Source organism: Paenibacillus sp. 276b (assembly GCF_900107875.1).
In the GTDB taxonomy this organism is placed as follows: domain Bacteria; phylum Bacillota; class Bacilli; order Paenibacillales; family Paenibacillaceae; genus Paenibacillus; species Paenibacillus marchantiae.
Window position 1 is genome coordinate 1,918,824 of sequence record NZ_FNRR01000001.1, and the last position, 230,686, is coordinate 2,149,509.

The 230,686-nt window shown below is 44.3% G+C and carries 199 protein-coding genes, 1 pseudogene and 1 riboswitch (2 of these 201 only partly in view); of the genes and pseudogenes, 54 read left to right on the forward strand and 146 right to left on the reverse strand.

The annotated features are described in order from the left end of the window. The 9 genes from BLV50_RS08070 to pdxS all read right to left on the reverse strand — a co-directional run. Positions 1-538 carry the 5' portion of a LytR/AlgR family response regulator transcription factor gene (locus BLV50_RS08070; protein WP_090806895.1) on the reverse strand. The gene continues 203 nt to the left of window position 1, outside the view, so the window shows 538 of its 741 coding nt (coding positions 1-538); the start codon lies at positions 536-538; its stop codon lies beyond the left edge, outside the window. Between the two features lie 1,180 nt (positions 539-1,718). Then, positions 1,719-2,891 (reverse strand): MFS transporter, encoded by a 1,173-nt coding sequence (locus tag BLV50_RS08075; RefSeq protein WP_090806897.1) that lies wholly within the window; start codon positions 2,889-2,891, stop codon positions 1,719-1,721. A gap of 93 nt (positions 2,892-2,984) precedes the next feature. Continuing rightward, positions 2,985-4,031: an Atu2307/SP_0267 family LLM class monooxygenase gene (locus tag BLV50_RS08080; protein WP_177031138.1), complete on the reverse strand. Its 1,047-nt coding sequence runs from the start codon at positions 4,029-4,031 to the stop codon at positions 2,985-2,987. Between the two features lie 62 nt (positions 4,032-4,093). Beyond that, the gene (locus BLV50_RS08085; RefSeq protein ID WP_082935040.1) at positions 4,094-4,375 is read right to left on the reverse strand and encodes an ArsR/SmtB family transcription factor; all 282 of its coding nucleotides are present in this window, start codon (positions 4,373-4,375) and stop codon (positions 4,094-4,096) included. A 668-nt stretch (positions 4,376-5,043) separates the two neighbouring features. Next, on the reverse strand, positions 5,044-6,348 hold the full coding sequence (locus BLV50_RS08090) for an alpha/beta hydrolase family protein (RefSeq protein WP_064637452.1): 1,305 nt from the start codon (positions 6,346-6,348) through the stop codon (positions 5,044-5,046). A gap of 150 nt (positions 6,349-6,498) precedes the next feature. Then, positions 6,499-6,927 carry a DUF3021 family protein gene (locus BLV50_RS08095; protein ID WP_090806899.1) on the reverse strand — a complete coding sequence of 143 codons (429 nt, stop codon included), beginning with the start codon at positions 6,925-6,927 and terminating at the stop codon, positions 6,499-6,501. 12 nt (positions 6,928-6,939) lie between these two features. Continuing rightward, on the reverse strand, positions 6,940-7,386 hold the full coding sequence (locus tag BLV50_RS08100) for a LytTR family DNA-binding domain-containing protein (protein WP_197521386.1): 447 nt from the start codon (positions 7,384-7,386) through the stop codon (positions 6,940-6,942). A 374-nt stretch (positions 7,387-7,760) separates the two neighbouring features. After that, positions 7,761-8,318 carry a DEAD/DEAH box helicase family protein gene (locus tag BLV50_RS08105; RefSeq protein WP_064637449.1) on the reverse strand — a complete coding sequence of 186 codons (558 nt, stop codon included), beginning with the start codon at positions 8,316-8,318 and terminating at the stop codon, positions 7,761-7,763. Positions 8,319-8,671: 353 nt separating this feature from the next. Continuing rightward, positions 8,672-9,556 (reverse strand): pyridoxal 5'-phosphate synthase lyase subunit PdxS, encoded by an 885-nt coding sequence (pdxS, locus tag BLV50_RS08110; protein ID WP_211754044.1) that lies wholly within the window; start codon positions 9,554-9,556, stop codon positions 8,672-8,674. A gap of 162 nt (positions 9,557-9,718) precedes the next feature. Here pdxS and BLV50_RS08115 point away from each other — a divergent pair, with 162 nt between their 5' ends. Then, the gene (locus tag BLV50_RS08115; RefSeq protein WP_256337893.1) at positions 9,719-11,179 is read left to right on the forward strand and encodes a MocR-like pyridoxine biosynthesis transcription factor PdxR; all 1,461 of its coding nucleotides are present in this window, start codon (positions 9,719-9,721) and stop codon (positions 11,177-11,179) included. A gap of 167 nt (positions 11,180-11,346) precedes the next feature. Here BLV50_RS08115 and BLV50_RS08120 read toward each other — a convergent pair whose 3' ends face one another. The 3 genes from BLV50_RS08120 to BLV50_RS08130 form a co-directional block, all read right to left on the reverse strand. Then, the gene (locus BLV50_RS08120) at positions 11,347-12,615 is read right to left on the reverse strand and encodes a cytosine deaminase (protein ID WP_079693812.1); all 1,269 of its coding nucleotides are present in this window, start codon (positions 12,613-12,615) and stop codon (positions 11,347-11,349) included. Next, positions 12,584-13,864, reverse strand: coding sequence for a cytosine permease (gene codB / locus BLV50_RS08125; RefSeq protein WP_090806903.1), 1,281 nt, complete (start codon positions 13,862-13,864; stop codon positions 12,584-12,586). Before codB ends, BLV50_RS08120 begins: the two co-directional genes overlap by 32 nt. 406 nt (positions 13,865-14,270) lie before the next feature. Further along, positions 14,271-15,677: a family 4 glycosyl hydrolase gene (locus tag BLV50_RS08130; protein WP_090806905.1), complete on the reverse strand. Its 1,407-nt coding sequence runs from the start codon at positions 15,675-15,677 to the stop codon at positions 14,271-14,273. A 198-nt stretch (positions 15,678-15,875) separates the two neighbouring features. Here BLV50_RS08130 and BLV50_RS08135 point away from each other — a divergent pair, with 198 nt between their 5' ends. Beyond that, positions 15,876-16,706 carry an AraC family transcriptional regulator gene (locus BLV50_RS08135; protein WP_177031164.1) on the forward strand — a complete coding sequence of 277 codons (831 nt, stop codon included), beginning with the start codon at positions 15,876-15,878 and terminating at the stop codon, positions 16,704-16,706. A 100-nt stretch (positions 16,707-16,806) separates the two neighbouring features. Here the strand turns inward: BLV50_RS08135 and BLV50_RS08140 are convergent, their stop codons facing one another. Then, positions 16,807-17,913 (reverse strand): phosphotransferase enzyme family protein, encoded by a 1,107-nt coding sequence (locus BLV50_RS08140; protein ID WP_256337894.1) that lies wholly within the window; start codon positions 17,911-17,913, stop codon positions 16,807-16,809. A 391-nt stretch (positions 17,914-18,304) separates the two neighbouring features. On the opposite strand from BLV50_RS08140, the gene BLV50_RS08145 reads away from it, so the two are divergent. The 3 genes from BLV50_RS08145 to BLV50_RS08155 are packed head-to-tail and all read left to right on the forward strand — an operon-like array spanning position 18,305 to position 21,737. Beyond that, positions 18,305-19,909, forward strand: coding sequence for a type 2 periplasmic-binding domain-containing protein (locus BLV50_RS08145; protein WP_063562659.1), 1,605 nt, complete (start codon positions 18,305-18,307; stop codon positions 19,907-19,909). A 31-nt stretch (positions 19,910-19,940) separates the two neighbouring features. Continuing rightward, the gene (locus BLV50_RS08150; RefSeq protein ID WP_063562660.1) at positions 19,941-20,831 is read left to right on the forward strand and encodes an ABC transporter permease; all 891 of its coding nucleotides are present in this window, start codon (positions 19,941-19,943) and stop codon (positions 20,829-20,831) included. Between the two features lie 15 nt (positions 20,832-20,846). After that, complete coding sequence (locus tag BLV50_RS08155; RefSeq protein ID WP_063562661.1) at positions 20,847-21,737, forward strand: carbohydrate ABC transporter permease; 891 nt, start codon at positions 20,847-20,849, stop codon at positions 21,735-21,737. A 108-nt stretch (positions 21,738-21,845) separates the two neighbouring features. Here the strand turns inward: BLV50_RS08155 and BLV50_RS08160 are convergent, their stop codons facing one another. Beyond that, positions 21,846-23,588: a cache domain-containing sensor histidine kinase gene (locus BLV50_RS08160; RefSeq protein WP_072733175.1), complete on the reverse strand. Its 1,743-nt coding sequence runs from the start codon at positions 23,586-23,588 to the stop codon at positions 21,846-21,848. Between the two features lie 22 nt (positions 23,589-23,610). Then, a complete protein-coding gene (locus BLV50_RS08165) occupies positions 23,611-25,233 on the reverse strand; it encodes a helix-turn-helix domain-containing protein (RefSeq protein ID WP_177031139.1) in 1,623 nt (540 codons plus the stop codon). 198 nt (positions 25,234-25,431) lie between these two features. Between BLV50_RS08165 and BLV50_RS08170 the strand changes: the two genes are divergently transcribed. From BLV50_RS08170 to BLV50_RS08180, 3 genes are all read left to right on the forward strand, one after another. Then, complete coding sequence (locus BLV50_RS08170) at positions 25,432-25,998, forward strand: GNAT family N-acetyltransferase (RefSeq protein ID WP_090806909.1); 567 nt, start codon at positions 25,432-25,434, stop codon at positions 25,996-25,998. A gap of 318 nt (positions 25,999-26,316) precedes the next feature. After that, positions 26,317-28,272 (forward strand): ATP-dependent DNA helicase, encoded by a 1,956-nt coding sequence (locus BLV50_RS08175; protein WP_256337895.1) that lies wholly within the window; start codon positions 26,317-26,319, stop codon positions 28,270-28,272. Positions 28,273-28,418: 146 nt separating this feature from the next. After that, complete coding sequence (locus tag BLV50_RS08180; protein ID WP_063562666.1) at positions 28,419-28,946, forward strand: DinB family protein; 528 nt, start codon at positions 28,419-28,421, stop codon at positions 28,944-28,946. 6 nt (positions 28,947-28,952) lie between these two features. Here the strand turns inward: BLV50_RS08180 and BLV50_RS08185 are convergent, their stop codons facing one another. Next, positions 28,953-30,026 (reverse strand): NAD(P)H-dependent flavin oxidoreductase, encoded by a 1,074-nt coding sequence (locus BLV50_RS08185; RefSeq protein WP_090806911.1) that lies wholly within the window; start codon positions 30,024-30,026, stop codon positions 28,953-28,955. A 132-nt stretch (positions 30,027-30,158) separates the two neighbouring features. Between BLV50_RS08185 and BLV50_RS08190 the strand changes: the two genes are divergently transcribed. Further along, a complete protein-coding gene (locus tag BLV50_RS08190; protein ID WP_090806912.1) occupies positions 30,159-31,034 on the forward strand; it encodes a LysR family transcriptional regulator in 876 nt (291 codons plus the stop codon). 87 nt (positions 31,035-31,121) lie between these two features. Here the strand turns inward: BLV50_RS08190 and BLV50_RS08195 are convergent, their stop codons facing one another. Together BLV50_RS08195 and BLV50_RS08200 are read right to left on the reverse strand one after the other, a co-directional pair. Next, positions 31,122-31,586: a hypothetical protein gene (locus BLV50_RS08195; protein ID WP_064637420.1), complete on the reverse strand. Its 465-nt coding sequence runs from the start codon at positions 31,584-31,586 to the stop codon at positions 31,122-31,124. Positions 31,587-31,604: 18 nt separating this feature from the next. Beyond that, positions 31,605-32,084 (reverse strand): GyrI-like domain-containing protein, encoded by a 480-nt coding sequence (locus tag BLV50_RS08200; RefSeq protein WP_063562670.1) that lies wholly within the window; start codon positions 32,082-32,084, stop codon positions 31,605-31,607. A 106-nt stretch (positions 32,085-32,190) separates the two neighbouring features. On the opposite strand from BLV50_RS08200, the gene BLV50_RS08205 reads away from it, so the two are divergent. After that, positions 32,191-33,153: a helix-turn-helix transcriptional regulator gene (locus tag BLV50_RS08205; protein ID WP_090806915.1), complete on the forward strand. Its 963-nt coding sequence runs from the start codon at positions 32,191-32,193 to the stop codon at positions 33,151-33,153. Positions 33,154-33,341: 188 nt separating this feature from the next. On the opposite strand, the gene BLV50_RS08210 is transcribed toward BLV50_RS08205, so the two are convergent. Both BLV50_RS08210 and BLV50_RS08215 read right to left on the reverse strand, forming a co-directional pair. Further along, entirely contained in the window at positions 33,342-34,373 is a 1,032-nt protein-coding gene (locus BLV50_RS08210) for a ketopantoate reductase family protein (protein ID WP_090806917.1), read from the reverse strand. Positions 34,374-34,417: 44 nt separating this feature from the next. After that, a complete protein-coding gene (locus BLV50_RS08215) occupies positions 34,418-35,161 on the reverse strand; it encodes an acetoacetate decarboxylase (RefSeq protein WP_090806919.1) in 744 nt (247 codons plus the stop codon). 161 nt (positions 35,162-35,322) lie between these two features. Here BLV50_RS08215 and BLV50_RS08220 point away from each other — a divergent pair, with 161 nt between their 5' ends. Continuing rightward, on the forward strand, positions 35,323-36,207 hold the full coding sequence (locus BLV50_RS08220; RefSeq protein ID WP_090806922.1) for a LysR family transcriptional regulator: 885 nt from the start codon (positions 35,323-35,325) through the stop codon (positions 36,205-36,207). Positions 36,208-36,266: 59 nt separating this feature from the next. Here BLV50_RS08220 and BLV50_RS08225 read toward each other — a convergent pair whose 3' ends face one another. Continuing rightward, on the reverse strand, positions 36,267-36,782 hold the full coding sequence (locus BLV50_RS08225; protein ID WP_063562675.1) for an AAA family ATPase: 516 nt from the start codon (positions 36,780-36,782) through the stop codon (positions 36,267-36,269). An 81-nt stretch (positions 36,783-36,863) separates the two neighbouring features. Next, complete coding sequence (locus tag BLV50_RS08230) at positions 36,864-37,775, reverse strand: helix-turn-helix transcriptional regulator (protein WP_072733185.1); 912 nt, start codon at positions 37,773-37,775, stop codon at positions 36,864-36,866. Positions 37,776-37,884: 109 nt separating this feature from the next. Here BLV50_RS08230 and BLV50_RS08235 point away from each other — a divergent pair, with 109 nt between their 5' ends. Together BLV50_RS08235 and BLV50_RS08240 are read left to right on the forward strand one after the other, a co-directional pair. After that, positions 37,885-38,349 carry a VOC family protein gene (locus BLV50_RS08235; protein ID WP_063562677.1) on the forward strand — a complete coding sequence of 155 codons (465 nt, stop codon included), beginning with the start codon at positions 37,885-37,887 and terminating at the stop codon, positions 38,347-38,349. Continuing rightward, on the forward strand, positions 38,339-38,920 hold the full coding sequence (locus BLV50_RS08240; RefSeq protein ID WP_090806924.1) for a YdeI/OmpD-associated family protein: 582 nt from the start codon (positions 38,339-38,341) through the stop codon (positions 38,918-38,920). The genes BLV50_RS08235 and BLV50_RS08240 overlap by 11 nt, the downstream gene beginning before the upstream one ends. 26 nt (positions 38,921-38,946) lie before the next feature. Here the strand turns inward: BLV50_RS08240 and BLV50_RS08245 are convergent, their stop codons facing one another. Beyond that, positions 38,947-39,930: an aldo/keto reductase gene (locus BLV50_RS08245; protein ID WP_090806926.1), complete on the reverse strand. Its 984-nt coding sequence runs from the start codon at positions 39,928-39,930 to the stop codon at positions 38,947-38,949. A 186-nt stretch (positions 39,931-40,116) separates the two neighbouring features. Here BLV50_RS08245 and BLV50_RS08250 point away from each other — a divergent pair, with 186 nt between their 5' ends. Continuing rightward, positions 40,117-40,998, forward strand: a complete 882-nt coding sequence (locus BLV50_RS08250) for a LysR family transcriptional regulator (RefSeq protein ID WP_090806928.1) — start codon at positions 40,117-40,119, stop codon at positions 40,996-40,998. A 174-nt stretch (positions 40,999-41,172) separates the two neighbouring features. Here the strand turns inward: BLV50_RS08250 and BLV50_RS08255 are convergent, their stop codons facing one another. The 5 genes from BLV50_RS08255 to BLV50_RS08275 form a co-directional block, all read right to left on the reverse strand. Then, on the reverse strand, positions 41,173-42,141 hold the full coding sequence (locus BLV50_RS08255) for a hypothetical protein (RefSeq protein ID WP_090806930.1): 969 nt from the start codon (positions 42,139-42,141) through the stop codon (positions 41,173-41,175). Further along, on the reverse strand, positions 42,138-42,632 hold the full coding sequence (locus BLV50_RS08260; RefSeq protein WP_076289255.1) for an RNA polymerase sigma factor: 495 nt from the start codon (positions 42,630-42,632) through the stop codon (positions 42,138-42,140). The genes BLV50_RS08255 and BLV50_RS08260 overlap by 4 nt, the downstream gene beginning before the upstream one ends. A gap of 328 nt (positions 42,633-42,960) precedes the next feature. Continuing rightward, entirely contained in the window at positions 42,961-44,025 is a 1,065-nt protein-coding gene (locus BLV50_RS08265) for a Gfo/Idh/MocA family protein (protein ID WP_064637404.1), read from the reverse strand. A 157-nt stretch (positions 44,026-44,182) separates the two neighbouring features. Continuing rightward, positions 44,183-45,073 (reverse strand): AraC family transcriptional regulator, encoded by an 891-nt coding sequence (locus BLV50_RS08270; RefSeq protein ID WP_063562684.1) that lies wholly within the window; start codon positions 45,071-45,073, stop codon positions 44,183-44,185. Positions 45,074-45,349: 276 nt separating this feature from the next. Further along, complete coding sequence (locus BLV50_RS08275; protein WP_090806932.1) at positions 45,350-46,030, reverse strand: TetR/AcrR family transcriptional regulator; 681 nt, start codon at positions 46,028-46,030, stop codon at positions 45,350-45,352. Between the two features lie 169 nt (positions 46,031-46,199). On the opposite strand from BLV50_RS08275, the gene BLV50_RS08280 reads away from it, so the two are divergent. Next, positions 46,200-47,552 (forward strand): MATE family efflux transporter, encoded by a 1,353-nt coding sequence (locus BLV50_RS08280; RefSeq protein WP_090806934.1) that lies wholly within the window; start codon positions 46,200-46,202, stop codon positions 47,550-47,552. Positions 47,553-47,649: 97 nt separating this feature from the next. On the opposite strand, the gene BLV50_RS08285 is transcribed toward BLV50_RS08280, so the two are convergent. The 7 genes from BLV50_RS08285 to BLV50_RS08315 all read right to left on the reverse strand — a co-directional run bounded on the left by BLV50_RS08285 (position 47,650) and on the right by BLV50_RS08315 (position 55,971). Beyond that, positions 47,650-48,288, reverse strand: a complete 639-nt coding sequence (locus tag BLV50_RS08285) for a sugar O-acetyltransferase (protein WP_079693835.1) — start codon at positions 48,286-48,288, stop codon at positions 47,650-47,652. A 196-nt stretch (positions 48,289-48,484) separates the two neighbouring features. Continuing rightward, positions 48,485-48,706 carry a DUF896 domain-containing protein gene (locus BLV50_RS08290; protein WP_076289250.1) on the reverse strand — a complete coding sequence of 74 codons (222 nt, stop codon included), beginning with the start codon at positions 48,704-48,706 and terminating at the stop codon, positions 48,485-48,487. Positions 48,707-48,772: 66 nt separating this feature from the next. Further along, positions 48,773-49,723, reverse strand: coding sequence for an LLM class oxidoreductase (locus tag BLV50_RS08295; RefSeq protein WP_090806936.1), 951 nt, complete (start codon positions 49,721-49,723; stop codon positions 48,773-48,775). A 170-nt stretch (positions 49,724-49,893) separates the two neighbouring features. After that, the gene (locus tag BLV50_RS08300; RefSeq protein ID WP_090806938.1) at positions 49,894-51,528 is read right to left on the reverse strand and encodes a type 2 periplasmic-binding domain-containing protein; all 1,635 of its coding nucleotides are present in this window, start codon (positions 51,526-51,528) and stop codon (positions 49,894-49,896) included. A 76-nt stretch (positions 51,529-51,604) separates the two neighbouring features. Further along, the gene (locus BLV50_RS08305) at positions 51,605-52,501 is read right to left on the reverse strand and encodes a carbohydrate ABC transporter permease (protein WP_090806940.1); all 897 of its coding nucleotides are present in this window, start codon (positions 52,499-52,501) and stop codon (positions 51,605-51,607) included. A 1-nt stretch (position 52,502) separates the two neighbouring features. Next, complete coding sequence (locus BLV50_RS08310; protein WP_063562694.1) at positions 52,503-53,396, reverse strand: ABC transporter permease; 894 nt, start codon at positions 53,394-53,396, stop codon at positions 52,503-52,505. A 109-nt stretch (positions 53,397-53,505) separates the two neighbouring features. Then, positions 53,506-55,971, reverse strand: a complete 2,466-nt coding sequence (locus tag BLV50_RS08315; RefSeq protein WP_090806941.1) for a beta-mannosidase — start codon at positions 55,969-55,971, stop codon at positions 53,506-53,508. A 127-nt stretch (positions 55,972-56,098) separates the two neighbouring features. Here BLV50_RS08315 and BLV50_RS08320 point away from each other — a divergent pair, with 127 nt between their 5' ends. Further along, positions 56,099-56,959: an AraC family transcriptional regulator gene (locus BLV50_RS08320; RefSeq protein WP_177031140.1), complete on the forward strand. Its 861-nt coding sequence runs from the start codon at positions 56,099-56,101 to the stop codon at positions 56,957-56,959. Between the two features lie 222 nt (positions 56,960-57,181). On the opposite strand, the gene BLV50_RS08325 is transcribed toward BLV50_RS08320, so the two are convergent. After that, entirely contained in the window at positions 57,182-58,645 is a 1,464-nt protein-coding gene (locus BLV50_RS08325; RefSeq protein ID WP_072733198.1) for a sensor histidine kinase, read from the reverse strand. Position 58,646: 1 nt separating this feature from the next. After that, complete coding sequence (locus BLV50_RS08330; RefSeq protein ID WP_072733199.1) at positions 58,647-59,363, reverse strand: response regulator transcription factor; 717 nt, start codon at positions 59,361-59,363, stop codon at positions 58,647-58,649. A gap of 161 nt (positions 59,364-59,524) precedes the next feature. Between BLV50_RS08330 and BLV50_RS08335 the strand changes: the two genes are divergently transcribed. Then, a complete protein-coding gene (locus BLV50_RS08335) occupies positions 59,525-60,289 on the forward strand; it encodes a hypothetical protein (RefSeq protein WP_090806944.1) in 765 nt (254 codons plus the stop codon). Between the two features lie 202 nt (positions 60,290-60,491). On the opposite strand, the gene BLV50_RS08340 is transcribed toward BLV50_RS08335, so the two are convergent. The 10 genes from BLV50_RS08340 to BLV50_RS08385 form a co-directional block, all read right to left on the reverse strand. After that, entirely contained in the window at positions 60,492-63,008 is a 2,517-nt protein-coding gene (locus BLV50_RS08340; RefSeq protein WP_090806946.1) for a glycoside hydrolase family 38 N-terminal domain-containing protein, read from the reverse strand. A 24-nt stretch (positions 63,009-63,032) separates the two neighbouring features. Then, on the reverse strand, positions 63,033-63,809 hold the full coding sequence (locus BLV50_RS08345) for an ROK family protein (protein WP_218135376.1): 777 nt from the start codon (positions 63,807-63,809) through the stop codon (positions 63,033-63,035). 188 nt (positions 63,810-63,997) lie between these two features. Beyond that, a complete protein-coding gene (locus BLV50_RS08350) occupies positions 63,998-65,902 on the reverse strand; it encodes a class I mannose-6-phosphate isomerase (RefSeq protein WP_090806950.1) in 1,905 nt (634 codons plus the stop codon). A 95-nt stretch (positions 65,903-65,997) separates the two neighbouring features. Further along, positions 65,998-66,924 carry an AraC family transcriptional regulator gene (locus BLV50_RS08355; RefSeq protein ID WP_090806952.1) on the reverse strand — a complete coding sequence of 309 codons (927 nt, stop codon included), beginning with the start codon at positions 66,922-66,924 and terminating at the stop codon, positions 65,998-66,000. A 98-nt stretch (positions 66,925-67,022) separates the two neighbouring features. Then, positions 67,023-74,288 (reverse strand): endo-alpha-N-acetylgalactosaminidase family protein, encoded by a 7,266-nt coding sequence (locus BLV50_RS08360; protein ID WP_177031141.1) that lies wholly within the window; start codon positions 74,286-74,288, stop codon positions 67,023-67,025. Positions 74,289-74,322: 34 nt separating this feature from the next. Continuing rightward, positions 74,323-76,497, reverse strand: coding sequence for a 1,3-beta-galactosyl-N-acetylhexosamine phosphorylase (gene gnpA, locus BLV50_RS08365; RefSeq protein WP_090806956.1), 2,175 nt, complete (start codon positions 76,495-76,497; stop codon positions 74,323-74,325). A 14-nt stretch (positions 76,498-76,511) separates the two neighbouring features. After that, complete coding sequence (locus BLV50_RS08370; protein WP_064640798.1) at positions 76,512-76,691, reverse strand: DUF6903 family protein; 180 nt, start codon at positions 76,689-76,691, stop codon at positions 76,512-76,514. Between the two features lie 9 nt (positions 76,692-76,700). Beyond that, the gene (locus BLV50_RS08375) at positions 76,701-77,594 is read right to left on the reverse strand and encodes a carbohydrate ABC transporter permease (protein ID WP_090806958.1); all 894 of its coding nucleotides are present in this window, start codon (positions 77,592-77,594) and stop codon (positions 76,701-76,703) included. An 11-nt stretch (positions 77,595-77,605) separates the two neighbouring features. Then, on the reverse strand, positions 77,606-78,499 hold the full coding sequence (locus tag BLV50_RS08380) for a carbohydrate ABC transporter permease (protein WP_090806960.1): 894 nt from the start codon (positions 78,497-78,499) through the stop codon (positions 77,606-77,608). Between the two features lie 93 nt (positions 78,500-78,592). After that, positions 78,593-79,951, reverse strand: a complete 1,359-nt coding sequence (locus BLV50_RS08385) for a carbohydrate ABC transporter substrate-binding protein (RefSeq protein WP_090806962.1) — start codon at positions 79,949-79,951, stop codon at positions 78,593-78,595. 228 nt (positions 79,952-80,179) lie between these two features. Here BLV50_RS08385 and BLV50_RS08390 point away from each other — a divergent pair, with 228 nt between their 5' ends. Further along, positions 80,180-81,013, forward strand: coding sequence for an AraC family transcriptional regulator (locus tag BLV50_RS08390; RefSeq protein WP_090806964.1), 834 nt, complete (start codon positions 80,180-80,182; stop codon positions 81,011-81,013). Between the two features lie 117 nt (positions 81,014-81,130). On the opposite strand, the gene BLV50_RS08395 is transcribed toward BLV50_RS08390, so the two are convergent. The 4 genes from BLV50_RS08395 to BLV50_RS08410 all read right to left on the reverse strand — a co-directional run bounded on the left by BLV50_RS08395 (position 81,131) and on the right by BLV50_RS08410 (position 85,221). Further along, positions 81,131-82,078: an ABC transporter substrate-binding protein gene (locus BLV50_RS08395; protein WP_090806966.1), complete on the reverse strand. Its 948-nt coding sequence runs from the start codon at positions 82,076-82,078 to the stop codon at positions 81,131-81,133. A gap of 32 nt (positions 82,079-82,110) precedes the next feature. Continuing rightward, positions 82,111-83,418: an NtaA/DmoA family FMN-dependent monooxygenase gene (locus BLV50_RS08400; protein ID WP_090806968.1), complete on the reverse strand. Its 1,308-nt coding sequence runs from the start codon at positions 83,416-83,418 to the stop codon at positions 82,111-82,113. Between the two features lie 328 nt (positions 83,419-83,746). Then, positions 83,747-84,718: an alpha/beta hydrolase gene (locus tag BLV50_RS08405; RefSeq protein WP_063562712.1), complete on the reverse strand. Its 972-nt coding sequence runs from the start codon at positions 84,716-84,718 to the stop codon at positions 83,747-83,749. A 233-nt stretch (positions 84,719-84,951) separates the two neighbouring features. Next, a complete protein-coding gene (locus tag BLV50_RS08410) occupies positions 84,952-85,221 on the reverse strand; it encodes a CD3324 family protein (RefSeq protein ID WP_064637360.1) in 270 nt (89 codons plus the stop codon). Positions 85,222-85,750: 529 nt separating this feature from the next. Here BLV50_RS08410 and BLV50_RS08415 point away from each other — a divergent pair. After that, positions 85,751-86,863, forward strand: coding sequence for a helix-turn-helix domain-containing protein (locus BLV50_RS08415; RefSeq protein WP_090806969.1), 1,113 nt, complete (start codon positions 85,751-85,753; stop codon positions 86,861-86,863). Positions 86,864-86,878: 15 nt separating this feature from the next. Next, a complete protein-coding gene (locus BLV50_RS08420; protein WP_090806971.1) occupies positions 86,879-87,802 on the forward strand; it encodes an alpha/beta hydrolase family protein in 924 nt (307 codons plus the stop codon). A 17-nt stretch (positions 87,803-87,819) separates the two neighbouring features. On the opposite strand, the gene BLV50_RS08425 is transcribed toward BLV50_RS08420, so the two are convergent. After that, the gene (locus BLV50_RS08425) at positions 87,820-88,701 is read right to left on the reverse strand and encodes a phosphotransferase family protein (protein ID WP_090806973.1); all 882 of its coding nucleotides are present in this window, start codon (positions 88,699-88,701) and stop codon (positions 87,820-87,822) included. Between the two features lie 158 nt (positions 88,702-88,859). Continuing rightward, positions 88,860-89,732: a LysR family transcriptional regulator gene (locus BLV50_RS08435; protein WP_072733217.1), complete on the reverse strand. Its 873-nt coding sequence runs from the start codon at positions 89,730-89,732 to the stop codon at positions 88,860-88,862. 111 nt (positions 89,733-89,843) lie between these two features. On the opposite strand from BLV50_RS08435, the gene dapA reads away from it, so the two are divergent. Then, positions 89,844-90,740, forward strand: coding sequence for a 4-hydroxy-tetrahydrodipicolinate synthase (dapA, locus tag BLV50_RS08440; protein ID WP_072733218.1), 897 nt, complete (start codon positions 89,844-89,846; stop codon positions 90,738-90,740). 197 nt (positions 90,741-90,937) lie between these two features. Here dapA and eis read toward each other — a convergent pair whose 3' ends face one another. The 6 genes from eis to BLV50_RS08470 all read right to left on the reverse strand — a co-directional run bounded on the left by eis (position 90,938) and on the right by BLV50_RS08470 (position 98,302). Then, the gene (gene eis / locus BLV50_RS08445) at positions 90,938-92,152 is read right to left on the reverse strand and encodes a GNAT family N-acetyltransferase (protein WP_063562719.1); all 1,215 of its coding nucleotides are present in this window, start codon (positions 92,150-92,152) and stop codon (positions 90,938-90,940) included. A gap of 86 nt (positions 92,153-92,238) precedes the next feature. Continuing rightward, positions 92,239-93,414, reverse strand: a complete 1,176-nt coding sequence (locus BLV50_RS08450; RefSeq protein ID WP_063562720.1) for an FAD-dependent oxidoreductase — start codon at positions 93,412-93,414, stop codon at positions 92,239-92,241. Positions 93,415-93,916: 502 nt separating this feature from the next. Then, positions 93,917-94,192 carry a barstar family protein gene (locus BLV50_RS08455; RefSeq protein WP_063562721.1) on the reverse strand — a complete coding sequence of 92 codons (276 nt, stop codon included), beginning with the start codon at positions 94,190-94,192 and terminating at the stop codon, positions 93,917-93,919. 15 nt (positions 94,193-94,207) lie between these two features. Beyond that, positions 94,208-94,645, reverse strand: a complete 438-nt coding sequence (locus tag BLV50_RS08460) for a ribonuclease (RefSeq protein ID WP_063562722.1) — start codon at positions 94,643-94,645, stop codon at positions 94,208-94,210. A gap of 160 nt (positions 94,646-94,805) precedes the next feature. Beyond that, the gene (locus tag BLV50_RS08465; protein ID WP_090806975.1) at positions 94,806-97,385 is read right to left on the reverse strand and encodes a glycosyl hydrolase; all 2,580 of its coding nucleotides are present in this window, start codon (positions 97,383-97,385) and stop codon (positions 94,806-94,808) included. A 179-nt stretch (positions 97,386-97,564) separates the two neighbouring features. Next, on the reverse strand, positions 97,565-98,302 hold the full coding sequence (locus BLV50_RS08470; RefSeq protein WP_063562730.1) for an SDR family NAD(P)-dependent oxidoreductase: 738 nt from the start codon (positions 98,300-98,302) through the stop codon (positions 97,565-97,567). A 177-nt stretch (positions 98,303-98,479) separates the two neighbouring features. On the opposite strand from BLV50_RS08470, the gene BLV50_RS08475 reads away from it, so the two are divergent. The 3 genes from BLV50_RS08475 (at position 98,480) to BLV50_RS08485 (ending at position 102,332) form a co-directional block, all read left to right on the forward strand. Further along, positions 98,480-99,085: a TetR/AcrR family transcriptional regulator gene (locus BLV50_RS08475; RefSeq protein WP_090806977.1), complete on the forward strand. Its 606-nt coding sequence runs from the start codon at positions 98,480-98,482 to the stop codon at positions 99,083-99,085. 278 nt (positions 99,086-99,363) lie between these two features. Continuing rightward, positions 99,364-99,984, forward strand: a complete 621-nt coding sequence (locus tag BLV50_RS08480; RefSeq protein WP_063562732.1) for a TetR/AcrR family transcriptional regulator — start codon at positions 99,364-99,366, stop codon at positions 99,982-99,984. 47 nt (positions 99,985-100,031) lie between these two features. Continuing rightward, on the forward strand, positions 100,032-102,332 hold the full coding sequence (locus tag BLV50_RS08485; protein WP_090806979.1) for an MMPL family transporter: 2,301 nt from the start codon (positions 100,032-100,034) through the stop codon (positions 102,330-102,332). Positions 102,333-102,427: 95 nt separating this feature from the next. Here BLV50_RS08485 and BLV50_RS08490 read toward each other — a convergent pair whose 3' ends face one another. From BLV50_RS08490 to BLV50_RS08535, 10 genes are all read right to left on the reverse strand, one after another. Next, positions 102,428-103,699, reverse strand: a complete 1,272-nt coding sequence (locus BLV50_RS08490; protein WP_090806981.1) for an alpha-L-fucosidase — start codon at positions 103,697-103,699, stop codon at positions 102,428-102,430. A 40-nt stretch (positions 103,700-103,739) separates the two neighbouring features. Next, a complete protein-coding gene (locus tag BLV50_RS08495; protein ID WP_256337897.1) occupies positions 103,740-105,452 on the reverse strand; it encodes a DUF4091 domain-containing protein in 1,713 nt (570 codons plus the stop codon). A gap of 112 nt (positions 105,453-105,564) precedes the next feature. Continuing rightward, complete coding sequence (locus tag BLV50_RS08500) at positions 105,565-107,256, reverse strand: ABC transporter substrate-binding protein (RefSeq protein ID WP_177031142.1); 1,692 nt, start codon at positions 107,254-107,256, stop codon at positions 105,565-105,567. Between the two features lie 108 nt (positions 107,257-107,364). Beyond that, entirely contained in the window at positions 107,365-108,264 is a 900-nt protein-coding gene (locus tag BLV50_RS08505) for a carbohydrate ABC transporter permease (protein WP_063562736.1), read from the reverse strand. Between the two features lie 29 nt (positions 108,265-108,293). Beyond that, positions 108,294-109,280 (reverse strand): ABC transporter permease, encoded by a 987-nt coding sequence (locus BLV50_RS08510; protein ID WP_371129236.1) that lies wholly within the window; start codon positions 109,278-109,280, stop codon positions 108,294-108,296. 235 nt (positions 109,281-109,515) lie between these two features. Next, positions 109,516-111,738, reverse strand: a complete 2,223-nt coding sequence (locus BLV50_RS08515) for a helix-turn-helix domain-containing protein (protein WP_090806985.1) — start codon at positions 111,736-111,738, stop codon at positions 109,516-109,518. Positions 111,739-112,005: 267 nt separating this feature from the next. After that, positions 112,006-113,916, reverse strand: coding sequence for a DUF4832 domain-containing protein (locus BLV50_RS08520; protein WP_177031143.1), 1,911 nt, complete (start codon positions 113,914-113,916; stop codon positions 112,006-112,008). Positions 113,917-114,118: 202 nt separating this feature from the next. Continuing rightward, positions 114,119-114,955 (reverse strand): carbohydrate ABC transporter permease, encoded by an 837-nt coding sequence (locus tag BLV50_RS08525; protein WP_072733229.1) that lies wholly within the window; start codon positions 114,953-114,955, stop codon positions 114,119-114,121. 12 nt (positions 114,956-114,967) lie between these two features. Then, the gene (locus tag BLV50_RS08530) at positions 114,968-115,837 is read right to left on the reverse strand and encodes a carbohydrate ABC transporter permease (RefSeq protein WP_090806989.1); all 870 of its coding nucleotides are present in this window, start codon (positions 115,835-115,837) and stop codon (positions 114,968-114,970) included. Positions 115,838-115,912: 75 nt separating this feature from the next. Continuing rightward, positions 115,913-117,202 carry an ABC transporter substrate-binding protein gene (locus BLV50_RS08535; protein ID WP_090806991.1) on the reverse strand — a complete coding sequence of 430 codons (1,290 nt, stop codon included), beginning with the start codon at positions 117,200-117,202 and terminating at the stop codon, positions 115,913-115,915. Between the two features lie 312 nt (positions 117,203-117,514). Between BLV50_RS08535 and BLV50_RS08540 the strand changes: the two genes are divergently transcribed. The 4 genes from BLV50_RS08540 to BLV50_RS08555 all read left to right on the forward strand — a co-directional run bounded on the left by BLV50_RS08540 (position 117,515) and on the right by BLV50_RS08555 (position 124,488). Continuing rightward, on the forward strand, positions 117,515-119,053 hold the full coding sequence (locus BLV50_RS08540; RefSeq protein WP_090806993.1) for a glycoside hydrolase family 31 protein: 1,539 nt from the start codon (positions 117,515-117,517) through the stop codon (positions 119,051-119,053). 336 nt (positions 119,054-119,389) lie between these two features. Continuing rightward, a complete protein-coding gene (locus tag BLV50_RS08545; protein WP_090806995.1) occupies positions 119,390-121,027 on the forward strand; it encodes a response regulator in 1,638 nt (545 codons plus the stop codon). Positions 121,028-121,045: 18 nt separating this feature from the next. After that, positions 121,046-122,779 carry a sensor histidine kinase gene (locus tag BLV50_RS08550; protein ID WP_063562744.1) on the forward strand — a complete coding sequence of 578 codons (1,734 nt, stop codon included), beginning with the start codon at positions 121,046-121,048 and terminating at the stop codon, positions 122,777-122,779. Then, positions 122,773-124,488 carry an extracellular solute-binding protein gene (locus BLV50_RS08555; RefSeq protein WP_090806997.1) on the forward strand — a complete coding sequence of 572 codons (1,716 nt, stop codon included), beginning with the start codon at positions 122,773-122,775 and terminating at the stop codon, positions 124,486-124,488. The genes BLV50_RS08550 and BLV50_RS08555 overlap by 7 nt, the downstream gene beginning before the upstream one ends. A 95-nt stretch (positions 124,489-124,583) precedes the next feature. Here BLV50_RS08555 and BLV50_RS08560 read toward each other — a convergent pair whose 3' ends face one another. The 9 genes from BLV50_RS08560 to BLV50_RS08600 form a co-directional block, all read right to left on the reverse strand. After that, the gene (locus BLV50_RS08560) at positions 124,584-125,339 is read right to left on the reverse strand and encodes an SDR family NAD(P)-dependent oxidoreductase (RefSeq protein ID WP_072733233.1); all 756 of its coding nucleotides are present in this window, start codon (positions 125,337-125,339) and stop codon (positions 124,584-124,586) included. A gap of 311 nt (positions 125,340-125,650) precedes the next feature. After that, positions 125,651-126,223 carry a TetR/AcrR family transcriptional regulator gene (locus BLV50_RS08565; RefSeq protein WP_079693871.1) on the reverse strand — a complete coding sequence of 191 codons (573 nt, stop codon included), beginning with the start codon at positions 126,221-126,223 and terminating at the stop codon, positions 125,651-125,653. 101 nt (positions 126,224-126,324) lie between these two features. Further along, positions 126,325-126,690 carry a hypothetical protein gene (locus BLV50_RS08570; RefSeq protein ID WP_090806999.1) on the reverse strand — a complete coding sequence of 122 codons (366 nt, stop codon included), beginning with the start codon at positions 126,688-126,690 and terminating at the stop codon, positions 126,325-126,327. A 186-nt stretch (positions 126,691-126,876) separates the two neighbouring features. Beyond that, on the reverse strand, positions 126,877-127,806 hold the full coding sequence (gene rbsB, locus BLV50_RS08575) for a ribose ABC transporter substrate-binding protein RbsB (protein ID WP_063562748.1): 930 nt from the start codon (positions 127,804-127,806) through the stop codon (positions 126,877-126,879). 14 nt (positions 127,807-127,820) lie between these two features. Next, positions 127,821-128,792 carry an ABC transporter permease subunit gene (gene rbsC, locus BLV50_RS08580; RefSeq protein ID WP_063562749.1) on the reverse strand — a complete coding sequence of 324 codons (972 nt, stop codon included), beginning with the start codon at positions 128,790-128,792 and terminating at the stop codon, positions 127,821-127,823. Between the two features lies 1 nt (position 128,793). Then, entirely contained in the window at positions 128,794-130,275 is a 1,482-nt protein-coding gene (locus BLV50_RS08585) for a sugar ABC transporter ATP-binding protein (protein WP_090807001.1), read from the reverse strand. A gap of 15 nt (positions 130,276-130,290) precedes the next feature. Continuing rightward, positions 130,291-130,692 carry a D-ribose pyranase gene (gene rbsD, locus BLV50_RS08590; RefSeq protein ID WP_072733236.1) on the reverse strand — a complete coding sequence of 134 codons (402 nt, stop codon included), beginning with the start codon at positions 130,690-130,692 and terminating at the stop codon, positions 130,291-130,293. Continuing rightward, positions 130,689-131,570 carry a ribokinase gene (gene rbsK, locus BLV50_RS08595; RefSeq protein ID WP_072733237.1) on the reverse strand — a complete coding sequence of 294 codons (882 nt, stop codon included), beginning with the start codon at positions 131,568-131,570 and terminating at the stop codon, positions 130,689-130,691. Before rbsK ends, rbsD begins: the two co-directional genes overlap by 4 nt. Then, positions 131,563-132,552, reverse strand: coding sequence for a LacI family DNA-binding transcriptional regulator (locus BLV50_RS08600; protein WP_090807003.1), 990 nt, complete (start codon positions 132,550-132,552; stop codon positions 131,563-131,565). Before BLV50_RS08600 ends, rbsK begins: the two co-directional genes overlap by 8 nt. A gap of 209 nt (positions 132,553-132,761) precedes the next feature. Between BLV50_RS08600 and BLV50_RS08605 the strand changes: the two genes are divergently transcribed. Further along, positions 132,762-133,187 carry a MaoC family dehydratase gene (locus tag BLV50_RS08605; protein WP_063562754.1) on the forward strand — a complete coding sequence of 142 codons (426 nt, stop codon included), beginning with the start codon at positions 132,762-132,764 and terminating at the stop codon, positions 133,185-133,187. Between the two features lie 101 nt (positions 133,188-133,288). On the opposite strand, the gene ppsA is transcribed toward BLV50_RS08605, so the two are convergent. From ppsA to BLV50_RS08620, 3 genes are all read right to left on the reverse strand, one after another. Further along, positions 133,289-135,904 (reverse strand): phosphoenolpyruvate synthase, encoded by a 2,616-nt coding sequence (gene ppsA, locus BLV50_RS08610; RefSeq protein ID WP_090807005.1) that lies wholly within the window; start codon positions 135,902-135,904, stop codon positions 133,289-133,291. A 356-nt stretch (positions 135,905-136,260) separates the two neighbouring features. Further along, positions 136,261-138,000, reverse strand: a complete 1,740-nt coding sequence (locus tag BLV50_RS08615; RefSeq protein ID WP_090807007.1) for a HAMP domain-containing sensor histidine kinase — start codon at positions 137,998-138,000, stop codon at positions 136,261-136,263. Further along, the gene (locus tag BLV50_RS08620; protein WP_256336300.1) at positions 137,997-138,749 is read right to left on the reverse strand and encodes a response regulator transcription factor; all 753 of its coding nucleotides are present in this window, start codon (positions 138,747-138,749) and stop codon (positions 137,997-137,999) included. The genes BLV50_RS08615 and BLV50_RS08620 overlap by 4 nt, the downstream gene beginning before the upstream one ends. Positions 138,750-138,903: 154 nt before the next feature. On the opposite strand from BLV50_RS08620, the gene BLV50_RS08625 reads away from it, so the two are divergent. Together BLV50_RS08625 and BLV50_RS08630 are read left to right on the forward strand one after the other, a co-directional pair. Next, positions 138,904-139,215 (forward strand): YbjQ family protein, encoded by a 312-nt coding sequence (locus BLV50_RS08625; RefSeq protein ID WP_090807009.1) that lies wholly within the window; start codon positions 138,904-138,906, stop codon positions 139,213-139,215. Between the two features lie 391 nt (positions 139,216-139,606). After that, positions 139,607-140,572, forward strand: coding sequence for a DMT family transporter (locus BLV50_RS08630; RefSeq protein WP_218133138.1), 966 nt, complete (start codon positions 139,607-139,609; stop codon positions 140,570-140,572). Between the two features lie 131 nt (positions 140,573-140,703). Here the strand turns inward: BLV50_RS08630 and BLV50_RS08635 are convergent, their stop codons facing one another. Together BLV50_RS08635 and BLV50_RS08640 are read right to left on the reverse strand one after the other, a co-directional pair. Further along, the gene (locus BLV50_RS08635; protein ID WP_090807012.1) at positions 140,704-141,837 is read right to left on the reverse strand and encodes a serine hydrolase domain-containing protein; all 1,134 of its coding nucleotides are present in this window, start codon (positions 141,835-141,837) and stop codon (positions 140,704-140,706) included. A 166-nt stretch (positions 141,838-142,003) separates the two neighbouring features. Beyond that, positions 142,004-142,519 (reverse strand): spermidine/spermine N(1)-acetyltransferase, encoded by a 516-nt coding sequence (locus BLV50_RS08640; RefSeq protein WP_090807019.1) that lies wholly within the window; start codon positions 142,517-142,519, stop codon positions 142,004-142,006. Positions 142,520-142,896: 377 nt separating this feature from the next. Here BLV50_RS08640 and BLV50_RS08645 point away from each other — a divergent pair, with 377 nt between their 5' ends. The 4 genes from BLV50_RS08645 to BLV50_RS08660 are packed head-to-tail and all read left to right on the forward strand — an operon-like array spanning position 142,897 to position 145,205. Next, positions 142,897-143,649 carry a dihydrofolate reductase family protein gene (locus tag BLV50_RS08645; protein ID WP_218135378.1) on the forward strand — a complete coding sequence of 251 codons (753 nt, stop codon included), beginning with the start codon at positions 142,897-142,899 and terminating at the stop codon, positions 143,647-143,649. A gap of 36 nt (positions 143,650-143,685) precedes the next feature. Continuing rightward, on the forward strand, positions 143,686-144,003 hold the full coding sequence (locus tag BLV50_RS08650) for a carboxymuconolactone decarboxylase family protein (protein WP_063562761.1): 318 nt from the start codon (positions 143,686-143,688) through the stop codon (positions 144,001-144,003). A 21-nt stretch (positions 144,004-144,024) separates the two neighbouring features. Further along, on the forward strand, positions 144,025-144,420 hold the full coding sequence (locus tag BLV50_RS08655) for a cupin domain-containing protein (RefSeq protein ID WP_079693878.1): 396 nt from the start codon (positions 144,025-144,027) through the stop codon (positions 144,418-144,420). 38 nt (positions 144,421-144,458) lie between these two features. Further along, a complete protein-coding gene (locus BLV50_RS08660; protein WP_063562763.1) occupies positions 144,459-145,205 on the forward strand; it encodes an SDR family oxidoreductase in 747 nt (248 codons plus the stop codon). 79 nt (positions 145,206-145,284) lie between these two features. On the opposite strand, the gene BLV50_RS08665 is transcribed toward BLV50_RS08660, so the two are convergent. Then, positions 145,285-146,058: a class I SAM-dependent DNA methyltransferase gene (locus BLV50_RS08665; protein WP_090807022.1), complete on the reverse strand. Its 774-nt coding sequence runs from the start codon at positions 146,056-146,058 to the stop codon at positions 145,285-145,287. A gap of 167 nt (positions 146,059-146,225) precedes the next feature. Here BLV50_RS08665 and BLV50_RS08670 point away from each other — a divergent pair, with 167 nt between their 5' ends. Beyond that, positions 146,226-146,648 (forward strand): hypothetical protein, encoded by a 423-nt coding sequence (locus BLV50_RS08670; RefSeq protein ID WP_063562764.1) that lies wholly within the window; start codon positions 146,226-146,228, stop codon positions 146,646-146,648. A 148-nt stretch (positions 146,649-146,796) separates the two neighbouring features. Here BLV50_RS08670 and BLV50_RS08675 read toward each other — a convergent pair whose 3' ends face one another. Then, a complete protein-coding gene (locus tag BLV50_RS08675) occupies positions 146,797-147,837 on the reverse strand; it encodes an NAD(P)-dependent alcohol dehydrogenase (RefSeq protein ID WP_063562765.1) in 1,041 nt (346 codons plus the stop codon). 182 nt (positions 147,838-148,019) lie between these two features. On the opposite strand from BLV50_RS08675, the gene BLV50_RS08680 reads away from it, so the two are divergent. Then, positions 148,020-148,433, forward strand: a complete 414-nt coding sequence (locus tag BLV50_RS08680; RefSeq protein ID WP_063562766.1) for a MerR family transcriptional regulator — start codon at positions 148,020-148,022, stop codon at positions 148,431-148,433. A gap of 95 nt (positions 148,434-148,528) precedes the next feature. Here BLV50_RS08680 and BLV50_RS08685 read toward each other — a convergent pair whose 3' ends face one another. From BLV50_RS08685 to BLV50_RS08705, 4 genes are all read right to left on the reverse strand, one after another. Further along, positions 148,529-149,008: a DUF6530 family protein gene (locus tag BLV50_RS08685; RefSeq protein ID WP_063562767.1), complete on the reverse strand. Its 480-nt coding sequence runs from the start codon at positions 149,006-149,008 to the stop codon at positions 148,529-148,531. 104 nt (positions 149,009-149,112) lie between these two features. Beyond that, complete coding sequence (locus BLV50_RS08690; RefSeq protein WP_072733248.1) at positions 149,113-149,472, reverse strand: GIY-YIG nuclease family protein; 360 nt, start codon at positions 149,470-149,472, stop codon at positions 149,113-149,115. 35 nt (positions 149,473-149,507) lie between these two features. After that, positions 149,508-150,716: an MFS transporter gene (locus BLV50_RS08695; RefSeq protein ID WP_090807024.1), complete on the reverse strand. Its 1,209-nt coding sequence runs from the start codon at positions 150,714-150,716 to the stop codon at positions 149,508-149,510. A gap of 426 nt (positions 150,717-151,142) precedes the next feature. Then, entirely contained in the window at positions 151,143-152,363 is a 1,221-nt protein-coding gene (locus tag BLV50_RS08705; RefSeq protein ID WP_090807028.1) for an MFS transporter, read from the reverse strand. Positions 152,364-152,596: 233 nt separating this feature from the next. On the opposite strand from BLV50_RS08705, the gene BLV50_RS08710 reads away from it, so the two are divergent. Continuing rightward, positions 152,597-153,460 (forward strand): helix-turn-helix domain-containing protein, encoded by an 864-nt coding sequence (locus tag BLV50_RS08710; protein WP_063562771.1) that lies wholly within the window; start codon positions 152,597-152,599, stop codon positions 153,458-153,460. Positions 153,461-153,556: 96 nt separating this feature from the next. Here the strand turns inward: BLV50_RS08710 and BLV50_RS08715 are convergent, their stop codons facing one another. Next, positions 153,557-154,453: a cation diffusion facilitator family transporter gene (locus BLV50_RS08715; protein WP_064637259.1), complete on the reverse strand. Its 897-nt coding sequence runs from the start codon at positions 154,451-154,453 to the stop codon at positions 153,557-153,559. Positions 154,454-154,772: 319 nt separating this feature from the next. On the opposite strand from BLV50_RS08715, the gene BLV50_RS08720 reads away from it, so the two are divergent. Both BLV50_RS08720 and BLV50_RS08725 read left to right on the forward strand, forming a co-directional pair. Further along, positions 154,773-155,309, forward strand: coding sequence for a GNAT family N-acetyltransferase (locus BLV50_RS08720; protein ID WP_177031166.1), 537 nt, complete (start codon positions 154,773-154,775; stop codon positions 155,307-155,309). A 22-nt stretch (positions 155,310-155,331) separates the two neighbouring features. Next, positions 155,332-156,150: a MerR family transcriptional regulator gene (locus BLV50_RS08725; protein WP_090807032.1), complete on the forward strand. Its 819-nt coding sequence runs from the start codon at positions 155,332-155,334 to the stop codon at positions 156,148-156,150. Positions 156,151-156,249: 99 nt separating this feature from the next. Here BLV50_RS08725 and BLV50_RS08730 read toward each other — a convergent pair whose 3' ends face one another. Together BLV50_RS08730 and BLV50_RS08735 are read right to left on the reverse strand one after the other, a co-directional pair. Continuing rightward, positions 156,250-157,122 carry a YitT family protein gene (locus tag BLV50_RS08730; RefSeq protein ID WP_063562775.1) on the reverse strand — a complete coding sequence of 291 codons (873 nt, stop codon included), beginning with the start codon at positions 157,120-157,122 and terminating at the stop codon, positions 156,250-156,252. A 123-nt stretch (positions 157,123-157,245) separates the two neighbouring features. After that, the gene (locus BLV50_RS08735; RefSeq protein ID WP_063562776.1) at positions 157,246-157,602 is read right to left on the reverse strand and encodes a MerR family transcriptional regulator; all 357 of its coding nucleotides are present in this window, start codon (positions 157,600-157,602) and stop codon (positions 157,246-157,248) included. 111 nt (positions 157,603-157,713) lie between these two features. On the opposite strand from BLV50_RS08735, the gene BLV50_RS08740 reads away from it, so the two are divergent. Continuing rightward, entirely contained in the window at positions 157,714-158,487 is a 774-nt protein-coding gene (locus BLV50_RS08740) for an SDR family NAD(P)-dependent oxidoreductase (protein ID WP_072733255.1), read from the forward strand. Positions 158,488-158,580: 93 nt separating this feature from the next. On the opposite strand, the gene nspC is transcribed toward BLV50_RS08740, so the two are convergent. Further along, positions 158,581-159,708, reverse strand: coding sequence for a carboxynorspermidine decarboxylase (gene nspC / locus BLV50_RS08745; protein WP_079693887.1), 1,128 nt, complete (start codon positions 159,706-159,708; stop codon positions 158,581-158,583). Between the two features lies 1 nt (position 159,709). After that, positions 159,710-160,948, reverse strand: coding sequence for a saccharopine dehydrogenase family protein (locus tag BLV50_RS08750; protein ID WP_063562779.1), 1,239 nt, complete (start codon positions 160,946-160,948; stop codon positions 159,710-159,712). Between the two features lie 898 nt (positions 160,949-161,846). On the opposite strand from BLV50_RS08750, the gene BLV50_RS08755 reads away from it, so the two are divergent. Beyond that, positions 161,847-162,326 carry an immunoglobulin domain-containing protein gene (locus BLV50_RS08755; protein WP_090807033.1) on the forward strand — a complete coding sequence of 160 codons (480 nt, stop codon included), beginning with the start codon at positions 161,847-161,849 and terminating at the stop codon, positions 162,324-162,326. A 190-nt stretch (positions 162,327-162,516) separates the two neighbouring features. On the opposite strand, the gene cydC is transcribed toward BLV50_RS08755, so the two are convergent. From cydC to BLV50_RS08830, 16 genes and pseudogenes are all read right to left on the reverse strand, one after another. Next, positions 162,517-164,250: a thiol reductant ABC exporter subunit CydC gene (gene cydC, locus BLV50_RS08760; RefSeq protein WP_072733257.1), complete on the reverse strand. Its 1,734-nt coding sequence runs from the start codon at positions 164,248-164,250 to the stop codon at positions 162,517-162,519. After that, positions 164,247-166,085 (reverse strand): thiol reductant ABC exporter subunit CydD, encoded by a 1,839-nt coding sequence (cydD, locus tag BLV50_RS08765; RefSeq protein WP_090807035.1) that lies wholly within the window; start codon positions 166,083-166,085, stop codon positions 164,247-164,249. The genes cydC and cydD overlap by 4 nt, the downstream gene beginning before the upstream one ends. A 64-nt stretch (positions 166,086-166,149) precedes the next feature. Next, the gene (locus tag BLV50_RS08770) at positions 166,150-167,163 is read right to left on the reverse strand and encodes a cytochrome d ubiquinol oxidase subunit II (RefSeq protein ID WP_063562783.1); all 1,014 of its coding nucleotides are present in this window, start codon (positions 167,161-167,163) and stop codon (positions 166,150-166,152) included. Next, a complete protein-coding gene (locus BLV50_RS08775) occupies positions 167,160-168,524 on the reverse strand; it encodes a cytochrome ubiquinol oxidase subunit I (RefSeq protein ID WP_090807037.1) in 1,365 nt (454 codons plus the stop codon). The genes BLV50_RS08770 and BLV50_RS08775 overlap by 4 nt, the downstream gene beginning before the upstream one ends. Positions 168,525-169,107: 583 nt before the next feature. Then, complete coding sequence (locus BLV50_RS08780) at positions 169,108-169,653, reverse strand: TlpA family protein disulfide reductase (protein ID WP_256337898.1); 546 nt, start codon at positions 169,651-169,653, stop codon at positions 169,108-169,110. A 32-nt stretch (positions 169,654-169,685) separates the two neighbouring features. Further along, positions 169,686-170,399, reverse strand: coding sequence for a heme ABC exporter ATP-binding protein CcmA (gene ccmA, locus BLV50_RS08785; protein WP_090807041.1), 714 nt, complete (start codon positions 170,397-170,399; stop codon positions 169,686-169,688). Further along, a complete protein-coding gene (locus tag BLV50_RS08790) occupies positions 170,392-171,213 on the reverse strand; it encodes an ABC transporter permease (RefSeq protein WP_090807043.1) in 822 nt (273 codons plus the stop codon). Before BLV50_RS08790 ends, ccmA begins: the two co-directional genes overlap by 8 nt. Before the next feature lie 25 nt (positions 171,214-171,238). After that, positions 171,239-171,808, reverse strand: coding sequence for a nitrous oxide reductase accessory protein NosL (locus BLV50_RS08795; RefSeq protein ID WP_371129237.1), 570 nt, complete (start codon positions 171,806-171,808; stop codon positions 171,239-171,241). A gap of 2 nt (positions 171,809-171,810) precedes the next feature. After that, positions 171,811-173,166 carry a NosD domain-containing protein gene (locus tag BLV50_RS08800; RefSeq protein ID WP_256337900.1) on the reverse strand — a complete coding sequence of 452 codons (1,356 nt, stop codon included), beginning with the start codon at positions 173,164-173,166 and terminating at the stop codon, positions 171,811-171,813. A 189-nt stretch (positions 173,167-173,355) separates the two neighbouring features. Then, positions 173,356-174,009: a response regulator gene (locus BLV50_RS08805; protein ID WP_063562787.1), complete on the reverse strand. Its 654-nt coding sequence runs from the start codon at positions 174,007-174,009 to the stop codon at positions 173,356-173,358. Then, complete coding sequence (locus BLV50_RS08810; protein WP_090807048.1) at positions 174,006-174,851, reverse strand: sensor histidine kinase; 846 nt, start codon at positions 174,849-174,851, stop codon at positions 174,006-174,008. Before BLV50_RS08810 ends, BLV50_RS08805 begins: the two co-directional genes overlap by 4 nt. Positions 174,852-174,879: 28 nt before the next feature. After that, positions 174,880-175,608 carry a response regulator transcription factor gene (locus BLV50_RS08815; RefSeq protein WP_063562789.1) on the reverse strand — a complete coding sequence of 243 codons (729 nt, stop codon included), beginning with the start codon at positions 175,606-175,608 and terminating at the stop codon, positions 174,880-174,882. A 190-nt stretch (positions 175,609-175,798) separates the two neighbouring features. Next, positions 175,799-176,794, reverse strand: a complete 996-nt coding sequence (locus BLV50_RS08820; RefSeq protein WP_256337901.1) for an ABC transporter substrate-binding protein — start codon at positions 176,792-176,794, stop codon at positions 175,799-175,801. A gap of 188 nt (positions 176,795-176,982) precedes the next feature. Beyond that, positions 176,983-177,738, reverse strand: coding sequence for an ABC transporter substrate-binding protein (locus BLV50_RS33740; RefSeq protein ID WP_371129238.1), 756 nt, complete (start codon positions 177,736-177,738; stop codon positions 176,983-176,985). 96 nt (positions 177,739-177,834) lie between these two features. Then, a pseudogene (locus tag BLV50_RS33745) lies at positions 177,835-178,059 on the reverse strand (helix-turn-helix transcriptional regulator); the annotation flags it as partial. 311 nt (positions 178,060-178,370) lie between these two features. Further along, complete coding sequence (locus BLV50_RS08830; RefSeq protein ID WP_218135380.1) at positions 178,371-178,592, reverse strand: hypothetical protein; 222 nt, start codon at positions 178,590-178,592, stop codon at positions 178,371-178,373. A gap of 284 nt (positions 178,593-178,876) precedes the next feature. Here BLV50_RS08830 and nrdI point away from each other — a divergent pair, with 284 nt between their 5' ends. From nrdI to nrdF, 3 genes are read left to right on the forward strand one after another with little or no spacing between them, the layout of a single operon-like run. After that, on the forward strand, positions 178,877-179,236 hold the full coding sequence (nrdI, locus tag BLV50_RS08835; RefSeq protein ID WP_063562791.1) for a class Ib ribonucleoside-diphosphate reductase assembly flavoprotein NrdI: 360 nt from the start codon (positions 178,877-178,879) through the stop codon (positions 179,234-179,236). Beyond that, on the forward strand, positions 179,223-181,307 hold the full coding sequence (gene nrdE / locus BLV50_RS08840) for a class 1b ribonucleoside-diphosphate reductase subunit alpha (RefSeq protein WP_072733260.1): 2,085 nt from the start codon (positions 179,223-179,225) through the stop codon (positions 181,305-181,307). Before nrdI ends, nrdE begins: the two co-directional genes overlap by 14 nt. A gap of 42 nt (positions 181,308-181,349) precedes the next feature. Then, positions 181,350-182,312 (forward strand): class 1b ribonucleoside-diphosphate reductase subunit beta, encoded by a 963-nt coding sequence (gene nrdF / locus BLV50_RS08845; protein WP_090807055.1) that lies wholly within the window; start codon positions 181,350-181,352, stop codon positions 182,310-182,312. A gap of 90 nt (positions 182,313-182,402) precedes the next feature. On the opposite strand, the gene BLV50_RS08850 is transcribed toward nrdF, so the two are convergent. Genes BLV50_RS08850 through BLV50_RS08885 form a run of 9 tightly spaced genes read right to left on the reverse strand, consistent with a single transcriptional unit; the run spans position 182,403 to position 190,053 of the window. After that, positions 182,403-183,446, reverse strand: coding sequence for a hypothetical protein (locus BLV50_RS08850; RefSeq protein WP_090807057.1), 1,044 nt, complete (start codon positions 183,444-183,446; stop codon positions 182,403-182,405). A gap of 12 nt (positions 183,447-183,458) precedes the next feature. Beyond that, positions 183,459-184,262, reverse strand: a complete 804-nt coding sequence (locus tag BLV50_RS08855; RefSeq protein WP_090807059.1) for an ABC transporter permease — start codon at positions 184,260-184,262, stop codon at positions 183,459-183,461. Positions 184,263-184,274: 12 nt separating this feature from the next. After that, a complete protein-coding gene (locus tag BLV50_RS08860; protein WP_072733264.1) occupies positions 184,275-185,084 on the reverse strand; it encodes an ABC transporter permease in 810 nt (269 codons plus the stop codon). Next, entirely contained in the window at positions 185,081-186,064 is a 984-nt protein-coding gene (locus tag BLV50_RS08865) for an ABC transporter ATP-binding protein (protein ID WP_072733265.1), read from the reverse strand. Before BLV50_RS08865 ends, BLV50_RS08860 begins: the two co-directional genes overlap by 4 nt. A gap of 58 nt (positions 186,065-186,122) precedes the next feature. Then, positions 186,123-187,298, reverse strand: a complete 1,176-nt coding sequence (locus BLV50_RS08870; RefSeq protein WP_063562798.1) for a radical SAM protein — start codon at positions 187,296-187,298, stop codon at positions 186,123-186,125. Beyond that, complete coding sequence (locus BLV50_RS08875; protein WP_090807061.1) at positions 187,270-188,376, reverse strand: glycosyltransferase family protein; 1,107 nt, start codon at positions 188,374-188,376, stop codon at positions 187,270-187,272. The genes BLV50_RS08870 and BLV50_RS08875 overlap by 29 nt, the downstream gene beginning before the upstream one ends. A 23-nt stretch (positions 188,377-188,399) precedes the next feature. After that, entirely contained in the window at positions 188,400-188,927 is a 528-nt protein-coding gene (locus BLV50_RS33400) for a hypothetical protein (RefSeq protein ID WP_256337902.1), read from the reverse strand. A 12-nt stretch (positions 188,928-188,939) separates the two neighbouring features. Next, the gene (locus tag BLV50_RS33405) at positions 188,940-189,791 is read right to left on the reverse strand and encodes a hypothetical protein (protein ID WP_256337903.1); all 852 of its coding nucleotides are present in this window, start codon (positions 189,789-189,791) and stop codon (positions 188,940-188,942) included. Then, the gene (locus BLV50_RS08885) at positions 189,778-190,053 is read right to left on the reverse strand and encodes an acyl carrier protein (RefSeq protein WP_064637210.1); all 276 of its coding nucleotides are present in this window, start codon (positions 190,051-190,053) and stop codon (positions 189,778-189,780) included. The genes BLV50_RS33405 and BLV50_RS08885 overlap by 14 nt, the downstream gene beginning before the upstream one ends. 349 nt (positions 190,054-190,402) lie before the next feature. Between BLV50_RS08885 and BLV50_RS08890 the strand changes: the two genes are divergently transcribed. After that, the gene (locus BLV50_RS08890; RefSeq protein WP_079693904.1) at positions 190,403-191,281 is read left to right on the forward strand and encodes an aminoglycoside phosphotransferase family protein; all 879 of its coding nucleotides are present in this window, start codon (positions 190,403-190,405) and stop codon (positions 191,279-191,281) included. A 509-nt stretch (positions 191,282-191,790) separates the two neighbouring features. Here BLV50_RS08890 and BLV50_RS08895 read toward each other — a convergent pair. Both BLV50_RS08895 and BLV50_RS08900 read right to left on the reverse strand, forming a co-directional pair. Then, on the reverse strand, positions 191,791-192,684 hold the full coding sequence (locus BLV50_RS08895; protein WP_090807063.1) for an aldo/keto reductase: 894 nt from the start codon (positions 192,682-192,684) through the stop codon (positions 191,791-191,793). Positions 192,685-192,834: 150 nt separating this feature from the next. After that, positions 192,835-193,323, reverse strand: coding sequence for a GNAT family N-acetyltransferase (locus BLV50_RS08900; protein ID WP_090807066.1), 489 nt, complete (start codon positions 193,321-193,323; stop codon positions 192,835-192,837). A 159-nt stretch (positions 193,324-193,482) separates the two neighbouring features. On the opposite strand from BLV50_RS08900, the gene xerS reads away from it, so the two are divergent. Continuing rightward, positions 193,483-194,589, forward strand: a complete 1,107-nt coding sequence (gene xerS / locus BLV50_RS08905; protein ID WP_090807068.1) for a tyrosine recombinase XerS — start codon at positions 193,483-193,485, stop codon at positions 194,587-194,589. A 203-nt stretch (positions 194,590-194,792) separates the two neighbouring features. Here xerS and mobB read toward each other — a convergent pair whose 3' ends face one another. Together mobB and glp are read right to left on the reverse strand one after the other, a co-directional pair. Further along, on the reverse strand, positions 194,793-195,338 hold the full coding sequence (gene mobB, locus BLV50_RS08910; protein WP_177031145.1) for a molybdopterin-guanine dinucleotide biosynthesis protein B: 546 nt from the start codon (positions 195,336-195,338) through the stop codon (positions 194,793-194,795). A 7-nt stretch (positions 195,339-195,345) separates the two neighbouring features. Next, on the reverse strand, positions 195,346-196,614 hold the full coding sequence (gene glp / locus BLV50_RS08915; protein WP_090807551.1) for a molybdopterin molybdotransferase MoeA: 1,269 nt from the start codon (positions 196,612-196,614) through the stop codon (positions 195,346-195,348). Between the two features lie 173 nt (positions 196,615-196,787). On the opposite strand from glp, the gene BLV50_RS08920 reads away from it, so the two are divergent. Continuing rightward, on the forward strand, positions 196,788-197,078 hold the full coding sequence (locus BLV50_RS08920; protein ID WP_072733272.1) for a restriction endonuclease: 291 nt from the start codon (positions 196,788-196,790) through the stop codon (positions 197,076-197,078). Positions 197,079-197,191: 113 nt separating this feature from the next. Here the strand turns inward: BLV50_RS08920 and BLV50_RS08925 are convergent, their stop codons facing one another. The 5 genes from BLV50_RS08925 to BLV50_RS08945 form a co-directional block, all read right to left on the reverse strand. Then, entirely contained in the window at positions 197,192-197,938 is a 747-nt protein-coding gene (locus BLV50_RS08925) for a DUF4247 domain-containing protein (protein ID WP_063562807.1), read from the reverse strand. An 11-nt stretch (positions 197,939-197,949) separates the two neighbouring features. Beyond that, positions 197,950-198,456: a DUF4178 domain-containing protein gene (locus BLV50_RS08930; RefSeq protein ID WP_063562808.1), complete on the reverse strand. Its 507-nt coding sequence runs from the start codon at positions 198,454-198,456 to the stop codon at positions 197,950-197,952. Between the two features lie 23 nt (positions 198,457-198,479). After that, complete coding sequence (locus tag BLV50_RS08935) at positions 198,480-198,881, reverse strand: DUF350 domain-containing protein (RefSeq protein WP_063562809.1); 402 nt, start codon at positions 198,879-198,881, stop codon at positions 198,480-198,482. A gap of 95 nt (positions 198,882-198,976) precedes the next feature. Beyond that, positions 198,977-199,648: a PspA/IM30 family protein gene (locus tag BLV50_RS08940; protein ID WP_024634017.1), complete on the reverse strand. Its 672-nt coding sequence runs from the start codon at positions 199,646-199,648 to the stop codon at positions 198,977-198,979. Positions 199,649-199,777: 129 nt separating this feature from the next. After that, the gene (locus tag BLV50_RS08945) at positions 199,778-200,122 is read right to left on the reverse strand and encodes a prenylated flavin chaperone LpdD (protein WP_090807071.1); all 345 of its coding nucleotides are present in this window, start codon (positions 200,120-200,122) and stop codon (positions 199,778-199,780) included. A gap of 149 nt (positions 200,123-200,271) precedes the next feature. On the opposite strand from BLV50_RS08945, the gene BLV50_RS08950 reads away from it, so the two are divergent. Continuing rightward, a complete protein-coding gene (locus BLV50_RS08950) occupies positions 200,272-201,060 on the forward strand; it encodes a polysaccharide deacetylase family protein (protein ID WP_063562811.1) in 789 nt (262 codons plus the stop codon). 132 nt (positions 201,061-201,192) lie between these two features. Here BLV50_RS08950 and BLV50_RS08955 read toward each other — a convergent pair whose 3' ends face one another. The 3 genes from BLV50_RS08955 to BLV50_RS08965 form a co-directional block, all read right to left on the reverse strand. Continuing rightward, a complete protein-coding gene (locus BLV50_RS08955) occupies positions 201,193-201,861 on the reverse strand; it encodes a 3D domain-containing protein (protein ID WP_063562812.1) in 669 nt (222 codons plus the stop codon). A 2-nt stretch (positions 201,862-201,863) separates the two neighbouring features. Beyond that, positions 201,864-202,060, reverse strand: a riboswitch (cyclic di-AMP (ydaO/yuaA leader). 285 nt (positions 202,061-202,345) lie between these two features. Further along, entirely contained in the window at positions 202,346-203,068 is a 723-nt protein-coding gene (locus BLV50_RS08960; RefSeq protein ID WP_063562813.1) for an amino acid ABC transporter ATP-binding protein, read from the reverse strand. Next, positions 203,055-204,518, reverse strand: a complete 1,464-nt coding sequence (locus BLV50_RS08965) for an ABC transporter substrate-binding protein/permease (protein ID WP_083584624.1) — start codon at positions 204,516-204,518, stop codon at positions 203,055-203,057. The genes BLV50_RS08960 and BLV50_RS08965 overlap by 14 nt, the downstream gene beginning before the upstream one ends. A gap of 181 nt (positions 204,519-204,699) precedes the next feature. Between BLV50_RS08965 and BLV50_RS08970 the strand changes: the two genes are divergently transcribed. Next, entirely contained in the window at positions 204,700-205,875 is a 1,176-nt protein-coding gene (locus BLV50_RS08970; protein WP_090807073.1) for a M20 family metallopeptidase, read from the forward strand. Positions 205,876-206,119: 244 nt separating this feature from the next. Beyond that, complete coding sequence (locus BLV50_RS08975; RefSeq protein ID WP_063562815.1) at positions 206,120-207,871, forward strand: alpha-glycosidase; 1,752 nt, start codon at positions 206,120-206,122, stop codon at positions 207,869-207,871. A 90-nt stretch (positions 207,872-207,961) separates the two neighbouring features. Here BLV50_RS08975 and BLV50_RS08980 read toward each other — a convergent pair whose 3' ends face one another. From BLV50_RS08980 to glgB, 3 genes are all read right to left on the reverse strand, one after another. Next, on the reverse strand, positions 207,962-209,668 hold the full coding sequence (locus BLV50_RS08980; RefSeq protein ID WP_090807075.1) for a right-handed parallel beta-helix repeat-containing protein: 1,707 nt from the start codon (positions 209,666-209,668) through the stop codon (positions 207,962-207,964). A gap of 74 nt (positions 209,669-209,742) precedes the next feature. Continuing rightward, positions 209,743-211,185, reverse strand: a complete 1,443-nt coding sequence (gene glgA, locus BLV50_RS08985; protein ID WP_090807078.1) for a glycogen synthase GlgA — start codon at positions 211,183-211,185, stop codon at positions 209,743-209,745. After that, positions 211,182-213,239 (reverse strand): 1,4-alpha-glucan branching protein GlgB, encoded by a 2,058-nt coding sequence (gene glgB, locus BLV50_RS08990; RefSeq protein WP_256337904.1) that lies wholly within the window; start codon positions 213,237-213,239, stop codon positions 211,182-211,184. The genes glgA and glgB overlap by 4 nt, the downstream gene beginning before the upstream one ends. 159 nt (positions 213,240-213,398) lie before the next feature. Between glgB and BLV50_RS08995 the strand changes: the two genes are divergently transcribed. Then, positions 213,399-214,625 (forward strand): glucose-1-phosphate adenylyltransferase, encoded by a 1,227-nt coding sequence (locus tag BLV50_RS08995; protein ID WP_090807080.1) that lies wholly within the window; start codon positions 213,399-213,401, stop codon positions 214,623-214,625. A gap of 66 nt (positions 214,626-214,691) precedes the next feature. Here the strand turns inward: BLV50_RS08995 and BLV50_RS09000 are convergent, their stop codons facing one another. The 5 genes from BLV50_RS09000 to BLV50_RS09020 all read right to left on the reverse strand — a co-directional run bounded on the left by BLV50_RS09000 (position 214,692) and on the right by BLV50_RS09020 (position 220,229). After that, positions 214,692-216,191 carry a sensor histidine kinase gene (locus tag BLV50_RS09000; RefSeq protein WP_090807082.1) on the reverse strand — a complete coding sequence of 500 codons (1,500 nt, stop codon included), beginning with the start codon at positions 216,189-216,191 and terminating at the stop codon, positions 214,692-214,694. Beyond that, positions 216,188-216,886, reverse strand: coding sequence for a response regulator transcription factor (locus BLV50_RS09005; RefSeq protein ID WP_063562821.1), 699 nt, complete (start codon positions 216,884-216,886; stop codon positions 216,188-216,190). The genes BLV50_RS09000 and BLV50_RS09005 overlap by 4 nt, the downstream gene beginning before the upstream one ends. Then, entirely contained in the window at positions 216,879-218,078 is a 1,200-nt protein-coding gene (locus tag BLV50_RS09010; protein WP_079693916.1) for a hypothetical protein, read from the reverse strand. The genes BLV50_RS09005 and BLV50_RS09010 overlap by 8 nt, the downstream gene beginning before the upstream one ends. 142 nt (positions 218,079-218,220) lie before the next feature. Beyond that, entirely contained in the window at positions 218,221-218,946 is a 726-nt protein-coding gene (locus BLV50_RS09015) for a phosphonate ABC transporter ATP-binding protein (protein WP_090807085.1), read from the reverse strand. An 83-nt stretch (positions 218,947-219,029) separates the two neighbouring features. Beyond that, positions 219,030-220,229, reverse strand: a complete 1,200-nt coding sequence (locus tag BLV50_RS09020) for an MFS transporter (protein WP_063562823.1) — start codon at positions 220,227-220,229, stop codon at positions 219,030-219,032. Positions 220,230-220,430: 201 nt separating this feature from the next. Between BLV50_RS09020 and BLV50_RS09025 the strand changes: the two genes are divergently transcribed. Both BLV50_RS09025 and BLV50_RS09030 read left to right on the forward strand, forming a co-directional pair. Then, complete coding sequence (locus BLV50_RS09025; RefSeq protein WP_063562824.1) at positions 220,431-221,351, forward strand: ArsR/SmtB family transcription factor; 921 nt, start codon at positions 220,431-220,433, stop codon at positions 221,349-221,351. Positions 221,352-221,393: 42 nt separating this feature from the next. Further along, positions 221,394-222,158: an HAD family hydrolase gene (locus BLV50_RS09030; RefSeq protein ID WP_072733280.1), complete on the forward strand. Its 765-nt coding sequence runs from the start codon at positions 221,394-221,396 to the stop codon at positions 222,156-222,158. A gap of 87 nt (positions 222,159-222,245) precedes the next feature. On the opposite strand, the gene BLV50_RS09035 is transcribed toward BLV50_RS09030, so the two are convergent. The 7 genes from BLV50_RS09035 to BLV50_RS09065 all read right to left on the reverse strand — a co-directional run. Beyond that, positions 222,246-224,594 carry a type IA DNA topoisomerase gene (locus BLV50_RS09035; RefSeq protein WP_090807086.1) on the reverse strand — a complete coding sequence of 783 codons (2,349 nt, stop codon included), beginning with the start codon at positions 224,592-224,594 and terminating at the stop codon, positions 222,246-222,248. 125 nt (positions 224,595-224,719) lie between these two features. After that, on the reverse strand, positions 224,720-225,187 hold the full coding sequence (locus BLV50_RS09040; RefSeq protein WP_024633997.1) for a ferric iron uptake transcriptional regulator: 468 nt from the start codon (positions 225,185-225,187) through the stop codon (positions 224,720-224,722). 303 nt (positions 225,188-225,490) lie between these two features. Next, positions 225,491-226,978 (reverse strand): glutamate synthase subunit beta, encoded by a 1,488-nt coding sequence (locus tag BLV50_RS09045; protein ID WP_090807088.1) that lies wholly within the window; start codon positions 226,976-226,978, stop codon positions 225,491-225,493. Between the two features lie 625 nt (positions 226,979-227,603). Further along, positions 227,604-228,092 carry a dihydrofolate reductase gene (locus BLV50_RS09050; RefSeq protein ID WP_072733281.1) on the reverse strand — a complete coding sequence of 163 codons (489 nt, stop codon included), beginning with the start codon at positions 228,090-228,092 and terminating at the stop codon, positions 227,604-227,606. A 29-nt stretch (positions 228,093-228,121) separates the two neighbouring features. Beyond that, entirely contained in the window at positions 228,122-228,916 is a 795-nt protein-coding gene (thyA, locus tag BLV50_RS09055) for a thymidylate synthase (protein WP_063562828.1), read from the reverse strand. Positions 228,917-229,252: 336 nt separating this feature from the next. Continuing rightward, positions 229,253-230,668, reverse strand: coding sequence for a dihydrolipoyl dehydrogenase (lpdA, locus tag BLV50_RS09060; protein WP_024630356.1), 1,416 nt, complete (start codon positions 230,666-230,668; stop codon positions 229,253-229,255). Positions 230,669-230,671: 3 nt separating this feature from the next. After that, positions 230,672-230,686, reverse strand: partial view of a dihydrolipoamide acetyltransferase family protein gene (locus BLV50_RS09065; protein ID WP_072733282.1) — the end only. It continues 1,299 nt past the right edge of the window; the window shows 15 of its 1,314 coding nt (coding positions 1,300-1,314); the start codon falls outside the window, past its right edge; the stop codon is at positions 230,672-230,674.

The window sequence follows — 230,686 nt, forward strand, 5'->3', positions numbered from 1 at the left end:
TGCCTTTGCTCTCATGCGAATTTTCCTGAGTCACAAATTTTAATTTGTTCTTGATCGTCAAACTCTTCATGACCTCAATCCAGAGAATATCATCGTATTTCAATAGAAGCTCTTCATAATCTGATTTAATCAGTACATACTTTTTGTCCAGCGCTTTAAAATATTGGCACAGCTTAATCATTTTCTCCTCGAAGATATCCGGCAGGATTGGTTTGATCAGATATTGAAAAGTAACCACATCAAAACTCTCCACCATATACTCGGGGTAGCTTGTCAGAAACATGATTTGCACATCCAGATACTTCATATTTCTGATTTCTTTGGCTGTCTGGATTCCGTTCATTCCGCTCATCTCCACATCCATGATGAGGATATGAAACGTGTCTCCAACGTTTTTATAATGTGAGACGAGCTGCTCACCGGATGCAAATAATGTAATTTGAAAATCAATATTCGTTTTTAGAGATAAGGAGATAAGCATCGTTTTTACAAGTTCTCTTTGGTTCTCCTCGTCATCACAGATTGCAACATTGAACATGTTTGAACATCCGCCTTTCATCGACATCGATGCTGAATTTCACTCTCAAATATATTATTTTATCACAGGTTTAAGAGTGAGATTCGGATGAAACGCATGATTCAGACCCTAAAGCGCAACAAAGCCGATCAAATTTATCCATTGATCGGCTTTTCTTGATATCTATTCCTACTTCATTCAAGCTCAATGCTTAAATAACTTATGCTTCCAATTCACCCATCTGCAAACGCACATTCCCGTCAAATATACAATTCGAGTTAGAGGAAGTTTAAATTATCATTTAAATGAAATCTTTAAAGTCAAAGAAGCCAACCACTAGCCGGAAGCCGACGCACTCATAACTCCCACTAATGCTTTTCCTGATAACTCTGCTTTAATGGACCGATGTTCTTCAGCAGATTTGCTTTCAATTTCCAAAATCTCGTAGTATTCCCCGCCATTGATAAGTCCATACACAAAATGACTTCCATACTGATTTAAATAATCACGGTTATTTGTAACGTATAAGAAAACTCGCAAAAGGGTATTTTAGTCAACTATATACACCTCATGGCATGTTCTTGCGAGCAGATGAACAAAGTATCTTTAAGGAATCTGAGATAGCAAGAAAGTTAGATCAAATCGGACCTAATACGAATTTTTTTAAAAGTAGATGAAGCAGAATTTCTTAAAAATCATCCCAATTCGTTGCACTTAAATAAAACCTTAAATGATGAAAACTCGACTGATACTGATGTTCCATCAAGTTAATCAAAATAATGTGACTCCAGTGAAGTGAATGTTTCGACTTCCGGCCCCTGTTGTTCCCATATATTCACGGTAGAAATCCGGTGACAAAAGCGGACGCTATCGCTCCTACAGTACCAAACTTCTCCTCCGTCTCTCTTCCCTTATAAAATATTTTCAAATTCAATCTGTATAGCTATATTTAAAGCTCCATTTCAGTCACGTTCATATTTATTTTCTTACGTTAACCTGCCCGTTAGCTGAACAAAAGCAGCCGATCACATTGATCAGCTGCTTTCTTGGTATTATTGAGCTATCGTTTCCCGTTAGTTGAATATTGAAGATGGCTGTCGATTTCAATAAAAAGTAGCATCTTGGCCCTAGCATAGATATACTCTAACTATGAAATTATCGCTTGGTTCAAATCGCCAGTACCTCAGACTTTTGGTTTAAATTATTCTTTAACCCTAATATCAGATTTTTTTCGCATAGATAAAGATAATACTGCTGGAATGACTCCAAGCGCAACACCGATGGCCCCAATAAAACCAACGGCTTGAAGCGATATGTTTTCCACTACCATACCCCCAATTACGGCACCAGCAGCCATCCCCAATTGTAAGATTGAAGTGTTCAAGCTCAAGACGATTCCCGAGGCTTTTGGTGCCATGGCAATCAAATATACCTGTTGGACAGGACCTGTTGACCAGGCAAAAAAGGACCACAACATAAGTAAAGGAAACACGAGGTACACGGAAGTATGGGCGAATCCTGTGATTAAAAGCAAGATTCCGGAATGGAAAAGCAAGCCGCCAATCATTGTACGAGGGATACCCCATTTGTCTGCACCATAGCCGCCAACTTGGGAACCAAGAAGACTGGCAATACCGAATGCAAAGAGCCCAACACTAATCATTCGGTCACTCATTCCAGTAATGTTCAGAAGGAATGGGGAGATATACGTGTAAACGATTGTATAACCCATTATCCAGAAAAATCCAATAGATAAGGCGATAGCGATTCGAGGCGTTTTAAGCAGGGATAGCTGTTCACGTAGGGGTACAGGAGTGTCTCCCTTAGACTTGGGAATTGTCAATAGAAGAACAAACATTGCGATTAAGCTGAGCACGCCGATCCCCGTGAAAATGAGCTTCCAATCATATGAACCAGCAATCACTCTTCCCAGTGGAACACCAAGAATAAGCGCAAGGTTAAAGCCTAAAAGAACTGTAGCAATTGCACTTCCTTGCTTGCCCTGTTGAGCGGTGTTGGCAGCTACGGTCAGGGCCACCACCATAAATACACCCGTGCCAACAGCCAGTATAATTCTAGCTCCTAGCAGCATAGAGAAGCCAGTTGTTAAAATCGTGACTAGATTTCCTATGAAAAATAGCGTCAAAGCAGCCAGCATGAGCTTTCTTCGATCCATTTTTGCAGTCATTGCGATCAAAATTGGAGTGCCTATTGCGTAAGCAAGTGAATAGACAGTGATGAGTTGACCAGCTGCTGCCAGTGTCACCCCGGTATCGGCTGCTACCCTATCCAATATACCTGAGATTACAAATTCAGATGTTCCTACCAAAAAACTGACCATGGCCAGAACATAAATTTTCCAAGAATCTCTCATGATAAAATCCCTCACATTCATTTCCTCAGTTTTAGAACTGTCGAACTAAAGTTTAATATTGAGCTGTACATTATTGGCTTACATACAGTCCTCTTATTTGCTTGCTAGCTCCTTATGAACAATGGGTGCAACTTTTGTCCCGAGAAACTCGATCGTCCGCAGCAATTCCAAATGAGATAGTGAACTGAAATCAACGTACATAAGGAAACGGGTCAAACTTAATTTCTTTTGTGCAAGCAGAATCTTCTCCGCCACATATTCTGGATCTCCAACATATAGAGCACCACGCAGGTTGCAAGCTTCTTTGAACGTGTCGCGAGTGTAAGGTGCCCACCCTCGTTCTCGTCCAATCTTATTCATCTGTTCAGCCATAACGGGAAAGTAATTTTTAGCGGCTATTTCAAACGACTCCGCAATAAAACCATGGGAATGGGATGCAATCTGTAACTTGCTGGGATCATGTCCAGCTTTCTTGGCAGCTGCCTTATATAGCTCCACCAATGGTGCAAAACGTTCTGGCATTCCACCGATAATCGAGAAGATAACAGGAAGTCCTAACTTACCAGCTCGAACCGCCGACTCAGGACTGCCGCCAGTGGCTATCCATACTGGCAATGGGTCCTGCTCAGCACGGGGATATACGCCCATATTATTTATAGCTGGACGATGTCCACCACTCCATTGCACCTTTTCATTAGCTCGTATTTTTAATAATAGTTCAAGTTTCTCTTCGTACAACTCTTCATAGTCGTTTAATTTATATCCAAATAGTGGAAACGATTCAACAAAAGAGCCACGTCCAGCCATGATCTCGGCTCGCCCTTTAGATAGAACGTCCAGTGTTGCGAAATCCTGATATACACGGACAGGATCATCCGAAGAGAGCACTGTTACAGCGCTAGATAGCCGAATCCGCTTAGTTGTAGATGCTGCAGTCGCAAGAATGACCGCCGGTGATGAGCTTGTATAGTCGATTCGATGATGTTCTCCAATAGCATATACATCGAGCCCAACCTGATCAGCCAATTGAATTTCCTCGATCGCTTGTCGTAGCCTCTCGGCCGGGGATACACCACCATGTTCTGGATTTGTATGGAGAAAGGTGGTGATTCCCAGTTCCATGATTGACTTTTCTTTCATTCTCATTCGCTCCTTTTTCAGTTCTTCACTTCTAGAAATGTCGAAATGATATTTAAAAAAATTTACGCCAGCAAATAAGGCGCAAATTTCTCTGCCACTTCCTGATTAACACTATAGTGGACAAATGATCCACTTTTAGATGAATTGATTAAGCCAGAGTCGGTTAATTGCTTCAGGTGGTGTGACAATGTTGAACCAGCAACGGTTTTTAGTCGTTCACCAATAGCTGTAAAACATTGATTACTCTCTTTGGCTAACATCACTGCGATTTTTAAACGTGTGGGTTCGCCTAAAGCTTTGTATACTTTGACCGCCTGAACCATTTCCAATTCGTTTTCAGCCACTGGAAAATAATCTCCTTTCTAAGCGTTATTCCACATTTCTATAAGTGTAGAAGTGATTATAGCACCCTATTGTTGAAATGTAAAGAGACTACATTATCGCTTAACCTGCCTGAAGAACAGATAGTGGGCCGTCGCCATGCTAACGCTCGTTAGCTTAACGAGAAGAAAGCTGACTTGATTATATGGCTGTATCTGTATCATAAGCGTACTAATGGGGATTCACGGCACTTCATGCTTACAATTTCGGCTTATGACAAACTTATGCTTACAATTACATTTAAAATATCACGAAAACACCAAAATTCTAAGCATTTTCTGACATACTTATGGATAAAATCTGATCCCTTTATGGGTTAAGTCTCATGTAGTACGACTTAACCCATAAGTTTGCCATTTGGTAAACTCATGCTTCCAATACGTGATGAGCACTTCAGTATGAACTTGGTATCTTCACAAACAAATGGATAACTCAACGAAAAATGAACAGTCTACAAACCTACAGACTTCTCATTGATTATTAAACTAACGTTACTCGTTAGTTTAATAATCTAGTATATAAAGATTACACTGCTTCCTATCGTTCCATCTTTGTCCTTCGCATAATTCATCTCGTGTTCACAATTGTTTTACTTGCCCACATTACTTAAATTCATTAACTCAACAGATACTTAATACGTCGCTTTTGGAGCAAACTGACCTTGATTCTTTAGCACAGAGTCAAAAAAACGAAGGATAAGTTCATTTTGAGTTTCAATCGCATAATACTTATCGATATCTGCTTTTCCACCTTGCAACAGGTCCGCCAATATAGGAGAGAATAAAGGTAGATCAGTCAAACTTAAATGTTTTGCGCCTTTAAAATGAACGGTGTATGCTCCTTTAAAATTTTCATTTGAAATTTTATTCGCGATATAAGAAGAGCTGCTGTCCAGCTGTACCCATACATCATCCGAATAAATGTTAAGAAGCGGAATTGTGTAAGCTTCGGATTTTACAGATAGTTCGTTCGCAGCTTCATCATACGAAAGTTCGCTAAAGAACGGAGCATCTATATTTACCACTGCGTCAATGTCATCGCGTTCTCTGCCCAGTGCTACGCTTGCCGCTCCACCCATAGAATGACCGAACACGCCTATTTTCTGTATATCGATTCTCTCATATACAGGATCTTTATTTTGCACTGCTTGTTCTAGAATAGTATCCATGACAAAATCCATATCATCAGTTCGCAATGTTATCCATTTTTGAGTAAGCTCAAAATACTCACCAAGCGAATAAAAACCTGCTTTATTTGCATTATTGACTTCTTGCATATACTCGGGGTTAACTGTCGCAATCTTTCTATCCTTGGAAATGGTATAAAAAGAATGATAAGGATGATCAATGGAAACGACGACATAACCGTGGCTCGCAAGTTCTGTAAAGGTAGAAGTGTTGCTTGCTTTAATACCGAATGCTCCATGGGAGAACACAAGCAAAGGATAGGTTCCGTCTGCCTTTTCAGGGTACCAAAATTCTACGTTAACAAACCGATTGTTTTCTCGATCCGTAAATTCTTCAATACGATTCATGTCCACATAGCTGTAAATGGCGGTGGCCACTGCATATGGACCTGTCACTTGCGGCAATTTATACTGTGGAAAAAGTAAAACCGGAACAAGAGTGACAACGATAGTCAGTGCTAGCAAAAGGAATTTTAAAATCGTAGAATAAACTTTGTAACCCGGAGTATGTGTTTGTTTGCGCAGGAGTGCAACCATTTCTTTGAAAGCTAATATAGAGAGCAAGCCTGCAAACAGCCCCCAAGTGTACTCCCATACGACGATTTTCCCTAAGATCAGCATTATGAATACTATAAATGTTGTGATTCTCATCCAACTCTTTATCTTGCTTTGGCTTTGCTTGGTTGCAATGGAATAAACGGCAATTGCAAGCTCAAAAACCAACATAACAATAAGTATTAAAATCTCCATAAGTCTTCTCTCCTCCTCCAACTTTTTATGAGTTCATCATAAGAAATGGTAGAGGATGTGTATACGCATAAACGATAAGCTGTAGCTGAGGGCCACTAAGTTGTAAAAAACAACGCAATGAAGTGTACTACTCTGCGTTCTGTATACCTTCTAATTCTCGTTTTTAAATGTTTTTAATCTTTCATTAATCATTTGAGCTTCCTTTTTGTCGCTCCTATAGGCCAGCAGGCGAACGATCGCATATACTACGGCAATTTGCAAAGCCAATAATAATATACCGGAAGTGGTGTATACGAGATTCAATATGACAGCGAGAGAAATTAAAACAGATTCCAGAAAGAGAAAATGAAAAACTACCCACAAGCGCATTTTATTCTCGCTAATCGAATGCGGCATATATAATATGCTTCCAGTTAAAGCACCCAGAAAAGAGAACGCCATAATTGTGAAAATCGTGTTTAACTCAAAATTAGAATCAGGAGTATAGATTTGCCGTAATATAGTGATGATTATCATGATGGAGGCGAATATAATTAAGAAATCTCTGATCATTTCTTTGATGAGGCCAAAATACTTCATGTAGGTCCCCCTTTATAATCCAAGCATGTGTTTAAGCATGGGCACATACTGCCGTGATATGACTACCTTTTCCCCGTTATCCAATAATGCCTGAAAACGGCCGCTAATCGACGGATGAATACTGGTAATCTTAGCTATATTTAGGACGGTGGATTTGGAGGCGCGAAAACAATGCTTCTCTCTGCATAGTTCCTCAAGTTCATAAAGCTTTTGTTTGACTTCATGAACGTTGTTCTTACCATACGCAAACACTCTGCCGTCAACAGCTTCAAAATAATAAATATCACTAAGTTTGATGCGGCTGATCTTATCCTCATGGTAACCAAGTATAATGAGCGTTTCGGTTTTTATTTTATTAACGAGCTCATATATTTCTTCGTCTACTTGGTGACACCTGATGCGGATCTCCTCTTCTTCTGTATGGTCTATAACTTCGATGAAAATTTCGATGAAAATCACCTCAAAAACTCTTAACGTTTATAACATGAATCATATATCCAAATAATCGGATAATCTTGATTTTCCACGCCATTCTAAATTAGAAGTAGGTCCTGGTGCTTGCGAACTTATCGGCGTCCAATAATGTCCCTATTACCTTAATTTTAAAGTGATCCCTCCAGAAACAAATTGACATAACCCTATTATAATTTTTCGTGTTCCATTGATTCCTCCTCTTCGTTCAGGTTAATTACCCTTCATCTTACTGGAATGTAATAGCATAATCTATTTTATGCTAACCTGCCCGTTAGCTGAACAAAAGCAGCCGATCACATTGATCAGCTGCTTTCTTGGTATTATTGAGCTATCGTTTCCCGTTAGTTTAACAAGAATCGTTATAAAACGAATCTATTTTTTATGATTTCAGCAACTTCACGAGCTTTGATTTTCGTATTGTTTATTCTCAAATAGTTTTCTTTTTTAATTTCTCCCTCTAATGAGTTCAATCGATGTTGCTCCATTGTCTGTTTTAGATCCTGTTCAGAGAATAGGATATCTCTCTTTGTCGGTTTATGTTCAAGTCTATGTGGAGTCTTGTTACGCTCTATTCTCTCCTCAAGATCGGCTTCAAGCTCAATAAAATAGACATCCGCATCTTGATCCTCAAATATTTTACAAATTTTGTCGACGTAATCCCAGTCGCTCTGCAAATCGAATCCCCATACATATGTGAATATCATTCCATACATATTACTGGCGGCGGTCGCTTCAAATATATCCTGACGAAATTTATCCGATAATCCCCACATTTCATTACTGAAGCCAAAATAAGGAGCCAGCAATTCTATCGTCATATGGTTGTGAAACAATTTTAAATCAGATATCATTTCCAGTTCATGCCCCACTGTCATTTTACCTACTGCCTGAGGACCAAATATCAAAACAAATTTCATAATATCATCACTTTTCGAATTAATTTTAATAATAGTACCACAATTGGTCAAGTTTTATTGCACTAAACTGCTCGTTAGTTTAATGAAAAAGACAGCCGATTACTTACCGGCTGTCTATATTTAATTATCATAAGTCGTCCTAATGGGGACTCACGGCAACTTTATGCTTACAATTTCGACTTATGGCAAACTTATGCTTCCAAATACATTTAAAATATCACGAAAACACCAAATTTTAAGTATTTTCTGACATACATATGGGTAAATATCTGATCCCTTTATAAGTTAAGTCTCAATATACAGCGCTGTTTAGAATCATAACAATATTTTAAAACTACTGTTCTATTTACGCCTTACCAACCGCGGTTGGACATGCGCTCTTCTGGAGCCAATTTAGAAATTTCAATGCCTTTCATAGGGGCACCCAGGTTTTTGGATACTTCAGCAATCAGTTTGTAATCCGTGTAATGTGTTGTAGCTTCAACGATTGCACGAGCGAATTTCTCAGGGTTATCTGATTTGAAGATACCTGATCCTACAAACACACCGTCTGCTCCCAGATGCATCATTAGTGCTGCGTCTGCCGGAGTGGCTACACCGCCTGCTGCAAAGTTAACGACTGGAAGTTTTCCATTTTCATGAACATCGCGCAGTAATTCATAAGCTACGCCCAGATTCTTGGCTTCAGCGTACAACTCATCCTTAGACATGTTTTTCACTTTGCGGATCTGGCTGTTAATCAGACGCATATGACGAACTGCCTCAACAATGTTGCCCGTTCCAGGCTCACCTTTTGTACGAATCATCGAAGCACCTTCGCCAATACGACGCAGAGCTTCTCCCAAATCTTTGGCTCCACATACAAAAGGTACAGTGAATTCATGTTTATCGATATGGAATACTTCGTCTGCAGGCGTAAGAACTTCACTTTCATCGAGATAGTCCACACCTAGGGATTCAAGTACTTTGGCTTCTATGTAATGACCAATACGAGCCTTGGCCATAACCGGAATAGACACAACCTTCATAACCTCTTCCACGATGGTTGGGTCTGCCATGCGAGCTACACCACCGGCTGCGCGAATATCGGAGGGTACCCGTTCAAGAGCCATAACAGCTGTTGCCCCTGCTGCTTCAGCAATTTTAGCTTGTTCTGCATTCATAACGTCCATGATGACGCCGCCCTTTTGCATCTCAGCCATTCCTCTTTTTACACGATCTGTACCTGTTTGCATGATTGTATTCCTCCTAATTAAATTTATTGTTTCACTTCAACCTATGATTTAGTATAGAATGAGAATGGACAACTAAAAAGATCCAATAATTTCGGTTTTTATTGTACCACTTCTAAATTAAACTCTGGAGGGCATATGCAATTTCATGTAGCTTACAGTTCATATTTGAACCGAAAATATACCAAGATGAAGGCTCTCTATCATGCGATTCGTGATGCTATTCATGAAGGTAATCTGGTGCATGGCGAGAAGTTACCATCTACGAGAGAGTTAGCTGCGACGTATCACATTTCCCGAGGCACAGTGAATCAAGTTTATGATACATTGACTGCTCAAGGTTACATTCATTCAGAGCATGGAAGAGGAACCTTTGTTGCTTATCAGTTGGATTTAAGCAATGATGCGTGCACCGTGAAAGCTTGCGCTCATCACTTATCAGCCTGGGGGAATCGTATTCAGCAGTTTGAACAGCACACAACTCAAAGGAATTCACAAACCAATGCACAAACAAGTAATTCCAGAATAGAAAGCGACGAAGTTATTGATTTTAGCAAATACCAGCCTGATTTCTCCAAATTCCCTTACGATGAATGGAACAATCGATTGTATGCTGAGATACGAAATCGAGAGCATCACATAGAAACAACCTCTGCTCTTGTTAGTTCAACAGGAGAGCCAAAATTGCGAGAAGCCATTGCTGCCTACCTTCGGCGGATGCGGGGGATTCAAGTCGATGCGGATCATATTGCAGTGACTGCAGGCTCTATGCAAGCTATAGCTCTACTCACTCAATTACTTGCAGATCCCGGAGATCATGTAGTGACGGAGAGTCCTTGTTATATCGGGATTTCTCAAGCCATTTTTGCTGCAGGTGCAACGTTGATTGAAGCCAATCTCGATGGTCAAGGCGTTGTTCCCCAAAACTGGGAAGCACGTATGTTGTTTGTCACGCCGTCCCGACAATTCCCTACTGGCGAAATGCTCAGCCTTGAACGCAGACAAACATTGCTGGACTGGGCACATCGTCATGATGCCATGATTGTCGAAGATGATTATGATAGTGAATTCCGATATCGCGGAATGCATGTTGAACCGCTGAAAACATTGGATAAAGCGGGGCGCGTAATCTACCTGGGTAGCTTCACGAAAACCTTGCCTTTGGAAGTACGGCTTGGTTATGTGGTTCTCCCCCCTACTTTGGCAGACACCTTTAGAAAAGCACAGGCATTATACGAGCCAAGACCCGTCAATCTGATCGAGCAGCGGGCATTAGCCGCATTTATGACAAGCGGCCAATATGAGCGCCATCTGCGTAGGATGAATCGTTTATACAGTCGCAAATTTCATCTGTTACTCAAACTTTTGAACCAGCAACTCTCTACATGGTTTGATTGGGTGGAAAATGAAGCAGGTCTGCACGTGTTTGGTTGGTGGCGAGGTGATGCGTCCACTTATGAAGTCTTTCGTTCGTCGGCTAGATCAGAAGGGGTTGTATACGCAGAAGTCAGCAGTTCAACGTCTGACGGTACGAAGTATGGTATCTATTTATCATTTGCACATTTGTCAGATGTTCAATTACAGGAAGGCGTATCCAAATTAAAAAATGCCGTCACAGCTCCATTGTGAGGTACTCTCTCTCGTCTCTATCTCGAATTTCAAAACGGAACAACAAAAATCCCCTCTTTTGTACAGGAAGATTCCACAATCATGGAATCTCTATGGACCTGTCCACCCTGAGGGGATTTATTGGCTAATGCGAGGGCTCTGGTTGAAGCATCGCATTTATCATTGGATTATTTATTGAACGTAACTTTCTCCGAACCACCTTCAAGAATGATTGACGTGTCTCTCGGTTTTGTTTCCGCGATTTTGCGGCCACTTCTATACGAGTACAGTACACCAGCCTGTTTGCGAACAGCCTCATATTCGTTCTCTGCTTCAAGAACGATGAAGTTGGCAGGTTTTCCTACTTCAATGCCGTATACATCCTCGATATGCAACGTTCTTGCGCTGTTTTTCGTAATGAGATCGACCGAATTTACGATTTGATCATAACCCAGCAACTGCGAAGCATGAATACCCATATGCAGTACTTGGAGCATGTTGCCCGTTCCTAGCGGATACCATGGATCGAAAATGTCATCATGACCGAAGCACACGTTAAGACCAGCTTCCTGCAGTTCTTTGACGCGAGTCAGACCTCTTCTTTTTGGATACGTGTCGAAGCGCCCTTGCAGGTGAATGTTGACCAACGGATTGGAGACGAAATTGAGGTCAGCCATCTTCAGCAATCTGAACAATTTGTACGTATATGCGTCATTATAAGACCCCATCGCCGTCGTGTGGCTTGCTGTTGTACGAGAGCCCAGTCCGCGTTCGTAGGCTTCCTTGGCAACGACTTCCACGAAGCGGGATTGCTCGTCATCGATCTCGTCGCAATGGATGTCGATCAAACGGTCGTATTTTTCAGCAAGGTCAAAAGCAACCTTCATCGAATCGACGCCGTATTCTCTCGTGAATTCGAAGTGCGGAATGCCGCCGACCACGTCAACGCCCATTTTCAGTGACTCTTCCAGCAGTTCTGCACCGTTTGGATAGGAATGAATACCTTCCTGTGGGAAAGCCACAAGCTGAATGTCGATGTATGGTGCCATCTCTTCTTTTACTTCAAGCATCGCTTTGACTGCAGTCAAGGTTGGGTCTGTAACGTCCACATGTGTCCGCACATGTTGGATTCCTTGCGCCATTTGCCATTTCAGTGCTGTTTTGGAGCGAGTTTTAACATCTTCATGTGTCAAGAATGCTTTACGTTCCGACCAACGCTGGATGCCTTCAAACAGCGTCCCACTCAAATTCCACTCCGGCTCGCCAGCCGTTAACGTTGTATCCAGATGGATGTGAGGCTCAATGAACGGTGGCAATACAAGTGAACCGTTGACGTCAAGTACTTCCTCATTTGCAGTGGCTTGTAGCTCCTGCGTAATTTGTTCGAACTTCCCGTCTTTTACAACGATATTCCATAGACCTTCTTTACCCCGCAATTTTGCGTTCTGTATAATCATTTATTTTCCCCTTTTCTTTAATGGATTCTTTGTTAGGAACGATCAGCATCAATACGATGTAGGCCACTGCCGTACCGATCAGTGCATTCAGTGGTGTTACTCCTGGAGCCAACTGAGCAAACGCAACGCCGATGGCCCAAGCCACCATTGCTACCCAGTTTACAGTTTTGAAACTCATCTCAGCAAACGGTTTATAGTTTCTGCGCTTCACGAAGAAGTAGTCTGCGATGATGATGGCCCCAATGGACGGTACTGCCGCGCCCAGCACATTCAGAAAGCTGACGAAATTGTTGTACATCCACATGGCAAATACTGTACCCACAATGCCGTTTACGATGACGAAGAACTTTTTCGAAATTTTAGTGATGTTGGCAAAACCCAATCCGGAGGCGTACAAGGCGTTATCGTTGGTTGTCCAGATATTGAGTCCAAGAACGATAATCGCAGGAATAAGCAATCCTTGCAGGAACATGACCTCCGAGATATCAGCCAGGTTATATGCCATTGCACCAACTGCCCCGAACAGGAACATAAGCGAGTTCCCAAGGAAGAAGGCAATAACCGTTGCGGTAACCGCCTGCTTGGACGTCCGGGAAAACCGAGCAAAATCGGGCGTCAACGTTCCGCCACTAATGAATGAACCGATACAAATGGTCAATGCTGCTGCCGCGGTGAGTGTCTCTGTCGGCGTGTAATCGAGCAATCCTTGCAGACCTCCCAGCGAGCCTGCACCTTCGAACATGGAGTAACCGCCGAGAATGGCAATTGCCGGTACCGCGATATAACCCAAGATGACGAGCGATTTCATACCGAAGATGGCTGATGCCGTCATAGCAAGACCAAACAGGATAATCAGCAAGTACACGTTCCAATCCATTGCTTTGGCAACCGGAATTGCGAACATGGCCACGCCTACCCCGAACCAGCCGACCTGTGTGAAGCCGAGCAGGAACGATGGCAGGTACGATCCTTTCGCACCGAATGCATATTTAGCAAGTAAATGTGTGGAAAGACCTGTCTTGGCAGCGATATGCGCCAGTGCTCCTGTATAGATACCGAGCACCAGATTGCCCGCCAGCACGATGCCAATGAATTCCATGAACGTCAAACTGACTCCAAGCGTACCCCCTGCCAACATACTCGCCGAGAAGAAGGTGAAACCCAACATTACGGATAACGTCTTCCAAAAATGATTTCTCTGCGTTTTTGGCACCTCTTGCCATGAAAACTCTTGATCTTGTTTGCTCATCAGAATACCTCCAGCTTAAAGTGTATCTGATACCAAAAAAAAGCAGAAAAAAGAGGCTACTCGTCAAGTTACACACTGACAAGTAGCCTCTTTTTACATCATAATCCGCGCGAAGACGCAGAGCATCCCTGAGGAGATATGCCCTGATTCACGCGTGATTATAAAATCCGCTGCCCTTGCCAGCCTCTCTGGACTGAATTAAAGGTACCAGTATTCAATTACATTTATTATTTTAGAAAACGCCGCAGATGTCAATGTCATTATTATCCAAAGGTTATAAATCCCTTCTACAGTAAGCTTTTTTATACTTCTTTATCTTTTAAATGAACTAGGATTTATTAATAAAATCAAAGACCACGTAGTTTCCTTCAGAAGGGTTAACGTGGTCTTTTATCATTATCTATACTTAGCTATACTGCAGTCTGTCCTTGTACCAGACGTCGGGAATCATATCACGTTCCAGTTCCAACAATTCATGAATGATCTTGTCCGCGTCACTGATGGAACTCACGAGTGGATCGGTGAGCATCGCCCTTCTCAGCTTCTCGTAGCTCTGCTCCAGAACAGCTTCGACCGTCAGCTCATGTGTATCCAGTACAAGTTCTTGCATTCCTCTTACTCCACGCGGCATCTCGCCTACATGAACTGGCTTCACTCCGTCCATTCCCACATCGCACAGCACTTCCAGGAACGAATCGGCATTCATATTGGTTACCGCGCCTTGATTAAGCGTATTGATGAAAAACTTCTTCCCCAAATTCCCTACCATGTTCTCAATGATATCAGTCGCATGGTCTGGCCCAAAGGTGCTCATGTAATCGGCAATCGGGATGTTCCCCGCAAGAAAGTCATCCACCTGACGCCACATTTCGTCGTGACGCTGATACCTGTCCTCTGTCTCCCAGATGGATAATGGCGGAATTGCATCTGTAGTCTTACCCAGACCTTGCCAATACCGAACGTATTCCTTCGTATGAGCCGTGCAAGTGGGGATGATTCCGAAAATATCATACAGTTCGTAGGTAATCGCATCGTTAAAAATAGCTTTTGCTCCGCGATCACCGCCGTTGTTCTCATCACCTGCCATTTTGCGCATGGCTTCCGCGATTAAGGGCATCACATTTTCCCCTTCGAATTCCGCTTTAAGCAGCCAAGTGAAATGATTGACGCCAGCGATGCGGAAATCGAATTTCTGATCAATCTCATTGGTGAACTCGTCTGTCTTTTCGATGATTCCAGCTCTTACAGCGTAATAGGCTTTCTTATGCGGCATATGATGACTATCGCACAGGGCAAACGATTTCAGCTTCGGCGCATAGCGATGTAATGCGATGCCATGAACGGTAGACGGATTAATATAATTAATTACCCAGGCATCAGGACATAGCTCTTCAATGTCTCTGGCGCATTCCATAATAACCGGAAGCTCTCTCATTGCCCTAAAGATTCCACCCGGGCCAATCGTATCGCCAGAACACATGCGAATGCCGTATTTTAGAGAGACTTGGCAGTCAATTCCCCGGTATTTGACTGATTGCTCTGCAAAGCTAAGCACAACGAAGTCCGCTCCCGGCAGCACTTGTCTTCGGTCTACCGAGCCCTCAATCTTTAAGGATACATTGTTTTCCCGGGCGACCCTCTCTGCAAGTGTTACCATTTTCGAGAGCCGCTCCTCGTCCGTATCCACTAAAGCCAAAGTTCCCTGGTTCAAGTATGGTGAGTGAACCATCTGCCAGATGGACTGACGACCGAAAAACAGGCTGCCCGCCCCAATAACAACTACCTTTGGATGCTGTGTGTTTGTACCATTCATTACGAACCCCTCCTCTTAACGATATAAGTTCATTATAGGCGAGTCATCTGAGATCGGAATGTGTGATAGTTTTCAAAACATGTCATATGGTACGATAGATAACAAGAGTTAAATCCTTTGCTACATTATTAAAAAATGAAGGATGTCATAAAGTGGAGGGGTGATGAGTTGGATCAGACGCATGCAGGGATAGTAAATATGAGTATAATGGACGAACTTTCGGAGTATATCACACTTCGCATGAGCTCTTATTTGGAACAAACTCACGACAGCAATTGGATGGAGCACAAGTCTCATTCCGATTATGATCTGTGGTTTATTACAGCAGGCTCCGTCCAGATTACTATTGATGGAATCGCGCATACAGCGGACCAGGGTGACGTGGTGTTTTTTTATCCGGATATGCCCTATCTTGCTTCCGCGACCGGAGAACTGTGCCGATTCATATACATGCACTTTGATTTCAGCATTGCCGAGCAAAAGCGAATTCTAGGCGAGTTTCAACTGCCGGGCATCGTACCTGGCAACCTTGTTCGGGAGGAATCAACACTGTTCACCTCGTCCTATCGAAGGTTCAAGCAGGACAGTGGGGCTTCCGGAAGTCCACTTTATTTGAAGGCTTCTCTGCTTCTCGTCATTGCAAAAATTTTGGAGCTTCACGGGCAAGGTCTGTATTACGGTGAATTTCTAAAAGACCAAAAACCGAGGAAAACGGAAGGAAGTCTGGAGGTTCTGCAGAACGTATTTCCATACGTGGATGCGAATCTGCACCGTGTCATCCGAGTTAACGAACTTGCAGCCATCGCCGGTGTCTCTGAGAAATATTTCATTTCTTTGTTCAAGAAAATTCTGGGCATTACACCAGGACAGTACATCAATCAAATCAAGATGAACCGGGCACGGGACTATCTGTATGAGAAAAAATATACGGTCCAGCAAATTGCCGGATTTCTGGGCTATCCCGATCCCTTCACCTTTTCCAAAGCATTTAAAAAATTTTACAACGTGCCTCCTTCCAAATTTGAATAGAGTGTCGTAGCTATACAAAGAGGCAACCGGTCTATGCCGGCTGCCTCTTCGTTTAGTCACTGGTTATTCATGCTTCAGGTGTATGTCACTTCAGCGGTCCTCATAACGTAAAGGGTGCTTCACTCGAATACATGTCATGGAAAAATCCCCTGTACGGTATATCCTCTTCCAGACATTTAATGAGATACAACACTTCTTCGTTATCCTCCGGTTCTTCGCCCGTATGCTGCATTTCCTCCAATTGACCTAGGATATTCTCCAAAAGGGTAACTTGAATAAATAAAGGCAGCTTCTCCAACATCGAATCTTCGATCTTGGTTTCGGAAGTATAACCAGCGAGGGCGGTTTCAAAATAATCATGCATGAACGCTTTGCGTTTACCAGCGTCAGGTTCGAATTGTATCCAGCCCACACCGTGTGTCCATAGATCTGCTAGATCATACATATACCAACCGAAGCATGAATTATCGAAATCATACACCGTGATCTGACCCGTATTAAAATCGATCGAGTAATTCCCATCGTTATAATCGAAATGGATCATTCCGAATGTTTCCTGGTTTGTATCCAAACCTTTTAAAGTATTCAGCAGCTCGACCATCTTCTCCTTAAGCAGCGAGAATGATTCAGGTATCAAGTTGTTGATATATTCACCTTTGTAATTATCAAAAAAATGATGCCGGCGATGGACGGGTACATAGCTTTTGGATAGCTGATGCATTTTGCCCAGAACTTTACCGCTATTATAATAGTATTCGGTAAGTGGAACACCTTCTCGGTACTGATAATTATTTTCTACCAGCAACTTTCCCTTGGCCTTGTTAAACAGGCTGACAAAAAACGTATGATGATCATAAGTGATCTCTTCTAACAGACTGCCCTTCTTGGAACTCACTACATTCGAAACGCTGGCTCCATGATCAAACAGATACTGGACATATTCCAGCTCGGCAATGTAATCTTCCCGCTTTCTGTCAGGCAAAAAAGACACTCGGAGAATTAGCGATTCATCCCCCTCTTGCTCACAGGTGTAAACGACATTCCGCCCACCCTCATGAGGTGGAATAAGCTGAATGTTATAACCCTCCAGATGAAACAGCTCGGATACCAATGCCAGTACATGCGTATTGCTGATGTTAACAGCTTCGTTAAAGTTAATAATAATCTCCTCCAGTAAACATTGTCGGGACGATCTCCCGCACTGCAATGTCCACAAAAGGAATTCCCATGCCGCAAATATCCTTCTGTGAACCTAAAGCACAATCACCTTGTTAGTCATTGAAATTCGCTCCTTTTTGTTCAGATGTATATATCTTAACCTAAAATTCCAGATTCTTCTATTGTTTTTGTTAATACTGCCGCCACGTAATAATATCGAATCAAAATATCTGGGTCGTTGTCATTGGGCCATGAGTAAAAAAAGATTTGGTGAAAAGTAAAAAAAGTGCACAACCCACTTTTGTCATTTCTCCGCTTTAACCCAAAAGTAAAAAAACATGTGGATTCTCGTCAATAACCTTTATATCCCGTTCTCCCTTTCTCGTTTAGACTATTTTCAAGAAAACGTATTCAAATATGACGCTTAAGGGGGAAAGGAAATGAACAAGAAAACCAAAACTTTGATGTTGTCTTTATGCCTGTCGACCTTATTGGTCGCCGCCTGTACAAATGGAAGCAGCACCGAGAAAAGTACATCCAATACCGATTCGGATGCCAACGAGGGCGGAATAACAACCATCCACACCGTAACGTCAGAATATACTTCTGCCAAATATCCAAAGGGAGATGATATCACAAACAATGTGTGGATTAAGCGATACAAAGAGCAGTTTAATATCGATGTCAAAACAGACTGGGTCAGCGATGAGTATGATACCAAATTGAATTTGGCTATAGCATCGAATGATCTCCCCGACGTGTTTAGGGTTAATCCATCACAATTAAGGCAGCTAGTCGAAGCAGATATGGTAATGGACCTTACCGATGTCTTTGAACAACACGCTTCAGAACGTCTCAAAGGCTATATGGAAACGGATGCGGATAGCTATGAGTCTGGTAAAAAGGACGGCAAACTGTACGGGATACCGCAGATGCACTGGGGATTAATTGAACAACCCGATTTCATCTGGATTCGGAACGATTGGAAAGAAGAACTGGGTCTCCAAGATCCGAAATCGGTGGAAGACATCAAGAACATTGCACTGAAATTTATGGAAAAGCACGGCGGATATGGCATAGCAGTAGATCAATCACTCGATTACCTCAACCTGCTCGCCATTGCATGGAATGCGCATCCAGATATGTGGATGGAGGATAACAGTGGGAAATTAGTGTATGGCTCAGTCCAGCCTGAGATGAAGAATGCACTGGCTGAGTGGTCGGAATGGTACAAGCAAGGTATCATTGATCCGGAATTTGCAATCAAAGACTTTAATGCGATGAACGCGGATATCGTAGCCGGCAAAGTGGGCGTACAGCCTTATTACCAGTGGTGGGGTTATAATCCTGGCGTTGATACAGTAGCCAATCTGGGTAAAGACGCGATCTTTTATCCGTATATCATCCCTACCATTGATGGTAAGGAAGCGAAACAATCCATCTTCTTCGCCAACAACAATTATATTGTCATGAAAAAGGGATTTAAGAGCCCTCAAGAAGTGATTAAGATTTTGAATGACTATGCTTATATCGTTGATGAAGGCAATGGTAAGGAATCCAAAGAAACACTATCCGCTTTGCTCGACAATGATATTGCCCATGTGGTCGGGGCGTTCCGTGTACTTAATCCGAATTCAGATTACGAGCAGTTCGAGGCTGTATCAGCAGCCCTTCAATCCGAGGATACCAGTGGGCTCACAACTTCGGGAATGTGGCAGAAATATAACAACAGCGTTGAGTTTATGAAGAATGCAACACCGGGAGCAGTTGGTGATTATCTGCAACAGGGTGCTCCAAAGAATGCGTATGGTCTGGCTAAGAAAGTACTCGATAGCGAGAACTACACAAAGACGGCGCTATGGGGTGTTTCACCGGAGGTGCTATCAAGTTACGGTACAACGCTGGATGATATTCTGACAGAAGGCTTCACCAAGATCATCATGGGTAGTGAACGTATCGATTATTTCGATGTTGTCGTCCAGAATTGGCGAGCGGCCGGAGGCGATGAAGCAACCCAGGCAGTTAATGATGCCTACGGAAAATAATAATGCGGTTGCCAAGAACGGAGGAATATGAATGCTGAGAAAATGGAAGCAGCAGAGTCCCTACCATCTCATGTTGATCCCAAGCCTAGTCTTGGTCTTCATCTTTAGCTACATCCCTTTTTATGGGCTTATTATTGCATTTCAAAAATACAATCCGGGTCTCGGCTTTAACTCTCCATGGGTTGGATGGGACAATTTTTCCCATGTATTTAGTCAGCCAAACTTCGTAAGAACCATCTGGAATACACTGTATATGTCCGTCTTTAAGATTATCGGGGGCATTATCGTGCCTGTTATTTTCGCATTACTGCTTAACGAAGTGCTGAACAGTGGTGTTAAACGTACATTTCAAACCCTGGTTTATATTCCGAACTTTCTGTCTTGGGTCATTATGGCTGGCATCATGCTGGATATACTTAGCTCCGATGGCATCATCAACACATTTCTAGGCGTATTCGGGATTGCACCTATCTCTTTTCTGGGCACACCGTCCATATTCCCATGGACGATGATCGTGAGTGATATCTGGAAAGGCTTCGGATTCGGCACGGTTGTATATCTAGCAGCCCTGACCAGTATTGACCCTGGTCTATATGAGGCTGCGGTAATTGATGGAGCCAAACGATGGAAGCAGACCATCTACATCACTTTGCCCCTCCTCATGCCAACGATTGTCTTAATGACTGTGTTGTCACTTGGTAACGTCCTCAATGCCGGATTCGATCAAATCTATAACCTGTATTCCCCTGTCGTGTATCAGACGGGAGATATTATTGATACCTATGTATACCGTCTGGGAATTCAGCAGGCACAGTATTCGATTGGTACGGCTGTCGGATTATTTAAATCCATCATTTCCAGTGTTCTCGTTGCCGTATCGTATTTCCTGGCTTACAGGGTAGCCGGCTATCGTATCTTCTAAGGAGGAACGTTCATTATGATCTATGATAAAAGTATGAGCAGGCGTTTGTTCCATATCCTAAACTACATGATATTGCTTCTAATCTCCCTACTCTGCATTCTCCCATTTATCAACCTGTTGGCTGTATCATTCAGTAGCAGTTCCGCTGTATCCGCGGGCAGTGTTACGTTCTGGCCAGTTGAATTCACAACTAAGGCTTATGAATTTGCATTATCTGGAGGGTCATTTTTCTCCTCTCTCTGGGTGGCGATCCAACGAACCGTTCTCGGTACGTTTGTAAATCTGGTTCTGATCGTGCTCACCGCCTATCCACTATCCAAATCCAAACAAAAATTGATGGGCCGTAATATCTATATGGGATTTTTCATTGTGACCATGTTATTTAGCGGAGGATTAATTCCTACCTATCTGGTGGTCGTCAAAATGGGCTTGATTGATTCGATTTGGTCTCTGATCCTGCCCGGAGCTCTGCCCGTATTTAGTATGATTATTCTTATGAATTTCATTAGAGGTTTGCCGGAGGAGATAGAAGAATCAGCGATCATCGACGGTGCAGGGCCTGTGCAGGTATTGCTTCGTATTCTACTGCCGCTCCTCAAGCCCGCTCTCGCTACGGTCGGTTTGTTCAGTATCGTCGGCCATTGGAATTCATGGTTCGATGGCATTATCTATATGAACAATCCAGCCAATTATCCATTACAAAGCTACCTACAGACCCTGCTGCAGAGCTTTGAGCAAATCATGCTGAAATCCGGCTCCGATTACACTCAACTGTTATCGATGATGAACGCCAGAACTGGACGCGCTGCTCAAATGTTCTTGGGTGCCATTCCGATTTTGCTCGTTTATCCGTTCTTGCAGAAATACTTTACCAAGGGTTTGGTACTCGGTAGTGTCAAAGGATAACCAAAAGAGCTTGCAGTTAATCCTGCAAGCTCTTTGCGTGTGTTTAACCTACGAAATATACTTGGAATCGTTCTAACATTGTAAACGTTTGCATGATAATTTCTATGACTACAGTGTTTCTTTGATGGCAGGTAGCAGAATGGTAAAAGTCGTACCTTCTCCAATCTGACTAGCCACCTGTATTCCATAAGGCTTGCCAAAATGAAGTTGAATACGCCGCTGCACATTATGCAGGCCGATGCCTGTTCCTTTGTCTGCTTCGAGCTTATCTTCCATAAAGTTCTGGATCGTATGTTGATCCATACCAATGCCATTATCGCAGACTTCAATCACAATATCTCTGCCCCGTGATTGAATCCGAATGGTAATGACTCCGTCTTCTTCAAGTTCGGCCAGACCGTGAAAGATTGCATTCTCCACAATGGGCTGCAGAATCATTTTGGGCATACGATAATCGAGCAGTCTATCCTCAATCTCATATTTCATTTGAATACAGTCGTAGTACCTGACATTCTGGATCGTCACGTAATTCGCTATATTATCTATTTCTTCACGAATCGTTACGAGGGTTCCATCGGATCTAGTTGCATAACGAAGCATCGAGATTAATGCATCGGTCATTTCCACGATTTTGTCAGCCTGCTGCATGGAGGCGATCCATTTCACTGAACCCAGAGTATTATACAGAAAATGAGGCTTGATCTGGTCGTGAAGCGCACGCATCTCGGCCTTTGCCTTCTCTATTTCTTCCTGTTGCATCCGCTCAACCATACGCTTCAATTCATGTGACATCTTGTTAAATCGAACTGATAAGTGCCCAATCTCATCGCGAGAACGAATATGTTCAACTTGTTCAAACTGCCCCTTCTCGACCAACGAGATATTGCGCAGCAGCTTCTTGATGGGGGTGGTGATGACATGAGATAGAAAAATCGAAATAATGGCAGCAAAAAGAACCAGGACAATGGACAGTGTAACCAGATTATGCCCTAATATTTTGCCGTCGGCAGTCAGCTCATCCAAAGGCATGTATAAGTAAGTAGTCCATTTCTGCTGACTAAGTGGACTGGTCACCACAACATTTAATGATTCGGGAGGACGAACGTTGTCCCGGAACAATGTACCGATTAAGCGGTCATCTACGTTATATACAATTTTGTCATTCTCATCGACAATCATGAACCTGGAACGTAGCCCTTCCTGCAAGTTACGATTAACGATTTCGATGAACTTTATATCAATGCTGACGACAATCACGCCAAGCAGTTCCCCGCTAGCCACATCATGAATTTTACGAGCGTGTGACACTGCCAGAATTTTATTCTCCAATTGCTCATCGATTCGGGTTGTCAACGTGATGGTTCGATCATTATCATGCATGAACTTTTTAAACCACAATTCGTTCGCCACTTTGAAGTCCGGGTCAATAGGCTGGTTAGGACTGACGAAGAGATCTTGTCCCCCGTTCAAATTATAGAGGTAGATGGAAAATACGCGATCCTTCATCATGATATAATTCATCAAAATATTGTATGCGGCAATCTCATTTTGTTCATCACCCTCTCGCAGGAAATCCTGGATCGGAAAGCTTCCTTCATGGGTTGCGGATAAATTATCGCTAAGTCCATTACTGGCAAGCAGTGTGATCTTCTCAATCTCCTTTAGGAACTCGTCAATGCGAATATTCGTCTGCTTGGCCAGATCGTTGAGCAGATTTGTATAATTCTGTGCCAGTAATCGCTCAGAAGAGTAATACGAACTAATCGTCATCACAAGTACTGGAAGAATGATGACAGTTATACATATCACCATGATTTTGTACTTGATTGGTAAGAGCCGGGCATGCTTCATATGCTGCACCTCTATTCACGGATTACATGAGTCCCTGCTGTCGATCTCGATATTCCTCAGGAGTGAATCCTACCGATTTTTTGAAAATCTTACTGAAGTACGTGTAATTATGGTAGCCCACCTTGTCAGCGATTTCATATACTCTCAGTTCCCTGCTCAATAGGTAAGCCTTGGCATGTTCAATCCGAACTCGTGTCAGGTATGCGATGAAGTTCTCTCCTTTTTCCTGCTTAAACAATCGGCTAAGATACGAAGGATTGACACTGATCTGGCTAGCAATACTATGCAACGAAATATCCTCAGCATAATACTTGTCCATTAACTCAATGGCGAGGTCTGTGTAGGAACGTTCCTGCATGATTTGGGAATCGGTTTTAAAGTAATACGCGATATGAGCCAGCATATCTTGGTGAATATCCTCCCAATACTCTCCTCTCAAAACGATTTCGTAAGGCGATCTCTCGGTAAATGAAAGCTTGCCTCTTTCAGTAACTCGTGAGAGATGGGAGTGTATGGTTTCCATCACCATGATATATTGCTTGCGAATACTGCTCTCATCTGCTCGTTGCACCTCCAGATCAGAGCGAATTTCTTCAAGGAATTCCTCCGCCTTTTTGTTATCTTTACTCACCCATAATTTGAGGAAATCTCGTTCTTGCTCCGGACTGAGCATTCCATTCACTTCTCTCCGAGCTGGAGCTTGAATCACGTCCGCGTAGTACAGTATCTGGTTGCTGCCTTTAAAGAAACTTTGCCTTAGGGCGAATTCCGCTTCTCGACATGCCTGTCTTATGCCATGGAAATCGGAAACGATTGTACTTACACCCGCTGAGAGTGACAGATTCATAAAATCTTTGATTGAAGACAGAAGCTTATTACATAGTTTGTTTAGATCAGCTTGTACAGACTCACTCCCAGGAAGAACATTGACAATAACCCAATATTCAGAGGAGCTTTCCACGAAAATCTCTTTCTCCCATTTGGATGGAATGATCTCTTCCATAATATTCAGAATAGAGAATCGAAGTAGTTTTTCCCCCTTCTCGACATATTTCCTCTTCGCTTCCTCGTAATAGTCCACAATAAACTGGATGACGACCAACTTGTCTGATCGTATACGGAAATGCATTTCTTCAGCTTTGGGAACCATATCCTTTTCATTTATGAATCCGCTTACAACATCTTGGAAAAAGCTATCCTTTAGATGTCTCAGGCTCTTGAAATAGTCGTGTGTCATAAATGGTACGTTGGTCTTAGTGTCACGTTCACTTTTTAATTTCTCTTCAATGGTGATAAGAAGATCAACTAGAGAGGTTTCTGTAATCTCACTTTTAATCAAGTAGTCTACAGCCCCAAGCTTCAGTGCCTCTTTTACATAATGGAATTCGTCAAAATTGCTCAGGATGACATATTTACAGGTTTTCAATAAACAAGATGCCTCTTGTATGAGCTCTAACCCATCCATGATCGGCATCTTGATATCGGTAATAATTAGATCAGGGGTCACTTCTAGCGCGAGTTCCAACGCTTCCTTCCCGTTCCCCGCTTCTCCCGCAACATAGAAATTGTAGTCTTCCCAGTTTAGCATGGAACGAATTCCAACCCGCATGAGCAGTTCATCCTCTACGATCATCAGTTTATACATGAGCATCCTCCAACATGAACCATTTTCACTATTTTACCATTAAACCGTTTATTGCAAAGATGTCTAGCCGCCCTATTAATTGTGATTTCTAATCAAATGGATGTCCCTTTCGTTCTTGTTCTCAACAGATGTATCCTATGATAAACTTGGATTGCTTAATGATGTAAATGAAAAAAGATAATTCAGAGGAGATGTCACTTGGGATTGAATGCAGAACAATTTGATTATATTTCAGAGACAGAACGGTTAGTAATAAGACCTTTAAAGAAAGACGACTATGAAAATTGGTTAAATGCATTTGAAAACCGTTTTCCCTCCCAACACCGAAACGATAAAGGGAAAATGGATATGACTGAATGTACACCGGATTGGTTTCATCATCTTGTAGATCGACATCAAGAGTTAGCGCGTACAGATGCCGTTTATGTATTTGGTGTATTTAGAAAGGAAGATGGTACACATCTGGGTATGATTGATATTGCGACTTTAGCAAGAGCGGATTTTCAATGGGCAAGCTTCGGATATACCATCCATAATCAGTATTGGAGAAAAGGCTACGGCAAAGAAGCCGTGAATGAAGCTCTTCTTATTGCATTTGAACAACTAAAATTCCACCGTATAGAAGCCCATATTAATATGGATAATATATCTTCTATGAAACTTGCGGAAAGTGTAGGCATGGAATTTGAATGTGTTCGCAAAGGTTTCATACACGAAAACGATGAGTGGACAGATCATTTGGTTTATTATAAGAATTTCAATTAATCAATTCCAACCGTTGATTAAGAAGAGCGAACAAAGCACTGGTGTGCCCTGTTCGCTCTTCTCCTTGTCTTCATATTACTGTCTTCGTCTTATTCGGCCCAATGTTTTTTCGTATCTGACCAATTGGCTGGTTGCTTACCTTCCACCGCTTCCTTATGAACACTTGACTGTTATCTCAGTATCTAAGATAATTACAGTTTGACTAAAAAATTCCTACAAGAGGATCTTTCATTTGGAAGGGGGGCGCTCGTTATTAACTGGTTAAATGATCTCTATAAGATAAATAAACGGGAATCAAAAAAGGAAATCGAACGATCTTTGGTTAACGCCATCTTCCGAATCTATGATCGGTTCCCTCGAATTGGTCTTAGAGAGCGAATCGGGCAGCAAGAAATGTCTCTCGATATAGCCGATGCTTATATCTACGGGCATAACGCCATGATTGAAGCTGGTGTTGGAATCGGTAAGTCTTTTGGCTACCTGATACCGAGCCTGCTCATGAATCAAATGTCCCAGAAACCGGTCATTATAGCTACATCCTCCATTCAGCTTTCGGAACAGATACATAAAGATTTAAGAGTCATTGGTAGCAGGTTGGGCTTCACAACAGTTCGCTCTGTCGTTGGGAAAGGTATGGGGCAGTATGCGTGCCGAAGTAGGGCCGCGGAATGGAGCAGGCCTGATAATCCGAACTCCTCACTGTCTACCCTTGCCCAGCGCATTTTAGATTTTGAAATTGATGAAAGAGCGGATATTAAAGCTGGAATTAGTGATGCCGAATGGTCCAACTTTTCCGTAAATGATTGCAAATTTGAACGTTGCCATCATAAAAATGCGTGCTTGTTTTACGATATGAGAGCTAAATTAAATGCAAAGGCTCATGAGATTGATTTTATTATTGTGAACCAGGACCTGCTCATACGGGATTTGATGAAGAAAAAAGAAGGAACCAAGAGTATCATCTCAGAACAGCCGGCTCTGATCGTCATTGATGAAGCGCATAATCTGGAAGCAAAAGTTCGAGATGCCAGAACGCTTGAGTTCACTTATCGGGGAATCAGCCGCATTCTGGATAATACTGTACAGCTTCTAACGAAGCAGTCCGGGGATAAAAGTCTCTTCTCACAATCCAAGCTTATAAAAAAATGTATTGAACGCATCTTCCAACAGATAAATGCGGATCTGCTCCACCATGCCAAGCAGGATAGCGACCGTATAAAAGTGTCGGAGATCAAAGGAATACCGTTATATCAAGTCTCAAACGATTTGAAAGATCTCAGTCTTCGCCTTTCCATTTTGACCTCCCGCCACGAGCGGGAGATTGATGACGCTTTCGAAGCCATAAACGGGCTTATTACCCTCATCCATGTTTTGGCTGAAATAGAGGATAACTATCTCATATGGGCAAGCAGTCCCTTGGGAGTAGCCACGATCAGCATCTGTCCCAAAGATATAAGCCAATTTCTGAAGTATGCTTTATTTAATGGCAAAGCGCCTGTTATCCTAACGTCGGCAACGCTGTGCCAAGGCGGGGATACGCTGGAGGAACAATACTCTTATTTGACGCAGTCCCTCGGTTATAAGGGTGATTTTATGGATCGAAAATCCTCCCCTTTTGATTACACCAACCATACCATGATGTACATCTCGAACGTAGTCCCATATTACCACCATGACCAGCGCGAAGACTATCTTGAAGCAGCCTACAACGAATTGGTTCAACTCTGTGATTTAACACAAGGAAGAACGATCGTCCTTTTTTCAGCAAAGGAAGACATGAAATACATTCATAAGAAGCTGATTTCAAGGCCTGATGAATATACATGGGCAGTTCATATTCAGAAAGAAGGATCTTCCCAGGACAGTGTTATCACCGAATTCAGGAAAAGCAAAGGTGTGCTCCTGGGTACAGGTGTATTCTGGGAAGGCGTGAATATCGAGGGTTCTGACCTGTCACAGGTCATTATTTTCCGGCTGCCCTTCCCTGTTCCTTCGGACCCTATTTATGAATATAAGGCATCTGTAACGAAGAATTCGTTCATGGAGGTGTTTGTACCGGATATGCTTCTCCGGTTAAGGCAAGGAACGGGACGCTTGATTCGCAGTGAAACGGATCTTGGCATACTCAGCATACTAGACTCCCGTCTCAGCGCAGCGGCAAAAAAGAATTATCGGGAACAGGTGCTGGACACACTACCATTCAAAGAAGTGACTGAGGATTTTTCGATTTTGGAGAAATTTGTTCAACAAAAAGGGATACGACGTACGGATTGAATGTGGAACAGCCCAACCATAAAACTGTGCAAATCACATGAAATCGGCCCTTCCGCCCATAAAGCGGAGGGCCCAATTTCAATGCTGGAAGTAAGATATATGCTACAATATATTCCAGAGCTATGAATCCCAAAGGAGGCATTTACATGGTTGAAAGACCTACTACAGCGGAATATGCAGCTTTTTATGAAGGTTACATCCGGCTTATTCCTGAAGGAAATATCATCGAAAGGTTAGAGCAGCAGGCCAACATCGTACAAACTTTGCTTTCTTCATTAACAGAGGAGCAAGCAAATTATCGTTACGCCGAAGGCAAATGGAGCGTGAAGGAGGTCATCGGCCACCTTTTGGATAACGAACGCATCATGAGCAGTCGATTGCTTCGCATCGCCAGAGGTGACAAAGCGAATCATCCTGGCTACGATCAGGACGTGCTTATGCAGAGCCAACCCTTCAATGCGTATACCGCAGCCGATCTGAACGAAGAATATGCCGTCACACGCCGCTCAACCATTCTTATGCTCCGTCGCCTCACACCAGAAGCTTGGCTCTGTAGAGGGATCGTCAGTGATAATCCTGCTTCAGCTCGATCGATCGCATTTGTTATGGCTGGACATGAGCTCCACCATTTGTCAGTACTTCGCGATCGCTATTCGCTGGATGTGAAATTATAATCACTACTAAATGATTGCTCTGGCTTCTTCTACCATTTGATTAATGATATCGCTTGCAGATTGGTTATCTGTTAACATTCTCGTTCCCTGACCTGCCCAAAGGGCCATATACTCGGGATTATTTTGCTTAGCAGAAGCATTCCTGATCTCGCGAGTTAATGTATTTTGGGTAGGAAAGGTTAGCGGCTTAATACTGGATGCTTCCCAATGATGTATAAAGTCGTTCTTGATGCCACGCGCTGGCCGTCCAGAAAAGGCATTTGTAATTACAGTGCTTTCCTCTGTGCTATCAAGCAACACACGTTTATATACCTCATGTGCACCAGACTCAACTGATGTCAAGAAACGAGTCCCCATTTGCACCCCTTGTGCTCCCAAAGCAAGTGAAGCCACCAGCCCTCTACCATCCATAATTCCGCCTGCCGCAAGGACTGGAATATGAACATGATCTACAATTTGTGGGACAAGTGCCATGGTTCCGATATTTGCTCCACTGAGCTGAGATGATATATCAAAAGTTCCTCGATGCCCTCCTGCTTCACTACCTTGAGCAACAATGACATCACATCCGCGCATCTCCGCTTGAATAGCTTCCTCTACCGTGGTGACCTTACTCATAATTTTGATGCCTAACGATTTTGCCTTCTGCATATGATGCTCGGAAAGTAATCCAAACGTTGTACTAATAATCGGAACTTTTTCGTCCAACAAGATGTCAAACTGTTCTTCAAAATGATTGGGTGTACGTATTTCATCTTGAGCACGCTGCTTCACACCCAAGAATTCTCGAATCGGGGTCAACTCTTCGTTTACCGCATCAAAATTCGTATAATGATCCGGTCCAACATGAGCAAAAATATTTACGGCAAACGGTGCTTGCGTCCGTTTTTTAATCTCGTGTATGGCGCCTCTTAGTTCCTCAGGACTCATATACGCAGCGCCTAACGTCCCTAACCCACCTGCATTAGAAACCGCAGCGACTAGGGGTGCCATGTTTGCAATACCGGCCATCCCCGCAAGAACGATTGGATAACGAATATTGAAGCTTTCACAGAGCTTATTGTTTAATTGAATAGACATCGAGGTTTCCTCCCCATCAATTCAGATTCCATTCTTTATAGTTTACATCGAGTTTATCCATCTTGTATAATCCGTAAATCAGATGTTACATATCATGATTTCAGATAGATTGTTTTCTAAAGGAGGGTCAACTTGGAAATTCACTTACTGGAAATTTTCATTCAAACCGTTCATGAAGGAAGTATTTCCAAAACAGCGAAAAAACTAAATTATGCTCAGTCCAATGTTACAAACAAAATTCAACAGTTAGAGGCGGATCTTCAGACCGCATTATTTTACCGTCACAAAAAGGGAGTTACACTTACTCCTTCAGGACAAATTTTAGTCGGTTACGCCGAAAAGATTCTACATACCATTAACGAAGCCAAAGCCGCAGTAGGAAGCAGCTCCATTCCTTCAGGTCCTCTGGTTATCGGTTCTATGGAAACAACTGCAGCGGTCCGGCTGCCTTCCGTGTTCGCGCAATATCATTTGAAATATCCAAATGTAGATTTCTCATTAGTTACAGGGCCAACAGAAAAGCTGCTTCATGGAGTCCTGCATTATGAACTGCATGGAGCTTTTGTTTCCGGTCCGATAGAACACCCAGATCTCACGCAGGACAAAGTCATTGAAGAGAGGCTTGTTCTTGTTACTTCACCCAACCATCCCCGGATACAATCGATCCATGATTTACAAAATCATACGATGCTGGTTTTTCCCAAAGGATGTTCATACCGAGCCAAACTTAACACTCTCCTGCAAGAAGAAGGATTATTGCCTGTGAAATTAATGGAATTTGGAACCCTCGAAACGATAATTGCTTGTGTTAGTGCTGGTATGGGTATTACTTTACTGCCTTATTCCATCATTGCGGATTATGAAGTCCGTGACAAGGTAACCTGCCACTCCTTATCGGAGAAGTATTCTTCAGTAACGACCATGTTTATTAAACGAAAAGACACCCTCATTACACCGGCGCTATCTGCTTTTTTAGATGAAACCAAGAAAGAGATTCTCCAAAGCTAGTTGCACAGATAAAACAAAAAAAGCCGCTAATACAGCGACTTTCAATGGGGCTATGCTCAGCTTCTTCCACATGCACTTTTGCCCACTTCAATACTCTCTCTTGATTACAAAAAATGAGCCCCGAATGGTTCCAGCTAACTTAGATTTCTGTCTGGCAAACTTAAACTTGCCTTCTAACTCCGCTGGAACTTCCATCCCCTCAGAAAGCTTAAAACCTACGGCCCGCTTCTTAGGGTCATCCACCGTATACATGACATTGAGTCCAAGACCATCTTCATAAAAGACGTAGGAGAATCGAATGTTTTCCACTTGAAAAGCTGATGTTTCCAAGGGCTTGGCTGCAAACTCAATATCACGTTCTTCCTTCAAAATTCGTGTTACATAGTCAAGGGTGTCCTGACTTTCGCTAGCAGGAACAACCGTAAATTCATGCTTATATTTGTTCATAAAATAACGGGCTTCATTTGCACGCAAACCTGCAAGCGCTGCTGCTACTGGTGAGGACTCTAGACCGACTGTAGACACATTTTTAAAATCAACGATATATGACATTCCGATCTCTCCTTTACCTTATTTCCTAACAACAGGAATCCATATTTCACCAAATAACAAGCCGTTTTGTTGTCCCATCTCAACCGTAGTATTTGGCCCACCAACATATGCATAATTCGTTTCCGCTGGTAGAACTTGTCCGAATGCAACGCCAGTAAGGTTATTACTCAACTCATCAGATGTTGTCCCTTCCCCTTTAACGACCAGGTATTCTCCCTTGGGGAATTGGATTACTCTGGTTGCTTCTGGCAGTGTTTCTTCTGTCATGACGCCCGCATAATGCATCATCTTGTTATTCACCGCTTCGTTCACGGCAAAAATATAGTCATTTGTCGCTATAGCTTTTAAAGCATCCAGGCTTCCATCTTCTTTCACAGCCGACCAAAAATCCACCTTTTCTTTGTTAATACCAGCAAAGTCGGTGTAGTGGCTCTTAAGCTCAGTTCCAATACCTAAAACGATAAAGCTGTCTTTTTCCTCAATATTGTAATTACTCATTCCTAACACCGTCCTCTTTAAATTTATCAATGGATTTGTCTTTTCACTTGATGGGTTTATAATAACCTTAAATCATGTCAAATTATGATACTGTTTAGGGGGACCCATGAAAAAAGTTGAACGGATCAATATCATCATGAGGTATATCAATAACCGCGCCCACTTTACCATTTCCGAAATCATGCGGGAATTTAACATCTCTCGTTCGACCGCTATTCGAGATATCCGAGAAATTGAAGCTATGGGTATGCCGCTTGTCGCTGAAGTTGGGAGGGATGGGGGTTATTTTGTCATGAACAACTCTGTCCTGCCTACGGTCCGCTTTACGGATAATGAAATCAAGGCTCTTTTTCTCGCCTTTATGGCAACCCGAAATCAACAACTTCCTTATCTGAAGAGTCGTCAAACTTTAACAGAAAAGTTACTGGGCCTCATCTCCGAAAATCAGCAAGATGACCTTGTTCTTTTAAATCAAATATTGCTTTTTGAAGGAACCAACCCCCATAATCCCGACTTGCTTGATCTGTCAGACCTGCCCCACCCTATGTTGGAAAAACTCATACAGCTTCTTCTTATAGAGAACTATCTGTTGGTTACCGTTCAAGAAGAGATGGAAATAAAGTCTTATCCCATTTATCTTTTGCACCTTTATCGTGAAAAAAGCCTATGGCTCATTGAAGGCTTTGACTTAGAGGAAGAAAAGAGACGGATTTTATCTGTCGATAATCTCACCCATATAGAATTATTCCCTGTGAAAAAAAAGTTAAGTAAGAAAAAGATTTTAGAACAACTAAGTAAGCAGGAGGAAATGATTAACCTTGTCCTTGAACTGGGTCCAAAAGCGATTGGCCAATTCAAAAAATACCATCCTTTAAAGCTTTCACTTTCTTATACGAACCCTTACCAAACCACAGCCGTTATAAAGACCTTCATCAATGTTCATCATGCAGAAGAATTAACCGAAATAACCAATTGGTTGCTTTTCTTAGGTGGAGATATCAAGATCAAGGAGATGCCAGAAGAAATCTTAGCAGGTGTACAAAAGAGATTAAGCTTATATTGCCCCTAAGTAGTGGATAGTTAAAACCAAATAACTTTGAGCATGGCCGTGTTTTTATTATCTGCTGTTTCTACTGAGATCTACTATGGGACATTATCCCAATTGCCCTTAACTTTAAGGAAACGTTTAGAGATAAAAAAACGCATTGAGGAATTATCTCCTCAACACGTTTTCTTGCGATCTACAACTCACTCACATCATCTGTTATTGTTAAGCTCTTCAAAGAACTTAATATTCGTATCGAAATTAGGCACAGTTTGAGATTCTTCAGCTTGTTTGACTAATCTTACAACCATATCATTATAAGGTGTTGAGATTTGTTTGCCTGAAGCTGAGCGCGGAACTACTCCATTGATATAATCAATTTCGGTCTTCCGTTGCTTTTCGAGATCCTGTAGCATGCTTGCTTTTAACAGTCTGGACGACTCCATGAGAACCCGAAGTGTTTTAATTCGTTCCGGGATATCCTCTTCACTTTGTATTTCCAAAGATTCAATATCAAAGCCACTCATCGTGGCAAATTTCACACCATTTGCGTGTCCAACTTTGATCGTTTCATCGGCAATACGGACGGCACTCACAATACTAATATCATGGTCAAGCACGACACCATATTCCACATTTAGTGATGCAGATAGGCCGCTAAAAGCATTGTTAATAAGCAATTTAGACCACTTCGTGCCCACCAGATTATCGGAAATATGTGTTCCACCCACAAGGTCTAGTATAGATTTGATCTGTTGAATTCTTTCGGTTGTTTCACCATTTAATTCACCAATTTGAAAAGCATACTGCTTAAAGCGGCTAAACTCTGTTGTAAGTCTTGATACTCCTGGTTCAATAAACGTAGCACCAAATTCAACAGATCCGGCAATTACCCGTTCTCGGCCAACAATGGAAGCCACCTTCTCTTCAGGGATACCGTTCTGCAAGGAAAGCACAACACTTTGGTCGTTTAAAAACGGCAACAGATCTTGAAGGACAGACTCGTTATATAGCTGTTTAGTTAAAAGCAAGATTAAATCATATGTTCCTGACATATCCTCAGGAGTAATGGCAGTCACCTTTGCCTGGAAATCCGTAGTGCCAGTAATTTGGGCCCCTGTCTGGTTTAATGCATCAACATGTGCTTGATAGACATCGATCAACTCTACATTTTGTCCGCCGGCAGCAATATATGCACCAGCGATGGTTCCTAAGGAACCTGCTCCTAAAATTGCAATTCTCATATGGAATTCCCCTACCTTTTATGTTTGATTGCTTTTAATGACGTTTATTTTTCATCAGCTAAATAATCATATATAACTGTTGGAGAAGGCAGCGAAAGCTCTGTTATGATATGGGAAGCTGAAACAACCTCAAGTACAGGCAAATCTGCCATTGGCGCAAGAGCATGAGCGAATAGCTCCAGTCTTGCAGGACCTGACCAGGCGCCCTGAATTTTAATATCCGTAATTTGGCTCCGTACCAATTCACAGATTCTTGGATATCCGTCATAATCAGGCATCTTTTTCAGCATATAATTTGGTTTAACAATCTCTTGTAGCGCCTCCGAATGATCAAGCGGAAAATGCTTATATCCCATAGTCGCGGTAGCCACTCTCAAAGAGCCATAATCCATAAGTCCAACCAATGTGTCGGAATCTACATACAAACTGGGTTTACCCATTTTTTTAGGATAGGCACCTATCTCCCTGCCTGATGCGATTGCAGGAAAACTGTCTACGTACATGGCGTGGAGATAATCTCCTTCCTCCCCTTCAAAGCTCACAGGTATCACCTGACCACACTCTGTATAGGAACCAAGGCCTGTTACATCCGGCATTTTCATAATCTCAAACCTTACAAGCGGAGAGGTAACTTCCAATGGCTCCGGAACGATTTTTCTTAAGCGTTCCAGATCGGTTCTATATAAAATGTTCAAGTATTCGCGATTATAGAAACGATATGGTCCCAAAGGAAATGCCCCTGCATCCAGCGGAGTTGTAAATTGCTTAACCACTTCTTCCTTTCTCATCTGAACGACACCTTCCGATCTCTAATTTCTTCATTCTGTTGTCTGATTTCTCTACCGAAATGATGATTACATAATCAATCTTACATCTCAATTTACATTTAATCTAATACATGATAATATATAAACTCATTTATTATAATAAATATAAGAGGTGCACTATAGTGGAGCTGCTTCAGTTGAAATACTTTCAGACCGTCGCTTATACAGAACATATATCTAAGGCTGCCGAACAATTAAATATTGCTCAGCCTTCTTTAAGCCTGACGATAAAGAGACTTGAGGATGAATTGGGTACAACCTTATTTGACCGGAAAGGAAGAAATATTCAATTGAATGTATCCGGAAAAATCCTCTTGAAACATGTCAACAGGATTTTCACCGAAATTGAAAATGCAAGAATGGAAATACAAACGCAGGATAAGGAAGTGGCCCATACCATCAAAATATCGATTTCAAATCCCAGATTCCTATCAGGACTGATCACCAGGTATATTACCCAGTGTCCGGATACCAATATACAACAGGGACTTGGAGCTAGAAATGACATCCTTGCAAGCTTAAAAAAAGGGGATATTGATTTGGGGATCGCAGGTCCACCTATAGCGGACGATGAGATTGAGAGTTGTGTCCTTATTAATGAAGATATCGTGCTGGTTTTACCTTCCACACACAAGTTTGCGACAAAATCTGAAATTTCGTTAAGCAAATTGGCCGAAGAATCTTTTATTTCCCTTGCTAATAATGAGGAATATAGCTTTTTTACAACCGAGCTTTGCAAAAAAGCAGGATTCACTCCCAAGAATATATTCGAGGTGGACTCTCATTTACTCGCGGAGATTATTAAGGTCAATCAGGGTATCTCGTTAATCCCTATCTCGGTCTGTAGAAAGTTGGATTTGAATTACGTCAGAATCGCAGATATTAATCCCACCTATCCAGTGGGGCTATCTTGGGTGAAGGATAGACATTTATCCTCCTCCACCAGAAATTTCCGGGACTTTATTATTGCATATTTTAATGATCATTATGCATTGTACAAAGTTTAAAAAACTACATATTCGGAGCATTCTGTGACTTTTTGCGACTTGAAATTAGTCATTGGTTTTCATCTAAAATGCAGTAAAATATCGTTCACTGATTGTTCAGCGGACTGCTCCGAACTATCCAGCCAAAATCCGATTTGAGGCGTTTCCTTCAAAAAGTCTGAATACAAATTCTCTACCGTGAAGCCAGTGTACCCCACTTTTCCTCTTGATTTTTCACGCTCTTTTACCACTTCTACCTTCGGACACAGCACAACTAACTGAACCGGGTAATCCTTTAACTGCTCCATCATATAGACTAATTCCGCGCCGTAGTAATTATCCTGCAAAACAACAGAAAAACCATTCTCATAATAGGTTTTTGCGGCATTTGCGGCTAACTGATAACGCAAATATAATTGACGGAATGCTTCTTCCGACGGTTCAGCGGACATGTCTTCGCGGCCGGATACAATCATGCGACGGAATATATCACCACGCAGATGCACGGCTTTTCCCAGCTTGGAAGCCAGCAGCTCCGACACTGTTGACTTACCAGAAGCCATTACGCCTGTAATTAAGTAGATCGCTTTTTCCATAACTAAATACCTCCTTCTTATCATAAAAAGAGACCGGCCTATACAAAGAAGAAACATTCAACAGAATTAAGATATGGGTTCTTAGACATATTTATTTATCATGGCATTTAGAAACTCTCGAAATTCTTCAACATATGCTTTAGGTTCTATAATTTCCAAATCCGTTCCAAAGCTAGCTAAAAACCGGAATCCAAAGTGGTTTTGCGGCATATCTATTTCGGCTATAAGCAGTTCGGAATTGTGAGCCTCAATCCTTTTTTGACCGTATCTTTCAATAAATTGATCTTTTATTCGATGTGAGATCAATACTTTAATTGTAATTAGATTCGGTTGATAATATTGCTCTGTTTTCTGTTCAGTCATATAATCTCTAGCAATAAATGTTTTAATATCGATATTCAGATTATCCGTTCTGGACAGTTTAAACGTTCGATACTCCATTCGATCTAAACAAAACCCCTTCAAATACCAACTCATTTCACTAAAATGAAGTTGGTATGGCTCGACCCGTCTCTGTGACTTGACCCCACTTTGATCTATATAATCGAATGTAAGTAACCTTCCTTGCTCTATTGCTTCCTGACAGGTCTTTAAGATTTGGACAATTTCAGGACGACCATCCCAATTATAAAAAGACAGTTGAATTGTACCTCCCGAAATCGTTGAACCTATCATCGATTCAATCTTTTTAAGCGTTGATTCTACTTCGTCACTAAAGAGAATTTTCCCTAATCCGCCCAGTGCAGTTAGTATATTTTCTAAATCATTGCTACTTAGAAGTCGTTTGTCTATTTTGTATTCATCCATAATCCCATATCCACCGTTCACTCCATTTATAGAATAAATGGGAATGTTAGATAATCCAAGTGTTTCCATATCACGTAGAATCGTTCTTTTGGACACATTGAATAATTTTGCAAATTCGGTAGCTGATACGACATTCTTTTGCAGCAAGATCATTATGATCGATATTAATCTTTCAATTTTGTTCATGATAGTCCTCTTTAGGTAAATAAATTTCGAACATAGCTATAATAGGTGACAATCTAGCTGTCACCTATTATAGCTTACACTTCATGTATTACAAGAAGGAGGTTTTATCATGTCAGTTATTGCATATTTAAATTTTGATGGGAACACAGAACAGGTCATCGCGTTTTACTCAGAAGCTTTAAACGCAAGTAAGGTGAAAAAAGTGAAATTCAAGGATTTTTCACAAGATCCAAACTATCCATTGCCAGAAAATGAGTTGAATATGATTATGGAGTCATCGTTAGAATTCGCTGGTGGGAAAATAATGATGTCGGATGTTCTTCCTTCGATGAAGAATGTAACGGGTGAGCTGGTTAAAGGTAACAATGTAATCATTAGTATCATTATTGATGATAAACAGGCAATGAAAAACTACTTTACTAATTTGTCTGAAGGCGGCTATGTGATCATGCCATTATCAGAGATGCCTTGGTCTTCCTGCTTCGGAATGTTGGTTGATAAATTTGGTATCGTTTGGAAGTTTAATAGCGATGCTTACACATTCCTGGATAGCGTAATTTCTAATGCTACTTAATGAACTGCTTCCAGCAAAGTCAAAAAGCGAATTGAGATTTTGGTTTCAAGAACATTGCCTGACTGAAAATTCTTGCTGGGTCGTGGTGAGTATGAAATCAACACCAGGTACGTTGCTATATCTGGATGCTGTTGAAGAAGCCTTGTGTTTTGGATGGATTGATGGACAAAAAAAGAAAATTTCCGAGACTCAATTAGCTCAAAGACTATCTCCGAGAAGCAAAAAAAGTTCGTGGACTGAATTGAATAAAGAACGAGCCCGTCGCCTTGAATCGTTGGGATTAATGACAGATGAAGGTCGAAAGGCTCTCCCTGATCTCAGTTACGAATCATTTAAAATTGACCCTATTATTGAGCAGAGGTTGAAAGAGGACACGGATGTATATCAGAATTTTGCGGCATTCCCAGATCTTTATAAAAGAATTCGAATCGACACCATCCAAAGCTATAAAACTCAACCTGCGTTATTTAACAAAAGATTAGATAAGTTTATAGCAAACACCAAACAAAATAAAATGTATGGCAATTGGAATGACAATGAGCGCCTATACAACCAAAACACCTCACCTTGAATATTCAAGGTGAGGTGTTTAACCTTTTAATTGCCTGTCTTTTTCTTCTCAGATTCGGGATAGCGGTCACCCACAATTTGGATCTTGCTAATCTCATCATTAATTGTCATCAATTCCTGCTCGGTGAAGACAATATCAGATGCTGCAACATTTTCTGAGATTCTACTGACATTTGTTGTGCCTGGGATAGGTACAATAGAGGGTTTCTGAGCAAGAATCCATGCTAGTGCAATTTGCGCTGTGGTTACATTTTTCTTCTCAGCAAGCTTGTTCAGATATTGAACAACCACCTGATTTGCTTCCATCGCTTCCTTTGTAAACCGCGGAAGCTCGCCCCTGTTGTCGTTCTCCGTGAATGAAGCATTCTTGTCTAATTTCCCGGTAAGAAATCCACGACCCAAGGGACTATAAGCTACCAATCCGATCCCCAACTCATCTAGTACGGGAAAAATGTCTCTTTCCAGCTCTCGCCACCACATCGAATATTCACTTTCCACTGCCGTCAGTGGTTCAACGCTATGCGCACGACGAATCGTTGTAGCGCTCGCCTCTGACAAACCCCAGTGAAGAATCTTACCTTCTTTTTTCAGTTTTTGCATCGTCAACGCCACATCTTCAATTGGAACCTTTGGATCAACACGGTGGATGTAGTATAAATCGATATAATCTGTTTTTAATCTTTTTAATGATCCTTCAACTGAACGAATAATGGATTCTGGTCGGCTGTCCAGTTCATTTGTTGTGCTAGCAATCTTATGGCCTCCTTTCGTTGCAATCTGTACCTTATGCCGATGCCCTGTGAGCGCCTCACCAACAAGCTCCTCATTGGTGTATGGCCCATAAACCTCCGCTGTATCATACATCGTGATGCCAGCATCAATAGCTGAGTGTACAACGGATATCATTTCACCACGGTCTTTTGCCGGTCCCCGATGGTAGTTCAGCCCCATACATCCAAATCCAACTTCAGAGGTTTCCAAACCGTTGACTCCCAACATTCTTTTCTTCATCATCGTTTCCTTTCTTAACCGTATTTTTTATCAGGCTTATAAATTTGTTTAAGAGTATCTACTCCTATGGTAATTTCCAAAGTGAAAGATTTCTAATACCTATGATGAATGTTTTATCATGCCTAATATGTATCGTATAATAATCTGTAAGTTATCCATTAGTGGACTTATGGAAGGATGATTAGAATGGATATTCGTGTTTTGAAGTATTTTTTAACTGTGGCTAACGTAGGCAATATAACAAAAGCAGCAGAAATCCTTCACATTACACAACCAACACTAAGCCGACAGCTTATGGATCTTGAAGAAGAGCTGGGTTCTCGTTTGTTTATACGGGGCAAGAGGCAAATTACGCTGACCGATAGCGGGCTACTTTTTCAACAACGGGTAAAAGAAATTATTTCCCTTCTAGATAAGACAGAAAGAGATCTGGCAGAACAAAAAGATTTGATTGGTGGCGTTGTTTCTATCGGATGTGTAGAGTCCGCCGTTTCTAGAGCGTTGCCAGAATTATTAGAGGAATTCTCCAATCGGCACCCTAGGGTACAATATGAATTGTACAGCGCAGATGGTGATGACATTAGAGAGAAACTTGATCGAGGAAATATCGATATCGGTATATTTTTGGAACCAATTGAAGCTGCAAAGTATGAATATATTCGATTACCTTATGAGGAAAAGTGGGGGATTCTGATGAGACGTGATGATCCTCTTGCTCAGAAAAAATCTATTGGTATTGAAGATATTCTTGATTTACCCTTAATTCCGCCCCGACGCACAATTGTACAAAATGAGATTGCAAGCTGGCTTGGAGTTGAGAATCATAGCCTGTCTATTTTTGCATCACATAATTTACTGACGAATGCTATGCTGTTGGTAGAACGGAAACTTGGATATGCCATTTGTGTGAGTGGATCTTATACGATCCGGGAAAGTAGTCGTACTTGTTTTGTTCCATTTGAACCTGAACGAACCACTAGTCATGTACTCGCTTGGAAAAAGAATAAAATATTCAGTTCAGCTACTGCACACTTTATTCAGTTTATAAAAGATACCTATCAAACTTAATCTCCATGATTATTTAAATAACCCAAAGCCCACGTTCTGCTCCAACTTGAGCAATACGTGGGCTTTTACGATCTTAATTTTATCTGAACAGTTAGGTGACCTTCTCCGGTATTTTTGGATTCAGCATCAAGTCATCTCCCTAATCCTAAATGTTCATCAATCGCTAGCTTCGCCTTACTTGCCCAGGCTGTTCCAGAACGCTTGGAAGGCACCTTTCTCGATTTCGAAGAATACCGGTACATTGCCGTAACGCACCAGACCTTCCCCAAACAGAACTAATTGGACCTGCGTCTTATCTTCGAGCGTCAGGTAGATGATCTTGCGATTTTCCTGCCCGTAAAGGCGCTCCTCCAGTTCAGGGCTTGTTGCTATCGGTTTAGCCGCGTAAAGCGCTGAGATAAAGCTGTTAAGCGATTTGTCCGCTGCGAGCGGCTGCAGCTGCTGCAAGCCGTTGTTCCAGCTGGCGAAGGTCTCCCACTGCGCAGAAGTGACGTTGCCTTCGAGGTGAAGCTTGCCGATCAGGTCTTCGCCGCTGCTGATAGTGATGCCGTTGCTCTGGTCAAACAGTTGGGCATATACCTGACCATCGATCTCGGTGTAAGACATGATACGGAAATTCGTGTCGTAGCCGTTGACCGCATAGATGTCCGCTTCTCCAATGTTGGAGGCCAGCTCCGTGTACTCACCCTTGTCGCTCAGCTCATGAATGCCCCCTGTTGTAGTACCGAGCTTCTCGCCTCGCAGGGCAAGCGCATCCGTACCGTCAAGCGATGTAGCAGACTGTGTATATACGTTGCCCTGATAAACCACCAGTTGAAGCATATCGGCCTTCACGCCGTTCTTTGAATCCGGCAGCTCTGTCTTCGGAATCACCACAGGGTCGAATGATGCGCCCGGAGTGACCTGTGCCACCTGCGTCGCTGGCGCGGCCGGTCCGCTCACTTGCTGCCATATGCTTGGCGCCGCGAGTCCAACACTGGCAGCAATGACGACGCTCGCTGCAATATATAGAGGTTTTCGCTGGCGCTTTTGTTCATGGCGTTGTGTGTTCAAGGTTTGCTCTATCCGTTTTTTCATTTGGTCATTTGTTTTCATATGGTCCACCGCTTTCTTATAATTTCGTTTGAATTGTCCCTCGTTCATTGGGGTTCTTCTCCTTCCAGCTCCAGTTTTAACAGCTGTCTTCCCCGCTTCAATCGCATCTTCACTGCAGACTCGCTGATCTGCAGAATCTCGCCGATTTCCCGGATCGGATAATCTTCGTAATAGTACAAATGAACCACCGATCTATACTTGACGGGCAGTGACAACACGAGTTCGATCAGTGCCTGATCTTCGGGGTCGTCTGTCGTAAGGGGATCTGCTCCCTCCAACTTGACCTCCCGTTTGCGCCAGCCTCTGCCTAATAAGGATTTACAATGATTGGTGATGACCCGGATCAACCATGCTTTCTGATGCTCTGCATCGTTGAATGTAGGGGCTTTTTCCATTAACTTGATGAAGGTATCCTGAGTGGCTTCCTCCGCGTCCTCTCTCCTGCCGAGGTGCACCATGGCAATCCGGAACAGCGTATCCGCGTAAGTCTCATAGACTTTCATCATATGATCTCCCCGTTGGGGCATTGATCGCTGCATGGTTGTTCTGCCCTCCTTTATATCTCTAACACTCTCAAGGACGGCATTTGGTCACATTTTGTTGTAAATTTAATATTTAGATATTTTTCAAACGAGTGACCAGACCAACCTCTTGCTCTCAAGGATGGATATGGATTTGTAAAATAAAATAATAAAAAGCCGCTAAAATAGCGACTTTGACGATTAAAATCCAATTGGGATTCATCATATAGCGAGCCTTTTGGCCACAATTAAACTTACGGAAATTTAGACAGACAAAAAGCCGTCATTATGACGGCTTACACGATTTAACGCATCTATGGTAGTTACAGCAATAACAGAAAGTGTGTTAAATACTTCTATGGATCACACTTTTGGTCTCTGCTGCCTCAAAAATAGTCTCAATCAGTACAAGTACTCTGTGAACTTCATCATTCTTAATTGCAATTTCAGATTTCCCTTCGAGTACAGAGACGAAATTTTCATAGAAGCTTTGCTCCTCCAAATCCGGCTTTTCAATCGCAAACTTTAGTGTGGACTGTTCGGACGGCGGTGCCATCGTTTTGGTCAATCCCTGCCCCGCTTTGATAGGTTTCGGTTCTATATGAGCAACATCCGGATTTCGAGTGATAATCTCTCCACTTAAATCCCAGTCCCTAATCACTGCTGTACCTTCCGTTCCTTTGAGATACCATCTCGGTAACTTCACATAATTGGTCGTTCCCACTTCAATAAGTGCCGTAAGGCCATCTTTAAATGTTATATAACTCGTAAAGCCATCATCCACTTCGGTTCCCAAAATATAACTTAAATTAGCCGCCACACTTTCAATTTGGCTATCTGTAATCCGTAGCAGTTGGTCCAGCAAATGCACGCCCCAATCCAGCAGCATACCTCCACCGTAATCCTTCAGCTGGCGCCAGTCGCCAGGAATGCCATTGGCTCCTTGAACCCGAGATTCCAAATGGAACAGCTCGCCCAATGTCTTTTTATCGATGATGTCCTTGGCAGTCCGGAAATCTTCATCCCAGCGACGATTTTGATGAACCGTGAATACACGTTTCTCCTCGTTCGCTACCTTGACAATATCATTAAAATCCTTGCTGGTTATTGTAACCGGTTTTTCGCAAATTACATGTTTACCAGCCTGCAGAGCTTGAATTGCTATATCTTTGTGAACATCATTAGGTGTAGCAATCAAAACGATATCCACCAGCTCATCTGTCAGAACAGCATCCAGACTTGCGTATGTTTTATAGCCGGCTTCCTTTCCCAATTCCATCCGATATTCAACAGTATCGTATACCCCGATTACGGAAATCTGTGATACAGGCTCAATTAACTGGCAATGATAGCTGCCCATCCCCCCAAAGCCAACAATTGCTATATTATAAATTCGGTTATTCATCTTCATCGTCCTTTCCCTTTTTGAATATGCCTACATGTTAGATTTCTCACAGCAAACTTTATGTAAAAAAGATGAGTGGCTGCGACCTTGATTTATGCAAGATGTATAGCACCTCAACTTGTTTAATACCCTTATCATACAAGTCTCATAAAAGACTATCTTCCTATTTTCTTGCTGTTTTATTCCCGGATATTGTCATGCGATACTTTAAAGGCGATGTCCCCGTCGCTTCCTTGAAGAAGTGATGAAATGTCTTAACGCTATTGAATCCGGCTTGCTCTGCTATTTCGGTAATCGAATAGTTTTCATTCAGCAAAATCCATTTCGCTTTATTAAGTCGATATTCATTTAGAAAAGTTACAAAGGTCATTCCTGTATTTTTCTTAAAAAACTTAGTGAAATAATAAGGGCTGAACCCTATATAGTCGGCAACGTCTTTTAGTATGATTGATTCCTGGTAATGGCTTTCTACATATTCAAAAATCCGTTCCAGCTTTAATAGCATTTCTTTGGTCGGAGTCAGGATATTTTCCGAGATTTGGGGTCGATGTTTCTCACTCCCCCTTGGTACTTCTCTTAGAATAAAAGTCAACATTTCATAAAGTTTGGCCTTGATCATATATGCATAGCCCTCTTTGCGCTCGTAATCTTCTGTGCTTATGTTTTGCAGAAGAGGAAGAAGCTTGGTTGCCGTTTCATGAGGCCAGTTTCTGCTGGATTGCTCTATTTGAGTAAAAATGTCACGAAGCGACCGATCATCGTAAATTAGTGTGGATACGTCTTGGAACAGGCTCAGATCAAATTGAATAACAATTCGCTCACTATCAGGGGATGACAAAAAAAAGTGGACGTCACCGCCATTAATGAATTGGACTTCCCCCTGCTTCAGACGGATTACCTTGTCATTCAACCCCAAATCCAGGCTTCCCTGGGTAACATAAATAATTTCAATTTCCTTATGCCAGTGAGGATAACAGAGCACATCCCCTTTGTGAATAAAGCTTCGAAATGGGAGTCTTTTGTCGAGTTCCGGGATCTCTAGATATAAACTCATGTACGCTAGCAGTCCTCCTTATATGTGTTGCATTCAATAATATATCTTGTAATCGTTTTCATAAAAACTTCCTGTGCAAATTCCTTCTGTTCATTCTCTGTAGATCCTAATAATAATTCAAAAGGATATGTTTATAAATGTTTTTCTCATAAGAATTGTTGCTGAGTAGCCCTGCGTCATCAAGTCGATTTTGAAGGAAACGGTGCAATATAAGATTAACAATAAGCCTTATCAAAAACCGCACATCCGATATCCTGATGTACGGTTTTTTGCATTCTAATTTTCTTGTTCCTTTATCACCTGCTCAATTCCCGACAAAATCAGCTTCAAGCCGAACTCAAACGCTCCGTCGCTCCCCATCATCTCAAACAACCCGCCCTTGTGCATTCGCCGGAACAGTCCTGCTTCCGTCTCGCTCATGGAGTCCAGTAGCTGGATCATCTCCCCGCCCGGAAGCTCTCCCTGGTTCTTAATCATTACGGAGACCGTGCGCTGGTGCTCATAATTATCCAGAACAAAGAAGAAAACATAGTTCACAAGCGTAAGAACGGCTTGCAATTTCTGCTCTTGCTCAAGTGGCGTAGATTCCATACAGAGCAGCATACGGTTGGTGAAGCGAATCATGTCCGGCTCATGGGGCAGCGTCTGCATCATAAGCTGCGTGGAGCAGGGATACCGGCGGAGTACACTCCGTATCGATATCGCAAGGCCCTCCATTTGCACCTTCCAGTCCCCGTCGGATTGGAATTCATTCAGGATCATTTTCGATATCTGGTTGGCCAAATGCTGGTAGAGATGCTGCTTGCTCTTAAAGTACCAGTACAGAGAAGGAGCCTGAATACCCAGCCGATCGGCCAATCGCCTCATACTGAATTTCTCAATGCCTTCATCCCCAAGAAGCTCCCAAGAAGCTTCCAAAATCTTATCCTCCGAAATCTGAGGCTGTTGTTTTTTCATCCATATCCGCCCTTTTATCTAACAGTGTAAGATTATGCTTTACAGGTTCATAAGTTCATGATAACATCTAACACTGTAAGGCACAAACTAACACTGTTAGATTGAATTGGAATATCGTTCGAATTTCAAATCATTTCAAAAAATAAATGAAGAAAGTAGTGACTCACACATGGATGCAGAAAACCTCCATTATTTTGAAAAAGCACCGATTGCAAAAGCCGTAGCTCACTTCGCTGTACCGATGATGTTAGGCACGTCGATGAGTGTCATCTACTCTATCCTGAACGCCTATTTCCTTGGTACATTAGGCAATACTGCCATGTTAACCGCACTCGCCCTAACCTTACCGTTATTCGCGGTGATTATGGCGCTCGGCAACTTGATTGGTATGGGTAGCGGTACATTTATCTCCCGTTTGTTAGGAGAAAAAAGATATGATGACCTAAAACATGTTTCCTCATTCGCCTTTTACAGCAGTTTAGTTCTTGGTCTTATCGTAATAGCCATCGGCCTCCCGCTGATCGATCCAATCGTTCATAGCTTGGGAGCAACGGCTGAATCCTTCGGATTCACAAAAGACTATGTCACGATTATGCTTATCGGTTCACCATTCGTCATATTATTCTTCACGCTGGAGAACATCGTGCGCTCGGAGGGTGCGGCAATCACTTCCATGATCGGTATGATTCTTAGCGTGGTTGTAAATATTATTCTTGATGCGATTGTCATCTTCATCTTCCATTGGGGTGTAATCGGCGTTGCTTCTGCAACGGTCATTTCTAACTTGGTTGCCAGTGTTTTTTACGCATACCATATGGGATATAAAAGCCAATTTTTGACTGTCTCCGTAAAATGGTTTAAGGCTTCCAAGGAAATTATGAGTAATGTGTTCAAAATCGGAGTTCCCGTCTTTATCATGAGTATCTTCTTGGGTGCAATGTCGCTCATTTTGAACCATTTTCTTGTCGAATATGGAGATCAGGCCATAGCGGGGTACGGAATTTCATCACGTTTGTTGCAATTTCCTGAGTTTATTCTGATGGGCTTATGCGAGGGAGTTGTGCCGTTGATTGCCTTCTCTTTTACAGCAAATAAATTACGCATGAAGCATACCATTGGATTTACGATCAAAACGATTGTTGCGTTAGCTGTTGTGTTCGGCGTTGTCGTCTATTTGATTTCCGATCACTTAATTGGTTTATTTACGAATGACCCGCAATTAATTGAAATGGGTAGCTACATTCTACATGTGACGTTCCTATCCTTGTTCATTACAGGAATGACCTCGTTGTTTGTGGGGATCTTCCAAGCAACAGCGCAAGGAACCGCCGCGTTTGTTATGTCAGTCATTCAAGGAATTACTTTGATTCCTGTACTCTATATCGCCAACCGATTTAATGGCTTCCATGGGGTGGTATGGTCACTCGTCATTGCGGATCTCGTCGCGTTCCTTGTCGGAGCCATCATGCTGTATATTCTGCGCAACAAATTGCAGCCAGATTTAGAGAATCTAGTACATTAGAAAACAGTTAATAAGCTTTCCACCTAATCAACGAAATACTAATCAAAATAAGAAAACCGTTCCTCTTGTCTAGGAACGGTTTTCTTTTTTATGTGTTTTATTCAATTACGCTGCAATCAGCCAGAACTTCCGGTTTATAACGCATGCTGTCCGATTCTGTGATGGGACGAATCACTCTGCAAGGTACACCCGCAGCAAAAGAGCCTTCAGGGATATCTTGGGTCACTACGCTTCCAGCACCAATGACGCATCCGTCGCCAATGGTAACACCGCCGCATACGGTGACGTTAGCCGAAATCCAAACATCATTTCCGATGGTGACAGGTTTAGCATAACAGAGCGACTTAGGTTCCCCGTTTTGGTCCAGCATTTGTCGACGTTCTGAAGCAATGAATGGGTGAACCGGTGTAACAATGGTCACATTAGGTCCAAAGCTGACGTGATCACCAATGGTAACCTTAGCATCATCCTGGACGGTCAGATTGTAGTTCGCAAAAAAGTGGTTACCGATTTCTGTGTGAACGCCATAATGAAAGAAAATGGGGCCTTGTATAAAACAACGCTCTCCTTTTCGACCCAGAATCTGCATTAGTAATGATTCGCGTTCCTCCGTTTGATCCTCAAAAGTACGACTGTATTGACTACTAAGATTGTGAGAGCGAAGCTTAATAGCCTTAAGGTCAGCATGGCCGGGACTAAATAAGATCCCATTAAAAATTCGTTCTTCTTCAGTCATGTTATCAACTCCTGTTATAAATACTTTTGATACATGAATCAACCTAACACTTTATACAATACCTTTATAATGAATATTTATAAAGTGTATAAAAAGCATCCTACGAAATCAACTACAAAACAAGTGTATTTATCCACACCATTTCTGTCAATGAATACTCGGAGGCTTTTCGTTCTTCCCAAAAAGTTTATTTTCCCTACAAACTGATTCCCTTTTCATTTCGTACTTTGTCCGGTGTTACATCATTTCCATCTGGATCAAGTATGGTAAGCACTGAAAAAGTGTTTAGAACTTGCCCACGAATTTCCCGTAAATAGTCTTCTCTTAATACTTGTTGTTCAACTCGTTCCGCATTGGTCAAACCTTCTTCACGCTCTTTTTTCGCCAATTCATTAATGCGACCTAAATGTTTAATCATCCTTTTCCTCTCCTTCTTTACAATTAATCTTACTGGTAGTCTAGCACCGAAATGCATACATTGCACCTATTTATTAGATAACGCCGGGAAATATGGAACCACTTCCTCCCCTAATTCTTGAATCACCTCGTCAACCGGACGTGTTCCATATTTCAAGTTGAATGCAAGATGATTCACACCGATTCCTTTTAAAGCATTGAGGTATTCAATTAAAAATTTATATCCGCTCCTAAACCCTAAGTGAATAGGAGTTGGATCTTCATCTGGATTTTCTGATAAATCGATATATAAAGACTGATTAAAAGGCTTAAATTCATCCGTTAATGTACGCCATTGTTGAATAAGTGATGCTTGATCAATGATATTTCGTGGGTAATACAGCCAGCCATCACTGTGTTTTGCTATCCATTCCGGTGTCTGTGAAGAATGGCCTGTTACTAAAATAGGAATATCCTTTAATTCCGGTTTGGGTAACAAATCGCCACCCTGAAGGTTAAGGCTTGGTGAATGAATTACCGGGAAATCTTCATTCCAGACTTTTCTCATGACATGCAAAGATTCTTGAAATAATTCACCACGTTTTTCTCGGTCCACTGAAAACGCTGAAAACTCACTAGGTCGATCCCCTGTAGCAACGCCCAGCACAAGACGTTTTCCGGAAATTCGATCAACAGAAGCTGCTGCTTTTGCTACATGCAACGGATGGCGTAGTGTGGTGATCATACTTCCGGTACCCAATGAAATCTTTTTCGTATGAGCTGCTAAGAATCCAAGAAAAACCCATGGATCATATATTTGTCCCACATCCCCAAAGCTTGGAACATTTAAAGGAACATCTCTAACGAATAAGGAAGCAAAGCGCGCTTGTTCTGCCTTTTTCGCCAATTGCATTTGTTGCTCTAACTGCATCTCCGGGATACTACCCTTATAAGACTCTATTGGAAAATATATCCCGAGCGTAAGTTGGTCTTCTTTAAACATGTTTGTATAGCCAAGATGTGATTCAAATTTATTCATTTCCTGACCTCCGCATAAATATCCAATATTCAGTCACAAAGGCAATGATAAACCATATAACCTTCAGAAAATAGTACGCACAATTTTGTTCTATAGGATAAAATTTGTGATATTGTATACTTTTTTATACCAAACGGGAACTGTCACGTTCGACAGTCCCCGTCTCCTAATTACTGCTTGCCTTGAAGCTCCTCATGCCACTCCTGTTTGAGCTCACTCCAATGTGCTCGTTTTTCCAGTGCAGCCTGAAAATCACTCCAAGCCTGTTCAAATTGTGAGTCATCCTTAGCCATAATCAGCTTGGCTTTATACTCTTTTCGCACATTATCAAGTTCAGGCAAATATTTCTCCCATAAGCCACCCGGTTTGGCCTTCACCATATCGTAGTTTTCAGCAACCCGGGTCCCACCCATTTTGCCAATCTTTTCGGTGAATTCGATCGTTTTGAATCTCCCTTTCGGATCAGTAACCCCATAATTCCACCATGGGTACCAGTCATTACTATAGGAAGATGCCGCATAAAGCTCTGGCGTCGTGCTTGCCTTCTTCGCTTGATCTCCAGAGTCATGCAACGCTTTATATTTCTCGTCCGTGTACACCCATTTTCCTAATGGTTTATCCACCCAATCCCAGAACACTCCTGGCGGACCTTCGTTCACAACCTGCTGCTGTTCGGGCTTGGACTGTAGTGTGTAATCGAAGAAAGCAAGAATGGAATCGAGATTTTTAGTATTTTTATTGATAAATACGTCATTGGCAGGATAAGGATTGATAATCTGATTAGCGCCAATCTCACTCACGCCATCCACTTTCGGATAGGGAATGACATCATAGTACCATGCCGGATCGGTTGGTCCATCGAGAACCTCCCATAACTGGGCGTCCATATTAAAGAACCCACCTGCATTCATGGCTACACGTCCAGATTTGTTTTTCTCTTTGTAACGCTCCTTCTTGTCTGTAATCGCTTCGTGATCCAGAAGCCCTTCCCTGAACATGTGGTTCATCCATTGGTAAGCCGCTTTATAATGTGGATTGTCATAGATAAACTGAAAGTCATTACCTTGCTTCTCTACTGGAATGACGCCACCCGCTGTGCTGACCGTAACGCCAAATGTACTTAGGATGACATTTTCATCGCTTGCGTCAGAGAGAAAACTAAGGGGAATCAACGGTTTCCCGTTTTCATCTTTCTGTTTAGCCGACAATCTCAAATACTTCTCTATACCGTCCAACGATTTCAGATCATCCATCGTCATGCCGGTTTTCTCCAGTACATCTGTACGGACAAACCAGCCGTAGGAAGCCCAACCGGGCCAAGGATCATCGGGATTTTGATCAAACCATGTCGGAATGGAATAGATATGTCCGTCCGAAGCTTTCATCTGATCCAGATAGATTTTCGGAATGGAGGCCAATCCAGGATATTTATCCGGCATATCGAAGTATTGCTCCAGCGGAAGAACGCTGCCCGAACGCGTCATCGCAGTGGTCACGACATCACTACGTGAGAACAGAGCTGCATCATCAAAACCACCAGTATTCAATTTCAGGTTCAGCTCTGTCATTACATCGCCCTGCGTAGCCTCCAGCCGAACGTCTATGCCCGGCTCCTTTTCTTTCCAATACATTTGGACCATACTTTGGTTATTAATTGTTGCATTCCATCCCAGCCATAGCTTAAAGGAATTTGCAGAACTGCTGCCACTCTCCGTACTACTGCTTGAGCATGCCGTTATCCCAAACATCAGTAGAGCCAAGGATAATAGCGCCAGCTTTCTTCCCTTTTGTTGACGTAAACTCATCACATGCGTCCCCCTTGGTTATTTTGAAATTGTATAGGATTAGAAAACCCATTCTGTTGCTTCATTTTTCATTGGGTTATCCTTTTACTGAGCCGATAAGCACACCTTTTACAAAATACTTTTGCAGGAATGGGTACACACACAAGATCGGAAGCGCGCTTACCATGACTGTCGCCATTTTGATGGACATGAGTGTAACGTTAGAGAGCATGGTGCCCCGGGCAAGCGCTTCCTGATTATTGTTGGATCCGAGGACAGTCGAGATATCCTGGGCAGACAGCAGTTGTTGCAAAAACGTTTGAACCGGAATCAGATTCTGATCTGAAACATAAAATGCGCCAGAAAACCAGTCGTTCCAGTGCCCCACTGCAGTAAAAAGGCCAATCGCTGCAAGCATGGGTTTCGAAAGCGGCATAATAATAATGAAGAGAATGCGGACAGGATTGGCGCCATCAATCTCAGCCGATTCGATCAGTGCTTCCGGAATCCCCTGGATGAATTTCATCATCACAAACATATTCCACGCCGAGAATGCGGACGGAATGATATACACCCAGAATGAGTTTAATAATGACAAGTGATTAAGCTGGATATACAAAGGGATTAATCCGCCACTAAACAGCATCGTAATCAGCACGTATCCCAGGAGGGATTTCCTGAAAGGAAGCTGCCGATAGGACAAGCCATAAGCCGCCAGTAGTGTGATGAGTAAGCCGACAAAAGTGCCTACGATCGTTCGGGATATCGTAATTAAGTAAGCATGTTGAATAACCGAATTCCCAAGCACAACCTCATAATTGTACAAAGTAAACTCCCTAGGCCACAGATAGACACCGCCTTTTGCCGCATCGCTGCCAACGTTTAAGGAAACGGCAAGCATATACGTGAATGGATAGATTACCGAGATACAGAGAAGTGCCAATAGAAACACAATAATTGTCTGACCCACCCGTTCCCTCATAGAAGTTCTCATATTACCAAAGCCCCTCTCCGTTGAACTTTCGCGCCATCTGATTGGTGCATAGTACCAACACCAGACTGATGACCGAAGAAAGGAGACCCACTGCAGTGGCCATTCCAAAATAACCTTGCTGCAAGCCATTGCGTAAAATATATGTGTCTAGCACGTCCGCGACTGGCTGATTGGCCGGATTCATCAGAGGATAGATTTGATCCATGCCTACTGCAATCAGTCCAGGCATACTGAGAATCAACACGATGGAGATGGTCGGCATTATACCCGGCAGGGTAATGTTGCGAATTTGTGCGAGCCGTCCTGCTCCTTCCACCCTAGCTGCTTCATAGAGCTGCGGGTCAATCGTTGTAATTGCCGCCAGATACAAGATCGTATTCCAGCCTACCTCCTTCCATAGACCACTCACTACGATCATGGGCCGGAACCACTCCGTGGATCCCAAGAAAAAGACTGAATCTCCCCCGAGCTTCTCTATCAACTGATTGACCAATCCGCCGTCCAACGTCAGCAGGGATTGCAGAATGTAAGCCACCACGATCCACGAAAAGAAATGCGGAAGATAACTTACGGATTGGACAAACCGCTTGTATTTGTTGTTTTTCACCTCATTGATGAGCAATGCCAAAATAATAGGAGCTGGAAATCCGAACACAAACTTGAGAATCGCGATGTAAATTGTATTCTTCACCACAATCCAGAACTGTTCATCTTGCAAGAATGAGAAGTTTTCCAAACCAACCCATGCACTACTCCACATCGTGCTGCCGATGTGAAAATCCTTGAATGCCACCTGGATGCCCACCATCGGAATGTAGCTGAAGAGAAGCAGTAGGATTGCACCAGGTAGAATCATTACATATTGCCAACGGTATTTTGCCAGTCGTTCAATCATTTAACCACCTCTGCCATCAGTATAGAGATCAATTGAAAGCGGTAACATATAATAACGATCGGATATCTATCGATTGGATTGGCAATATCAGAAAAGGCGAAGTAACAACTTACAAATCAAATACACTGCGTACGATTAGCTGTGATTGCAGTTCTTCAAGGGATGCCGGTTTGTTGAGATCATCTTTCTTCAGAGAAATGGTCTTTCTTTCACCAGCTGACAAGTCAAAATAATTGTTACTGAAAATACCGTCTATTTCACTGAAATCCAGCTCCACAAACCGTGCAAAAGCTTTCGAATCAACCGTTATAACAAAATGATCCTCTTCTTCTGTCATCGTGGTCTCAATCGCAGGATCAATAAAACCAAAATGTTTTGGCTTCACAAATAACACTGTACCTTCGCTGACAACTTCACCATCCACCACAAAGGAAAACTGTAAATACGTATTCCGTTTCTTAGCAGTTGTATCGAGCATCTCAGTGAAATCAAGCTGTTCGAATAATGAGGTTGATAACGCTTTCAAATCAATTACTTTTGAAGAAGCTACGATTTCATTGGATTGCGAATCCATGAGACTCCATTTCAATTCTCCTTTTACAGCACTCCTACTCTCATTCGACACGTGAATTTCTACCTTCGAACCATCTTCCCGAGCCGATACAAGAACAGGTGCGAAAAAGCGTTTGGCTGCATAATGCAGTGCTTTCCAGCGACCAAAGTAATCGATACTGGACCAGGAAGCAACAGGCCAGCAATCATTCAATTGCCAGTACAGTGCACCCATACAGCGTCCACGATGTCTGCGCCAATGCTCTACCCCACATGAGATACCTTCAGCCTGAATGAGCTGTGAAGCGTATAACAGGGAATTGAAATCTTTTGGCAAGCGATACGTCTCCCCGATGTAATACAGAATTTTCTCATTGCCCGTACCATTCTTCTGATGAGATTCCATGACCGGTGAGAAGATATTGCGGTCTTCCGGCAACGTAAACGTCTCTATGGTCTTGTGATTCGGGAAGGATTGCAATCCGAATTCGGACATGTAGCGCGGGAACAATGTGCGGAATTCGGTAAAAGGTTTCTTGCCATGCCAAACATCCCAGTAATGCATGTCTCCGTAATTTTCATCGTTTGGATTGTCGAAGCTGCCTTTGGATGAAGGTGAAGCTAACCAATAGAACGTGTTCGGATCATATTCCTTCGCAATAGCCGGAAGTAATACCTCGTATTGCTTAATATAGTCTGCTTGTAACTGTAAGGATGTTTTCTTCGCCCAGTCCCATTCGACCCAAGCCATCTCCTGCTCATTGTTTCCACACCAGATTCCTAATGAAGCATGATGACGCAAGCGTTTCATGTTATCGATGGTCTCTTTTGTAATCGATTGCTTGAATTCCTCAGTCAGTTCATATACACCGCAGGCATACATCAAGTCCTGCCATACAATCAAGCCGTATTCGTCGCACAAATCATAGAAGTAATTCTCTGGATAATGTCCGCCACCCCATACACGAATTGTATTGAAATGGGCTTGCGCACAGCTCTTGATCAATCGTTCTGTCCGATCTGGGTTACAGCGCGGCAAGATGTTATCTTCCGGAATATAGTCAGCACCCATCGAGAAAAAAGATACACCGTTCACTTCGAATTCGAAGGACTCACCCCATTGATCCTGCTCTTGCTTCACAGTTAATGTTCTCAGTCCAATGCGCTTATCATCACGATCCAACTCCACGCCTTGTTCCATAAGCGCAACGCTCAGCTGATACAATGGCTGTTTGCCCAGACCATTCGGCCACCATAACTCGGGATGGTCCACTTCAATCCAGATATGATGATCCCCATCATTCACGACAGACGTGCATCCTTTCAATGTCTCCCCGGAAGGTGTATCTAATGTGACCATGATCTCCCGCTCTTCTTGGACCCAACTAGATGCCCTTACGCGAACATCTAAGGTTACCTTACCTTCGCTATGCATCTGTGTAATGTAGACATCTTCCAAACGGGCATGATCATAGCCTTGAATGGAGATATTCCGCCAGATTCCCAAATCAGGTAATTGTGGACCCCAGTCCCAACCGAACATGGAGTGTGCTTTACGCAAATGGGAGATTCCTTCTACTGCATCACTGCAGTTAATCAACGGGCGCTCGGCTTGTTTACGCAGTACATACTCCACAGGGGAACGAAGAATAATGTGTATGGTATTTTCACCTTGTTTGATAAAGGAGGTAATATCGATTTCATAAGTACTATGCATATTACTTACATTCGCGATATTCATTCCATTCAGAAACAATTCGCCAATCGTATCCAACCCTTCACATAACAGGATGATCCGGTCATGCTTGAGATCCGCTTCGCTTACTTCAAAAGAGTGTTTGTATTCATAATCATAATTGCACAGTTCAAGTGCCACCCGCTCTTGCTCGCGGTAGTAAGGGTCTTCCATTTGTCCAGCTTGTAGCAAATCATTAAAGACCGAACCTGGAACCGTAGCCGGAAGCCATTCGGCATGATCCACTCTCTTCATTTGCCACCTGCCATTGAGATCGATAAGCAACATTTGTGATACCTCCTGATGTCTTTGTAATCTATTTCATTCTATCAAGAGGCCTCCATACTTTCTTATGTTGTGTTCACGGAATTCGTGTGCTATTTTGACATTAACAATAATTGGAGAGGTTAGAGCCATGATCAAATACACAGCGTCTACTCACATCCATCACGACCTGCTCGTAGATCCGTTCTGGGTCGATTCCTTATCGAAAGTATCACCCGAGCATACCCATGACTTTTACGAGTTCTTCATTCTAAGTGAAGGGCAGTGCCAACATATCGTCAATGGAACAACCCAGCATTTAAGGCCGGGCTGCCTTGTCTTTATTCGACCGCATGATATTCACCGTTATGAGCCGGAAGGCACTCAGGACTGCCGTTTTCTGAATAGCCCGTGTCGATCCGCAGTAATAGATGAAGCTTTGGCCTACTTGAATGAACAGAAGTATGCGCAAGGACTCTTGCAGGCTCCCGTTCCCCAGATTGCCATGTTATCTCAGTTAGAAATGACAGAGATGGTTCGAAGCTTTGAACGGATTATGATGCTCTCCACAGTGGATAAGAAGAAGGCTCGCGTATACGCAAAAGGGCTGATTATTCAGATTTTTACGCAGCATTTCTTTGAGTTGGATACCATTGAACAACCCATTCTCCCGCTGTGGCTTGAGCATGCGATCTCCAAAATGCAGCTGAAAGAAAACATGATTCGTGGTCTTCAAGCGCTCTATGAATTGTCAGGTCGAAGCGTTGGTCATGTGAACCGTGCCTTTCGTCAATATCTGAATCAGACACCAACAGAGTATATTAATCAGCTTCGGCTGAATGTAGCCAAAAACTTGCTGCTCACGACTGAGCTTCGCGTGCTTGAGATTGCACTGGAAGCGGGATTTGAGAACGTCAGCCACTTCTACCATCAGTTCAAAAAATACTATAATCAAGCTCCGCTAGATTTCCGTAAAAACGCGACAATGAATAAGGAATCGCTGCTGACATAAGGATCCAAAGCATCCATATGGTGATATCTGCAGCATGCCATCATATCCGTACCCAAAACACAAAAAAGCTCTCCCTATATGCAGGGAGAGCAGAGTAAACACAAAGCAAATTAAGCGGAGTATTTATATTGGTGATTGGCGACACGAACCCCTTCGAGCATCTCCTCTATTTCTCTTTGAGGTTTGGTGCAGCTAGAAGGATATAGTTGTCGTCTTTTTCTTTCAGACACGCTGGGCCGCAGGGAAGCCGAACGAAATTACAGCTCCTCCCTCCTTATGGTTGGTGGCCTGAATCAGCCCGCCGCAGCGTTCCACAATGGCCCGGGCAATCGCCAGACCCAGTCCGGACTCACCGTCTTTTCCTTTGACAAAACGGTGGAATAAGGTGGGCAGCAGCTCCTGCGGAAAGCCGGGACCGTCATCCGAAACGGATAGCGCGATCTTCCCTTTTTCCAAGTTCGCAGTGATGTGAATTTCTTCTTTGGCGTATCTTGCGGCATTCGTCACGACGTTGAGCAGTGCCTGCAGCAGTTTATCCTGATCAGCCATGACGAACAGCTCTTTATTCTCTGGGCAGGCGATATGGAGTGTAAGTCCTTTCTTTACAAGCAGCGGATTGACACGTTCGGATGTTTCCGTCAACAATTCGTTCAGACTGACCTTGGAAGGTTTGAAGATATCCTCTTCACTATCCAGCTTCGCAAGCAGCGTCATTTCGGTCACAATCTTGCCTAATCTACCGCTCTCCCCCAGGATCACGTCCAGTCCTTTACGAACGTTCTCACCTTCAAAGATTCCATCTCGAATGCCCTCCGCATAGCCTGCAATGGACATCAGAGGGGTCTTCAGCTCATGAGAAGCATTCTGGAAAAACTGCTTCTGCACCTCATTGAACCTGTTCAGTTCGCCAGCCATCTCGTATACCGTCTGTGCCACAGCTCCAATCTCACCGCCAGCCTTGACCAGCTGCACATCCGTGAAATGACGTTGTTTGACCTTCTTAAGTTCCTGCTTCAGATTCATCAATGGCTGAATCAGCCTTTTCGTAATAAACAAACTGAGCAGGAACATAATGGCTCCAACGATACAGATCACCAGGATGAGACGACCCAGAAGCGCCTGTTCAATTGCTTTGATCTTGCTCATGGGCGTCAAAAGAGTCAGGGTTCCTTGGGGGATGGGACTGACATCCATCACATAACGCCCATCCGTTCCCTTCCACAGGTCCTTGATGCTGGATGAAGTGACCGCTGTGTATTTCGACAAGTTTGCTGGTACAGCTTCAGTCAATGTGTTACTGCTCGCCATTCCGGTTGTACCACTCACAGACAAAGTCCCTGACAGCACATTTCCGTTAAAATCAGTGACAAAGGCTTCAACATCCGCAGGAATGAGTGTTGAAGGAGCACTCGTAACTTCTCCCGTTACCAACTGGACGGACTGCATACCCGTTATATTCGAATTAGACATCGTGACCGCAGCTCCAGTAGAAAGTACAGGACTCATTGTGATATCCCCTGCTTTCGTTATAGAAGCGGACATCGCCGCACTTAACGTCTTGAGATCATTCTTCTCTGTCCCAATGAAATGATCCAGCAGCACATAATGAAGTAAAACGGCCGTGACGGAGAGGATCAGAACCAGTGACAATCCGAACGCAAGGTTAATTTGATGAACAAGTTTCATATTAAACTTCACTCCGATCTGTACGCATACGATACCCGTGTCCCCACACCGACTCGACGGGAAGTTCCTCAATTTTTTTGCGAATCCGCTTAATTAAATGATCCACGGCACGGTCACTGCCAAAATAATCTTCTCCCCAGACAAAACTGAGCAGCTCGTCCCTCGTAAACGCACGATTCGGATGTTCAGCCAGTACCTTGAGCATGGTGAATTCTTTGCTGGTCAGGTCCACTTCTTCCCCTCTCCATATGGCCCGCCTCTCTTCCAACATTAATTGAAGATCACCGGTATCGATTCTTGGCGTCGCAGCTTCGCTTACAACAGCTCTTTCTTCCGCACCGGTAAGTCTAATCCAACGTTCCAGCTGCCGCTTGATGCGGGCTACCAGCTCACGGGGGCTGAAAGGCTTCACCAAATAATCGTCACTGCCCAGCTCAAGGCCAAGTATTTTGTCCACCTCATTATCCTTCGCCGAGATCATAATAATGGGTACCTCTCCTTCATTCCGGATGCGTTTGCACAATTCATAGCCATCCATCCCGGGCAGCATAATGTCCATCACCCACATGCTCGGCGGACTTATTCTATATAAAGACCAGGCATCCTCCGCATTAGCAAGGCCTATCGTTCGATAGTTCTCTTTGTGCAAATAAGCTTGAATCAATGTGCGTATATTTTCGTCATCGTCTACAACCGCGATGAGGTAATCGTTATTCATGAACGGGGCCTCCTGTACTTTTCTCTATAGTGAGTATACCAAAGGTATATATATGGGAAGAGCTTTGCCATTGTTTTTCCACAATTACACCAATATTGTGCCACACTCCTCCGGTAAATTGATAACTGTAAGACAAACCAAACCATAAGGAGTGTTACAAAATGAACTACAGTTTTAAATTCAGAAATGTTGCCCTGTCCGCCCTGCTGCTCACTGCGATCTCCGCACCGATTGTCGCGAATGCCGACAGCGCCGCTAACGCAAATGCTGTTACAAATGGAACTACTACCTTGAAAGAAGCTAAATCCGCCATTGCGACCTTTACATTGGCTAATCCGGTGGAGCAGGCCAAAAAGTACGCGCCAGAAACAGTAAGCGAATGGGAAAAAACGCTAGCCCGTTACAATAAACTGCTTTCACAAAACTATACATCCCAAGTAATGGCCACTTTGGTTGCTGTTGACGTAGACTCTGACGAATGGAAGAAAGTTTCCGAGAACGCCAAACCAGGTGAGATCAAAGAAATGCAAGCCTTAAAGGTTGAGGAAGGCAAACTTACCTCAGTTGAGAGTGTAAAAGCCGAAAAATTACCTAATTCCGAAAATAAGAACACCTTGTCTTTCTCCATTACCACAAGCAGTTCGGATCTGAAAGGATTAGTTGAGAATGCAGAATCTGGAGTTGCAATTGCCGTCAGCCCTCTGAATCTTGACGAAAAATCAACCGGAACAACAAGCGCGGTTATAGCAAATGCTGAAAGTCTTCAATTTAGCGGTACTACAGCTGCGAGTGCATTCTTCTTAGCACAAAGTAATTTGAATAATGCTGTAACAGCAAAGGACGAAGCGGCAATCAAGACTTCCCTTGCCGACCTTCTGAAGCAATACAAAGCGCAAATTACTGAGCTAGAGGCAGCTCAAGAGTAGGTTTAAATACATTTCAGCTTTAACTACATCATTAAGCAAAAACGCCAAATCTTACACGAACTAAAAGACCGAACGCCAACAACCAGCAAGCCTCCACATGGAAGCCTGCTGGTTGTTGTTTTGTTGGCTATAAGCTATATCTGCTACGTGTTATCTAATGCCTGCCCTGATCTTAAATGAGTCAGGGCTTTTGCTCTTCGGTTTATTTTTCGTTAACCCGGGTAACTACAAATGGCTCGTTCAACGCCTGCAGAGCTGCGGCCATATCTTCAGCTGAAAGTCTGCTGCCAGCCGAAATATGATATTGAAACTCATAGAAGCCGCCCAAGGTCGCTTTGAAATTCGTTTCCCAATAATTTGTCATCAGCCAGGCATAGGCTTCCGGTTGAGCGTCAGGTGCTTGCTGGGTGTGGACCTTTCTGGTCCCGTAATCCAGCGTTCCCCATTGTACGAGAGGTGTGTCCGGGACAGCAAGCAGCAGACTGCGGTCATGATCCTGCCAGGCAATGCCCGACTGTACAGCGGAATAATCCAGGCAAGTTCCCGGAATCTGATCCTTCCAGGGGCGAACAAGGCCTCCTGGCTTGTCGGCAAACAGGGAAACCGGCCCAGTGCCTCCCGGGTTGAACGGTAGGGCCAGATAAACGTTCTCCGGATTCCAGATGCTCTCTTTATGGAACCGCGCCGAAATATCCATCCGGTTTTGACGGGTATAGATCCGCAAGTGTAGTGAAAAATAGGCGATACCCTTGAGCTGATAACCAAGCTCAACGGTAGCATACAGCGGTCCATTATCCACCGCTCGCACGGAGATAAGCTGACCAACCGAACGCTCCACGTTCAAGCCTTTACGGTTGCGTCCCATTTTGGAACGGACGCTCCATACCTGAGATGCATCCGCAGGGTTCGCCGGGTTGGTCACCTCATAGATGGGTGTAAATGCCCCATACAGATCATCCGCTTTCAGCAGTTCGCGTCCTGTCTCCTTATCGATCCACGACACAATGCCGCGCTCTTTCGACCAAGTCAAGCGTACAAAAGGGGACTCCAGCCCAGTTTGGCAAACGGAGATCGGCGCTTGCTGTCCGCCTGTCGTTAAGGAATACATATCCTCCATATCATACACCTGGTCAGCACCGATCAGCTTCGAATTGGAGGTTGACGTTAAGGAAGAAAGACTCTTCTGCGCTGCCAGGAGTGGGCGCAGAATCAGTATGCAACTCTCCATGCCTTGGAGTTTAAGCTCCGCAATAATCGTCTGCGGGTGGCTTGACTGCTGGATCAGCACCTGTCCCGTGTCCTCCCGGATTACTTCTACTCCGTTCAATAGCTCATCCGGTTCCCATCCTTCAAGCTTCAACTGAACCAACTCGGTTACCTCCCGCTCCGAGAGATTCGTTACCTTGAAGCGATAAGGACGCCCCGGGCACAAGGTGGCGGCATTATCGGCAAGCAGCACTTGATCTAGCGCGCGGTAAGCAAGCCTGCTTGCCTCTGCAGCGTGAGCTGTCTTGCGAACCTCAAGCATCTGCACATTTTTGTGCCACGGTTCATAAACAGAGGAGTGATACCCCCAAGTGTGTTCGGCATAAAAAGTAAGCGCCTGCTCTACAGCCTCGATTTCCTGGAGACTAACACTTTTCTGTTCAGGGTCGAGCTTTTCCACCTTGCGAAGTGTCCGCTGTGCGTCACGGTAAATCTGAGTGTGCATCGGTGTGGAGCTTACACCGTCCGACCACCAGTCAGGCCAATCCCCTTTATGCACAGGCAGACCATCCGTCCCTTCCTCCTTCAAGCGGGCAAAAAAGCCACTCAACGTACTCATCTCCACGGAGATTCCCTCGCCGTTTTGACGGTTCCATGCATCGATCCATTCCATGATTGCGCTATTGGGCGATCCGTTGTCTGTGGGCAATCCGGACAGCATCATCGGCACGAAATCGTATGGATACTGCTCCGCCTCAAGCTGGGCCAAGTACCGGTGGATGCGAATATTGGCGATTTGATTATGAATGTTCGCTGTTTCCACAAGTCTGTGGCCGAATTCATCACGAATCATGTATTTGCCAAGCGCACCAGGACAGAAACCAAGCTCGTTGCCAAGCATGTAGTGGTCTCCATTCCAGACCAGCAGGCGTTCCCCACTTGGAGCTTCCCACCAGAAAGGGGACTGCTTGCGGCCCAGCGCATACATGCCGTGATGAGTATGTATACAGCTGAATAAATGTCCGATTCCGTTATTTAGCAGGCTATCGGCATATCCCCAGCTGTAGCCATTGATATCCGCCGTCATCGCACTGTCTATTGGGTGACCGATAGATTTGGCATATGTCTGAGCTTTGCTGTGTATTTTGTTCAACAACTGTAGGTCGGGCAGCTCGGTCATATTCAAATACGTGCCGGAGAGCTCGATATCGCCGCGCCGCACGGCATCAGCAAATGCAACTTTTTCCTCGTCTCGAGCCTGCTTCAGGAATTTCTCCACAGCCCAGAAGGTCTCACAGGTCCAACGGAACCCTTTCCACTCGGGGTTTACACCGTTATGGGCATCATTAACAATACGCAGCGCCTGACGGATAAAATCGATATGATATTGTTCAATCTTCTCCTGCCGGTCAGTATAACCAATGTCAGTATGGGAATGGTGAATGACATATATTTTCCATTTCCGTTTAAGCGTCGGGATGGCGGCCTGTTTGATTTGTTGTTCGAGTGTCATCTTTTTTTCTCCTTTATTGGTGGATTAGGTACCTTTTACGAGTTGGAAAATCCCGTGGAACACATGCTCTTGCATTTGTTTCTCATTATGCTGAGAAATCTTCTCGGGCAAGAGCGCTTCCGAAAGCGCGCCGCCAAATAGATCATGGGTTTCGGCAATTTGTCCCCCCAGGATCAGACGAGCGGGGCGAAACTCTGCCACGTACGGACGCAACATTTCCCCAAGCCGCTGGCCGTAAAGCTGCCATACACGGATGGCGGAGGAATTCCCCTGTCTGGCCGCTATGGCCAGATGGTACACGTCCTCTCCCTGCCTTCGAGCATCATGGCTATCTGCCAAGTCCAAAATCCCTCGGCTTCCGAACAGATCATCCACGGTTCCTCCGTTGTATTGCTCGGCATACAACATGCCAGAGTCGGGAATTCCCCATTTCCCGCTGACAATGGACTGGTTCTCAACAAAAGCGGAGCCGAGGCCCGTTCCCAATGTAAGGCAAAGCAATCTGTCCTGTGGAAAAAGCCTGCTGACCCCCAGAGCGAACAGGGCAGCATCATTGCCAAAACGAATATCTGCGGCGGCAAGCTGGGTCATCCATGTAGCAGCAGTGGGCTCCGCTGCAAGCGCCGTTAATTCACACCGCAGCAGTGTTTTTAGATTGAATTCATAAAGCTGCTCGTATTTATTCAATCCCTGGATACGGGAAACGCCTGTGTCGTATTCAAAAGGTCCGGGGAAAGCAAAACCGATGTGAAAATTGGCAAAAGTGCCCCGGGTCCCTTTATCGGTACTTAGCCTCTCCATGTAGGCGACGTATGCAGCGGCAAGCTCCTGGATCACGCCAGCCAGATTGGAGGCGATTTCATACGCGCTACTGTCGGAGTGCGATGACCTTTTGACATAAAGTTGTGGCAGAAGATTCCCGTCACTCAGTACGACGGCACCCTTCAAAAAGGTCCCCCCGGCATCAATGGCAATCGTGACGTCAGGGTTCATAAGCGCTCACCAGATTTCCAGTGATGCGGGAGCAAAGGCATGTTCCAGTCTGGCGAAACCTGTGCCCGGATCAGAGTGCACGATCGGTCACCCAGAGACTCCAGACGGAAACCTCCGACGGAGGCAGGAACGATATACGCTTCCGCGTACCCCCACTCCACAGCCGCTGCCTCATCATCCAGCGGAGTCAGCCGCACACGATCGCCTTCTACGAGGTTGAACATAACAAACTCTCCAGCCGTGTCGTCGATCCACTCTCCGTCCAGTTTTAATCTTTTGATCTGAAAAAGCAGATCCTCCCGTTCGCCCAGCAGCTCTTCCTTGCTGTCTCCCTGTACCCGGCTTTCCTTTGGAACCGCTATCAACTGCTTCTGAACGTATTCCGTGTCAAACTGTTCCTGCATGTTGGCTCTGGCATGATCGCCGTTGATCGGACGCGGCCGCCCGTCTCTGTCTAGCCGCAAATGGTCGTATATTTTGAAGGTAAACCACCAGGTTGTCGAAGAGATCTCCAGCACCAGATTGTTTTTGCCCGAAAAATGTACGGCTCCCGGCGGGATCAGAAACAGGTCACCCTTATTCGCATCCCAAATATTCACATATTCTGGGATCTTCAGCGGTTGTCCCAAGGTGTGGGCCGATTCAACCGCCTGAAGCAGCTCCTCCCCGGTTGTACCCTCTGTGAAACCCAGTCCCACAAAAGGTTTGGTGCCTTCCTTCTGTTCCATAATGTAATAGGATTCCTGCTGCGTCATCGTTTCGTTGAAGGTCTGCTCGATGTAAGCCTGCTGGGGGTGGACCTGCAAAGACAGATGATCCCCGTCGATCGTATCGAGATAATCAAACCGGATCGGAAAATAGTCGCCAAACAGTTGCACATTGCGCTCGCCCATAATTGCTTCTGGATGAGCAGACAGTAATAGCGGGAAAGGAAGCTCCACTATAAAATCCCGATAACCGATTAATATCGTGTTTTCCGGTGCGATAGGTTCAAACCCCCATGCGCAGTTATTCCAATCCTTAGGTAGGTCGCATAGTTCTTTTAAATACTGTCCGCCCCAAATCCCCGGTGCAAAAAACGGCTTTACTCGAAAAGGCTGCTGGGCTGTTGAAGCCAAAAGTCGGCGCAGCATAGGAACGGTGACCAAAATGGGTCGTTCCCGGTTGTTCGTATCCACGTAGTAGTCAAAGTCATACAAGTGGCGTTTGCGATATTCCTCCCAGACGGGCCACTCCAGAAACAAGGCCTGTTTATAGGTTTCGACCGTATCCAGGCAAGGACCTAACCCCAGAGACCCCATCCCCTGCTGATGCAGTTTCTGCTGTGCTTCTCTCGATAAGTCGCAAAATAGAGAAACGTTCGTTAAACCTGATGCTGTAGAAAGGAAACCAGAGCCAGGCCCAAAGGTCACAACGATGGGGGCTAACTGATCTACGTTCGGCGACTGGGCCTCTGCATGTTCAGGGGAATGATAAAGCCGAAGTTGATCATCTACATCACTGAGCCAGACCGACTGTGCATATGGCCGGAAATAATCCTTAACGCTGACGTCCGAGGCTACAACGCCAAAAGCACGGTTATCCGTCAGATAAGGGTGAAACTGCTGAAGCAAATCTGCAGAAGACTTTAAATAATCAGCGCTGTCAATCTCAATTAAAACCCTGCTCTCTAGGTGGCAGCGCGACCGAAGTATTTCCAGACATTCGCTGAATGCGGCACCATGCGTACCGTCAATGACCATATAAAAAGGAAGCAAATCATTCTGTACACATTCGGGCCAAATTAGATCAAGCCATTCTTCATACGCATTCCAGATCCCCGGTTCTGCCTCTTGGTCGGGCTGAAGCTGAATGAAATTAATTGGGTTGGTTTGAAAGGCCAAAGGGGCTATTCGGGGCATGTTTAAAACCTCCAACTCTATATCGATTTATGTTCATCATTGTATAGGGAGTTGGAGGTGCTGTCTTTAAACGATCAAGCTGTGTTTTTGTACAATCAGGACATTCGGGGTGGGTAATGCATTTTGCCAGAGCGGCCTTCGGCAAACTGATTGCGTCGGAATTTGGCCGGGGAAACACCAAGCTCACGGGTGAATATCCGGGTAAAATAATGCACGGATTGGAACCCGCACTGGATAGCGATATCTTTAATTGGTGTCTGTTCATTTAACAACAGCCCAGCGGCTTGCCGCACGCGCCGTTCCTGAATGTAATGAACGAAGGACTGCCCTAGATTTTCCTGAAACAATCGGGTCAGGTGACGGGATGAAATGTGGAGGTGCCTTGACACCGTCATAAGCGTAAGCTCATTGATCAGATTATCATCAATGTACCGTTTGGCCTGTCGGAACAACGTATTTGGTTCCACGGGCTGCTCTCCCGTGTCGGCCGAGTCTGTTTGAGTCGGAACGTGCAGATCTGCTATCGATAACAGCAGAGAAGCGGAAATTTGCTTTACAGCAAGAGGAAGAGTTGCCCCAGGCTGGTCGAAAGAAGTAATGAGCGCTTGCCATAAATGGCCAGTTGGCGTAAGGTCCGCTTGCTGGGCTACGCTTTGTCCAAGCTCCGCAAGACGACGGAAGAATTCAGTATAATAAACATCTGTGTGGACTTCATCCAGTTCGAAAGCCACATAAGAAAGTGTCAGTCCGGTCTGGCTGCGAATTTGATGCCATACGCCTGGAAGAGATAGAAATGCTGTTCCTTTATTTAAAGCATAATGCTGGTTTTGTTCTATGTAGCTTCCTTCACCGTCTACCACATAACAAGCCTCAAAAAAGGAATGCCGGTGGAAGGCATTGTCGAAATGATCGGGCATGAATCCCCAATACAAAATGGACAATGAAAGCCCTGTTTGCTCCACTTTTGTAATATAACGATTGCATATTTGATTGGCCCGGCGGAAGCTGGCTTCGATGGTCATGGCGTTCCTCTCCCTTCAAGCTCTCATTATACGTTTGCATGGCAAAAAGGCAAACCGGAAGTCGGTCTGCCTTTTTGAATATTTTTCAACTAGGTAAATCAGATGATGCCCTTTTCACAATACGTTAATAATCTGCTAAATAAAACAGCTGCCTCAGCCCGGGTCAGATTACGTTTCGGATTAAGCTTGTGATCTGGTGTTCCTTGAATGAGTTCAAGCTCAATGCAAATCGCTAATGCTTCCCTGGACCAGATTCCAGCCTTATCCGCATCTTTGTATTTAGACAGTACCATTTGCGTTGTATCGGAGACTTCTGGCAACCTCCCTTTCATCTCAAGGGTTCTTACTATAATAACGGCCATCTCTTCACGGCTTAAGGGTTTCATAGGTTCAAATAAATTACCCGCATACCCCTTAAACAAACCTGCATCCGCCACAGCACGAACATCATCCTTATACCACTTATCTTCGGTTACATCTTTAAATGATGATGACCCTTCAGCCTTAAGAGCAAATGCTCGGGTTAACATCGCTGCAATTTCAGAACGGTTTATCGTCAGATCTGGAGCAAATTTCTGATCATTCATGCCCTTGATAATCCCTTTGCTCACAAGAGCTTCAATTTCCTTGCTTGCCCAGTGTCCAACCGTATCGAGAAATGCTTTGGGTTTGGTGTTACCCGTATCCGGCTTAGCTCCAGTTTGGTTATCCTGATCAGACCCATTATTTGTTCCTGTACCAGGATTAGGCTTGGTATCGGGTTTCGTACCAGTGCTTGGATTTGATCCGGTGCTTGGATTTGATCCAGTGTCTGGGTTTGATCCTGTTCCTGGATTTGTACCCGGATTGCTGTTGTCTTTCGCCTTTACTTTGACAGTCGCAATCGCTTTAATGTCCGTCCCATTGACCGCGCCTTTCATCTGAAAAGTACCTGCCTGTGCGTAAAGGGAAGGATCAATCGTTTCCCATACAACGGTGGCCTTCTCAGTCGTATCGTTACTCAAGGATACAGTCACTTGCGAAGGCAATATCGGTATAGAGCCAGCTTCCGTTTCAACCTGTACACTCTCAATAGATACGATGTTAACTGCTAATTTTTCTTTAATGTAGAAATCATCCAGAATGAAGGCGTAATCAGAAGTAGGGCCTCCAGCGCCTTTGGATACCATTTTGAAAATAACTTGGTAATCATTTTGATCACCTGTCGTGAATTTTTTCTGGAAGCGAATATAACCCCCATCTTCACCCTCTTTATTACCCGGATTAGGTAGTGTGCTCAGTGTTTCCTTCAGCACAATTTCACCAGTGGAGCGTGATTGTACAGAAACCTCATAACCAGCATACTTTTCTAAGGTGTAAATAAAGCCTAAGTCATATTCTGTGTTTGGTTCCATTTTCACGCTGGATTCATTCGTTTTTATTAATTTACCAACATCGGTTTCATTCACTTTCAACGAATTCTCACCATCCAGAACCCAGGTCATTACAGGACCAACCTTGTTCTCAGATGCGGATACAACAGGGTTGTCATCCTGTTTATTACTTTGATCGGTTGCAATATGAATTTGCCTATCCCCACCACCGTACTCAAAAGGACCCCAGCCTTCGTACACATTTTCAAAATCCTCATATACAACGTAGCTCTTATTCGTAGGGTCCTTCTCTACAGTTGTATGCTTCCAAATTCGTACATCGTCAAATTGAACAGTACCCGCTCCCCGATCAGCTACAAGCTTAACTGTCGCGGAATGAATGCCTTCCGGAACCTTGAATTCAACATTCATTCTTTGCCATTTGGTGTCCACGTACTTGAAGGATGATTTATGGATGCCATCTTGACCTGTCACATGATTGGAATAGGTTTGACCATTAACCGTGACCTGAAGCGAGGATTTCCTCCCCTTTTCAGTCTGTGTCCACACTCCGACGGTGTAATCCTGACCAGGCTGCAATCCGGTAATCTCCTGCGAGATTACACCTGAATTACTGCCGACCTCTGCGTATCTGTTCCAATTCGATTTGTTCATTTCTTTAGTGATATCGTATTCTGTATCCCCTGGAACAGTCTTGATTGTAATGTTTGCTGGATCATCGACTGTCCATGAACCTGGAACATTGAACTTCTCTGAATTGAAGGCAAAATCCTTGATCAAACTGCCTTCTCCCCAATTCCCTGCATTAGGCACCAAAGTCAGGGCATCAGCAGTTGTTGGATACAATACATAAGGCGTATTTTTCTTTGCCTTCGTAATCGTAAGAGATTCATTCCGAGCGACCAGCGTATCCACTAGAACTTTACCTTGTTGGGTCAATTCGTACATATTAAACTGCTTCACATCTTTAAATTCATCCGTCAACTGCCAAGTGGTCGAGTTACCTGTTGTGTTCCAGTGGTACAGCTTCGCACCATCGTTAATACCCAAGGTTTGATTAGCTTTTATATCCCACACCCATGGGATTAACGAGTTAGCCTCACCTGTATGACGCACTGATTCATCGGTAGTTGTTCCGGTATCTTTCCAAGAAGAGATCAGCTTGCCATTCTTGGTAAGCTCAATCATACCGGTGGATTTATTTCTCTTAGAGACGACATCATTATCAAAAGTTACTTGGTCTTCTTCATATTTCAGCACACCGAAATGCTGCATATACTTCGTCGGCAATACTTCATTGAAGAATACTGTTACACCCTGCTGTACGTCTGGCTTAGAATCCCCCCAAGTGGTCACACCAGGAATTTTTTGTCCTTTAAATAAAGCGTTCCCCACAAAAATATCCAGATTGTTCTTCACCATTCTAGAAAGGATACTCTTGTTCCCTTTATTGGGATATCCCAAATCCGGACCCCAGTGAACGAAATCGACACCCGGTTCAATCGGACCTGAGAATTCTGTTCCTACTTTGACTCCAAGACCATTGGCATATTGCAACAATTTATAGGCATTGTAGTCATTGCCGGTATACACGTCTACATAATAGAAATCTAACGCAGGATCTTTAGGGTTGTTGGCGTCCTTCGTGAGATTATATAGATTGGTTAACCGTGATTTCAGTTCATCACTCAGGACATCCTTCGTTTGATCTACATAATAAGCTGTATCGATCCAATCCCAACCTTTGGAGAGCTTATCTGTCTTCGGTCCATTAGCTGTAGCCCCAGTTAAATTGGAGTAATCCAGTTCGTTGGCATCGAGATGATATTCGGTTGCATTCAAATGTACGCCGACGTGAAGGTTGTACTTATCCCCCTCATCGATCAAATAATTGAAATCATCCAATCCACCTTGTCTTATACCAATATTAGAGTAGGAAGGAATATCATCATCATGCCCCTCCGCCTGATAGCCCTTATGCAGAATCATCTGTCCAAAACCGTCTGTAAAATTATACAGAACTTTTCCCGTATCCAAACTGTTCAAGAACGGATCATTAGCTTGACTCGCAAAATTGAAGGCAATGTACATCATATTGTTCTTCATATCCTGTGCGCCAAATGGCTCATTGTAAATTTCCGTTCGGTAAGCGACAGCAGCATCCTGCCAATCTGTCTTATCGTCATTATTGCGTTCCCCAGTAACGACCACTTCATACCATGGCAACTCTTCAGTCTCACTACTTTGAAGATGTCGATACGTCCAACTGCCTGGCTTCACCGTTATTTTATTGACAAGCGTTTTTTTCTCTGTGGTGATTATCAATTTATTGCCACCGCTCATGACATTGTCCTCTGCCGATGCTGCCAGGCCATCTCCACTCACCATAGCCATCGTTACACCGGTCGTACCGCTTTGCTTCATAAGAGACATATCGTCAACCAGTTCCTCTGAGACTCCGTGCCACTCCCCGTTTGACTTACTCCATGCATACGATGCGTCTTTCATTGAACTATTCACATGAATCAGAGCGTTGTTCATTTGAATTGAACGCACAAAGAAATCCGGGCCGTCGGAAATTTTATCAATTTCAAATCGGACTACATTGTTCGCCTTTGCCTCGAGATGCCCATCAATCACAACGCCGATCTCATCAAAAGTCATCGTGTACTGATATGTGCTAGCACTCTCTTTCTTCGACACTGTACGTGGTACATAATCCTTATTATTAATCTTCACACTATTCGTTTGCTCCACGTCAGCCTGCAGCTTGTGATGATCCACTTGATACTCTACAATGCCTGGAAAATCTTTATATACACTAACGGTCATACCATCATTCTCAATCGTATCTGTCTCTTGCGCCAGCTTCAGCTTAGGTAGCGACTCAAGTTCGACCATTTTGAGGTTACTCACCGTCATTTGTTTGGTTCCATACCATGAACGAAGACCAAACCAACCCGGCACAACAGCCATCGATTCTTCAATTATCGAACCCATATCTGTAGCTACGCCATCAGGACCCGTAATGTTGAGACTAACCGTTGTTCCCACCAAACGAAGCTCAATATGATAATTTGTATTGGCCTGCATCTGATACGTATTGGGAAAGGATATCTCATTCCCGTTACTTGTTGTGACCTTCCATTTCCCATTAATATCATGAACGACACCTACATATTTGTCAGCTGCCGAACCTCTCACGATAAAACCATAACGGCCACCATCTGATCCTGCGGAAACATTCGTGTTAAAATCAAAAGTGAGTAGCTGATCAGCGAATTTTGGGCTATCCTTATCCACGGCTAATGAAACCCCTGGCATGTTCAATCGGATTTGGCTATTTCCATTCGCAAGAACCTCTGGTTTACTGTTATCAAGAGGACCCCAGTTCTGCGCATTATAATCTGGTGCATACACCCGAACCTCTTCTGCAGTGATCGCGTCTATCTTGCCTTGAATCGCATGGGTCGCAGAATTGTAGATGCCAAATGAACCTGGTGTATATCCAGTTACATTCACACTGCCAGCCCTAATTCCATTCACGTAAAGGCCTAGCTCGTTCTCGATCATTTCTACACGTAGCGTGTAATCTTTGCCAGAAGCAAGTGTAGTAGTAGCACCAATCTCAAAGGCATCATTACTGCCTTCCAGCTTGTATTTCCAATTCCCCGGACTTTCTTCGTAAATCACGATATTTCCAAGTGTAATCCCCGCAGCTCCATCCGCCTGCATTTTCACTTGATATATGCCGTTGGCTACTGGTGTTACATCCTTATTGATAGCAGCCGTTCCAGCATCCAACATCCCTTGCAAATATCCACTAGAAACTTGCGGCGTATCCTTGAAGCCTTCCCAATTTACGATTGAATCACCTTCATAGTACTCTTCATATCTCAGCTTGCCAACATGGGATGAAGACGTATTCATATCAAGGAATTCTTCAGTAAAAACAACATTATCAATATAAATGTAATTCTGCGCAACTACCCCAAAAGACCCTTCCCCGAGTTGCTGCACTGTCGGTAAGTTTGCTTGCAATGTAGCGCCATTAATACTTAAGATCACAGAATGATCAGAGTATTGAAGTCCAACTTTGTTCCAGGTATTAGGTAAAGGATTGAATTCCATCGCATCAGAAATGACAAAGTCAGTGCTGGTCCCATCCTTATTCAACAATACCCATTTCGTGCCTTCATATTTCACAATAGCACCATCGCCTATAACAAATCCGATATCCGATGTTGCTGGCTTCACATTCAACATATATGTGGCGCTTTGCAAGGACGGTGCATCCAAGTTCATTACATTGTCTTTGATATTGGATAGTCTCAATACCCGATTACTACCTTCTGTAATAATTGTAGAATCAGCACCAGTCCAAGTACCTTTAATTCCATCCTCAAAATCATTACTGTATTGTGCAATTTGTTTGGGTTCAATGATCTCATTCGTATATTGTACATTGTCGATTTGAAGCTCTACAGTGCTTCTAATGCGTAGCCCGAAGCGCCCAGCTGCTTCAGAATACTGTTCAAAAGTAATATCGCCAATCCGCTTTTTATTCAAAAAAACCGTTATTTTCTTACCATTAAAATTAAACATGAGATTGTTCCAACGCCCTTGAATCGGATAAGGAATCTCTTGCTTATCTCCCCAGCCCGTATTGGACTCCGGTATCCAGCTGCTCGGATCAACCCCGAGTTCATTGAAAATACTTGCTGAATCATTCATTCTGAAACCAAACGCAAATCCTTGTCCGCTAATCAATTTGTCCGGATTAACCAGTTTGAAATCTAATGAAAGAGTTCCTTGTTGAATTTGTGGCGAATCCAGATCCACACCTCGTTCGCTAGATCCTTTTTTAAGGGAGAGAACTTTATTGCCCGTAATATCCGTCACGACCGCTGCTTTCAGCCCTGACCAATGGGGGGTATAATTGGAGTCTTCATAATCTTGAACATAATTAACAATGTTTGAAGGTTTCTCCCTCGTGCCCACACCTTCAATTCTCACACTCTTGATGGCAATCTCTCCTGTAGCATAGCGCTTATACAGCCCGACTTGACCTAATCCAGACAACGAACTCAATAAATCAGTATTCTTATTGTAATAAGTCACGTCGTCTACAATGATCAGAAGCTTTATACCATTAAAGCCGATTTGAATGTGATAATCTGTGTCCATTTTTAGTTCTGGTCCGTCAAATGTTTCCCACTTACTTGTACCATCCGGACTCTGAATAACCCAAGTTGTGCCGGCATCATAACGAATAGCTATGCCTTGGTTACTATCATTAGATCCTAGAACAAATCCAATATTGCTTTGGTTTGTGCTGGTATACCGCATCGTTGTATCTATGATTCCTCCGGAGAGCCAAGGAGCCTTATCCCATGTTGCTATAGCTCCACTGCCACCCAGATTGTTAATTGTTACTGTCAATCCATTGTTTACTGAAGTAGTTCCATTTCCTTTGACGAAAGTCATGGTTTCCGGTTCCATAGACTGATAGTTATTCATATAAGAAACAACCTCTTGATTACTTGGAACATTATTTTTGACTTCTTCTAGGAAAGCACCTATATCTACATTCCCTGTTGTTTCCATATCCTTTTCAAGAACCGTGATTGCAGCTTCAGCTTTAATACTCGTTCCCTCTACAGATCCCTTTACGGTAAATGTCCCTACCTGCGCATAGTCAGAAGATTCGATTGGATCCCAGCTCACCATGACTTCTGCGGTAGTGCTGTCACTGTATACTGCTTGTATTACCGATGGAATAGCTGGCTGCTCATCAACGTATGTTTCAACCTTAATCGGGGGGATGCTCTCGATCGTTTTTTCCTGTGGCTCAATTGGCAAATCACCAAATTCTCCTGAAGTAGCATAAACAGTATTGCTAGGGAGTACCATCAACTGACTTGAAGCAACCAATAAAACCATCATCCAAATCCATAATTTGAATATCATTTTATTATTTTTTTTCCGCATCAAATCGTTCCTCCTACAATAGAATGCTAGATTTTTATATTTCGTACCACTTGATCTCATTTGCATCCAGCTTCAGTGAGAAGCTGGAGCCATCACCGCGATAAACGACGGTTTCCTGTGGCTCATACGTATTATTCACCACGCAGAATTTGCCCTTTTCCACATAAGCATGAACCTCAACATTATAGTTCTCACTGAACCAGCTGTTCAGCTCCTGATCGCTGTGGGCGCTCCAAAGAATCGCACGATACAGCAAGCGGCTGTTCTCGAAGCTGTATGGTAAACCGCTTATATATACGCTTCGCCCGTCGCCGAATTCGTTCACCGCGAGTTGAACTTCCTTGTCCGTTTGACGAAGAATCGTAGTTCCTTCTAGGGCAAAAATATTTTTCTTTCCTTCGCCAAAGTTGATTTCCTTGCTTCCATCCGGATTGGTTTTACAATCTGCCGAAATGAAATGTTCATGCTCATCCCAGTTATATTTATCATAACCCAGCGTAAAGCCACGTTCTTCCTCTACACCGAGGATGTTGGCCAGTTGGAAAAAGCGCCCATTCGCCTGATGCGCTGTGGGTTCGCCAACACCGATAAATCCACCGCCTTCATAAACAAACCTTTTTATGGCCGTAACGATATCCGTATCCAGCCACCATTCTCCGCCCGTATAGGCTGTATCTGCATCCCCAACGTTTAATATGACGTCAATATCATCTAAGACGGACGGATTTTCTTTGATATCGTCGAAGCTGATGAATTTCACTTCGAAAGGTGCACCAGAGAGAGCTTCAATAATACCGGCATAACTATAATTTTGCTTGTAATAAAGTGCATGATGCACCATATGGTTCCCCCAGGCCCGCATTTTGCCCCAACAGTTGAGCACGGCTACCGACTTGACACAATACGGCAAGCTTCCCTGTACATTGTCATAGAGCGTACGGAACTCATCCGTAACGCTTTCTACATATTCAATAAACTCGGGAAAATCAAGGGCTAGCTTAAGATATCCGCCGTAGCCGATTCGATCGATCGGTTTGCGGAGAATCGCGCGTCGTGCGGTGACCCAATTTTCTTTGGCTTCCTTTACGGGGTCCCCGCCTGTATGAAAGGTATCCGGGAAAAAGTAAGGTAAGAAACGACCTTCCGTATATTGCACTCCCGGGATGTCGCTGATCAGTCTTAGTGTTGAACCGTTACCTACACTTCCGACTACGGCATCCAGACCGATCGATGCAAATTCCTCCATGAATGGTTCTGTGCCGATCCAATGATCACCCAGGAACATCATGGCCTCCTTACCGCATTCGTGAGTAATATCGACCATTTCTTTGGCAAGCCTCGCCACTTCACGACGTTGGAATGCTTGAAAATCACGGAACTCCTTCGTAGGTATTCGATAGGTGTTATTGTAGTAACCTTGGTCGATAATAAATTCAGGTCTGAACCTGTACCCGATCTCTTCCTCAAACTGTTCGAGGATATAAGGGCTAACTGAGGCAGAATAGCCGTACCAGTCCACATATTTTTCACGAGCGAGCTCATCAAAAACCAAGGTGAATTGGTGAAAGAAGGTTGTATAGCGAATCACATTGACATAAGGATGATCTTCGATAAACTTGCGAATTCGCTCCATCGTATACTCACGAGTCTTCGGTTGACGAACATCAAAGGTAATCTGATGCTCGACATCTTTCCATTCATTGGTGACCGCATTGTACATATGAACCGGATCCCACATAATATAAGCCAAAAAACTAACGGTATAGTCATGGAACGGCTGGGTTGTGATGGTGACATCGCCGATTTTGTCGTCATAGCTCCATTGTTCGGTCGGAACGACCTCTCCGGTTGTACGATCGATGACTTCCCACCAGCGCTGAATATCGTCGCGACAATTCACTTTGAGCATGTCGGGATAAATCCCCTTCATAAGGGAAATGGAAATGCTTTCGCCTTCAGCCGTATGAATGGGAGTCATCAAATACATTTGTTGAATCTCTTCAGGGTTGGCATTAGCCCATACGTTATCCTTACGGGTTGTATAATAAGTGGAATAGACCTTGGCATCAATATCCCGCAGCTCAGCGGGAAAGTCAGTTCCATCACAGTCACGCACAGCGTCGGCTCCCCAGCGTTTCATGATCTCCAGGGTTTGCGGAATAACGTCTAAATCAGTAGGGATCGTTACACGTCCTCTTTTTGTACTCATGGTTGAAAACTCCTCTATTTATATTTTCGGTTATATAGCCATAGCAGACCGATCAGCATAGCGAGCCCAAGCAACATGAGACCCAGTCCAGGGGCTCCAATGTTCTTTTGGCCGACAATGACCAATCCGATACCGACGATAAAAACAATCAGCATCAACAAATTACGCAAATAATTCTTTGTAAAGTCTTCCATCATCGCACCTTATCCTTTCAGCCCGCCCATCGTCATACCTTGGGTTAGCTTTTTTTGTACCAGAATATATATAATCAAGGTTGGAAGCATGACCAGCACCAGACCTGCATACATCTGACCATACTGAACTGCGGATTTTTGCGCTGCCATCAGGTTCATTAAGCCGACAGGTAATGTCTTCAGGGTCGGTTTGGTTAGGAGCGTCATAGAGATAATATATTCGTTCCAGTAGGACAGGAAATTGAACAGAATAACCGTTACGATACTGGGTTTGGCCATAGGCATAATGACTTGCACCATAGTACGGAAATAGCCAGCACCGTCCACCGAGGCCGCTTCCTCAAATTCTTTGGGCAGCGATTTAAAATATCCCGACATGAGATAGATCGTGAAGGGCAGTGCCATCGCAGCATAAACCACCGCAAGAATAAACAGGTTGTTCAGCAATACAGGGTGCCCCAGAATGCCGCGGAGCATCTTGTCGCCGTTATTAAGCATCAGAAATATAGGAACAATGATATAGTTTACATTAATAAACAAACCCGCCATAAACATCATATTCCAGAATCCGTTCCCTCTAAATTTAAAACGAGAAAGTACATAGGACGCAGGCAATGCCACCATAAGCAGAAGCACCAGTGCGATTACCGTCACCAAAACGGAATTGAGCATAAAAGAACCCATTTTTGCCTTGAGCCATGCATCAGCAAAGTTCTGTAAATGCATCCCGGCGGGAAGTGCCCAGGGACTGCCGTAAAACTCACTGTCTTGTTTGATGGAGGCCATGAATGCCCATAGAACAGGGATGAGGATGAGGATGGCTAAAGCGATCAGTATAACGTAAATGAAGCCTTTGTATAATTTGTCGCTAACACCTCTCCGTGAGCGGTTGTTTGTATTCATCTTATTCCCTCCTAAAATTCCAAATGCTCTCGTCTGGTAACTGCATTTAGTATCCCAGCAAGCGCAAACGAGAACAGGAACACAATTACACCGATGGCCATCCCATAGCCATAAGAGGAATTAGTATAAGCTTCTTTATACATATAACTGAGGAACACTTCGGTGGCACCGTCTGGACCGCCGCTTGTCATCGTCATCACGAACAAGAAACTCATGTTAATCGTACTGATGATGAAAAAGGTGAGCGTCGTCCGTATGTTCGTCCAGATTAAAGGAATGGTTATCTGGAAAAACTGAGCCATTCGCCCTGCTCCTTCAAGCCCTGCGGATTCATATAAGCTCTCTGGAATGTTGGCCATACTAGCCATGTACATTACCATGTAATAGCCGATCGCCTGCCAGATCATCGCGCCTGCAAGACTGAAAATAACCACTTTCTGATCCCCTAGCCATAGAATGGGCTCTGCTTGTAATCCGCGAAACAGCTTTAGCAATGAGTTCATAAGCCCGCTATTCGGATCGTAAATCGCTGAGAAGATCGCACTGATGACAACCACAGACAGAATGTTAGGAATATAGAAGATTACGCGTAAAACATTTTGCCCTTTGAGTTTTTCACGTGTGAGCATCGATGCAAACAGAAGTGCCAGAGCAAAGGTCACGATTGTAACCAGAACAATGAGCAGAACACTATTTTGAAAGGTCTGATAAAACTTATCGCTATGAAACAGCTTATTGAAATTCTGCAAACCTACGAAGGTTTTGTTATCGGTATAGCCGCCCCACTTGTACAATGACATCCGAAAGACATCGATCGTAGGAATAAGTAAGAAAATTGCAAAAAGGAGGACGGCGGGTGCTAGACAGAAGAAGATAAAACGTCCTCTTCCTTTTTTCATATCCATGGCTTTCTCTCTCCTCCCAAAGGTCAGATCATGGTGGTCAGCTCAGGTCGCCCACCATGATCCTGCTACATTCTCAAGGCCCAGGCCTCTTTATTATTTCAATGCTCCCCGCAAGGCGTCGCTTGCTTTAATGATTCCCTCAACCCACTGTTGCTGTGTTTTAGCACCTGTTACAAGGGAGTCAATGGACGCAAACACTGCATCCGATATATTCACCCCTTCAACTGGGTCAGTTGTTGCAAATGCACCCATAGCAGCCTTTGCCCCATTGTCATAGATGCTGTAGAAAAGCTTGTTGTCTCCATCCAATTTGTCGGACATACCTTTGATCGGTTGAATCGCGCCAACCTTTGCAAAAATGGCTGCTGCCTCATCGGAATAAAGATAAGCAATAAATTGTTTTGCCAGATCTGCGTTTTCCGCTTTGGCAGGAATCCAAATTTGTTCGAAGAAAGTATACGAATAACGGTCGCCACCGTCTTTTATTGCCGGAAGAGCTGTGAAGCCCCATTTGAAGCCTTCTGCTCGCGGAGCTTTGCTCATTTCGCCAACGACCCAAGTACCGTTAGGCATGAAGAGTGCTTTATTGTCCAGAATCAGTTGTTGGTTTTTGGTAAAGTTATCTTTGTTGGCATTTGCGGGAACCGTTTTTTCGGTGTAAGTAGCCAGTTTACCGATCAGTTCAACCGTTTGTTGAGCTTCTGGGGTTTGCCAAATGCCTTCGTTGTAATGCGTCACTTTAGTGAAGAAATCCGCGCTGCCCACCTCGTTGAGCAAAGCATAGAAGAAAGAGTCAAAGTAACCTGACGTCGGATAAGCAAATAGTGAAATACCCTCGGCTTTAGCTTGATCACCTAGAGCCCACATTTCTTCCCAAGTCGTAGGAACTTTCCAACCTTTTTGTTCAAACAAACCCTCGTTATAAAACAAACCGGTAGGGCTGTAGAACATAGGCATCAGATAGGTCTTTCCATCGTTATACGGATTCGTGATCGTTGTATCAGTGAAACCTGGAATCAGCTTATCCTTGACGGTTACACTTTCGCCGGGTATGGTCATGGACAGCACATCTGAAAGGTCAGTTAGGTTATTATCCTTTACAAAGGTTTCAGTCAAGCCCTTCGGCTGACCCGTTGCCAAATGGATAACATCAGGAAACTCACCAGATTTCATACCGGGTCCAATGACATCTTCAATATTTTTGTCAATCGTCGTTTCGACTTTCACGCCAGGATTGGCGCTTTCGAAGGCAGCCGTAATTTCTTTCCATACATCAGCCCCGTAAGCGGTTTCCAAAGCAGCTAGCTTAAGAGTACGTTGTTCCGTAGATGTTGCCGAGTTCGTGTTGGATGAATCCTTTGTTGAATTAGAGCCATTTTCAGAAGAGCTGCCGCAGGCTGCCAAGCTAAGAGTCAATGCTGCCGTGATCGCAAGGCTAAGAATTTTTTTCATTAATCCATTCCCCCTATATTTAGTGATCATACGTAACCGCTTACATTCTTTCTCGCCCTTTTAATTTATCTTAACGGCCTCTTTATATCTACATACATGTTGTCGTTGATTTTATATATCTTGCTAATATAATAAATTTATAAATTAACAATTTTTTCACAACATAAAACGTTGAAATTGGTTTAACTGTAGTTCACTAAATGAGATTGAGGAAAGGACGGACTGCAGATGGGAAATGTACGCTATTGGCTTCCCGGAAAGGGACGTGGAGAGATTCCCGCAAAGTTAATCTATGTTAGCTCTTCCATTTATGAAGGAGATTGGTTCAGCATTCGTCATTCACATAACTTCGCGGAGCTGTTTTATGTCCGAAGTGGACGAGGGAATTTCATCGTAGAGGATGAGATTTTTTCGGTGCAGCAGGACGATCTTGTCATCGTGAACCCGAACGTAGAGCATACCGAAGTATCCATTGGGAGTGACCCTTTGGAGTATGTAGTGCTTGGGGTTGAGGGGATGAGTTTTGATTTTGGAAAGCAAAGTGGAACCCGTAATCATGAAATTATCAATTATTCAAAACAGAGGAATGAACTCTTGTTGTATTTCAACGCTATGCTTTCGGAGACCGAAAACAAGGATGAGAACTATGAGGACGTCTGTCAAAACTTACTTGAGATTGTAATCATTAGTTTAATGAGAAGATCTGGTCATCCCTTCTCTGTTGTAACCACGCAAAGGGCTGACAAGATATGCAGCCGGATCAAGCGACATATCGACTCGAACTACGCGGAGGAAATCTCGCTCCACTCTCTTGCAGAAAAGGCGCATATCAGCAAATATTATCTGGCACACACTTTTGCTAAATATTACGGTATGTCACCTATTAATTATCTCAATGAGGTCAGGATTCGTGCGAGCAAGGAGCTACTAGAAACCACAGATCTTTCCATTGCTCAAGTTGCGGAATCCACTGGCTTTTCCTCTCAAAGCTACTTCTCACAAAATTTCCGCCGGTGCTGTGGCCTAACTCCAAGCGGTTATCGTCTTCAGACAAAAAAATGAGTTTAAATGAACCACTTTCCTGGTTAACTTAACTTTTCATCCGACCAGAACTTATCTTCCTGGATTCAAAAATCCGATTGCGCTCAGTATCAGCAATCGGACTTCTTGTATTATGAATTATTGTTCAGCTAATTTCAGGAAATACTCTGAAGCCAAACGAACAGCCAGAATACTCGCACTATTGAGGGAATTATCAAAGATAACAACATGGTTATTTTTTACTGCCTCCAGTGAGTTCCACACCTTCGAAGTTTCCTTTTCCTTAACGGCTGCCTTTGCGACATCAATATCATGCTGGACAATAATATAATCGGGATTCATGTCGTATAGTCCCTCCAGCGTAAGCGCCTCGCCACCCTCAGGATATCCCTTCGGTGCCAATAATCCAAAGCCTGCAGTTTGATTGTAGTACATTGTATTTTTAGATCCTTGAGCAATAAAATTAGCTTTTCCATCAACCCGTAACAAGGCAAAGGTCTTATCCTCAAGAGTACCTAAATGTTCTTTCGTTTGTGCTATCATTTCTTGGGTTTCCTTAATCAATTGTTCTGCATGCTCTTCTTTTCCAACAACCTCAGCGAGAAGCATCGTTGTTTTTTCCCAGGTATCGGTGTAGTCGATTAAGATGACTGGAGCAATCTTGTTCAACTCATCATAAATGGTATCCACAGACCCCTTAAAGGTTACAATCACATCAGGCTGCGCCTCAATAATCTTTTCCAAATTCGCTGAGTCGCTACTCAAATCAATAATATCAGTAGACCCGGCGTAAGGCTGTAAAGTTGCAAACTTCTCCATCGCTTCCGAAGCGCTTATTGATGCGATTGGAGGTGTATCCAGAGCAAAAAAGTAATCTAAGTATAATGGATGCAGCACCGCTATACGCTCTGGTCGTTTCTCAAGCATCACCCCATTATCGCTGGCATCCTCAATGGTTCTTGGCCATCCTTCACCCTCGATCTTGCTGACCTCAGGAGTAACTGCCACGGGCGTTTCGGAGCATCCAGCCAGTATCCCTCCTGCAAGTATAATTACAGTTAAAATCAATCCAGTTAGTCTTTTCATATGTTCTCCCCAATTACTGTGTATACAGTGTTTTATGAATTTCCTAAATGATCTCGCAACGTTTCCCCGGTATATTCACTTCTGAACAGACCTCTTTCAACTAACTTTGGAATCAGCTTTTCAAAAAATATTTCCATCGATTTTTCTGAACCGCCTGGCAGGGCGATGAATCCATCAATAGCACCAGCCTCAACCCGCTCAATAATATCATTCATTACGGTCTCGACTGTTCCCACAGATACCCAATGGGCAGATCCGACAATCTCAGGCCGATTCAGGATATCTTTTACTGTAGGCTGATATTTTGTAATATAACGGCGCAACAGCTCAGCATGTGTGCGACTGCGAACAGCCTGATCAGGATCAGGCAGCATATCCTCGGTTACGCGTTGATCTAAGGGGAAACTGCTTAAATCAAGACCCATCAACGATTTCAGAGATGCGTGTCTGCGCTCAAGACTTAAATGGGCATGAGCAGCCTTATGTAATTCAAGCGCTTCTTCGTGCGTATCGGCCAGGAAAAAAAATAACCCCGGCAAAACTTTAATCGTGTTCGGATCGCGCCCATGTTCTACAGCTCTTTTTCTCAAATCACTTCGCAATTCCACGCCCGATTCAAGATCCGGCATTGCCGCAAAAATAGCATCCGCTACGGAAGAAGCAAAATTCCGTCCAATATCCGAAGCACCAGCTTGAAACAGAGGAATGGTTCCCGATGGATGAGAAGGTAAAGTGAGTGGCCCTTTTACATTGAAAAATTCACCGGAATGATGAATAGCAGTCACTTTTTCCTTATCAGAAAACATGCCTGACTCACGGTCAATAACAATAGCCTCATTCGGAAAACTATCCCAAAGCTTGCATACCACTTCCGTAAATTCTATTGCCTTTGCATACCGTTCTTCCGGTGATGGCATTGGCGAATTCCCGAAATTATCGGCGCCTTCAATAGAAGTGACAATATTCCACCCGGCACGCCCATAACTTAGCCAGTTTAAGGACTGAAGCTGCCGGGCAACAACATAAGGCGGATTAAACGTGGTAGAAATGGTCGTAACGAGTCCGATGCGGTTGGTTTCACGAGCTATTGCTGCAAAAAACAAAGTAGGATCTGGGCTGCCGAAATTAGAAGAATCGCCTAACATCTGCGGGCTAATATACAGATAATCAGCTCTGAAAAGAAAATCAAGCTTAGAGTTCTCCGCCATTTTTGCCCAATGAATATAATAGTCAATGGTTCCTGTCTGCTCTACTCCGCTATCCGGGTGCCGCCAACCGTCACCTTTATTCCATGTTGCATTTAAGGACAATCCAATACATAGTTGTCTGTTTGAAGTCATTTCTACCAACCTTTCTTAGTTCTTATCATTGTTTTGCTCCAGAAAGCCCTCCGGTCAAATTTAGCCACCATCTAATAATAATGATTCTCATTATCAAAACAAAGTTTAGCAAGGATTCAAGCAAATTTAAATACACAACTTACAAATTCGATATGCACAATTATCTAAACTATGGTTGGACGGCAAAAGGTCTGGTTCTTGCCCCACGACAAAACAAAAAAAGCCGCATTAATGCGACTTTTATCTTTCAACACTCTAACTTGTGTCATTTGTACTGCTTCCACCCTATTGTCTCGGTTCCGATTCGACCTCTAAATTAGTCTTATAATCAAAGTAACTCCAGAGCTTTCAACAAGGCATACTCACTAGAGGTGGCACCTATTTGAGAAAAATGTGCATTCGGAAACATTGGCGCCAAATGATGATATCCAGGAAGTACTTGCAATTCGATCAAAACACCGTCAAAGGCAAGTTGTTTGGCAAATAATAAGGTTTCATCTATGAACAAATCAATGCTGCCTATGCTCATATAAGTGGGTGGTAAACCGGCAAGAGATTTTGCACGCGCTGGCACGTAATATTCACTTGTTTCCTCTTGTCCGGGTTCGTGACCTAAGACAGATTTCCAGCCGAAATAATTGCTTTTTTTGGTCCAAACAAACTCGCCGGCATAAGGATGGTCTGGCAAAATACTTGTACGGTCATCGAGCATTGGGCTGCGCAGTCTTAGATGATGGATGTCGAATTCCTTCTGGTCGCGAATGTACAGGGCTAACCCCGCTGCTAATCCACTACCGGCGCTGCTGCCTGCAAGAGCGACTTTCTCGGTATCTATCCCTAATTCCTCGGCATGCTCGATGCACCATTTCAGGCCGGAATAACAATCCTGTAATTGACTTGGCTGAATATGTTCTGGCGCTAGCCGATAGTAAACAGATACACAGCAAAAACCATGTTGCACAGCCAGTGCCGCATTGCTTTGGCGTTCACCGACCGGACTGCCCATAACCATTCCCCCACCATGAATCGAATAATATAACGGCATCTTACTGTTCTTTGGTTGGAGGGGTTTAATAATTTCGATACGAATATCAGGACCACCAAAATAACTTGGAACCGCCCTTTCTTCGAATGTGACTGGAAACAGCTGCGTTACATCGATTTGCTGCATCATTTTTGTTTGACTTTTCCGTGCTTCCATTAGTGTGGCAGCGGAAAGATCGGTGGCTGGTATTAAATCAATTGCACTTATTATCTCCTGATCGATCAGATGTCTGCTTCTGCTTTTTGGTTCATTCATATTTACTGTTTCCTCGCTCTCTTAATTATGTCCAATGAAGTACTGCTCTCTCCAATGGTCCAGTATTCCCGATTTGAATCCAGATCAAAAGTTACATTTTCTCTCACTGTATCGACTCCTCTTCTGCCTAATCCTATTGTAAAGAGTGCAATAAGCTATTTAAATGAAAACAATAAGTTAGAATCGTTTTTGACATAAAAAACACTGATGAATTTCTTCATCAGTGCCGTGTACTACTTATTTTTGGAATAAACAATTTTCTTAATGGTTTCGATAGAGAGAAAGTAGTCCTTAGCAAGTTGCTCAATGCTGCTATTACTCTTAAAGGCTTGTCTAATAGTGGCATTTCGGTGATCTAACCATTGCCTTCCGCCACTCAAACTTCCCCAATGATTATATTCCTTTTCCTGTTTTGGGATGTAAATCGTCTCTCCCTGGACATACTCTTGAATCATTATTATTAACTTTTCGGGCAATATTTTTTTAGCGTTTGTATATTTCACTCTGCTTCACTCCTTATTTTTGAAAATAAGGTGCAAAGCCAAAATATTAGAAAAGCTTATTTAGCGTTAGAAAAGATTTAACCCCATGCAAAGTAACGCTTCTCCAATACTGGCTTTGCACAAGTGAAGCAAGTCACAGACAATCTTAACAGATTCTCCATCAGTAAAGCACCTCCCTTTTTACGTTGCCAGTATAGCATAAATATAAATACTTCGAACCATTTCAAGATTAATGTTTAGTCATTCCTATGGATATATTGAATTAACTTGACTTTACCGGGATCGATATCGAATGTCATAAACTCCTTCGCATTTGGAGGATTGTGTGGACTAAACCATAACTTGGCTGCGGCTTCTGAATTTTTTGATAATACTGAGTAATCGCCATTTGTATGGACGGATTAAGTAACGTCAAAGATACCCTTACCTATCAAGTTTCCCAATGGTTGATTTTTTTAACACAAGTCAACGACAAGTCGCTTGGGAGTTGATTTTATAAACCGTATAATCATAAGCAGAGGTGACGTTAATGAACGAAATTAATTTAGCATTGATCCTTGTAGCAAAACGCAGAGAAAAAGGATTAACACAGGATGCGGTTGCTGCATTTATCGGTGTTTCCAAAGCGTCTGTTTCCAAGTGGGAAACGGGACAAAGCTATCCTGACATCACATTTCTGCCACGGCTTGCGGCCTATTTTAACATTAGCATTGATGAATTGATGGGTTATTCCCCGCAAATGGAGCAGTCGGACATCGCAAAGCTTTACACCCGACTGGCCAATGATTTTGCTGCCCTTCCTTTTGATGAGGTAATCGCTGAATGTACGGCGATCATCAAAAAATATTACGCCTGCTTTCCGCTTTTATTGCAAATGGTTAAGCTGTACACAAATCACTTCACGCTGGCGAGAACACAAGAGCAAAAAGAGACTCTTCTTAACGAAAGCGTGACCCTGTGTGAACGGATTCAGGGCGAAAGTGGCGATATGCACCTTTCCAACGATGCGATTTTGTATCAGTCGGTTTGTCATCTTGCGTTAAGGAGCCCTCAGCCTGTCTTAGATTTACTTGGGGAGACTGTCCGGCCCCTGATGCCTAAGGGCGTGTTAATTTCCCAGGCATATCAGCTTATGGGCAACATCGGCAAAGCCAAAGAAACCTTGCAGGCTGAACTGTATCAACACGTAATGGCAGTCTTTCAAGGGCTACTGAACGTCCTACAACTAAATATTAATAATATCGAAAAAGCCGAAGCAGCTTTTATGAGAGCGTCCGATTTTGCACGGATTTTTGATATGAAACGGCTAAATCCAAACAATGTCATTCTGCTTTACGCACTAGGCGCTCATCTATATTGCGTGAACAAATCACCCGAAAAATCGATTGAACTTCTTGAAAAATATGTGGAAACCTGCGTGGAAGGATTCTTTCCATTTGAGCTTCATGGGGATTCCTTTTTTGACCTGATTGATCCGTGGCTGAAAGATTTCGACGTCGCCGCTCCCCGCAGCGAGCAGGTTATAAAGAATAGCATGATGAGGGATGTTCTGATGAATCCAGCGTTCGATTCTTTACGTGAAGTTCCCGAATATCAACGACTAGTTCAGAAAATGAATCATTTTTTAGAAGAAACATGTTAATTGGAGGTTATGGGAATGAACGAAAAACTAATCATTGGCAAAGAAACGAAGTATCCTCTAAATGGAATTTTGTCACTGCCGGAGGATTGCTCATCAAAAGTTCCGGCAGTAGTACTAGTACATGGCTCTGGGCCTGCGGATATGGATGAAAAGGTGGGGAATAACTTCCCTTTTAAAGACCTCGCCGAAGGGTTGTCAGACAAAGGAATCGCCGTGCTACGATATGACAAAAGAACATTCGTCTATGGAAAAGAAATGAAAAACGATACCGGCTTATCCGTTAAAGAAGAAACGATTGAAGATGCTATCCTCGCAGCAGATTTATTGCGCAAAGATCCACGTATTGATACCAACCAAATATTCATTATAGGTCATAGTTTAGGCGGGATGTTAGCTCCACGAATTGATGCAGAAGGTGGACATTTTGCTGGGATCATTATTATGGGTGGGTCTCCACGCAAGTTAGAAGAGATTCTAATGGATCAAAACAACGATGTTTTAGACTCATTAAATAAGTTTTTGAAAATGATTGCGAAGAAACAAATAGCAGCACTATCAGCTAAGTTTGATAAAATTTATAAATTAAGTGATGAAGAAGCGAAATCAACTGTGGTTTTGGGGAAATATTCTAGAGCCTTCTACTTCAAAGAGATGGGAGAACATCCCTCCATTAATTACCTTAACGTATTAGATAAACCCGTACTCATTTTGCAAGGAGATCAAGATTTCCATGTATCCGTAGACAAAGATTTTAAGGTTTACAAAGACCTATTGGGTGAAAAACCAAACGTAACGTTTAAACTTTATCCCAACTTAAATCATTTATTTATGCCAGCTGTTTATGGAGAAATATTAAAAATGAAAAAAGAGTACAAAGTTGCACAGCATGTAGATAAGAACGTGATCAATGACATTTCCGAATGGATTCATTCAATTTAGGAAAAAGCCATCAATAATCAGTAACTGACTGATTTCTTCAATACTTCTATACTTTCCTGAAGGAACGATTGATTTTTTTCAACTCCTCTGTTTTTACACCAAACAACGGCACTGAAAGCATCATAGAAATTATAAAACGGCAATACGATTTCGAGATTTAACATGTTCCGAATGGTTTGATAACCTTCGAAGTACGGGGACTTCGTTCTCGGGTTTACTTCCCAAATATATCTATTGATTTTAGTAAAGTCTATTTCAGAGGAGCCACCCCGAGCACTCTCAAAATCAATAATGCCAGTAACCTTGTTACCATTCACCAATATATTCCCAGGTCGAAAATCCATATGTACCAAACAGGGTCCGTCAGGATCAGGTAAAGCAGAGAACACGCCATCAAAATGAAGAATACATCGTTCATACAATGCTGGTTCGAGGAGCTCTTTGCAGGGCTCTTTCCACTTTTCAAAATTATTTTTGATATGTAGTCTCCAATTATTTTGGTCAAGAATATTAAATCCATCGGTTGAATGGTATCCATATCCTGGAGTTTTTACCTCATGAAGCATTGCATGATATACACCCATTTGAAAAGATAGCTTTTCATCCATATTTTCTGTACAAGGCACCCCTTGAATTGCAGAGAGAAGCAATGCTCCAGTATTACTTTCATCCCCATACCAAATGTCCAATACCTTAGGAACAGGTATGACGTCCTTCAATATTTCAAGCATCTGAAATTCGCGAAATAGCTTATCCTTGTTATATGGAATCTTAACATATACGTCTTCTCCACTAAGAAGAGTAAGTTTATATACATCCGAACTAAATGATTCCGGAACATTTTCAATATTCAAGACATTCAATTTGAGCTTTTCTATAACGTTTAGAATGGAACTCATGTGGCACCTCCTTTATTTGCGTTCTAATATAAATCAGCGAGCCCTTTTGATGTGGCTCGCTGATTTTATGGGCTCTTATATTAACATATTTATCCTGGAGTTGGCTAAAGAAATTACAGAAAAAGCGGATATAATGCTGCTAAACAGCGATCAATTCTTTACTTTTTCAAGCTTTCCATGAAATCGTGCAGTGCGTTGGATACCCACTTCTTCGGATGAAGAACGAGCTGAATTTCGAGTTGAAGCTCTGCATGTTCAAGGGGTAACACTTTCAGCTCCCCCCGCTCGATTTCTTCCATTACAGCCATTTGCGGCAGAATCGAAATACCCTCACCTGACTTAATACTTCTTTTGATCGCTTCCGGATTGCCAAGTTCCAGACCGATCCGATATGGGATTGAATTTGCGCGAAGCACTCTTTCAAGCAGCTGCCTGTAATTACAGGTATCTTCAGGCATGATCCATTCCATATCCTTTAGATCATTCAATTCAATCTGCGTTTTGGCGATCAGCGGATGCTGCGGATGGACGATCAGCAAAAGCGGTTCTTGGCGAATGGTAATCCACTGCAAAGCCGGATCGCTGGAATCATCTGCAAGAATAAGTCCGATATCGGCTTCACCTTCCCTGACCTGATGCAAAATCAGCCCTTCACGATTCGTATGCAGTCGTATGTTCAGATCCGGGTATTCCTTACGGGTGGCTTGCATATATGGAGGTAAAAAGTAAGAAGCGATAGAGTCCATCGTACCGATCGTTAAGGAGCCACCACCCTGCTTCGCCATTTTTTCCTTGGACTGCTCAAACAATTCCAACATCTGTCCGGCAAGCTTGAACAGCTCTTCCCCGGCAGAAGTCAGACGAATCTTGTTATTGCTATAGCGTTCAAACAGTTTGACTTGATATGCTTTTTCCAGCTTCTGAATTTGCGTAGTAACACTGGATTGTGCATAACCCAGCACCTCTGCGGCTCTGGTGAAGCTCTCGCGAATTGCGACTTCTCTGAACGTCTGAAGATAGATTAAATCCAACTTGCTCACCTCATCGAAAATATTGATGACAACTATCATTTGTTATAGGTAACTGTGATGCTGGTTCCTATGTTACATTAGTTTCAATATAACGGGAAGAGGTAGTTGATTATGATGAACGAACAACATGTTCAAGGAATTTATATACCGGTAATTGCCCCTTTTTCGGATGACCACAAACTCGACATTGAATCGTATCGCAAATATGTTACCCATCTTGCCAAACACGACATTCAGGGATTGGTCGTAAACGGCACGACCGGAGAATCTCCGACTGTTTCCTGGGATGAAGTAAAGCAGATGGTGGAAGTAACGAAAGAGATTTTGATCAGTCTGAACAAAACCATCCCCCTCGTCGTGGGAACAGGAACGAATGATACCTATTCGACGGTTCATCGGACCGAAATGGCCGCTGAATTGGGAGCAGATGCTGCTCTGGTGGTCACTCCTTATTACAACAGACCGACGCAAGAAGGAATTCTTGAGCATTTTTCCAACGCGTCCCGGACAGGATTGCCAATCCTAGTTTATGAGATTCCGGCTCGAACCGGTAGTCGCATGACCTTGGATACAATGAGAAAAGTCATGGATCTGGATGGGGTTATTGGCCTGAAGGACAGCACTGGCGGTTTGGATCTGCTGCTGGCGCTAACCCAATATGAGACGAAGCCTGTACTTTGCGGCGAGGATGCGTATTTCCATGCGATGCTATGTCAAGGTGCCGCAGGCGGGATGGTGGCCTCTGCCAATATTCATACCCAACGGTATGTGGACGTGTATCAACGCTTTGTATCTGGTGACGTGAATGCATCAAGAGACAGCTTTAAGCAACTGCAACCGCTGATTAGTGACGTGTTTGCAGAGCCTGCTCCAGCCTCGATCAAATGGTGGCTGGCTCAGCAACAGCTGATTGCTTCTGCAAAACTGCGTCTGCCGCTGACTGCCGCATCGGAAAAAGCAAAACAAAGGTTGTCGGATACACTCGCAGAGATGGTCGTACCTTCTTAAACAAGCGCATATCTTGCTACGATTTATGTATATATCCAGTCTGATTTATTGAGACATCATGGAATGAAAATCAAAAAACAACCAGTATGGATAACATCTATACTGGTTGTTTTAATTTTAAACAGAGGTCTCCAGACGGAGAACGAGATATTGCCAATTCATCATTCATCAGGGAATGCTGATCATTACTTTGAATATTAAAAGTAATCCGAAAAGTAAGGCGCCTGCTGCTCAATAGCATCTTCTAACAAATCAAGCGTTTCTGGATCACATTTAATACGGCCAATCTTATGCAAATACTCAGGACGTTTATAACCTAACAACATGGTCGTCATGGTTTGGATACTTATGCTATCTTCACTACGTCGACTTTGACTCCGAATTACTCTTCCGCTTCCATTCGGTTCAATCTGTAGAGTAAATGTGCCTTGATTCCAAGACAGCAACGGATCTTGCAACGTAAACGTCCACTCTCTATCCATCGCTGCGGGTTTGAACGGATATTTTGAGATAAATTGCTCAATGTCCACGATCCGTGCCATAAAGTAAGGCGAAATGGTTTCCTTAATATCCGCATCTTCCAGCAAAAAGGCAAGCTGTTCATCGGTATGAATATTGCCTACCACTTTAGATATCATTGAAAAATGCGCACTAATGAAATTCCACAGTCCACTTCGTGCCTCTTCATGAATGAAGATCATATCTTTGACGTGGAACACTTCTTCTTCAATCCAATATAAAATGTAGCCATCCGGTTGACCGTCTTCTCCATAATAGACAGCTGCAGTTAAATCATCTGAATCCCATCGCCAATACTCACTCCACGCAAGTTCTTTCCGCAGCATGGCTCCATGGGTTTGCATTGAAAAGCGTTCATAAGCCACCTTCACATCTTCGCTGTCGGGTTCGACACGTGCCACATCACCAGGAACAGGTTTGTTTTTGGGTAATTGGAAGTCTTGAACCTCAAACACGATTTTATCAGAAATGATCTCCCACCCTTTACGGCGATAATACGGTATGGAGTAAGGATACAAGTAAGAAATGGATTGTTTCTGTCCACGCATATTGGTGAGAGCTTGCAGCAGCAGTTTATTCATTAAGCCTTGACCCGAATATTCCGGAAAAGTCCCCACACCAGTGACGCCACCCATAGCGTATGTTTCGTTAAATATCCGAACTTCAAATGGATATATGGATACCTGAGAAATCAGTTTTTCTCCATCAAACCATCCAAGTACATCTGCTTGTTGTAAGACAGGTGATTTTTCATGGAGAATTTCGCTTTCTTTCCAGCCATGTTTGTGAAGATCATTATGAGTAACTTGAAATACATAGCGTAACAGTTGACTATATTGTTCTAAATGCGCTAAATCTACTTTTTTCATTTTTAAATTTTGCTTACGATGCATGCCAGTTATTCTCCCTTGGTTTTAAATTATATTATTTACCAATTGCTGCAGAATAATGCTGGCTCTGATCTAGATCAAGATAATTATTAAGATCTTGTTTTTACCTCTCTAAGTTTCCCTGTCGAATCTCTAAGGATAATATCCAGAAACTTATGTGCTGCATTATGTGAGAAGCTGAGCTTAAGATTCATATCTGACTCCAGTGTTGCTTTAGAGCTATATGCAAACATTTTTTTCTCGTAGTGCTCTAAAGCCGTTTTTAGATCGCTGTGATTAGCAAGAGATAAGCCTAACTCAGCTGCATCAAGCATCGCAATATTCGCTCCTTTTCCTGCAAATGGAGACATTAAATGCGCAGAATCTCCTATGAGAGTGACCCCGTCCTTATGCGTCCAGCTGTGGTCGATTGGCAACATATAGATTCTACGAGGCAACATCTCGCCATCAGAATAACGAATGTAATTTTTCAAGTCATCACTCCAATCGGATAATAATTGGAGCAGAGATTCTTTTGCCATTGTTGGTTGTTCAAATTTAATACCGCAATTATCCAGCCATTCTTTTTCAATCCTGAAAGCCAAATAAACTCGGATGCGGCCGTCACCATTAAGCTGAGCCATAATCGCTTTTTGATCTTGGAATGCAAACATACTCCCTTTCCCGTTGAATTCAGCTAAATCCGGGTGAATTTCATCAACATTTGATATCCCCATCTCAACCGCGCTTATTCCCGTGTAGATCGGCTGCACATCCGAGAGAAACTCGCGAACTCTTGAAAAAGCACCGTCAGCACCAACAACAAGATCTACAAGTTCTGTATGCTCATTCTCAAAATGCAACTCAAGCTGACCGTTGTCTAGTGAATTTATACTTTTTAGGTGATGGCCCCATTTTATTGTGTTTGGTTCAATAGAATCCAATAACAATTTGCGAAGTACGCCACGATCTATCTCAGGTCTATGGTTATCTTCGGGACCTGATATTTCGTCCCAATAGACTTTTCCGGTTTTATCTAGAAGCCGTAAGTCCTGGCCTTCATAACGAGCATTCACTTCGAATTTTTTTATCAGTCCAGCTACCTCCAATGCATATTGACCTGACTCAGGATGCATATCAAGTGTGCCGCCTTGTTGACGAGAGTTGGAGGATGGTTCACGCTCATATACAGTAGCTTTCATTCCATTTTGCTGCAGAATTCGAGCAAGCGTTAATCCAGAAGGACCTCCACCAATGATAGCAATACGGGCATTTTTATTTGACATACGAAAATCTCCCTTCAATCATATTAATAGTTAAGATAAATAAAATGACGTCAAACTTATTATTATTTACCTGTAAACAATAATAATTGATAAAGATTATCATTGTCAAATGTTAACGTGATAATGTCTATATCTTAGAATACTAACGTTTGTTTTAAAAATCATGCTAGAATTAAGCGAAACGAACCATTTTGTCTATTCATTTGACCTGAAGCTGATAAATTATCGCTTTGGTTCCTTTATCCAATTTAAATGCTACTCATGTGCTCATAAAATATTTCATATTATAATCTATTTTATTGTAAACTAGTTAACTAAATTACATGAACAAAAATGCTATTCTCAATCCGTTTAAAACACATTATGTCTTCTGCTTATAAAAAAACCAGACATGTGTTGATCTTCTCATTTGGGACAAGATTTCGTACCAACAAAACAAAAAAAAGCCGCTAAAATAGCGACTTTCAATGGATCCATCTTATTGCCTCGTACCAAGTAGTAATTAATTTTTTAAGTCCAATGTAAATCCTTCCAGCTCTTCTTCAGCTTCATGCATCAGATCCAACAACTGATCTGCGTACTCTCCAAGAGACTTCCGACTTGCCTCAAAATCAATCCACTGAATGGTAAGTGGCATAGGAAGAAATCCAGTTAGGCAATCCCATAATGCGTCCAAATTCCGCCCATACGTTTGACCTAACTCAAGACTGGTCTGAAGTACATCATGTAACTCTTCTTTTCCATGAATGTCCTTTCCATTGATGACTACTGTCTTCATATGATCACCCTTTCTCTATTCGATTTGCTCGAACGTACGATAATGATCGGTTGTTTTATAGATTAATCCATCATTGGAGTATAAAATCCGATCACTGCCCCGCGTTCCTCCCGAATAGTTAATATCTGCTTCGTACCAAGTCCTTCCTTTTTTCTTGGGCAACAGCCCTTCTCGATTTTGAAATACGTCACCGCCAATGCTTTTGCCTGGAGCCACTTTTTCCAAATTACCTTTACTAGGCTCCCATCCTAATTCTCTAGCTTCTTTCTTGGTTATATAATTTTCCGGGAGTTCATTATGCTCCGAAATATACTTGGCTACTTCATCAAATTGCGTTAGAGTTGCATTCTCTTGAGATGAGCCATTTAATGAAACCGTTTCGAGTGAGCAGCCTGTAAACAGGATGGTCGCCAGAATAAAAAGTAAAGCACCTAACCACTTTTTTACAACCATTGATTTTGATCTCCTTCTGAAAAATTAGCATCCTCCCTATCATAACATGTTCCTTTCGTATACTCCTCTTTATATTCGTTTCTCGCGGCTTTCAGCCGTCCCAACAGAAAAAGGCTGGAGTAGGGATATCCCCGCTCCAACCTTTATTATGCTTGCCTGCTTACGGCTCAATTCCCCAAACCAGTTGACCGTTGATATAGCCGGTAACCTGTTCATGGTTTGCGAACTGAGTACTCGATGCCTTAAACGAGTAATCGTTAGCCTGGTTGTAATTGGACCAGTTATTTTTGGAGAAACGTGCTTGAATTTCTGCGCTTTGTCCGGCATTAAGCGTTCCGGCAGAACTCGTAAAACCAACTTCCAAAACATAATCCGCTCCGGCAACTGGCGTTGCCAATTTAACGAATTTGCTGGTTACATTTGCACTTCCGATACTGGCCCAGTCAGACCAAAAACTCTGTGCTTCTTCCCCGTCGATCGTATAGTAATACCGGAGCTTTACATCACTTAACTGAATCGCCGAATTACCGGTATTGACCACTTTGAATTTAGGTGAGATTCCGTTGGTGGACACACTTGTATTGCCGTTAAAGGCTTGGATCGTCAAATTCCCAGAGGGTACAGAAACACTGCTGTCCACTACGTTTACTGTTAGAACAGCGTTATTGCCTCCATTAAAATGAAACGTTATCGTATTTTGGCTTAGCGGCAGCGTGGAAAGGTAGGATTTGCGCAGAACGATGGCATTGCTTGATGCCGTATAATCCTGGCCTGATACAAGTGTATAATTCCCATTCGTTATGCTTGTAAGCTGTCTTCCGTTTAAGGTAAGAGTCAAGGAAACATCCTGTGCTAGATTCGCTGCTTTATCAAATGTTGCATTCACGGGCGAAATTACAGCGCTTGTGCTTGGTGTTGAATCAACAATTTTAACTTTTAATACAGGATCTTGCCCTTGATTAAAATCAAAAACGATGGAATGTTCGCCAACCGGCAGTCCGGCTAAGAATTCTTTTTTCAGCAGTAACGTACTTCCGCTTAACGTATAATCCTGATTTGCAGTCAATGCAGAGGTACCTATCCGTAGACCGGTTAACGTATTACCGTTAAAGTTCACGGTTATGGCCTTGTCGCTTGGATTGGGCGTATGTTTGTCAAATTCAACGGTTGTAGGTGTGAGGGACGCGTTTGATGTTGGATTGTTAACCTTCAAATTAGGCAGTTCATTCAGCGTAATGACATAATCGCTTTGATAAAGCGTTTTCAGAGTTGCCGGATAATTAAAGGCTGAACTCATGAGATGCTCGCCGTACCACGGGCAGAAGTAGAGCCATCCTGATTTTTCCTCTGTCAGATTCTGTACACTTGGGACGGTATCATTCTCCGTCATGGCCACCATTTTCTTGCCGCCCGTTAAATCAACCAGTTGATAGAAGATCGAGGTAATGGCATCCTCATTCGGTACGCCGGACAACCCGTCAGTGCGGTTGTAGATCGTATTGTATTTATCATAGCCGACAATATCTACCCGATCGTCACCAGGGTACCATGCAGGAGAAGTGTTATATACGTAGCTGTTGTAAGTCCAAATCAAGTTGTGCAAACCGTAGGTCTCTGTAAGTTCAGTGTAGAGCATATCCCACAGTTGTTTGTACACATCTGCACCTGCGGAAGCCCACCAGAACCAGGCGCCTTCTCCATTTAACCCACCGTTGCCCTCCGCCTCATGATAAGGACGGAAAAGAACGGGCACATTGTTATCTTGCAGAATCAACAGTTGTTCCGCCAGATCATCAATCGTACTCATTACGTATTGATATTCTTTCGTACCAGGAATTACGGCGTTGGCTGTATTAAAATTGGTTTCTGTTGGTTTATAAGTAGCCTCTTTCCAATCCACATGGTCACCAAGCTGGTAGGTCGTGAAATTTCGGGGTACATTAATATGCCAGGAAGCTGTCGCAATTCCATCCCGGTTATTCACCCAATCGATCATTCGATCGGTTGTGCCGTCTTCCCATCCGTAGAGCGGATTATAGTTCATAAAATCAAATCCGCGGATAGCCGGATACTTTCCGGTTAAATTATGAATCCAATCAAACTCCAACTCCGTATTGCCATCGTTTCCACCACCGTATATCTCCTGTTGACCTGAGATAATATGATTGCCATAAACCTCCGTTAAATAATTCATCAGAAGTTGTGTTTCCGGTGTGGCTTGAGAATCAGTAAGGACAGGCTGAACATCCAGGGGATCAAGATTGGCATAGTCCACAGTGAAGGTGTCGAAATAAGCGAAGCCCCAACCAGCCTTCAGTTGAATCGTGTTGCTTCCCTGATTCAGCTTCTGATAACCAAAATTGAAATCAGACCATGTTGTTGTGTATGGCAGCATATATGAGCCCTTGGTAACACCATTAACGGATAGATATTGAAGTCGGCCGTCGGCACTAAGCTCCTGCATGTATCGGGTAGAAATTGCATACATGCCTGTTTCGGGGACAGTCACAGTGAAGGTTATCGTGCCGGAATTCTGCATCCAGACAAATCCACTTCCAGAAAATCCGGGCTTGGGTTGTCCGTAAATTTCTGTCGTCACTTGAAGATCGGAGGAAAGTAAAGCGTTTTCGCTTTCGATCGTAAAATGTGGGGAATCTGCATGAACGGGTACTGTCATCAATCCAAGAAGCAGAGTCAATGCCAGCATTAATACGCCTGTCTTTTTGAGCAAAATCATCATCATCATCTTCCTTCCCATTTTAAAATATGATAAAGAATGATCCCTCTGTTCACTCATGATGGCGCTTTCATTGTAAACATAGCATATGTATCAAGTTTTGCAAATATATGGACGAAAAAAAGCCGCAATTTGCGGCTTTCACTATGTTCATCCATTCATTTTCGGCAAATTTAATCCTCTTATTGGGCGGTGTATCCACCATCCACGATTAGACTATTTCCTGTCATATAGGATGAATCGTCGCTAGCTAGGAACAGTACGGCTTTGGCCATTTCATCTGCTTGACCGAGCCGCTTCATTGGTGTTGCCGAAGAAAGAGCCTGTTTGCTCTCTTCTGGAATAATCGGTGTATCGATGAAGCCTGGGCAAAGTGCGTTCACCCGAATATTTTTCTCAGCATACTCAAGCGCAAGTGAACGAGTCAGATTCACAACGCCACCTTTTGCTGCATTGTAGGCTGCAGAACCAGGTGAACCAACCCATCCGTACATGGAAGCCGTGTTGACGATAGTCCCTCCGCCAATTTTGAGCATTTCTCGGATTGCTTCACGCGCGACCAAGAATACGCCGTCCAGATCTACATTCACCGTATTGCGCCATTCAGCATATTCAAGCTCATGCGAAGGATGAACGCGCCCGATTCCTGCATTGTTAAATACGATATCCACTTTACCGAAAACCTCTACGGTTTTTTTGAAAATCTCAGCAACCTCTTGCTCACTCGTGATGTTCGCTTTAATAAACAGAGCGTCAGCTTTAAGCGCTTTCAGTTCTTGCTCAAACGCCTTACCTTTTTCTTCATTCAGGTCCACCAAAACCACTTTGGCTCCTTCTGAAACGAATAAGCGTGCTGTCGCTGCGCCGATTCCGGATGCCCCTCCCGTAATAATTGCCACTTTGTCTTGAAGTTTGCCCATGATTAAATCCTCCAGTATACTATTTTGAATAGCACCTATTTGCATATGTGCTATATGACGTTTACAAACATAATTGTATGCTTAAAATTGTAACATTCCAATCATTAAGATACGATGATATGTCTACTACATAGACACTTGGTGAAACAATGTCTATTTTTATAGGAGTTTTTATGTATGAATGATGAACAAATTTTGAAATCTCAACAGCGCAATCGAACAGAAAAGCATCTTAAAAGCGCTCTGATCCAACTCATTAAGAAAAAAGGCTATCATGCCATCTCTGTCAAAGACATCGTTGATCAGGCAGGTTATAATCGCAGTACTTTTTACTTGCACTACCAAGATAAATTCGTGCTCGCCGAAGAATTGTTGAATACGAAGCTCGAAGGTTTGAGACTCGCCGTAGGCAAGCCATATTCGCATGGTCAAAAGGTCTACACCAACAAGCTTAATTTTGAATCCTTTCAAATCATCGATTATATCTATGAAAACCGAGACTTCTTCGAACTGGTTCGATATGGTGATACGTTACCTGGTCTGCATACAGGTTTTCCTCAGACAATCCTGAAAATCTATGAGGAGCAGTTTATCTTCGAGACGATCAACGATTCCCCCGTTAACATGGAGTATTTTAAGTACTATACGGCTTACGGTTTTTTTGGAATATTGAACAATTGGATATTAAGCGATTTTCGTGAATCACGTGATATGTTTATCAAGAACGTAATCGAACTATCTAAAACACATATTCATTCTTTTCATTATGTGGGGGACAATTAGTTAAATTTCATTTAGAGACAAAGAAGAGGAATCGTATCCTCCACTCTTTGTCTTTTTTTGTCTTTCCCCCTCTTTTTCTTATGGAATTTATTGAATGATTATTTCTCAATCTTCTTATCTATAAATTTGCCTCTTGAGTAAATTTGCACAATGAGCAAATTAAAGTTATGATAATTTCGAGTAAATACTAAGGAGTTGAGTGAATACCAAATGAAAACAATCTACTATCGAGAGAGTTATTTTCTCCAGAAGCATGCATGTGGAGGTGTACGCATCTGATGGCCAAGCAAACCCTGCGACATTTAAAAAAAGAAGCTACTGAAAAAGCGCTAGCGACTACAGCATTTGAACTAGCACTTGAACATGGGTTGGACGGTTTTGTTGTCGAAGATATCGTGCAAAAAGCCGGTTATTCCAGAAGAACTTTCGCAAACTATTTCACATGCAAGGAAGAAGCAGTAGCCATTGGAGCTACTTCAGTTAATAACACAACTGAGTTTGAGAATTTGATCACCAAAATTCCACCAAATGCCTCTTTGCTTGACATTTTGTATCAACTAATCCAGATGCAGCTTACAGCAGACCTTATAGGAAGATTGCGTGAACTTCTGTTACTTTCCCAAAAATATCCTGTTCTCGAACCGCATTTCCTTGGAGTAGTACACCAAATGCAGACGACTGCTCAAGAGACATTATTAGACTTATCAAACGGGAATGATGACGAGGTATATACTTATCTACTTATTAACGCGGCCTACGGAACCATTCTTCCATTAATTGACGGAAGACTTAATGTGCTGTTACCAGGACAAAACATAAGTGACCACCAAAGAACTGGGGCTGTATCGTTCGATGAGTTTTTAGAAAACATGTTTGGTCACTTGCGCAAAGGATTCTAATACAGTAGCAATCCATATTCACCATAGAGGGAGTGTAAAACAAAGATATGTCTACATTATTATATAGAGTGGGGAAAACCGCTTTTCGCAAACCGGGGTACTTTATACTCGGATGGATTTTAATTTTAGGAATTGTCGTCTCGATGATCAGTGTGAATGGTGTGCATATCAGTTCCGAAATGAAGATTGAAGGCACAGAATCTCAAAAAGTTCTGGACCAGTTAGCCAAAGAATTACCTGCGGCCTCAGGCGGTCAAGGGAGTGTTGTGTTTGAAGCACCTCCAAACGAGCGTCTAGATACGCCAGAACGATTGGCAGCAATCACAAAGGGTGTTAATGATGTTTACGGGATAAAAGATGTGATTAACCCTGCAGATTATGCTGCTGAAGCCAGCGGATCAACTGCTGAGATGGCTCAGGCTTCCAATACAGAGCAGTCTGCAACAGTGGCTGCTCCCTCCTATGGTCCTCTGATGGTGGATGGTGTTCCTGTGCCGGGTGTTCTTCTCTCTCCCGACGGCAGAATCGCTTTGTTCCAATTTCAGTTTACCATTGAGCAGTCTGCTATCACGCAGGATGTTTTTGACTCCGTAATAGATTCCGTCATGACTGTTGAGAAAGGAACCAATATTACGGTCCTACCAGGCGAAACACTAAAAACCGTATCCATCGGTGTAGGATCCGCCGAAATCGTTGGACTTGTTATTGCCGCGGTTGTTTTGCTGGCCACACTTGGGTCCGTTGTAGCGGCAGGACTGCCTCTTGTAACTGCACTTCTAGGTGTCGGCATCGGAGTGGGCGGAGCATTCTCCATTTCCAAATTCATTGAAATGCCTAGTGTCACTTCGGTTTTGGCTCTTATGGTTGGACTAGCAGTCGGAATCGATTACGCTCTATTCATTGTAAATCGTCAACGCCGGATGATTATCGATCAACGTTTGAGTGCACAAGAAGCTGCTGCCAGAGCAATTGGTACATCGGGCAGTGCTGTATTTTTTGCAGGTTTGACGGTTATCGTAGCTCTATGCGGTATGCTAGTAATCGGTCTTACGTTCTTATCGACAATGGCGTTGGTAGCTGCTGCAACCGTGCTCATCAACGTATTCGTTGCCTTAACCCTTTTACCGGCGCTGCTCGGGTTGGTGGGTGAGCGTATCTGTTCGCCTAAAGCTCGTGAGAAAAGCGCCAAGTCTAACAAAGCGGCTGGTCGTGGCGTAGCTGACAGATGGGTTAAATTCGTTATCAAGTATCGTTGGGCCACAATTGTTGCCATCATCGTACTTCTTGGTGTCGCAGCAATTCCGATTACAAAAATGGAGATGGGCATTCCTGGAGCTGCTTCAGCGAATCTGGACACGACTGCAAGACAAAGTTATGAAGCAATTTCTGAAGGCTTTGGAGAAGGCTTTAACGGACCACTTATTCTGGTCGCTGAGCCCAAGGATTCTTCAACGCAGGTCTCTCCAGAACTCGTAGGTAATCTTGTGAAAGAGCTTCAAAGTCAAAAGAATGTTGCGCAGGTTTCACCTTTAGGCATGACTGAGGATATGGCTATTTTTAGTCTGATTCCTGAAACTGGCCCTAATGATAAAACCACCAAAAACCTGGTAAATGATTTACGTTCTTCTGAGTCGAGTATTGCACAGACGTATGACGTTAAGCTTGGAGTTACCGGATTCACTGCCGTAAATATCGATATGTCGACCAAGCTGGCAGAGGTATTCCCTATATATGTAGGAATTATTATTCTGTTGTCCCTTATCATTCTACTCTTGGTATTTCGTTCAATCATCGTGCCAATCAAAGCAACCATCGGCTTTCTTCTTAGTATTCTTGCTACGTTCGGAATCACGACAGCTGTGTTTCAGTGGGGCTGGCTCCACTCTCTCTTCGGCTTCGATACAGGTGGTCCGCTGCTAAGCTTTATGCCGATCATTGTTACGGGTATCCTTTATGGACTCGCAATGGATTATCAGGTTTTCCTTGTCAGCTCCATGCGGGAATCGTATGTTCATGGTCATCGGGGGACTGAATCCGTCGTTCACGGGTACAAACAAGTGAGTCGTGTCGTAGTTGGAGCCGCTGTAATTATGGTTTCTGTTTTTGCAGGGTTTATTTTCACGGATGATGTCATGATCAAACAAATTGGATTTACGTTAGCTGTAGGAATCTTGATCGATGCCTTCATTATTCGAATGGGATTGGTCCCGGCCATCATGGCTATTTTCGGGAATAAAGCGTGGGCGCTTCCGAAATGGCTGGACCGCATTCTGCCGAACCTTGATGTCGAAGGCGAGAAACTGATTGCTTCACTCAATGCTAAAGATAACGAACATCACAAGTCTTGATGCGGCAAATTATTTAGATTTGAATTCCTTTGGATGAAAAATAAGAAACAGCGACCACGTTCTGGTTACTGTTTCTTATTTTTTTTCATATTAATTTAGCTTAATGGATCTGGAGTTCCGCCACCAACATGATGGAAGCTTAGTTCCTGAAGTACTGCCTCTTGGTCACTTTCGATGATTTCAACAATAACACCCCGAATTTTGATCGCAGGGATACGAATAATTGCCTTATGACCTATATGTTGCCCTTCATAAATGGTCACAGGTCGTCTTGACTTCTGAGTAATGATGTCAATCTTGAAGCTTCGTATATTTTCACCAGCTGTAAGATCCTCTTGGATGATAACGTGGTCGAGCAACTGGGGCACCTCTGTCTCGTAAACCCACGATTTTTCAATTCTTCTGCATTGCTCGATTGTTGCAAATGGACGTTCGAAACGGCGAATTTCCGATCCGAATTCCAACAGTCTCTCTACGTCTTTCTGTGGAAGCAGACCGTTGCGATCCGGTCCAATATTCAGGAGCAGGTTTGCACCACGGCCAACGGAATGATAATAAATGCCCATAAGTTCTTCCGTACTTTTCAGGGTAAGTTCATTGCTATCGCTATAAAACCAATCTCCCCTAATTTGGACGTCACATTCCGCTGGCAGCCATAGGTGTTCAACCAATTGCTCTTTCTTTTCTGTCAAAATTGAAAACTCCGTTGAATCCACTTCATTCCAGCATGGAATAGGTGCAATACCATCCTCGTTCCCAACCCACCGAAAGTCGGGGTCACCCATATTAAAAATTAAAATATGAGGCTGCAAGCGGCGAATTTCATCAATAATACGTTTCCAATCATATGAATGTGCCTCAGAGCCACAACCGTCAAACCACAGAATATCGATGTCGCCATATTGCGTGAGCAACTCTGTGATTTGATTGACGAAATAATCGTCGTAGGCCTTCGCATCTTGGGTGTAAAAGTCAGCTGAACCATCATACGGTGAATAGTACAAGCCTGGTTTCATATCATATTTTCGGCAAGCATCAACAAATTCGCGTATGACATCCCCTTGCCCACCCTTCCACTGAGAAGCCGCCACACTAAATCGACTGTAGTCGGAAGGCCAATTGGAAAAGCCGTCATGGTGCTTCGCAGTTAACACAGCATAGTTCATTCCGGCTTCTTTGGCCGACCGGATCCACTGCTCACAGTCTAAGTCAACAGGATTGAAAGCAGCCGGATCCATCTGCCTTTCATCGAAATCGACATATCCTTCATAAAAGGTGCGAAGTCCGAAATGAAGAAACAATCCAAATTCCCATTTTTGAAAAGCAAGTTGTTTGGCTGATGGCGTTAATTTTTGAACAAGATTCATATGATCACACCTTTCTCATCCCATTGTTTAATACAGCTGTTCATTCTGTTTGTCCGTTCTCAATCTCATATAATCGATCGTAGTCCTCGATATTAAAACTGTATAATTGCATGGCCGTTTTGCCAGAGGAGGGTGCAAGCTCTCTCGGATGATCGAATCGAAATACTCGCTGGAGAATCTTTTCAACCTGCTCTTCCTGTCCATTCTGCTTTGCTATCTGCATATATTCATAATCGCGGATGCCTCGCTGCAGCCACTTATAACGTAGTGAAAGCAGCGGTTTGCCCCTTTTTCCCGGGTAAACGAAATTGGTATCCCCAGCCTTCCAAATCATAGGACGATAGGAAAGCCTCTCCAGAGGTTTGTCGGGCCACACGGTATAATTCCACCGTAGAAAGCCATCCAATTTCAGCTTTTCTGCGAGCCAAGGGATCACCCGAGACTCAATTGACGGCGAACTGAGGAACGTGTTGGGTTTCTCTGGCGAGCAGCAAACGTAAAATGTAAATGTCCCCTTCACTTCTTTTCTTAGCTGCTCTAGCTGTTCATACTCTTCTGCAGCACAGTCAAGCACAGGCACATAATCAACGATTCCTTTAATATGTTTACGAATAAATTCGGTATGATTGATTGCTGCTTTATAGAGGAATGATGGCGCCATCTCGCGTAAGCATGCTAAACTTTCCTCAAATAAGCAGATATCAGCCGGTTCATCCGCAACAACACGAACGCGGTCAATCCACTTTTTCGAGATAAAATGCTGCTCTAATGCCACTACATAAGCGCTAAGATCTGATTTATTTCGGATAAACTTATAGCTCCCGGTTTCTTCATCATAATAGCGGACGCGAATGGCATCGGGGTAATCATCCACAACTCCCCCAAACCCTTCATCCTCATGCTTCCAAATATTGATCAAGCCGAATACTTCTATTTCTTTGCATATTCCGTGCTTCTCTCCTATCTCAACATACCGATCCAAGTGCGTAAAATCATAGTCAAATCGACCGTCGCTCCGTCTCACGATTTGAACGATACTGTATTCATTCAAGTCGGATGGCTCAGCATCGATAAATGATCGTTGTCCGCTCCATGGCTCCTCTGAAACAACAAGCGTCAACGCCTTTTGTCCGAGCTGAGATAAGCTGTGAAGATACGAATCAAGAAGCGTAAAATGTTCATCGGTCCAATAGGAAACATCATATTTTCTTGCAATATTACAGTTATGCTGCCACAAGTCCAAAACGAAAGTATAATTTTGAGGCTCTGGCAGCACTTGTTCACTGATCGTTAAACGAAACGTCAGTTCTTTCTCCAAAACCTCATCCTCGAACATCGTATGCGTGTAGAATTTCAGCTTGCCTTCATATTGACCGCTTACAACGGAATCATCGGCATGAAGCTCCACCCACAAAGGTTGGATCTGACGCTTCCTAAGCCATTGATAGGGTTCATCCAGCAGAACATCTGAAGTCATAACGCGATTATCGTCCTCAATTAACCCGATTAGCTGAAGATCGATCTTGCAGGGAGCATCCGTTTCCACCTCACAGCGCACGATTTTGATCGGCCCGCCCTTCCATAACAATGCATCCCGGTTAATCGTAACGAGCATATCCTCTTGATCTGAGCTGACCAATGCCTGGAAGGCGGCGCTGTCATTTTTACAGCAGCGAAGTTCCAAGTGTTTCACCTGCGTGTCTTCACGTCCCTGATTCCACCAATTGGACGACCACATATACTTATAGAACATGTTTTGCAAACCACAGTTCACTTTAAACTGCACCTCCGAGTCTAATCTGAAATCCTCCAGGTCCTCCTCCAGGTCAGACTTGAAGGTAGAATTATTTAGGGGAAATTTCGAATTATTTCGTATCAATTGCCTTCTGGTAAATTTCTATATACTGACCAAGCTGCAGACCATCCAGACCTTTTACATAAGAATCCCATTCTTTCTCGATGTCCTTGCTGCCCGTAATGAACTGAGCCATGTTTGACTTGACGTAATCTCGGATTGATGTTTTTAGTTGAGCCGCAACCTGAGTGTCTTCCAATGCTATGAATACGCTGGATGGATAATTCTCCTTCGATTGGAACGGCTCATATTTGGCTGATTCACGCTTCAGACGAACCTCGTAAGCGCCTTCAGCAAGCGGATCCTGCAGAGCTGCCCATGAGTCACGATACTGGTATGTGCGGAGGGACGGTCCAAGCTGATCCCAGCGATCATTATACGTAATTTTGGTTTCACCATCAGAAATAATTGCATAAGTTGCCGGTTTGCCGTCCATACCCAGCTCGCCATCCTCCGCTTTGCGCCATCCTTCACCTTCTGGACCATGCTCTTGATTCACAATGGCTTCTTCTGTATATAAATAGTCGGCCAAACGGATTGCGGCAATTTTCTGTTCATAAGTCGCTTTGTTCGTAATGGCCATTTGCGACACACTTACTCCCGCAAAGTATCCTGCTTGCTGCACACCGTTCGGTCCTTTAAGGGGAGGCACGGTGACATACTCTTTATGACGCGGGTGTTTGTCATCTGGGCTGTGGGCGTAACTGATTAGAGCGGTTGTAATGCTGCCAATCACATTCGCGTCTTGACGGTTGCCCAACTGCTGGATGGCATCGGAGTTCTGTGTGAATGATGCTGGATCGATCAGGCCTTCCGTATAGAGCTTGTTCAGGTACAATAATCCCTGCTTCCATTCTTCCTTATTGGCGACGAAATCCACTTTGCCGTCCTTTACCTGGAGAAAAGTCCCGTTGTCTTTGTCCACCTGATCGTCGATGATAAACGAATTCATCAAGAAGGAAGCGACGTTCCCTGCCCACATGTCGTCAGCGCCGGTAAGCGGAATTTCGTCTTTTATACCATTACCGTTCGGATCATTTTCTTTAAAAGCTTTTAGCACTTCATAAAACTCGTCCGTTGTTGACGGCATCTTCAACCCAAGCTTATCCAGCCAGGACTGATTGATCCATAGCTTCTGTGCATAGTTGCAGTGATAGCACTCGTTCACTTGCGGAAGTGCATATATGTTGCCGTCCGGTGAAGTGATAGAGCTTTCCAGGTACGGCAGTTCAGCCATTGCTTTTTTGAAGTTAGGCGCATATTTATCAATCAAGTCGTTCAGTGGAATAAACACACCCTCTTTGCCGTACTTCATCTGCTCTTCTTTGGTTAAGCTCCCATGCAAAATTACTTCAGGATAATCACCGCTTGCCAGCATCAATTGTTTACGGTCGTTTAGTGCTTTTTCAGGTACAAGATCCCATTTTATTTGAATATTCGTCTTGTCCTGGAGGTATTTCGTGAATGTATTGGTTTCCATATTCTCTATGACGGCGTACTGCGGAGCAAACATTTTGATCGTCATGGGCGTATTGACAATCGGATATTCTCCAACGGGCGTAAACACGTCGCTTGCTTCTGGTGCACTCGCAGAAGGTGTATTCGTAGTTGTGCTCGAATCCCCGCTACAGGCGCTCAAGACGAGTGATAAACAGAGTGCAGCTCCGAGGACGCAAGAGAATGACTTTTTCCATGTTTTCATAGTTATGACCCCTCCCATTTATCGAACATTAATTTCAATTACGGAAGCATTCTATCTGGTCTTCAACCCCTCACCCCCTTAAATGCTGGTTGAGCTACCTCCCCGTCACTATCCTTTTAATGAACCGATCATGACACCTTTAACAAAGTGCTTCTGCACGAACGGATAAATGATCAGGACAGGTGCACTTGCGACAACGATAAGTGAATATTTAAGCAAGTCCTTCAATCCTTGCTGCGCCAACATCTGATCAACATTGGTCACCATAGTCGGATCGATCGAGTTTAGAATAAGAATGTTACGCAACACGATCTGTAACGGGAACAAATCTGGAGATTTCAGGAAAATCAATGCATCGAAGTAAGCATTCCAGTGGCCCACAGCATACATCAACGTCAGCACAGCCAAAATGGGTTTGGAGAGCGGAATTACCATACTGGTAATGAACCGGATGTCACTACAGCCATCGAGTTCGGCAGCTTCCGCAATTTCCTCGGGAATCGTGGTCTGAAAAAAGGTCCGAGCGACAATCACTTGAAACACCGCCATGGCTCCTGGCAAAATCATCGCCCAACGTGTATCGAGGATATGAAGGTTTTTTACTACGAGATATAAGGGGATAAGCCCTCCTTCGAACATCATCGTGATGACTAGAAGGACCATGATGAAATTACGGCCGTAGAACGTTTTTCTGGCGAGCGGATAAGCAAGCATAACAGTCAAAGCAACGTTGACTGCTGTACCTATGACTGTATAATAGAGCGAGTTCAAGTAACCGAAAACGATTTGTGGATTTCGAAACACCGCTTTATAGCCTTCCAGCGTAAAGTCGACGGGTAACAGCCACACCTTGCCGGATACGACGGCTTGCGGTGAGCTAAACGATGATGAAATGATAAAGATGAGCGGAAAAAGGACGACAATCGTCACTACGCTCAAAAAAGCATAGACACCGAGTAGAAACAAACGATCACCATACGATTCCCGAATCCTTGACGCTTTGAACATATTTGTTCCTCCTTTCTGCTGATTTGCTGTTACCATAAACTCGAATTGGATAATTTCTTGGCAATGTAGTTAACGCTCACAAGAAGAATCAGATTGATGATCGAGTTGAAGAAACCGATTGCAGTCGAAAAGCTGAAGCTGGAGCTGAGCAGTCCCACCTTATACACATAGGTAGAAATGACTTCAGAAGTGCTGATGTTTAGGGGATTTTGCATCAAATATACTTTTTCGAAGCCAACTTTCATGAAATTCCCTAAATTCAATATGAGCAGAATGACGGATACAGGGATAAGGCTCGGTAAGTCAATATTAATAATTTTCTGCATCCGGGACGCACCATCCACTTTTGCCGATTCATATAGTTCAGGATTGACTCCTGCCAAAGCTGCAATGTAGATAATCGCACCATAACCTGAAAATTGCCATACATCCGACCAGACATAAATCGATTTGAACAAGCTCGGAATTCCCATGAAATTTGTATTTTCAATGCCGAGTAGTTGTGTGAACTTGCTAATAATCCCAACACTTGGCGACAAAGTTACGATGAGAATAGAAACCATGATAACGGTTGAAATAAAGTAAGGCGCGTAGGTGATCATTTGTACACTGCTTTTGAAAAAACCGTTACGAATTTCATTTAATGCAAGTGCCAATAGAATCGGAGCAGGAAAACCAACAAGCAAACCGTACATATTAATGCCAAGCGTGTTCTTCAAATACAGCCAAAAGTTTGGTGATTCAAAAAATTGTTCGAAATATTTCAGTCCGACCCATGGGCTACCCCAAATACCTTGGATGACGTTGTACTCTTTGAAAGCAATGACAACGCCAGACATAGGTATATACTTGAAAATGACCAAATACAGCAACGGCAGAAATACGACCAAGTATAACTGCCAGTGACGCTTCATTTTTTTCCCAATGAAGCGTAATGATGATTTGCTGTCAGGCAATGCCGGTTCATGTGGCTGGCCTTGCATTGAAGTTTCGGGTTTCCTGATTCTCTTTTGCATGCTTGACATATGCTCCTTCTCCTTTCGTTCGATCTGATTGTTTGCGCTTACATTCTACATAGTAAAGTAGGATAACGAGGTGCAGCAAGAAACAATAATCGTTAACTTAACCGTCTTCGCATGGCCTGAAAATGCGCAGCAGCTCCGGTGTTTAGCCGGAGCTGCTGCATGAAATACATTATGAAACTGCTGGGTAAGCAGGCGTAGCAAACCATTTTCAACCAGTTAACCAAATTCAACCGATCTGTCTGCGTGCTGCTTCTTCGCGGAATTCGCTTGGGGAGTAGCCTACCACTTTCTTAAACACACGGCTGAATGAGATCGCGCTTGTATAACCTACCTTCTCAGCTACCTCCTGCATGGAACCTTGTGTTTCCGTGAGCAAGCGCTTTGCGGCCTGCAGGCGGATGTCAATCAAGAAGTCGACGAATTTCTGTCCGGTCTCTTCCCTGAACAGCTTGCTTACATATTTCCCATTAATGTTAAAGATTGAACTGAGATATTCAAGCGACATGTTCGGATTGGCATACTCCTCTTCGATCATTTTCCGCATATCTCGAATGGTAGCTGCATGCAGACGCCTGTTTTGCGCTTCCTTCAAATCTGTGAAAAAGCTGTTCAACACGCTCAAAGATTCTTCCCGCATTTGCTCGAGTGAATGGCACTCATCTATGATTTTACTGAGCCTTGGTAACCCATCTCGCATCCATATTTCTTGGACCTCTTTTGTCATCCCGGAGATTTCCAATCCCAAATAGTAAATAAAATAGTTCATCAGATTTGTAATTTCATCTTTCGTTAACAATCCTAGCTTCATTTCATTCATGAGCTTGTCATACTTCGTCTTCCATTCGTCCTCAAGAAGTCTGAACGACTGGATGATGGATCGAATTACGTTTAATTGTGAGAACACCTCAACCTGACCGTGATTTGCGATGTGTTCGCTAGTAATGAGCCTGTTTTCTCCTAACACTATTTTATATTTAAGCGCCCTAAGCGCCTCTTTATAAGAATTTGCGACGCTGGAAAGCTCTTCAACCTGCTCACCGATACCTACCGTTACCGTAAACTTCAGATTTTCCTGTACCCACACACGAACGCTCTCGAAAAGTTTGAGTGTTATGGAAGTACTTGCTTCCTCCTCGCTGTTCATAATTACCATGACGCTTAGCTGAAATGCCGAAGTCCACTCGGACCAAAGCGCGAGCTCATATTTTGGAGCAAGCTCCTGAATAACACTGCGTAGCGCGAATTTAAGAAGGTTTTGGTCTCTGCGGGAGTATTGGCAGCAAAAATCACTGTATTTATCCATTTCGATCACAAGTACGACTTGTTTATTAAACGAGTATGGAAGCTGAAGACTGTTTGTTTCTCCTATCCATTCCTCATGGGTTAAACCCATGTCCCCTTCAATGAGTTGGTGGAACAAGTACCTTTTTCGCAGATGCAGATCTTCATCGTGCTTTTGCTGATACTGATTCGATTGCTCAATAATATTGGACAAGGCCGATTCGATGAAGGAAAATTCATCTCCCAACTCCTTGGACAAAGGTAGACGGTAACCGCGGATTCGCGCCACAATCTGTTCCAGCGGTCTTGAATTGCGTCTGGTAACATAGAGCAGCCATACAAAACCACCCCCGATCGTCACGATACCGATGATAAACCAGACATTATATAATGAAGAGATTACATGGAACAACTTTCCATTTATGAGTCCGCTTTGGTAGGACCATCCGGTATAGCTCGATACATAATTGGAGAAAATCTTTGATTGCTCTTTAGAATGCAAGTCACTAAACAAATCGTTTCCCGCGGCGTCCCGAATTCCGATAAAGCTTGTTTTTGAATCGTATAGGTCAGCAATACTGTTCTGCAACGAATCAGTTGCCACATTGACGACGATCATGCCTTTCTTGCCTGTAATAAATGGCGCTCCCCGTACCAAACTAACGACAGGCTTACTCCCTTTTGTAGAAAACTGCTCGAAGGTTCTTATGCCCGACCATTGCTTGGGTGCGAGCGGATCCATAGCCTTTTTAATAAATGGCTCGTCTCTGTAGTTGCTAAGTTGATCACTTGTCGCATTACTAAGCACGAAATTATCTTCATAACGCACAAAATAGATCGAATCAATCATGGGGTAATAGGATATCATATCCTGCATTTTTTTAACTGCGCTTATGTTGATGAAAATGTTATTCTTCTCTTCATTATTGAAGAAATCAATCAACTGCTTATTATTTATGGTTTCCGACATTATCATATTGTCTATCGCCTTCAGGGAAGTATCGATCAGACGCATCGCCTGTAATGACAGCATTTTGTTGGCGTTAAGCGCCTCCTTACGGCTTTGTTCGCTTAATATCTGAAAAAAAACAAAAAACGTAAACGTGATCACGACAATAAAAATCGGCATATAAGAAAACAGCAATCGATTAAATAACGATTTCCTCATATCCAGCCCCCAATTTTTTAAACGGAATGATATATATTTACATATTGTACACGCTTACATCTGAAGACGTCCATACAATACGGCATGTCCACCCCTCAACAGTATGTAGATTAATCGCCTCTTTTTTAGCCATACAAAAATGCACCCCCTAGAATTTCATCGGCCAAACCCAGGGGTTTTTCCAATGTCCATTCTAAGGGGTGCACTTCACTCAACAGTAAGAGTCATTCTCTTAACTGTCTAACTGGAAGGGATGGCTGACCTTCTTTACCCTCCCGAACCGGTAGGGTTCACACTCACTAAGATGCGGTCGATATCTGGGGCATAACCCGTGGGCTGTGAGAACAGCAACGTATTGGACCCCGCCTGCAGATGTACTGTCGTCTCCTGTGAAGCCACTGTTGTCCAAGCGCCGGAACTTGGGAAGCTGAGCGATGTACCAGCCGCTCCATTTACACTTAATATGGCGGAGCGGCTCGCTTCACCATTCAAGTACTGGATCGTCAATTTGTAGTTGCCTGCTGACGGCACTGTTACACTATTAAACTTCAGCGTGCCGCTACCGTTGCCTAAATAACCCACCTTTGCCCCACCTGAGCAAGTCGTGCAGTTCGCAATGACCGCTGAACCTGCTAACGTGTTTCCCGCTGCCTCTGCCTCATAGGCGCTAACACCTGAATTCGGAGGTGTGACTGGCGTCACGGGCGGGTCAGCCAGTAAAGTAGAAGTCGTAGCACTCCCAGAAACGTGGAAACCGGACAGTGTTAGCCAGCCATTTAGGTTCGCGTCCTGACGCGTGTTCGCAAAACGAATGGTCTTGCCGCCGGTGAGTGGATTGACAATCCGCATGACTAACCTGTAATCCCCTGCGGGAAGGTTGTGATTCGCACTATACGAGAAGGAATAGTCCGTGTCTCCAGGCAAGATGCTTTTCAGATTCCACGATTTCGTGCCAAGCGACTTAACCCATGTATCGGAGGAATTCAGTACGCCGAACTCGACCTCCCAATTGTAGTAAAACGGAGCAACGCCCTTGTTCTGGAGTTTGACGTTGACTTGCAATGAGGACGCCGATGAATCACTCAGCTGCACCGATGAATTGTACAGCGTATAACCAAGCATTTTATGAGCTCGCAGCGCATTAAGCTTAGCCGTCTCGTCAGGCAAAGAATTTTTGTACACACGATCGTACATTAGCCAAGAGGCGTGTGTCGTTTCGACTGAGGTCTGGAAGTCTTCACCGTTTTGGTTGGGCCAGTGCTGCCAAAAACTCGTATCCTGCTGGAGGGGTGGGTATAATTCGCCACCAATCGGATGAGTCTTCCAGATGTTCTGCAGGCCGTTCTGCGTAATCAAACTCCAGAATCCCCAGTCATTTGCGAACAACGTTTCGTACGAAAAAGAATCATCATGGTAGCCGAAAGCGTTTTTCAAATCTGCTGTACTCGCCGAATAAGGATACCTGGCCAGTACCTGGGTCTTCTGGAATGCGCTCTTGAATGCCGAAAGCAGTCCGTCACGGTTACTCTGGTTCATCTCCCAATTCGTTGGGTCTGTATTGTAGGGCCATGTATGCCACTCTCCCCAAAATCCGTATAATCCTGTTGTCAGGAAGCCAATCCGAGGATCGCCATCATAGCGGGCCCCAAGTGCGGTGACGAACTGTCGCAAAGCCTGATTCAGATTTGCGTCGTTCCAGTCGGGGGCCAGACTGTGAGTGGATGTATCATGATTGCCGTTCTGATCATAATCTCGGGTCATAAGCCCGCCATTAATTAGAAACTGCGGAATACCGCTTGTACGCCCCGGGTAGTCAACGTAGACACGAAAAGCCGCCTGGTTGCCCCGACTAGCGATATCATTTAGATAGGCATCCAGCGGTGCCCAGTTGTATGTGTTCCAATCCGTCATCAGGTCACGAAGTGAAACGTAGAACCATTCCATGCTGTGCGGAAAACTGTTGTTCGGATCAACACTTTCCGAGGGAAGCTTGGAGAAGGGTAAAAATCCCTTCAGTGGATTTAGCTCCAGCCCTGCTTTGTTCGGGTCATAGGTTTGGGCTTGCCACTCCCCTGACGCATAGGCATGGTTGGGCTTGAAGTTCATAAACATTATCGAGCCAAGTAGACAAAAGACGACCATCATCAATCCTAGCCTTGCGATTCTTGCATTCGACATTGCATCTTTCACTCCTGTTCGCATGAGATTAACTATTAAATATGGCAACGAACTTGCTCGCCAGTCTCACTCACCCCCTCTCCAGCTCGGAACTCCAAGCATGAACGAGAACACACCTCGTCTCTACTTGATGCAAAAAGCTTAGTAAACGTGGTGGTACGCTCAATCCATTTTCCAGATTACATCGGCGTAATTCAAAAAATCATCCCTTACTGGCACTGAAGGCGACACCCTCAATAAACCGCCGTTGGAAAATAAAAAACAGTATGAGCATCGGAATAACGGCCATGAACGCACCAGCCATCAATACAGGATAATCCGTACCGAACATGGAGACAAGTGTGGCAAGGCCTGCCGACAGCGTTAATTTTTCCGGTGAGCTGTTGATGATAAGTGGCCACTGTAGTTCATTCCATGACCAGAGTAGTTGGATGATGACCACTGCAACCAGTGCTGACTTGACAAGGGGCAGCATGATGTAGCGAAAGATTTGGAACGGATTGCATCCGTCGAGCACTGCCGCCTCCTCCAATTCTTTGGAGATGCCGAGGAAAAACTGGCGCAGCAAAAAGGTAGCAAATGGGCTGACGAGCGAAGTGATCCAAAGTGCGGTCGTCGTATTCACCAATCCTAGTTTGCTCATCATCAAATATTGCGGGGTATAGAACACCGGGTTGGGAATCATCATGACCGAAATGATCAGAAAAAAACACAGACCTCTGCCCGGAAAGCGAATGCGTGCAAATGCAAAGGCCGCCATCGCGCTGAAGACGACAGGGAATAATGTCTTCATGAACGCAGCCATCAGCGTATTCGCATAATAATGCAAGAAGGCCGATTGCCTAAGGGCGTCTATATAGCCTCGCAAGCTCGGCTCGGCAGGTAATATCGTAATCGGAATCTGGGTCGCCTCCGTCGTCGTCTTGAGCGACGTAAGAATCATCCAGAGAAATGGAAGCACCATGACGGCTGCGCCAGCGATCAGAACCAAATGAATAATAAGGTTGCTTCTATGCTTCGAAGAGACAACTCTGCTCACTTTTGTACCTCCTCAATCGTAAATCACCCATTTTTTTTGCAACATGAATTGGATACCCGTCAAAACCAGGTTGATCACCAGCAAAATGTTGACAATCGCTGCTCCATAGTTCTGATCGTAATAGATAAATGAATTTTGGTAATAAGCGTATACAAGAGAACGCACGGCCGGTAGCGCAACGTTCGTTTTACCGATAATCAGATAGATACTGTCAAAAATTTGTGTGGCACCGATCACAAGCACGATCGACGTAAAAAATAGTGTTGGTGTTAATAGCGGAAGCGTGATGGAACGAAACTTGCGAAAGCCGACAGCGCCATCAATCTCAGCCGCCTCATACAGAGTACGTGGAATGCCTTGAAGCCCAGCTAGGATCAGCAACATGTTAAAGCCAATCGCTCCCCAAACACCGACCATGACAAGAGCATACATGGCGAACCGCTTGTCAGAGATCCACGCGATGTGTGTGCCGAGTACAGAGTTTAGTAGTCCGTAATCCTGAGCGAAAATAATGACCCACACCATAGCAGCCGCGGCTGCCATCGTAACCTGCGGTAGAAAATAAATGACCCGGTAGACAGCCTGGCCCTTGATCTTAGCGTTCAGCAGTACGGCGAAGAACGTCGAAAGTATAATCGTCGTAGGTACAAATAACACAACATAAAGTATCGTATTACGTAGATTTTGCCAGAACTCTTCATCCATAAATAATCTCTCGTAGTTGGCCCAACCGACCCAGTGGTTGACAAGGCCGAAGTTTTCGGACTTCAGGAAGCTCAGATAGATGGAATAGACTGCTGGCCAGCTCCAGAAAATGAGCGTTCCGATCAATGTCGGAGCGATCATCATATAAGCCCATATATATCTGCTTTTCGAATGCATTGCCTTCACCTCATTTGTGCCATAGGTATTCCGTTAACCGGAATACCATCGACAATTTTGCCTGACGTAGGGCGCTTACTTTGCGCCCTCAATCGCCTGATTCATCATTTCCGCCACTTTCTTGGCGCCTTCTTCGATTGAAATGGCGCCGCCCCATGCCTGTGACATAATTTCTGCTTCTTTCGAGAACCAGACTGGGTACGATTTTGAACCGCTCGGGTACGGAGTCGCGTCCGCCGCCTGATCAATAAATACCTGCAGGTTCAAATCGGGATTGTTCTTCACCCATGCGTCTTGCGTGTTATTGAACGCCGGAATCGCGGCACCCATCTCTGCCGTGATCTCAGCGGCCTCCTTGGAGCCGAGGAATTTCAGGAACTGCCATGCTTCATCCTTGTGCTTACCCTTAGTGGACATGACGTTGCCAATGCCATTAATGATATTGCCACGCTTGACCTTCCCCTTCGGCAGGGGTGCCCAATCGTACTTTCCTTTGATAATTTCACTACTCGCCAGATTGCCGTTGTCCCAGGACCCGTCGAAAATCATCGCGAGCTTGCCGGACTTGAACATTTCGACCGAATCCGTGTCGGTCATCTGCTGGTGCGTCGGCGAAGCCTTGTCAAGAATCATCTGGTAACGGGCCTTTAGTGCCTCAATCGAAGCCAATTCGTCGTAGCCGGATTTGGTCATGTCGTCATTTAAAATAAAACCACCGTTCGCTAACATGTCGTTCCAATAGCCCGCTTGGGTGTCCAGCTTTGCGCCAAAACCGTAAATGCCCTTGTCTGGCTGACTTAGCTGTTTGGCGACTTCAGCAAGCTTGGCATAATCCCATGTATCGTCTGGATAAGGAATGTTCGCCTGATCGAACAGCTCCTTGTTGTAGGCCAGACCAATGGTATCGAAGTCCTTTGGAATACCGTAGTTTTGACCGTCCATCGTATAGATGGAGACGAGGTTGGACGCGTAGTTGTTCAGATCGATTTCATTGGCCTGCACTTTGTCCGTGATCGGCTCGAGGAACTGGCCTTCTGCGTACTTCATAAACTGACCGCCATGCATCCAGAATACATCAGGCAGCATTCCCGCTGGCGCTGCGGCGGACATCTTCGTCCAATATTCGCCCCAAGGAATAGCATCAACTTTCACCTTGATATTCGGGTGCTGCTCAGTGAACGCATCGGCGATCGCCTCCATTGCCGGCTGCTGGTTTTTGTCCCAGATCGTATAAGAGATCGTAACGTTCTTCTGGGCACCACCGTCGGTAGCCCCGCCCCCGTCGTTAGAACTATTACAGCCCGCCATCAACGAGACAAGAAGTAAGCTGGCGATCCCTGCTACCATTTTTTTTCTTATATTCATCATCAAACTCCCCTCGACTTTTCTTGAAAATGAAGTTGTACTCTTATGTCCAGCAATCATGCTCCAAAAGCTGGAGGACGGAAAAAATGCGCGTTTTTTCCGTCAGTCGATCGTCGTGAGCTCTTGACGTTCTCATCATAAATCAGGAAAAATCCGGTTTAAATGCCCAGATTTTAAGATTCAAACCACATTTTTAAGATCCCCTTCCCAACTGCGGATGATCTCTGCATAATAAAACGCGTACCTAAATTCAAACGATTGGGGCAAATCATCCACAAGATTTTGTCCGCAATTCCAAAGGAGAATTCTCCCATGAATAATATCTCAATCACCCGGTTGCCCGGTGAGTACTGGTGGGGCGGTGTGATCAACGATGGCAGCTCCATGCCGTTTGGCCAGACAACATATACGAGGGATTTGCGTGTGACGGATGACAATCAGGCCTCGCCTTTGCTGCTCTCCAATAAAGGCAGATATATTTGGAGCGAGGAACCGTTTGCTTTCCATGTGGACGGGAATGGACTCTCGGTCTTTGATAACGCAGGTGAAGTCGTCGTGGAAGAGGAACATAGCTCCCTGCAGGGAGCATACCGTCATGCTGCTGGCACACACTTCCCTCCTTCCAAGCAAATGCCCGACGCTCTCGTCTTCACGGCCCCGCAGTACTGTACCTGGGTCGAGATGTTCTATAACCCCACGCAGGACAGAATTATCCGTTATGCAGAATCAATTCTAGCGAACGGGCTACCGCCCGGCGTCCTCATTATCGACGACAATTGGATGATGGATTATGGCATGTGGGACTTTGACAAGCACAGGTTCCCGAATCCCCGGGAGATGATCGATACGCTTCATGGCATGGGTTTCAAGGTGATGCTCTGGATGTGCCCATACGTAAGTGCGGACTGCACCATGTTTAAGGAATTGCGGGCGGGTGATCTGCTTCTAATAGGCGTGGACAACGCGCCAATCATCCGACATTGGTGGAATGGGTACAGCGCAGTTGTGGATTATACGAAGGAGGAAGGTGCGGCCTGGTTCAAGCGGCAGATGGATCGTCTGATCACTGATTACGGTGTTGATGGTTTTAAGCTTGACGCCGGCGAGCCGTTCTTGCCGGGCGGAGCGGACACGACCCAGCCAGTTGCATGGACTCGTCCCCTGCGTCAGCTTGAAGACTGCGAAGCATATGCTAATCTCGGAGTTGGCTACTCGCTGGTTGAGTTGCGGATGTGTTGGAAACTCGGTGGCCAGGGACTCATCCAGCGCCAGCGGGACAAGACACATACCTGGGACGCCACTGGGCTCAGCGGACTCATACCCAACGCGATTGCTCAGGGACTGCTTGGTTACGCATTTAACTGCCCCGATATGATCGGCGGCGGTATGGACGGCGATATCAACTCCCCGGAATTTCACTTTGACAGCGAGTTGTTCGTAAGGTACACCCAGTGTGCCGCACTGTTCCCAGTGATGCAGTTTTCCATGGCACCCTGGCGCGTGCTGAAAGGTGAGGAGCTAACCTGGTGCCTTGACGCTGTACAGCTAAGATCCGAGCTTGGTCCCGAACTTCTGGCGCTTGCTCGCCAAGCCACTGCAGACGGTTTACCGATACTGCGCAGCTTGGAGTTCGAATATCCCGACTGCGGCTATGAGCTCGTAAATGACCAGTTTCTCCTCGGACAGAATCTGCTCGTTGCGCCAGTTGTCGTCAAGGGACTGACATCCAGAAACGTGGTTTTTCCTGAAGGTCAGTGGCAGGACGAGGATGGAAATATCATCAACGGGCCTACCGAACTTCAAGTTGATGCGCCCCTCTCACGTTTGCCTTGGTATCGCAAAATCCAATAGGAGGTATGTATATCTCCATGAAAAAATAAAGCTGGCTCTGATTGGCGCAAACGCCCGAGGGCTGCCTAGCTATGCTCCCTATGTACTCGCCCATTCGGACGAGGCCGAATTCGTAGCAGTCGCCTCCGCTCAGGCCTCGCTTGACAGCCATCTGATGGCATTCGCTGCCGAGGCGTCAAGGCTGAGGCAGGGATTAGTCGTCGAGATGAGCGAATTCAAGGCAACGATTCTGGCGTCTTGGGCCTGCAATTGACAAAGGAACAGTTCTGCTCAGATAATAAAAAGGTTGAAGATATGTCAACCGTAACAAGCGAAAACTGACTGGGGGATTTACGCATGTATGAGCTACTAATTGTTGATGATCATGCTCATCTCGTGGACAGTCTCGAACGCACCATGCCGTGGGAAGCGCTCGGCATTGGCAAGGTTCACAAGGCTTTCTCTGGCGAAGAGGCACTCGAACATTGCAAGAGCTATCCCGTCGATATTATCATCACCGATATTCGAATGCCCGGGATCTCCGGCCTGGAGCTGATCGAGCATATAAAAAAATACGACAAACACTTCAAAAGCATCCTGCTATCCGGCTACGGCGAATGGGACTACGCACAGGAGGCGATCAGACAACAGGTGGATGGTTATCTGCTCAAGCCAGTCGACCAAAGAGAGCTGGCCGACATGCTGCGCCAACTTACGGAAGCGCTTCATCTGGAATGGGACGAACGGGGAAAACAGGTGAAGGCAATGAGCATGCTCAGCGAACATATGCCATTGTTTCGAGAAAAGCTGCTTATGGATCTGCTTCAAGGTAGGAAGCTTGCTCCCAAGCTTCTCGAAGAAAAAATGGCTTATTATCGGCTGCCGTTCTGTCCGAGCGACGAAACTGCAATATGCCTCCTACGCATTGAATCGTCTGCTGAGGAGTTGAACTGGAAGGACCAGTCCCTGCTCTCCTCGGCCGTCGCAAATATCGCTGAGGAAACCTTCTCGGAATTGTTTCATGTCTGGCACGGGCGTGAAGCGTACGAGCATGAAGTCTTCGTTCTCAAGGTACGGGAAGAGTCATGGCTAGCGCGGGAGAAGGAGCCGGAGCTTAATCGGCAGCGATCCCTCGAACATTTGGCGGCCAGGCTGCAGCAGCACGTCAGACACTTTCTCAAAAGCAGCATTTCAATCGTCGTGAGCCATTGGCAGGTCATGGCTCACGGCCTGCGTGAAACTTACCAGGACGCACTGGCTATACTCACCCGTCATCTTGGCGGTGAGACGGACCTCTTAATCCGCCTGCAGGACGCCTTAGTGCCGGAAAAGCCCTACCGAGTCCATAGTCTTTACGAGTCACCCACGTTGATCCAGTTGTTCGAAATTTACCAGTGGGAGGCGATCTCTGCCAAGTGGGACGCCATTTTCCTTGAGGTGACAAACAAACGAATGGATTCACGGGAAACGCTCCTTGAGCTCTATTATCACGCGATGGGCGCCTTCAGCTTTTTTGCCCACAAAAACGGACTCAGCCTGCTTGAGATCATCCCTCCAGAGCTGGAAAAGGCCTCTGAAGCCAACCGTTTCCGCCATATGTACCAGCTTCAGGATTGGATAGTACTCACGCTCGAGCGATTGCGGGAGATGACCAAAAGCGAATGGAACAATGAGCAAGTAGCGCTCATCCGTAAGGTCCAGCAGTTCATCACAGCGCATCTCGCGGACGCCACGCTGCAGACGGCAGCGGATCACGTCGGCCTGCATCCCGCGTATCTGTCCGCTCTGTTCAAAAGCAAGGCAAGCGAAAATATTAGCGAATATTTGTACAAAGTGCGCATGCAGCGCGCGCGGGAAATCCTTATCGAGCAACCAGAACTCAAGGTTAGCGACGTTGCGACGGCAATCGGCTACCATAAGCCGCAGTACTTCATCAAGTTGTTCAAAGAGCATTGTGGACTGACACCGCAAGACTTCCGTCATCAATCCTCCTGACCGAACGGGGACATTATAATGAAACTAACCATTTTCACAAAAATTGTACTTGTCATCTTTCTATTGCTCGTCTCTACCCTGCTTCTGTACTACCTGACCAATCGCTCCAGCGTGCGGCTCATCAAGCAGGAAATTCAAAGAGTGAAATTGAATGAGCTTACTTTCCTGGCCGGAGACATCGACAACAATCTGTCCAAAGTATCGTCCTTTAGCGATTTTCTCGTACTCGACAAAGATGTGCGATTGCTTGCGACTCCTTCCTTTCTGGAAGGAGATTTTGAGCTGAACAAGTTGAAACTGCGGGTATCGGACAAGTTGAACCTGTTGCATGCCCTGAACAACTGGAACGCCGAATTTATGGTGATTTACGATGAGGATAGTTCATCTTTCTCCTCCACGTCCTCTTCGTCAAAGTTAAGCGAACTGTACCTGGAGACGCACTTCCGTCCGTTCTGGCAGTATGAGCAGACGGGCGATGGCACGTATTTGACGTATTATTTGGCGCATCCGTACACCTTCCGCTTTGATCCGGAGGAAGTGTCTTATGTCGTCAGGGCCAAGATCGACACCAAAAATGTACTCGCCTACTTGGACCGCGCCAAGGGAACGAACGACAACAGCACAATCTTGTTGTCTACGGCCGGGGATGTGCTTGCAAGCGACACAGGGAAGCTTCCTTTCATCCGTGAATTGACAAGCCGACTTGAAGTTGGTAAAGAACTGAGTGGTAACCGACTTATTAAACTGAACGGTGAGCAATACCTCGTTAATTTCACTGCTCTGAGTAACTTTAAAGATTGGTACATCGCCGACTATACCCCGATCAGTGAGGTGCTCAATCCGATCTATGCCAACCAGCGTCTCTACTACTTCTCTAGCGTTTTCCTACTTCTGTTCAGTATCCTGCTCGCCCTGCTGTTATACCGGGACGTGCAGATTCCGATACGTAAACTGCTCTGGGGCGTGAGGAAAATCACATCCGGTCAATATTCCATCAAGCTCCACCAAGAGAGCAATGACGAATTCATGTATTTGTTTGAGCGCTTCAACGAAATGTCCAAAGAAATCAAAGAATTAATTGAGAGGGTTTACATGGAACAGATACGCTCCAAAGAAGCAAAGCTTCGGCAGCTCCAATCCCAGATCCAGCCGCACTTCCTGTACAACTCGCTTGCATTTATCAAGAGTATGACCGAGCTTGATGAGAAGCAGGCCGTCATTGACATGTCTATAAGCTTAAGCCGTTATTTCCGGCAAACGATCAAGTTCGAGAACACGTATACAACGGTGCGGGATGAGCTTGAGCTCGTCCGGTTATACCTGACGATCCAGAGCCTTCAGATGGACCGCTTCGTTTTCACCATTGATGTCGAAGAGCAGCTCCTCGATATACAGGTGCCGCGACTGCTTCTACAACCGCTCGCGGAAAATGCCATTCTGCACGGCATTGAGGCGCTGCGCATGGTTGGTGACATCCGAATTCGTGGCTATTCCAACGGTGAATATTGTGAGCTGATTGTGGCGGATAACGGCTGTGGTGTCGAGCCCGGTCGACTCGACACGCTTCGTAATGCAATCTACTACGGCGCGGACGCCAATACTGCGTGGGCGCTTCACAATGTATATGAGCGGATGAGAGCGATGCTCGGCTCAGAGGCCGATATGGAGCTGGCTAATGGAGAACTGGGTGGACTTCAGGTGACGTTGCGCTGGAAAGTGGTCCGTGAACAGGAGGTAACAGAGATATGTTAATCTGGAAATGGTTGAGGCAGACAGGTCTGTTTGGCCTCGCGATCATCTTGTTTCTAGTCGTTATGATTTTCTCGTTTATCTTTTGGGAAGATCCAACGGCACCCTCCCAACTACTGAAGAAAGAAAACACTTCTGTCAGGCCTGCCCCTTCGTTCATCGGTGGAAAATATGAGTCTCCCGTCGACTTGACGACCGTTGGGCATCTGTACCCGGACATCGAGTTCAAAAACGGTGAGGATCTGCAAAACAACGTACTGAGCCGACTGTTTGAGGACAAGCTTGGCATCAAGGTCAATTACCTCTGGACGACGACTGGTGATGAGGATGTCTACATCAATAAACTGAACACCTTGATCGCGACCGGTCAGTCCCTTCCCGACATCGTCACATTCAAGGGTGGACAAAATATGTATCCGCTGCTGCGCTCCGGTGCCTTCCGCGACGTAGGAGAGTTGTTCGAGCAGTATGCCTCACCCAAGTGGAAGGCAGCCATGGAGCAGGCACCCGAGTCGTGGGAGCGGTACATGATCAACGGCAAAAAAATGGCGATACCAATCCTCGACGGCAAGATGAATTCGAACGAGGTATTGTACATTCGTCAGGATTGGCTTGATAAGCTTGGTCTGAAGGCGCCCACCACCCTCGAAGAGATGGAGTCCGTCATGGATGCGTTCGTTCATCTAGATCCGGACGGCAATGGTAAAGACGACACCTATGGACTTAGCATCAGCTTGAAAAATTCGTTTTTCACCTGGATGTCGGATGCGGGATTTGTATTTGGGGCTTATGGGGAGATGCCGGATATCTGGAGCACAGACCCGGACGGGATGCTGTCTTACGGTACGGTCCAACCAAGTGTTCGGCAAGGTCTAACGACGTTAAAACGCTGGATGGAGCGAGGCTACATACCAAAGGATGCTGAGATTCTCGATGAGGTCCAAGCGACGGAATCATGGAAGCTTGGCAAGACAGGCATGATTGTGGCGCCGCTGTGGGCGGCCGGATGGCCGCTAGGGAACGTAACTGCGAAAGTACCGGACGCCCGGTTCGAGGCATACCCGATCCCCGTCGGGCCGAGCGGCTTATCTGGTACGCGTGGCACACCACCAGAGTATGGGGCAATTGCTATCAACGCAGATATGGCGAATCCCGAGATTTTTTTCAACTATATGAACTTTGTTTATGACAACTTCATTGATCCTCCTGCTGGCTCACCGTATCGCTGGGGTATCGCTGAAGGCTACGACTACGGCTATGAGGATGGCAAGGTGACATTTCTGGAAAGCCAGGTTCCGGGCGGTTTTGCAGACCCCCAGAAGTATCTCTTAAGCCTGTCTCTCCCCTCTGTCCCTAACCTGCTCAGTGAATCGATTGCTCGCATCAACAGCGGTGTATCCGATCAGACCTCATATGACATTAAAAACAAGCTGCTCCGTACACCTCAAGAGCTGAAGGGCTGGCAAATCGTTGAAAGCAATCCCTCCGTCTACAAGACAGATGCCTTCACCGGTGCACCTACGCCTACGATGGAAAAGATCGGTGACGCCCTTGACGAGTTACTGCATGACGCGATGCTCAAAATCGTATACGGGCAGGAGCCGTTGTCAAGCTTCGATCTCGTCGTCGCTAGATGGCACAAGCTAGGTGGCGATAAGATCACTGAAGAGGTGAACAACTGGTACACATCGCTGGAAAAAATCAATCAATAATCGTTGTTTTCTGTGGGTTATCTAAAAATTGAAAGGATCAGATAAAAACATGGCGCACAATGTAAGTTGTACGCCATGTTTGATGAAATATTAAATTAATGCAGCTCTGAAATGATGGGATAGATTGGGCTTCTCAGATTGAAATTGTAGTTCAGGTCTACAATCCCTACGACTTCGTTGTTATCATATAGATCTAACATGAAGCCTGCCATTTCTTTGGCAGTGTGGTATTTAGACATGTTTGCTTTGTAATCAAATTCTTCTGTGTCTAATGATTTCTTCACGAATTCCGTTTCCGTAATTGCTGGAGCCAGTACTTTTGCTTTTAATTTTGCCCCTTTTATTTCAAGTTCTTTGGCAAGCCCTTCTGTGAAGGCACTCACGTAATATTTCGATGCCGAATACGCAACACTCCCAACAGCGATGGCATATCCAAGTGCGGATGCAACGTTAATTAACTGAGTTCCCTCTACGTCTGCGTAATCTCGCACATACAGTGTGGAAAGGATCGTTAGGGACTCAATGTTCACACGCAGCATCGTTTCAACTTTCTCCAAATTCTGTTCTGCTACAAAAGAACCTTCACCGAGCCCCGCATTGTTAATCCAAGTCTCAATTTGGTATTTCTTAAGCGTGTTATAAAGTGTGTATGCCTGTCTTGTATCCGAAAGATCACTTGTATGAACAATAACATCTACTGTAGCATCAATATTCTGAATTGCTGATTTGAGTTCTTCTAATTTGTCCACTCTTCTAGCGACCAGGATTAAGTTTTTGCCACGTGCAGCAAATGCCAATGCTGTCTCATATCCAATCCCTGAACTTGCACCCGTAATAACAGTATATTTCATCCTATTTTCTCCTTATCAACATGTATTTTATATAGATAAGCTTTCAAAATAATTTTAGAACGATCGTTCTTGATATTGCAAAAAAAAAAGTTAGATCTAACTTGCTATTTAGAATATCATTTCTAGAACGAACAGTAAAGAATTATTTTCTGACTACTATATAATGATGTTTGAACAGGGAACTATGAGTTTTGCCAGACATGCGATACAAGTTCTTTATAACGTTAACAGAATAAGAACCTGTATCACTAAAACAAATCAGCCTTCGTGGAGACAACTCCCTCTTTGCCATCCAAGCTATAACTCCACTTTCAATCTAAAACGGATAATGTCATATCCATAATATTTGTTAATTTTTGCTGATCCGTAGTGGTCTTAACCAACGTACGTATGCCCACCCATGCATTCATCAAATAATGAGAAATAACTACAGGATCAATGTTAGCCTTGATTTCACCCTTTTGCTGGCCTTCCAGAACAAGGTTTCTCAAGAATTCCTCTGTTCGCAAGTAACTCTCATTAACCAAGGATGCAACTTCAGGATCCAATACGCCCAGTTCTACGCCTGAGTTTACAAGAAAACATCCTAAAGGTTGTCCTTCATTTCTTATTGTTGACTCAAACAATGCTCGAATGATCTCTTTGATTGGTTTTTGTGTATCAATCAGAAAGCTCATTTTGTTGGTCTGCTTCGTTTCATATCGTTCAAGAGCTTTCATAAAGAGAGCATGCTTATCCCCAAATGTATCATAGATACTTCTGCGGTGAATGCCCATAAACCCAACCAGATCCTGCATTGAAGTTTTCTCATATCCTTGGGCCCAGAACAATTGTATGGCTTTATCTAATACTTCATTAACTTCAAATTCTTTGGATCTTGCCATCCTCATCACCTCGAATAATCATTATACATTGGAGTGAACCATCGGCAAACTAAAAATGAACAAGTGCATAGATTACAGGGATGACATGCGCAAAAGAAGATTTATTTTTTCACAACGTCATCCATGGCTTGAACAGCTAATTCGAATGCCTTGATTCTTCTTCTTAAAAGCGTCTTTTGAGGGCTGCCCGCTTTGGACTTATTATAACTGTTCTCAAGTGATGGGAATAATCCAATCAGAACATTTCGAGCTCCTGCTAACTCTTCGTTGGTGAACTGATGAGCTTTTTGATTCCAGGCCATTTCCAGCATAGCCAAACCGACGTATAAGGCGTTAAGTCGTTTCTTTAATAAAGTAGTGTTATTCCCTTTCTGAGTCAAATTAGTCAAGGCGTTTTCGGATTTGCGTATGGTCGATTGGAAAGCTTGGATGGATTGCACTTGTTCTTCCTCTGATACATTTTCCATGTAGTGCTAACCTCTCCTTTTCTCATGCATACAACTAATTTACATTCCTGACGAGATGTAATCAATATTATACTGGGCAAAAACTACCGCAGGTTTCAATGTTAACTGTCTTTTTCACCGTAGCAGATGGATAAATTAAAAATCCCGCCCTAGACATTTTGTCCAGAACGGGACGTACTTGTTGAATTAATCGTTTGCGTTTTCCTTGGTCAACAGCTTCAATTCAGCAGGAATTGATTTTTCTACCTGCTTGCCGCCCAGTACATCCAGAGCAGCTTGCACCGCCAGCTGGCCAATCAGTACTGGCTGCTGAGCGACTGTTGCTGTCAACTTTCCGTCCTTAATGGATTTGATCGCATCATCATTGCCGTCAAATCCAATCACGGGAATGTCTTTACCAGAACTTTGGATCGCTTCGATCGCCCCCAATGCCATCTCGTCGTTATGGGCAAATACAGCCTGCACGTCAGGATTACCCTGCAGCAGATTCTCCATTACATTCAAACCTTTGGAGCGATCAAAATCGGCAGACTGCTTCGCAACCACATTAAGTTTTTGGTCAGCAATCTCGTGGAAACCTTTCCCCCGCTCTCTTGTTGCGGAAGCTCCGGGTACACCCTCAAGTTCAATCACTTTTGCTCCCTCGCCAAGCTGTTTTACGAAATATTCCGCCGCCATTTGTCCACCTTTGACGTTATCGGATGCGACCAATGCTGCCACGTCGCCTTTGTCTGCGGAACGGTCCAATGTAATTACTGGAATACCCACGCTATTGGCCGATTGAACAGCCGTTGAGATTGCCGCGGAATCCGCAGGGTTAATCAGCAGAGCATCCACGCCCTGTTGAATCAGGTCGTCCACATCATTGGTTTGTTTGGCTGAATCATTTTGAGCATCAACCACGATGACCTGAATTCCTTGTTTTTTGGCTTCCGCAACGACTCCGTCCTTGAGGGAAACAAAGAAGGGATTATTCAACGTGGAAACTGACAGGCCGATTTTTTTCTGTCCATTGCTTCCGGCAGAGTCGGGCTTAGCCCAACCCGGAGGCTCCAGAGAGCATCCTGCCAGAACGATCATCATTACGCTTACAAGCAATATGGTTAGTTTTTTCATGTTCGCTTCTCTCCTTAAGCCGTTTTCTTGCGGTCCAGCAGGACAGCGATGGCAATAACGACACCTTTTACAACCATTTGATAAAACGAGTTCACTCCGAGCAGGTTCAAACCATTGTTCAACACGCCGATAATCAGGACCCCAATCAATGTACCGACGATCCGTCCTCTACCACCTGATAGGCTTGTTCCACCCAGAACAACAGCTGCAATGGCGTCCAATTCATATGAAGTTCCTGCCGTTGGCTGCGCAGAATTCAGACGGGAAGTCAGGATCGCGCCTGCCAGCGCTGACAGCATACCTACCAGGGAGTAAATCATGATTTTTACGCGATGCACTTTAATACCTGAGATAATAGACGCTTTCTCATTGCCACCAAGCGCGTACGTTTTACGGCCGAAAGAAGTTTTGTGCAAAATCGTCCACAGAATTACGAAAGTAATGAGCATTGTGATTGCTGGAACCGGTATGCCTAGCATATAACCACGACCGAACAGTTGGAACAGCAGGCTATCGCCCAATCCGGTAATCGGATTACCGTTCGTATATACCAGCGTCAATCCACGGAACACCGTCATCGTCGCCAATGTAGCAATAAATGGAGCCATCTTGCCTTTTGTTATCATGAGTCCGTTCACCATACCCATGACACCGCCGAGCGCAACCCCGATAATGATCGACAGAATCGGATCCAGGCCAGATAGCATCATATTGGCTACAAAGGCGCTAGATAAAGCCAGAATGGAGCCCACCGACAAGTCGATGCCGCCTGTCAGAATGACAAATGTCATGCCAAAGGCAATCAGCGCGTTAATCGAAACCTGACGCAATAGATTTAATATGTTAAGCGGTTCCAAAAAGCTTGGATTTAATACCGATACGATGATAATCAGAATGATCAGTCCAAGCAACGGACCTAATTTCTGTGTTAGATTCGTCAAGCGGAAACCGCTTTTGGCGGGTTGGTTTTCCTGCAAAGTTGTCATATCATTGTCCCCCTGTAGCCAATGTCATAATGTTTTCCTGTGTTGCCTCTTCTTTTGCCAGTTCACCGCTAATGCGTCCCTCATGCACTACCGCGATTCGATCGCTCATGCCAAGCACTTCAGGCAGTTCGGAAGATACCATAATGATGGCAACTCCGCGGTCAGTCAGCTCGTTCATCAACTGGTAAATTTCTCGTTTGGCTCCAACGTCCACGCCTCTTGTTGGCTCATCCAGGATAAGTACACTTGGGCCAATGCCGACCCATTTGGCGATAACCACCTTCTGTTGGTTGCCCCCTGACAGGTTCCGTGCTGCCGTCTCAGAGGATTGTGTCTTGATTTGCAAACGTTTGATGAGCGTATCGACGAATTCCTGTTCTTTCTGAGTCGAGATGAAGCCCTTACTTGAGAAGCTGAACAGATTGGGTAAGGCCATATTCTCACGAATGGAGAAATCAAGCACCAAGCCTTCATCCTTGCGATCTTCCGTAATAAATCCGATTCCATGTTTAACCGCATCCGCTGGCTTCCGAATATGAGCCTTTTTGCCTCGAATCATGATCTCGCCACCGTCCAGAGGTTCCAAACCGAAGATCGCTCGCATGATCTCTGTCCGTCCCGAACCCATCAATCCGGAGAATCCGAGGATCTCGCCTGCTCTCACCGTAAAGCTGATATTCTGGAATAATCCTTTGCTGCTTGCGTCCCGTACTTCAAGGACCACCTCACCATACGACGGATTTCGTGCCGGATATCGTTCCGTGAGTTCCCGTCCGACCATCTTCCGCACAACTTCGTCAAAACTGGTCTCCGGGATCGCCTTGGTATCTACCGTTTTACCGTCACGCATGATCGTAATCCGGTCGCAAATGGTGAAAATCTCCTCCATCCGGTGCGAGATATATACGATGGAAACACCATTTTCCTTAAGCGAAGTGATCACGCCGAACAACTTCTGAATCTCCCGCTCCGTAAGCGCCGCCGTGGGCTCATCCATGATGATTACTTTGGCGTCGGTCATCAGTGCTTTGGCAATTTCAATCATTTGCTGCTGACCGACAGAACATTCCCCGGCAGGACGATCCAGCGGAATCTGTACGGAAAGCTTGGCAAACTGCTCAGTGGCAAGCGCTTTCATTTGTCTTAAATTTAGCAATCCAAAAGACGAAGTTATTTCCTTACCTATGAAGAGATTATCAAGCACCGTCATTTCCGGCCAAACGTTTAACTCTTGGTGGATAAAAGCAAGCCCCATCTTCTCAGCTTCCTTCGGATTGGCAAAATAGGTTTCTTTGCCGTCAATGGAGATGGTTCCCTGATCCCGCCCATGAAGACCGATCAAAATGTTCATTAGCGTGGATTTTCCAGCCCCGTTCTCTCCCATCAGGGCATGAACCTCGCCTTCCTTTAGTTCGAAATCCACCCCGCTTAGCACTTGGTTGGTGCCAAAAGCTTTATATATGTCTTGCATCTGAATATGCATGATACCGTCCCCCTTTTAACCGAAAATGACGCCCGATTGTAAAATGCAATTGGCATACGGCGTAGCTTCGCCCGTACGAATGACCACTTTGGCATTCCGGGTCAACGCCTTGAATTGTTCATGATTAATGGAAACGTCAATGGCTTCATCGCCAAATTTCTCGGTAATAAACTGCATAGCTTCTGGATTCCCTGCCTTGATTTCTGTTGCCAAAATCACTTTCTCAACGACCATATCGTCCGCAATAAGCTCCACGATCTCTTGAAAACTCGGTGTTCCCAGTTTCAAGGACAAATCGATTTTGGGGACCCCTTCTGGAACCGGAAGGCCAGCATCCGCGATGACAATCATGTCCGTGTGACCCAAATCAGACAACACCTTCGAAATGTGACTGTTCAATATTCCCAGCTTCTTCATTTCAGGCTTTCCTCCACTTCACCCCGTGTCGGCATGCCTCCTTGTGCCCCAAACTTGGTCACGGATAGCGATGCAGCCCGGTTGGCGAATCTAATGCTGTCTTGTAGCGGTTTGCCTTCAGCCAAAGCCACCGCAAATGCGGCGTTAAACGTATCACCCGCTCCGGTTGTATCCACTGGTTCCACCTTATAAGTAGGTACAACGATTTCCTGTTCGCCGTCAAAATATCTAACTCCGTTGCTGCCCTCCGTAATAAACAATTTGTTTGGATATTTGCGCAGCGCTTCTGCCGGAGTCATGCCCTGAAACAATATCTCGGCCTCATGCTCGTTCGGCGTGATATAAGCAGCTTTGTCAATGACCTCATCCGGTACTTTCCTTGCAGGTGCAGGATTCAACAACAGGGGCGTTCCGCTTTGGGCGCAAATCTCGCTGACACGAACAACGGTTTCCTCCGGAATTTCCTGCTGAATCAGTACAATATCTGCACGTTGGATCACTTCTGCCGCTTCATCGACATAAGCCGGTGTAACTTCTCGATTTGCCGCTTCAACAACCACAATACTATTATCACCTTCAGCCAGCACGATATGAGCCGTACCGCTCTCCATATGTGTAACCGGTTTCACATTCTGCGTATTTACACCATTTGCTTTGAAATTATTTAAAATGGCTGTACCAAAAGCATCATCACCCACCCGGCCGATCATGGAAACATCGGCCCCCAGCCTTGCGGCAGCAACTGCCTGATTTGCTCCTTTGCCGCCAGGAACTGTTTTGAAGCTGTCGCCAAGGACGGTTTCACCCGCCCCCGGCCGCCTTGCAGAAGTAACAACCAAATCCATGGAGCTGCTGCCAATTACGCATATTTTAGCCATCTGAATTCACCTTTCTTGTTGTGCCCCGTTCAATGAAACTGACCGGGAGCTGTATGTGTTTGTTTTCGATTGGAGCTTGTTCCACCAGTTTGATAAGCAAACCGGCTGCTTCCCTTCCCATCTCATAGGCCGGTTGGCGAATGGTCGACAATGCTGGTGATAGCAGGCTGCTCATCGGGATATCGTCGAAGCCGATAATTTGCATATCCTCCGGAACTTTTTTACCGATTCGCAATGCCTCGTGCAGTACCGCCATAGCTGCGATGTCATTACTTGCAATGACTCCGTCTGTATCGCTGTACTTGCTAAAAAGCTCATCCGCCCATAAGCCAACATCGTTAAAGGAAAAGGATGTCGTTTGGATTACGCGGTAATCCAGACCAGCTTGACGTATGCTCTCGATTGCGCCTTCGAAACGATCCTGTGCAGGTTTGATATGTGCCGGCCCCTGCATAACCGTAATTCGGCGACTTCCACGCTTGATAATCTCCCGTGCAGCCAGACGTCCGCCCTCTCTGCCATCCGCAAATACGGAGGGACTGTCCAGAGGTGTTCTGTCAAGAAACACCACGGGAATTTTCAAGTTCTCATATATTGAAGAATGAGGGTAATTCGTTGAAGAGATTACGCCGACTACATTATTCTGGATAAAAGTCTGGATGTAATCCTTTTCCTTCTGTTCATCCTCATCACTATTTCCGAAAATCAATCTGAAATCCTGCTCCTGCATCCGGTCCTCTACGCCGCGTGCAAGCTGCGGAAAGTAAGGGTTTGCAATATCGGGTAACAGCAGGCCAATCAATTTGGACTTACGCTTGTATAAAGAGCGGGCCACCTCATTGGGAGAGAAGTTAAGCTGCTTGACCGCCTCCTCCACTTTCTTACGAGTGTCCGCATGAACATAACCTCTTTCATTAATGACCCTTGATACAGTGGCAACTGAAACGCCAGCAAATTTAGCTACATCTTTTATTGTTGTCATGAACGTTCACTCCTGTGTGTAACCGGTTACAGATATGAAAATATCATATTTTATTAAGTTTGACAATCCTTTTGTTACTGGAAATTTATCCAAGTCACCAGAAAGAGACCTAATTACACTTGCTTTATTATGCCCTAGCATCTTCATAAAATGACTACTTGCCTTGAATTCAACTTATCCATTAGAGTAGATATTGGAGGTGTACATCATTGAAATTTAACGAGTATGTTATAGGCGAGACCTATAGAACAGAGTCTATTCAATTGTCAAAGAAAGATATTATTGATTTTGCAAAAATATATGACCCTCAATATATGCATATAGATGAGGCAAAAGCCAAAGAAGGACGCTTCGGCAGCCTCATTGCTTCGGGTATGCAGACGATGAGCACGTCCTTCAAACTTTGGGTGGAACTCGGGATATATGGAGAAGATGTTATCGCAGGAACCGGCATGAATAACATAAAGTTTATCAAACCTGTGTTTCCAGATGATGAAATCAATGTTCTATCCGAAGTGATTGAATTGGCTCCAAGAAGAAGCAGGGGTGGAATTGTTACCGTGCTGCTCACTACTTTTAATCAAAATAATGAGAAGGTTTTTCAGGCAGAATTAAGTGCTCTGATTAGCAACTGAATTTGTACAATTCGTTTCCGTTGTTGACTTTGAAAACAAAAGCGATCGCACATCAGGTCTGATGCGCGATCACTGCTGTACAATCTCAATTCGTGTATCATTTACAATATTTCGATATATCCTTCTGTTCCATGTACCCGAATTCGCTGCCCATCTTTTATTCGATGAGTTGCCTTCTCCACTCCGACAATGGCTGGCAAGCCATATTCACGCGCAATCACAGCTCCATGGGTCATCAGTCCACCCACTTCGGTAACTAGGCCTTTTATAGAAACAAATAATGGTGTCCAGCTCGGATCAGTATAGGGAGTCACTAGTATATCTCCATCTTCCAGATCCGCATCTTCAATATTGAAGATGACACGTGCACGGCCCTCTATCACTCCGGAAGAAACAGGCAGGCCGACAATGGCTTCGGCTGGCATATTTTCACGTTTATACTGACCTGTAATGATTTCACCATCAGACGTGAGCACGCGAGGTGGAGTTAGCTTTTCATAGATTTTATAATCGTCTTTCCGTTGGGTAATGATCTTCTCATCCAGTTTATTGGTGCGTACAACTTCACGAAGTTCTTCAAAAGTGAGAAGGTATATATCCTCTTTTTCGGCAATAACACCGGCTTGTGCAAGTCGTTCGGCTTCTTTCAATAAAGCCTGTTTATATACGAAGTAACGATTGATCATGCCGTATTTGGGATATTCCCGATAACCGATGAAGTTGCGAACTAGGTCAATCATTCGTTTCGTTTCCTTGGCTTTTTGTTCACCATCAGGCAATAGCTTCAATCGATCCAATATTTCCTGTTCTTTCTTCAATGCTTCCTGTCGTCCCTGCTCAAATTTTCGTTTGCTTGCATTAGGCTTAAAGTTTCTGATGTTACCCAGAATCAACGGTACAAGTGTAATGGGTTTTTCAATCCAACGGGTTCTGGTCAGATCGATTTCTCCGGCACATCGCATTCCGTATTTGTCCAGATAATCCTGGATCGCTTCCCTTGTTTCCTGTCCACCCTCAACCTTAACCAGTTCATCCATAAAGTCATCCTCTTTCACTTGCTGTAAATAAGCAATGACTTCAGGATACGGACGAATCACATCTGCAACATCCAGTAATGCCAGACCCATTTCCGAAGTGATATTGTTAGGTACAGATTGAGACAGCGTATCTGCTGCATTTTTCTCACCCAACCACTCTTTCATGTTTTCATTGATCCATGCTGAAGCATTCATGGCAGTCATAAATACATTTGAACTTCGTGGGTCAGATAGAAATCTCTTCAATTCTTGCAGATCTTCAAGGATAAAATCAAACAAATCCAATCCAGACTTGTTTTGGATGTTACGTTTTAGCTCTTCTACTGAGGCTTGATTGCTCTTAATCAAATCAGAGACGATAGTCGATTCATTTTCAATATGTGCTTGAAAACCATCAGATACGCTCTGTTTATGGTGATTACGCGGAGTTGGTGCTGGCTGATCAACAGGTAACGATTTTATGAAATTCCCGCGCTCGATTACAGTTGTAAGTGCGTCCTTAAGGAGCGGATCGGATTGTCCCATGGTATTTATGAAGTTTTCTCTCATGACAGGCGAAGCTAGCCTAGGCGTAATATCAACAAACAATCTTCCACCAGCTATACGCATGGGTGCTGGCGTCGTTAATAAAAAGAAAGATAAGCCCAGCGGTTTCATGGGATCAGTCATCATTTGTTGATGACCCACAGATAGGTACACATGATTTTCTTGGTCACTCGCTTCAGGGATCGGGTATAACGTTGTGATTGGCCGACTTTGGACAATATAAAACATATCATCCGCCAAACACCATTCAATATCTTGCGGGAAGCCAAAATGAGCTTCGATCTGTCTTCCTATGCGAGCCAGTTCTAAAATTTGTTGATCGGTAAGTGTTTGCGTCTTTTGCAGCACGGGATCGATCTGATGTGTATACGTTCCACCTTCTTTCCGTCCATAGATACCCAACGTTTTGACGGCTATCCTCTTATCGACAATTTCACCTTCCCGTACTTTATAACAATCAGCAGATACCAAGCCGGACACCAGCGCCTCACCAAGTCCAAAACTGGCGTCGATAGAAAGCAGTTTCCGGTTGGATGTGATCGGATCAGCCGTAAATAAAATCCCTGAAGCCGTTGGGAAGATCAACTTTTGAATGATAACGGACAAATAAACCTGACCATGGTCAAATCCATTTTGCATACGGTAAATTACCGCGCGATCGGTAAACAGGGAAGCCCAACATTTGCTGATATGATGCATAATTGATTCTTTCCCAATGATATTTAAGTAGGTGTCTTGTTGACCCGCAAAAGAGGCATGTGGTAAATCTTCAGCGGTCGCACTGGAACGCACTGCATACGCATGGCCCTCTCCAAATGTGGAGAGATAATGAGCAACTTCTTTTTCAACATCGGCTGGAATGTCTACGCCCATAATAAGTTCCCTGATTTTCCTGCTGATTTCACTAATTTGCTCTCGTTCTTCTACTTTCAACAAGGTTAATTGATCCAGTAAAGCATGATACATTTCATTTTGTTCAATGGCTTTCTGATATCCAACGGTTGTAACACAAAATCCTTCAGGGACGTAAATTCCTTCAATCTTTGATAACTTCGCTAGATTTAATCCTTTTCCACCAACGAGTGCAAGCTGCAATTTTTCCATTTCATGAAACCCGATAACCAAAGAACTCATTCCGAATCTCCCCTAACTAATAAATTGAGAAAAAAACATTTGACAAAGAGTTTACCGCCATGATAAGATTTAAATATAAGATAAGATATTTATGTCTGATATGTTAAAAGAAATGTAATCTGATTATATCATTGTGTTTGTTTATATACAATATCGAAGAACCTGGGATAATTACCCAGGTTCTTTTTTGATTTCAAATACTATTAATCCTATAGAAACATGGCTCTCCTCAACCAGATCACTGTCGTGAACTGTTATGTACCACAGATGTTGAAGCCAACAGAAAAAGCAACCTGCCCTCAAATGAGGTTGGGCTGCTTTTTTTCAGTAATCGCCTTTTTAAGACAGTAAACATTTCAACAGGGTAACAAGATCTCAATTTTCGTACCTTGCCGCACTTTGGATTGTACATGAATTTCTCCGCCGTGTGCTTCCACGATCGTTTTGGCGATACTCATCCCTAGTCCAGAACCTGCCGTCGATTCCTCTGTATTTGTTCCCCGATAATAACGATTGAACAAATGCTGCAGCGTTTCCTCATCCATCCCTTTCCCATTATCAAATACGCGTATACATGCCTTATTGTTCATTCTGCCGATGGAGACGGTGACGTTAACGCCCGGCGGGTTATGCTTCACGGCGTTGGACAGCAAGTTATCCATTAACCGCAGCAGCCAGGTTTCATCAGCCTGTACCCACAAGGGACGCTCCTCCCCAACATAGTGAAACTGGTATTCAGACAGCGTAGCGTCATTGACATACTTCAGCACGGAGCAGCGCACCAGTTCAACCAAATCGATTTTCCGAATCTCCATAATCGAATCGCCCTGCTTAAGCTGATGAATAATGGAAAAGTCAGAGATCAGCTCAAGCATATAATCCCCTTTTTCCCGGATCGTCGCCCCCATGGTACGCATCTCTTCTCGGCTCCATTGTTCCGGTAAACTCTCCAGCATATATCCATACCCTTGAATGGTGGACAGAGGTGTGCGCAGATCATGTGAAATTCCTGACATCCATTCTCTTTGATCTTTCTCCAGCCGCTCGCGCTCCTTCTCGGTTTGGGCCAATTGATCAGCCATTTGGTAGAAGGATTCAATGACTTCCTTATAGAGCCTGTATCGGTTTCGCATCGTGCCATTGGAGCGGAATATCTTGCGTTTGTCCTTGGCGGTAAGTACCTGATCGTACTGCCCCCGCCCCATACGTTCGAACCAGCCTGCGAACAAAATCAGCGGCTGACCGTAACGGTAGCCATGCCAAATCGATAAGGGTACTGCCAAGAGAAGAGCTAGACCTGCAAACCACATAAGTCTGCGCGTTGCCGTATCCATCGCTGGATGTTTCAAAGGGCCACCCGCTGGATTGGGCGTATAAAGAATCCAGGTCATTCCACTACGCTGGTCCCGATGGGCGACTATATTGGTATCATAGTTGCTGGGCGATTGCTGGATTGCCAGAATGTCCAGTGGACGGTACCCCTTCTGCAAATACGTTCCATCACCGATGGCTTGTTCGGTATGACCCGTGGAATTAATTACCTGGAGATAACTGCCGGTTTCACGCAGTCGCTGATCCAGAAAGGAAAGCTTTTCGCTAGATACCATGCCTTGCTGCCCGTATTCGTCGAACCAGGCCTTGAGCTGATTAAGGTCAGAACTTTGGTAGCCAAGGATATACAGAACCGGCACATTAAAGGCAAAGTTCAGATGAGTTTGAACAGCATACGTCCCAAGTGTCCGTGTCTCCTGAATATCGAGCAGTTGGGCGATAGAGTATGATGGCGACAGCCCATCATGCGTATCTGTATTTACTTCGTAAATGACCCCTCCTTCGGCATTTACAACCTGCATCCACATTCCTTTTTCCTCAATGAGCTTATCCCACTTGGGGGAGATTTGAATGGTCCCGTCTTTTGAAGAAGCTTCTTGAGCAATCAGTTGTAAGGCACCCACCGGAAAGTTCCGGCGCAACTCACTATTGGTCGTGTTTTGAAAGAATATAATGCAAGCAATGAGAGTAATCGCCAGAATGATCAGGGCATAAAAGATCAATTGATACGTGAAGTGAAATGTCATGCGCTGTTGTATCTTCATTGCTCCTGAAACTCCTTTGACAGCTTGTAGCCGAGCCCGCGTACGGTCAGCAGCAGCTTTGGATTTCCTGGATCGATCTCGATCTTCTCTCGTATGCGCCGAATATGTACCATTACAGTCGAGTCATCTCCCTGTCCGTTGATCCCCCACACCTGATCGTAGAGCTGTGTTTTGGAAAATACGACCCCTGGAAACTTGCAGAAATGCAGCAGCAGATGGAAAACCTGTGCAGGACAAGGGACAGGTTTTCCATCCACGATTAACTCGCCCTCCGCCTCATTCACGGTGAAGCGTCCGAATCGGTAAACCCCTGGTTCAGGGCGTTTCACCTGACTCACAGTTGGAGCTTCAGGCTCTAAACGGCGTATGCGCGCCTGAATTCTTGCAGCTACCTCCAAAGGATTGAAGGGCTTGGTAATATAATCGTCCCCGCCCATGGCGAATCCTCTCAGCACATCGAGATCGGATGCCTTAGCCGTCAGAAACAAAATATGCGGATTTCCGTATTCACGGAGCTTGGAACAAAGCTCCAGACCACTCCCGTCCGGGAGCGTGATGTCGAGCAGGACAATATCCGGGGCAACGCGCTGTACCAGATCGAGAGCTTCCGCACAGGTGGAAGCATCGTACAGCTGATGAAACCCTGCCCTGCGAAGCACCATTTGCAGCATGGTGACAATCGAGGGTTCGTCGTCGACAATTGCAATTTTAATATCCGTTTGATTGGTCATCGTTTTCACCCATTTCATAGTAGCATACTCACATTAACAGAACCTAAACGACTTGGGCAAACTTAAACGATTGTTCAGCAACTCGTTTAGGCTCTGTTTCAGTAACGCTGTTAGCATAGGAAATGAGAAATCTGATTCGCGACAAATCTATTTTATTTTAGGAGGAAAACATTTGATTATTACAACAACAGCAGTAATTGAAGGTTCCCCGGTTAGACAGTATATCGGCGTTGCAACCGGTGAAGTCATCATCGCAGCTAATGTCGGGAGAGACTTTCTCGCTTCATTTAGAGATCTTGTAGGCGGCCGTTCTCGTACCTATGAGAACAAGCTAAGAGAAGCAAGAGACGCTGCCTTTGAAGAAATGACCGAGCAAGCCGCACAGATGGGAGCCAATGCCGTAATCGGTGTGGATCTGAACTACGAAGTTGTTCGTCAAGGTATGCTCATGGTCGCAGTCAGCGGAACGGCAGTTATAATCTAAACTTCAACGGCATTATCGCGCTGTCCTAAAATAATCCTCACGCTTTATCAATTCACAATAAGGAGCTTACATACAAATGAAAAAAATTACGGCTTCAATTCTGTCCTTATGTTTACTTACCTCAGGGCTTTCCTCCGTTCATGCAGAAGAGAAAGTGATATCCTTATCATTAAATGGCGAGTCAATCCAGTTCAGTCAATCCTCAGCGATCGTAGACAAAGGGGTAACTCTCGTCCCCTCAATCATTTTTCACAACGTTAATTATATCTCTTAGTCTTGTTATGAAACGGGATTTCATTTTTTTGTTACAGCTACTCGCAGTTTGTGATATGGTCAGTGAGGTGCGATCAGCCCGTACACATTTACATATCATGCGAGGAGAAGATTGAAAGTGAATGAAATAAAAGCATTGGAGAACCCGAGCAAGTTTAGTGATCCTTTATTTGTAACCTTAGTTGCAAGTTTATGTTGCTTGTTATGGGGGAGTGCCTACCCGTTTATTAAGCTTGGATATAGTGCTTTTGACATCCTGGCAGAAGATATTCCATCCAAATTTGTATTTGCAGGTTATCGATTTATTTTAGCAGGATTACTGCTCCTATTCCTGTTTCGTGTCATTAGTAAACGGAAATTTGAACTGTCTGGACGACAATTTTCAAGCTTAATATTGCTTGGCATGTTCCAAACGGGTCTGCAGTATATGTTTTTTTATGTGGGTGTAGCCAATACGACAGGTGTCAAAGGTTCGATTATGAATGCGACAACGACCTTTTTCAGTGTTGTTCTAGCTCATTTTTTATATAAAAATGATAAACTGAGCAAAAATAAAATAGTCGGCTGTTTGCTAGGATTTATTGGCGTAATTATTGTGAATTTCCACTCCAATCTGCTGGAATTCTCCTTCTCTCTCACAGGTGAAGGTTTCGTTATTATGGCGGCTCTTATTTTTTCCATTACGGCCATCTATGCAAAGCACTTGACAGGCTCCATCGACGTCCTCGTTATTACTGGAGTTAGCTTGTTTGTCGGCGGACTGGCACTCACCATACTGGGACTCCTGCTTGGCGGCCGGGTTACACATTTTACACTCGAATCAACGGGTATCTTGATTTATTTAGTTTTACTTTCATCAGCTGCATTCTGCTTATGGAATCTACTTCTGAAATACAACAAAGTGGGGAAAGTATCTGTGTATAACTTCCTTATCCCTGTCTTTGGTGCATTGCTATCGGCTTTGTTTTTGGGAGAAACGATTTTGGAATTCAAAAACCTAATTGCATTGCTCTTTGTATCCATCGGTATTTATATGGTTAATCGCGTAACCTCTCGAAAGTTCTCAAATACCCTGGAACCTTAGTTCAAAAAGAAAAGGAAAAAATAATAACAGGGGCGCGACATTGCTCGCGTCCCTGTTTGTTTCCAATTGTACGAATACTCAACATCAAATCGTTGAATTAAGCAAATATCTCGTCAGATTCCACTCCCGCATTACAAACAGGAGTAAACGACATTACGCAAGCGGCGATGAACATAAGGCTCCTGATTGTTCAGCAGATGCTGCGCATACATGACCGTGAGTTCAGAATCTGGATCAATGATGGCCATGCAGCCGGCAGCACCACTCCATCCAAATTCACCAAGTGGGCTTAACGAACCGCTGCCCGCTTTGGAGATATGCGTGCGCACACCCAGTCCATAACTATACCCTCCCATATGATCCCAGGAGTAATCATCACGGGTCAGATCGTTCAGATGGTCTGTGCGCATCAGCTCAATTGAAGCATGTGACAGAATGCGCACGCCTTGCGGACTGGTCCCGCGTCCAGTCAGAGCGTTCAGGAACAGTGCATAATCGCTAACGGTGGACAACAACCCGGCACCGCCGCTCTCCAAATCCGTGCCTACCCGGAATCCGTTTCCGTCCATTCGTACGGCTTTTTCAAGCTCATTATTGTAAGCATACTGCGGAATCAGGCGGGTCTGCTGTTCCTCGTTCAGGTCGAATCCCGTATCGTTCATACCTAGCGGTCCGATAATTTCTTCTTGCAGATATTTACCAAAACGTCTGCCACTCACAACCTCCACCAAAGCTCCGAGCACATCGTGACACATGCTATAGTTCCAATGCGTACCTGGCTCAAACAGAAGTGGTTCCTTGGCGAGCGCTTTCGCAAATTCTCTTGTCGGTAATGTTCCGTTGGTGCTCTTCACAGCTTCCTGAATGCTTGGCGAGCCAACATCATAGGAGAACCCGGCAGTCATCGTAAACAAGTCACGTACTGTAATCGCCATTGTCGCTTTTTCCAATCTGACCTCGCCGCTCGATAATGTTTTCTTCACCGCCATCTCGGCATATTCCGGCAGATAGTCAGATAACGGATCGCTCAGCAGCATTTGCCCTCTCTCTACAAGTTGAAGCGCTGCCACACAGGTCATAATTTTCGTCATGGAGTAGAGATTGAAGATCGCCCCATCGCCGATGGGCGTTTGCTCCTCCAGATTAGCGTAACCATTCCGGTAACGGAAAACGGTATCATTTTGATGCATCACAAGGACCTCTGCCCACGGAATTCTCCATGATGTGATGCGATCAATAAATGAAGCAAGCGGTTTAAAGTCCATATTTCCCCGTCCTTCTATGTAGAATCGTTATCAATACACATAGTGGATCTGTGTTCATGCACATGGCCCACATAGTATTAATATACGACCATTCACATGCATTGACCATATCTAATAGTAAGCAACGTTTAAACAATCTGTACATTTTTTAGGATCGGTACGATTACTAGAGTGTCTTGACCATGATAAAATCGATTTGTTCCTCGTCCCCCATGTAAAAAGAGTGTGAGCCAGTCTGAACAAACCCCATCTTCTTGTAAAAAGCAATGGCATTGTCATTCTTTTCCCATACGCCAAGCCAGACTTCCTTCTTTTTGTGCTCCAATGCGGTCTCCATCGCTTTATTTAGCAGATATTTACCCAGTCCATGCATTTGGAATTTTTTCCTGATATAAATTCTCTCAATTTCTAGTGAAGCATCACTCATTTGTTCGGATTGGGCGCCCTCTCTGTTCACCTTTAGATATCCGGCAAGTTCCTTATTGTAATAGACGAAAAAGATGTCTGAGCAGCTATTAGACAGTTCATCTTCCAACTGTTTAGCGTTAAATGCTCTTTCCAGATAGGCTCTCATATTGTCAGGGGAATTCTGATCTTTGAATGTATCGTTGAATGTTTCTATACTTATTTCTTGTAGTTTTTGTAAATCCTCGCGACTGCATGCTGTTATTTCCACGGTCATTGTGATGTATCTCTCCTTATATGAATCAATTACTTATTTGAAAACACTTTAGTTTTTTTGTTGCAAATACAACATTTATTATGTTCTTAATCTACTCTAATTTTGTAGAGTTTGCAACATAAATTAAGTGAGACGAAACAGGTTGAAATACAAGGCAACTCAAAAACGTTTTGTACATACTATCTTGACGTTTATTTACAATCCACACCTCTATGTTTATTAATGAACAAATTTAATGAATCTAACAATTGATTCTACGATTCTCTCTTATATAATAATAGATAGATGTTCATTATTGTATTAATGTAAATTTAATTACACATCAAAGTAATACTACAGTAATGAATAATATTCACTTTTCCCCCTGCAATCCATTCATGTCGAAAGGAGATGCTACGATGGACAGACCCTATACGATTTGTCATATGCTTAGTTCAATAGATGGCAAAATTATCGGCGATTTTCTGGAAGATGATCGGTCAACCTACTTCATTAAAGAGTATGAACGTATCCATGACCGCTACGAGTGTAATGCTTGGATGTGCGGACGAGTCACGATGCAAGAACATTTTGCACATGAATATATTCCTCCACCCAATCAAGAGAAACAGTCCCCGATTCCTCGAACGGATTATGTTGCGCAGCAAGACATTGGAACTTATGCCATCGCCGTAGATCCACACGGCAAATTGGCTTGGACCCATAACTATATATCCGAAGAGAATGGCAACAGAACAAAGGATCACATTATTGAGGTGCTGACTGAACAAGTGGCCGATGCTTATCTCGCATATCTACAGGAATTGGGCATCTCTTATATCTTTGGTGGAACGAAAGAGCTTAATGTTGTGACGGTTGTAAAAAAACTGAAAGCATTGTTCTCCATCGATCGATTATTGCTTGAAGGCGGCGGTGTCTTAAATGGTTCTTTCCTGAATGAAGGTTTGATCGATGAGTTAAGTCTCGTATTCGTTCCTTTTGCAGAGGCAAGCTCTCCGGCTTTGACCATCTTTGAGAAGGGTTCAAGTTCCAAAGAAACCTTCCCCGTTCATTTTGAATTGATAAGAGTCGAACAAATGGAACATAACGGATTGTGGATGACTTATCGAGTAGAAGGAAATTCTAAATAACTCTCAACCGAATTACGAATGGAGGATCACATAGCTATGGAAAAAAAACAAACTGCTGGAAGAGATATATTAGGTGAGTTTGCCCCGAAATTTGCAGAGTTGAATGATGATATTCTGTTTGGCCAGGTATGGTCAAGAGTAGAAGAATTATCTAGTCGTGATCGCAGTATGATTACCGTCTCTGCACTTATTGCCGGTGGAAATTTCGAACAATTAACCCCACACCTTCACAAAGCAAAGGAAAATGGAGTAACTCGTAATGAAGTGTCTGAAATGATTACTCATCTTTCCTTCTATGTGGGCTGGCCGAAGGCATGGTCTGCGTTCAATATTGCAAAAGATATTTATAAATAAAAAAGAAAGTAGGGAACCATTATGACAAACGAACATTTGAGTAACAGCACCATCTTCCCACTCGGAAAGAAAGTAGAAGCCAATTTTATTGGAGATGCGTATCTGGAGATGGTCTTTACAGATGAAACTCCACTTAACACTAGCATTGGAAATGTCACTTTCGCGCCAGGAGCACGCAATAATTGGCATTCGCATGCTGTAGGTCAAGTGTTACTTGTTACAGGTGGTGAAGGCTGGTACCAGGAAGAAGGTAAACCCGCACGATTGCTTAAAACCGGAGATGTTGTAAATATTCCTCCTAACGTGAAGCACTGGCATGGGGCAACAGCCGATAGTTGGTTTGTGCATTTGGCTATGACACCTGGACAAACCGAATGGTTAGAACCTGTGAATGATGAGTGGTACAACGCGCTCTAAGGAAAGAATCTGATCCAAATGAAAGGAATGAACTGAATATGTCTAATATTGAGGGTAAAGTTATAATTCTTACGGGAGCATCCAGTGGAATTGGAGAAGCTACCGCGAAAGTTCTTGCTTCAAAAGGTGCCAAACTGGTATTAGCAGCTCGTCGGGAAGAGCGTTTAGTACAATTACAAAAAGAAATTCAGAACAATGGCGGTCACGCTATTATCAAACCAACAGATGTGACTTCGCAAACTCAAATGGAAGACTTGGCTAAGTATGCACTAAGCGAATTTGGTAAAATCGATGTTCTAATCAACAATGCAGGAATCATGCCTCAAGCCTTTCTTTTCAAGAAAAAAATTGATGAATGGGACAACATGATCGATGTAAACATTAAAGGTGTCCTCTATGCTATTGCAGCGGTTCTTCCGTCCATGAGAGAACAGAAATCAGGTCATATTTTGAACCTTTCCTCTGTTGCTGGACATAACATATATCCGGGTGGAACTGTATACTGTGGAACAAAGCATGCCGTTACAGCAATCTCCGAAGGCTTGCGTCAGGAAGAAGCCATGAGCGGCACCAATATCAGAGTTACTAATATTTCTCCAGGCGCTGTCACCAGCGAGTTAGTGGAAACGACAAGTGATCCTGAGTCCAAAGCAGGTTTAGATGAGTTCTACAAATCCGCTATTGATGCCGATAACATCGCACGTGCAATCGCATTTGCAATTGAGCAACCATCGGATGTAGCAATTAACGAAATGATCATACGCCCAACGGTTCAAGTCGGTTAATGGTATTGATTTACTCAAAAAAAGGAACGAATGCAAGCTTCTTATCGAGGCTGCTTCGTTCCTTTTTTATAGTATACACTTACAATTTTCGAGCTGTCACTATAGGCTGGTAATAACCTGTGTCCGCAGGGAAATGCCACTCTACATCCATAAAACCAGTCGCCCTTAATACGTTGTTCATCTCTTCTCGCAACAATGCTCTGTACGGTGTGCTATTATGTTTTGTTTTCCATTCACCATTCATTTCTTGCACAATAAATTGGTTTGTCGTATACGTTTTCCCATCTTCGGCCCAGTCCCATACCTGAAAAACAACCCTCTTCCCCTTATCTAAAACACGCGGCTGCGTGGTTGATGGTCTCTCTTTTACCAATGCATCATAGTCTCTTATAGTAGCAATGAACAAGCCATTCCGATTAAGCTTTGTATATATATTTTGAAAGGCCTTATGTAAATCTCCGTCTGTAAGTAGATGTGGAATAGCATTGTCTGCGGATAGAACGATATCAAAAGCTCCCGTTAGATCTGTATCCAACGAGCGAAAGTCGGCTACCCCAAAGTTTATGTTAACTCCGCGAGATGCGGCTTCTTTCTCAGCTCTTTTTACGGAATCAGGACTTACGTCAGTCGCACTTACGTTATACCCGTATTTCGCCAGTCCGATTGCTTGTGTACCTATACCACATGAACAATCCAAAAGTGAAAGGGTCTGGGTAGTAGAATGAGTCAACTTGGATTGGATGACTTGGTCGAGAATTTGCGCTTGCTGTAAAATGGATTGATTCCAATCAGCAAAAATAAGATGATAGTCCTCTGCAATCTCGTCATAGAACTTTAGAACGGAATCTTTCACTTCCAATCCCCCTCAAATGGTCATATTTCATGCTCATTACATTACCATACTTGGAACGATTCTGCCCGTTAGTTAAGATGCCTTTTTTTTGATTATATTCAGAAGTCCAAGCATACTAGTAACCTTTGAATATATTATCCTATCCCACTCATTAGGAGGTAGATTCAATGACAACTTTTCTTGATGCAAGAACATCGCAAAACGCAAGTTTGGCTAACTCGATTGCTATTCCGATTCTGGTAATCAACGCGCCGCAATTGTTTGGACAAATTGGTCTTCAAACAGCAGGTGCAGGTACTAACCCTAGAGTTCAATTTAAAGGAACGGTTTCTGTACAATTACCATTAGCTCTTGTCGGAATAACGATCACCATTGTAAGAGGTACCTTGTCGACTGACCCTGTAATTTACTCAGCAACTTCAACATTTGATTTGAGTCTTTTGGCTCCTCAAATCATTACGTTCTCTGCGGATGATTTCAATCCGCCAATTACCCCTCAATTGACATACACTGCATTCGTAAGCTCCAACTTGCTGGGTACGATTCGTGTAGGTCCTGAGAACTTTGATGGATTCGTCGTTTCAGACTAATACGACAGCTCCTCTTTCTAATCCTTTCACTCAGTCTCCTTCATCATAAAAGAAGAAAATCCAATCGCAATGTTATGAGCGATTGGATTTTCTAATTTCTAGGTATAGATCAAATGGTAAATGTCTTTACCCACAACTTTAAAACAATTTAAATTGTGCTAGTGTCAATTACGAATCTGTACTTCACATCAGAAGCTAATACACGTTTGTATGCTTCGTCAATTTGGTCAGCTGAAATGACTTCGATCATAGGAACAATACTATGTTCTGCACAGAAATCAAGCATTTCCTGAGTCTCACGGATGCCACCGATCATTGAACCAGCAAATGAACGACGGTGACCAATGAGGGACATCACATTTACTGCCAACGGCTCCCCAGGAGCACCCACATTAACCAACGTGCCATCCAGAGTGAGCAGTGAGAAGTATGCATTGATGTCGATATTTGCACTTACCGTGTTAATAATCAGATCAAAAGACCCGGCGAGTTTTTTGAACGTATCTGGTTCACTTGTGGCATAGTAATGATCTGCCCCGAATTGCAAACCATCCTCTTTTTTCTTCAATGATTGTGACAGAACAGTTACTTCTGCCCCCATGGCATGTGCAATTTTGACAGCCATATGACCCAGACCGCCCAGACCTACAACCGCTACTTTTTTACCTGGTCCCGCTCCCCAATGATTCAGCGGCGAGTATGTTGTAATACCTGCACATAGAAGAGGTGCAGCGACATCCAGCTCGATGTTATCCGGAATACGAACGATGAACTCCTCAGTTACGACGATGTGAGTGGAGTATCCACCTTGTGTAGGTTCGCCGTACTTATCAACACCCGCGTAGGTGGGAACATTTCCTTTGAGACAATACTGCTCTTCTCCTTGGCGGCAGTTCTCACATTCGCCACAGGAGTCAACCATGCATCCAACTCCTACTCGGTCACCAACTTTGTACTTTGAAACTTCGGCTCCCACATCTGTAACAATTCCTGCGATCTCATGTCCAGGTACGAGCGGATAGTTTACGGGGCCCCATTCGCCGTGAGCAGTATGGATGTCAGAATGGCAAATGCCGGCATATTTAATCTCGATCAGGACATCGTGCAAATCCAAATCGCGTCGTTTAATCTCAGCCGCCCGAAATGATTGGTGCGGACCGTCAACAGCTCGTGCTTTAGCAGTTATCATCATAAAACCTCCTAAGATTGTCATTCTTCCTTTTCTCTTGCAAAACTATCTTAATCCCTCTAGTTAACTCTAGGTCAAATGTCTTTTGAAATTTTGACATCCTGCAGCCTGCGTGGTAGAATCCCAAAAGATAATCCTAGAGTTAGCTCGAAGTCTATATTAGTACGAAAAGGGGAAAATAAATGACGTATTCAATTAGCGAGGTTGCTAAAGAATTGAATCTAACCGTATATACATTGCGCTACTATGACAAGGAAGGACTCATGCCCTTTGTAGAGCGTACCCCTGGCGGAGCACGAAACTTCAAAGAATCAGACATCGATTTTTTAAAGATCATTCAATGTCTGAAAGCTACCGGGATGCCGATCAAGGATATCAAAGATTTTATTGCATGGTGTTCCGAGGGGGACTCCACCTTGCAGGAGCGATATGACATGTTCACCGAACGCAAGGCCAGTGTAGAAGCGCAAATGGAAGAACTTAGAAAGACCATGGAAGTTATTGAACATAAACGTGCATATTACAGGACTGCTCTCGATGCTGGAACGGAAGAGATTCATCAAAGCAAGAGAATGGGAAATTTCATTGCTAACTAATTACGTTATATTTAACTCACAAAAAAAAGAGCCTAAACGTCTATAGACGTTTAGGCTCTTTTTGCTCAATCCACTTCAGCAATGACGTTTTCTTGTTAATAACCCATATCCTTTAATATTTTGGATAATGTGCGCAAACGCTCGCCAATCATTTCATCGTCATCACTCAGAGCTTGGCTGAACAGCTTAATATCTTCATTTATTCTCTCATTGTCCGTACAGATCTCCACGGACATTGCATCCCCTTGCAGGCCAACACGATCGATGACAGGCTGCTCTGGGTCATATAAATTCTCATATCTATAGGCCTCGCGAAAATGTTCCAAAGACCGACAGATCAGAATGGACAAATCCAGCACGCGATGGAGAGGCAGTTCCTCAGATTGTCTGGACCACTTTTCTCCAGTGTATCTCCATACTTTCGCTGAAATATCAACCTTTCCTCTATCGTTCCACTGGGCCAATCCCAGGGAAAGACCTTTTGCGTCCGTGTTTCCGGCCATTCGGCCATCAACCTTTTCATAATTATCCGAGACGATAACAGGTTTATGTTTTAACGTTGTAGGTATTTTCAATTACATTCCCTCATTCCGTTTACCTTTTTACTAATTTACTAAACGACGGTTTCATCTTATCTTGATTTTCACTGTTAGTCAAATTCGTTTCCTGTTACATTATTTTAATTCTGTGGAGGTCTATTATAGCCCTTGTCTCCGTAAGGTTGTAACTTCTGAAGCCACGGCTTCAGGATTTGTTTTTGTTCCCAACGTATATCCGTCACCTTATCGATGTCCTTCTGTTCCAGTACCTCATAAGTGAATGCCGCTTCTCCGAATTCTCTCCATTCTTTTTGCAACTCGGCATTTGCAAATCTTCCTTGATCCAGTTGCATCTGCAGCGTAAACCATTTGTTTTTCAAGTTGGGATAGCTGTCGATATAGATTTTACCGTTTACTTTGTTTTTAATTTGGGCTACACCCATATACGTCTTAATCTGCTTATATTCCTCCAGCAGCTCCCTGCGCTTGTTCATATCCATGTGTCTCTCTCCTTATCGTTTCGATTCCCTTTCCGTCATGATGATGGAGTTTCCTCGGCTTTACTTCTCCTTTCAATGACTATAGGGAGCAATAATAACGCACCGATTATCACAAAAACACCACTTGCTATAAATACACTAAACAGGGAAAACGTATCTTTGAGATATCCGGAGGTTAGCATACCAATCACCATCATTCCCATAAAAATCGGCATGATCGCTCCGGATACCCGGCCAATAAATGCCCCTTCCGTATTCCGCACAAGAAGCGTCTGAATTCCCCCCTGAATACACGGGAAGAACAAACCGCTGATGACGAGCAGAATAATGGTTAACCAAATTTGTGTTGATGCGCCCATTCCAACCGTACAGATCGCACTGACAAGTAAGCCGACTAAAAGCAATAACTGTGGCTTTACTTTTTTAGCGATCGCCATGATCACAGCACCTCCGACCAACATGGCCGCCCCATTCGCCATCACCAGCCATTGTAAGAACTCTTTGTCCTGACCCAAATTTTCAATGACAAGAAAGAGCTGAAGCGGTTGAGTTAGTCCTGATGCCAAACCAACTGCCGAGAAGGTTAATCCAAGTGTTCTCAAGGATTTATTCGCCCCGATATAACGCAGGCCATCCGTGAGCTCTTTAAGGAAGCCGCCACTATTCCCTGATTTCTCCTCCTCTACATCTCGGGGAAGCGATAATAATACGAGCGAAGAGCCCAGAAACATAACTGCTGTCAGGATGAGGGATACGTTAATGCCAAACTTAATGAAAATAAACGTGCCGATGACCGGCCCCAAAACCATAAAAACAGCAACAAGCGTTTGGGACATGGCCATGACACCCTGCAATTGTTCGGCTGGTACATGCCGTTTGTACAGTTTCATCGCCGAAGGCTGAGAAAACTGTGACAAGCTGGCAGAAACGAAAGATCCAATCAGAAGTGCAATCCATCCACCATTCATGACCGCAAGCAATACAACACCAACGGACAAACCTGATAATAAATCGCTCCATACCATTGTTTTTTTCGGCCGCCATCGGTCGGCAAAGGTACCGCCAATCAAGCCAAATATAAAGATCGGTGAGAATTCCGCTACCGAAATCAGTGAAATATCAACGGGATTATTATGCGTCAATTCGGAAACATAAAGAAGAACGGCATAATTCCGGATCCAGATTCCGAGCTGCAATAGAACTCGGGAAAGGATAATTGTTCGAACATATGGATTGGCAAACATTTTAATACCCCATATCCTTTAAGATTTTTGCTAAAGTGCGCAGCCGTTCCCTATTCATTCCATCATAAAGCAACGGCTTCTTTCATTTTCCCCCTCCTATCCATCAACTTTTTATTTAGTAATTTACTAAATTACTGATTTACTAAATCACGGCTTCATTCTATACAGAATATCTTCCTTCGTCAATCGTTTTTTGAATGCTTCCTTTTCACTTCTGTTTTTGAACAAAAAAATGATGGATGGGAAAAAGGTGCTGTTCATCTCATTTCTACTGTAATTTTTGGGCAAGAAATGTATCCAAAAAAACAAAAAAGCCGCTAAAATTAGCGGCTTTCCGTGCTCGAACATGTATGATTATGTCGTTTCAATTTGCTACCTCAATGAAAATTCACACTTATGGAGCGAAGAAGCAGCCTTCAGGATTTACTAATTAGTACTTGGAATCGAGTAGTCTACTATAGGAGCGGTGGCTGCTTCCGGTTTCAATTGAATGGATCGCTGGCAGATCGCTGTGATCCCAAAAGCCATCAGAGCTAGGATCACAGCTACTGGTGGTACCCACTTCACACCACCTAAACTGACAGCAAGTCCGCCAACTCCGGAACCGAGGGCTATCCCCACATTTGCCGCCACGGGCAGCAGCGTGGACGCGAACGGTCTGGAATTCGGCGCGATCGCTCCGGAGACGTCGAACAGATAGAGCTGGGACGCTGCGCTCATGGATGATGACAGGCATCCGATCAGGAACAGGAACGCCAAGCCCAGCCATAGATGAGACACAGTGAAGCTGAGTCCCAAAAAGATTGCAGCTTGAATGACGAAAAGCCACTTGAGCTTGGGCAAGAAATCTCCTTTGGCTATTTTGGCACCAATCCAATTGCTTAGTATGCTGCAGGCACCGTATATGAGGAGTACAGCGCTAATCCAACGTGTAGGTATACCCATGGACTGTCCCAGTAACGGAGTGATATACGTAAAGATTACAAAAATACAACTGTTTCCAAGAACCGGAATCAAGCAGGCCAGCAATATACGCGGCTTCATAAATAGCGCCATCTGATCACTGAATGAACCGGCAATGGTCGTTGTTTGTCGCGGAAGAATCCGGAACATGAATATGAATGGCACGACCCCGATGCATGCCGTAACAACAAACGTCATGGACCAGTTCAGATGCTGTCCGATGAAGGTTCCGAGCGGGACGCCAAGCACATTGGCAATGGAAAAGCCACCCAGTATCCAGGCGATCGCTTCCCCTCTCCGTTCCCGGTTAACTGCATCGCTTGCAATCGAGATCGAAAGCGATATTGTAAGTCCGCATGCAACAGCTGAAGCGATCCGAATAACCATCAAGGAATAGAACGTCGTTGAGAACATGGTAAGTACGTTTAAGGCAAGCACGACTGCAAACCCAATTAAAATGGAGTTTCTTCGAGGAATTTTGGCCAAGAAAGCAACAGCAAACGGTGTTCCGATCGCATAGGCAATGGCGAAGCCCGATACGAGCGCACCTGCGGCAGCCAGCGATACTTTCAGATAGGTTTCGATTTCCTTAAATACGCCTACAATCACGTATTCGGTTGTTCCCAATACAAAGCTAACTAAGGTAAGTGTTAAAATAAGTAAATTTTCTCTTTTTCTAGTCAAAAATAAGCCCTCACAATTCTCTCTAATGTTGCAAGCGTTTCATTTTCTTAAATAGATTCCCTTCTTAACAAATTTTGCTTTCACATCCCTTCAATTCGATATATAGTACATATTATTGAATAGTGAAATTGTACTGTTAGACATGCTAGGCGACAATCAAGGTTGTTGTGATCTTCATCCAAAACATTATGTATGTTGTCATTTCACCACAGAATCTTGAAGGGAAGACATTAATGAATACACGCCATGAGCCCCACCGACTACATGAAGATCAAGATTGCATTATTATTTATGTAGGGAAGTTGGCAGACAATCCGCATTGGAGTTTTCCGACCCACAAACATGACGATTTGCATGAGATTATTTACGTTAATGAGGGTCAGGGTTCGTTCACGATTGATGGGACAAAGCACTCAGCCCGAAAGGGAGATCTTCTTGTATATAACAAAGGAACACTTCACGAGGAAAAATCGGACCCGGAATTCCCCTTATCCACCTTTTATTGCGGATTTCGTTTCAAAGAGGGTACCCGTGCCAACAACGATTGGATTATTCCTCCCGGTAGCGAGCCAGTTGTTCGTGCCAATCGTTATTCGGAAGAGATCCGTTCGTTAATGCAGACCATGTTCAATGAATTTTCAATCCGGGAAGAAGGATATGATTCTATTTCCCATCATCTGCTGAATGCCGTTCTGCTCATTATCGATCGCATGTCTCACCATCAGCGCACAGCTAGTGAGATCGTTCGGAATAATACCCTCGCTGAAAGCATCAAAGACTATTTGGATACGAACTATCGTCAAAATATTAAGCTGAAGGACTTGGCGGACCAATTCCATATCGACTTCTACTACTTGATCCATATGTATAAAAATTGCTACGGTACCTCCCCCTATCATTACCTCATTCAGCGAAGAATGGGAGAAGCGACCCGATTGTTGGTTTCGACCAAGAAAAAAGTATGGGAAATCTCCAAGTTGGTCGGGTACGAGAACCCAAACTACTTTACAATTTTATTTACCAAAACGGTGGGTGAATCTCCGAGAAGTTTCCGCAAAAGATATCAAAAGGACATGTTTGGTGACCCTTCCAACTAAAAAAACAGGTAGCCCGAGGGCTACCTGTCCTGTCATACGTCAAGAAGAGACTATGTCCATGTTTACCGGCAAGTTCTTTTATATGCCGCTTATGTTTTATACTTGACCCACTTCGCTAGGGGCTTCGTCTGGTTCAACGTGAACATGAACAGTGTACACATCATGTTCTCTTAACAATTCGTCTTCTACATTTGTTGAAATATCATGGGCTTTCTGAAGATCCAAATCCGATCGTACAAGAATTACCACATCGACAACGGCATTATTACCGTAATTCCGGGCTCTTAAGTCTTTAACCGCCTCAACGCCATCTACATTGGCAATTGTACTCCTGTATTCCTTGATGAGCTCTTCATCAAATCCATCTGTAAGATGGTGTGTTGCTTCACGAAAAATGTCCCAAGCGGTTTTACATATTAGAAAGCCCACTGCTACAGCTGTTAATGGGTCGAGCCATGGCAGGCCGAATTGGGAACCAATAATCCCTATAACTGTCCCAATACTAACCCAGGCATCCGAGATATTGTCTTTTGCAGCTGCCATAACCGCCTGGCTCTTGATCTTCAAAGCAAGTCTTTTGTTATATCTGTAAACCAGATACATCACAGCGGCACAGAAAATGCCTGTCCATGCTGCGATGATGTCTGGAGATTCGCTTTTCCCCTGGAATACGGATGTAATAGCTTCGTATAACACTTGAAGCCCTACTGCCATCATTATAAAAGAAGCAACCAGTGAGGCAACGGTCTCTGCTTTCCAGTGTCCGTATGTATGATCTTTATCAGCTGGACGCTGAGCAAGTCTCAGACCGATAAGAACCGCGATCGAAGCTATAATATCGGTAGCATTGTTTAACCCATCGGCTTTCAAAGCCTCAGAATTAGACATATAACCGATCATCATTTTAATTGCAGTCAAACAAATATAAGCAATAATACTGATGATTGCTCCCTTTTCACCCAATTTTAAGTTGTCGTACTTTATTTGCTCCACGAAACGTAATCCCCCTGATTCCAACTGTTTTCTAGCACTTTACGATGGTATCATCACGGTGTTGTGTGGGTCTAGAGAAACGTTTTGAACCAAGTAAAACAATGTCTGTACAACGAAAGAGTTTGACCTCGGCCAAAAAAAGTTGCGATAAGTAAACTTTTAGATATTGTGAATCGCCCCCCTTATCCACTCACAATGCTCCTCTTCACTTCGGTCTGCCCTACCTTTTCCGCCATATTGCTTGACTCTGGTATCGTACCAGGGTTTATCGTTGGTTTATAACAAATATGGCTTTACAAATCAGGAGTGGATTAAGTTGATGTTACAAAAACGCTTTGATCAAGTATTTGAAATTATGAAGCAGTCGTTTCCCGAAGCTGAATATCGGGAATATTCAGAACAGAAGAAGTTGCTTTCCAATTCATGCTACCGCCTTCTCACAGAGGAAAATGAACAGAATGAAGTGACTGGCTTTCTCGCAGGCTGGGAGTTCGAGTCGTTCAGATATATAGAGCATTTGGCTGTTTCTCCGAACATTCGTGGAGGCGGCATAGGCAAGCGGTTAATGGAACGTTACATGAAGCAGACCGCCAAGCCGGTTATATTAGAAGTTGAATTGCCAGAAGATGAGATGAAGCGGAGAAGGATCGGATTTTACGAGCGCCTGGGATTCTGCTTGGGAGATCATTCTTATGTTCAGCCGCCTCTTCGTGCTGTCGGGCAGGAAACCCTCTTATTACAGATCATGAGTTATCCAGCAAAGTTGAACCCAACACAATTTGAAATGGTGAAAAAAATGCTGTATAAGGAAGTGTATGGCGCGCCTTCAGCATACGCGCACGCATCTAATAATTAAGTGTAAACGAGGAAGAAAACCGATGAAAAACGATTATAAAATCAATGAAATTTCGAAGCTTTACGGAATAGGTGTTGACGCGCTGCGTTATTACGAAAAATTAGGGTTGCTGGTGCCTCGGCGGGACGGAAACGGGTATCGTCTGTATAGCCTTCAAGATATGTATAAACTGAATATCATCCGGGACCTGCGCCAGTTGGATTTTACCATGCAACAGATCAAAGCTTATTTGGATCAGCAAAGTGTCGAAAATACGCTTGAATTGTTATTGACTGAACAGGAACTGATTAAGGAACAAATTGCAAAGCTTAAAACTACGCAGCGTATTATTCAAGGCAGAATCAAGGTATTGACTGACGCAAGCAAAATTCAGACAGGAGTTTTCTCCATCAAAACGTATCCCGACCGGCCGTGTCTGCAACTCAATACACGCATAACTAGGGATGAGGAGATGGATTATGCAATTAAGAAGCTGCATCAAAAGCATAAAAGTCACATTCCGGACTTTGGAAACCAATTATATGGTGCATCCGTGTCCCTTGAGGAACTAAAGCATGGTGTGAGGGATGTTTTTAACTCCGTCTTCTTTATCTTTAATCCTGACGAAGCCAGAAAGATCGATTACGATTACATGCTGCCAGCTGGTGAGTATCTGTCCCTTTTTTATCGGGGTAACTACCGTCAAAGTCATGAAAAAATGCTTGAGGTCGTTGCACATGCCAACGAAAAAGGGCTCTGTGTAATGGGTGATCCTTTTGAGATTTATGAAATTGATAATCGTGATACGATCATTACCGAGCAATTTCTGACTGAAATACAGTTAAGGATTTGCAAAGAATGATAAATTTCTACCCTTATAACAAAAAAAGCCGCTATATTAGCGACTTTTTGTATGTTATATGCTTTTCTATGCGACAGTAACTCATACTCATTTTAGTGATTAGTGAATATCTTTCTTTTTGAAATTTCCGCCCTTAACTTCGGCTACATCGTAAACTACAATAAAAGCATTGGGATCAATTTCGTGAATGATATCCTTGATTTTGCTTTCTTCCATACGGTTGATTACACAGGTGATTTCTTTAAATTGTTCATTGGTATAGCCGCCGTAGGCATCGGTATAAGTTGCTCCACGACCTAACCGGTCACGAATGGTTTCGACCATGATCTCCGGTTGATTGGTGATAATTTTAAAGGTTTTGGAGCCGCTCAAACCTTCTTCAACAATATGTATCACTTTGGAAGCGATGTAATATGCAAGTGCGGACAGGATCGCCCCTTGAAGACCAAATACAGTCGAAACGACAATAAAGACAAACATGTTCAAGAATAAGATTAGATCACTGGTTCCAAAAGGTAATTTTCGTGAAAGCAGGACAGCCAACATATCGATTCCATCCAATGCCCCACCATTACGCAATGCCAAACCCATACCAAAACCGATGATAATCCCGCCCACAACGGTAATTAACAGTGTATCCCCTTGAATAATCGTTGGTACATGGTGCATAAGGCTTGTACCGACAGCTAGCGAGGCAATACCGATAATGGAATAAATAGCAAAGCTCTTACCTATTTGTTTGTAGCCTAACCATACAAATGGAATGTTGATGATACCAATCAGCATCCCTAACGGTAAACCAAACAGTTGTGAGCCAACGATACTAAGACCTGTCACACCACCATCTGATACATTATTTGGAATTAATACGGCTTCCAGACCATATGAGGTGATAAAAGCCCCAATCATAATCAATAAAACTTTGGAGATGATTTTCAGTTTGTTCGATTTTTGCACGTTCCTTTGATTCATTCCTTTTCCCCCTTGATGAACAACCATAAAAAATAGTCTATAACAAAATTCACTATTTTGGCAATAGATCGTCATGTATGTAACCACTGAATTCGCTCTGCTCGTTTCTTCGATCAGATTACATTATTTCCCGATTAATGCTCGATATGCCGTAATTTTATTCTCCAGCATCTGATCTGCTGAGTGAAGTGTGTGCATCTGCTGTTGAATCGCCTCTTTGTGCTCTTCCAGCAATTTCAAACGCTCTGCAGCCGTATGCTCACCTTCCTGAAATAACGATGCGTACTTTTTGATGATAGCGATCGGCATTTGAGTCTCTTTTAGTTTGATTACAAATTGCAGCCATTTCAGGTGCGATTCGTTGTAGCGTCTGTCTCCACTAGCATCACGGAGCGGTACGATAATCTGCTCCTTCTCATAATAACGCAATGTGTGGGTACTGATACCGAGTAGTTCAGCCACTTCACCGATCGTGTGCATGGTGATCCTCCCTTCTATATTCCGCTTGACTTAGAGTAAGCTCTAATCAGTATAATCAACTCGTACTCATATCACAATAAATAATGAACCGAAAATCCAGGAGGAATATCTATGAAGTATACAGTGATTACCGGTGCCAGTTCGGGCATTGGCTATGAAGCAGCTTTGGCTTTTGCGGCTCGCGGCAAACATTTGATCCTGGCTGCACGCAGAACCGACGAATTGGAGAAGTTAAAATCAAAAGTAAGTGAAATTAATCCTGATCTGGACATCGTCATTCGCACGGTGGATCTGTCCATCGCTGCCAATGTCCATGCATTCTATGAAAGTCTCCATCATTACTCTATCGAGACATGGATTAACAACGCAGGGTTCGGAAATTTTGCTTCGGTTGGTGAACAACATCTACCTAAAATCGAACAAATGCTTCATCTGAATATAGAGGCATTAACCATTCTTTCTTCCCTGTATGTGCGTGATTATGCAGAGGTTGAGGGCACACAGATCATTAACATCTCCTCTGGAGGTGGATATACGATCGTGCCGGATGCAGTAACCTACTGTGCAACAAAGTTCTATGTAAGTGCCTTTACGGAAGGGCTCGCACATGAATTAAAAGGCAAGCATGCTGCAATGCAAGCGAAAGTGCTCGCGCCCGCTGCAACGGAAACGGAATTTGCGGAACGTGCTTTTGATCTGGACCAGTTCAAATATGAGGGCCGTGTTCCCCAATTTCATACAGCAGAACAAATGGCTGGATTCTTGCTTGAATTATATGACAGCGAAAGCGTCGTCGGTATTGTAAATGGATTAACCTATGAGTTTGAATTGAAAGAACCGATCTTTCCGTATGCCGCAAGAGCAGCGTCGAAACCCAACGATTAATCATAAAAACAGCCGTTAACCCATCCTATGTGAAACGTCAAAAGGGAACCTGTGATCAGGTTCCCTTTTGCTCTTGCTATATCTATAAAAGTATTAAGCCAATCTCATTTTGAAGTCCTGATAGCCGAACTCACGAACCACTTCGCAATCGCCATCTTTTCTTTTCACTGCGATGGCTGGCAGCGGCATACCGTTAAATGTATTGGTTTTGACCATGGAGTAGATCGCCATGTCCTCAAATACCAGTCTGTCACCCGTTTTGAGCGGTTGATCAAACGAATAATCGCCGATCACATCACCTGACAGGCAAGTTTGTCCCCCCAGACGATACAGATGGGCTTTCTCCCCTGCTTCTCCCGAACCGATAAGCGGCGGGCGATACGGCATTTCCAGCACGTCCGGCATGTGGCATGTTGCCGAGGTATCCAGAATGGCAATGTCCATACCGTTCTTGTGGAAATCGAGCACAGACGTCACCAGGAAGCCCGCGTTCAGCGCAACCGCTTCGCCCGGCTCCAGATATACCTCCAGGCCATATTTTTCCTGCATGCGTTTGATGCAAGCTTCCAGTCTTGGAATGTCATAATCCTCGCGTGTGATGTGGTGTCCACCGCCGAAGTTGATCCATTCCATTTGTGGCAGCCATTGTCCAAACTTCTCTTCTACCGCATTCAGTGTCGTTTCCAGATCATCTGAATTTTGCTGGCACAACGTATGGAAATGCAGTCCGGAGACTCCTTCCAACAGCTCTGCACGGAAATCCTCTTGTTTGGCACCAAAACGGGAACCAGGAGCACATGGATCGTAAATCTCATGCCCCTCCTGAGTCGAGCATTCAGGGTTAATACGCAGGCCTACTTTTCGACCAGCCTGAAGCGCTTTGCCCTTAAATTTCTCCAGTTGGGAGAAAGAATTGAAGATAATATGATCTGAAATCGAAAGGATTTCATCGATCTCATCTTCGCGATAGGCCGGGGCAAAGACATGATTCTCTTTGCCCATCTCCTCATGACCCAGGCGGGCTTCATACAGCCCGCTTGCCGTTGCACCGCTCAAATATTCTCCAATGAGCGGATACATCGTGGTCATGGAAAATGCTTTCTGAGCCAGCACGATTTTGGCTCCTGTACGTTGCATGACACCGTTCAGGATTTTGAGATTTCTTTCGATAAGTCCTTCGTCAACAACAAAACATGGTGTCGGTAATTGCTCAAACCGCATCTTAACGAACAAGCTCCGATTCTTTGGCTTCTTCTGGCAGTTCGTCAACGAGTACTGGGTTGAAGTCTTCAACCCATGGGAGACCCCATTTGTTCAACTCTTCCATGAATGGATCTGGGTTGAACTCTTCAACGTTGTATACGCCTGGTTTGTTCCATTTACCAGTCATCACCATTGCTGCACCAATCATGGCTGGAACACCTGTTGTGTAAGAGATGGCTTGGGAACCCACTTCTTTGTAGCATTCTTGGTGATCACAAATGTTGTAAACGTAGTACGTTTTATCTTTGCCGTCTTTTTTACCTTTGAAAATGCAGCCGATGTTCGTTTTGCCCACAGTACGTGGTCCAAGGGACGCCGGATCTGGCAGTACCGCCTTCAGGAATTGCAGCGGAATGATTTGTTTGCCTTCGTATTCGATAGGTTCGATCGAAGTCATGCCCACATTTTCAAGTGCTTTCAAGTGCGTAAGGTAGCTTTGACCAAATGTCATGAAGAAACGGATGCGTTTCAGACCAGGCATGTTTTTAGCCAGGGACTCCAGCTCTTCATGATAAAGCAGGTACATGTCTTTCTCGCCAACTTCTTTGAAGTCATAGACACGTTTAATTTCCATTGGTTTCGTTTCGATCCATTCACCTTTTTCCCAGTATCTTCCGTTAGCCGAAACTTCGCGGATGTTGATTTCAGGGTTGAAGTTGGTTGCGAACGGATAGCCGTGATCTCCACCATTGCAGTCGAGAATGTCAATATATTCAATCTCGTCAAAGTAATGTTTCAGAGCATAAGCAGAGAATACACCAGTAACACCTGGGTCAAATCCACTGCCAAGCAGAGCTGTAATTCCCGCTTTTTCAAAGCGCTCTTTGTAATCCCATTGCCATTTGTATTCGAATTTTGCCGTATCTTCCGGCTCATAGTTCGCTGTATCCATGTAGTTCGTTTTCGTTGCAAGGCAAGCATCCATGATTGTCAGGTCTTGGTAAGGCAATGCCAGGTTCATGACGAGATCCGGTTTAACTTCGTTGATGAGGGCGATCAATTCGTCAACGTTGTCGGCATCCACTTGAGCTGTCGTAATTTTTGTTTTGCCGCCGTCCAGCTTGGCTTTAAGATCGTCACATTTGGATTTCGTACGACTTGCGATGCAGATTTCCTCGAATACTTCGCTGTTTTGAACGCATTTATGAACTGCTACTGAAGCTACGCCGCCGGCGCCGATGATTAGTGCTTTTCCCATTTTCCATTCTCCTAACCCAATATGAATTTTTTTAAAAATTAACTTCATTATTTTTCTCATTTTTCAACTTTTCGCCCGTTCTGAACCAACAAAAAAAGCAAGGTGAAAAATGCCCCAAACGCGCATCATCACACTTGCTTGTCGATATACATCATTAAAAAGACGCAAAGTTCCCATAACTAAAAAAGTTCAAAAGAACTCCTCTAGCGGAAAGCTTCTTCATGTATATCAATATCAGATCAGAGTCTATATAGCAAATAATTCGCCTTTACCACTCTTATTGACCGTTTCACAAGTTGATGTGCAGATGCACTGGTTGTAAAGTAACCAACTTATAAAATTTGAGCTTTTAACTCAATCAATAAGGCAACATAAGTTGCCAATCGGCGTTTGACCCGGCTGTCCGTATGGCCTTAACTTCCTTAAGAGAAGTGGTCAAAAATTATCTGCTGGAAAGACCTGATTTATGTTGATATATCTGCTTTCCAAAATCACAGGTCTTACAATATCAGATACATTAAAAAAAATCAAGCGATCTCTAAAAATTTATTTATTCATCATTTTGGAACACACATTTCGCTCTTAGGCATATCTGATTATAATGGCAAATCTTTAAATAGTTACTGCCTAATGTATCCAGCTCTTTCTCAATTTTCAAACTGACATGTCAGCGATAACGATGTGTAACATGGAAGTTGGATTATCCTAAAATAGATTGATTTAGGTAGAATAATCCTTTAGTTTTGTATGTCGAATATAAGTTATTACGCGAAGTTTAGAAAAAAATATAAAGCTCCCAAAAATATTTTCTTTCTACTTGAAATTTTATACATTTTTGATAGATAGATATGATATATTTGGTATGTAATTTAAAGTATATCCCAGAAAAGAGGATCTTATGAAAAAATCTGTTTTGCTATTTGTTGCAATTTTCATGTTTTTGCTTTCCAGCGCTCCATCAGCATCTGCAGCTGGAGACCGCCTCATTTATGACATCATGTATAACAATTCGATTCCACTCGTATCCAACAACGTCAGGTTTTCACTGCAATACAGCGTCTACGGCGACCTACAGCTCTGGGATAACCGCACACACACGATGTTATGGAACACCAAGACCAATGACACGAGAATAAATCATTTCAAGATTGATTATTGGAGTGGAAAACTCGTGCTCCAGGATCCCCAAAACACACCTTACTGGACGTCAGACAACAAGGCATGGTCTACATCGTACTATGGAGCGGACAATCTGCCACCCAACCTCAGGGGTAACGTGCTCATCGTTCAAAACGACGGCAATTTGGTTCTGTACAATACAGAAACACCGAGTGCAGGCTGGTATCCTGTCTGGGCTTCCAATACAGGAGGCCATTAAGGTCTATTGTACTGGAGTACAAGCTGTTTATCGAAGCTTCAATTGACTGATGCTTACCCTCATTTCTTTACGGTAATATAAATACACTCCACACAGTATAAACGTGTGCGAGTGTATTTTTTTGTAATGTGAATGTTTAAACTGCAATGACGCATACTCTTTCATTCGTATCTGTGTGTATCTTACTCTCTTACACTCCAACTTCTCCGATCATTTGCCGCTCAATCTTCTTCATCTCATAAAAATAACCTTCTTGCTCCATTAACTCCGTATAGGAGCCCGCTTCCACTACCCTTCCCTGTTCCATCACCACAATCCGATCCATCTCTTCAAGGCCAGTAAGCCGATGACAGATCAGTAGAAGCGTATCCTCGGCTGCTTGTGCATAGAGATGTTTCATCACACGTTCTTCTGTAACGTAATCCATTGAGGAAGTAGGTTCATCGAGAAGCCATAACCGCCCCTTGCGAAGCATGGCCCGTGCCAGAGCCAGCCTCTGCTTCTCACCGTCCGACAGGTTTTCCCCTTTTTCATAGACTACATCAGTCAATGATGTATTGGGCAGTTGCACTTTTGCTAGCACATCCAATAGTTGCTCGTCCGAATGTTCATCATCATTCAACAGCAGGTTATCCCGGATCGTTCCCCGGAAGAAATGACTTTGCTGCAAGACAACATTGGCCGTTTGCCAAATGCTCGCCTCATCCAGTTCCTTCACCGAAATGTCATTTAAACGGATCTCCCCTGTTGTAGGCGTTCGCAGTTTAAGCAGTAGTTCAATAATCGTTGATTTGCCTGATCCGCTCGGTCCGACAATCGCCGTTTTGGAGCCGGGTAAAATATGCAGCGAAATGTCCTTTAACGCCGGTCTCCACTCCCCTTCATATTGAAACGTAACATTGGAGAGATCAAGCGAAACAGCCTGATTGCCAGATAACGCGCCTTTTGGCTGCGTAGACACAGACTGCCTATCAGAGGTCTGTATGGTTTCCGTCAGTCGCTTGGCTGCGTGTTCGCTATCCTGCTTATACAAAGGTAATGTCGCCATTGCCGCAGCCTCTTCGAAAACGGTTAGTGAGGCCATAACCAGCATTGCAAGAAACACGCCAGCAAGCGCTCCATCCATAATCAGATAAGCACCAAGTGTCAGCACGCCCCAGGAAATAAGGAACGTAACCAAAGCATGCATGGATTGCCCACGCAGTAGGTGTCCGGCAGCCCGTTGCTGCTGGACCGTCAACGCAGCAGAAGCCTGCTGCAGCTGCTGCTCCCGTTGAGCCAGTTGTCCGTACACTTTCAAATCCCGGAACCCATACAATACTTCGGTGACTTCTGTGGAAAGCAGCGCCCGCTGCTCGCGAACGTGTCCATGTATTTTCCGCTGCCCAAGCAAAACCAGTCCTGGTACAACCAACGCCGTTATGAGCATACCTAATACAAACAGCCCCGCAATCCAGAATGAAAAAGCAGAAGTAAACAACACTGTCGCCAAAAAGACCATGACAACAATGATCGGTGGGTAAGCGACGCGCAAAAAATAATGTTGCAGGCTCTCCACATCCCCAACAATGCGGGCTAGCAGGTCTCCACTTCGCTTTTTGTTCAATATACCCGGCGTCAAAGGAATGAGTCGGGCAAAAAAGGATGTACGCAAACGGCTAAGCATGGAGAACGTCGCCCTGTGGGAATACAAGCGCTCTCCGTATCGGCTCGCCGCCCGAAGCAGTCCAAGCAGCTTGACCAGCGAGGTGAGTACAATTAAGGTGTACAGCGGTGGCGCAAAGACCGTTTGCGAAATCAGATATCCGCTCGCCGAGAAGAGGGCCACTCCTGCTATCCCGGCAATAAACCCACCTAGAATGGAAAGGATGATATCCTTGCGCTCCTGAATCATGGCTTTGGACAAAATCGCTAGCTCATTCATGCCAAGCCCCCCTTTCGTTGAACATCAATCATCTCGGCATACTGGGGTAGACGCGCCATAAGCTCTTCATGGCGTCCCTTATCCACTAACACACCATCGTCCATAAACAATATGCGATCGGCATGTTGAATCGTATATAATCGGTGAGCCACTGTAATCATCGTCGCGGTATCTGCCAATGTGGCAATGGAACGTTGCAGTATCTGCTCCGTGCGCAAATCCAGTCCCACCGTAGGCTCATCAAACAATATGATGGAAGGCCGCTTCAAAAAAGCTCTTGCCAAAGCAAGTCGTTGCTTTTCCCCACCAGACAGTCCTCGACCTCCTTCACCAACCAAGGTATCGAAGCCATGCTCCAATTGGGCAGCAACTTCAGCAAGCCCGGCATCCTCTGCCGCCTGCTCAATTTCAGTCCTGGACACGTTCCGGCCCGCACCAATCGCAATGTTCTCAGCAAATGTACCTGCAAAAATATACGGATGCTGTGTAATGTAGCTCACATGTTCGAACCATCCAGCCTCATCATATTCGGATAGGGGTTGTCCATTTACCAGTACCTCTCCTGATTCTGGCTTCAGCAAACCCGCAATGAGATGTAGCAACGTCGTTTTTCCTGAGCCGCTTTTGCCGACAATGGCAATGTGTTCTCCCGGATCAAGCTGTGCTCGACCAGTCTCAAGGTCGAATGATTCGGGCGCATAATGAAATCGGAGATGGTTCAATATAATGGACGGCGGCATCGAACCGTCATTGGAACGGTGCATTTGTAATATCCCTATCCCGTTTTCCCTTTCAATCCGCTCCATGTTAACGACCTCGTCAATTCCATCGGATGTACCTAATCCTTCTTTGCTATCTGCCGATTTGTTCTCCCCAGCTGTTTCCTCAAGCATCTGCTCTACCTTACGAACCGCTCCCATACTTGTTCGCCCGCTGTGAAAAGCTGTTCCCGTATTTTTCAACAGACTGTAGAACTCGGGAACGAGCAGCAGCACGAGAAACGCAGTGTGGAACGACATCGATTTGAATACAAGCAGCTGGATTGCTAGTTCAAGAGCGACGATACCGATGCTTAGCATTACAATCGATTCCAGCATGAACGTATTGGTAAACGCAATCCGCAAAATGCCCATCGTGGCATCGCGGTACCCCAGGCTGGTGCGTTCAATCTCCTGCTGCTGACGGTGAGCCCGTCCAAATATTTTCAACGAAACCAGCCCTTGAAGAGAGTCCAGGAACGTACCGGAAAACTCGGCCAGCTGCGCATATTTCTCCTCTGATTTGTTCTTCGTCTTCAGTCCCACCAAAATCATGAACAAGGGGATAAACGGGGCCGTAAACAGCATAATGAAGCCTGAATTGGCATGCTGCATAAACGTTACCACCAAAATCAGAATCGGAATGATGGCAGCCTCCATCATGCGTGGCATATACAGACTGAAATAACTGTCAGCCTCATCCACAGCATCCAGAGCAACACTGACCTTACCGCCTGTTTGTCCACGAAGGGTTGATGGCATCGACGCAAGGGTCAAATGTTGCAGCACGGCTGCCCGCATATTCGTCTTGGCACTGGAAGCCATATGCAAACCAACTTTTCCGTTCCCATAAGACAGACCTGTACGTACGACCATGACAGCCAGGAGTATCCCCAGCAGCATGACGACCGACGAAAGGGAGGCCTTGTCCACGAAAATCCGTTGTACTGCTTCAGCAAGCAGCGCAGCCTGACTTACAATCGCTGCACCCAGCGCAAGTGAAATGACTGCAAGGAGCACGAGTCGTTTTCGCTGCCCAGACATTTGTTGAGAGATCAGGCTTGTTTTCCTCTTCATGTAAGCTCTCCTCCTTTCTATGAACCTGTGAGATTACTACCTTACATCGCATAATGGATTCAATTTATTTTTTTCCCTTTACATAATCCGCATCAAACAGAAACAGTTTGAAAACCAGAATCAAGGAAGGAATCAACATACACATGCCACCGATAAAGACAACAACTAGTGCGAAGCCCATCGCTGGTGAGGTTACACTGTTTTGAATTGTAATGAACGGATCAAGGATATAAGGATATTGACCAATTCCGTAAGCGAAAAAGGCACAGAAAAATTGCAGCATGATACATATAAACGCTAATCCGTAGCGGCGTCCGTTATAGATCAGCCACATCGCAATCATGAAGAATGCAACGGAAAGTGCAAGCAGCCACCATAAATCCATCATATTTTGAAAATGTCGCTCATTGTGCTGTCCCAAATAAATAAATGCAGTCAGTGCGATGATAATCGTCGGTGTGCTCCAGAACAGGGCATAGGTCCGTACCAGCTTCAATGCAGAGTGATCCTCTGCCCGCGATGCATAAAAGGCTAGAAATGAGCTGCTAATGAACAATACGGACACAATCGCCAGTCCAACAATGCTCCATGATAACGGATTGGTAAACAACGTCCAGTAATCCAGCGAAACCGTCGAACCCTGCTTCACGATAAAACCACCTTCAGACAGCGTTAGCGCCACTGATAGCGAAGCTGGAATCAGCAATCCCGAAGCTCCATATAGAAAAAGATACACGATGTTATTTTTGGAACCATAGTTCTCAAAAGCATAAAACGACCCACGAATGGCGAGCAAAATGACGGCAATACTCCCCGGTACGAGCAGTGCTGATCCGTAATAATACGCCGTGTCCGGAAAGAATCCGACAATGCCAATATAGAAAAAGACAAAAAATACATTGGTAATCTCCCATACCGGTGATAAATAACGGGAGATCAGACGATTAATCAGGTGATCCTGTTTCGTCAAGCGTGCATAAAAGGCAAAGAAACCCGCCCCGAAATCAATGGAGGCAACAATTAAATAGCCATACAAGAACAGCCAGAGTACCGAAATGCCAATCAGTTCGTAACTCATGCAAGCTCACCCTTTTCTGTAGACGGATTGCGCTTCTCCTTCATCCATTTCTCCATCTCGACTTCTGCCGGATTATTGTTGAATAAACGTCTTAGTACGAGAACACACATCACTCCCAGAACGATGTAGAGAAGCAGGAAGAAGAAAAAGATCATTCTTATGTTGGGTGATGAAGTGGCAGCTTCCTCCACACGCATATATCCCCGAATAATCCACGGCTGTCGTCCCAGTTCAGCATAGAACCATCCCAGCTCAACCCCGAGAAAAGCCATCGGTGCGCCTAGCGCTATGATCCCAAGCAGCCACTTATTCAGCTCATTGCGCTTTTTCCAGAATACAAACAGGAAATACAGAACTGAAATAGCCAGCAGCGTAAATCCGATTCCGGCCATTAAATCAAACAGGTAGTGAACGAGCAGCGGCGGCCATTCGTCCTCCGGGAACTCCTCCAGTCCGGTAACCTCTGCATTAAAGTCACTAAAGGCCAGGAAGCTGAGCAGTTTCGGCAGGTGAAGAGCTCCTATAATTTCATGCTCTGCATTCAGCCATCCCAATAAAATCAAATCTGCGCCGCTTTCTGTCTCAAAATGCCATTCTGCCGCTGCAAGTTTCTCCGGCTGATGCTCGGCCAAAAACTTGGCGGACACATCTCCCGCTAACGTGTTCAGTAAGCCGAACAGCAGAACCACCGCCATCATGAGATTCAAGGCTTTTTTGTGGTATGCAGATGTCCCTTTTCTCAGAAGCGAGAAGGCTGCAATTCCGGCTAACAGGGCAGCTCCTGTCAAATATGCTGAGCTTAATACATGAAACACCTTGGAAAACGTCGCCGTATTCAGCATCGCCTCCACTGGGTTAACCGCTGTGAATTGGCCTGCTTCCATGACAAAGCCTCCAGGCTGGTTCATGAAGCCGTTCACCGTCGTAATAAACACAGCCGACATGCCTGCTCCCGTGACGATTGGAATCGTCAGCAGCCAGTGAATGTATGGATTTTTGAATCGATCCCACGTATACAAATAAATGCCCAGAAAGATCGCTTCAAAAAAGAACGCAAACACTTCCATGAATAGTGGGAGTGCAATGACATTGCCTGCCAGTTTCATAAAATTCGGCCACACCAGGGCCAGTTGCAGTGAAATCGCTGTACCGGTCACCACACCAACCGCCACAGAAATGACAAACCCTCTTGACCACCTCTTCGCCATCAGTGTGTAATGGGGGTCCTTCTTGCGAATCCCCATGAATTCTGCAATTGCGATCATTAGAGGTATACCGACGCCAAGTGTCGCAAAAATAGCGTGGAAGCCCAGCGTCATACCTGTCACCAGCTTGCTCCACATCACCGTATCGATTGCCATTGTTTACTGCCTCCTTTCAAACTCTGTTCGATTTTCGTACTGATTTGAATCTTTTAATTATTAGGTCAGTCAGCCCTTGGACTGCGTTCTTTATCAGGTTGATAGAAGCCCCACTAGACTGGTTCAGAGTTTATCTACAAACCGTTCCTCCATCGTTGTATGTACAAAGAGAATTTTTTCACAAAGTAAGTGACGAAGGAGCTTTACCACACCATTATTGTGCATTGCTACACATAGTTATTGGACTGAGCATGGGTTGGCGAGCTGTGTTTTACCTGATACTGAAGGGCCAAAGTACTTAACAGGACCTAATAGTTAAAATTATTATATCTTTGTGAATTAGCAATTCAATCACTGACACGTCTTCGTCCCTAAATGTTCAAGAAAGGATCAACTCTTTCTGACAACTCGGTGAAAAGCATAAAAAGCACCCAAAGGGGCTATTGATTCATTAGGCACAACCGTGGTATTGCGATTTTCAATTCTACTATGCTTGCAAGATGTTCGGGAAAAATAAAACAAAAGAAGCCGCTCGTATAGTGAGCGACTTCTCGACTTTTTTTGTTCATAAGTCTGCAAAGCTTCAATTCCGTTGCTGTACGGTCTCCTCCAGCCATTGCTGCAAAGGAATATCCTTAGTCAACTCACCGAGCAAAATGTGACTGAATATACCTTCCTGATCTATGATCATGGTCGCTGGCAACCCGGTGATACGATACAGACCGGAGACCTTTCCGGTCACATCAATGATAACAGGGAAATCGAATTGCTGTTTCTCCATAAATTCACGAATGGTGCCCTTCGCTTCCCCCACGTTGACAAACAGAGCCTCTACATCGTTTTGATACGTCTGAGCAATCTGCTTAATCATTGGCATTTCCCTCACACAGGGCGTACACCATGAAGCCCAGAAGTTAATCATGACGACTTTGCCCCGATAATCGGAGAGCTTCACCTGTTCTCCGTCTGAATTAACCGCAGTGAATTCAGGAGCAGTTGCACCGGCTTCAATGGCACCGGTTATTTTGGGCTCGGATGATGAAGTCCCCTGGTAAATTGCCCACACAGCGATCAGTAAAGCAGCCATTCCAATCAGGATAGTAAGCAAACTTCTCATTTTCGCACTCATTTTTTTACTCTTTTTTTCCAATAAATTCACCTTCATTTTAAGCCAAGACTATGATGAAATGCAGCATGAAGCGACCCGAACTGTTGACGAAAGTCCTCAGTAGAGCCATCTCCCACATTACGTCCTTGGTTCATAAAAACAATGTGATCGGCAACATCATCTGCGATCTCAAGCTGGTGGGTGGAGAACACGACCATATGCCCTTCCTCCTTGATCTGTTTTATCAGATTTGCAAACTCCTGCATCCAGAAGGGGTCCAGTCCATTCGTCGGCTCATCCATGATCAGCAGCGGAGGCTTGGACAGCAGAGCCTGGGCAAATAACACACGCTGCCGCATACCTTTGGAAAAGGTCGTGACCCGTTTCTTTTTTTGATCGGCCAAGCCTACCATGGTTAGCACTTCCGTTACTCGCGCTTTAGGCACTTTCCTTAACGCCGCCCAGAACTGGAGCGCCTCCTCTGCCGTCAAACCCTGGTTGAAATGATAATCATCCGGCATATATCCGATCTGTTCCGAATATCGCTTTCGTTCTTTGGACCAGCGCATATTGTTTACAATGATTTCACCCGAGGTAGGTTGAAGAATACCTGCAAGCATACGCAGAACGGTGCTTTTTCCGGCCCCATTTCCGCCGCATAAGGCAAGCACATGACCGGAAGAAACGCGAAAGGATATATCTTCAACAATCTGTTGTTTTTTTATGGATTTACACAGTCCAACAATCTCTGTTTCCACGTTATCCATGGGAACGTCCCCTTTCCCATATCCCGTATACTGCCACGATAGAACATGTAATCCACAGCAGACATATCCCCATAAAGATCCAGCTCCCGCTCGATGGATGTACCCAATCTACCCACTGATAATATTCAGGTCCCAGTATCGAGCCCCCGCCAAGTTTGATCACCACAAACAAACGTACCAACTCAGCCGGATTGATGAAGGTTAGAACGGTGAGTAAGGGTTTTACCCACTGATACGGCATGAGTCCCAGCACGGAAATTAGAAGCGTGGGCCACCCGATCACAGCAAAAAACCAAACGGATACCGATATCGTTAACGCTTGCCAGCGATTTTTGGATAACGAACCGATGAACAGTGCAATAGTCAGAAATAGCAACACCAGTCCGCAGGAGAATACCAGAAACAAAAGATATGTCTTAACATCTAAAGGGCTACCCACCCATCCGCTAAGAAGTCCCATCAGGCCATATCCGAATGTAACTATCGTCATTAATACAACCGACAGCCCCAGATATTTGCCAACAATAAAAGACATCGTGCCGATGGGGTAAGTGGACAACAGCTGCCAGCTGCCCTCTTCCTTTTCAGAAGTCAACGAGAACGAGCCCAGAAAGAGGGTCATCAGCGGCAACAGATAAAGAATAAGATTTAACATGGAACCTGTAGTGCCAGAGTATCCTGCTACAAAATTCTGAGAATTGATGATTAACAAACTCAGACTAAACACGCAGAAAAGAATCAAAAATGAATATGCCCAAGGGTTGCGAAATCCCATTTTCATTTCTCGTCGGACGACTTGTACCATATCTCCCATCATGCATCACCATTTTCATTGGTCATTACTTGTGGCCTGATTCTTCCGTTGATTCGCTTTCTCCATGTGTTTCTTCATGCACGCCTTCACCCATTCCCTCCTCGGAATGCCCATGCTCCCCCATCATATCCATCGTCTCTGTGTTTTGTTTCCAGTCGTGGGAGGCGAGGTCTTCAGCGGTCATAATGGTTCCCACACCCTGCTCGGCAACAAAAGCTTCGGCAGATGGTTTATCCTTAAAATTGAGGATGCCGTAAGCCATCGGTGTACGCAGTGAAGCATCATATACATAAGTGGCTTTGCTGTACTCAATCCATTCCTTGTCATTATAATCACGAACAAAATCCATCCCGATGTTATCTGTTCCGTTCTCTTCTTTCCACTGATGCATACAACCAATGTCATCAAATTTATAATTTTTACCGTCTTTCGTGGTAAGCTGCGTGGCATAGGCATCATCTTTCACCTGCATTTTGCAAATGGCACAGATATCCACGTCTTCATTGATAGGCAATGCCTCGTATTTTTTTCCGCAAGCTGTTAATAACAGCACCCCAAAGAGAAGCACCATAACTGTTTTCCAATGTGTTTTCATTCTCATTTTCGTAATACCCCCATATTGATCATAATAAAAGTGGCCAGGCCCAGCAGAATGCATCCGATGATCCAAACCCCGGTTATCTCTTTGACCACTTGTGTACCTACCTTCGTCGTCTGTGATACCGCTTCCATGCTCATTAATGGCGATCTGTCGCTTGTCCACTCTGCCTTGCCTTCCGTAAACAAGTTGCTCATAAAGATCATGCCTGGAGATTGAAAGAAAAGCTGATAGGCCGAATTCCGGTTGACCACTTGCTCATAAAAAGGATTAATTCCATAGGACAGTTCACTAATTCCATCATCGTTAAGGTCAAGACCTTGAAAGGAATCCCAGAAGTTTTCCTTCATCTCATTGTTCCGGCTGTCCATCGCTGAAGCTTCAATCACATTCGAAACAAATTGGTTTCTGGTAAACTGATTATCCTCCGCAAGAACGAGCTGAATTCCGATGAAATTCCGGAGCACCACATTGCCGCGAATTTCATTTCCTGAGGATTCAGCAATGTTCATGCCAACACGGTTACCTTCCACGACATTGTTATGAACCGAGGATTGCTGTACGTCATACAACAAAATCCCTTGTGAATGCACATTTTCGTTCTGTTTGCGAAAAGAGTTTCCCGATACAACCGTATTCTTGACGCCCATGACCATGGCTCCGGTACTGTTGTTCTCTCCCACATTATCCACAACAGAAGAGCCATCGATATACATACAATGAATGCCATACCTGGTATGTAACAGCGTGTTAGCCTTAACCGTAAGATTGCGACTGTTCTCCAGATATATACCATCCCGCATGCCCGTAATTTTGTTGTCTTCGATGTGGGTACGATGGGAATTGTACAGATCAATGCCATTCCCCTTTTGACCACTGGAAGCAGACTCCGGTCCAGCCCATGAAATGGTATTGCTATGTATGAGCCCATCGACAGAACCCCGCAGCACGATTCCAAAACTTTGACTCTGAATATCCAGGCCCGTGATCTCTACTCGATCTCCTTCAACCTGAATCGCTGCAGTGGGTTCATTTGTTAAGTGTCGTACCGTGAAACCCTGCAATGTCACTCCATCTGAACGAATGGTAATGGTGGATTCAGCTTCCGTATTCAATACCATTACGGATGAGTCCCCTCGAATGGATATATTCTTGTCTATACTTACGGGACCAGAATAAATACCCGGCTCAAGTACAAGCACTTCTCCAGGTCTAGAACCATCAATGATTGACTGGAGTGGAATAGCATCTTTGGTCTCAGGAGCAGCGTTTGCAGTGTCCAGCGGGTAAGATAGTGGGATCAACAGTATCCCTATAAGCAGCAATATGCTCAGGACAATCCGTTCGCGAAACATCATAACCTCCTTCATGAAACACACTGCTCATAGTGTACATAAAAACAAATTTTTACCATATAGCTCAAGCTAGCTATAGAGCTGGACGTTTTGTGTCCAAATTGTGAGGTCATTGTGGTAAAAGTAGAAAAATCACATCCACTTAACATGAAAATAGAAAGAACACACGGATATAGTAAAAAAAGCTTATTACAGACGATTATGGTCTGTAATAAGCCCTTGCTCCAATGCGTAACGTGTCAGTTGAACACGATTTTGAACCTGCAGTTTTTGCAAAATATTTTTTAAATGATTCTTGACGGTATACTCTGAAATTGTATAATTCACAGCGATTTCTTTGTTCGTCCATCCTGCAGCCACGCCATACAGAATATCCTTTTCCCTTGTCGTTAGTGGAACGTCAGGTTCTTTTTTCTCCGTGAGTGAGACATCCTTCAGGATTTGGTAAGCCACCTCGCGGCTCAATGGAGCTTCTTCTGTAACGATGGAATGAAGATATTCCAGCCACATGGAGGGTTCAAGGTTTTTGAGCAGATAACCCTGAGCTCCCCGTTTCAACGCTTCCAGAAGGTGTAGTACATCATCCGAGACGGTAATCATGACAATTTTCACATAAGGAAACGCCAATTTGATCCGCTGTGTTGCTTCAAGACCGTTCATAATTGGCATCTGAATGTCCATTAGGATTAGATCGGGAAGCCACTGTTCTGTATAATCAATCGCTTGTTGACCGTCCGAAACGACGCCAATCACTTCGAAGCTGGGGTCCATGGATAAAATTTCACATATGGCTTCTCTCGCATGAGCGTGATCGTCTACAACAAGTACGCGAGTATGGCTCATAACATCTCACCATCCTTTGAAAATTCGACAACAGTAAGCTGCTGCTCCCTTCGGAATTGCATGTTATAGTTCAGCTCATTCATCCGCTCTCTCATGATTTTCAGTCCATATCGATCCTTTCGTTCAAAGGGATTCATCTCAAATCCTTTTCCATTATCTCGAATCGTGATATTCCAGCACTTCTTGTGCCCATTTCCCTGAATCCATCCTTGGGATGCAGATGCATGCTTTTGAATATTAAAAAGAGCTTCCCGAATACAAGCGAGCAGTTCTACTTTCTCTTTGTCAGTAAATGCATCATCCGGGATGCTCCAATCCAGTTCGATTTGAACGGGGATATCTTTGGCAATTCTTCGAATTTGACCAAGTAGTGTGACCGATTCGTTCGTAGTGAAGGTATTGTCAACGTTAGGATCATAACGTAAATCGGCAATGGCCTGACGCACATAACGATTGACTTCATGAACCGTTTTCTTGATCGAATACACATCGTCCAACTGTTGATCCAACTTGGCTTGTTCCTCTAAACGCCCCACTTTTACCGATAATAAAAAAAGGGATTGGGCGATTCCATCATGGAGTTCCTTGGCCATCTTTTCACGAGATTCCAATGCGGCTTTGGCTTCACGCTCATGCTCCAGCTCTTTTTGAATACGTTCCAACATCAGAAACAGCCGAGTTAACAACGTTATACTCACGACATATACAATGACAGGCGTAAGCCAGTTGCCCAAATTCATTGATATGTAGGGGAGCAGAAACTGATGTCGTACATACTCCCACAGTCCAACGGTCAAGGTGGGAATGAGCAAGATCATCCACTTGATTTGTTTGTAAGACATATTCTCCTCCTGAACTGCAAGATAAGAATCAGTGAGGCAAACGAAGAATATAACCGAACCCCCACAGGGTTTGAATCAGATCTTCCCGATTCGGCACATACTCGGATAGTTTGTCACGCAACCGTTTCACATGGGTATCTACAGTCCGATAATCCAGATCTTCCTCATGCTCCACTTTCCAAACAATTCTCAGCAAATCCTGCCTGGAGAATGCGATTTCCGAGTGTGTCGCCAGATGATAAAGCAAATCAAATTCTTTGGGAGTCATATGAATCTCCACTTGTCCTACTGTGACTCTACGGGAAGTTGGATTGATTAGAATGGAGGAAATCAACACCTCGCTCGCTGAATGATCTTTTGGCGCAGGTTCGATTAATCCGTTATAACGAGCCATCATAGTTTTAATACGTAGCACAACCTCCCTCGGACTGAATGGTTTCATGACAAAGTCATCCGCCCCTGCTTTGAAAGCTTCAAGCCGATCAGTTTCTTCTGACTTGGCTGTCAGAAACATGACGGGTATGCTTAAGTTGGTCCTAAGATAATGGCATATTTCAATTCCCTTAATATCGGGAAGAATCCAATCGAGAATGATCAAGGCATAAGAACCGTGATGAAGCTGCCCAAGGGCTTGCCAGCCTAGCGAAGCCTCCTCAACGATAAATTGTTCTTTCTCCAAATACATGCGAAGAAGTCTTCGGACCCGTTCATCATCATCTACAATCAATATTCTATTTTGCTGCAGGGTCCCGTTCATGTCTTACCTCCAAATCTTTGCGATATTCTGGTTATTTTCTTAGTTTCTCATTGTAAAGCCTCAAGCCAGTGAGTGAACTTGATGTAATCAGCATACCTTCAACGTACTCAAAAGGCATGACTCCATAGAGCCATGCCTTTAATAATCTATCTCTGAATTGTAGACAATGTATGAACGATTATGTCCAGGCTTATTTCTTGCCGGTGACGGCTGCTACCACATCGTCTGCCACCTTGCCGTCTGCAATTGGGCCGGACATCATCCAATGTCTGGCTGACACTTTGAACACATGGTTGTCCTTCACAGCAGGCATCGTTTTCCATACATGAAGTTTCTCAACTTCCGTTGCAACGGCACTGTTCTCATTGAACTCTTCTTCCGTGCTAATCGATCCTCCGTAGATGGCAAACACATAATCAGCTCCAATAGAAGGCAGCTTCTCTAGAGATGTCGTGACTCCCCAATCGTCCTTAGTATCCTTCTGGAATGCTGCAACGCTTTCGTCTGGATTTAACCCCAATTCAGTGTAGATAAGTGGAGCGAAGCTCGGAAAGAACACCTGCAGATCCTTGTCCGATGGACGCATGAAGACAACTGTTTTGTCCGGGCCCACAGCCGAAATGATATCTTCCTTGGCCTGTTTCAGTTTGTCGGTGTTCGCCTGAAGCACCTCCTGTGCTTTATCTTCCAAGCCCGTTGCCTTGCCTATTTCCACAATGGTTTTCTCCCAATCATCCGGTGAATAGGCAATGGTTGGCGCAATCTTGCTCAGTTCCTCATACGCTTTGTCATCAATGGCGTTTCGCTGAACCACGATAAGATCGGGCTGGGTTGCCAAGATGGCTTCCAGATTCGGATTGAAATCCGCATTTCCAGCGAGCGGAATGTTCAGTGCTTTGAGCTGGTCATCCAAGTAGTAGCCATCAAAGTCGTATGCATAGACCATCGGTACGCCCAGGGACAATGTAAGATCCTCCAGACCAAATACGGCAACACGTTTTGGATGTAGCGGAACTTCCGTTTTGCCCATGGCATGTTCGATGACCTGAGTCTGAGGCTCTTCGGCAGTTTGAGTCGCTGCGCTTGCGTTTGTCTTGGTCGTTTCTGTTGTGGCTTGCTCCCCTGCTGTATTTGTTTTATTTCCGCAGGCAACAACCATAAGTGAAAGAACCAATAGCAGGAGCATCAATCCTGCAAATCCGCGTTTCCTTCCATGTGTAGCCTTTTTTGAACGATCTCTTCTAAAGAGATCATTATTTTCTGTGTGAGACATGAGTTCCCCTCCGCATTTCTGTATTGAGAATGATTATCACATGATGATTATACAGATGTTACTCAGCGAAGAAAATAGAAGAAGATGTCTACTTTCGCCCATTACCGGGCACTAAATAGCAAGTTTACTTCCTGAAGCAGAAGTTCATGCCGATTGGCTGTATGTTCCAGGATCGGTTCGCTTAACCAATGTCCTCCCTGTGTCAGATAGACTTGTCGGTTTCGTACGGCATGCAGCTGTTTCCAGCTTTCCGCATGTTGAAGCCTCTCCCACACCATCAGGGAATGATGGTCCTTCATAACACTAACGATGATGACGTCCGCATCGAATGCAGCAAGCTGTTCGGCTTCCACGTATCTGGTAAATTCGATCTGATCCACACCCGAAGCCGCTGCAATCTTCAAATCGTCATAAAATACGGTTCCTGCTCTTCTACCCCAGATCTGAATGCCCCGGGGAGACACACTTAATGCGATTAGCTTACCTTGCTGAAACGAATGAGGAATATAATGAAGAACCGTTTCCACCTTTTCCTCATATCGAAGAAGCCATCTTTCACTTTCATTCTCCCGATCCAAAAAACGGGCCGTTCGCCGCAGATGTTGCCGCCAATCCTCTCCGTGCCAACTTAGAAACAACACCGGTGCGATGTGCCGCAGCTTCTCTTTCTCCTCTTCGGGGATCATCTCGTCCAATGCAACAATCCGGTCTGGCCTGGCCCGCATCAATGCTTTGAGGTTGAAATCATAGTCGTGGCTGAGTGCTACCTTGACATCATAACGATATTTCCGACGGTAATCATCTGTCCAAAACTGATCAATGGGCGCTGCGAAGGGGATGATTTGCAGGGTCAGCAAATGCCCGATATTGGGCCAGCTGTACGCGGCTGTTTTGCATTTCCTGTTCGCAATATATGTACGAGGCGGTAATCCCACCTGCTTTTTGAATTGGCTGCTGAAATAGTGTTGGTCCTTGAAACCTGCCAACAGAGCAATGTCTTTCAGTGGTTGTCCTGCTTCCATCAGACGCTTGGCCTCGTTGGTGCGAATCTCTTGCAGATAGTCCATCGAACTCTGACCGAACTTCTCTTTGAATGATCTCATGAAATAATAGCGGCTCATGCCCGCTTCATCGGCCAGGTTCTCGACTGTGATTGTATCCTGATAGTGATGCAGCATGTATTTCCGTGCTCTCTCGAGTGCGTTCTCGTGTTGGTTCTGCTTCTTGAACAGAAGATGCAGCAGGTCCTGGAAACCTGTTTGGCTTGCGAAACGATCTGTTGAATCACCGGTATGCCAGTAACAGACGATTTTTTCGCAAAGTTGCTGCACCTGTGCATCTGGAAACGTGATTGACCTACCAAGCTCCGTCAACAAATGCTCAGAGGACACCTTCTGTCCTTCATATGGAATGATGCCGATATGAATCCGGTATATGATCTGCTCTCCATCCGTTAAATAAACGGTCTCGACCCGTTGGCCTGGTAATACTAAATGGGCACTATTTGGAACGAACGGATGCGGTATGCATCAATGACGATATTGCCGTGACGATTTGCAGCAACAAGAATGACATGGTCTGGTGTTTCTTCGTATACCAAACGATAGGCCTTGTCGACCGAATCCTTGAATACGTTCTTTAATCCATACCATGCGAGATCTGCTGCTGTCTGTCCTTCACCCTCTGGGTGATTTTGTTGTAAATGTGTCATCATAGCGCATCCCTCTTTTCGAATCTTCTTCAAAATTCTAAATGATAACAATTCTCAATGTCAATCATAATTCTCTCATGCACCAAATATCGTGTCTTCGAATATGGATATCTACTAAGCCACAAATTTATTAAACCTAGTAATAGAGCCCATTCATCCGGTTTTTCACAAAATTGATACCGATAAGCATTTGACAAAGCTATATATTGATATAAAATTAAGAAATAGATCTATATATAGTGTTTGTTTTTGATCACCTTTCATTTGTCAAGGAGGATATGATAGTGCTAATTGTGTATGATTCGATAACCGGGAATGTTAAGAGGTTTATTTCCAAGCTTCAACTGCCGGCTGTTCAGATTCAGAATCAAATGACGATTGATGAACCGTACGTACTTGTGACATATACAACAGGTTTTGGACAGATACCTGATAAGGTGTCTTCTTTTTTGCAAAAAAACTCTGCATACCTGATTGGCGTGGCCGCCAGCGGTAACCGTAACTGGGGTGAGCGTTTTGCCAAAAGTGCAGATTTGATATCTGCATCTTATAACGTCCCGGTTATTAGTAAATTTGAATTATCGGGCTCCAAGAGAGATGTGGAGTATTTTGAACAGGAGGTGAGCCGCATTGCGTCATATTGAATTAAATAACATGCTGCTAAAGCGCGACTCTGATGGCTTCTTCCAGTTACATAAGGATAAAGAGGCTGTAGAGGAGTTTATGAGAGAAATCAAAGATAAAAGTATGGCATTTGCCAACATTGATGATCAAGTCAAATTCATGATTGATCATGATTATTACGAGGATTTCTATGCTTCCTATACAGCTGACCAAGTTAGAACCGTATTTGAAATTACGCGTGGCTATCAATATAACTTTCCTTCCTATATGGCAGCTTCTAAATTCTATACTGATTATGCATTGAGAACATATGACCGCAAAACATACCTTGAGCAATATGCGGATCGAGTAGCAGCCGTAGCACTTCATCTGGGTCAAGGACACTTTGATACGGCTTGTTTGCTGTCTCGTTCTATGATGGAACAGCGTCTTCAACCGGCAACCCCTACTTTTCTAAATGCGGGAAAAAGTCGGCGCGGTGAACTGGTTTCTTGCTTCCTGCTTGAAATGGATGATTCACTGAACTCCATAAACTATGTACTAAACACTTGTATGCAGTTATCCAAAATCGGTGGTGGAGTGGCTGTCAACCTGTCGAAGTTGCGTGCTCGTGGTGAAGTCATTAAAGGGGTTGAAGGTGCTGCTAAAGGCATCACGCCTGTTCTCAAGCTGATGGAAGACGGCTTCTCCTACGCTGATCAGATGGGTCAACGTAAGGGGTCTGGTGCAGCATACTATAATATTTTCGGTTGGGACGTTATGGAACTGCTGGATAGCAAAAAGATTAATGCGGATGAGAAAATCCGGCTGAAAACTCTCTCTATCGGACTTATTGTCCCTAATCGTTTCTATAAGCTGGCTCAAGATAATGAGCCCCTGTACCTCTTCGCACCTTATAGTGTCTACAAGGCGTATGGAACACATTTGGATGATATGGATCTGGACGTGATGTATGATACCTTGCTGGCTGACGACCGCGTGAAGAAGAAAAAATCGCTCAGCGCACGGGATATGCTGACCAAAATAGCGATGACTCAACTTGAATCCGGTTATCCCTACATCATTAATAAAACCAATGCCAATCAAGCACATGCCTTGAAAAACGTAGGACAAGTCAAAATGTCGAACCTTTGCACAGAGATCTTCCAGCTCCAAGAAACTTCTGAAATTACAGACTATGGTCAACCGGATATTATTCGCAAAGATATCAGCTGCAACCTGGCCTCCCTCAATATTGTTAATGTTATGGAGAGTGGCAAGATCAAGGAATCCGTTCATGAGGGAATGATCGCACTAACCTCCGTCAGCGACATGACACATGTAGCCAATGCTCCCGGTGTGGCAAAAGCCAATTCCGAAATGCATTCCGTTGGCTTGGGTGCCATGAATCTGCACGGTTACTTAGCCAAAAACAGGATTGCTTATGAGAGCTCGGAGGCCAAGGATTTTGTACGTACCTTCTTTATGACCATGAATTATCATTCTCTGGAGAAAAGTATGGAGTTTGCAGAGCAAACGGGTCAACGGTTCTATGGATTCGAGCAATCGGACTATGCGACTGGGGTATATTTTGATCGTTATGTGACTACGGATTACCGTCCCACCACATCGAAAGTACAAGAATTGTTTAACGCCATTGCTGTTCCGTCTCCTGAAGATTGGAACCTGCTTAAGTCTAAAGTGATGACAAATGGTCTCTATCATGCCTATCGCATGGCTATTGCTCCAACGGCCAGCATCTCTTATATCCAAAACGCAACATCCAGTGTAATGCCCATCGTGGAACAAATTGAGACACGGACCTATGCCAATTCAACCACGTATTATCCAATGCCCTATTTGCAAAAGGATAATGTCTTCTATTACAAGTCAGCGTATCAAATGGATCAATTCAAGGTAATTGATTTGATTGCGGAGATTCAGCCGCATGTGGATCAAGGCATCTCAACCATTCTGCATGTAAACAGTGATGTATCCACGCGGGAGTTGGCTCGCTGCTACCTGTATGCTGCTCATAAAGGGTTGAAATCTCTGTATTATACAAGAACCAACAAGCTGACGATGGAAGAATGCATTGCTTGTTCAATATAAATAATTTCCCTTTAGGGTATTACGATTGGAGTTTGATATACCATGCCGGCAATTCAAGCTGTGAACTGGAATCGAGCGGATGATGATTTCACACTGATGTTCTGGAATCAGAATATTATGCAATTTTGGACCGATGATGAGATTCCTTTATCCGATGATAAAATGACCTGGGGCATGCTCAGTGATATAGAAAAAGACGCTTATATGAAAGTCTTGGGCGGCTTAACCCTTCTGGATACGATCCAGGGTGGTGTAGGTATGCCGCAGATTATGGAGCATGTCGATGGACTGCAACGCAAAGCAGTACTTAGTTTTATGGCGATGATGGAACAAATTCATGCGAAATCATACAGTAGTATTTTCACCACATTGGCATCAACCGAAGAAATTGACAGTGTATTTAAATGGGTGGAAGAAAATCCATATCTGCAAACCAAAGCGACGATTATACGTCAGTATTACATGAATATTGAAACTTCAAAAGATCTGTATATGGCAATGGCTGCATCCGTTCTTTTGGAAAGTTATTTGTTCTACAGTGGATTTTTCTATCCACTCTATTTAGCCGGACAAGGCAAACTTACATGCAGTGGTGAGATCATTGATCTGATTCTGCGGGATGAAAGTATTCACGGTGTATATGTGGGGGTGTTGGCCCAGGAAATATACGCAAGCTTTGATGAAACGCAGCGGAACGATGTGTATCAAGGTTTGGTTGATCTAGTACAGCTTCTTCATCAGAATGAATTGCAATATACGAAGGAATTATATACGCCCATTCATTTGACAGAAGAAGTGGAAACCTTCCTGCGTTATAACGCAAACAAAGCGATGATGAACCTCGGGTTTGAACCATTATTTGATGACGAGGAAGTCAACCCGATTGTATTAAATGGAATCAGTACACATACCAAACAGCACGACTTTTTCTCTAAAAAAGGCAACGGGTATATCCGTACTCTGAATGTAGAACCTCTGACGGATGATGATTTCAAGTTTGAATAAGTCATAAAGAATCATAGTAAGGCTGCTAACGTCTAGCCTATGAATATAAATCAAGAAGGCTGTTCCTCCCAGAGGAATAGCCTTCTTGATTTACTTTTCGAGCAATGAAATCAGTCTTTGCAGCAGAACAGGCTCTTCCTTGCGGAATTGCTCCAACCGGAGTCTTACCTTCGCAAACACGGCTTTGTCTTCACGAATTTCATGACGGATGTATTGATCCCTTAGCTTCATTGCCCTGGTGGTTATATCCTGATAACCATTCACAAGTTCTTCGTCGTAGGGGATCATCCCCTCATCTATCAAGTAGGTAATCCGTTCACTCATCATTTTTTTGTGCTCCCAGAGCACATGAAGATGCCTCACATCGTTACGGTCACCGAGACGAGGATCATTGCTCTCTACTGCATCATAGTACATTTGCAAATAGTCGTAGACGTCAATTCCGAAAGCCTGTTCGTCATCAGGAATGTAATTAATGCGATTCAGATGAGTCTCTCCGTTCAGGTAATCATGCAGTTGGTCGAGTGCTACGATTCTATCGAAAGGATAAGGAGAATGCGGCTCATATTTGTAAAAATAAGTGTGATGATCCGCGGTGAGCCCCTCTCTGAGCAGATGTCTCATGGAATGGACAGCATCCAGGAATTCCGTGAATGGAATCTGTACATTGCGGTAAACTCCCGTATGGTCGAACATGGAAGCATCAAAAAAACGATTGTCCCAATCGAAACCGTACAGAAAAAGATGATGAGGAAACGGTTCCTGCTGATAGGCCGCCGCTGGCGGTAGCTTCGCTTCGTCCAAAAACACGACACAATAATAGCCGCTGCGAATCTGATCCGCGAAAAATTGGGGCCAGGCGTCCAGCGCCAAATGCTCCAGAATCGTATAATTCACAGAGCATGTGAGTAGAAATGGATTATTGAAATTCAATTCGTTGGGTTTACCCCGAAAAAAATCGATATAAAACTGTCTGCCATCCTCCAGAAAGGTTTTCTTGCAGGACAACTGAATGAAGTTGCTGTAATACCAAGGAATCGTTTCCTCATGTGCACTGGTAATCGAAAGCGTGTAAGCCCACCTCAGAAATCCTTTAAGCGGCGGATTTAACACGGGCAGCTGAACAGCATTCATTCTTTCTCCCCCTTAACTGCTTGCACTACTATATCCCTTTACAGCCTGTTTCCAGAGCAAACGTATAACTGTGAAGAGTATAAGCGAAGCGACCAATGCCAGTCCTGTATAGAGCCAGCTGAGCTGTCCTAGCAGGAACATCGGCCCGAAATTGGTAATCAGGAACAGCGGAATGACAAAGGTACCGATCCGCCGGACCCAAGTTGGGTATATTGCCATTGGAAAATTGTTGGCATCCCAGGCGGAATGGGCGATCTCCGATGCAGAACCCGTCTGAACGAACCGAAATGACAGTAATGCAGGGATAATCATTAGACAGTATGTGATGATAACGGAGATGAATAACAGCAGCATAAACCCGGCTAGCTGGAGAAACGTCAGGGGTATGTCCATAGCATGCCAGCCAATACCAACCATGACGAAACCAACTAAAATATCAGGGATTGGCAGGGCCAGATCGACATAACGCAAAGAAGCCATGAATTGAAGAGAAACCGGCTTCGTTAACATTAGATCAAGTGAGCCGTCCTTAATATATTCCGGAATTTTCGTGAAATTGGTGAAAAACAGCCCGACATACATACCTGTCACCACGGTGTGCATGCCTATAAATAGTAGCAGCCCTTCGGGCGGTATGCCATCGACGTGAAGATCGGTGCGGAACACGACGAGTACATATAACAGTTTGGCGAGCAGGTAGACGGATTCCACCAGCAGGCTCATCAAGAAATTGCCTCGAAACTCCATCTGGGCAATGAGACAATTTTTGATGAACATGCCATACAAATGTGCGTATTTTCTCATGGCTTTAAACATATGGAATCTCCGCTACCCCCCAACCGCTGAATATTTCTTCATGGATATGCGCCACGTTAGACGGGATAGCCATAAGAACAGGAGTATCCATCCCAACTGGATGAGCAATCCTTGATACATCGCCGCCACTTCCGTTTTGCCGCTGAGCACATTGACCGGAAAATAAATGGTATACGGAAACGGCGTGTACTGAAGTGCCTCCACTATCGAATCCCCGAAAATCTCCAACGGAAACATACCTCCGCTCAGAATATTCACGAGCAGACTCGTAATGACGAAAAAATAAGAGATTTCATTTAGATAAAAAGCACTTGCACAGATGCAATAAGAGATCAAGAAATTGAGCAATAGCGCCCCCGACAACGTAACGACGAACAAGATCAGCCGTATGACCTGGAACTCAAGCACACCACCGGCAGATGAGATCCAGATAATTCCGACGAGAAGCACAGCTGTAACGCCGTAATAGATCGCCTTCTGTCCGAAAAAGGATACTAGCCGATATCCGAAGTAACTAACCGGTTTGATCAAATACTTGTTGAGGCCGCCGTTCTTGATATCGTCGACAATCTGGTGCTCGAACTGGGTAGCGATCAGCTTGGATACCAAGCCCGCCAAAATCGTATATAAAATAATTTGATTATATGAATACGAGAATAGCGCCGTTTCGCCGGAATGTTGGTACACCGCTGTCCATATAAAATACTGGACAAGAATCGGAAACGCGGCTCCGAGAAGACCGAGAAAGAAGTGAAATCGGTATTCCATCGATTGCTGCACACCCATCGAAAATACAGCCGTATACAATTTGCGTCCATTCATCCGACGGATTCCTTTTGGTAGAGCATCGATATACTCTCCTCGATCGGCACATCCTCAATCGTCCAGTCAACGATTGGAAACGAATCGAGCATAGCACGCGACACTTCTTTTAGACGGTGTTTGGGCAGTTCCAGAACAACGCTGTAGTCGTCTGCGCTGATCATTTTCCCGAATTTGGCCAGCCGCTGCTCGGCAACTGGTTCCGAGAACTGCAACTTTACAATTTTGTGCTCGCCAAACAGATCATTAATCTTATGAAGATCTCCGTCATACAGAAGACTTCCTTCGTTAATAATGATTGTCCGTTTGCACAGGTCCTCCACGTCCTTCATGTAATGGCTCGTCAGCAGGATCGTGGCGCCAAACTGCTCATTATAGTATTTCAGAAATTCCCGCACCCTCTTCTGAGAGGGGAAATCCAGGCCGATCGTTGGCTCGTCAAGATACAGCAGCTTTGGTCGGTGGATCAGAGCTGCGATTAGCTCCATTTTCATACGTTCACCCAAGGACAGCCTGCGAACCTGTACATCCAGCAAGTCTTGCACATCAAGCATCTCTGATAGTTCGGCAAGACTTCGACGATAGAGATCATCCTCGACGTCATATATACATTTGTTCAAATAAATCGAATCGCTGGCAGGAAGGTCCCACCAAAGTTGATTTTTCTGACCCATTACAATGGAGAACAGCCGTTTGAATTCGTTCTTTCGCTCCCAAGGTACATAGCCAAGTACGTCGGCTTCTCCGCTTGTGGGATATAAAATGCCCGACAACATTTTGAGCGTTGTGGTTTTACCTGCTCCGTTCGGACCCAGAAATCCAACGCACTCCCCGGGGCCGATATCGAAGGAAACGGATTTAACCGCTTCCTTCACAAGTGATTTGCGAGCAAATAAGTTTTTCAGTGAATGTTTGAGTCCTGCTTCTTTCCGGTAATATACGAACGATTTGTGCAGTTCCCGTACACGGATAAAGTCCATCCCCGCTCCTCCTGAATGATTGCATGTTTTCCCTTATTGGCGGCTAAAGTTAAAGCGATTAAACTCCGTTGTTATACAGAAGCACGCATTTGGAGCAAATCGGTGTCAGACCGCAGGCCAGAATCTCGCGTTGTTTTCGCAGATCCTCACCGTGGAAAATATCGGCCACACTTTCTTCGTATAAATTACCGACACTGAATTCCGGAAAAAATTTGCATGGATTGACCTTACCGTCTGGCATCACGTCCATCCGGTTCGAGATCGAGAAACACTTGGTCCGATTCATGGCTGGCTTTTCGCTACCTCGAATAAAACCTTCTACCTCTTCGGGCTCCAGCGCAGGCTGATAGCGGATACGTACATTCCACACTCGTGAATTAACTCGTTTAAATTCCTCGATTAATGTGTCAAAACGGTCAGGTGAGATGTGAAACGTGAAAGAGTGCCAGCTATTCTTGTGGTCACTCGCAAAGCGGGAGGCAAGGTGCGGAAAGTGCGCATCAAAGTAGGTGTCCATTTTTTCCGCCGTATCGGAAGGGATGTACCATGGGAAGCAGAAGTACACGGAATCAACGCCCAGCTCTTCAAAGAATTCCATCAAGCTATACAGCTGATCGACCATCTGGTCATTTACTGTCAGGGCTACGGACACTTTGCCTTTGTACAAGCCCTGCTTTTGCAGATCCAACAGCAGCTGTATGGCGTGAATCACTTTTTTGAAAGTGCCTTTACCCCGAATCGCGTCATTCTCCTTCTCGAATCCTTCCAGGCTGACCAGCATGACTAAATTTTTAGACATTTTCAAAATGGAATCCAGCTTTTGTTCAATGAGAATCGCGTTTGTGCAAATGGTCGTATGCCGGTCTTCCTTAGCCAGCAGTTCTGCCAGTTCATCGAACTTAGAGTAAAATAGCGGTTCTCCGCCCCACAGGAACACACGTGATTTGCGTTCTCTCGTTTCGGCGAGCAGTTTCTCCACGACGGGAATCTCGATTTCGTCTCTCTTCACTTCACTGGCAAAGCCGTGATGGAAGCCATCTGGATTCCATTCAAAGCAATGCTTGCAGCGCAGGTTACAGCCGTTATTAAGCTTGATTCCGATCTCATAAGGCACGGGTGCGGCATACGTCGGGTCCTCCCGGCGTTTCCTTCCCGTTTCCGCGAGTGGAACGAGGGTTCTTTTCATATTTTGAAATGTCAGCTTATCAAACGTAACTGCTGTTTTCGGCTGCATGCGTTTTCCTCCCCAAATGATTGATTTTTGATCGCTGCTCCAGTAAACGTTCGTACATTTCTTCGAGATGTTGTTCCGAGTAATCTAGGGCTTTCCATTCCGCAAATCGGATACCGAAACCACAGGATTCCCAATACTTTGAATTCTGAAGCTCATGGTCACCAAACGGCTCTAACATGACAAAAGGTATTCCGTAGGACAACGAATCGTTCAGTGTCGCTCCTCCGGGCTTGCTGATAATGGCAGCGCAATTTCGCATCAGATCCGTGTAAGCAGAGTAATCACGGAGCGGAATTTCCCGAAGAATGCCCTCTTCACGAACATATCGGTTCATTGGTGGAAACGAATGCCGCCCCTGGGCATCCCGACTCCACGGATTCCATGAAACCTCTGTTCCGAAGTAGCGTGTGCTCCCATCGTCCTCCTCCACCTCGGAAGGATCGTAGACGATCACATCCAGCAGGTAACCAAATTGACGAAGCTCTGCAATCGTTGACGCGTATGTTCCTATCCCCCAGCCGCCGCCATGGATCAGAATGCGCCCGTCACGCTGTGCATAAGCCAGAAGCTCCTTTTCATCTGAGGCAATATAGAAGTCTGGAGACAACCTTGAAGGCTCGTAAAGCCAAACGTTCTCGTAGTCCGGATACAAGGACTTGTGTACCTTAAACGATGGCGTATCGCACACATCCAAGCGGATCAGTTGAATATCCAAAGGCGTGTGCGCAATGGCTTTGTACCTCTGCAGGATCGGAAGCCAAAAACCGGTAAACACAGCAAAATGAGATACCCCATCACGTATCCATGAGTCCAACAGGAACTGGACTTCCGCTTCATTCAGGGAAGAGTCTACAGGCTTGGCCAGTTTATGCCCCATAAGGGCAACGGAGAAATCGGCATGAAATGCTTTTTTGGTGGAATTAATCTTGCACCTGATTTCTTCATGATACAGGTTCTCCAGAACGTGAACGTCCGTTCTAACACCTCTATCTTGCAGGTACATGTTCAGATGCATAGCCGGAATGTATGCACCAAGCGAATTGCCCGACGCAAGCAGGGTAACCGAAGATGAATTCATGCGCAGCCTCCGCATTCCAGAATTTAGTTGTACACTTTAATGGACAAGTCAGCGAGTACCTGCCTCAGACTTATGATCAGTTCATTGCGATGTTCGTCATCACGGCCCACCACCGAGATATACAATCGTCCCTTCGGCATACCCCGATGGCTCTGGATTCCCTCGGATATACGCCGAGAGGTCAGAATATCATTCACCATTACGGTGTTAGATGAAATAGGCATAATTCCGTACTCCCCTTGCCCTTTGAATAGAAGACCGGATACATGCAAAGCGTCCAGCAAACTTCCAAACGTAAAGCCTTCAGGTAGACCGAGAGACAGAAAGGTAAGCAGGCCGCTATGGCCGTACGTTTCCCAGCCTTTATCGAGATATGCATTAATGAGACCCATGGACTTGCGTGCGTTAATCTCGACAATGGGTACGATATCGCCGCCCTCCAAAATCATGGAGTCGAAACACACGAAGCCGTGGTATCCATCCTCGAATAATACCCGAAGTGCCTTTTCCATCGTGTCAAAATAACCTGCGTGCTCCAGCAGAAGGAGCAAAGCCTCATCTGCTCAAATAGACCCGCCGTAATTCTGCTGCTGATTCAGCATACGCTGAACCGAAAGGAAATCCCTCTCACCGCTCTTATGAATGAACCAATGTGAGCTGAAATCGATCTCTTTTCTCAGCAGTGGTTCCAACAGGAATTGCGAGCGCAATCCTCTTCTCTCCTGCTTATCCAGATGCTCTGCTATCCTTCGCTGCATGGCTTCATTTTCAATGAGTATATTGCCCTTGCCGGAAACACCGAATGGATCTTTCAGCAAATACGCCCCTCGCTTCAGTAACGTATTTCCGACAGCCTGTACTTCTACTACATTGTTCACTTCTGTGCCATAACACTTTTCCCCGATCCTGGTCAGCAGTCGGTTGGAGTAAAATTTGGAATTTACATACTTAACCGTCTCAAGGTCGGGCAAAGACCCCAACGACCCTTCGGCACGCAGGTACTCCTCCGTATCAGCCGTAATGGCATAAGGAGAGAGCTGTTTTACGTTGTGGGTCAACATCGCTTCACGCTGTTGATCGTCTGAAGCAAGACTGAACATGCACTGCTTAAAAACGTCCGGTTCGGGTAAGGAACTCTGTTCATCGTTCAAATCAAAGTGGTAACGGCTATGAAAGGAAAAACCTAACCCGTTCAGATACTCGTACAGCTTTGGATCAATTTTGCAGCGGGTGTAGAGGATATCGTCAGGCCCACAAAATGGAAATAACAGCTCGTCCATACACAGGACAATGGATTCCCTGTCCTTATCAGGCATAGCAGGTAGCTTGGCTAAGTCCGGATCCCTCCACCGCGTTTCGGGATCAAACGTCCCCAAAACGATCGTTGGAATTACCCCGGCCTCACTTCTGGACATCTTCGTACAATGATTGCTCTTGAGACTGGCAGCTTTTCAGAAAGGTTATAAATGTGTCGATCGATTGGAGATGCTCGTAATCGAATTCGTCATAGTCAATGATTACGTTTAACTGATCCTCGACTTTGAGCATAAACTGGATCATTTGCAGAGAATCGAGACCAATATCGTTATTCAGTTCCGTTGCTGGGGATAGGGATTGGCGTAGTTCCGGTTGGTCTTCTTTGATAGCGCACAAAATATCTACAATTTTATCGTACATGACTACACTCCTTTAAAGTGATAATTGTGTGAGGTACAACCGAAATTATTACGCTTACATATGCATTCAAATCAAACCTAAATTCGGTTTTGATTTCTCCTCCCTCTTCCAAAGTTACAATTATTATCTTTATAATGACATTTTATGTCAAGGGATAAAAACCTATGATATTCTACTCATAACAGGGCTTCTACCAACTAAAAAATCGCTAAATATAAGGGTTTTTCCGGGTCTGCCCTCCTCATTTGGTTTTAGACGATTTTCTCCCTTTGATAAGATCAAGACAAATTGTTAAAATTTATGTACTAACGTTAGAACCCATCCATTTAATAGAAAATGAGGCGAGAACATGATTGAAATTACGATTGAACTGGTTCGTCAATTAGTCGATAGTCAATTTCCGAAATGGAGAGGCTTAACGATAACACCCGTAGAAAAAAGCGGGCACGATAACCGCACCTATCGATTGGGAGACGAAATGACAATTCGTTTACCCAGTCATGAACGTTACGCCTCTGCTGTAGAAAAAGAACTGACGTGGCTTCCAGTTTTCAAGCCTCTTCTGTCCTTGCCCATTCCAGCTCCCATTGCAAAAGGTGAACCTTCGGACGACTATCCCCTTCCCTGGTCGATCAACCAATGGATCGCAGGCGAGACCGTCACGCATACCAACGTAATCGACCTAAGCGTTTTTGCAGAAGACCTCGCTAAATTTCTGAGAGAACTCGAAGCCATTGATGCTAGTTACGGCATACCCGCAGGCATTCAAAATTTTCATCGCGGCGGGAACTTAGCGGTTTACGATACAGATACAAGGACTGTCATTGGAAAGGTATCCGGCGAATACGATCCAAAGCTTATGACTGAAATATGGGAGCTTGCCCTGGCAACGAAATATCAAGCGGCACCGTTATGGCTCCATGGTGATGTTGCGGTAGGTAATCTGCTCGTGCAAGATGGACGACTATGCGGAGTCATTGATTTTGGAACTATGGGCGCGGGCGATCCATCTAGTGATCTTGTGATGGCATGGAACTTTTTTGATGATGTAAGTCGTGATATATTCTTAAGCTCCATGAATGTTGACCAAGATACGGTTAATCGTGCCCGTGGCTGGGCTTTGTGGAAAGCACTCATCTCCTACCATTGGAATGAACCAGGCTCGGAAGCCTCGAATTGGGGAAAGCATGTCATAGATGTCATTATTCGTGACTATAAATCGCTCTAAACAGATGAGCCAACCAAAACCCTATGCAGGGCGCACAGCCCCGCGTAGGGATTTCTTTCTGCTTATCCGAAGGTTTGTTTTGCATTTTATTTTAGCCATGCCATTTATCCTCGAAATCATCTGGCAATATTAATTGCAAATCAGTGTTGACATGAAGCCGAGGATAAGGAAGTTCGTTATAACGGGTTGGTGAGATGACGTAGTGGAGATGCAGATATGTACAGGGGAGCGTAAATTGATTTTTCTATTGTGAATTTTTCATATGTTGAAATAATAATATAGTGTGCGAAGAAAGGTGCAGGTGAGTTAACGTTTTAAGCTACACGATTAAATTTCCCCATAATTATTGAATGGAAATATGGCGGAAGCACCGCCTCCCTATGGACATAGCCAGTTCGCTTTTATTGTTGTGAATTTTTCATATAATGAAAATATAAGGTTTTTGCCAATAAAAAAGCCGCCATTAAGGCGGCTTTGGCATATCTCACGCTATTTTATAGCTGAAAGAATCAAGTTCGTCCAGTCCAGTCAGTTCCCGCTATTTCTTTCCAACGTTCTCTAATCTCGTCATATAACTCCTTACTCAGAGCTCCCTTGGCGACAAGATCGGCATTTTGCTGCCAACGGTTAGGTTTTGCTGTACCCACAATCGCCGTGTCTACCCCTTCTGTACTGAGCGTAAAACGTAATGCGGTTTCAACGGCTGCTTGTGCATCTTTGCCCAGAAAACCATACCCAAGTTCGCTCAAACGTTTCCAATATACAAAGGCATATGCTTCTTCCGGAAGCGAGTCATACGTCCATGCCGCATTGGCAATGGGCCGTTTGGCAATAACCCCCATATTTCTCTTTCTCGCTTCAGGCAACGTCAGATCGATGGCTTCCTGATCGGCAATGTTCAGCGAGGTTTCCAAGCTGTCGAACACGCCTGTCTGAATCGCATAAAGGGCATCCGTCGTATCGCCGCTATATCCAATAAACCTTGTTTTCCCAGCTTCCTTGGCTCGTTGCAGCACTTCTATGACTGCTCCTTGCCGAAGTACTTCTTCAGAGCAACTATGAAGGTGAATTACATCAACGTATTCCGTTTTTAGTCTTCTAAGGCTACGGTCAATCGTTTGCTCTAATACTTTGGCGTCCCAATCTGGGCCATCTACCCCAGCGGCATGTCCACATTTGGTAAACAAATAATAATCGTCTCTGCGATGTGACAGCACATCTCCAATTAACTCTTCACTATCCCCATAACATTCAGCCGTGTCAATGACGTTTAACCCTGCATCCAACGCACTGTTAAGCAATGTTTCTACACCTGCTTTGGATACGTTCTTGCCGATCTCCGCCCCACCAAACCCAAGTGTACTTACTTTCATGCCAGTGTTTCCGTAATTACGCAGTTCCATGGATCATTTCCTCCAAGCTTCGTGAATTTGGTTACAGATGAAAGTACATATAGTACAAATTAGTCTTCGGTATGTATTACCCTTATGTTGGGTATTACACCCACTTGTTCATCTTACTTTATTTCCCCCAACACAGATACATCCGTTGAATCAGGTTACGAAGAACTGACTCGGGTTCCCCAGTTCAGGATGAAATTTCTCACGAAAGCGGCCTCCCGTGTATTCCCCTATGATTTTCCGCCAGAATGCTTGAGCAATGACATTGTTGCGAACCTGGGTTACTTTCCACCTTCCCGGAAAACGTTCAAACAACTCATAAGCTGCCCGGGTACCCACTCCACTACGCCGGTATTTCTGCATTACAAAAAACTCGGTCAAATAATAGTCATTATCTTTGCTGCCTGGTTCGCAACGTTCTACTAATGCAAACCCGGCGGGTGCCTCATCACTCGTAATCAAAAAAGGAAACTTACGGTCTTCCTCTGTCCAAAAAGCGTCCAATCCGGGATACTCTGGGAAAACACCGTTACCATCCACATCAATATTCAGATATTTTGTAAAATCATATAGATAAAATTGCATTAAGTGCCGAATCACCTGACTGCGTTCCCGGGGAACCAGCTCTATTTTTATATTCATCCGGTTCACCTCCTCTGCTCTACTTATAACTCATACTTTAAAGCTTTACACCGCCAAGGGCAAGGAAGCATGAATCTGCTTATTCCGGTTCGGAGAACAGGCTGTGACGATTTAAATATGGTAAAATAGGATATAGCATATTTTAGAAATTATTTTATCATGGGGGTGCCGAACTTGACCAATGTGCAAAAAGAGATTGACCGACGCAAGCTGGATGACAAACTGCCTTCCATGCCTTGGTTCGTTCAGCAATTCATTGACTATAAATTACCCGACTTATCTCCTTCTACTTTGCTTGAATATTTAAGAGATTATGAAGCCTTCTTTGGCTGGTTACGCGCAGAAGGATTATCCGAGGCGAGCTCTAATAAGGAAGTTACATTGCTTGAACTGGAAGTCCTTCGAATGGAATCAGTGACATCATATCGATTATTTTTGGCCACCAAGCGTGAAGGAGCCAACTCCAGAATCACGGTTTCCCGTAAACTTTCTTCTCTGCGTTCGCTCTTTCATTATTTAAGTCAGATTGCAGAAGACGAAGATTTCTACCCCCTGCTGAAACGAAACATTATGGCGAAAATTGAGATCAAACGTACCCATAAACCCAAAGATACAGCAGCCAAACTAAAGGGTAAACTTCTGGAAGAAGAAGAGTTACTGGAGTTTATCGGATACATCCTTGAAGGATATGCCGTGGATATGGAAAAGAACAAACAGGCGATCTACTCACATGAGCTAAACAAAGAACGGGATGCCTGTATTGCCAGCCTCATTCTAAATTCAGGTTTGCGTGTATCTGAAGTGGTGAACCTGAACGTGGATGATCTGGATCTGAACAATAAACTTCTATATGTATATCGCAAAGGTAATAATGATGAGACGTTTAAGACGCCCGTGTATTTTAGAGAACAAGCCAAGGATGAACTCGCAACTTATATCAATCTGCGTCAGTCACGTTACCGCACACCCAAACGGGAAAAAGGCTTGTTTATCGCTCTTCGCAATGGAGATTCCGAAGGAAGTCGGATGACCAAACGGGCCATACAGGCCATGATAATGAAGTACGCCAAACAATTTGGCAAACCGTATCTGACAGTGCATAAATTACGCCATTCTTTTGCGACCGACTATTATTTGCAAAATGATATCTATAAAACAAAAGAACAGCTTGGGCACGCTTCTACGGAAACAACCGAAATTTACGCGCACCTCACGGATAAAACGATGTCTGAAGCAATTGAACGTCGTACAGACCATGGGATGTAGCCTATTTATACACCTCAGCAAGCCGATTCATTCGATTCGTTTAGATTCGTTAGATTCTTTACAAGGTAACTTAAAAAAAGCGATTCTTTCAGGAGAATGTCCTGCGAGGATCGCTTCTTTATATTTATTTCTTCGCAAAATTAATGAAAACATACTCTTTTCCTTACATTTCATATCATCAAGTTTACATAATAATTATTTCGTCATAATTTTCTTTTCTCTTCATGACCCTCAAACGAAACCAGCCATCTTGCTATATCCTGTGTTTCATGGACAGAATGCCACACGAGGCCCTCTCTTTCCTCCATACATTCACTCTTGTCATGCGTCAGCCATGAAACAATCCCGACCACATCCTGTAACGTCTCTAATAGAGAGAGGTCTTTCTCTTCACGGACCATGACCAATTTGGGGTATGGCGCTTGTTTGTATCCCTCAATGAGAATCCAGTCGTACGCTGACAGATATTTTATCATGTCTTCCAACGGAATCGCTTGTCTTTCAATGAGTGCAGTACGTTTCTCCGACATGACAACGACTGCATCGGCCCCTGCTTGAGCAAAGCTGTAGGAATCGGTTCCTTCGTGATCCATCTCAAAATGATCATGTCCATCATGTTTTATTACAGCCACTCTTCGTCCAGCAAAGGTAAGGCATCGGGTAAGTACAGCAATTAAGGTGCTTTTGCCTGTGTTCTTATATCCAACAATCTGCATGATATATGGTGAAGTGCTGCTTGTTTCAGACATGTATGACCTACCTGACATGACCTGTGGGAAGTCTGAGAATTCGAACCTGTTCACCAGCAGGAATGCCTTTTTTCTCGGGCGGAACAACGATTAGGCAATCGCTATCTTTAATGGTGATCATAACACTGGATTCGTCCACACGCGAGGCAGAAGGTTTAGCATACACCATTCCGTTACGTACCTCTGTCCGTCCGCGTACAAAGCGCGTGAAATTGTTGACTTTTGTATAGTCATCATCCAATATGGCTGTCCATTCCTCCAAATATGGATGAGCATCAGCCTGCATCGTACGAATCGTTGGCCGAACAAACAATCCAAAGCCGACAAAACAAGCCCCCGGATTGCCAGAAAGCGCAAATAGCAGCTTGTCATTAACCACAGCAGCCGTCGTAACACTGCCGGGACGCATAGTCACTTTGTTAAACAGCATCTCCATATTCCCTTCCCGAACCAGGTCACCCATAATATCATAATCTCCTACGGATACCCCACCTGTTGTGACCACCATATCATTATGTTCAAGCGCTTCTGCAAGCTTCGTACGTGCCGTATCCACATCATCTGCAATCGAACCATACATAACCGGCTCGCCCCCCGCTTCAACGACCAGAGAACGAAGCATATAGCTGTTACTGTTCCGAATACGCCCGGGTTGCAACGGCTCGTCCACTTCCAACAGTTCTGTACCTGTTGCAAAAATGGCTACCTTGGGGCGTTTGTATACAGGCACTTGGCCTACGCCGAATGTTGCCAGCACGGATTGTTCACCTGCCTGAATGATCGTTCCTGCCTCAAGCAGCAATTGCCCCTCATGAACTTCCAATCCAATTGGCGTAATGTTGGCCTCCGGCTGAATCTGGCGCTTCAGGGCAATCCATTGTTCCCCATGCTCTTCTTTACTTTCAGTCATCTCCATCATAACAACAGCATCTGCACCTTCCGGCACCTGAGCTCCTGTCATGATCCGAGCAGCTGTACCAGATGTAATCGTAAGATCCGATGTATACCCGCAAGGAATTTCATCAATGATACGGAGCCAAATCTGCTGTTCGCTGGATGCTTCAATCGTATCCGAACTTAAAATCGCGAACCCATCCATTCCGGAACGACGAAAGAATGGGTAAGGATGGGGAGCATGAATTGTCTCAGCAAGCGTTCGACCATGTGCTTGCTCAAGTGTTACTTTTTCTATTGAACCCGAACTGACATGAGCAGCAACTTTCGCCTGCGCATCCGGTACTTGTATAGCTTTACGGATAAATTTCGCAGTCGTCATATCCGTTGAATGTGAATTTATTTTCAATGGTGATAGAACCTCCCTCGATCATTTGTTCATATTTAAAAAGTGTAGCCCGAAAGCTAGGTCATGACAAGTACTCTCCAACAACCCATTCACATGAAAGACGAATGGACAGACCATAATATGTAAGAGAAAAGGAGCTGAACTATATGAATCAACGATGCGCTTTATGTGGAAGGGAGCCTGTCGAGACAACAGTCCATCACCTGACACCGAAAGAAATGGGCGGAACGCACATGCCTACTGCCGATCTGTGTATCCCTTGCCACAAACAAATTCATTCTCTGTATACCAATCGAGATATTATTACCTTAGGTTTAACTGAAATACAGGCACTAAGGAAAGATGAGCGCATCGCGCCTTATATCCGCTGGATTCGCAAACAACCTGCCACAACCATTCCTCGTGTTCGAAAGTCCCATCATGTCCGCAAATCGTAAAACAAAAAGAACAGCGTCCAAGGTCACTTTCAGTGGCATAGCTCGCTCCACCTTACCTTTTCACTGTTCTTCTGCGAATGATTTAATATTGCGGGCCCGAGTCATGATTAATGCTACCTACGCCTCATGATTCGGCCGCCGCCAACCCTTGTTTTGGGCTTTTTATAGGAGCTCTTCGGTGAATCAAACAATCCTCCAAGGCCACCACTGCTTTTATTACGATCAATTGTGCCTTTGCTTTGTTCCTTATTTCGGCTGAATAATCCTCCACCAGAGCCTACACTTGAATCCTTATCGCTGCCACGGCGGGTAATCGACCCCTTCCGGTCAACGGTAATCGGTGGAGCAACCTTTTTGTCTTTACTCGTCGGTGTCCGATAAGAACCTTCACTTGGTTTGTACGTGTCCTTGTTCGTATAACCACGATACGTACCGGACCCTCTACCCCCAAACGAATCAAACAAATTACCAATTAATGTTGCGGTTAAGTAACCTTGCAAAAATGACGAATCATAATTCTTCCGAACATATTCCTTGGAATCCACCTCAACCAAGGTGTCTTCCGCTTTATTCGGGTCTTGCTGCAAATGATAATACTGGTCCTGATACACCAGGAACATCCGCTCTGTATTTTCCGCCGAGATCTGATCCGGCTTCCGTTGTTCAGATATTTCCTGAGCAACCTCTGGAACGGTACGATCGGCAGCTCGGTACACATAGGATGTCGTGTTACCACTGCCGCTGACCGATTCAAGCGGATATGTGTCCTGAACGGAAGGTGCTCCGCACGCGGACAGCAGCGACATCACAAGGCTGAGGACCAGCATTAATTTTAATCCATGTGCCAAGCGCTTTTTCATTGGAACCTCTCCTAGCTCGAACGAATCACTTTGATATCCGCAGGAAGAATGGACTCACCCTCATACAACGTAAATCTTCTGTCTTGCCACTCCACACGCAAAAGCATGTTATCATCAGACTGATATTGCCATACTAATTGTTCCCCAGCCTGACCATAGGGTGTCCTGCCTGCAGTGGTTACCATTCCTCCGTATTCTTCCTCCAGATGATACGCACGTCCATCCAGATCCAGCAACGTAGGCACCTCGTCTGGTGCATCAAGACGGCCATCAATGGGTGTATAGAGGGCATACCGGGTCATTTCCCGTTCTTCAATATGCAAATGTCGGATTGCCGTACCATCCTGCAACGTGAGGACAGCCGCATTCCGCGCTCGATGATGTACCCGTCCAACAACTTCATAGGTGACCAGCGAAACCTCACAGATATCACCAGGTGCCAGCTGAAGCATTGTTTTCTCTGCCTTAGGCGGTTCAGGTTTGGCTATTATTCCTTTAATCCGTTTCCACACACTCATACCCATTACTCCTGTTCTTTATCTTATAAACAAGCTGCAATAATTAATGCGCCCACGATATGTAGTGCACCTGAGAACAAACCATAACCTGTCTTGCCCTGCTGTATTCCCGTATCCAGATCCAGGTTGGCCCATCTCCGAATCATAAAGTGAACCACACTCTCCAGAATTAGCAAAATGATAAATGAAACAACGGATACCAGCAACGCTTCTCCAAGATGACCCGCTGTCGAAATGGAGGTGGCGAGTACATATCCCTGAGCAAACAGCTTCATAACCATACGTGTTGTAACGGCCATATTGCCTGCCTTCACTTCGGCAAAATCCTTATACTTCGTGAACAAAGAATCCACATACATTAAGACAAACAGCAAAACCGAACCCGATAACGTCCAGACCAGCATTGCCAAAATGTTCAAATCCATTTACATAGCCCCCACATCTCAACATGAACCGCAATTAAAAGCGAAGGAGAAACGCTGGTCTCTCCTCCGCTGGTGCCCCTGCTTGCTTACAAGGTTTAGTTCTTATTTTCGTATTGCTTCATCAATGCTGCCAGTTCATCCTCAACAGCCTGATCCTTGCCCAGCTTCTCAAACTCATCATCCAGCGATTTTCCTTTGGACGACATCTCATTGCTGGCTTCAGCCTGAGCTTCCATCTGCATCATTTTTTCTTCCATACGCTTCATGCCGGCACTTGCAGTATCGGAGCCAAATCCGTTCAGCGCCTTGTTGATTTCGGTTTGAGCTTTTGCAGCGTTGTAGCGCGCAACCAATGTTTCACGTTTATTTTTCATTTGGGTCAACTGTTTGCGCATTTCGTCCAGCTTGCCACGAAGGTTATCGGCAGAAGCCTTGTTTTGATCATAGCTTGTTTTGTATTCAGCCATCTTCTCTTCAGCCACTTTTTTCTCTTCCAGTGCCCGACGAGCCAAATCCATATTCTGTGCACGCGCTGCTGTATGTGCTTGCTCCTCACGTTTCTTCACGAGAGCTTCCTGTTCTTCGAACAGCTGCTTGAATTTCTTCTCAATGGCAATCTGTGCAGCAACAGCTTTCTCCGCGTCCTCCAGATCTTCTTGCATATCTCGGATATATTGATCCGTCATCTTGATCGGATCTTCTGCCTTGTCAATAATAGAGTTAATGTTAGACATCGTTAAATCGCGCAATCGTTTGAAAATGGACATTATGGTATTCCTCCTAGTCGATAGTTCATCCTTGTATATAAACATACATACGTGGCAATGTTCTACTCGTTTCAATTTTAACAAAAAAAATCATAAAAAACGATTTTAGCCTACTTAGCGTACATCGAACTATTGAATCAGTTGACTAGTTTGGCACAGCTCTTCATCAAGCAGCTTCTCTGCAGTCTGCACAATCTCATCAATCTGCATGCGCGTAATTGCATCAAAGTGAATCCCCATAATCACGGTCACGGTTACTTTTAAATGTAGGGCAGCCTTACGTGCGAGCCTTTCACACAGCTCTTGCTCTTTATGCCCCGGAATATGCATCGTAGCCCCGCTTACCTTCTCACGGTCCGGATAAAATGTCGCTACTGCTCCAATATGTGATCTGCCTCCAGTTACCATAAACACCTTGTCTTCCCCTGCCTCAATCACCTGTAAACGAACGGAATTTAAGTCGTATGTACTCATCCTGCTCCACCTGTCCTTTTCTATTTATATATGGTGGAATTATGGCTCCAATTTAATAAATCAGCAATGAAACATCTCACATTATGCATAAATACGGATGGCCCCGGGCATACCAAAGAGAACGCAATTTGGGAAAAGGAGGCACTAACATGCGTATACGCCTCATAATGTTATCCATCATGGTCATTCTTCTGGGAGGAAGTTACGCTCCTGCTCAGTTATGGGCTTCTTCAAGCCCGCAAACCGAACCTGCTTCGAAGTCTGATTCTTCCCAAGAAGAACAGTTGACTCTGGGACAGCTCAGACAGAAATATGCGGATACGTTCAAAACCAATGGCCCCTCGACAAAAAAGGTCGCACTGACTTTTGATGACGTACCTGATCCACGGTTCACCCCGCAGGTGTTGGATATTCTAAAAAAATACAAGGTGCGGGCTACGTTTTTCATTGTGGGACATCGCGCTGAGAAACATCCGGATCTAGTGAAACGCATGGTAAAGGAAGGGCATATTGTTGGCAATCACAGCTACAATCACCCGGAGTTCAGTAAGCTGTCCATGAATGCATTTCGCAAACAAATCTTACATACCGGGGATATTATTCGGAATCTGGCGGGGTACACGCCCAAAATGATTCGTCCACCTTATGGCGACATTAATGAGCAACAGCTGCAATGGGCAGCCAAACAACATTACAGCATTGTGAACTGGAATGTCGATTCCCTGGACTGGAAGGGCCTCTCCAAAGAGGAAGTCAAACAAAACATCCTGTCGGCCGTTAAACCAGGTTCCATTGTTCTGCAACATGCAGGAGGCGGTGTCGGATCGAAGCTGAGTGGTACCATCGAGGCGTTGCCTGAAGTTATCGAGGAATTGCGAAACCGCGGGTACGAGCTGGTGACTTTGGACGAAATGCTGGAACTGCCAAAGGGTAAATAGGTCAAGATCCCTGAAGTTGGATATTCAAAAGGGTGTTCTTCCATCACATTATTGTGATGGAAGAACACCCTTTATTGTTTAATTTAGATATAGTTGGAGTCACATATGATGATGTGCAGCTACGCTTTGATTTTATTTCAAAATGTAAAGTTCAACATCCTGAATACCAAATGTGCTCACGGATTGCTTGCTGCCAGGAATAAAGATATCGATCTTGTGACCTTTAATGGCACTACCCACATCACGAGCCGTTGCTACAAATGCCTGTTTTGGCAGTCCTGGATGTGTATGACCTGTCACCAGTACCTTTGTACCCAATGGAATGATACTTGGGTCTACTGCAATGGTACCCAATTCAAGCGGATTACCGAAGTAATCCACGGCACCCCATCCTCCATTTTCGGAAGCGTCTGCGGAGTATGCTGTTGCTTTGACGTCGACAGCTTTGCTGTAATCAAACGTTTTACCCCAGGCTTGTACAACTTTACTATCTGCATTAACGTCAAGGCTTGCGGCAGTTACCGTTTTGGCCTCCGTTTTAGCTGCTGCAGCAGAAGCTGTGTTCGTTGTTTTACCAGGGATCGTAATTTTCAAACCACCATAAATGTTGTAAGCTGAAATGTCATTGTTAGCTTTAATAAGAGCGTTAAGTCCAACTCCATATTGTTTGGATAAGGTGTAGAAGGTATCCCCCTCTTTGGCCACATGAACTGAATCAGCATGAGCCGGAACGGCCTGAATGAGCATTGCTGCTGTCAGCAAAGCTGTTGCTGTTTTGGCTATACGTTTCTTGTTAATCATGGTCTTCCTCCCTCATTATGCCTGCGAAGTTAGTTGTCGGATTCGGATGGAGGAAACCACCCTATAGGTTCAATTACATTAATAATTTATGTAGCCCTAATTCACCCCAAGCCGTGTGCAAATGATTCTTCCCCAAGCACACTCTGCATCGTTACATCCCCCACACTCCCAACTCCGGAAGTTTCGGCAGGAACAAATATATCACAACTTTGTAACCAAGAGTCGTAGTAAATGTTACCATCTGGCTAATTCACTTCAATATTTTTGCTGAATTCAAGCGACTTTTTCAAAAAAATGTCTATTTGAGCTTATATCGTTGATGACAGAAACGTTACTTTTTATGTAAATCCGTGCGTATTCACACGCAACAAAACAATCCCTGCCGACAGGTCGCCGACAGGGATCTATGAGGGAATAAGAATTCTCATCCACAGTATATATTTTGCATTTTCATCCAATTCATCCTAATGATGACTTGGATGTATTAGAGCACTTTAGCAAGGAAGTCACGTGTACGTGCATGCTTAGGCTCACCAAACACTTCAGCAGGTGTTCCTTCTTCTACAATAACCCCACCATCCATGAACAGGATGCGGTCCCCTACTTCGCGTGCGAAGCCCATCTCATGCGTTACAATAACCATGGTCATGCCGCCCTCTGCAAGCCGCTTCATGACATCCAGTACTTCACCGACCATTTCAGGGTCCAGTGCTGAAGTAGGCTCGTCAAACAGCATGACATGCGGCTGCATCGCAAGCGCTCTTGCAATAGCGATCCGTTGTTTCTGTCCTCCGGACAGCTGATTAGGATAAGTGTCTTTTTTGTCAGACAGGCCAACCGTCTTCAGCAAATCTGCGCAGATTTGTTCCGCTTCCTGTGCAGATTGTTTTTTCACTTTAATGGGAGCAATCGTAATGTTCTGCTGCACCGTTTTGTGCGGGAACAGATTGAAATGCTGGAATACCATCCCCATTTTTTCACGAGTTGCATTAATGTTGTGTTTAGGGTCAGTGATCGAAACTCCTTCAAAATTAATTTCGCCGGAAGTTGGCTGCTCCAGCAGGTTTAGGCAGCGCAAAAAGGTACTTTTTCCCGATCCGGACGGACCGATGACCACGACAACCTCGCCTTTGCCAATTGTTACGTTAATGCCCTTGAGCACATCGTTATTTCCATATGATTTGTGTAATTGTCTAACGTCTATCACTTGCACTCAACTTCCTTTCCAGTCGACCCAGCAGCTTGGACAAAATGAACGTCAGCACAAAGTAAATGGCCGCTGCAATCAGGAATGGATTCATTCCTTGGTACGTAATGTTTTTGACTACACTTGCCTGGTACATAATGTCCACCATACCAATAACCGAGATGATGGAGGATTCCTTGATAATGGTCACGAATTCATTACCGATCGCCGGCAACACCGCTTTGAACGCTTGTGGAAGCACAATGAAGCGCATTGCCGCACCTCTACCCATTCCCAGGGAACGAGCTGCTTCCAACTGGCCTCGATCCACACCCTGTATACCAGCGCGGAAAATCTCGGCAAGATAGGCACCACTATTAATGGATAGTGTGATAATCCCCGCCTGAAGCGGCGTGAAATTAATCCCCAACGTTAGAGCAAGACCGTAATAGATAATCATCAACTGAACCAGCATTGGTGTACCACGAATAACTTCAACGTAAGCTGTTCCGATCCAACGCAGAATTGAAACGTCATGCAGACGTAACAGACAGATGATCAAACCGATAATTACCCCGAATATTACACCGAGTGCAGACAGTAAAAGGGTGTAACCTACGCCTGTTGCATAAAAGCTTTTGTATTCCCAGAACACTTGAAAAATGTTTTGATCTTTTTTCACCTTGTCTGCCATCAACTGGCTTGCCTCGGTAACCAACTGATCGATTTTATTTTCGCTTTTCAGACGTTCGAGCGTTCCGTTCACTGCATTCAGCAATTCCGTATTGCCCTTACGAATCCCGATTGCCGCTTCGGCCTGCTCCTCATCCGGAATAGCCGGTGCTAATCCAATCACATCATCCAGATAACCGGCAGCCACCGTATCTTCAACGATCGCAGCATTTACACGATTGGTCTGCAATTGCAGCACGATATCAGATATTTTATCAAGTGCTGTCAGTTTTGCGCCTGGGATTCCCTGGCCAATCGTTTCCTGAATGGAGCCTTTTTGAACTCCAATCTTTTCATTTTCCAACTCCGCCATGGTTGGATATTTATCTTTATCCGCATTGCGAATCATAATGACTTGCTTTGATTTATAATAGGTATCGGAGAAGTCAATGCTTTGTCTACGATCATCTGTTGGCGTCATTCCCGAGATGACCATATCCACACGACCACTCTGCAACGCAGGAAGAAGTCCGTCAAAACCCATATCCTCTATTACAAGTTCTGCGCCAAGATCGGCAGCAATTTCTTTAGCAATCGAAATATCAAATCCGACAATTTGGTCTTTACCATCAATCACTTTATGGAATTCATATGGTGCAAAATCGGCACTTGTACCGAGCACCAGCTTTTTACTGCCTGAATTGCTTGTAGTTCCCGTTGCCAACGCAACAGGTGCAACCGTAGTAAGCAAGACCACAAGAGCTAGCAGCATCATGGTGTAACGACTAATCAATTTCAACCCTGTTCTCCCCTTATAATACTTTGTATGCTTTCTGTTGTTGATGCCTGAGTCATTATAAAGTAGAATGCATGATTATGCAATGAATTTCGACATTACAAATCCTGACTAGTTTCTGAAAAATAACCGCAACTATGATATAATTATTGAATTATTTTCATTTTTGCTTAAGGAGTCCACCATGACACATACCAAAACACAAATTTTAACTGTAATTGATCAATATGCTTCCCGTTTTAAAGAGATTTCATCATACATTGGTGCCAATCCGGAACTTGGTAACGAAGAGTACCTCGCCTCTGCTCGGTTAAAAGAAGAACTTGCCTACCACGGTTTTTCCGTAGAAGCTCCTGTTCTTGGCTTAGATACCGCATTCATCGGTACGTATGCTGCATCCAAACCAGGTCCGACTATTGCCCTGTTATGTGAATACGACGCACTTCCGGAAATCGGTCATGCTTGTGGACACCATCTAATCTGCATGATGAGCCTCGGAGCTGCGGTAGGTCTGAAGTCCATACTGGATGAAGTGGGCGGAACATTAAAAGTATTCGGTACACCAGCGGAAGAAACGCGTGGCGCTAAAGTTCCTATGGCTGAAGCAGGTTTATTTGATGACTGTGATGTCGCGCTAATGGCTCACCCTTACTACGCCTATGAGAAATCTGGAAGCTCCTTGGCTATTGATGCCGTACAATTTGAATTCCATGGGAAATCTTCACATGCTGCTGCAAGTCCACATGAAGGCATTAATGCCCTAGATGCGGTGATCCAGACATTTAATGGCATTAATGCGTTCCGACAACAAGTGAAAAGCACGGTTCGTATTCACGGTGTTATCAATAGCGGAGGACAGGCAGCCAATATTATTCCTGACTATGCTTCAGCCCAATTCTATGTACGTGCCTCGACGAGAAAAGAGTTGAATATTCTCACTCAACGCGTAATTCAGATCGCGGAAGGTTCTGCTCTGCAAACCGGATGCCGGCTTGTTACATCTAATTATGAGACTTCCTATGATGAGATGGTCACGAATGAATCATTATCTGCTGCTTTTAGTACTAATCTGCTTGAACTCGGCATTTCTCAAGAGGAGATCGTGAGTGGGAACGACCATGGTTCTATGGATATTGGTAACGTATCCTTGCGTTGTCCTGCGATCCATCCTTATATCCGTGTTGTGGACGAAGTTCATACGCTTCATTCCATTGAATTCCGTGATCTGGCGCTTCAGGAACGGGCCCTGGATGGTATGATCCTTGGAGCCAAGGCACTTGCTGTAACTGCTTATGATGTTCTTACACAGCCTGAATTGCTGCAAACCATTCAAACAGAGTTTAAGCAAGCAAGTCGCTAAGTTTTTCGCAAAATGCTGCGTCTTAACAGTAGGGTGTTCTGCAGGACCTGCATTTGGGGTCTTAAGGAGCGCCCTTTTTGTTATCATAAATACGTATATACGGACACAAGCTGGAAATGCTGTGAAAAGAAAACGTTGAAAAATGTTGAAATTTTTACATTTAGCGGCTGTACTTATGGTTCACATGCTGTCTAACTTGGTTATTTATAGCTATAACTTTATCTTAAGTTCAGGAGGTGTTGTCATGCTGCTCGAAGCGATGTACCACGTTCCCCGCGATAAATGGGCTTATGCTTATAATCCCTCGACGATTCACCTGCGTGTACGAACGAAGAGAGACGATGTACAATATGTGACTGCACTGACTGGTGATAAATACGATTGGAATGGAACCTATAAGGAAATTCAATTGGAGAAAGCGGCTTCTGACAGTATGTTTGATTATTGGGAAACGGCAGTTAAGCCCAAATTCAAGCGTCTGACTTACATCTTCCGTATCACCGCCGGTACCGAAAATATATATCTGGCTGATAACGGAATCCATTATGCTCCCCCTTACCCTACAGGAGGATATTATGAATTTTCCTACATTCATGAAATCGATGTATTTAAGGTTCCCGAATGGGCCAAAGAAGCCGTGTTCTACCAAATCATGACCGAAAGGTTTGCTAATGGGAATCCCGACCTGAACCCTGAAGGAACCCAGGAATGGGGTGGCCGACCTGAACTGGATAACTACTTTGGCGGAGACCTGCAAGGTGTGCTCAATCACCTGGACGATCTGACTAAACTCGGTGTTAATGCCATTTACTTTACCCCGCTGTTCCAAGCAAACTCCTACCATAAATACGATACCGTTGATTATAAAAAAGTAGATCCTCATTTCGGGGACAATGAAATGCTTAAAAAAGTAGCAGAACAATGTCATCGCCGTGGAATCCGTGTCATGCTTGACGCGGTTTTTAACCATTGCAGCGAAGACTTCCCTCCTTTTCAGGATGTCCTGAAGAATGGAAAAAACTCCAAATATGCAGACTGGTTTCATATCAATGAATATCCGGTGCAGATTAAGGATGGTATCCCAACCTACGATACCTTTGGGTTTTATGGCAATATGCCGAAGTTCAACACGGCCAATCCCGAAGTAAAAGACTATTTGCTTGATGTGGCTGAATATTGGATCAAGGAGATCAAACTCGACGGTTGGCGACTGGATGTTGCGAATGAAGTGGATAACCATTTTTGGCGCGATTTCCGCAAAGTGGTCAAAACCGCCAATCCGGAAGCCTATATTGTAGGCGAAGTATGGAGTGATTCCCTGACCTGGCTCATGGGAGATCAATTTGATTCCGTGATGAACTACCCTTTTGCTGACAAGGTGCTTGAGTTCTTCTGTGGTTCTATGGATGGTTATAACTTCGCTAACGAGATGGGATCACTCATTATGCGTTACCCGCAACAGACGAATGAAGTCATCTTCAACATGCTGTGCAGTCATGATACCCCACGTCTGCTTACTCGGGCTGGAGAAGACAAACGCAGATTAAAATTGTCGGTTGTGTTTCTTTTCACTTATATTGGTACACCCTGTATATTCTATGGGGATGAGGTTGGTATACGCGGAGAGAGTGACCCGGATTGCCGTAAATGCATGCAATGGGATCCTGCCAAGCAAGATCAGGAGCTTTATGACTTCTACCGCCTGATGATTGATTTGCGGAAAAGTAATGAAGCTCTGCGTAAAGGTCGCTTCCGTTTTTTGAAGGCGGATCACAATGATCCATGCATCATTTATGAACGTATGGATGACACTCTTCACTTCACAGTGTGGATGAACAATACTCCGCAAGAACGTACCCTGTCACATCCGATGGAAACCAAGGACTGGAAGGATGCACTAACTGAAGATGCTGTTGTTCCCACCAATGGAATGATGAATATTAAACTTGATCCTTACGGATACCGTATTTTGTATAGACAATTGGAACCGAGTTAACTAATTTCCAGAAAACTCCTGAAATATTGAATAACTCTTTAATAATCATTGGATACTTCAGGAGTTTTCTAACGAAAAACTGAACTAAAGCTATAACTTCGTCGTTTTTAAATCCCCTTTTGCATCTATAGTTATTCTCCATCGTGTAGAATTCGGACCAAGCATGACAATTTCATTTACTAATTGATATAACGTTCCATTATTATCTTTAACCAGATCAACCACTACGTTTTTCCCATTTGTAAAGGGACTTGCGCCAAAGAGATAACGTCCCGTCGCACTTGCCGCAACCATCAGCATGTTATCTCTTATGATGTTTCCCTCCACCGTATTATTAACAATATCCAGATGCACTGCCCACCATGTCCCCTCATATTTTAAACGATTTCCAGTTATGATATTGTTCGAGCCACGTAATTGTATACATGTACCTTTTCCTGCAACTGAATTATGAGAAAAGGTACAATCATTATGCAAACTGACCATTCGGTCAGGATTGGTCGTCTCAAAGCCAGGCTCAATGATGTTGCTTGATGCAATCACTCCATTGGCAATATCCATGGCTATGCCCGCTTGGGCAATGTAATTACCTTTTACGATAATATGACCATCCGCGACAATTCCCCAGTGTTTTCCTCTTGGAATGATGATGTTGTCAGATATAATTCCGATGTCCATGCCTTCTGCACCTGCACTGGTTTTCGCTTCAATCGCAGCAGTAGCACTTGGTCTTAAAATGGTGTCGATCAGGTTGCCCTGGATTACAAACAAATGGTTGCTCAGACCGTTGGGATTGTATCGGGAGGGAAAGAAAGATACCGAAATGACAGAAGTGATTTTGATATCCTTAAAGACATTGGAGGTTACAAAGGCTCCTTGGAAACCGATAAGCCCCACGCCAAATGCTGTTCCATTCAGGCTGTTTCCATGTATATGCAGATTTTTGGCTCCAGTCTCGCCTCCCTCATTGTTACAGGTAATCCCGCCGCCGACTGAAGGCATATTACTCACTTGTTGTCCGCCTGAAAAAGCAGCATAATCTGGATCACTGGATAATACAGGAGTGTGCAGAAAGTTATCGGTGATCGAAACATGCCATGTTCCCTTGACCAGAATGCCATCCCCAAGATATCGGTAACAGTCATTCTCACGAATCACCACAAAAACCAAATGACTCCGAACTGCAATCGGTTCTTCTCCCAAGTGATGAAGTTTATTGTTTCTTATCACGACATTTCGGGCGGGATTGTCTTGACTGCTGGAACCATTGACTCCAATGCCATCGGTAAATTTACTAATATCGTTATTTTGCAACAATACATTGCTTGAATTCTCGATGTATAAACCTGTCTTGTTTTTACTCCAAGCTGCTTGAGTCGTACGAACCAAAGTCACGCCACTAATCTCTACATGATTGCTTCCTTCAATTCGGATTCCCTGATCCGAAACCTCCAATATTGCTCCTGGCAACGCCTTGATGATGACAGATCTTCCACTAAACGTATAGAACCAGCCCACCTTAACAACTTTATAGTGCCCTGACGTAAATAATAAAACATCACCATCCTGTGCCGAGTCAAAAAAAGCTTTGATCTGGGCTGTCTGATCGCTTCCATCTCCCGGAGCAAAACTCCTCACATCAATAAGGCTGCCCGTCAGCGTGGATTGCACAGTGGCGATATTCCCCATGATCTGGCCAAACATTTCATTCATTTTAACGGCATTATACCCGTCGGTACTGCTTAAAGCCTGCAAATTAGGATTGTAAGTAGAGGTAAAATTAATGTAGTTGTTCATTTTAAATTCGCCTCCTCCTTATGATCGTACAAAAAAGCCGCAGTACGAATATACTGCGGCTCATTTGTGCAAATCTATTTCACAGATTCAAGCATTATGCGTCGATAAATATCCATATACTCTTCAGCTGAGACGTTCCAGCTGTAGTCTCCGCTCATTGCATTTTTCACGATCTTTTTCCAGTGCTCTGGCTGACGGTAAAATTCTTCAGCACGGCGAATGGTGTTCATCATATCATGGGCGTTAAAGCTGGTGAAAGAGAATCCATTCCCCTTACCGCTGAATTCATTGTATGCCTGCACCGTATCGTTCAGACCCCCTGTTTCCCGGACAAGTGGTACACTGCCATAACGGAGTGCAAGCAACTGGCTAATACCACATGGCTCGAACCTTGATGGCATCAAGAACAGATCACTTCCGGCATAAAAACGGCGGGATAACCCATCATTGAAGGTGATCTGAGCAGACATTTTCAGCGGATAACGATTCGCTGCCTCACGGAACCAGTGCTCATAAGCCGGATCCCCGGTACCCAATACTGCGAATTGAATGTCGTCATAGTACAATAATTCATCCAATACACGACATACCAGATCCAAACCTTTGGAATCCACAAGCCTTGTAACCATCACCATAAGTGGAGCATCCGGACGTACAGGCAATCCTAATTCCTTTTGCAGCTCGATCTTGTTCTCGATTTTCTTGGACAGGCTGGTTCTGTATTTAACCGCAATTTTATTGTCCGCTGCCGGGTTGTAACTCTTGGTATCAATACCGTTGACAATCCCACTGAAACGATCGCCCAATGAACTGAGCAATCCATCCAGACCATAGCCATAATAGGAGGTTTGTACTTCCTTGGCGTAAGTAGGGCTGACGGTCGTTACATGATCCGCAAAAACGATTCCTGCCTTAAGGAAATTGACATTTCCATAATATTCTGCCCCGTCCACCGTGAAATACCGATCATCCAGCTCAAGCAAATCACTGAATAAATCATGTGGAAACACACCTTGATATAACAGGTTATGTATCGTAAAAACGGTTTTCATCTCACTATAAAAGGGATCATGAGCAAAGTGAGCCTCCAGCAGTAAAGGAATCATACCCGCGTGCCAATCGTGACTGTGCAGCACATCCGGCTTGAATTCAATTTGTGGCAACACCTCGAGAACAGCACGATTGAAGAAGGCAAAACGCTCCCCGTCATCCATATACCCATACACGCCATCCCGTCCAAAATAGTATTCATTGTCTACAAAGTAGACAGGAATCCCGTCATGAACCAGCATCTCTATTCCACAATAAGGTCTGCGCCAACCAAGAGGAACATCTGTCGTGATCACAGGCTCCATCGCCTCTTTATACTCATCCGGGATGCCCTTGTATTTGGGTAAAATGACACGAACATCTGCCCCACTCTTCTTTAGTGCTTGTGGTAATGCGCCGATGACGTCAGCAAGGCCTCCTGTTTTGATAAATGGATGTACTTCAGCAGCAGCAAATAGAATATTCATGCCTTCGTCCTCCTTTTGGGTTTAACTATAGTGCTTTCTTTTGTTTTACTGGTTTTAGTGGTACTGGCTTTTGCTCTGACGGATTGAACTTCAAGGGGCAGTGCATCCGTTTTCCGACGTGTGTTCTTTTTTAAAATAACTACACTTAGCGGTGGCAAAACAACTTCCAGACTATGTGGTTGCCCATGAAAAGGAATCTTTTCTGTAGTAAGCTGCATATCATTGATAATGCCTGATCCGCCGTAATCGGAATGATCACTGTTCAGTACTTCGGTATACATACCGGGACGCATGACACCAATCCGGTAACGCTCCCGCTTGACTGGCTGAAAGTTAATGAGCACAAGGAGTGTATCCGCAGATTTTTTTCCTTTGCGCACATATGAAATGACACTTTGGTCCTGATCATCCGGAGTGATCCATTCATAACCGTCAAAGGAATGATCAAGCTCCCACAAAGCTTTTTCGCCCAAGTATAGCTCGGACAGATCCCGTTCAAACTTGTGGAGTTTACGGTGACTGTCATAGTTCAGCAAAAACCAGTCCAGTTGATCTTCATCTTTCCATTCGATAAACTGGCCGAATTCTCCACCCATAAACAGCAGTTTCTTGCCTGGGAATGTCATAAAGTACCCCATGAAGGCACGCATGCCGGCAAACTTCTGCTCGTATGTTCCTGGCATCTTGTCTAGGAGCGACTTTTTGCCATGAACGACCTCGTCATGAGACAGAGGAAGCACGTAATTTTCAGCAAAGGAGTATACGACTGGGAATGTCAGCAAATGATGTTTGGAAGGACGTTCGTGAAAATCCGATTCCATGTAATCAAGTGTATCGTTCATCCAACCCATGTTCCATTTGTAGTTGAACCCTAATCCACCCTGATCTACTGGCGAAGTAACCATCGGCCATGCACTGGATTCTTCTGCCATCATCAGAGCATAGGGAAAGTACTTGAAGACCGTTTCATTCAACTGCTGCAAAAAAGCAACAGCTTCCTTGTTTTCCAGGCCACCTTCGTTATTCGTTCGGTATTGTCCTGGCTGCTTTTCGAAATCCAACTTAAGCATACTGGTTACCGCATCGACCCGAAGTCCGTCGAAATGGAACATCTCCATCCAATACAACGCATTAGAGATCAAAAACGAACGAATTTCAGGTTTAGAGTAATCAAAGCTGAGTGTGCCCCAGCCTGGTCTCTCTGCTAACAGTGGATCTGCATATTCATACAAGGGCGTTCCATCAAACAAACGCAAGCCATGAGCATCCTTCGCAAAATGTGCGGGGACCCAATCGAGCAAAACGCCTATTCCTGCCTGATGTAGACTATCAACTAGATACATCAGATCTTTAGGCTGCCCGTAACGGCTGGTTGGCGCAAAAAATCCTGTGTTTTGATACCCCCACGATAGGTCGTAAGGATGTTCACTTAGTGGCATCATCTCAACATGGGTATATTTCATTTCCAATAAATAAGGAACAAGCAAGTCCGCAAGTTCACGATAACTGTAGAGTGTGCCGTCCTCTTTCCGTTTCCAGGTTCCAGCATGCATTTCATAAATATGTAGAGGTTTGTTATAAACGCCTCGTTGTTTGCGTCTCCACGCGCCATCATTCCATTTGTAACCTTCGATGGAGCTGGTGACCGATGCCGTACGCGGACGAACTTCAGCCTGGAAAGCATAAGGGTCAGCTTTAAGCAATTCGGTACCCTCTTCCGTTAATATACGGAATTTGTATAATGTTCCTTCACTGATTTCCGGAATAAAACGACTCCAAAATCCAGAATCGGGTATCTTATATAAAGGTTCCTGTTCACCTTTCCATCCATTACGGTCTAAAGCCAGGCCTACTTCTGTGGCATTCGGAGCCCACACGGTAAAACGATACCCCTGACGATGATCTTCGATCGCAGGCTGTGCGCCCATTATTCGATAACTGTGATGAAGGTTTCCTTCATGAAACAAATAAATGTGCTCCGGCGAAATTTCCGGGTTTGTTAACGGTTGAATGGCCAAGAGATCACCTTCTTCTCCAGAAAATAGATATAACATTAACCATTACCCCATTCTAGCCAAGTTGAAAAGAAAAATGCGGTGTGTAAAAAAATGTTGTAATTTTTCAGGATTTTTACAGTATACATCGTTTCAATAGCTCCGCATTGCGTTTATGTATGTACTACACTGGACAAATATCTTGGGAGGGAAACGATTATGTTTAATAAAGATTGCATCGCTATGCTGTTGGCGGGAGGAGAAGGGAAGCGATTAGCCCCTTTAACCTCAAGTATCGCAAAACCCGCTGTACCGTTTGGCGGGCACTACCGGATTATCGATTTTCCTCTCAGCAACTGCGTAAACTCAGGCATCGACACTGTAGGTGTTCTGACGCAGTATCAAGCTGATTCATTACATGATCACATTGGTGGAGGAGAACCTTGGGGACATGGTACTTCAAGTGAGGCAGGAATTTCCTTACTTCCATCTTATCATACAGGAAATGACGAATACTTGGGAACCGCGGATGCTATTTATAAAAATATTGACTATATTGACCAACAAAACCCCGAAAATGTTCTAATTTTGTCGGGTGACCATATCTATCATATGAATTATCGTGAAATGCTGGAAGCTCATACAGCGAATCAAGCGGTAGCGACGATCTCCGTTATGGAGGTTCCGTGGGAGGAAGCCCATCGCTTCGGCATTATGGCAGCGGATGAGAATCTGAGAGTTACCGAGTTTGCTGAGAAACCGGCCGAACCGAAAAGTAATTTGGCTTCCATGGGCATTTACATGTTCAAATGGGAATATCTGAAGCGCCACTTGCTCGAAGATGCCGCTAATCCGGAATCCAGCCATGACTTCGGTAAAGATGTGATTCCTCAAATGTTGAATGAGAATACCCCTCTCTTCGTATATAACTTCAATGGTTATTGGAAAGACGTGGGTACCGTGAAGAGTTTATGGGATGCGCACATGGATCTGCTTCATAACGATGAAGACTGGAGCCTGCAAAAAGAAGACTGGCCGATGTTTACTCGTGACTGGAGAACTAAACCAAGTGCATACAAAGCACGTCATACACGTGCTGAGCTCCTACACTCCATGATCCATGAATCCTGCTCCATTGATGGCCGGGCTGAACGTTCTGTTATTTTCTGCGGAGCCGAAGTTGGTAAAGGTTCTGAAGTTAAAGACAGCGTGATTATGCCAAATGCACGGATAGGTCGCGGTGTTCACATCGAACGCGCCATCATTGGCGAAGGTGCCATTATTAAAGACGGTGCCATTGTCAAAGGTACGGCGGATGAAATCGTGGTTGTCGGACCGAATGAGATTGTCTCCGCCAAACCGGCTGTACGCACACAACCTGTACGCATGCTGAAAGATGTTTATGAAAAAAGTGGGCGTCTGCGCGCTGGTGAACTTTCTTCATAATCTTAAAGAAAAGGCGAGCCATATATGGCTCGCCTTTTTGGTGCGAAAACAATCTTTATGCAAAAATCAATTTTTTTTCGGATCAGACTCACCTTGAGTTAACTTCGTATCGAGAGTCACTTCGGCTTCATCATTCTGCATTATGGATTCCTCCACCGTCTCTTCCTCCGGTAAAGCTGGTAATGTCACCGTAACTGTTGTTCCCGTTCCGAGTTCACTTTGCATGATAATTGTTCCCTCATGCAGTTCTACCAGTTCCTGCGTAATAGCAAGCCCGAGCCCTGTTCCACCATTCTGGTGATTGACCTGGAAGAAGCGATCACGCACCTTGATTAAATGCTCTTCACTGATACCAATACCCGTATCCTGCACAGCAGCTATAATTTGCCCGTCTTCTTCTTTGACCGATAAAAAGATCCATGAATTCTCATGGGAGAATTTGATCGCATTGTCTACAATGTTCAGGAAGACTTGTTTTAATCTGTTACCATCCCCAAAAACATTGAAAGCACGATTTTCATCGCTTTCCAACTTGAGATGTATCTGTTTTTGCTCAGCTTTTGCCCAAACATTCAACATGGTTTCCTGAACAATCTCACGAATGCTGACGGTCCCTTTCACCAACTTCATCTGATTTTGCTGCAATTTGGAGAAATCGAGCATCTCTTCTACGAGTCCGATCAGACGCTCCGTTTCTTTAGAGATAATACTCATTCCAATCCTCGTTTCATCCGGATCGTATCCACCGGAGTCCAGCGTCTCACTCCACCCTTTAATACTGGTCAGGGGCGTTCGCAATTCATGAGAAATGGAAGAAATAAAATCGTCTTTGATCTGATTGCTGCGCACAATTTCATGTGCCATAAAATTCAGAGTGGATGCCAGTTCGCCTAATTCATGTTTGTAGTTGCCCTTAACTCTCACATCCAGACGTCCTCGGGCCATCTGAGCGGACACTGCCGTAATATTGTTAATCGGTCGTACAATGGAATTGGCCATACCTATACTAATAATCAAGACAATTGCCAGTACGCCAATACCTACTGCAATCGCAAGCATCCCCATGAACAATAACTTGGAATTCACATTTTCGAGCGATGTTAGGTATCGAATAACATACGTATTTTCGCCGCCTAGATCAAACTTGTGGGAAACGGCCATGACCTGCTCTCCCGTGGCGGGTTGTCTGCCTACCCAACGTCCCATACCGCCATTTAACGCCTGTTGAATATCACTCGTTTGCAGAACGGCACGGTCAGATTCAAATGCAGTCGAACTCGCTAACACATGACCGTTCAGATCCAGAATCTCAAGTTCTGTATTAGATAATTCCAAATTAACAAGTAGTCTGGACAGGTTATTTCCATCTTCCGAATTACTCTCACGAGCTAGAGGCTCAAAAAAATCCTTCGAATTGGAGATATGGGTACTGATTGTATTGTAGATGCTCTCATAATAATATCGTTGCACCGCCAGCATAAATACGAATTCCACCAACAGCAGAGCCAGAAAAACTACAATGAAGTAATGTAGTACAATCTGCCGTGTGATGCCTTTTTTGATCATTGATCCCGGCCCTTCCATTTGTAACCGTGACCCCATACAGTCTGCAGGTATTCAGGTTCGGAAGGATTGTTCTCAATTTTCTGGCGCAAGCGGCGAATATTTACGTCTACGATTTTGGGATCACCCATATACTCTTTGCCCCATACGTGATCCAGCAGCACATCTCGACTAAGCGGTGTGTTTTCCTTTTCCAAGAAAAATTGAATCAAGGAAAATTCGGTTGGTGTTAACTCAATTAATTCATTTTGCTTCTTAAATTGCTTGGAGATTAGATCCAGCGAGAACGGCCCTGATTGAAACGTTACCTTTGCAGCCGTCTCCCGGTGAACATTGACCCGGCGCAACAAAGATTGTATACGTGCAATCAGCTCGGTTGGACTAAACGGCTTACTTACGTGATCGTCCGCGCCAACGGAAAGCGCATATACCTTGTCCTGCTCCTGTACTTTGGCTGTGAGGAAAATAATTCCCAGACGTTCATTCGTTTCACGAATACGACGACACACTTCAAATCCGTCAATTCCAGGAACCATAACATCCAGCAAAGCCAAGTCGATATCTGGTACGGATTGCAAAATGCGAAGCGCCTCGTGTCCATCTCCAGCTTCAAGCACTTCAAACCCATTTCTTTTCAAATTAATAACAATAAAACTGCGGATGGATTCTTCATCCTCTAGAATAAGTACTTTACTCATTAAGTTCTTCCTTTCTATTCAGTTGCGGTATATTGTCAAGCAATCCATCATCGGCATCCAGTTGTGCACCGCGGGAAGCAATGACCCGATCATTCGTTCGGGTAATCTCTTTCCAACTTTTGCCTTTTTCCTGCTCCCACTGAGAAAGGGTGAAATATTTTATTTCACCTACGGTTTCATCCGTATCAATCATTTTAAAACGAATGTATTTTTCTTTTTCCGATTTAGTATCAATGGTAATCTTCCCATACCACTCTGCCTTCAGATTCAAATGGAATAAGTCAGCATCATCCCGATATTGGAATGAGACAAATTTCTTATCATCCTTGCCATCCCATTGATAAAAGGTATAGAACCACATCCGGGAATCAAATACGTAATGTTCCCAGCCTTTAGGCGTTTCCTTCAAGCCAAACTCAATAATACCATCATTGTCGACATCACCGCTTAAAATTTTGTCATCTCTGTAGGTTTGATCAGGCGATTTAAAAGCATTCACTAACTTGTTATCTTTTACATATATGATCTGTGAGAATGTACTACGGTCATCCAGCTCTGAATCCAGTACAATACCCACTTTATCTTTGGCAATCTGACCACCGAGAGCATTATATATCTCTTTCACAGTATAGTCCGTCTGCATTCTGTCAACTTCCTTGAAACTTCCTTCGTCGTACTGATACAACGCAATAGATGCAAATCCGCTATTGTTCAGGGATACGATTGCGAAATCATTTTTCTTGTCCCCGTTTAGATCGAGGGTGTTCCCTTGAACATCATCTATAATATATTGATTATACGGAACACCACCCAACACTTGTTCAAGTGCTCCAGCTTTATAAGAATAAGCAGTTAATGCTTTCTGTTCTTGTAAACTTACACCCAAGATAATATCCGGATTCCCATCATTGGTAATGTCCAAAACTTTGAACGATTGCAGTTCATTCCCCGGAACATCAAATGTCAACTTCTTAACCCATGAATCCCCCTGCTCTTCCAACAACATTCCATGAATTCGCACGTTCTCATTCGGGGTCTCATAGAAAACGATGGCTTCCCGAGTACCATCTCCGTTTAGGTCTTCAACACGAATCATACTGGTATTATTCATGTCTTTGGGGCGAATCAATTTGCTTTCGGGTGGCTGTTCCCGCTGAACCACATTTAATAATTTTTCCTTGTCTGTAGACATCATTGGTTTTCTCATCAAACCCTTAGGATCGCTTATGACAGTACATCCGCTAAGGACTGAACCGAGCAAGATACTTACTGCTCCCCCCGCTAACAGGCGCCCCCACCGTGAATTAAGCAAATTCATCACTCTTTTCAATAGTTTAAATCATATTTTTTTCTTGCTGTGTCAACCGACGTCCATGTATATCAAAAGCAATCTTGCCTTCTGCAAGACCCCAGATGCGGGTCGCATGTTTCTCTGCCATCTCAATCGGCAATACTGCAATTACGGTAGCCCGTTCCTCTTCGCACAATTTGCGCAGTGTTTCCAGCACCGTATCTGCGGTATGAGGATCAAGTCCGATGACAGGTTCATCCGCCAAAACAACTTTGGCGCCATGCGCCAGCGCTCGGGCAATCGCTACACGCTGCTTCTCGCCACCGCTGAGTTTCTCTGCCGTCTGGTGTGCTTTATCCAGCAATCCGAGCCCTTCCAGATAATCCATCGCACCCATATAATCATCGGAACGAACCATACCTGTTACCATTCTCCATAGAGGAGTTTGACCAGAACGACCGATCAATACATTTTTCAAAGCTGTACGTCTCGGATACAATTGCGGATTCTGTTCCAAGTATGCCCATTCCCGTTTAATTTTCCGTTTTCCAGACCAACCTTCTTTTATAATCTCGGCGCCGTCCACCGTAAATCGACCACTGTCCCATTTTTCCATCATAGCAAGGCATTTAAGCAGCATGCTTTTTCCGCTGCCACTTGAGCCCACTACACCAATCATTTCTCCCTGTTGCATATCGAATCGTATATCCCGCAGAACCGGAACTCGGTCCGCTCCAACGGATTTGCTTAAACCCTCAACTCTGATCATCGCGATGTCTCCTCTTGTCCATGTTTTTCCCTACTACTAGTGTACTCGGAAATGGACATCAATTTCCATGCGAACACCAGCTTCTATTTTACCACAGATTCAAGCATAGGTTTACGACGAAATAATACACCTGCTGCACCAAAAAGAAGATACATGAATCCAAGCAAAATAAACATGCTTCCTGGTGAAATCCAGTTAATCACTTGCCCTCCCAGATTCGGTCCAATGATGCTTCCAATTGTAAAATGAAATGAGGCCACTACGTTCGCTGCAGGCAGCAGCACTTTTGGCAAAATATCTGCGGCATAGGCCAGGCCAAGCGAGAAAAATGAACCTACCAGACCTCCTGCTATGGTCAACAGCACAAGTGTCCACCAGAAATGTGTGCCGGCCACAGGAACCAGCATGAAGATGATACCTCCTGTAATACCAGCAAACATTAACGTTTGCTTTCGACCATAACGGTCACTCAACATACCTAGAGGTAATTGCAGAAACAGACCACCTATTCCGACAAAAGGCAGCAAGGACGATATCTGATTGGCATCCAGACCAATACGCAGACCGTATACCGGAAAATTGCTGTTCATCCCGGCTTCCATGTACCCGTACAATAACGCAGGCAACAGCGCATACCATGCCCAGGCCAAGCTGCGTCGGAAACGGCGTTCAGGCAGTTGTCCATGTTCGGCCTTTTCCGGCTTCGTATCGGGAAGCTTCATTAATACAAGCATAAGTACCGCAGCCATACATACGAATAATACCCAGAATGGAACGGCATCCCCAAACCCGAGCAGTTTGATTCCCAATGGGCCAATACTGAATCCTAAACCATAAGACATACCATATAAAGAGATGTAACGTCCGCGTTTTTCGGGTGCGGTCACCAGTAGTACCCATAGCTGGGCAGAATAATGGAGTGCACTATCACCGATTCCGACGACGAGACGCAAAATAAACCAAATTTTGATATCCGGAAAATAAGGAAATAGAATCAGGGGAATCATGACAAATAACAGTCCGCCGATAATCAGCTTTTTGAAACCAATAGCTCCCAGCAGTCGTTCCGCCACCAAGGTCATGGCAAAAGATCCAACGTACAATGCGGCTGCATTCAATCCGTTCAAACCCGGCGAGACTCCTTTTTGCTCCAAGAAAATGGAGAGCACCGGCAATAAAAGTCCCTGGCTGATCCCCGCCACAACAATAACGGTAATCAGAATGAGATAGTTTGATGTAGAATGTGATAATTTGGGGGTGGTTATAGATGACACAAAAATCATTCCTCCTGCAAGCATACAAAGAAAAATCGCCATCACTGACGACCTTTCGCATGTTATAACTATTCTATTGATCATGTATGGTTACGCCAGGCGTTTTGCCCTGGACTTGAACATTATAGTGGACAACGCCCTGCAAAACAAGCCATAATAGTACTTAAGTCGCTGCGTACATTTAGATGTGACGGGAGGATTCTGCATCATATGGCTTATCATGTTAAAATCGATGTTTCACCGATATATGAAATGCTCAACAGCTTTTTGGTATATGTAACGAAGAAGTGGATTCAACATCTGGATGTTGGCCCTGAATGGATCATTGAGGTGGAAGGCAAACTAAGTTCCAATGTTCGAGCAGCGCTCGCACCTGCTGCCACCTGGCCTTTTGATGACTTTGATGTATTATTTGCATGGGCGGCCTATCGGAACACTTCTAATGAGAATATTGATTTTCTGGATATGCTTGCTGGACTAACAGCCGAAGAGCTGTTCGCACGCGTATCTGTTCTGCTACCCCATCTTACAATAGAAGAATCTACACGTATTCGGGATAGCTATGTGCCACTTTTGCGACTCTGGGATCAGCATTACTGCCAGAATATGAGTGAGGATTATCGTACCTGGCTGGAGGAAGACGCTGAAGAGAAACGCGTACTGCTTGAAAAAATGGGGCCTGAACTCCTTATTGAATACGCTACTGCGGGTGTTCTGGTTGAACCGATGCCTGGACTGGATGAAGTTATCCTGTTTCCAACCGTCCACAACCGCCCCATTAATATGTACTGCTTCTATGAGGGCATGATGATCATGCAGTATCCTGTAGACGCACCCGAAGAGGATGAAGACCAACCACCAACCTGTCTGCTTCGTTTCACACATGCCCTGGCTGATCCGGAAAGACTCCGTCTTCTACGCTACGTGTCAGGTGAACCGAAGTCACTCGCTGAGATGTGTGAGGAGCTGGGTAAAGACGAGGATATGGTTAAAGATCAGGTTATGGCACTGCGCATCGCCGGACTGCTGCGAACCCATCTGCTCGGCAGTAATCGCAAAGAGAAATACAGTATTCGACCAGATGGCGTATCTGAATTGAATATGTTCCTGGAATCTTATATTCGCATATAAAATATGAACAACTGTGCTGCTGCTGCAAGGAGTGAATTGGATATGAAAATAATAAAACAACATATTTTGTTTGATCTAGATGATACACTCGTGTATTGCAATAAATATTTCAACCTAGTGCTTGGTGAATTCTTCGAGAACATGCAGGAGTGGTTTGATGGACATGCCCTAACGGTTCAACAAATTAGGGAGAAACAGCTGGAGATTGATGTAACCGGGGTCAACAAACTGGGATTTGCAAGTCACCATTTCCCGCAATCCCTTATTGATACCTACCGTTACTTCTCCCAGAAGTTCTCAAAGCCAACCTCTCATCAAGAAGAGTCTTACCTCACCAAATTGGGAATGAGTGTATATGACCAAGAGGTTGAACCTTATCCTCATATGGTCGAAACGCTGGAGAATCTTAAATCAGCTGGACATGCCCTCTACCTGTATACAGGTGGAGAAACCGTAATTCAGCAGCGGAAGATTGACCAGATGAAGCTCTCGGCTTATTTCGATGACCGGATCTACATTCGGCAACATAAGAACATTGAAGCGCTCGAAGGCATTCTTTCAACTGGACCGTTTGAACGTCGTGCAACTTGGATGATTGGAAACTCACTGCGCACAGACATCATGCCAGCAGTGACGGCCGGCATCCATAGCATATATATCAAACAGCCGAACGAATGGCAATACAACATGGTGGAGCTTCAACCTAATCCAGAGACATCGATGTATACCATTACTGCCCTGGAAGAGGTACCGAAGGTCATCCATGAAAATATACAACAGCAGCAACAGAAAAGGACCCTTGGATAAGGGTCCTTTTCTTATTTAATTATAATAGGATTTGGCGCTGGTATATCAGCCTTCACGTTCTTCTTTCTGCTTTTACATCCAATACACCTATGCATCCTGCTTTTCCGCAGATAGCTTACCTGTTACCTTATCTTGCAAAATAATACGTGCCTTCACCGTACTTCCGTCTTTTCGTTTAAAAGCCAGTACTTGAGTACTTCCCTTTTCAATTAACGCTTTTAACATCGTACTGGTGATTTTCTTGCCGACGTACTCTTTCCATATGACAAAGCCGCAGCCTTCCTTAAACCTTGTACAGCCATAACCTTTTTTTCCTTCAATAATCTGACCGGTGCAACCCGGTGATGGACAGAATGCCAGCGTTTCACGAACGCCCGGTTGACTGGAAGTCGAAGTTCGCGTTTGTGCCGTTGAGTTCGCAACACTGCCATTTCTGGATGACGCTCCCGACGTTTGACGTGAAGGCTTCGAACCTGCAATGGTACTTGAGCCAGTACCTGATGTCTTGGTAGAAGTAGTTCTAGTGCTGGTTCTCTGGGTTTTGGCTCCTTTGCCTTTACCCCGTCCCCCACGTGTGTCTTCCCCAAAAGCATCCGCTGGTGCGGGTGCCTGCACACGTACTTTATCAATAATGGACATCGTAAATTTTTTGACATTCTCCATAAACTTGTCCTGGCCCGCTTCACCTTTGGAAATTTGGTACAGTCTTCTTTCCCATTGGCCCGTCATTTCAGGAGAAGTTAACAGATCTACGCCTGCCTTACGAATTAGCTCGATAGCTGTCCGACCCTTCAACGTCAGTTGCATCTTTTTACCCTGCATCGTAATGTAACCCACGTTTTTGAGTCGTTCTATCGTTGCCGCACGAGTCGCAGGTGTACCCAGTCCACTGTCCTTCATTGCATCACGTAGCTCTTCATTCTCGATCTGTTTCCCTGCACTCTCCATTGCTTTTAGCAACGTTCCCTCAGTATAACTCTTGGGAGGCTGTGTCGCCTTCTCCTTGAATTCACTCTTGGTACATTGAACAGGCAATTCAGGTTGAACGGCAAAGGCCTTGTCCGTCCATTCCTCTGCTTCCTCTTCTTCGTTGCTATTTTTCTTTGTCTTTTTCTTGCCTGTCTGCTCCTGATCCGAAGTTCCCAGTACCACCTTCCACCCCAGTGACAGCAGTTCTTTCACAGATGTCTTGAACTGGTGCTTCTCAACGTCAGTGAGCACGGTATGCTGCTTATACTCTGCTGGCGGATAGAAATGAGATAAGAAACGTCTTACGATCAGATCATAGATATTCTGTTCATCCTTGGATAACGTACCCGGTCGTTTTAATGTAGGCAGAATTGCATGGTGATCCTCAACTCTGGATGGGTTACATACACCCTTGTTACCTTTATGAACAAGTTCAGGTTTCGCTCCTTGCGCCAGTTCACTATAAGGTCCATTTTTAAGCAGATTCAGCGTTTTGTGCATACCTTCAATATTCTGTTCCGTAACATAGTTTGAATTGGTCCGTGGATAAGAGATCACTTTATGTTTCTCGTAAAGCGCCTGTGCAATATCCAACGTTTTCTTCGCTCCATATCCATACTTGGCATTTGCTTCACGCTGCAAAAGGGTCAGATCATACAAGCGGTATGGATACTCCTTGGTCTGTTTTGCTTCGTACTTGGTAATTTGTCCCGTCTTCCCCTTAACACTAGTCGCAATCGATTCAGCAATGGCGGGGTCGGTCAGCTTGTCCCCTTGACGTAATCCCCTGTACTCCACTCCTTCTTGACGAAACCATGCGGCTACTTCATAAAAGGTCTGGGACTGGAACGCTTCAATCTCGATTTCCCGATCATAGATCAAGGCCAGTACCGGAGTCTGCACCCGGCCTACAGAGAGCAAGGCATTATGTCTTGTAGTGAAAGCCCGGGACGCATTCATGCCAATCAGCCAATCCGCTTCACTACGAGCCCTGGCAGCATGGGTTAAATTCTCAAATTCCGAGGCATCTTTCAAACCGTCAAAACCACGTTTAATACTCTCAGCGGTCAGGTCCGATATCCACAGACGTTTGACAGGCTGACGCAGCTTCAACTGTTGTTGAATTAAGGCAAAAATATACTGTCCCTCTCGCCCTGCATCACAAGCATTAACGATGGCCGATGCCCTTTTTGCAAGTTCTCCGATCATTTTCAGTTGATCTTTCGTTCTGGGGTTGGGTACAATCTTGAACTGATCCGGAATGATCGGCAGGTCGCCGATATTCCAGCGCTTGTACTTTGAATCATAGGCATCCGGTTCAGCAAGTCCCAATAGATGACCAATCGCCCAGGTGATAATGTAATGCTCACCTTCCAAATAATTGCGATTGTTCTTGGCTCTTGGTTCTATGACGGCGGCAATGGTTCGGCCCATGTCGGGCTTTTCCGCAATAACCAGTGTCTTCATCCGTCCATCTCTCCTCCTTCACCGTCCAGATGACGGCAAAAAGGGGCCTTCCGCCCACGGAAGCCCCTTGCTTCTGAAACTTATTATATCAGATTTTGGTTGCGGGAGCATCCTCCCCATTGGATTTACCCTGCTGCCTGTTCATTCAAAGCCTGCTTCGCTCTGCACTCTTTGCATACGCCCTGAAAATCAAGTCGATGGTCTGTAACGGCAAAGCCGTACTGACGCTCGATTTGTTGTTCCAAACGAAGCAAGCCATCCTCCATGATCTCTTCTACAGTGCCACACTCTGTGCAAATCAAATGATGATGGTGATGTGAACCATCCGTACTTCGCAGGTCGAAGCGCGCAGCACCGTCCCCAAAGTTAATCTTTTCTACGACCTGTAGGTCACTAAGCAGTTCAAGCGTACGATATACCGTAGCCAATCCAATCTCAGGGAATTGTTCCTTGACCAGCAGAAATACTTCCTCTGCGCTAAAATGATCCTTCTCATGCTCAAGTAACACACGTACCGTAACTTCTCGTTGCTGTGTCAGCTTATACCCTTTTGCAACCAACTGTTTTTTAATGTCATCAATCTGTTCTGAAATGGATTTGTCCCGGTTACTTGCCATAAAGATTGCACCTCCGGATATTATAATTTCACAATTCGTGTAGTTTTTAATTAAGCATCATTACGTTTCTTATTTATAATCATTATAATGTAATAATAAATCTTTATGAGATAAAAAGCAATGCTATACCTCACAGTTGTCTAAAATAATTGTAGCTGAACGTCTCATGTTATCTTAAAAACAACAAAAAACCCCCGCTAATTGCGAGAGTTTTATTGAATCAGTTATATATTTTATTAAAAAATTGCAAATCCATATCCATATACGGCTCATTATTCTTTATACGAGAACTGTAGCACCCATCAAGTATTTGTCCACTTCACGGGCAGCTTCACGGCCTTCATTAATTGCCCATACAACCAGACTTTGACCACGGCGCATGTCACCTGCTGCAAATACTTTATCCACATTGGTATTGTATTTGCCGTAACGTGCCTTAACATTGGTACGACGGTCTGTTGCAAGTCCGAGTTGCTCCACAAGAGTCTGTTCCGGTCCGTCAAAACCGATAGCAATCATGGCCATTTGAGCTGGGAAGACGCGCTCTGTACCCGGAATCGGCTGATAGATCTTACGTCCCGTCTCATCTACAATACGCTCGATTTGAACGGTGTGAAGTTCTTTGAGATTACCCTCGTCGTCACCCACAAATTTGGTCGTCATGATGGAGAACTCACGCGGATCGTCACCGAACAATGCTTTCGCTTCTTCCTGTGCATAATCAAGAGTATATACGTTCGGGAATTGCGGCCAAGGGTTGTTAATACGATCCCGTTCCATAGGAGCCTGAGTATGTGTGCCAAATTGTGTAATGCTCCGACAACCATGACGAAGCGATGTAGCTACACAGTCGGAACCCGTATCCCCGCCACCGATGACGATAACATCCTTGTCCTGTGCTGACAGGTAGTTACCATCCTCAAGGTTGGAGTCCAGGTAACTTTTGATGCTGCCATTCAGGAAATCCATGGCGTAATGTACGCCTTTCAAGTCACTGCCTTCAATGTTAAACTCACGTGGTTTGGTTGCACCGCCGCACAGGACAACCGCATCATAATCATCCACCAGTTGCTGCGCAGCAATATCTTTACCGATCTCCGTGTTTGTTACAAATTGAATACCTTCTGCTTCCAACAAATCAACACGACGCTGAACGACGTTTTTGTCCAATTTCATCGTAGGGATACCATACATCAGCAAACCGCCGACACGGTCGGAGCGCTCGTATACCGTTACCGAGTGACCTGCTTTGTTTAACTGAGCTGCTGTAGCCAGTCCTGCTGGACCTGAACCTACAACTGCTACACGTTTAGCCGTACGTTTCTCCGGTGGCTGGGGAACTACCCATCCTTCTTCAAAACCCTTTTCAATAATGGCTTCTTCAATCGTTTTGATGGTTACAGGTTCACCGATCAGTCCCACTGTACATGACCCTTCACAAGGAGCAGGACAGACACGACCTGTAAACTCAGGGAAATTATTCGTTTTGTGCAGACGTTCAAGCGCCTCTCTCCACAAACCACGATACACCAGATTATTCCATTCTGGAATCAGGTTATGCACAGGGCAGCCCGAAGTTCCGCCAGTCATATCTATACCTGTATGGCAATACGGGGTACCACAATCCATGCATCGTGCACCTTGTGTTCTGAGCTCTTCTTCAGCCATATGTTTATGAAACTCTTCCCAATCCTTAACCCGCTCCGCTGGTTGGCGGTCCGCAGGCAGCTGCCGTTTGTATTCCATAAATCCAGTAGGTGTAGACATCTTACGTTTTCCCCCATCCGTTCTTGTCTTAATCCCTTCATCTGCATGGTTCTATATGAAATGGATTACTCATGTTTGAGTTTTTGTATATTGTATCACAAAATCTTCTCGAAGATATTTCAATTATAGTAGCACTTTGCATGCTGAATATTAAATGGATTATCCGAATAATTATTTGTATTTTATACATCATATCGTCCAAGTCTACCCATGGTCAATACCCTTAAAATGGTTATTTCCAAGGTGTGGCTGTACAAAACCAGGCGTTTAATTGATGAAAAAACGGATCAAACGTCATTTAAATGTGAGGTAATTTGTCATTAAAAACAACAATTTATGCTGTTTTAGGCTGCCAAATCCGAACAATAACTGATTTTAGGGCTTTACAACGGTGAATTCCCACAATTTTTATACTTTTTTACCACAGAGTGAATAAGGGGATATGTATTGCATTCATTTTTTCGTTATTTTTACGTCATATTTATGTCATTTATATGTTAATTCGTATTTATTTCATTCTATTTCTAAAAGAAAAGACGCTGTTCACGAATATTTCGCAAATCAGCGCCCCTATACTTCGTAAATAGCATATGTTTGGGCTCTTCTACTTCATCTTATGACCCTTTTACCGTTTTCGTTCGTAGAACTCAAACGTATATGCATAAACATTTTTTTCATCTTGCTCGCCTTCGATCTGTTCTGTTAGCTCCCACTCCGACCAATCCACATCCGGGAAAAAAGTATCCCCCTCAAAATTCTCATGGATTTTGGTCACCACCAGACGATCTGCGAGTGGCAAAAACTCACGATAGACCTGGGAACCGCCAATGACGCAGAGCTCTTCGCCTTTTGTAACTTCCAGACCCTCTTCAATCGTATGCACCACTTCAGCCTGATTCGCTTGGTAGTTCAGATCTCTTGTTACAACAATATTCCGACGTTGCGGAAGCGGCTTGCCTCCAAAGGACTCCCATGTGTTACGTCCCATAATAATCGTTTTGTTCAACGTACGTTGCTTGAAAAAGGCCATATCTTTAGGCAAACGCCACGGAATGGAATTATTCAATCCAATGACACCATTCTCGCCCATCGCCCATACAAGTTCAATGCTCAAGATTTCACACTCCTTCAATCCGTGTCTGTTTATACGGCAATCGGGGCTTTAATACCCGGATGATGCTGATAGTTCTCAAACTCAAAATCATCAAACGTATAATCGAAAATGGAATCCGGCTTGCGCTTGATTACCAATTTAGGCAACGCGAACGGTTCACGCTCCAACTGCGTTTTCACTTGTTCCACATGGTTCGAGTAGATATGAACGTCCCCACCGGACCAGATGAACTCTCCCACTTCAAGATCACACTGCTGCGCAATCATATGTGTCAGCAGCGCATAGCTGGCAATGTTAAATGGCAACCCGAGGAACGTATCTACAGAACGCATGGTAAGCATACACGATAGTTTACCCTCAGCCACATAGAACTGAAACGCGAAATGACAAGGAGGCAATTTCATGTTGTTAATCTCCGCCACATTCCAGGCACTAACGAGGTGACGCCGTGAATCTGGATTATTCTTGATCGAATCAATAACGGCAGCAATCTGATCGATCTTCTCCCCGTTTGGTGCTTCCCAAGTACGCCATTGTGATCCATATACCGGACCTAGGTCGCCATTTTCGTCAGCCCAATCGTCCCAGATCTTCACGCCGTTTTCCTTGAGATAGGATATATTCGTATCCCCGCTCAAAAACCACAACAACTCATGAATGACTGATTTCAGATGGATTCGCTTAGTTGTTACCAGCGGGAACCCTTCGGATAGGTCGTATCTGAGCTGTCTGCCAAATACCGACTGTGTTCCAGTTCCGGTGCGATCTCCCTTATGCACGCCAGTATCCAAGATATCCTGTAATAAATCGAGATAGTTTTTCAAATTATATTCCCCTCGCACTTCTAATTTCATAGCAATAAAAACAAACAAGAACATTCACACAACTGGTGTTTGCTCCAATTTGCCTTATTTTTAAAAAAACAGCATCGACCTAAGCCCTCCGCTGTCATATTGGTTGTTACAGTGTACCACATTAAGCTTCTGATTGCATGGTGCGCTTAATTGATTTAAGTGCTACTGAACCTCATTAATTCATGTCATTAACAGGCTCTCTCTTTAGGTGTTCACATAAAAAAAGGGACAGACAACGCTGTAACACGTTATCCATCCCTTCCTGATTTACGTATAATGCCGGACGAATCCGAAGCTTAGACGATATTAGCGGGAAATGATGTGGATCGGATGACCCATAACCAGTTCCGCAGCTTCCATCACGATTTCACCCAAAGTAGGGTGAGCGTGAATAGTCAGCGCCAAATCTTCCAGAGTAGCACCCATTTCAATTGCGAGACCAAGCTCAGCAATCAGGTTGGAAGCTTCCAGACCTACGATTTGGCAACCCAACACGAGGCCGCTTTCTTCGTCAGCAACGATTTTCACGAAGCCTTCAGCGTGGTTCAAAGATACAGCACGGCCATTACCCGCATATGGGAATTTGCCAGCTTTTACTTTGTAGCCTTTTTCTTTAGCTTCTTTCTCAGTGTAACCTACGCTGGAGCACTCAGGATCTGTGAACACAACTGCAGGCATACATTTGTAGTCAACTACAGATGGTTGTCCTGCGATCGCTTCAGCAGCCACTTTACCTTCATAAGAAGCTTTGTGGGCAAGTGCCAGACCGGATACGATATCACCGATTGCAAAGATGTGAGGAATGCTAGTACGGCCTTGGTGATCAACTTTAACGAAGCCACGCTCGTCAACGTCTACGCCAATCAGGTCCAGACCAAGCTCTCCGTCTGTATTTGGACGACGTCCAACAGTAACCAGCAGGTAATCTGCAGTTACTTCTTTGGATTCACCATTTACGGAATATTTAACAGTTACATCTTTATCCGTTTGCTCAGCACTTTCAGCTTTTGCACCCGTTACGATTTCGATGCCTGTTTTCTTCATGTTTTTAGCTACGAGGCTAGTCATGTCTTTATCGAAACCTGGCAGTACAGTATCCAAACCTTCGATAATTGTTACTTTAGCACCGAATTTGGAGTACATTTGACCAAGCTCAGCACCGATATAACCGCCACCGATAACGATCATGCTTTTTGGAACTTCAGGCAAGTTCAGAGCTTCTGTTGAAGACAGAATGCGTCCGCCAAACGGGAAAGGTTTCAGTTCGATTGGACGGGAACCTGTTGCAATGATTGCATTTTTAAATTTGTAACGTGGTGACTCGTGATCGTTGAATACACGAGCTTCGTTTTCGTTGATGAACATGCACTCACCGTTGAAAACTTCAACTTTGTTGCCTTTGAGCAAACCAGCTACGCCGCCAGTCATTTTCTTAACAACGCCGTTTTTGAATTCTTGAGTTTTGCTGAAGTCCACTTTTACGTTCTCTGCAGAGATACCAAAAGCTTCGCCATGCAATGCAGACTCATATTGGTGTGCAGCCGAGATCAGGGCTTTGGATGGAATACATCCGCGGTTCAAACAAACGCCGCCCAGTTCGGATTTGTCTACGATCAATACGCTTTGGCCCAGTTGAGCAGCACGGATGGCAGCTACATAGCCACCAGGACCCGCACCAATTACTAATGTGTCGATATTGAGAGAAGCGTCGCCTACTACCATATCTTACACCTCCATAAC

Excerpts from the sequence above, each read along its gene's own strand:
- BLV50_RS08585 (WP_090807001.1), bottom strand. The coding sequence starts at position 130,275 with ATGCATATTCAGATGCAAGACATATATAAAGCTTTTGGCACCAACCAA.
- BLV50_RS08975 (WP_063562815.1), top strand. The coding sequence starts at position 206,120 with ATGCTGCTCGAAGCGATGTACCACGTTCCCCGCGATAAATGGGCTTAT.
- BLV50_RS08540 (WP_090806993.1), top strand. The coding sequence starts at position 117,515 with ATGAATAATATCTCAATCACCCGGTTGCCCGGTGAGTACTGGTGGGGC.
- BLV50_RS08310 (WP_063562694.1), bottom strand. The coding sequence starts at position 53,396 with ATGATTGAACGACTGGCAAAATACCGTTGGCAATATGTAATGATTCTA.
- BLV50_RS08400 (WP_090806968.1), bottom strand. The coding sequence starts at position 83,418 with ATGACTTCAAACAGACAACTATGTATTGGATTGTCCTTAAATGCAACA.
- BLV50_RS08350 (WP_090806950.1), bottom strand. The coding sequence starts at position 65,902 with ATGCCCCGAATAGCCCCTTTGGCCTTTCAAACCAACCCAATTAATTTC.
- BLV50_RS08270 (WP_063562684.1), bottom strand. The coding sequence starts at position 45,073 with ATGAGTTTATATCTAGAGATCCCGGAACTCGACAAAAGACTCCCATTT.
- BLV50_RS08995 (WP_090807080.1), top strand. The coding sequence starts at position 213,399 with ATGTTTAATAAAGATTGCATCGCTATGCTGTTGGCGGGAGGAGAAGGG.
- BLV50_RS08800 (WP_256337900.1), bottom strand. The coding sequence starts at position 173,166 with ATGTTTCGCGAACGGATTGTCCTGAGCATATTGCTGCTTATAGGGATA.
- BLV50_RS08655 (WP_079693878.1), top strand. The coding sequence starts at position 144,025 with ATGACAAACGAACATTTGAGTAACAGCACCATCTTCCCACTCGGAAAG.
- BLV50_RS09030 (WP_072733280.1), top strand. The coding sequence starts at position 221,394 with ATGAAAATAATAAAACAACATATTTTGTTTGATCTAGATGATACACTC.
- BLV50_RS08750 (WP_063562779.1), bottom strand. The coding sequence starts at position 160,948 with ATGGGAAAAGCACTAATCATCGGCGCCGGCGGCGTAGCTTCAGTAGCA.
- BLV50_RS08810 (WP_090807048.1), bottom strand. The coding sequence starts at position 174,851 with ATGTCTTACAAACAAATCAAGTGGATGATCTTGCTCATTCCCACCTTG.
- BLV50_RS08185 (WP_090806911.1), bottom strand. The coding sequence starts at position 30,026 with ATGTCTATTCAATTAAACAATAAGCTCTGTGAAAGCTTCAATATTCGT.
- BLV50_RS08080 (WP_177031138.1), bottom strand. The coding sequence starts at position 4,031 with ATGAAAGAAAAGTCAATCATGGAACTGGGAATCACCACCTTTCTCCAT.
- BLV50_RS08095 (WP_090806899.1), bottom strand. The coding sequence starts at position 6,927 with ATGAAGTATTTTGGCCTCATCAAAGAAATGATCAGAGATTTCTTAATT.
- nspC (WP_079693887.1), bottom strand. The coding sequence starts at position 159,708 with ATGCGGTTTGAGCAATTACCGACACCATGTTTTGTTGTTGACGAAGGA.
- BLV50_RS08930 (WP_063562808.1), bottom strand. The coding sequence starts at position 198,456 with ATGAGTGTGTGGAAACGGATTAAAGGAATAATAGCCAAACCTGAACCG.
- BLV50_RS09045 (WP_090807088.1), bottom strand. The coding sequence starts at position 226,978 with ATGTCTACACCTACTGGATTTATGGAATACAAACGGCAGCTGCCTGCG.
- BLV50_RS09025 (WP_063562824.1), top strand. The coding sequence starts at position 220,431 with ATGGCTTATCATGTTAAAATCGATGTTTCACCGATATATGAAATGCTC.
- BLV50_RS08790 (WP_090807043.1), bottom strand. The coding sequence starts at position 171,213 with ATGGGAGATATGGTACAAGTCGTCCGACGAGAAATGAAAATGGGATTT.
- BLV50_RS08470 (WP_063562730.1), bottom strand. The coding sequence starts at position 98,302 with ATGGGCAAACTTCAAGACAAAGTGGCAATTATTACGGGAGGGGCATCC.
- BLV50_RS08660 (WP_063562763.1), top strand. The coding sequence starts at position 144,459 with ATGTCTAATATTGAGGGTAAAGTTATAATTCTTACGGGAGCATCCAGT.
- lpdA (WP_024630356.1), bottom strand. The coding sequence starts at position 230,668 with ATGGTAGTAGGCGACGCTTCTCTCAATATCGACACATTAGTAATTGGT.
- BLV50_RS08090 (WP_064637452.1), bottom strand. The coding sequence starts at position 6,348 with ATGGAGATTTTAATACTTATTGTTATGTTGGTTTTTGAGCTTGCAATT.
- BLV50_RS08480 (WP_063562732.1), top strand. The coding sequence starts at position 99,364 with ATGGCCAAGCAAACCCTGCGACATTTAAAAAAAGAAGCTACTGAAAAA.
- rbsK (WP_072733237.1), bottom strand. The coding sequence starts at position 131,570 with ATGGCTAAAATATGCGTAATTGGCAGCAGCTCCATGGATTTGGTTGTT.
- BLV50_RS08510 (WP_371129236.1), bottom strand. The coding sequence starts at position 109,280 with ATGCAAAAGAGAATCAGGAAACCCGAAACTTCAATGCAAGGCCAGCCA.
- BLV50_RS08150 (WP_063562660.1), top strand. The coding sequence starts at position 19,941 with ATGCTGAGAAAATGGAAGCAGCAGAGTCCCTACCATCTCATGTTGATC.
- mobB (WP_177031145.1), bottom strand. The coding sequence starts at position 195,338 with ATGTCTGAAACAAGCAGCACTTCACCATATATCATGCAGATTGTTGGA.
- BLV50_RS08475 (WP_090806977.1), top strand. The coding sequence starts at position 98,480 with ATGAATGATGAACAAATTTTGAAATCTCAACAGCGCAATCGAACAGAA.
- BLV50_RS08925 (WP_063562807.1), bottom strand. The coding sequence starts at position 197,938 with ATGAAAAAGCGCTTGGCACATGGATTAAAATTAATGCTGGTCCTCAGC.
- BLV50_RS08515 (WP_090806985.1), bottom strand. The coding sequence starts at position 111,738 with ATGAGGAAATCGTTATTTAATCGATTGCTGTTTTCTTATATGCCGATT.
- BLV50_RS08565 (WP_079693871.1), bottom strand. The coding sequence starts at position 126,223 with ATGGCAAGATCCAAAGAATTTGAAGTTAATGAAGTATTAGATAAAGCC.
- BLV50_RS09005 (WP_063562821.1), bottom strand. The coding sequence starts at position 216,886 with ATGAGTAAAGTACTTATTCTAGAGGATGAAGAATCCATCCGCAGTTTT.
- BLV50_RS08235 (WP_063562677.1), top strand. The coding sequence starts at position 37,885 with ATGTCAGTTATTGCATATTTAAATTTTGATGGGAACACAGAACAGGTC.
- BLV50_RS08420 (WP_090806971.1), top strand. The coding sequence starts at position 86,879 with ATGAACGAAAAACTAATCATTGGCAAAGAAACGAAGTATCCTCTAAAT.
- BLV50_RS08225 (WP_063562675.1), bottom strand. The coding sequence starts at position 36,782 with ATGGAAAAAGCGATCTACTTAATTACAGGCGTAATGGCTTCTGGTAAG.
- BLV50_RS08710 (WP_063562771.1), top strand. The coding sequence starts at position 152,597 with ATGAATACACGCCATGAGCCCCACCGACTACATGAAGATCAAGATTGC.
- glp (WP_090807551.1), bottom strand. The coding sequence starts at position 196,614 with ATGACGACTGCGAAATTTATCCGTAAAGCTATACAAGTACCGGATGCG.
- BLV50_RS08465 (WP_090806975.1), bottom strand. The coding sequence starts at position 97,385 with ATGATGATTTTGCTCAAAAAGACAGGCGTATTAATGCTGGCATTGACT.
- BLV50_RS08820 (WP_256337901.1), bottom strand. The coding sequence starts at position 176,794 with ATGCTCCTGCTATTGGTTCTTTCACTTATGGTTGTTGCCTGCGGAAAT.
- BLV50_RS08415 (WP_090806969.1), top strand. The coding sequence starts at position 85,751 with ATGAACGAAATTAATTTAGCATTGATCCTTGTAGCAAAACGCAGAGAA.
- BLV50_RS08720 (WP_177031166.1), top strand. The coding sequence starts at position 154,773 with ATGTTACAAAAACGCTTTGATCAAGTATTTGAAATTATGAAGCAGTCG.
- BLV50_RS08895 (WP_090807063.1), bottom strand. The coding sequence starts at position 192,684 with ATGGAACTGCGTAATTACGGAAACACTGGCATGAAAGTAAGTACACTT.
- BLV50_RS08200 (WP_063562670.1), bottom strand. The coding sequence starts at position 32,084 with ATGAGTAATTACAATATTGAGGAAAAAGACAGCTTTATCGTTTTAGGT.
- BLV50_RS08155 (WP_063562661.1), top strand. The coding sequence starts at position 20,847 with ATGATCTATGATAAAAGTATGAGCAGGCGTTTGTTCCATATCCTAAAC.
- BLV50_RS08300 (WP_090806938.1), bottom strand. The coding sequence starts at position 51,528 with ATGAGTTTACGTCAACAAAAGGGAAGAAAGCTGGCGCTATTATCCTTG.
- BLV50_RS08940 (WP_024634017.1), bottom strand. The coding sequence starts at position 199,648 with ATGTCCATTTTCAAACGATTGCGCGATTTAACGATGTCTAACATTAAC.
- BLV50_RS08360 (WP_177031141.1), bottom strand. The coding sequence starts at position 74,288 with ATGCGGAAAAAAAATAATAAAATGATATTCAAATTATGGATTTGGATG.
- BLV50_RS08405 (WP_063562712.1), bottom strand. The coding sequence starts at position 84,718 with ATGAATGAACCAAAAAGCAGAAGCAGACATCTGATCGATCAGGAGATA.
- BLV50_RS08735 (WP_063562776.1), bottom strand. The coding sequence starts at position 157,602 with ATGCACACGATCGGTGAAGTGGCTGAACTACTCGGTATCAGTACCCAC.
- BLV50_RS08970 (WP_090807073.1), top strand. The coding sequence starts at position 204,700 with ATGACACATACCAAAACACAAATTTTAACTGTAATTGATCAATATGCT.
- BLV50_RS09000 (WP_090807082.1), bottom strand. The coding sequence starts at position 216,191 with ATGATCAAAAAAGGCATCACACGGCAGATTGTACTACATTACTTCATT.
- BLV50_RS08740 (WP_072733255.1), top strand. The coding sequence starts at position 157,714 with ATGAAGTATACAGTGATTACCGGTGCCAGTTCGGGCATTGGCTATGAA.
- BLV50_RS08920 (WP_072733272.1), top strand. The coding sequence starts at position 196,788 with ATGAATCAACGATGCGCTTTATGTGGAAGGGAGCCTGTCGAGACAACA.
- BLV50_RS09035 (WP_090807086.1), bottom strand. The coding sequence starts at position 224,594 with ATGAAGACACTGGTTATTGCGGAAAAGCCCGACATGGGCCGAACCATT.
- BLV50_RS08815 (WP_063562789.1), bottom strand. The coding sequence starts at position 175,608 with ATGAACGGGACCCTGCAGCAAAATAGAATATTGATTGTAGATGATGAT.
- BLV50_RS08695 (WP_090807024.1), bottom strand. The coding sequence starts at position 150,716 with ATGTTTGCCAATCCATATGTTCGAACAATTATCCTTTCCCGAGTTCTA.
- BLV50_RS08320 (WP_177031140.1), top strand. The coding sequence starts at position 56,099 with ATGATCAAATACACAGCGTCTACTCACATCCATCACGACCTGCTCGTA.
- BLV50_RS08370 (WP_064640798.1), bottom strand. The coding sequence starts at position 76,691 with ATGGAAGACTTTACAAAGAATTATTTGCGTAATTTGTTGATGCTGATT.
- BLV50_RS08980 (WP_090807075.1), bottom strand. The coding sequence starts at position 209,668 with ATGAACAACTACATTAATTTTACCTCTACTTACAATCCTAATTTGCAG.
- BLV50_RS08770 (WP_063562783.1), bottom strand. The coding sequence starts at position 167,163 with ATGAGTTACGAACTGATTGGCATTTCGGTACTCTGGCTGTTCTTGTAT.
- BLV50_RS08505 (WP_063562736.1), bottom strand. The coding sequence starts at position 108,264 with ATGTTCAAAGCGTCAAGGATTCGGGAATCGTATGGTGATCGTTTGTTT.
- BLV50_RS08385 (WP_090806962.1), bottom strand. The coding sequence starts at position 79,951 with ATGAAAAAAATTCTTAGCCTTGCGATCACGGCAGCATTGACTCTTAGC.
- BLV50_RS08640 (WP_090807019.1), bottom strand. The coding sequence starts at position 142,519 with ATGACCGTGGAAATAACAGCATGCAGTCGCGAGGATTTACAAAAACTA.
- BLV50_RS08165 (WP_177031139.1), bottom strand. The coding sequence starts at position 25,233 with ATGTATAAACTGATGATCGTAGAGGATGAACTGCTCATGCGGGTTGGA.
- BLV50_RS08490 (WP_090806981.1), bottom strand. The coding sequence starts at position 103,699 with ATGAATCTTGTTCAAAAATTAACGCCATCAGCCAAACAACTTGCTTTT.
- BLV50_RS08180 (WP_063562666.1), top strand. The coding sequence starts at position 28,419 with ATGGTTGAAAGACCTACTACAGCGGAATATGCAGCTTTTTATGAAGGT.
- BLV50_RS08955 (WP_063562812.1), bottom strand. The coding sequence starts at position 201,861 with ATGATTAACAAGAAACGTATAGCCAAAACAGCAACAGCTTTGCTGACA.
- BLV50_RS08485 (WP_090806979.1), top strand. The coding sequence starts at position 100,032 with ATGTCTACATTATTATATAGAGTGGGGAAAACCGCTTTTCGCAAACCG.
- BLV50_RS08355 (WP_090806952.1), bottom strand. The coding sequence starts at position 66,924 with ATGACCATCGAAGCCAGCTTCCGCCGGGCCAATCAAATATGCAATCGT.
- nrdF (WP_090807055.1), top strand. The coding sequence starts at position 181,350 with ATGCCGGCAATTCAAGCTGTGAACTGGAATCGAGCGGATGATGATTTC.
- BLV50_RS08550 (WP_063562744.1), top strand. The coding sequence starts at position 121,046 with ATGAAACTAACCATTTTCACAAAAATTGTACTTGTCATCTTTCTATTG.
- BLV50_RS08335 (WP_090806944.1), top strand. The coding sequence starts at position 59,525 with ATGAACTACAGTTTTAAATTCAGAAATGTTGCCCTGTCCGCCCTGCTG.
- BLV50_RS08390 (WP_090806964.1), top strand. The coding sequence starts at position 80,180 with ATGGGAAATGTACGCTATTGGCTTCCCGGAAAGGGACGTGGAGAGATT.
- BLV50_RS08380 (WP_090806960.1), bottom strand. The coding sequence starts at position 78,499 with ATGGATATGAAAAAAGGAAGAGGACGTTTTATCTTCTTCTGTCTAGCA.
- glgB (WP_256337904.1), bottom strand. The coding sequence starts at position 213,239 with ATGTTATATCTATTTTCTGGAGAAGAAGGTGATCTCTTGGCCATTCAA.
- glgA (WP_090807078.1), bottom strand. The coding sequence starts at position 211,185 with ATGAATATTCTATTTGCTGCTGCTGAAGTACATCCATTTATCAAAACA.
- BLV50_RS08395 (WP_090806966.1), bottom strand. The coding sequence starts at position 82,078 with ATGAAAAGACTAACTGGATTGATTTTAACTGTAATTATACTTGCAGGA.
- BLV50_RS08495 (WP_256337897.1), bottom strand. The coding sequence starts at position 105,452 with ATGTTCTATAAGTATATGTGGTCGTCCAATTGGTGGAATCAGGGACGT.
- BLV50_RS08305 (WP_090806940.1), bottom strand. The coding sequence starts at position 52,501 with ATGAGAACTTCTATGAGGGAACGGGTGGGTCAGACAATTATTGTGTTT.
- BLV50_RS08855 (WP_090807059.1), bottom strand. The coding sequence starts at position 184,262 with ATGTTTAAAGCCATGAGAAAATACGCACATTTGTATGGCATGTTCATC.
- BLV50_RS08130 (WP_090806905.1), bottom strand. The coding sequence starts at position 15,677 with ATGAATGGTACAAACACACAGCATCCAAAGGTAGTTGTTATTGGGGCG.
- BLV50_RS09015 (WP_090807085.1), bottom strand. The coding sequence starts at position 218,946 with ATGATCAGAGTTGAGGGTTTAAGCAAATCCGTTGGAGCGGACCGAGTT.
- BLV50_RS09010 (WP_079693916.1), bottom strand. The coding sequence starts at position 218,078 with ATGTCTACAGACAAGGAAAAATTATTAAATGTGGTTCAGCGGGAACAG.
- BLV50_RS08860 (WP_072733264.1), bottom strand. The coding sequence starts at position 185,084 with ATGAATGGACGCAAATTGTATACGGCTGTATTTTCGATGGGTGTGCAG.
- BLV50_RS08890 (WP_079693904.1), top strand. The coding sequence starts at position 190,403 with ATGATTGAAATTACGATTGAACTGGTTCGTCAATTAGTCGATAGTCAA.
- gnpA (WP_090806956.1), bottom strand. The coding sequence starts at position 76,497 with ATGAGTACAAAAAGAGGACGTGTAACGATCCCTACTGATTTAGACGTT.
- BLV50_RS08830 (WP_218135380.1), bottom strand. The coding sequence starts at position 178,592 with ATGACACATTTACAACAAAATCACCCAGAGGGTGAAGGACAGACAGCA.
- BLV50_RS08240 (WP_090806924.1), top strand. The coding sequence starts at position 38,339 with ATGCTACTTAATGAACTGCTTCCAGCAAAGTCAAAAAGCGAATTGAGA.
- rbsB (WP_063562748.1), bottom strand. The coding sequence starts at position 127,806 with ATGAAAAAACTAACCATATTGCTTGTAAGCGTAATGATGATCGTTCTG.
- BLV50_RS08205 (WP_090806915.1), top strand. The coding sequence starts at position 32,191 with ATGAAAAAAGTTGAACGGATCAATATCATCATGAGGTATATCAATAAC.
- BLV50_RS08325 (WP_072733198.1), bottom strand. The coding sequence starts at position 58,645 with ATGAAACTTGTTCATCAAATTAACCTTGCGTTCGGATTGTCACTGGTT.
- BLV50_RS08290 (WP_076289250.1), bottom strand. The coding sequence starts at position 48,706 with ATGATTAAACATTTAGGTCGCATTAATGAATTGGCGAAAAAAGAGCGT.
- BLV50_RS08935 (WP_063562809.1), bottom strand. The coding sequence starts at position 198,881 with ATGGATTTGAACATTTTGGCAATGCTGGTCTGGACGTTATCGGGTTCG.
- BLV50_RS08635 (WP_090807012.1), bottom strand. The coding sequence starts at position 141,837 with ATGGACTTTAAACCGCTTGCTTCATTTATTGATCGCATCACATCATGG.
- rbsD (WP_072733236.1), bottom strand. The coding sequence starts at position 130,692 with ATGAAGAAGCTGGGAATATTGAACAGTCACATTTCGAAGGTGTTGTCT.
- BLV50_RS08570 (WP_090806999.1), bottom strand. The coding sequence starts at position 126,690 with ATGGAAAATGTATCAGAGGAAGAACAAGTGCAATCCATCCAAGCTTTC.
- BLV50_RS08285 (WP_079693835.1), bottom strand. The coding sequence starts at position 48,288 with ATGACTGAAGAAGAACGAATTTTTAATGGGATCTTATTTAGTCCCGGC.
- cydD (WP_090807035.1), bottom strand. The coding sequence starts at position 166,085 with ATGAAGAGGAAAACAAGCCTGATCTCTCAACAAATGTCTGGGCAGCGA.
- BLV50_RS08250 (WP_090806928.1), top strand. The coding sequence starts at position 40,117 with ATGGATATTCGTGTTTTGAAGTATTTTTTAACTGTGGCTAACGTAGGC.
- BLV50_RS08600 (WP_090807003.1), bottom strand. The coding sequence starts at position 132,552 with ATGACAACAATAAAAGATGTAGCTAAATTTGCTGGCGTTTCAGTTGCC.
- dapA (WP_072733218.1), top strand. The coding sequence starts at position 89,844 with ATGATGAACGAACAACATGTTCAAGGAATTTATATACCGGTAATTGCC.
- BLV50_RS08450 (WP_063562720.1), bottom strand. The coding sequence starts at position 93,414 with ATGTCAAATAAAAATGCCCGTATTGCTATCATTGGTGGAGGTCCTTCT.
- BLV50_RS08950 (WP_063562811.1), top strand. The coding sequence starts at position 200,272 with ATGCGTATACGCCTCATAATGTTATCCATCATGGTCATTCTTCTGGGA.
- BLV50_RS08850 (WP_090807057.1), bottom strand. The coding sequence starts at position 183,446 with ATGAATGCTGTTCAGCTGCCCGTGTTAAATCCGCCGCTTAAAGGATTT.
- eis (WP_063562719.1), bottom strand. The coding sequence starts at position 92,152 with ATGCATCGTAAGCAAAATTTAAAAATGAAAAAAGTAGATTTAGCGCAT.
- BLV50_RS08195 (WP_064637420.1), bottom strand. The coding sequence starts at position 31,586 with ATGTCATATATCGTTGATTTTAAAAATGTGTCTACAGTCGGTCTAGAG.
- codB (WP_090806903.1), bottom strand. The coding sequence starts at position 13,864 with ATGAGCAAACAAGATCAAGAGTTTTCATGGCAAGAGGTGCCAAAAACG.
- BLV50_RS08145 (WP_063562659.1), top strand. The coding sequence starts at position 18,305 with ATGAACAAGAAAACCAAAACTTTGATGTTGTCTTTATGCCTGTCGACC.
- BLV50_RS08555 (WP_090806997.1), top strand. The coding sequence starts at position 122,773 with ATGTTAATCTGGAAATGGTTGAGGCAGACAGGTCTGTTTGGCCTCGCG.
- BLV50_RS08295 (WP_090806936.1), bottom strand. The coding sequence starts at position 49,723 with ATGAATAAATTTGAATCACATCTTGGCTATACAAACATGTTTAAAGAA.
- cydC (WP_072733257.1), bottom strand. The coding sequence starts at position 164,250 with ATGAATGAGCTAGCGATTTTGTCCAAAGCCATGATTCAGGAGCGCAAG.
- BLV50_RS08230 (WP_072733185.1), bottom strand. The coding sequence starts at position 37,775 with ATGAACAAAATTGAAAGATTAATATCGATCATAATGATCTTGCTGCAA.
- BLV50_RS08260 (WP_076289255.1), bottom strand. The coding sequence starts at position 42,632 with ATGCAGCGATCAATGCCCCAACGGGGAGATCATATGATGAAAGTCTAT.
- xerS (WP_090807068.1), top strand. The coding sequence starts at position 193,483 with ATGGGGGTGCCGAACTTGACCAATGTGCAAAAAGAGATTGACCGACGC.
- BLV50_RS08345 (WP_218135376.1), bottom strand. The coding sequence starts at position 63,809 with ATGGAGAGGCTAAGTACCGATAAAGGGACCCGGGGCACTTTTGCCAAT.
- BLV50_RS08160 (WP_072733175.1), bottom strand. The coding sequence starts at position 23,588 with ATGAAGCATGCCCGGCTCTTACCAATCAAGTACAAAATCATGGTGATA.
- BLV50_RS08375 (WP_090806958.1), bottom strand. The coding sequence starts at position 77,594 with ATGAATACAAACAACCGCTCACGGAGAGGTGTTAGCGACAAATTATAC.
- ppsA (WP_090807005.1), bottom strand. The coding sequence starts at position 135,904 with ATGAGTTCTTTGGTTATCGGGTTTCATGAAATGGAAAAATTGCAGCTT.
- BLV50_RS08280 (WP_090806934.1), top strand. The coding sequence starts at position 46,200 with ATGGATGCAGAAAACCTCCATTATTTTGAAAAAGCACCGATTGCAAAA.
- BLV50_RS08620 (WP_256336300.1), bottom strand. The coding sequence starts at position 138,749 with ATGAAATGGGTGAAAACGATGACCAATCAAACGGATATTAAAATTGCA.
- BLV50_RS08210 (WP_090806917.1), bottom strand. The coding sequence starts at position 34,373 with ATGAGAATTGCAATTTTAGGAGCAGGTTCCTTAGGAACCATCGCTGGT.
- rbsC (WP_063562749.1), bottom strand. The coding sequence starts at position 128,792 with ATGACAACTTTGCAGGAAAACCAACCCGCCAAAAGCGGTTTCCGCTTG.
- BLV50_RS08500 (WP_177031142.1), bottom strand. The coding sequence starts at position 107,256 with ATGAAAACATGGAAAAAGTCATTCTCTTGCGTCCTCGGAGCTGCACTC.
- BLV50_RS08675 (WP_063562765.1), bottom strand. The coding sequence starts at position 147,837 with ATGATAACTGCTAAAGCACGAGCTGTTGACGGTCCGCACCAATCATTT.
- BLV50_RS08780 (WP_256337898.1), bottom strand. The coding sequence starts at position 169,653 with ATGAGTGCGAAAATGAGAAGTTTGCTTACTATCCTGATTGGAATGGCT.
- BLV50_RS08535 (WP_090806991.1), bottom strand. The coding sequence starts at position 117,202 with ATGAATATAAGAAAAAAAATGGTAGCAGGGATCGCCAGCTTACTTCTT.
- ccmA (WP_090807041.1), bottom strand. The coding sequence starts at position 170,399 with ATGGATAACGTGGAAACAGAGATTGTTGGACTGTGTAAATCCATAAAA.
- BLV50_RS08725 (WP_090807032.1), top strand. The coding sequence starts at position 155,332 with ATGAAAAACGATTATAAAATCAATGAAATTTCGAAGCTTTACGGAATA.
- BLV50_RS08265 (WP_064637404.1), bottom strand. The coding sequence starts at position 44,025 with ATGAAGATGAATAACCGAATTTATAATATAGCAATTGTTGGCTTTGGG.
- BLV50_RS08645 (WP_218135378.1), top strand. The coding sequence starts at position 142,897 with ATGTCGAAAGGAGATGCTACGATGGACAGACCCTATACGATTTGTCAT.
- BLV50_RS08680 (WP_063562766.1), top strand. The coding sequence starts at position 148,020 with ATGACGTATTCAATTAGCGAGGTTGCTAAAGAATTGAATCTAACCGTA.
- BLV50_RS08315 (WP_090806941.1), bottom strand. The coding sequence starts at position 55,971 with ATGTTGCTTATCGATCTCAATGGCAGGTGGCAAATGAAGAGAGTGGAT.
- BLV50_RS08650 (WP_063562761.1), top strand. The coding sequence starts at position 143,686 with ATGGAAAAAAAACAAACTGCTGGAAGAGATATATTAGGTGAGTTTGCC.
- BLV50_RS08455 (WP_063562721.1), bottom strand. The coding sequence starts at position 94,192 with ATGAAGACAGTAGTCATCAATGGAAAGGACATTCATGGAAAAGAAGAG.
- BLV50_RS08945 (WP_090807071.1), bottom strand. The coding sequence starts at position 200,122 with ATGAGTACATACGACTTAAATTCCGTTCGTTTACAGGTGATTGAGGCA.
- BLV50_RS08530 (WP_090806989.1), bottom strand. The coding sequence starts at position 115,837 with ATGCATTCGAAAAGCAGATATATATGGGCTTATATGATGATCGCTCCG.
- BLV50_RS08340 (WP_090806946.1), bottom strand. The coding sequence starts at position 63,008 with ATGACACTCGAACAACAAATCAAACAGGCCGCCATCCCGACGCTTAAA.
- BLV50_RS08670 (WP_063562764.1), top strand. The coding sequence starts at position 146,226 with ATGACAACTTTTCTTGATGCAAGAACATCGCAAAACGCAAGTTTGGCT.
- BLV50_RS08460 (WP_063562722.1), bottom strand. The coding sequence starts at position 94,645 with ATGGTTGTAAAAAAGTGGTTAGGTGCTTTACTTTTTATTCTGGCGACC.
- BLV50_RS08135 (WP_177031164.1), top strand. The coding sequence starts at position 15,876 with ATGAGTATAATGGACGAACTTTCGGAGTATATCACACTTCGCATGAGC.
- BLV50_RS08215 (WP_090806919.1), bottom strand. The coding sequence starts at position 35,161 with ATGAGAAAGGAAGAAGTGGTTAAGCAATTTACAACTCCGCTGGATGCA.
- BLV50_RS08690 (WP_072733248.1), bottom strand. The coding sequence starts at position 149,472 with ATGGATATGAACAAGCGCAGGGAGCTGCTGGAGGAATATAAGCAGATT.
- BLV50_RS33405 (WP_256337903.1), bottom strand. The coding sequence starts at position 189,791 with ATGTCCAGAAGTGAGGCCGGGGTAATTCCAACGATCGTTTTGGGGACG.
- BLV50_RS09020 (WP_063562823.1), bottom strand. The coding sequence starts at position 220,229 with ATGATTTTTGTGTCATCTATAACCACCCCCAAATTATCACATTCTACA.
- BLV50_RS08900 (WP_090807066.1), bottom strand. The coding sequence starts at position 193,323 with ATGAATATAAAAATAGAGCTGGTTCCCCGGGAACGCAGTCAGGTGATT.
- BLV50_RS08560 (WP_072733233.1), bottom strand. The coding sequence starts at position 125,339 with ATGAAATATACTGTTATTACGGGTGCAAGTTCAGGGATTGGATATGAG.
- BLV50_RS08870 (WP_063562798.1), bottom strand. The coding sequence starts at position 187,298 with ATGCAGCCGAAAACAGCAGTTACGTTTGATAAGCTGACATTTCAAAAT.
- BLV50_RS08105 (WP_064637449.1), bottom strand. The coding sequence starts at position 8,318 with ATGAAATTTGTTTTGATATTTGGTCCTCAGGCAGTAGGTAAAATGACA.
- BLV50_RS08755 (WP_090807033.1), top strand. The coding sequence starts at position 161,847 with ATGAAAAAATCTGTTTTGCTATTTGTTGCAATTTTCATGTTTTTGCTT.
- BLV50_RS08730 (WP_063562775.1), bottom strand. The coding sequence starts at position 157,122 with ATGAATCAAAGGAACGTGCAAAAATCGAACAAACTGAAAATCATCTCC.
- BLV50_RS08805 (WP_063562787.1), bottom strand. The coding sequence starts at position 174,009 with ATGAGCCATACTCGCGTACTTGTTGTAGACGATCACGCTCATGCGAGA.
- BLV50_RS08885 (WP_064637210.1), bottom strand. The coding sequence starts at position 190,053 with ATGTACGATAAAATTGTAGATATTTTGTGCGCTATCAAAGAAGACCAA.
- BLV50_RS08075 (WP_090806897.1), bottom strand. The coding sequence starts at position 2,891 with ATGAGAGATTCTTGGAAAATTTATGTTCTGGCCATGGTCAGTTTTTTG.
- BLV50_RS08615 (WP_090807007.1), bottom strand. The coding sequence starts at position 138,000 with ATGAAGATACAACAGCGCATGACATTTCACTTCACGTATCAATTGATC.
- BLV50_RS08120 (WP_079693812.1), bottom strand. The coding sequence starts at position 12,615 with ATGATTATACAGAACGCAAAATTGCGGGGTAAAGAAGGTCTATGGAAT.
- BLV50_RS08875 (WP_090807061.1), bottom strand. The coding sequence starts at position 188,376 with ATGAATTCATCTTCGGTTACCCTGCTTGCGTCGGGCAATTCGCTTGGT.
- BLV50_RS08255 (WP_090806930.1), bottom strand. The coding sequence starts at position 42,141 with ATGAACGAGGGACAATTCAAACGAAATTATAAGAAAGCGGTGGACCAT.
- BLV50_RS08775 (WP_090807037.1), bottom strand. The coding sequence starts at position 168,524 with ATGGCAATCGATACGGTGATGTGGAGCAAGCTGGTGACAGGTATGACG.
- BLV50_RS08330 (WP_072733199.1), bottom strand. The coding sequence starts at position 59,363 with ATGAATAACGATTACCTCATCGCGGTTGTAGACGATGACGAAAATATA.
- BLV50_RS08545 (WP_090806995.1), top strand. The coding sequence starts at position 119,390 with ATGTATGAGCTACTAATTGTTGATGATCATGCTCATCTCGTGGACAGT.
- BLV50_RS08245 (WP_090806926.1), bottom strand. The coding sequence starts at position 39,930 with ATGAAGAAAAGAATGTTGGGAGTCAACGGTTTGGAAACCTCTGAAGTT.
- BLV50_RS08275 (WP_090806932.1), bottom strand. The coding sequence starts at position 46,030 with ATGAAAAAACAACAGCCTCAGATTTCGGAGGATAAGATTTTGGAAGCT.
- BLV50_RS08425 (WP_090806973.1), bottom strand. The coding sequence starts at position 88,701 with ATGAGTTCCATTCTAAACGTTATAGAAAAGCTCAAATTGAATGTCTTG.
- BLV50_RS08865 (WP_072733265.1), bottom strand. The coding sequence starts at position 186,064 with ATGGACTTTATCCGTGTACGGGAACTGCACAAATCGTTCGTATATTAC.
- BLV50_RS08795 (WP_371129237.1), bottom strand. The coding sequence starts at position 171,808 with ATGAAAACACATTGGAAAACAGTTATGGTGCTTCTCTTTGGGGTGCTG.
- BLV50_RS08520 (WP_177031143.1), bottom strand. The coding sequence starts at position 113,916 with ATGTCGAATGCAAGAATCGCAAGGCTAGGATTGATGATGGTCGTCTTT.